Origin of the sequence: Bartonella sp. TT119HLJHH (assembly GCF_042193385.1) — a bacterium.
GTDB lineage: Bacteria > Pseudomonadota > Alphaproteobacteria > Rhizobiales > Rhizobiaceae > Bartonella.
This window is the reverse complement of sequence record NZ_JBHILS010000002.1, coordinates 1-230,686: the sequence shown is the minus strand read 5'-3', so window position 1 is coordinate 230,686 and position 230,686 is coordinate 1. Positions and strand designations below refer to the sequence as shown.

Here is a 230,686-nt window from a genome sequence, read left to right as displayed (position 1 = left end):
TAATATTAGCGTATGGGGAAAAAACATTAAAGAAAAGGCTTAAATAATGCCTATAATGAACCGTCTCAAGTGCCAAGAGCTAGCACAACATTAGAGGCAAAGTGTGTGATGGTCCCAGCTTGCTCCTTCATAAGCATCAAGATGGTAGTGCACAGTAAGCTTATCATTATACCATTCACGCACATCATTGTGAAATAGGTTTGGATGCCTTGAGAGATGTTTCTTTAAAGAAAGCACGTGAATGTGCAACTCAAGTATATTTTGTTTGGGGCGTTCTGTTTTACATGAGAGGATGTGATTTCATTAAAGAACGTGAGAAACAAAAGCGGAAGCAATGCGCGTCATCTCCATTATCTAAAAGACATTGCTTTAGATGCTTTTGAAAGCCGTAAAGCAGAATTAAGAGGAAATGGTAAAGGTAAGAAGTGGTTTCTACTTTTAAAACTTCATATTTTCCCCAAATTAGACAGCCTCTTCGTTTCAGAGATTAGGCAAACAGAGATACGCAATACCTTTGCTCCATCTGGTATACCAAAAGCTGCAACAGCAGAAAAAGTACTGAACCACCTTAATATTTGTTTCAAACATACTGCAGCGTTAGGTTTTTATGTTGATTTACAGGCGATAACAAAAGCACGCGCTTTCTCAGGTAAAAAACTTCATAAAATGCAAAATAGATTAGCAATGGATTGGAAAGATTTTCCCGCTTTTTGTCTAGACACTCAGTAAAACGATAAAAATGATACATTTGGTTTTGCGTTTGCTTATCCTTACAGGTGTTCGCACAAATTCTTTGTATTATATATGTGAAGATCGGATTGATGGGGATATCTGGACTATCCTTGCTCGAGAATATGAAAAGAAGGCGTGATTCTACAACAGAATTTCGCGTGTCCTTATCATCTAAAGCATTGGAAATTTTAAAATAAGTGCGCTTGCTTTCACGCAATGATTTCTTTTTTCTGCTAAAGGTCACAGATCCCTTTGCTATAAATTGTATGACTCAATATGTAATGTGCAAGAAGACAGCTCTGATTAATTTAATATAAGAGAGCTTGAGATGAAGGAATATTTTCGTATTCGGGAGAGGGCATTCAACAAGCAAATTATCATTATAAATTAAGAAATTTTTTGATAATATTGATGATTAGCTTCAATTTAATAGACCAATTTCACGCATTTTTATTAAAATTGTGTGATTAATTTTACCAGTTACAGGAAGATCAAACATTTGTTGAAACTGTTTTAAGGCTTCTATCGTCTTTTGATCTTCTATTCCTGTGACAATAACCTCCTCATGACCAAAGATATGTAAAGCTTTTTGTACCCGTATAATATCTTCAACAGAAGGCTCTAAAACAGCTTCTTTTGAGTGTGTTATATTTCTTTTTGTTTTATTTTCCATTTCTATTTCGCTCTGCTTAATTAATAGCGCAATTTCATCTGTTGTAGAATTGGGTAAAACATTATTTTGCATTTTCTGAGCAGCTTGTTGTTTCCATAGAGTGATCGCACGGCGTATTTTAGGTCCTTCTAGTCCATCTAATGGTCCATCATAAAGTCCTAATTTTGCTAATTCTTTTTGTTTTTCCAGCATGCTTGCTGATTGAGAGGATAAAGGTGAATTTGTGTGGTTATGACTTTGAGAATGTACAGAAGTTACACGAGAGAGTTCTTGTGATCTTGCTTCTTTTTTGGATAAAGTAGAGCTCTTCCCTATACTTTGAGCGGAAGAAAACTTCATTTGAGTGAAAATACCTTGATGTGTTGTCATTTGCGAAAATAAAGCATTAAATGAAACAAATAAAAAACTAATAGTAAAAAGAATAGATCCAACAAAAAATAAAGTATTTTTTTGTGTATAAAAATAAATACTTTTGATACTCCAAAAAATGAAACGAAAAATTATAAGAAAAAGTGTGATAACGATACTACTAGAGTATTTACGGTGTTTTACAGTTTTTTTTCGGGGCGTCTTTCGTTTTGTTGTCATCATTTTTATTTTCAGTTGCGTTTATGTTTCACAAAGAAACGAATGCAAATTAGTTCTTACTTTTCGCTAGAGAGAAATGCATTTACATTATTGTTTTTTCCTTTCAAACTCCTAGAATAAGCAGCTTCATTCTATCAATGTATAAGTTGATCAATCAACAAGAGCTCTTATCAATTTTTATTAATTTCAGATTTTACAAATCTTTAATATGTATAAAGAGAACATCAAATGATTAACGTTCAAGATCATTTTAGTGTTTGCAAACTGCATTATCACATATAATCATCTCAATAATAATATCACGTTATTCTTCATTTTGGGCGCAGATGTTTGCCTATCATTTAAAAACAAGTTAGAGATTATTCTTCTATAACGTTAAAAAGATAAGAGTCATTATATTCTTTACAATTTACATATATAGGGTTACTTTTCTGTAAACGGTTTGGTGAGAATACTGGTCTCTTAAGGTTATTATATTTTAGTGTAGCTACTTTTATATCAATTAAATTGATTTACAATGTTATAGAAAAACTTGCTTTGAGATCTTGAGATGGAGTTATAAGAGATGAAACAATTGTTTGATCTTTTGATCGACATATTGATCATGTTGATGATGTGCTATTAAAAATTTTATAGATAATGTAAATATTTTATCACGATTAAAGTCAGAATAACAGAATTTTACTCTTTTTAGCTTTTTCAACTAAGCTAAGATGGTGAATTGTTATTTAAAATAAGTATGTACACAACATGATTATATCTCTCATTTTTTACCATAGTATGTTCATTAACATGATCAGCCTGTAAGTGTATAATTTTGATATTAATTTTTTACTGAATAGACAATGTATACTATTTTATACAGAGGAATTGTGTCATATTTATAAAAAAGCCAATTATATAGATCCAATACATGAATACTCAATTTTATAAAAAACACATTTTATAAATTGTTTATAAAGCAACAGTGTATAAAATGCTTCTTTTATTGTATTTACCACTGCCGTACATTGATTGTCCATGATACGTTTTTTAATCAAATTATCATTTCTTTTATTTTTTATTTTTGTCATTATTTCATTTTTTGTAGCAGATCCAAGCAGTAACCATTCTTCTAGCCCCAAAAATAATGAGACAACAACGAGCGATGTGATTATTGCTTTTAAGGAAGCCTTAAATGACTTAGGCGCATTTTGTGACCGTAATATAAAAACCTGCAAAGTAGGAAAATCCTTTTTAAGTTCACTTGGCGAGCGCGCATATTACGGTGCAAGAGCTGCTTATGAATATTTAGGGAACATATTAGGGAACAAAAATAATATCAGAGGCTTCCCCTAATGTTTCTTACAAAATAGAAATACAAGAGTTCTTACGAAACCATAAAATGTTATCTTGAAATAAGGATTTTTAATGTTCTTCGTGTTATTTATGTTAGGAAGAATAAATATTGATTTTTTATAAGTGTATTCAAGAATGATTATTCAAACGAAACAGGACTAAAATAATGGCGGAAACAATCGGTAATATTATAGAAAATTTTTCGCTTTTGGATAATTGGGAAGATCGTTATCGTTATGTCATCGAGCTTGGCTATGAACTGCCACCTTTTCCGGAAAACGCTCGAAATGATGCTCACAAAGTTCCTGGTTGTGTTAGCCAAGTGTGGCTACTATCTTCACGTAATAACTCAGAAGATCCAATATTGACGTTTCAAGGTGATTCCGATGCTCATATTGTGCGTGGACTCATTTATATACTTCTGGCTTTTTATTCAGGCAAAAAAGCTTCTGAAATTCGCAATTCTGATGCTCAAGAGCTTTTTGAAAAACTTGGTTTAAATGAAAATCTTACACCACAACGATCAAATGGTCTGAAATCAATGATTAAACGGATTCGTAACGAAAGCTATATGTAATTCCCTTGGTAGAAATTGCTATATATACAAAAGCTTCACACAAAACATGTATACTAAAATCAAATTTATATATGAAACCATTTTTTCGCAAAATAAGATTATTTAGTTTTTTTCCGTTTGCTTTTGCGTCCAAGCCCCATTTCTTTGGCCAAAGCCGATCGTGTTTTTGCATAATTAGGCGCCACCATAGGATAAGAACTATCTAACTGCCATTTTTCACGATATTCCTCTGGCAACATTCCATAATGTGTCATGAGATGACGCTTTAGAGATTTAAACTTCTTTCCATCTTCAAGGCAAATGAGATAATCAGGAAATACTGAACGCTTTGGATTAACGGCAGGCCTTTGTTTTTCAACTTCGACTTCTGTTAACTCTAGATTCCCTGCTTTACGAAAAGCAGCATGGACATCAGCAATTAAACTTGGCACTTCAGTCGGTCGAATAGAATTATTACTCACGTAGGCAGCAACAATATCAGCAACCAATGTAATAACTAAATTGCTTTCAGTCTCTAAGACTGCACGATGTTCCATTCTTGTTTCCTTTAATTTAAATTGAGTAATTCAAAATCGAGATATAGTGCATATACTCATGATATAAAGATCTCATGCACATGAGTTTCATATTGTACAAAAATCTTTTTTGTCAATTCAATTATTCTATAAAATTGCCAAAACACAAAAAAATCAAATAAATACCTACTTTTTGTCATAATATACAATAAGAAAAACGAAATTATTACATGCTAAAATATATTTTTATCCTATAACATATCATACATAATATATAATACATCACAAATATAAAAAAATATAGGATAAAATTTATTTATTTTTTTTAGAATGTAAAAATAAAATTACTAATTACAAAAAATATAATATATAAATTATTATTTTTTGTTTTGAATACTTATAATTTGGTATGTTTATTTTTAATAAGTTTTAAATTTATTTTATTATTTATATTTATTAAATTTAATAACAGAAAATATAATATATTATAATTATGACATAATATCATTATTTATAATATAAAACTCTTCATTAAAACGACATGAAATGTTTTTGTTTTTTTGTGTATTAATAATAATACTTTATATATATTTACTCATTTCTGTAAAATTGTGCGATTATACTGTTTCAAAAAAAATCAAATCTTTTTCTCATAGTTTAATTGTTTTATCAGTCACGTTCATTATAAAAGTGGTATTATATTCCTAGAAAACAATAGCTGTGGTATATAATGAACAGAAAGGTATTCGTTTTAAAAAATTATCATGGCGCTACTTTTGCAAGTGAATAGAACTTATAGATTTTTACACTTGCATCAATAATTGTGATTCTAACATATAAACGAAGCTGTTAACATATTTTAATATAGGATTGTGTATGACTCGCACTTTTGCAATTCCTCCCAAAGCATCTAGAATCACTCATAAAGAAATATATCATGGTATTTTTCGTGATGATCCCTATCATTGGTTACGTGCGTCTAACTGGCAAGATGTTTTTAAAAATCCTAACTGTCTTGATCCCAATATTCGACATTATCTTGAAAAAGAAAATGCTTATCAATCAGCTCAAATGGCTGATACAAAACCATTACGAGATTTGCTTTTTACCGAAATGAAAAACAGGATCCAAGAGAATGATAGTTCTGTTCCTATAAAACATGGTGCTTTTGCTTACGGATTCTCTTATGTTACCGGAGGCCAACAACCACATTATTTTCGGACACCAAGGAATGGCGGAGAAAAAAACGTGTACCTTAATGGTGATGTCCTAGCAGAAGGCAAAGAATATTTCAAATTTGGTTCAGTTCAAGAATCTCCTGACCATACACATGTGGTATGGACCTATGATGACAAAGGATCAGAATTCTATACAGCTAAAATTCGTAATTTTGAGACATTGTCTGACTGTATGGACACAATTACTGATACATCTGGTCAAATTGTATGGGATGCTAGATCTGAAGGTTTTTTCTATACTAAGATGGATAAAAACCACCGACCTTCAGAGCTCTATTATCATCAATTAAACACAGATCAATCACAAGATAAGCTTATTTTTCGTGAAGACAATCCAGGTTTTTTCTTAGATGTAAGCGGTTCTAAGCTTCATGATGTTATTTATATTAATATTCATGATCATGAAACATCCGAGATCTGGTTAATTCCAGCTGAGGCGCCTTTTACTGTTCCAAAATGTGTACGGAAACGACAAAAAGGTATTGAATATTCACTTACAGAGGGTGGTGATGTCTTTTATATTTTGACCAATTTAGATAATGCAAAAGATTTCAAAATTATGGTAGCGCCATATACATCTCCACAATCAGAAAATTGGTCTGAGTTTGTCCCACATCAGCTTGGGTGCCTAATATTATCCCATGATGCTTATCAAGATTTTCTTGTCTGGATCGAACGTTTTGAGGGGCTTCCACGTATAAAAGTAATGGAACGTACCACTAAACAAGTTAATTCTATTGCTTTTACTGAAGAGGCTTATTCTTTAGGTCTGCAAGGAGTTGCAGAATATAACAGTCCAACTATTCGTTTTTCTTATTCGTCTATGACAACACCTGATCAAGTGTTTGATTATGAGATGAAGAATTGTAAACGAATGCTTTTAAAAACGCAAATAATTCCCTCTGGGCATAATAAAGATGCATATGTAACACGACGTATTACAGCAATAGCAGATGATGGTGAGAAGATTCCTATTTCACTTTTTTACCACAAAAACACTCCCCTTGACGGTGGTGCGCCTTGTCTGCTTTACGGTTATGGTGCTTATGGGATCTCTATTCCTGCCAGTTTCAATAGTAATGTACTTTCTCTAGTGAACAGAGGTTTTATTTATGCCATTGCTCATATTCGCGGAGGAAAAGAAAAGGGAGTAGAATGGTATGAGAAAGGAAAACATCTCTTTAAGCACAATACATTTACAGATTTTATTGCTTGTGGGCGTTACCTTGTAAACAATAAATTTACTTCTCACGACCGGCTGATTGCTCATGGTGGTTCAGCAGGGGGGATGTTGATGGGAGCTATTGCCAATATAGCTCCACAGGATTTTGCTGGGATCGTAGCGAATGTGCCTTTTGTTGATGTTTTAGCGACAATGTTAGATGCTTCATTGCCACTCACACCTCCAGAATGGGCCGAATGGGGGAATCCTCTTGAATCAGAAGAAGATTATAAGCTTATTGCTTCCTATTCCCCCTACGATAATGTCAAAGCTCAAAACTATCCCCCTATACTTGTGATGGCAGGATTAACAGATCCTCGTGTAACTTACTGGGAGCCTGCAAAATGGGTGGCAAAATTACGAGACCTAAAAACAGACGATAATGCAGTTTTATTACGTATTAATATGGATTCAGGGCACGCTGGTGCAGCTGGACGTTTTTCAAAGCTAGAAGAAGTTGCCTATATCTATGCATATATTCTAAAGATAGCAGGAAAAGACTTTTGCTAATCCATAGATACCTCTGTATGAAAGTCTCCGATAATTTATTGGATTATAGAGACTTTCATACACTAAAAAATTATTGAGACAGTTTAAAATTCACATTCTTCATAAAGTTTCAAAACATAGTCCCAATTAATTAAATGGTCTACAAAGGATTCGAGGTACTTCGGTCGAGCATTGCGATAATCAATGTAATAGGAATGTTCCCACACATCGACACCCAAAATAGGGCGAGCATTGTGCACTAAGGGATTTTCACCATTAGGTGTTTTCATAATTTCAAGCTTGCCATCTTTAACAGCAACCCACGCCCATCCAGCACCAAATTGGGCACCAGCAGCAGCAATAAAATCAGCGCGGAATTTATCGTAACCACCTAGATCAGCGTCAATAGCTTTTGCTAACTTTTCAGGAAGTTTTTGACCACCACCATCTTTTTTCATCCAAAGCCAAAAATGGTTATGATTGTAATACTGTGCTGCATTATTAAACAAACCAATATTTTTTCCAAAACTTTTTTTAACAATATCTTCAAGGCTTTCATTTTCTAAGCCTAACTCTTTCACAAAATTATTGGTATTGGTAAGATAAGCAAGGTGATGCTTATCATGATGATATTCAAGCGTTTCGCGTGACATATAAGGCGAAAGGGCATCGTAATCATAAGGCAACGGGGGCAATTCAAAAGCCATTTAAAAATCTCCTCGATTCTAATTGTTAAGCTTATTTCATAAGCCTAATTTGCCATTTACCGAATTTAAAAGCAAATGTTGAATACCTAGTTTGTATGAAATAGTTTTAATGTCTCTCTTTTTGTAAAAGAAGCTTTTAGGAAATGTATATTCATCAATCAAAAAGGGTATTGGTCTACATAAAGATTGCTTCTGAAGGTTTCTTCCATCTATGAGCGGGTAAAAAATATCATTATCTTTTGAATAAAAAGTAAATGGAAATAGCTATTATTCCTTATTTTTGTATCTCTATTTTTTCAAATGCCATATAAAATGTTTTTAATTTTTGCAAAACTCTTTTAGAGTACTAGTGTATCATAATGTTTTCAAAAGAATATTAAGTGTTATTTTTTAGGAAATATTTTTCAATGTGCTTGATTTCATTTTATGGTGCTACCCATGAATAATATAATGTAAAAACTAGAGGACGTTATCATCTTTACGCTTAATGCAAGAGCACAGCAGCACTATCATACACTTACCGGTCGCCAATGTGGTGACAGCTTTTTTCTTAAATTGAGCAAGATGGGATTCTAATATATCAAGAAAAGTAAATCATATGCAAATTTATTAGATACATGAGTAAACCGCAAGATTTTCATTTTCTGTTCCTAGAAAATCAATACAAAGAGCAAAATAATTGATGGATAAATGGTTCCTGCTTATGTTAAAATCACAACTGTATATCAGTTTCTGCTACGAATTTGTATCGATGGCAATGCCATACAAGACTCAGAAATTTTATGATAAAAAAGTAAAGTCTTTGATTTTCAGATATTGCGTCCAATCACAGGAATCGCTATAAGGTGCAAGAGTCGCTATAAAGCGTGTTTTTTTGGGGTATAGCCAAGCGGTAAGGCACCGGTTTTTGGTACCGGCATTCCCTGGTTCGAATCCAGGTACCCCAGCCAATTCTAGTGGAATTAGTTAATCAAAGTTCAGCTTGAGAGTGGCCCCCTTAACCTCTGTTGCTATTCATAGCAAGTCTGGTAAGTTGAAAAGCATCTATTTGTAGCGGGGCAGCTCTAAATATGGTAAAGTTTTCTTTTACTATAGCTATCGCTCAAAAAGCTCTTTTAAAAGATTCTTTTTTATAAGAGGCGAGGAGTAAATGATTTATGCGCACTTGCTTTAGAAAAACTATTTGACTGGATTTTTTGCTCTATAGCAACACCAGCGCGCAATTTTTCGTATTCCACCATCTTCATTACGTCGAACAGCGTAGCAATAATGCTGATCAGGAAATATATTTCGTTGCATATCACGTACAATATGAGCAGTATGGCCATAGGGTGCTACACAATCAATAAACCATACGTATTTTCCATTCTGCCAATTGACATCGGGTAAAAATTCTCCTTTTTTAAACATAGATTGATGATTTTTCTCATCTAAAAAAGCCCAAGTGATAAAGGCACAAAATTCTCCACGTTCATTTTTATAGAGCTTGTATTGCCCAGTCTGTAAAGCTGGTCCTAAATTTCGTTCGATATCCCAGATTCGCCAGCGGCGGTATAAGGGAGATGTAAGCATTAAAACAACCATGGCACCCAAAGCCGTAAGAGGGTCTATGAATGATGGTGATGAATTTTCATTTACAGACATTATCTTTCCTTTAGAGATTGTTCTAAAACTTTGGTAATAGGTTCAAAGAAATAGGAAATGAGACGCCGTTTTGAGGTAATGACATCCGTTGCCACAGTCATGCCAGGGATAAATTTAAGATGTTTGTTATTCAAAGTGATGTGATCTTGGTCAATTTTGATTAAAACAGCATAGACACCATTAATTTCTTTATTATAGCGCGCTGTAGCGCCTACATTAACGACTGTACCGTGGATAACACCGAAACGTTCAGGTGGAAAGGCAGAAAACTTGATGTAAGCACGTTGACCCTTTTCTAAAAAACCAATATCTCGATTATCAAAAAACGCTTCAACAATGAGACCACCTGCATCAGGGACAATACGCATAAGCGTTTTACCAGCTTCTACAAAGCCGCCCAAAGTATGGATACTTAAATCATCGATACGTCCATCAACAGGCGCATAGAGTGATAAGTGGTCAAGATGGTATTGAGTGCTATCAAGCTTTGCTTTTAATCCTTGAAGATTCAGTTCTGTTTCACGCGAAAGTTGGCGATAGCGGGCGATTTCATCGGAAATGAGACTTTTCCGTTGTTGGCGGAGGGTGTTTATTTCGGCGGCATTTTCTTCCAAACGTCTTTGATTGGTTAAAATTTCATGCTCGACATTTTTAAAATCATGTAAACGCTCTAAATAAACGGCTTGGCTAATGACTTTTGTTTCCATTAGGCTTTTTGCAGCTTTTAATTTTCCTTGGCTTAATTGACGATCATCTTCCAACCTATCTAATTGCGCATGTTGTGTTGCACCGCTGCGCTCGACGCGGTCCGCTTGTGCTTTTAGCGCTCTTAATTTATCTTGGAGAGATTGAAGGGCAGCGCTAATGAGTTTTTCCCCTTCTATTCTTGCAGTCTGATTGCCAGAAGGAGGAACTGGCAGATAGGCAAGCCCTTTGGTTACAAAATCTTTATCCAAAGGATCACTTTCATGCAAAGCTGTTAAAATAGCTGTTGCGATTTGTGCTTGAAGGGTTTGTTGCGCGATATCTGCTTGAACACGTGCGCACTCATTGAGGGCTTCACGAGGATCTAATTGAATAAGGAGATCACCTTGATGAACAAATTGCCCTTCTTTTACAAGAATTTTCTCAATGCGTCCTGTATTTTGCGCTTGGACCAGCTGAACGTAAGCGGTGGGAATAACACTTCCTTGCCCCCGTGCAACAATCTCTGTTTTTGCGATAAAGCTGCCGATCACAATAAAGAGAAATAAGGTGATCAAAACAGCAACCACCATATGAAGCGTTGGTGACAAAGGGCGCAAATAGGGAGCTTTATCTGCCATTTTTTGCCTCCAAATCAGTAAAGTTTAAGACGGTTGCATGCTGAGGAAAGAGGTCACTTTTGTGGGTAATAACAAGAACAATACGTTCTTGCGAAAGTTTATATAAATGCTCAACAATTTGTGCACTGACAGTGTCATCCAATGCGGAAGTAGGTTCATCCAAAATAAGAAGGCTTGGGTTTATCAGAAAGAAACAAGCTAAAGCCAAGCGTTGGCGCTGACCACCTGATAAAAAACCACCTTGCTCTCCTACTTGAGTATTAAGTCCTAAAGGCAACTGAGCAATCAAATCATGGCAAGCACTAACATATAGTGCAGCGTCGATTTCATCTTTAGTGGCATCTGGTTTAGCAAGAAGCATATTCTCAAGAATGGTTCCGGAAAAAAGGCAAGGATTTTGAGGAAAATACGCGATTGTTTCACGCACGCTACGGACATCAAAATTCTGTAAAGGTTGGGCGTTAATCAATATCTTTCCGCTTGTTGGGGGATAGAGTCCACAAAGGAGCTTCGCCAAGGTTGTTTTTCCGCACCCTGAAGGACCAAGTAACATAATTGGTTGCCCAGGTTGTAAACAGACATCAAGATGATTGATAATGGACTTATTTCCATAAGAAAAACAGAGATCGTTGGCTTCAAGATGAGGAGGAGCGCTGAGTTGAAGAGGCGGCTTTTCTTCTTCCCATTCTGAAGGGGAGTTAAGAATATCGCCCAAACGAAGACGAGAGATTTTCAAATGCTGCCATTCTTCCCATAGGGATGCAAGGCTTAAGATAGGACCAGAAACATTTCCAGCGAGGAGATGAAAGGCAATAAGTTGCCCTAGCGTAATTTGGTTTTGAAGAACTGCCTGAGCACCAAAAAAGATAATAAAAATAGTGAAAAGATCACCAAAAATATGGCTCATGGCTCCATTGAGAAGATGTAATTTACTGGTTGTAAGGCTTTGATCTAAACTACGGGCTAAAGTTTCTTGCATGCGTATTGTATGAGCAGATTCTTTTACGTGTGCTTTAATGGCTTCAAGATTGGTAAAACTTTCAATAAGGCGCGATTTATGGACAGCTTGCAGAGTGAAAGCACGGCGTAATTGGCGGCGCAAGAAGGGACCGACTAGCGCTAAAGAACCCATTTGTAAAGGTAAAATGATAAGGACAATGAAGGTCAGTTTCGGACTAATGGAAAAGAGTGCAGCAATATAAATAATGGCAAACAGAACATTTAGAACAGTTGTGGCGATGGTTCCTGTTAAAAAACCGCGAATTGTATCAACTTCTCCAATACGTGAAAACAATTCTCCCACTTGCCAACGGCGTAAAGTGGGCAAGGAGAGACTTAAAAGATGGGTGTAAATGCGCCGTCCAAATTCTAGCGTAAGCCGATTGGCTAAATAGGCACCTAAGTAGCCTGATAGAGTGCTAAGAGCTGTGCTAAACAGCATGATAGCAACCATCAAGACAACGATAGCATAGAGACTTTCAATACGCTGAAAAGGGAGAATACGGTCGATAATCGCTTGAAAAATAAAAGGATTCACCAAGCCCAGCAAACGCAAAACAACAGCAACGCAACTGAGTTCGATAACATAATAGATATATTTCTTTGTTGTTCTTGTAAACCAAGAGAATGATACAGGTTTTTCTTGTGAATGACTCATTTGAATTTATGATTTTATTTAAGAGAAAGAGCGATTGATGTCGCATATTTAAACAGTATTGTAAATAGTATTATATTTATACAAAATATACATTTTGTGTGAATATAATATAAACATAATGTATTTATTGTTTATACAGTATTTTTATTGTTATTATACAAATTATATTTGACTTATTATAAAATGAACAATAATGAATTTTCCACTGTATCGTTGTGATACAGTTATTTTTAATAATAAAAGGAGGATTTAAATGGGTAGTTCAAGCTCATCAAATGATTCAAGTAGTAACTCACATCCAAAAAGTTGGCTTTTTCCAGAAGATGATTATAGTACAGGCGCTCATGCCCAAGCAGCAGGTACAGGTGGCATCATAGGAGACGTAATAGGAGGTATTGCTGGACCAGGAGGTGCAGGTGCTGGCTTACTCGGTGGAGCAGTAAGCGGCGGAATAGGAGGAGCTGGTGATTCAAGTAGTAACTCACATCCAAAAAGTTGGCTTTTTCCAGAAGATGATCATAATACAGACGCTTATGCTCAAGAAGCAGGTGCAGGCGGCATTGTAGGATTAGTATTAGGAGGTGGTGCTGGTGCAGCGGGAGGTTCTATTGCTGGATCAGGAGGTGCAGGTGCTGGCTTTCTCGGTGGAGCAGTAAGCGGCGGAATAGGAGGAGCTGGTGATGCCTTGGTAGATAAGTACAATCAATTTCATCCGAATCCGAGCTGTGAAGTAGGCGATTACGTTGAAGCATCGGCCATAAAGGGAGGGATAGGAGCACTAGGAGGAGCATTAGGTGGTTCAGTGGCAGGTCCTGTTGGTACGTTCACTGGAGCAGTAGGCGGCGGACTAACAGGAGCAGCTAACGGTTTTGTAGATAAGTATAATCAATGTCATCCAAATCCGAGTTGTCAAGTAGGCGATTACGTTGAATCAGCTGCCATAAAGGGAGGGATAGGAGCAATAGGAGGTGGAATAGCAGGAGCTTCTGGAGGTCCTGTTGGTGCGCTCGGTGGAGCAGTAGGCGGCGGACTAACAGGAGCTGCTACCGGTTTTATAGATAAATACAATCAATGCCATCCGTAAAGTGGAGGGACACTGTTTCTAATTTATTTAGAAAATAACGATAAAGATATTTCTGAGATCAGTGATATTGTAAACATACTTTAAAGCTATGGCTAAACTGATTTCAGGGATATTTTTGTTTATGATAATAGATATTTTATTTTGGATTCTTTGTCATGTATACTTTTATTAGTTCCTTAGTGACAGCAATTGCATTTGGATTTTTCATGTTTTTTTTCAATAGATTTAAAGGTGAGAACTGGAGTATAAAAAGGATAATATTATCAACAATTATATTTTTTATAATATATTATTCTGGAAGTTTATTAGTTAAATATATGGGAATTTTATAAATATTGTTTATATATAAAATTATACTTAATTAAGTTAAGTTTATTATTTGAATTATACTCTATTGCTCTCTCTTAAATCATTCATAAAGTAGATGAAATTTCAGTCTGGATTTTTTGTTATGCATACTTTTACTAGCTCCTTATTGGCAACGTTTATATATGGATTTTTAATGTTTTCTTACAATAGATCTAAAGGTAAGAACTGGAGTATAAAAAGGACAATATTAACAACAATTAGGTTTTTTATATTATATTATGCTGCAAATTTATTAATTGAATATACGGGAATTTTAAAATAATATAGAATTACGTTATTATCAGCATTTTATTATTTATCATAATTTATACATTTTACAAATTATATTTGATTTTTTTGCTAAATAGCATGCTCATCACATGATTCAATTAGTAACTCACATCCAAAAAGTTTTCTTTTTCCAGAAGAAGATGATTGTAGCGCAGGCTCTTATGCTCAAACAGTAGGCACAGGCGGTCTCGTGGGAGCCTTATTAGGAGGAGGGGCTGGGTGCAGTAGCTGGTCTACCTAGAGTAGTAGGAGGCGGATTATTAGGAGCTGCTATCGGTTTGATAGATAAGTACAATCAATGCCTTCCGTAAAGTGGAAGAACACTGTTTCTAATTTATTTAGAAAATAACGATAAAGATATTTCTGAGATCAGTGATATTGTAAACATACTTTAAAGCTATGGCTAAACTGATTTCAGGGATATTTTTGTGTATGATAATAGATATTTTATTTTGGATTTTTTTGTTATGAATACTTTTACTCGCTCCTTAGTAACAGCAATTGGATTTGGATTTTGCATGTTTTTTTACAATAGATTTAAAGGTGAGAACTGGAGTATAAAAAGGACAATATTATCAACAATTATGTTTTTTATATTATATTATTCTGGAAATTTATTAGTTAAATATATGGGAATTTAAAATAATATAAAATCAAGTTGTTATATTATTTTAAAATATAATTATAAGGTGTTACTTGTAGAGTTATTTATAAAAAATAAGTTATTATTTTTATATAATATTTATCTTTAAAAAAATGTTTACTGATTACAGTTAGACAGAGACTTTAAAATCAGTATTATTATCAATATTTCTGTTTTTATTTCCTATTTTTTTAATCTTTTTAATTATTTAAAGAATGAGTTGTTTTGAGATTATTGTCTTTTGTATAAGCATTGTCAGTTTATAGTTTTTGAAAAGTGATTCTCTTCTTATGTGTCATATTTATTGAAAAATAAGCAATTTTTATGAAATAAAGTGCCTTATCTCTCTTGATTTTTATCCATCATCTTGAGAAAGAGGAAGTGACGCGATTTCTGTATCAAGCGCATCCATAAAATCGATAATAAAAGCAGCATTTGTCCCCAAATCTCTTGGCAAATAACGAGAAGCAGAACGCATATCAACAAAAGTTGTATCTCCTTCATCAGTTAAACGAATGACAATGTCTGAAATGAAACCAAGGTAAAAAGTTTTTGCCATTGTTTCAATATACAGTTCATTTTCTTCACCTTTAAACTCTCGTTGAGCCACAACAGGCCAATCATAGGCTGCTAAAACATTGAGAACAGATTCGCGAATACAGTCAGGTGAACCATCATAACGGCGCCCCGATATTTCTGGCCATTGTGACATCTGTAATGTTTCTTGTTCAGTCAAAACACTTTTGAGCGGTAAAGCATCGCTGGGACGTATTGTGCGAAAAAAAGCTGGCGGGCTTTGTGTATCGGTAGAAATATCGTAAAGAGCCGGTAAGGTAAACCAAAGTCCAAAAAATAACATCAATGGTGTAGCCGTTATCAACGAATAAATGATCCCTTTTAAAGCTTTCATTCCCCCTAGGGCTCCATAGATCCATAAGCTGTAAAGTGCTTTTAAAGCAAGAAAAAGAGAAATAATCACACAGCCGGTAGAGATTCCGATCAAAATTATGAAGTCGGTTACGTTAATGACGGAAAAACGTTGTAAAATGACTGAAAATAATAAAACAAAGAACGACAATCCACCAAATCGAGGGGACCATACTGCTGCTCTTGAAATGAACCGAACATATCTCTTCTTCATGAAGTTTTTCCCCTCAATTGTAAACTATAAGCCAAGTTTTTTCAGAGTGCTATCTTACAAAAAGCTTCTGCTCATAAGAGAAAAATAAAGCACTTATTTTTGAGGTCAAGGATGCATAATGTCTTATAAGTTTCCAGCGGTTATTTTAGCACTTCATTGAAGGTAATCAGTATTTCTTCTATAGTTTATCATGTTATTGATGCGAACTTTATGGGAATGTTTGTAAATAAAAAGAAGTAAACTCAAATAACAAGTTTTACGGTTGTTAGCAGCATATTTTTCTAGAACTTTACTCTTGATTTTCTCTTCTGATTGCGGGGAGTTTTTTCTGTCAGATAATGCGTATCAAATAGGATATGATGATGTGCAATAGAGATTTCATTCTATCTCAATAAAAAATTGAGGGATCTACAATCAGACAAATCTGAATTCGAATATTCAATTAATAGAGAAAAAAGATAACCATTTTGATAGTCTTCATGTATTTTGTATAGAAAGTAAGGTATTGTACAAATGAGAGCTTAGTCCGTTTTTATTCATAAAATATGCGGCAGGTCGCGGATGAAAGAAAAGCTTCACTTTCTTTTTTTGCAAGTGAAGAAGGGGCAAAAATACGTAAAATGACAAAACCTTCATTCAAATTTTTAGCAACCAAAACTGAATTGGCATTTTTTTTAGGTTTTGATTTTTTGAGTTCTATGATTTGTATTGGTTTTCCAATAATAAGATCGAGTGTATTATCAGGGGCTGTTCGGTCATTAAGGCTATAGAAAATAATTCCTTTGTGTGTGTAGGCTGCTAGTGACCAAAATTGTCGTGTTTTCAAAGCTTTTAAATGAACAGGTCCATTTTCAAGATTAAATCTGCAGACTTTAAGAAGAAAGAGGGGATCAGCAGATTGTTGAATAGGATTATCGGGAGTAAAAGCAACAAATTGATAAGGGGCTCCGGATTTTTTAAGTGCTGTCCATATATTATTTTGTGTCCAATAGGGGATCAGAAAGAGAACGCAAATATGAACGATAATAGCGCCAATGATTGCAAGAAGTGCGGTATGAATAAATCTAGTCACAATTTATTTGTCCTGATGGAATTTGTTCTATTGATGGCATTGTAAGCTTTTGTAATGCCGTTGCAGAGATGATTGAGGTATCGTATAAGGTAAGAATAAGCCCGAATTCTTTTTGACTAACTGTTGCAAGCCAATTGCCAGCTTGTGGTGTAGGTGAAATATTGATGCGCAATGAGCCATCATGCTCATAAATAATAGCGTTCGTGTGGAGTTCAAAAGGTATTTCTTTGGATGAAGTATAGGGTTTTAGGGATTTGTCAGCTGTATAAAGGGTAAAAAGACGAGTTTCAGGGATGGTGCCTTTGAGCCAATAATGACAGTGAGGATGAAGTGGACGCCCTTGGTTGTCTTGCCAAATCTGGAATTGAAGACCTTCAGTGCGTCCGAGTGAAACAATGCCTCGTTTGTCCGTGCGGGCGCGGGTATAAGGATCCATATTAGCGGTTCCCACCTGTGGATAAGCACTCCATTTTCCAATTCTAAAGAGTCCAAAATGATGAAAGGAATTGAGCACATAATTGACACTCAGTGTTCCACATAAAATGGAAAAAGCGAAGATAAAAAAGAAAATGGTGATATTAAAAAACATCAGTGAATGTCTTGAATTCAAAATGTTGAATCTCCAGTTGTTTTCATTTTCAAAGAAATTGCAGATGGTTTTTTCAGATCTTTGTTAATCAATCGCACGATATTTAATGTTTCAGGAGAAAGCGTAGAGGGTATTGGAGGAGGAACTTCAGAATCTGCATGGGAAGAAAGTACTGGGGGCTGATAAGGAAGGAGAGAATCTTTAACACCATAGAGCTGTTTGAGCATGATATTTTGATGTGCAGCAAGCATGATGCTATGCCATATCATGGCAGGAACGCCCCCCCCAAAAGCACGATTCATCGGTGAAAAGTTATCATTTCCCATCCATACCGCTCCAGTATAATTGCCAGTAAAGCCAACAAACCAAGCATCACGATAGGATTGTGATGTTCCAGTTTTCCCAGCGACAAGAGTCATGGGCAGAGCAGCACGCTTACCAGACCCTCGTGTTGTGACACCCACCATCATTTGGTTCATATAAGCAGCTGATTGTTCACTCAGAACTCGGTGTAGTTTTTTTCCGTTATGTTCGAAATCCCACACGACACGACCATCAATTGTTCTGATTTGCGTAAACCCATGACGATTACCCGCTATTCCTCCATTGGCAAAGACATTAAAACCTGTAGCTTGATCCATGGGAGTCATGTTGGAAGTGCCAAGAACCATCGTTTTGTGTGATAAAATATGCGCGTTAATCCCCATATTCTTGATGAGATCTATGATAGGTTGGGTATTGCGATTAAGATATTGGTAGGTGAGATACACAGGGACTGTATTGATAGAAAAAGCTAAAGCTGTTGCTAAATCAATTTTTCCCAAATAACGACCAGAATTATTTTTGGGTGTCCAACCTCCCCAATTGATTGGAGCATCTAGAACGATTGTTGAGGGTGACAGTCCATGTTCCATTGCGGCTGCGTAAACATAAGGTTTGAATGAAGAACCAGGTTGTCGACCGCCTTGTGTTGCTCTGTTAAATTGACTCTTTTTATAATCTAGTCCTCCAACAATTGCACATACGGCACCATTATTATCGAGTATAACGGTGGCAGCTTGTGTTACACGATATTGTTGACCATATTGATGTAAATGATAAGCAATAGATTCTTCTGCTGCTTTTTGAATATTCGGATCAAGGGTTGTTTGAATAATTAAATTATGACTTAGAAGTTGATTACGCATTTTTTTGACTTCCTCGAATGCCCAATCAAGAAAATAATCTGGCTGATTATTTTCTCTTTGGGGAAGTGCCTTAGCAGGGTGGCGATGCGCATTGATAATTTGGCTCTTCGTCATAAAGCCACTATTAACAAGATTAGAAAGGACGACATTGGCACGTGTTTGAGCAGCAAAGAGATGACTATGAGGAGCATATTTTGTTGGAGCTTTAAAGAGTCCTGCTAACATAGCAGATTCACTCAAAGATACATGACGGATATCTTTTCCAAAATAAAATTTTGCAGCGGCTGCAATACCAAAATTGTTTCCTCCCATATAGGCTCGGTCAAGGTAAAGTTGTAAAATCTGCTTTTTGCTAAAATTTGCTTCTAGCCAAAGAGCAAGATAAGCTTCTTTAATTTTACGTGTTATCGTTCTCTCATTTGTTAAGAATAAATTTTTAGCCAATTGTTGTGTGAGAGTTGAACCACCTTGCACCACACCTTTAGCTTGCATATTTTGTGAAATTGCCCGTGTAAGTCCTTGAAAATCAATGCCCCAATGATCAAAAAAACGACGGTCTTCTGTGGCGAGAACCGCTTTAATAACAGTGTCTGGCATTTCTTCAACGGGGACAGAAATAGCCGGCATTGCACCGCGGTGCCCAATTGGATTTCCATAGCGATCGAGAAAAAGAATGGAAAAGTTTTTAGGAAAAGACCAATTTGTTTTGGTCACTTCAAAAACAGAAATGCCCAAAATAGTGAAAAGAGTAAATCCCATCAACCCTAATGTCAGTATTTCATCGAGAACTTCAACGATAAAGCGTTTCCATCCTTGAAGATGAAAATTTTGTGAGACGATTTTTGCCTTTTTCCAGAAAAAACTGTTAGCAGAACGAATGTGATAAAGCGCTGTGTCTAATCGTGCGTCTAATTCAATGAGAGCAGGACTATGAAATGGCTTACGGTGTTGCCCTTTCTTTTTTTTTAAAAAATCAAACATTTAAAGAGAGCCTATGGCAAAGCAATACAACCAAACAAATCTATAATAATTTATATGGAGTAGAAGTATTTTTTTTCTATAGTGCTAACAGAGAAAGAATTTGTTTTAGAATTATTCATTTTTTGTAAGATAGTATATTAAGATTTTATTATTTCATTAAATAAAATTTCTTCTTATTATTAAAAATATTTTATTTTGAATTTTTAAAAATTTGTAGTAATATTAATACGTTATTCTGTAAGGTAGAGGATAAACTATTTTCCATTTGTGATTTTTAAATCGCCCCCAAAAAAACATTATTTCTTTTATCCTTTATCAAGGAAGAGAAGAGATGGGTTATTGAAATATTTATGATGAAAAAAAAATTCTTGTTCGTAATAATAGCCGCTTTTTTAGAAGCAGATTCTGTTCTAGCTTCTGGGTGTGCTGAAGTAGGTAAGAAGGCTGCCGCGCAAGAGAGCGGGGTTCTCGTCCGTTCAAAACCAGTTGTTCAGGATGGAAAGGACATGTGTGCAATTGTGGTTGTTGTACCAGCCCGTAATGGTGAAAAATTACGTCGTGTTGAGTTTTTTGTTCCTGCTGATTAGTTTTTGGCAGATGGTGTTGTGATGCGTATCTTAATCGTTGAAGATGATCGGAATCTTCACCATCAATTAGCAGAAGCTGTAAGACGTGCAGGATATGTTTCCGATAGTGCTTTCGATGGTGAAGAGGCTTATTTTTTAGGGAGCACAGAGTCTTATGACGCGGTGATACTTGATATAGGACTGCCGTATATTGATGGTATTCGTGTTGTTGAAAAGTGGCGTCAAGAAGGGCTCTCCATGCCTGTTTTAATGCTAACGGCGCGAGACCGTTGGTCTGATAAGGTGCACGGTATTGATGCTGGGGCTGACGATTATGTTGTGAAGCCATTTCATTTGGAGGAAGTGATGGCGCGCTTGCGCGCATTAATTCGTCGCACTACTGGACATGCGACGAGTGCATTATGTTGCGGAAATGTTTTGTTGGATACAAAGACGTCTCGTGTTTTTGTGGATGGTCAATTGATTAAACTAACATCTTATGAATTCAGACTGCTTTCGTATCTCATGCATCATTGTGACAGGATCATTTCAAGAACAGAGCTTACTGAACATCTTTATGATCAGGATTTTGATAAGGACTCGAATACAGTGGAAGTCTTTGTAGGTCGGTTACGGAAAAAGCTTGGAGTGGATTTGATTGAAACTATTCGAGGAATGGGATATCGCGTGAGAACGCGAGGTGATTAATGAATGTTTTTGAAGAGAATAATTGGTATAGGAGGTTCTTTTTTGTCATTACTCGATCTCTCAGTTTACGTGTTATGATCTTATCAACATTATGGGTTGTTATTTCTCTTTTATCGATTTCTGCAGTAAGTATTTTATTTTATAAGCGTTCAACTGAACAAAGCCTAGAGCGTATCCTTTCTGCTCAACTCTACAGTCTTATTGCAACAGTGACGGTGTCATCGGAAGGTACTTTAAGAGGAGGGGCTGGGATTGATGATATTCGTTATTCTGATCCAACAACAGGATGGTATTGGGAAGTTGTTGCGATATCCCATAATTTAAAAGGAAGATTGACATCCCCCTCATTGGGAACAGGCGAGATATTTACACCAAGTGATGTTGATATACCTTTTGACAATAAATTCTTTCGCTCTTATCGGATAATGGGGAACAATGGTCAAAAGCTACAAGTGATTGAGAGTGATGTTGTTCTTGATAATAAAAATCATATTGCACGTTTTCGGCTTGTTGGGAATATCGATGAAGCTCATGCCCAAGTAAAGGAATTTACGCGAACTTTGCAAATTTTTCTTTGGAGTTTCGGTATCGGGAGTGTTCTTATTAATATTGCTATTATTTTCTTTAGTTTTCAACCGTTGAAGCTTATTCGACGCGCATTGAATGATATTCGCGAAGGAAGAGTTCATTATGTGAATACGGATTTAGTAAGCGAAGTGATGCCGCTTGTACAAGAGATGAATGCTCTCATTAATAATAATCAGCGTATTATTGAGCGATTTCGCACACAAGTTGGTAATCTCGCGCATTCATTGAAGACGCCTCTATCCGTGATTATGAATGAGACAGATAAGATGCGCGGAGAAAAGGCTTGTTTGTTGAGAGAGCAAACGCAAATAATGCAAGCTCAAATCAATCATTATCTTCAGCGTGCACGGATTGCAGCACAATGCGATAGTATTGTCTATCATACGTCTGTTCGCAGTGTGCTTGAACGTTTGGTGCGGGTTATGAAAAAGCTTAATCCTGAAAAACAAATTCAATTTATTATGGATGTTGATGATATTGTTTTTTCTGGAGAGAAGGAAGATTTAGAAGAAATTGTAGGGAATTTGATTGAAAATGCTACTCAGTGGTCTCGAGCAAAGGTTTTGATCTCTTGTTGTTTAGAAGAAAATGTTGAAGAAAAAGAATATTTTAGTATCTTTGTAGAAGATGATGGTCCTGGTTTAACAGAAGACAAAATTGATGAAGCATTAAAAAGAGGGCGGCGGTTTAATGAAAGTAAACTAGGGGCAGGCTTAGGGTTAGCAATTGTTTCAGATATGGTCAGTGAATATGGTGGCAATCTCTTTTTATCACGTTCTGATTTGGGTGGATTGTATGCAAAAGTTTTGTTACCTAAGATGGGAGAATGACATATTTTCTTCTTAAGCAAGAAATGTCTATAAAGTTTATAAAGCAGTATTTTAGACAATACATAAAGAGTAGGGAAACATTGTTTTTAGTTTCTTTGCTTAATTGATATATATGATAGATATTTATAATATTCTCCATGAAAAAATGAATTTTTATTAATTCACATCACTCTTCTTATGAAGAGGATAAAATGTAAGCGAGTTATTCTCTGTTCGTATTGGAAAAAAACGATATGCTCTTATTAATTTTTGCAGCATTTTTTCTGACTTTTCTGGCAAGTATTCTTTTTCTTTCACTACGTTTTGACGATGAGATAAAGAAAGAATGGAAAGTTGAAACCGTAGATGGTTATAGAAGCCATAAGCGTACGATTGAGTTTAACAAGCTTTATATGCATTATAAAAAAAGAAATATTCTTAAGGCTTTGAGTATTTTGTTTGTTCTTCTGATGACATGGAGTATTTATGGGCTGATAGGCAATCCAGAAGTGAAAAGTTATTTTTTTAGCGAATTAATGGATAAGGATCCTAAAACTCTCAGTAAGCAAGAAAAGCTTATTCGTTTACAAGTGCTTTTTTTCCGTGCACCTCATGATGGCAAGCTAGCAGATGCGTTAGCGGTAGGGTATCTCGAAGAAAGCCTTTTTCAAGAAGCAGTGAATACGTATTTAGATGCACTTCGTTTGAATGGCGAAACAGCTCCAAGGCTTGTCGGATACGGTTTAGCATTGGTTGGTTATGAAGGGGGAGTGATAACGCAAGAAGCGCAAAATGCCTTTCAAAAAGCAGCAGATTTAGCGCCAACAGATTTTTATCCACGTTTGTTGTTGGCCGATGCATTGCATCAAGCAGGAAAAACTGCGCAGGCAGTGCAATTTTTACAAAGCTTTCTTGATACAATGCCTGAAAATTTTTCAGGACAATCACGTGTTAAAAAAATGATGATTCAGTTACGTGATTTATCGCGTAAGCATACAGAGAAAAGAAATCTTGCACCTATGTAGAAGATGTGCAAAGCTCTTAAAAAATAAAATATTGATACTTAATTATAACGCATTTAAACTTTTTTCGCAGAGTGTCTATGAACAGTCAATCTTTAAAGAGTTCTGCCTCATGGAAGGTTATTTTAGAGCAGCGAAAAAAAAGGCGCTTACTGATCATATTATTATGTTGTTTGGTTATGACAATTGCAGCAAGTCTCATAGTGTATGCAATGCGTCATGCGGTCAGTTTTTTTAGAATGCCCTCTGAAATTACAAGAGAAGATATTTTAACGGAGCGCCCTTTGCGTTTGGGTGGCTTTGTTGAAAAGGGAACCGTTCAATATGTTGGAGAGAGAGGCGTTATTTTTTTTGTAACGGATAACAAAAAACATGAAAAAGTGGTTTTCAATGGTGCCTTACCGGATCTTTTTCGTGAAGGTCAGGGGGTGATTGTAGAAGGGCATTTCGATAAACAGGGCTTTTTTATAGGGATGCGTATTTTAGCAAAACATGATGAAACTTATATGCCTAAAGAAACAGCTGATCGTTTGAAAAAACATTACATTATGGAGAAATAATTCGATTGTGCTTGTCGAACTGGGTCATATTTTTTTAGCTGCAGCATTTTCAGTAAGCTTATTAGGGGCGTTTTTACCTGCTTTAGGTTTTTGGTGGAGAGAGCGTTTGTTAATGCAAACAGCTGTTCCTCTAACATATATTACTTTTACATTACTACTTTTATCTTTTTTAGTGATAATTTATGCTTATGTCGTATCTGATTTTTCTGTTTTGAACGTTGTTGAGAATTCTCATTCAGAAAAACCGATGCTCTATAAAATTACAGGTGTTTGGGGAAACCACGAAGGCTCTATGTTGTTATGGGTTTTAAGTCTTGCTTTTTTTAGCGCATTGATGGCTTTTTTTAGCCAACATTTGCCAGAAGATTTTAAGACGCTTGTTTTAATTTGCCAAAGTTGGATTACAACTGCTTTTCTTTTATTTATTCTTTTTGTATCCAATCCATTTTTACGTATAAATCCACCAGCATTGCAGGGAAATGGTCTCAATCCTCTTTTACAAGATATCGCATTAGCAATTCATCCACCGCTACTTTATTTAGGTTATGTCGGTTTTTCACTTTGTTTTTCTTTTGCCGTTGCGGCATTGATTATGGGACATGTTGATAGAATTTGGGCACGTGGGATTCGTCCGTGGCTTTTACTTGCTTGGTGTTTTTTGACATTGGGTATTATGGTTGGCTCCTATTGGGCTTATTATGAGCTAGGATGGGGCGGTTATTGGTTTTGGGATCCTGTTGAAAATGTTTCGTTTATGCCTTGGCTTTCAGGAACGGCTCTTTTACATTCTGCTCTTGTTCTCGAAAAACGAGAAATATTGAAAAGTTGGACTCTGTTTTTAGCGCTGCTTACTTTTTCTCTTTCTCTGATGGGAACTTTTCTTGTGCGTTCTGGGCTTTTAGTTTCTGTTCATAGTTTTGCTGTTGATCCAGCACGGGGGAAAGCAATGCTTGCGCTTTTCTTTTTTTTTACAGGAGCGGCTTTTTTTCTTTTTGCTTTGCGCACCCCTATTTTAAAAACAGAAAGATTTTTTCAACCAATTTCACGTGAAGGGTTTATTGTTTTAAATAATTTGTTACTTACAACAATAACAGCAACAGTATTGATTGGTACGCTTTATCCTTATTTTATTGAGATATTAACTGGGCAAAAAATTTCTGTAGGGGCTGCTTTTTTTAACCTGACCTGTGGACCACTAATGCTTTTGCTGTTGTTGTTTGTTCCGTTTGGGACAATGATGGCATGGAAACGCGGTGATTTTCTTGCAGTTTTTGAACGGTTGTGGTTTGTTTTTGTATTCGTTGGTATCGTCTGTTTTATAATATTCTATGCGGCATCTGTGCGTGATATTTTTGCAGTTTTAGGGATTGGGCTTTCAGCGTTTGTTTTTTTAGGCAGTTTAGTGGATCTATGGGGAAAGAGTGGATATGGCAAGAGAGATTTTTCAGTACGCGTTAAGAGATTTCTTGGATTGCCATGGTCTACTTTTGGTGCAGCAATAGCACATATGGGATTAGGCGTTACATTATTTGGTATTGTTTGTGTGGCAAGTTTTGGGCAAGAACGTATTTTAATCATGAACGTAGGGGATAGGGTGACGATAGCGGATAAAACGCTTCATTTTGATGCAGTGTATGATGGTGTTGGTTCGAATTATTCGACAATGGAGTTTTATTTTAAAATATATGAAAATAAAAACATTGTGGGTCATGTAACAGCCTCAAAGCGATTTTATTCAAGTCAAAATACATCAACAACAGAAGTTGGTCTGAAAAATCATGGCTTATCGCAGCTCTATATTGTGCCGGGACGGATCGATAATCGGGGTCTTGTTGTGCACATATGGTGGAAGCCTTATGTAATATGTATTTGGTTAGGGGCATTCATGATGGCTATGGGAGGATGTCTTTCTCTTTTGGGGTATTGGTTTCGCATTGGCATGTACAATAGGGTAGTGCTTGCTTTAAATTTTGGGAAAAGACATTGAGATGAAAAAAATTCTTTGGATTGTATTTTTTTTAATTGCAACGTTTCCTTTTCGATTAGCAATAGCAGTAGAGCCGGATGAGATTTTAAAGGATAAGATTCTTGAAGCGCGAGCACGCCATATTTCATCGCATTTACGTTGTCCGGTTTGTCAAAATCAATCAATTGATGATTCAGATGCTGCTTTAGCACGTGATTTACGGCTTTTAATTCGGGAAAGGCTAAAAATGGGCTATAGTAATCAGCAAGTTACTGACTTTCTTGTTGAGCGATATGGTGAATTTATTCTCTTGAAACCACCATTGAATAAAATAACTTGGTTTTTATGGTTCTCGCCTTTGATCATTATTATCATTGGTATAAGTATCATATTTTTCCACTTCAAACGGAATAATCATGCGTTATGTGAATGAAAAAGAACAGTCAAAAATGTCATTGCATTAAAAAAGATGTTACATAAAAAAATCAGATTATCTGAATGAGCATACAATCTTATTGTAATTATATTAGGGAATACTGAAACCTTACAAAACTTTAATAATTTAGACAGAAAACGGTAAGGTCTGATATTTTATAAGTGATCGGAATTGAAATAAAGGTATGATTGAATAGGAGCATAGAATAAATGGTTAAAAAGGCTTTCTTTAAAACATTTGTCGCAGTGAGTTTTTCTGCGATATTGGAAAGTGCACTGTTTTTTAGTGGATGTACATCAAGCTTGTGGATGACAAAGGCTCATGCAAGTTCTGTATTGACTTCGTTAATACAACAACAGGGATTTGCCGATATTGTTGCTCAAGTGAAACCAGCCGTTGTAGCAGTACAAGTAAAGAGCAATAAAAAGAAAGAAGATAGGTTCTTTAGCAACTTTTTTAGTGGTCCAGGACTTGATCAATTACCAGATCAGCATCCTTTAAAAAGATTTTTTAAAGAGTTTTATGATTTTGATAAACCTAAAAATAAATTTCCGCACCAATCGCAGAGACTCCGTCCAGTTGCTTTTGGATCGGGTTTTTTTATTTCGTCTGATGGTTACATTGTGACCAATGATCATGTGATTTCTGATGGAACAAGTTATACTGTTGTTCTTGATGATGGTACAGAATTGAACGCAAAGCTCATTGGGAAAGACCCCAAAACCGACCTTGCCGTATTAAAAGTGAATGATAAAAGAAAATTTTCCTATGTTGATTTTGGTGATGATTCAAAGCTTCGTGTTGGGGATTGGGTTGTTGCCATTGGGAATCCATTTGGTCTTGGTGGAACTGTGACAGCAGGTATTGTTTCTGCACGCGGACGTGATATTGGCACTGGTGTGTACGATGATTTTATTCAGATTGATGCCGCTGTTAATAGAGGAAACTCTGGTGGGCCAACGTTTGATCTTAATGGAAAGGTTGTTGGGGTTAATACAGCAATTTTTTCTCCTTCTGGAGGAAATGTTGGGATTGCTTTTGCTATTCCAGCAGCGACTGTAAAACAGGTTGTACAACAACTTATTGAAAAAGGTTCAGTTCAACGTGGTTGGTTAGGTGTTCAGATTCAGCCGGTAACAAAGGAGATTTCCGATTCAATAGGATTGAAAGAAGCCAAAGGTGCTTTGGTTACTGATCCGTTAAAAGGACCGGCAGAAAAGGCTGGTATTAAAGCGGGTGATGTCATTATTTCAGTGAATAATGAAAAAGTTGCGGATGCGCGTGAGCTGGCGAAACGTATTGCAAATATTAAACCAGGAGAAATGGTAACCATAGGGATTTGGAGATCAGGTAAGGAGGAGAGCATCAAGGTTAAACTCGCTGCAATGTCTGAAGATGAAAGTAAGAAAGAGACTTCAAAACATTCAAATGGACAGAGTGATTTAGATGAAACATTGGAAGATTATGGTCTGATTGTTATGCCTTCTGATGATGGTGTAGGGGTTGTCGTAACGGATGTCGATACCGATTCAGATGCTGCAGATAAAGGGATACGCCCTGGTGATATCATTGTCACAGTAAATAATAAACCGGTTAAACGAGTCTCTGATATTATTAACACAATCAAAAATGCTCAGCAGTTAGGAAGAAAGGCTATACTCTTACAAGTGCGAACAAATGATCAAAATCGTTTTGTTGCTCTTCCAATTTTCAAAAAATAAGACTTTGGTTGTAGGGCAAATGTTTATTACATATTTGTCCTACAACATAATAAAATAATGGAGATACGTTTTATGAAGATACTCGTTATTGAAGATGATCATGAGACGGGGCATTATCTCGAAAAAGCTTTTTTGGAAGTAGGGCATTCTGTTGATGTTGCTTATGATGGGGATACGGGATACGCTTTAGCAACCACGGAAAATTATGACGTTATGGTTGTTGACCGAATGCTTTTGCATCGTGATGGTCTTTCTATTATTGCTGAATTGCGCGCTAAAGGCAATGAAACACCGGTTCTTATTCTGTCTGCTTTAGGGCAAGTTAATGATCGTGTAACGGGGCTGCGTGCAGGGGGAGATGATTATTTGACAAAGCCTTATGCTTTTTCTGAACTTCTTGCGCGTGTTGAAGTTTTACAACGGCGGAAAAATCCTAAAGAAGCAGAAACTGTTTACTGTGTAGGTAATCTTGAGCTTGATCGGTTAGCACATACGGTAAAACGAGGTGATAGAAACATTCTATTGCAACCACGAGAGTTTCGTTTACTTGAATATTTGATGCGTTATGCGGGGCAGGTTGTTACACGCACTATGCTTTTGGAAAATGTTTGGAATTACCATTTTGATCCACAAACGAATGTCATTGATGTCCATATCTCCCGTTTGAGAGCCAAAATTGAAAAAGATTTTGATGTTCCCCTTCTCCATACAGTGCGTGGAGCTGGATATATGCTAAAAGTACCAGATAACAAAGCATGAATCGTTTGATTAATATAATGCGCACGACGGCGCTAAGGCTTTCAGCACTTTACATTTTATTGTTTGGATTGGTGGCAACAGGACTTTCTATTTATATGACGGCATTTTCTGCTTCATTGTTAACAGAGCAAACTGAACAGGCTTTACATGAAGAATTAAAGTATATTGAAAATGCTTATAATTATGGGGGATTATCCTTATTAATGCGCACTATTGATTATCGTTCAAGACAACCAGGAGCATTTCTTTATCTTGTTACAGATTCTATGGGGCGTATTTTAGCAGGAAATGTAGCACGTATTGAATTAGGTCTTTTGAATCAGAGTGGTTTTATTTCTACCTCTTTTTTGTATTCCCGTTTTGGAGAACATGGCAAAACAAGTGAACATCGCGCTTTGGCGGTTATTGTTGATTTACCTAATGCTATGAAGATTCTTATCGGACGTGATTTGGATGAACCAGAACGTTTTGCTGTTGTTATTCGCAAAGCTGTAATCATTGCACTTGCTGCAATGGTTGGAGGCGCTTTACTCATATGGTTTTTTGTTGGCAGGAGAGCTTTACAAAGGATTGATCATGTAACGGCTGCATCACAGCGCTTGATGGATGGTGATTTCAGTGGGCGTTTACCTGTTTCTGGAGTAGGGGATGAGTTTGATCGATTGTCAACCAATCTTAATGTTATGTTAGACCGCATTGAAGAGTTAAATATTGGTTTACGTCAAGTATCAGATAATATTGCTCATGATCTGAAAACACCGTTAACGCGTCTTAGAAATCGCGCTGAAGAGGCGCTTTCAGGAAATAAGACAAAGCTTGAGTATCGTCAGGTCCTTGATAGGGTTATTGCAGAATCAGATCAACTTATTTGTACGTTTAATGCGATTTTAATGATTTCACGTATTGAGGCCAGCAGTGCAATTGAGCATCTTGAAATGATGAATATGAAACTGATCCTTGAGGATGCTGTTGAGATTTACGAACCTTTTGCTGAAGAGTCAGGTGTTTTACTTCGGTTGGGGAATATATTTGATAAAGAGCTTAAGTTGAATCGTGAGCTTATTGCACAATCAATTTTTAATCTTATAGATAATGCCATTAAATATGCCTCTAAAGGTGAAAGGAAAGCAGAGGTTTGCTTATCAATGGAATATCGTGATGAACATTTATTAGTTGTTGTAAGCGATAATGGACCAGGAATAGCAGAGGATAAACGTGAAAAAGTGACAGAACGATTTGTTCGTCTTGAAGAAAGTCGCACACAACCTGGGTTTGGGATTGGTTTAAGTATAGCAAAAGCGGTTATGAAGCTTCACGGGGGTGAATTGTTACTTGAAAATGCAAATCCAGGGCTTAGGGCTATTTTGTTATTTCCTTAAAGATATTTTTCTTCACTTTTCTCTTTTCATACGTAACAACTATTTTAAAAGTATAAAGCAATAGAAAGGAAGGCAAAATGCTTTTCAAGGGAGCAGAGACGAAACAAGCTTTTTTAAAAACACAGCTTCTCCCTTTATGTCCTCTCGATAAAAGTGGTTCCCAATGGTTAAAAGACATGGAAGAACAAGCAAGGAAAGAAGGTTTAGAATCGCTTGTTTCCATCATTTCAGAGAGTGGAACGCAGATTGATTTTATCAGTTCGGTTATGACCTTATCTCCTTTTTTGCGTGAGGTTTTAATTGCCAATCCATCATATCTTAGTGCTTTATTAAATGTTGATATAGAAACAAGGCTGCGCGAAATTATAGATGATATTACGGCTATTGATAAGGATGAATCTATAAATGAAACTTCATTGATGGCTGCTTTAAGGCGCAAAAAACGAGAAGCGCATGTTCTCATTGCTTTAGCTGATTTGGGTGGTGTTTTTACTTACGAAGTTTCATGTGCTTGGTTAACTCGTTTGGGTGAAGCAGCATTAAGTGTAGCACTACGTTTTCTATTAAGAGAAGCGCATGATCATGGTAAGATCAATTTATTAAGCCGTGAGAATCCAGAAAAAGATTGTGGTTTAATTATTTTAGGGATGGGAAAATTAGGAGCAGGGGAACTTAATTATTCTTCTGATATTGATCTTATTGTTTTCATTGATGAAACATCACCTCATATTGGTAATATTTCTGAAAGTGTTGACGTATTTTCTAAAATGGTACGCCGATTAATCCGTATCATTCAAGAACGCACTGCGGAAGGATATGTTTTTCGTCTTGATTTTCGTCTTCGTCCAGATCCAGGATCAACCCCTTTGGCCTTACCAGTAAGGGCTGCATTGCGTTATTACGAAGGGCGTGGGCAAAATTGGGAACGAGCAGCTATGATTAAAGCACGTCCAGTTGCTGGCGATAAGAGGGCAGGTTTTAACTTTCTCAAAGAGCTTTTTCCCTATGTGTGGCGGAAATACTTAGATTACGCTGCTATTGCTGATATTCATTCGATCAAACGTCAAATTCATGCGCATAAAAATTACGGTCAAATTGCAGCTTATGGGCATAATATAAAGTTAGGTCGTGGGGGTATTCGTGAGATTGAGTTTTTTGTTCAGACACAGCAGCTCATTGCTGGTGGACGTTTTCCTCAATTACGTGGACGTCAGACAGTTGCAATGTTAGCAGAACTTCACACGCTTGGTTGGATCAGTGAGAAAACGAGAAATAGCCTTATAAAAAGTTATGCATTTCTTCGAAATGTGGAACATCGTATTCAAATGCTTTTCGATGAACAAACACATCTTCTTCCAAATGATACAGCTCAATTCACGAGTGTTGCCTATTTAATGGGTTATCAAGACAGGAGCAGTTTTATCCGTGATTTATTAAAAACACTTCAGGTTGTTGAAAAACATTATGCTGCACTGTTTGAGAATGAGCAAGAACTTGGTTTAGAAATTGGTAATTTAGTTTTTACAGGTGAAGAAGATGATCCGGAGACATTAATAACGTTAAGCCGTTTAGGCTTCGAAAGAGCAAGTGATATTTGTCGTATTATGCGCACGCTCCATTTTGGTCGTTATAAAGCAACGCAATCAGCCGAAGCACGCGAGAGATTAACGGAATTAACGCCAGCTCTTTTGAAAGCTTTTGGCGGGACAAAACGAGCTGATGAGGCGATGTTGCGTTTTGATGGTTTTTTACAGGGCTTACCTTCAGGAATTCAGCTTTTTAGTCTTTTGCAGTCTAATCCCTCTCTTTTGGATATGCTTGTCCTTATTATGGGGGCAGCTCCACGTCTTGCAGAAATTATTGCACGCAGATCCCATGTTTTTGATGGAATGTTAGATCCGAATATTCTTTCAGAATTACCGACCAAAACATATTTAGAAAAACGGCTTGAATATTTTCTTGAAAATGTTCTTTCTTATGAGGAAATTCTTGATCATTTAAGGATTTTTGCAGATGAACAACGTTTTTTGATTGGTATTCGAATTTTAAACGGTACAATTACAGGAGAAAGAGCGGGTTTTGCTTTTACTGCGCTTGCTGATCTTATGATTACAAAAACATTTGCTACCGTTCAAGAGGAATTTTCTCGTCTTCATGGTCGTATTAAAGGTGGGCGTGTTGGCATATTGGGTATGGGGAAGCTTGGAAGTCGCGAATTAACGGCAGATTCCGATGTTGACCTCGTTTTGCTTTATGAACACGATGATGATGCAGAAATATCTGATGGAGAAAAGCCTCTTTATATCTCTCAATATTATACGCGTTTAGCACAGCGCCTCGTTTCTGCTTTATCCACTCTTACAAGCCAAGGTGTTCTTTATGTCGTTGATTTAAGGTTACGGCCGTTAGGCAATAAAGGGCCTATTGCTGTTTCTTTTCCATTTTTTAAAAAGTATTATCGCCAAGAAGCATGGATATGGGAATATCTTGCTTTAACAAGGGCTCGAGGCATTGCAGGAGATCCTGATTTTTTACAAAAGCTAGAAAATGAAGTGTGTGCAATTATTGCTATTTCTCGTGATAAGAAGGAAGTTGCAAAAGAAGTATGTGAAATGCGTTCCTTGATTGCAAAGGAAAAGCCGCCAAAAAATCAATGGGATTTAAAAACGATGTCTGGTGGTATTATGGATTTGGAGTTTATTGCTCAATTTTCTCTTATTACGCATGTCATGGAGTTTCAAATTGGAGCGACGACAGCGGATATTTTAGATCACTTACCAAACAGTTTTCTTAATCAGTCATGTATTGCTGATTTACATTATGCCTATCGTCTTTATACAAATTTGAGTCAAATTATACGGCTTTGCTTAAATGATTCTCTTGATCCCAATGACATGCCACCTGGATTAAGTGACCTTTTGTTGAATAGTGTTGGGGAACCTGATTTGCTTCGTGTTGAAAAATTAATTGCAGAAACTGGGCAATTGGTCTGTTCAGTTTTTACAAAAATCATGAAGCATTAAAATAATTCTATAAGAATAAATAAAAATTATTAATTCCATTTTTATATATTAATTTTTTGTCTTTTATTTCATTAGACGCTTGAGAGGGTTAGAGTGAAGTTCTCTACTTGTTTTTCAAGTGTGATGAAAAAATTCTCCATTCTAGGTGTCATTCTTTATACAAAAAGCGCTGAGTGATTATTTTAGTGAATCATATTCTTTATGAGATTTATCTCATTTTTTTCAAAACATTGATATTATTATTATCTAATTCTAGATAATAATAATTAATATGAAGCTATAAAAGCTACTATAGATTAATAGTTTCTGGAAATTATAAATAATATTTAAATTTTTTAAATACTATTTAATTAAAACTAATTTTAATTTTTTAACTGTGTCATTTTTGCTATAGATTTTTTCAAAAAATTGTGAAACGATTGACCATTATTTATGTATCACATTAGCTTTTAGGGGAGCAATTATGATTACAAAGTATTTAACCTCAACATCTATATTTTCTTTAATTTCAATTTCTATCGTACAGGCGGCGGATAGCGTTATTCCTGAACAGCCTGTTCCTGTTATTGCAGCGCCTTCTTTTTCTTGGACAGGATTTTATCTTGGAGGGCAGATTGGAAACTTTTCAGGCAAAACGACTGCAAGTTATTTAAAAAAAGAGACAGGGGTATGGAATCCAGTTGAAAAAGAGAATTTGCCTAAACTTTCTGGTTTTATCGGGGGCGTTTATGCAGGCTTCAATATTGATATCAATAATGGTTTTATTATAGGTATTGATACGGATGTTATGTTGTCTAATAAAAAAAATTCGAAGGATATCCCTCTACCAAAAAATCAAAAGGAAGAAACATCAAAATCTTTAGAAAGAACAAATCACACAAGAGATTCTCATGAGGAGGAATCTCCAGCGTTGCCTATTGAAGCTATACGTAATACTTTAAAACAAAAGTGGGCTGGTGCTACACGGGTGAAAGTTGGTTTTCCGATTGAGCGGATGATGCCTTATATTTCCGGAGGGGTTGCTTATACGCAGCTTCGGAATACTTTTACGGCAGTAGCTGATAGCAAAAATGAAGAAGTTGATTTTTCTGAGTGGTTGCATGATGAAAAAAAGACAATGGTTGGTTATACCTTTGGAGGTGGTATTGATTTTGCAATGACTAATAACATTATTGTGCGTGCAGAATATCGTTATTCAGATTTGGGTAAGAAGAAGTTCATACAGGATAAAGTTGAACTGAACTACAAGACAAACGATTTCCGCGTGGGTGTAGCTTATAAATTTTAATTTTTTGCAGAATTAAACACTTCAAAAGTCTCATTTTCGAATGAGGCTTTTATTTTTCAGATATGTGCTAGAAAATATCGTTTACTCAAAAGAGCTACTATTTTATTCGAACAATACTTTGATTTGTAAATAATAAATTATTTTTTGTCATGTTGAGTGAGAGATCCAAGGATCATAAGATTTTCTCATTTTAAACCTATACCATGTCGACCAATCAAAACCGCGTCTTTTGCACGTCAAAAGGAGGGAGAGCCGTGAGATAGAAAACAAAAGAAGGAATAAAAATGCCTCTTATGAACCATCTTAAGTGCTAAAGGCTGTCGCTACATTGGGGAGTGGCAAAGTGTGAGATTTAATACTAGCCTAGCTTGCTTTTCCATAAATGTAAAGATGGTGCTGCTAAATGAACTTATCATTACATTATTCATAGGTGCCGTCGGGAAATGGATTTGGATGCTTTAAAGATGCTTTTTTAAACCAACATGTGAATTGCAAGCTAATGGCATTTTATTTGAAAGACCTCTTATACAATCAACTTTTCTGTTTTGCGTTATCATAAAATATCTTTTTTAATAACAAAAAGATCGCAAAAAAAATTCTAAAGCACGTAAAATTACAGCCGAAATATCGAATAAAAATTCATATTATAATTTTTATTCGATATTTCATATGATATTATAAATAATAGTTTATAGTAATAAAATAATTATAAAGAGTATTATAAAGTTGTTTATAGGAAAAAAGATAGAAAATTAGGAATTTTTCGAGACGTAAAAAACATTATTACCTATATCTTTTATCGAAATATAATCTATAACTTTTTTAATATATGATAATAAATGTTGAGTGAAATAGTAAGGGATCATTTCAAATCTATTTACGATAAATCAATCAACATCATTTGTTTATGAATCACAAGTAGGTTTGGTTATTGAAATTATATACTTTAGTTATTATTTGGCTTTTTTAGCCATTGATTTTCAGGTATAGAAGCTGAGTGAGCTTCTCTATTATTCTATAAAATATCATCATTGTAATATTATAAGGATTTTACGCATTAGATGCTTTTGGAGGAGTGGATGATGAAATTCAAAGCAGGGTTTATGTGTAGAGCTTTGTGAAGTAAATCACATGCGCAATTAGCAGCTGGAACCCGTGAGACAAGAATCCGAATTATTTATAAATCAGATGTGGTAGAATTTTCGTCCTTTAGGGCGGGAAGGAAGAAAACCGATAAGTTTGTAAAAAGCTAGTCACATAAGTGGGGCGGCAGATGGAATTCTCTGAGAAAAATTGATTTATTGACAGAGAAGGTGAAACTTTGTCTTTTAAGGAGAAAAAGGGAAATAAGAATTATAATTTCCAAAGGAATATGAAAAAAAATATTTTCGTTTTTGGTTGTTTTGGCAACTATGAAGGAGTTTAAAGATTAATTGTTTCAGTACATACAATCTCGTTTTTGGGGTTGATAATGCTATAACGTTGTAATTGGCAATGCCATTGATTTTGTAAGCGTTCAATGGAAAATAAGTTAAAGCCTGCGGGTGGTTTTTTATCACCAAAAGCTTGTGATGCGGAAGGAACACCAACAATAGGAATTTTTTTAATTGGTCCTTCAATGTAATTCAATGTGGGTAAATGAGTATGTCCGTGAAGAATAAGCTCACAACCGTGGTATTTGATAATGTCTAGAAAACGTTTTATATCCCGTAGTTTTTTATGCCAAGACGTTGCGTTGGGAAAGGGAGGGTGGTGAATCATGACGACACGAAAAAGGTTGCGCTGTGCTGCTTCCTTTAAAAAGAGCGGTAAAGTTTGCGCTTGCATTTTACCAAAATAACCAGAAGCTTGAAAAGGCAGAGTCGCAATGGCTGAAGAAGCTGCTATGATGGCAACATCTTTGCGAACGCGCATATAAGGAAAGGCACTTTTTTGAGGGCTGTCACCTGTGATCCAAGGTTTAAAGAGGATACATGCTTTTTGTAAAGCTCCGCGGACATAGGCATCATGATTTCCAAATGTCAAAGAAATATCTTGGGGGTGTCCTAATGTAAGTAACCAACGATGCGCTTGTTCAAATTCCTTATCGAGAGCAAGATTGACAAGATCACCAGAGATCACAAGGTGATCGGGTTTTGTTTTGTTCAAGGCATCTAGTAAAGTTTCTAGGACATCTGTTGCCATCTGACTCTTACGTTTTTTTTGCCAGTTCAGATAACCGGTAAGACGCTTTCCAGAAAGTTCAAAAAGGGAAGGTTGCGGGAGAGGGGAAAGATGTACATCCGATATATGGGCAAGATAAAACATAAAAGCTCGTAGAGTATTAAAAACGATTTAAAGAATAAACATAAGATAAGTTAGTGCTTAAAGGCAAGAAAGATTGTAAAATGAAAATTAGCTTGCAAAATAGAACGCCTCAAGCGGAATGTTCCAAATAGAATATCCCCAATAGAATATCATTGTGTTGTACATTTACATATTTATAAAAAAGACATTTCTCAATGCTTCTGAGCTAATTTCACGACGGTACTCGATATTATAATGGAAAGCTTCTGTGAAGTATATAGAGGGCTTACTATACACTACCACCTCTACGCTAGCACAAATAAAAACCATCATACTATTCCCCCCAATTTTGTAAAAATCCTTGCTTTGCTTTAAGAGGATTCATAAGAGGTATTTCACTCTTTCTTCAATGGTTTCTATCCATACAGCATCTCTTCTAATAACACACAAGAGAATGTTTTTTATTGTTTTAATATGAGGATATTTAAAATAAGGAGAATTATACTGTATTTTTAATTATAAATCAATTTGTTGTATAATTATAAAGACAAGTAAATACATAAAAGAATAAGCTGAATTTTAAAAACTATTATACGAAATTTCAGATTTTTTAACGTCCTTCACGATACCACATACTGCTCAACAGTAAAAGACAGGTGAGCAGTGCCAAAAAACCAGAAAATATCGAAAAATAAAAGGTATTGATTAAACGGGTTTCTGTTGCTTCTTTCAGAACAATTGAGTGTGCTGGGGAAGAGGACGGACTTGTTTTTGATTGAATCAGCTTGAATGGAGGAAGATGAATGTTTTCTTTTCCCTCAGGGTGTAAACGTCTGATGTAGCCACCAGTGTGCTTAATAATGGGGGCTAGTTTTTCTTGTGTTGAAGTCAAGTCAAACAACTCAAGATTATCGAGCATCCCTACAGAAGAAAGTATTGTTAAATCGCCATTTTTAATGGTAAAAATTCCTGTCTCATCAGTGGTCACAGTTGCAGTAAAAAGGCCTTCTTGCTCTTTGGTCAGAGTAATATTTTCTTTTTTCCCAGAGGGAAAGATTATTTCAGCGGGTTCTGGATGGTCTTTTAGAGTTTGACGGCGAATTGTTAAATGATGATGGCTGCTGGTTGCACTTAATTTTTCTTCTTCAAGTTCTGGTTCTTTCATGAGCCAATGGGCAATTCGTCGATAAAGAGCAGCATAAGGACCACCACCTTCAAAACCTCGAGCCCAAAGCCAACTTTCATCAGAAAGCAACATGCCTACACGCCCTTTATCAACATGGGAGAGAATTAAAAGTGGTTGTTCATTAGCTCCTTTCATGAGGGCGATTCCGTTATTTATGTTTTGAATAGCAATTTGTCGCAACCATTGTCCCCATTGAGATGCGGGAAGGTTAAGTGTTGCGAGACCTCTTGTAACAGGATGGCGTTCACCTTCTTTGGTTAATGTAGGGCGAAACGGTTTTTCGATAATAGTCCCATTGGGCAATGCCGGTAGAATGCTTATTAAAGGTGTTTTCGCAAGTGAGTTTTTTTGGGTAAATTCAGGTCCTGTTACCATCAACAATGCACCCCCCTTTTGTACATATTGGGCGATATAATCATAATAGATTAAGGGGAGAACAGTAGAGTGCTGGTAGCCATCAAGGATGATGAGATCAAAGTTATTAATTTCTTCAACAAAGAGTTTTCTTGTGGGAAAGACCACTAGGGATAATTGGCTTGAGGGCGTATTATCTGCTTTGGTGGGGGGACGCAAAATAGTAAAGTGAACAAGATCAATATTGGAGTCACCTTTCAAAAGGTCACGCCATGTTCGTTCTCCATTATAAGGAGCACCTGAAATAAGAAGAACGCGTAAATTTTCTCTGATTCCTTCAATAATTGTTATGGCGCGGTTGTTTTCAAAGCTTAGTTCACCTTTGTGTGGATCAGTTATAACTTGGATAATATTTTTTTCAGCATGAGGAAGGGTAATTTCAGTTTGAAAAATCACGCCAGGAGTCACAGAATAATGGCCAATGTCTTGTCCATTGACGCTTAGTGTAATATTTGCTTTCTGTGGTATTGTTTTTTTGGCGGGGCCTTTATCTTCTACCAAAATGGAGAGCGTTTGTGGTTTGTTGACAAGGGCAAAGCGTGGAGGAGAAATAAACTTGATTTGACGATCAAATTCGTCTGAGTATCCTGTAATCAGAGCATTGAGAGGTGCTTCATGATGAAGATCTGATAGGTCAGGGATGTCATGGACTTGTCCATCGGTGATAAAAATGGTTCCTGCATAACGAGAGAGCGGTACATCAGATACTGCTTGTGTTAAAGCCTCAAACAAATTCGTTGAGGGCGCATACTGATTATCAGCAAGTTTTCCAGCTTCAATAAAACGTGGTTCAAATTGTGGATAATGCGCCAATGCTTGAGTTAATTGCGCACGCGCTTCATCACTGTCGTTTGTACGTGTTCCAAATGTTTGGCTTTTGCTGCGGTCAATAACAATTCCCACTGTGCTTTTCAGTGGTTCGCGCTGTTCTTTTATGATCATTGGATTGAGCAAAGCAAGGATGAGGGCGCTTAATGCTATCAGACGAAATAAAGAACCTTGACGTTGCGTAACAAGACCAACAACGACAAAAAGAAAGGATATTCCGCTTAAGAGCAGAATCCAAAAGAGTGGTAAGAAAGGCTGAAAAGTGAAAAATGGTATCATTGCCTTCTTTCTCTTTTAAAGCGTTCCAAGAGCGCTGGAACATGAACTTGGTCCGCTTTATAGTTTCCTGTAAGCACATAAAGAACAATATTTAAACCTGCGCGAAATGCCCATAGACGCTGCATTGGATCATTGGGAACAAGGGGATATTTCCATGTTCCTTTTTCATCGAGTGCCCAAGCACCGGCAAAGTTATTTGCGGTGATGAGAAGAGAACTTACGTTATCACCACTGGCAAGAGAGTTTTTATTTTTTTTGCTCGTTGATGAGGATTCAACCCATAAAGGTGAACCACGGTAGAGACCAGGAAAATCTGGCATAATATAAAAGGAACGTGCAACAACATGATCTGTTGATGCTGGCTCAATGGATGGAATGTTTAATCCTTTTAAGATGGTTCGTAATCTTTGCGTTTCTGGAGTGGCATCTCCTTCAAGATTAAGATTGCTCTTTATCTGATCGCGTGTGTCAAATAAAATTGTTCCTCCATGTTTCATAAAATTATTTATTTTTTCAAGGCTTGTGGGAGTTGGTATAGGACTTTTAACATCAATTGGCCAGTAAATAAGAGGATAAAAGGAGAGCTCATCTTTATCGAGATCAAGTGCTGTAACAGAGCCAGGGGCAAGCATTGTGCGCTCTGCGATAAATTGGCTTAAGGCTTCTAGACCACTTTTACTCGTTGTATCAATTTCACGATTGTTGGTTATAACGTAGGCAAGATGTGTTGCACCAGCGGCTTTTACACTATCATGATGATTTTCTATCGTTTGTGCATGAAGAATTGGAGCATATGCAAACAAGGCAATAAGAATTATGAGAGGGAGGAAAAACATATTATGCCGTTTATTGAAAGAAAAAATACCTCCCATCCATAAAATGAGAAAATTATCAAAGGCGAATAATAAGATGGCTAATCCTAAAAGTGGACCGGTAAGATTTTTTTCTTTTGTATCGTAAGATAAAGGACTCTTGTTAAGAGAAGGTGGCAATGATGATTGTTTCACCAAGCGCGATGAATGAGTTAAGAGATTAAGCGCATAAAAATCGTTTTTGACACCATAAAGTCCTGGTGGAGTATGATAGGAAGGACGGGGTGGATTTTGAGCATCAAAGACCAGTGGAACAACATCAGAGGGTGGGACTTGTAATTGTCCGTCAACGGCTATAGTTCGCCAAGGGTTTTGTAGCACTGTTCTTTTTTCTCTGTGTGTTGGGTTTGTATTTTCATAGGTACTTAATGTGATTAATTTTTGCAACATTTGTGCAAAAAAGCCGGAAAGAGGAAGATTAGACCATGTAGGATCAGGAGCAACATGAATGAGAATGAGGGTTCCTTTACCACGTTTTGCTGCGGTAATAAGAGGGGTTCCATCCGAAAGGCTAAGCCACGTTTTTTCAAAAAGATCTGGGGTTGGTTCTGCGAGGATTTGGCGCGAGACAGTGACATCTTCTGGAAAAGGAAGACCAAAGAAAAAGCTATTTTTTGCAAAAGGGGCAAGCTTTTGTGGCTTTGTCCAAGACATAATACTTCCAAGGGAGCGTTGACCTGGGCGCAGTGGTATCGGAAGAAGGTTATCGTAATGTTCTGCGCTGCTGAGTTTTTCTCCTGCAAAACGGATGAGTGTTCCTCCTTTATTCACAAAATCAGAAAGTTTTTTTTCTGCTTGTGGGGGCATGTTAACAATGTCACCCATAATCAAAACAGATGGATTTTGTTTAAGCAAATGATCAATATCCGTTGAAAGTTCTCTTCCACCGGCTGTTATAAGTTGTGTATAACCTTGTAAGGCTTTGATAATGTAATAAAATGGAGCAAGTAAAGGCTGTGCCATTTCATTGGTATCGGGTGAAAGAAGAGCAACACGGCTTATCCTGTGATGGCTGTCTACCAAGAAGGTTGCAGCAGCATGGTTTTGATTGTTTATTTTTATCCAAGCGATATCATTGCGTAGTTCAAGTGGTACATCAAAAGGAACAAGAGCTGTTGTTTCTCCTTCGGAGAAATTGTTCGTAAATTGACCGAGAAGTTGATTATTTGAATCGTAGAGGCTGAGTATAGCGGGAGTGTTGTTGTGTGTTGTTGAGCGGATAATACGCGCGCCCATGTTTCCATTGTTATTTTCTATGGATGTTATGCCGGTTAAATCGGAAATATCAGTCAAATACCACAAGAAGTTTCTAGGTTTTAATTCTTCAAGATGAGCAAAAGCTTGCTCATCTTCATTTGTTCGTAATCCATCACTTAAATAAGCAATATCAAGAGGTTTTCCTTTGGTTATTTCGCTGAGTTTTTTGAAGGCATGCACACGGTTGACAGGCCAAGGACGCGGTTGCAAATGCATTAAATGCTGTTTTATAATCTTGGCTGGTTGGGGCTCTATATTGGAGATATCATTTTCAGCCGTTGCAACAAGATAAATATTTTTTTTCTGTTTTTCTGCTTGTGCAAGGAGCATTTCAGCGGTAGAGACGCGTTTTTTCCATTCTTTTACAGATGCCCAACCATTATCAATGATGAGTGCAAGGGGTTGAGATCCGGAAAAGCTTATTGGTTTTTGATTCCAAGTGGGTCGTGCTAGAGCTATGATAACAAGTGCCGCTATGGTTAAACGCAACAAGAGAAACCACCAAGGTGTATGTTGTGCGGTTTCCTGCTGATGAGTTGGTTTGGGTAAGAAGCGTAAAGGAGGAAAAAGCTCTTTACGCGGAGATGGAGGAGTTATCCGCAACAGCCACCAAATAACCGGTAGGAACAAAAGCCCTAGTAACAGAAAGGGAGCAGCAAAACTCAAAGCGCCCTCCTTTTTTGCAATGGAGAGTCGCTCATTGTATTTGCAAGATGAAAAATGATCTCTGTTAAAGGTTGATCTGTTGTACTAACGTGATAAGACCATCCTTGGCGTGCGCAAAAATTTGCCAATTCTTGCCGCCGTGCTTGATACAGCTTACAATAGCTGTTACGAAGGTTTTCTGCTTTAGTGGAAACATGTTTCTCTTTTGTTTCAGGATCAAAAAATTCTGTACGACCTGCATAGGGAAAATTTTCTTCTGCAGGATCAGCAATCTCAATTAAATGAGCTGTCACTTTTTTTGTAGATAAGACGGTTAAATGTTGGATGATTTTTTCAGGATGGTCGAGAAAATCGCTTATTATAATAGCATGTGAAAAGCGTGTAATTGTTGAAAAATCGGGAAATGAATTTTTATCTGAATGATTTTCTAAAGCAAAGGCTATTCGTTCTACGACATTGGATGCCATTGTGGGGGGCATTAAGTTTGGAATAGCAATGTGTTCGCCGCTGCGTGCAAGAAGTGATGCCAAGGCAAGGGTAAGAATGATGGCATGATTGCCTTTAGAGATTTTAGAAAAGCGTGAACAATAATGCATCGATGCGCTCTGATCAGGCCAAAGCCAAACGGTTTGTGCCATTTGCCATTCGTGCTCGCGTAGATACGTATTTTCATCCCGTGCTGAGCGACGCCAGTCAATGCGGGTAATAGATTCTCCTTTAACATAGGGTCGAAATTGCCAAAAATTTTCTCCATTACCACGTTTACGTTGTCCATGCCATCCGGTTATCAGTGTATTGGCGATATGACGTGCTTGTAGAAGGAGACAGGGCATTTTGCCAATATCCTTATGCAGCTTAGCTGCCAGCGACAATGGAGGCTTTTGTAAAACTTTTTTACCAAGTGCCATTCAAAGAGCATCTTTCACAAGGTTATTGATAATATCTTTTACGGTTATATCTTCAGCACGGGCAGAAAAATTAAGAGCCATGCGGTGTTGTAATACGGGATAGGCCAATGCTTCAACATCATCAAGTGAAGGGGCTAAGCGTCCATAATAAAGAGCACGAGCGCGAACACAAAGTGAAAGGGCTTGTGATGCTCGTGGACCAGGTCCCCAAGAAACATAAGTATTGGCAAGGCCATTGTCTTTATGAGGGCGCGCTGATCGGACAATTTTTAAAATAGCCTCGACAACATTTTCTGAAAGGGGCATTTTGCGAACAATATTTTGAATTTTTTGCAATTTTAGGGCGGATAAAATTGGTTTTGCATTTGATTTTTTTTCTTTTGTTGTTTCTAAAATGATCCGCCGCTCTGTTGTAAGATCAGGATAGTCAATATCGATTTGCATCAAAAATCTATCCAATTGTGCTTCAGGAAGTGGATAGGTTCCTTCTTGTTCGAGAGGATTTTGCGTTGCAAGAACATGAAAAGGTTGTGGTAAATCATAACGGGTACCTGCAACGGTAACATGATATTCTTGCATAGCTTGTAAAAGAGCTGATTGTGTCCGTGGAGAGGCACGATTGATTTCATCAGCCATGAGAAGTTGCGTGAAAATAGGACCTTGAACGTAGCGAAAAGAACGTTTACCATCTTTATCGGAATCCATAATTTCAGAACCAATAATGTCCGATGGCATTAAGTCAGGGGTAAATTGGATGCGTTTTTCATCAAGCCCTAAGACTGTTCCCAGTGTTTCAACAAGACGTGTTTTAGCAAGTCCTGGAGCACCGACAAGAAGCGCATGACCACCAGCAAAAATAGCGACTAAAGCATATTCAATTACATGACTTTGTCCAAAAATAACTTTGTCAATTTCTTGTTGCAGAATATCCAATTCTTTATGGGCTGTATCAATATCATCAATAATTACTTGGGCCTCATGATTGGTGTTAACCTTTTTCACAGAATTGGGTGACGTATCATGTTGACTCATATTTCTTCCTTAAGGTGTTTGTCGCAAAAATAGTAATTTTCTCTGCATGATAATGGATATCTTATTGTTTGTAACAGAAAATGAGAAGAAATGAAGTATCATATGCCGTTTTTTTTATATTCGTGTATAGAAGAGAACAGTTTCTTTGGAAGAAATAGGCGTGTTTTATAAGGGATGTCTTAAAAATTTTGTTTTATGAAGAGAGTTCTTTAAAGAAATGAAGACAACTTTTTTGAAAGGTTAAAGGGTGAATATAAGACAGAACTTCAAACAGGTTGCGTGGTTACAACAAAGTGATATTCAGACACTTCTTCGCGTTTTGTCTTTGGAGGGGGAAGAGGCGCGTATTGTAGGGGGAGCAGTACGCAATCAACTGCTAGGGCAGCCTATTAGTGATATTGATATTGCCACAACCTGCTTGCCGCAACAGATTATCGCACGTGTAGAAAAAGCAGGATTTAAAGCTATTCCTACAGGGATTGCTTTTGGTACGATAACAGTGGTTGCTCATTCATGTTCTTATGAAGTTACAACGCTTCGCTGCGATATTGAAACGGATGGGCGTCATGCAAAAGTGGCATTTGGTCGTGATTGGAAAAAAGATGCTGAACGGCGGGATTTTACGATAAACGCACTTTATTGTGATGCTGATGGCAACCTTTATGATGATGTGGGAGGTTTGAGTGATATTGCTAGCCGAACAGTTCGTTTTATTGGGGTTGCAGAAGATCGTATTTGCGAAGATTATTTGCGTATTTTACGGTTTTTTCGCTTTTTTGCGTGGTATGGAGCGGGGCGACCTGATGTGCAAGGATTGAAGGCATGTGTTCGTTTAAAACACGGTTTAAAAAAACTTTCCTCTGAGCGTATTTGGGCAGAAATGAAAAAGCTTCTTGCCGCTTCTGATCCAACGCGTGCTCTTTTATGGATGCGACAAAGCAGAATTTTGGCATTCATTTTTCCTGAAACAGAACGATGGGGCATTGATGCAATTCACGCATTGGTGAAGACAGAACAGACTCTTGGTTGGAAAGTTGATTCATTGTTACGGCTAGAAAGCCTTCTTCCTCCTGACCCCATACGTCTTCATGAAATGGCACAGCGCTTGCGTTTTTCCCATAAGGAAACAATGCGATTAAAGGAATGGGCAGAGTTAGAAATAATAAACCAAAACTGTTCTGATCATTTTGTGCAAAAACTGATTTATTTTCATGGACGACAGCCAGTTTTAGATCAATTATCGTTGTCTGTCGCTGCATCACATCTTGATCATTTGGAAAAAAGTGATGCTTTGCAAAAAGCAGATGGTTATGTCAAGCTTTATCAACTTGCCCAAAAATGGCAGATTCCAACTTTTCCTATTAATGGTAACGATTTAATAAGGAAAGGTTTTACGAAAGGTGTACTTTTAGGAAAAAAGCTTAAAGAGCTAGAAATGATATGGGTTGAAAGCGGATTTTTAATGGATCGTCATGCATTATTAGAAACAATTGATTTATAATATTGCTGTTTATAGCCCCACTATTGTTTTTACTTTTTAAGTCAACATATTAATTTAAGAATAATTCATCATTATTCATGTGAAATAAGAGCTCTGAATATTGTGAGGTTATCTTATTTCAAACTTGTGCATATTACATCAATCAAAATTATTGTCTTATGTGTCACGAACGGGGGAATTTGTATGAGTAAAAACGATTACAGGAAAGAAAAATGCCTTTTATAAACCATCTCAAAGATAAGGATTCTTAAAAGTGAAAACGAATAAGGAGAATAGTGATAGCGGTTTGCACTTTATATGAGTATAAAGAGGGGAGATGCTCAAGGGATTTTATATTATGCACGAGGGGGAGACTATATCATTCACAGTTGGTAGGGTAGGTGGATGTGACGGGCATTAAGAACTGTTTATTTTAAGAACTGTTTATTTAAATCGAGTGTATAAAGGAGCAACACAATGGCATTTTGTACTTTGTGAGAGAAGTGACGGTATTAAAGCGTTTTTATTATTTTTTGAGCAGTATTATTTTAGTTTATTTTATCAGAATTTGATGATTGGGAAATGACAGGTGTTATAAGCTCTAAATATTATTTATGTGTCATATATTTTTCTTCGAGATAACTTATGGGCTTTTAGAGGTGTTCTGTAATCCATTTTAAAAGTATAATTAAAAAGTATGCGCTTTTAATTATTTGTAATATTCTATACAAAATACCTTTTTATTTATTAAAAAACTACAGTTCATGCTTTTTTAGCATTATATTAAATATTTTAATGGAATTGTTGTGTTTTTATAGATTACAGTTTCTTTCATGATAACCAATTTGGCGTAATGCTTCTCCTGTTGTTATGGCTACGCTCATGGCGAGATTTAGAGAGCGTGCCTGTGGTTGCATGGGAATTTTCAATGTGTAATCGGCCGCTTCATGAACATAATCGGGAACGCCAGCTGTTTCGCGACCAAAAAGTAAAACATCATTTCTTTGATAGCATATCTGCGTATAGCATGTTTTTGCTTTTGTACTTAAAAGCAACAGGCGGCGGTTAAAGTGTTTCATGGAGCTTATAAAATGTTGCCAATCAATGTGTCGTTCTAAGGAAGCGTATTCGAGATAATCCAATCCTGCGCGTTTGAGATTACGATCCGACAGATTAAAGCCTGCAGGTTCAATAATGTGCACATGTAAACCAAAGCAAGCGCTAAGACGTAAAATCGTTCCAGTATTACCAGCAATATCAGGTTGGAAAAGAGCTATATGAAGTGTCATGTTCTCTGTAATATGATTTTTCTTTCGACTTTGTAAAGAAGCACCACAATTTATTCGAAAAATATGCTTTGAGAAATACATGTTTTTTACGGTTAATTTTTATTCCCTTTAAATTTCAGGGAAAAAGTTATGTATACAGGTCTGTTTGGGATCAGAGAGAAGCTCCCTATTAGAGACTTCCTTTTATTGAGCGATCCATGAAATGGATTGGCTCATTATGTTGAAAAGTGGGGTATTTAATGAGGCTAGATCATCCATTTTAATTAAAATCAACAAAATATGCTTTTTATGCAAAAACAGAAGCAAAAAAAATGCTCATGCAACCAGTTGGAATTGAGGAAGGGAGAGATGCTGTAAATGTGTTAAAGAAATAACTGATAAGCTCAACTTATTTACTGAGATATGGTCATAACGACAATGTTTCTTTCTTTAGAAGGGTTTATGCTATTTCTGATTTTCACGGGTGGGGGAGTAATTTTGATTGGTTAATATGAATAGGTTTGAAATGAAAGAAACTTACGTGTTTCAGGATTTCATTCACTCTGTAAAACGATGAATTATCATTATAAAACAGTTTTTGTATAAACCATACAAATGGCAGGAGTTTTTTACGGGGATGTTTTTATGGTTGAGGTAACTGAGTGATCAAGCATTGTACAATGGGAGAGGGTATGGTAAAAAAATGTTTTAGCAAAGTGTCTCTTTAAGTTAAGTCCATGGGTGAGCAAACGAGGCGGGATTTTCTGTTTTTGGTAACAGCTGTTGCAGGAGCAGTTGGAATGGGAGCGGTTGCGTGGCCTTTTATCCGTCAGTTGCGTCCAGATGAAGCTGTTTTGGCATCTTCCTCTGTTGAAGTTGATCTTTCTGGTATTGAAGAGGGGATGTCGGTGACGGTAAAGTGGCGAGGACAGCCTGTTGTTATTCGAAATCGTACGGCAAAAGAAATTGCTGATGCGCGCGCTACTGAATTGAGACTTCTAAAAGATCGTCAAGCGCGCAATCCTAATCTTGAGGGTGAAAAAGAAGCAACAGATTTTGCGCGTTCAGCAGGTAAAGGACGTGAAAATTGGCTGATTGTTATTAATCTTTGTACGCATCTAGGCTGTGTAACACTTGGGCAATCGGGTAAATTTGGAGGATGGTTGTGTCCCTGTCATGGGTCTGTTTATGATACCGCTGGAAGAGTGCGGTCAGGCCCAGCTAACTATAATTTGACTATTCCACCTTACCAATTTCTTTCTGATACTTTACTCAAAATAGGATAAAGTCATGGTAAGGTTTCCTCCTTATTGTCCTAAAAGTGCTCTTGCCCGTTGGTTTGATAAGCGTTTTCCTCTTCCTCGTTTTTTTTATAATGCATTTGTGATTTTTCCTGTTCCGCGTAATCTTAATTACTTTTACACATTTGGCGGTATTTTAACCATTATGCTTTTATCACAGCTCTTGACTGGTATTGTCTTGGCTATGCATTATGTTCCGGATATTCATTTGGCTTTTGAAACCAGTGAACGATTTCGGCGTGAAGGGCAGTTTGGTTGGCTTTTTCGTCCATGGCATTGTGTAGGCTCTTCGTTTTTTTTTATTGCCGTTTATATCCATTTAGCACGTGGACTTTATTATGGTTCTTATAAAAATATGCGAGAAATGGTATGGGTTACAGGTATTTTTATTTATATCATCATGATGGCAATAGCATTTTTTGGTTATGTGCTTGTTTGGGGGATGATGTCTATTTCAGCGGCTTCAGTGATTGCAGGGCTTTTTAAAACGATACCTTTGGTGGGGACATGGTTGCATGAGACACTTCTGGGTGGTTATGTCGTAGGACAACCAACGTTGAATCGTTTTTATGTTTTCCATTATGTTTTATCATTTATTTTGCTTCTTTTTGTGGGGCTGCATATTTGGGCAATTCATTGTGTTGGGCAAGGTAATCCAACGGGTCTTGCTATACAATCAGATAAGGAAACAGTTCCATTTTCGCCTTATGCGCTTATCAAAGATATTTTTGCTATTACTGTTTTTCTGATCTTCTTTGCCTGGTTTTTGTTTTATATGCCCGATTATATGGGGCAGGCTGAAAATTATAGTGTGGCAGATCCTTTAAAGGTACCTCTTCGTGTGGTTCCAGAATGGTATTTTTTGCCTTTTTATGCGATGCTTCGTGCTATAACCTTTGATATTGGTATTTTCTCTTCAAACTTTGTTGGCTTTGTTTTATTCGTCAGTTCGATTTGCATTTTAATTTTTGTGCCATGGTTAGACCGCTCTAAAATATGTTCAGCAAGATATCGACCTGTTTATAAAATTTTCTTTTGGGCGTTGGTTATTGATGTCGTTTTTCTTGGTTGGTTGGGGTCAAGAGAAATAAGTGATAAAATTCTTTTATGGACACAATTGGCTACTGTTTATTATTTTATATTTTTTTTGGTTATTTTGCCGATTTTGCCAGCGTTTGAAAAAAATTGTTCTCTTCCTTCTTCAATTATGCAAGATTTAAAACAGAAAAAGAGACTATGGTAAATGTTTTTGTCGGACTGATTTTTATTGTTGCTATGAGCTTTTCTGCTCAGAGTTTAGCGAGTGATGACTCTGATCAGGAAGAGGGATTTATTTCTTTTCCTTTACAAGTTCCTAAAAAACAAGAATGGAGTTTTTCAGGTCCATTTGGGTTTTATGATAAGGCGCAATTGAGGCGCGGATTAAAGGTTTATAAACAAGTTTGTTCCAGCTGCCATGGGCTAAAATATGTGGCTTTTCGCAATTTAAAAGCTCTTGGGTATGATCAAGAACAGATCAAAGCTTTGGCGGGGCAATATGAAGTGCGCGATGGTCCTAATCGAGAAGGAAAATTTTTTAAACGTGCTGGGGTTGCAACGGATTATTTTCCTTCTCCCTTTGCGTATGAAGAAGAAGCAAGATTTATTTTGAATAATGCTTATCCTCCAGATTTGTCATTGATGGCACGTGCACGTGGGGTATCTTTGCCGTTTCCTGCTTTAATTACGGATGTATTAACTCATTATGATACAGCTGGTCCAGATTATATTACAGCTCTTTTAACAGGATATCAGAAGGCACCGAAGGAGATAAAAATTGCGAATGGTTATTGGTATAATCCTTATTTTATTGCCGGTAATTCTTTAACGATGGCTCCTCCTTTGAGTGATGGTATGGTTGCTTATGAAGATGGAACTCCAGAAATTATTGAACATTATGCGCGCGATGTTTCTGCTTTTTTGATGTGGGCTGCCGATCCTCATATGGAAATTCGTAAAAAAACCGGTTTTCGTGTTATTTTATTTTTAATCATTTTTGCAGGGTTTGTTTATATTTTAAAAAATCGTATTTGGTGTCGTTTAGAAGAAGAATTAGAGAAAGAAATAAAAGACGAAATAAAGAGAAAAGGGTAAAGCGACAAGGCTCAAAAGAGTATAGAGTATAAAGAGCATAAGGAACAAATCTTTTTATGATGCATTGAGGTTTTATAAAGTAAAAGCAAAGTAAAAATGGAGATGTTAAAATGAAAAAAATTGCATGTACTACTCTTATGTCAATTTTGATGGTTTCTAGTACTTATGCTCAGTCTTTTGAAGTGCCTTCAAAACCTGAAATGATCTCTTCGACGGGTATTGTACAGGTGGGGATAGATAAGTCTGTGCGTTATGTGACACCTTTAGCAACGGATTTTGTTGCTTCCAGTCTTATAGGCGCCAATGTATATAATATAGAAGATGAAAATATTGGTGAAGTAAAAGATATTATTTTGCGTGAAAATAATATTGCAGGATTTGTTATTGCTGTTGGTGGTTTTCTTGGCATAGGCGAGAGTTATGTGGTCGTTTCTCCAGAAACAATCCAGATGACAAATGATTATGGTAAATGGAAACTCATTACAAATGCAACAAAAGATTCTTTAAAGAACGCTCCAACATTTAAATACGAAGGGCGTTGGGCACACTAATTCTATCTTTCTATTCTTTAAGGGATCAAGCTGTTGCTATCATAATAATATGCTAGCAACAGCTTTTTTGTTCCAAAAACTCTTGAGAGCTTTTGCGACAAGATTCCAAGGAGCTATTTCAAAGTTTTCAAGATAAATTATTAAGACAGAGTGAAGATTTAAGTATTATGTTTAAATAACATGACATCGCCATCTTGCACAATGTATTCTTTTCCTTCATCGCGGGCTTTTCCTGCTTCTTTTGCACCGCTTTCTCCACCCAGAGCAATATAGTCATTGTAGCTGATGGTTTGGGCACGAATGAAACCGCGCTCAAAATCTGAGTGAATAACGCCAGCTGCTTGGGGAGCTTTTGTACCACGCGTAATTGTCCATGCTCGTGTTTCCTTAGGCCCACAGGTGAAGTAAGTAATGAGATCAAGTAAATGGTAACCAGCGCGAATGAGGCGATTGAGACTCGGTTCAAAGAGTCCTAAAGCATTGAGATATTCTGATGCTTCAGCATCACTTAGTTGTGTGATTTCCGCTTCGATAGAAGCAGAAATGATAATGCTTTGCGCATTTTGCTCTGTTGCCATTTTTTCAACTGTTTGGGTAAAGCTATTTCCATGAGCGGCGTCATTTTCGCTTACGTTGCAAACATAAAGTACAGGCTTGGAAGTTAAAAGATTTAAACTCTTAAGAATTTGGTGTTCATCGGAAGAGATATCTTTGAGCAATAAGCGGACAGGGTTTCCCTGTTGTAGTATGTTTAATGCTTTTTCCATAACGGGTAGAATTGCGAGAGCTTCTTTGTCTTTTCCAGTTGCTCGTTTACGGATTTGTACGATTCGTCTATCAAGACTTTCAAGATCCGCAAGCATGAGCTCGGTTTCAACCGTTGTTGCATCACTAACAGGATCAATACGTCCTTCTACGTGGGTAATATCTTCATTTTGAAAACAGCGTAAAACGTGGACAATGGCATCGACTTCGCGAATATTGGCTAGAAATTTGTTCCCTAAACCTTCGCCTTTTGAAGCACCTCGTACAAGTCCCGCAATATCAACGAAGTTAATGCGTGTAGGAATTATTTCTTTTGAACCAGCGATTGATGCAATTTTTTCCATTCGTAAATCTGGAACAGCAACTTCACCGGTATTGGGTTCAATGGTACAAAAAGGATAATTGGCAGCCTGTGCCGAGGCTGTTTTTGTTAATGCATTAAAAAGAGTTGATTTCCCAACATTAGGTAATCCGACAATACCGCATTTAAAGCCCATGAGAGTCTTTCTTTTCTATTAATTTTATGGTCAAGATAAAGCTTCCTTTTTATAGCATATTTTCAGAAGAGTTATAGTCCTTGCCTTGCGATAAGTGAGAAAAAAGTATAAAGTAGCAGGTATCTGCTTTTTTTACCTTAGTTCTTCTTACCTTATTGTTCTCCTTAGTTACAAGGATAAGAAAACTTCGAATTAATGTTAATATTGTGCTAAGTTTTTCATGGTATGCAAATCTGCATAAATAATTAATCGGAGAAAATAGAAGAGTGTTATCTCGTTATGCCTTTTTAATTGCAGCACTTTTGGCTTTGGCTGGATGTGCTACACATCAGTCAGATATGTCATCGGTTTCTTTTCAACAAGTTCGATACATTCCACCAGAAATACAGGCTTTGTATGGTCCTGTAACGAATGAGACCTATTCGTTACCTGCTGTTGATCTTGCGACAATTGATCCAAAATATTGGCGACAAGAAGTGATTTATTATACATCTTATGCGCCTGGGACATTGGTTGTAGATACGCAAGAGTGTTTTCTTTACCTTATTGGTGAAAATGGAAAAGCTTTGCGTTATGGGATTGGGGTCGGTAAAGAAGGCCTAGCATTTGAAGGTGAGGGGGTTATACAGCGCAAGCGTCGGTGGCCAAATTGGGCTCCTACTGCAGCTATGATGGCTCGAGAACCAGAACGTTATGGTCATCTTGGGAAAGGAATGCCACCAGGGCCCGATAATCCATTAGGTGCGCGGGCACTTTATTTGTTCAAAAATGGGAAAGATACACTTTTCCGTATTCATGGTTCACACGAATCGTGGTCAATTGGGCGTGCTATTTCAAGTGGGTGCATTCGTTTGCTTAATCAAGATATTATCGATCTTTATGATCGTGTTCCCGTTGGTTCGCGTGTTGTGGTATTGCAAAACAATAGGAGTATTCCTACAGTTTATAGTCAACAATCAAATGGCTACGATCCGCTACAGGCAACCATTCAGCCAAATGATTTTTTTTAATTTGGGGGAGAAGATTGGAGAGAGCCATTTAAGTATTTTGGTTTTCTGTTCAATCTTCTCTTTTTCTTAAAAGAGAAGATAAGCCTTTCTTTTTCAAAAGTGTATACAAGCTTGTATTTTGATTCTATTTTCTAGCTTCTCACGTTGCCAATAGATTTTGTCTTTGAGAAAGTTTATAAGAGGATTTTTTTAAGAGTTCTTATTCATATTCTTCACGCGACAGGGGCACGCAAGCCAATGGTTTTGATTGTTTTTTATCGTTTGTGAAACTTCATTCATAAAGAGGGATTTCTCATCTTTTATAAGGAGAGCGATATTTTTTGCAATTGTCTCTAAGAGAGGGGATAACCATTCTTGATCAGATTTGGTAAAATTTCCCAAGACATGTTGATGAACAAGTTCTTTGCTTCCAGGATGACCAATTCCTATGCGTATACGACAATAGTCAGTACCACAATGGGCATCAATAGACTTAATGCCATTATGCCCATTATTTCCTCCACCAATTTTTATACGAACTTTTCCCGGTGACAGGTCTAACTCATCATAAATGATGATCAAATTCTTCAAATCTAATTTATAAAATCGCAAAGCTTCGCCAATAGCTTGACCAGAAAGATTCATAAAAGTTTGTGGTTTTATAAGAAAAATTTTCTCATTATTTATGAAACCATTGGAGATTTCTGCTTGAAACTTCTTTGACCATGGAGAAAAAGAGAAGGACTGATAAATGGCATCAACAGCCATAAAGCCGATATTATGGCGGTTGTTTTGATATTGTAAACCAGGATTGCCAAGACCAGCAATAAGCCACATGTGCATCTTCAGTCAAAGTATGAGTAAGGGTAATGTCTCATAAATTAAGGCGGAACAAATTTCCGCCTTTTGAGTTTTATGAAGTTTGTGTGTCTTCTTCATTATTTTCTTGTTCAGAAGTTTCATCACTGACATCCATGCCAGCAGGAGCTGCAATGGTTGCAATGGTAAAGTCTCGATCTTGGATGATGGGAGTCACATCTTTTGGCAGTTGTACTGCTGAAATGTGAATAGAATCACCAATAGAGTAGCTGGAGAGATCAATTTCAATAGCTTCAGGAATAGCACTTGCTGGAGCTGTACATTCAATTTCGTGCCGAACAATATTGAGGACACCACCTTTTTTAATTCCAGGTGCCGTATCTTCATTGAGGAAGTGGACAGGAATATTCACTTCTACAACGGATTTTGCTGAAATGCGTAAAAAGTCTACATGGAGGGGAAAGTCACGCACGGGATCGAGTTGATAATCTTTTGGCAAAACCATAATTTTTTGCTTGTCAAGAATAATCGTTGCAATGGTGGTACGAAAGCCACCGGCATGAATTTTGTAGAAAATTTCTTTATAGGGAACTGTTATTGCCAAGGGTGGTTGTTTTTCACCATAAATGACAGCAGGAATAAGACCGTTGCGGCGAAGTTCACGGGAGGACCCCTTACCAACCCGCTCGCGTTTTTCGGCCTTAAGAGTGTAGCTTTTACTCATAATTTAAGTCCTTTTTACATGATTGGAGATCCTTCAAAAACAGTAACAGTTTTTGCATGGATATGAAGATATGCGCTAACCAACAGCGATCACTCCATTCTACGTTGCCTCCAAGGGTGTCTACGCAGAAGTTTGTTCTATAGTTCAAACTATTCATAGATGCAAGAGTTGTGGGAAAAATCGATGATTTCTACCGTTAAAAAGGAGGAAATGTTACAAATTGCGGTGTGGATGGAGAATCAACCAATATGTGCTGGCACTGATATGTTCAAAATCAAACACTGGAGATGTTATGAAGGTTGAGATTGCCTTGGGTGAGATGTCAGAAAGTCGTGCTTTGCATAAATCGATGCCAGCACTTCTTGACTTAGAAGAATTATTGGCAACACGTCTTCTTGTACAAGGTAATTCCGGTTCAGGGAAATCACATCTTTTACGCCGTCTTTTGGAGCAAAGTGCTAAGTGGGTGCAGCATTGTGTAATTGATCCAGAAGGCGATTTTGTAACTTTGGCAGATAAATTTGGTCATGTTATTGTAGAGGCTCAACGTAGTGAACTAGAATTGACTCGTATTGCCCATCGCATTCGACAACATCGAGTTTCAGTGGTATTTAATCTTGAAGGCTTGGATACTGAACAACAGATGCGTGCTGTAGGGGCTTTCCTTGGGGCACTTTTTGATGTGGAACGTGATTATTGGTATCCTATGCTTATCGTTGTCGATGAAGCACAATTGTTTGCTCCAACTGCAGCAGGAGAAGTTTCTGATGAAGCGCGTAAAATTTCTTTGAGCGCTATGACCAATCTTATGTGTCGAGGACGTAAACGTGGTCTTGCTGGTGTTATTGCGACACAACGTTTGGCTAAGCTTGCCAAAAATGTTGCGGCTGAAGCTTCAAACTTTTTAATAGGGCGGACTTTTTTAGATATTGATATGGTGCGCGCCGCTGATCTTTTGGGGATGGAACGTCGCCAAGCGGAAATGTTTAGAGATCTTGAACGGGGAAATTTTATAGCTTTAGGCCCTGCTTTATCACGACGTCCCTTACCAATTATTATCGGTTCTGTTGAAACTTTGGCACGCTCTTCTAGCCCTAAATTAATGCCACTTCCAACAGAGCGAGATGATGTACAAGAGCTCGTTTTTACTGCTTCACCAGAGGAAATTTTAACGCCATTTAAACAAACACGAGAGCCGATGAGGGAAAAATCAATGCACGAGATGTTAGAGGAGGTCGTGCATAAAAAACAAGAGTTGTTGGAAGAAAACCCGAGTTTATTTCCTGAACTTTCTGATGTTGAGCGTGACGGGCAGGCAGAACATATTATTCGGGAAATTCTTGAGGATTCTGAAGCTTTTTATCGTTCAACAGCGGTGCTTTATCAAGATTTTTCAGTTCGTTGTCGTATCCATGGTATGTCAAAGGTTCCTTTTAATCTTTCACAATTTCGGCGTAAGTTGGCTATTGCTCAGGCTTTTGTTGATGAACAAACGGCTGTCAGTGAACATTGGAAACATATTTTGCAGATATCAGAAAGTTTGGAAGAAGATGTTCAAGGAGTCTTCTTGAACGTGGCACAGGCCGCATTAGGGGGAAAGCCCTGTCCATCTGATGCATTTTTAGCACGTCTTTATGGGACTCATTCTTTAAGCCGTGCACGCCGACTTTTAACCTACTTTGAAGAGCGTGGACTTATTGTTATTCACACGCATTTTAGTGGTCAACGTATTGTTGCATTTCCTGATCTTGGTGTTGAAACAGCACCGGGAGACCCCAAGGAACCACTTTAACCAAATAAGCTGGAAACCGATTGTTCTGCTGCTGTCCTTGCTATTGCTTCTCCAATAAGGTCGGCAATGGGCAAAACACGAATATTATGGGTTTTCTCAATAGCTTGTGTTGGCATAATTGAATCTGTAATAACCAATTCTTTCATCTCTGAATTGGCAATTCGTTCGATTGCATTACCAGAAAGAACACCGTGTGTGATATAAGCCGTGACACTATTGGCACCATGTTTAAGCAGAGCACTTGCTGCATTGCATAAAGTTCCACCTGAATCAACAATATCATCAAGCAAAAGGCAATCTTTTCCCGATACATCTCCAATGATATTCATAACTTCTGATTCACCGGGGCTTTCGCGACGTTTATCCACAATAGCGAGCAAACTGTTCAAGCGCTTGGCGAGCGCGCGCGCGCGAACCACACCACCCACATCAGGTGAAACAACAATAACATTTTCAAGAGAATAATGCACTTTGACATCGCGAGAAATGACAGGGACAGCATAGAGATTATCTGTAGGGATATCAAAAAAACCTTGAATTTGTCCTGCATGAAGGTCCAATGTTAAAACACGATGGGCTCCTGCTTCAGTAATGAGATTGGCAACAAGTTTTGCAGAAATGGGAGTTCGTGGTCCTGGTTTTCTATCTTGGCGGGCATAGCCAAAATAGGGGATAACAGCTGTAATACGACGCGCAGAAGAACGACGAAGGGCATCAATCATGATGAGCAATTCCATCAAATGATCATTTGCGGGATAGGATGTAGATTGCAAAACAAAAACATCTTGTCCACGTACATTTTCATGCAGTTCTACGAAAATTTCTTGATCAGCAAAGCGTTTTACAGTTGCTTTGCCTAAGGGGATATTCAAATAATTTGCAACATCTTCAGCAAGGCGTGGATTAGAATTTCCGCAGAAAAGTTTCATAGTAGAACCTCTGAATCATCATGGTGGGAATGCGACACGGTTTTTAATTTCTTTTTATTAAATTGCAAGAGAACAATTACAAAAGCCTTACAATTTTATCGATTATTGTTAAAGAGCTATGCGGTATGTTGTTTCTTTTTCCAAAAGTTTATTACTGTTAGAGCAAAGTTTTTTCTCCATGTGGCAAAGCAATACATATAGATTAAGCTTTTTGGTTATTACTTTATAAAAAATATTTTCAATATGGAGAATGTTTCATATTGAAGATGAATGAAGGGGAGTAATAAAATGAAGTATAATCTTGCTTTCAATCATTATAACCAAACATTGGAAATGATCATAGCGAAGGCAATCATATTTTATGGGCTGCTAGATAATTTCGTGAAAAAAGAAAAGTACAATGGGATTTATTTTTACATTTGGATAAAAAGTTTAGTTTTGCAGTTTTGGTATTGTTCCAAGTATAAAAGGGGCTCATCTTTTGTTTTTCAGCATAATAGCGGAAATTTGCCGTCCGTAATCGGGTTCGTTGCGGTGAATTGCACGGCGATAGGAGAAAAAACGCTGTTCATCTTGATAGGTACAAAGCTCTACACAAGAAGCATTAACGCCTGCTTCTTTGAGTTTGTTTATAATAAATGCCCATAGATTAAAGCGAAAATGATTGACTTTTTCTGTTTTTAAAAAATATTTTTGAAATTTGCTATGGCTCTCCATAAATTGGTCGTAAAATTCACTTGTTACTTCGTAGTGGCATGGACCAATACAAGGTCCAAGGACTGCTGTTATTGATTGTCTTTTGGCTCCTTGTTTTTCCATAACAGCAATTGTTTTCTCGATAATTCCATTTAAGCTTCCACGCCAGCCAGCATGAGTTGCAGCGATGACTCCAGCTTGTGGATCAGCAAACAGAATGGGGCCGCAATCTGCTGTAAGAACCCCAATAACGAGTTCTGGGGTGGTCGTAACTAGAGCATCAGCTTGAGGAGGGGTACCGATAGTTGCTTGATGAGCTACGACAATGTTACAGGAGTGTATTTGATTGACTGTGACTAAATTTTTCGCCTCAATAGAAAAATAATTGGCGATCAAAAGACGATTCTGTACGATATGTTCAGGTTGATCATTTGAACCTTTCCCAACATTAAGACTATGATAAAGATTTTTTGAAACACCACCTTGACGTGTAAAAAATCCATGTTTTATCCCATGGTTGTGTAAAGTAGAAAGATTTTTTGCAAGAATGGGATGAGGAATAGATTTCATAAAAGTTCCTTATGGAGATTATTTGAAATGAGGATGGAGATGTTCATATTTGTCAATGAATATTTCAGATAATGATGTGCTTATTGACAAAAGCGCTGATCATCAAAATTGGGGAGGGATGGAGATGTTTTTATTACTGAAATGTAAAACTTTAAATAATTTTCCCATCTGATCTGGACCAGCGAGCCGTTCGATGTCTTGGCGGATTTTATCTTGCAAAGGAGTGCTTTTTCCCACTCCAAGCTGTTTTGCGCGCTCCAGTAGCCCCATTTTAAAAAGAAATTCTCCTTGCTCGAAGATTTCAGCAAAACAGCCCTGTTCAAGAGCGATGGTTTTTAAAAAAGAAAAATCAACATGGGATGTTAAATCATGTTCACCAGGGGCATCGAAAACATCACGAAATCTATGTTTTGAGAGAGCTTGCAGCGTATCACCAAAAGCAAGATCACAAGCACCATAGTCGATAAGTAAAGCAGAACCTGTTACTTGCACTAAATGGTGGCTGATTTGTTTCATGAACTGATGTCGTAAGGGGGCATGTTCAAAAATTGTTCCGTCAGGCACTTTAGAACAATAGGTTTGTAGACAAGAAGAGGGAAGTCTATGTGGGGCAGCAATAAAGATGAAATCTCCATTTTGATTGACTGTAATGCAGCGCTCTTTCCATTCTCCATTGACTTTAATATATTGGTTGATAGGGAGTGTATCGAGAAATTCATTAGCAATGAGGAAGAGAGGTTTTGAAGGAATTTGATTAAAATTTTCAATGCTATGGATTTGTTTTTGATAAGAGCAAAGGCGTTTTTTTTGTTCTTTTGCAAGTTTTTTGCTTATTTCTATCAGAAAAATTTCAGCAGCATTAAATGCCGTTTGAGAGAGCTTTTGGATAGTTCGCAAAATGTCATCCATCAAAGTTCCACGTCCTGGACCTATTTCAGCGAGAATAAAAGGATAAGGACAACCTTGAGCTTTCCAGCTTGCAAGAGTCCAAATGCCAATCATCTCTCCAAATAGTTGGCTTATTTCAGGTGCTGTAATGAAATCACCAGTACGTCCAAAAGGTGTTTGTGTTTGATAATAACCAAATTGAGGATCGGTGAGCGCCAACGTCATATATTGGCTAACAGTGATTGGTCCATTAAGGGCAATAATTTCTTTAATTTTTTCTTTGAGACTGGCCATTTTCTGTCGATTTATATTTAAAGGCATGGAGAAGAAGATATCCCCCTAAAAGAAACATGGGAAGAGATAAAGCCATGCCATAAGTAAAACCAGTAGAATGGAAAAGTGTGGAAAACCATTCTGGATCTTCTTGAGGAGCACGGTAAATTTCAGAAATGCTGCGTGCTATTGCATAGCCTATAATAAATATCCCTGATACAGTACCGGGACGTTTTAATGCTTTGAACCAAAAAATAAGAAGACACAGGATGATGAAGAGAAGAAATCCTTCCATAAATGCTTCATAAAGTTGACTTGGATGGCGCGGTAAATAGTAAGGATCGAGAGGAAAACAAACAGCCCAAGGATGTGTAGTAATATTGCCCCATAACTCTTGGTTGATGAAGTTGCAAATTCGTACAATGCCGATACCAATAGGAGCACCTGCAGCAATGATATCAAACATGGCTCGTATGTTAATATGATTTTTACGGGCAAACCAGATCATAGCAATGATAATACCAATAAGTCCGCCATGAAAGGACATTCCCCCATCCCATACGGCAATGATAGCACTTGGATGGTTAAAATAGTAAATGGGATCCCATACAAGAACTTGTCCTAAACGTCCTCCAACAACAACACTTATGGCAGACCAGACAACAAAATCTCCGATCTTCTCTTTATCCATAGGAGGGTGGTTTCTATACCATAGAGATGTTTTTTTTAATAAATTTTGCGCATACCACCAAGCAAAAAGAATACCCAGCACGTAACCAAGTCCATACCAATGAAGTGTTATAGGACCTAGCTGGATAATGACAGGATCAAGAAAAGACGGAAAAGCAATGGCTGGACAAGACAAATTGTTCATGAGTTAAGCATCTTACATTATGAGATGAATATGAAGTGACTCTGATGATCAGAAATGACAGATGAATGCACAATGGTCAAGTCAGTAGGGAGGCTAGACAGAAAGGGTGATAGATTTCCACTGATTTATCGCGGTAAAAAAAATATGGTGATAAAAGGAGTATTAAAAACTCTTAAACAAAATCGTTATGAAAAGTCTACATAGTATGTAAAATATAGAGTAAAAGGAACAAATTACAGTATCTAAATGTTATGAGAATACGCTATAATGCGTGCGTCAATAATTAAAATTTAAGGAAAAATGTTATGCGTAATGGATCAAACCGTATTTTTGATGAATTAGCAAAATTAGCAACGGATGCTGCTGACGTTGCGCAAGGCATACGACGTGAAGCTGGAACAGCTTTTCGTGTGCAGGCTGAAAAGATAGCAAACAAACTTGATCTTGTTTCTCGCGAAGAGTTTGAGACTTTTAAGGAGATGGTGCTGAAAATCCATGCTGATAATGCTGATTTGAAAAGGCGCCTTGATGATTTAAAAAAAGATGATTTAAAAAACGCAGACACAAAAAAGTAAAATAGTTTCTTAAAAAAAGAATCTTCAAAAAATATCCCCAATTTTTCAATATGATGCGTGAAACTAAAAAATGCTTAATCTTGAGTCTGTTAGAGCGGAGCATTTGTTTATTTTTGATTTTTTTGGGGGTAAAATACATTTTTTTGAATCAGGGGGGCTGGCGCTATGAAATTGTATCAATACACTGAAAAGACTTGATGATTCGTTTTATGATTATCAGGTTGCCCTAAACAGCGCGATTGTGTTCTGGGTGTTTGTGTACTGTCGATGTTTTTATGTGTATTTGTTTGGTGTAAAGGTTCTGATTGTAGCAAAATATTGTTACAGTTTAGATGGTTTATATTCTGTTGACAATGTTTAAAGATGATTGAGGATTGTGATGAGGCTTGCATTTTGCGCCACAGAAAGAAAAGAGCACCCTGTTGATTTTATCGAACAGATTGCCTGTGAATATGATTGGTCATTTGAGCGGGATGCACAAGATGAAATTAGCGTTTGTGTGGAAGGAAAACGTGCAAACTATCGTCTTGCTTTTTCATGGATGGAAGAGCATGAAGCACTTCATTTAGCTTGTTCGTTTGATCTTTCTATAAAAAATGCTCAAACAGCTGAAATACAGCGCTTATTGCTAGCAATTAATGAAAAGTTGTTGTTGGGACATTTTGATTACTGGCAAAGGAATAATTCAGTTATTTATCGACAAGGTCTTCTTTTGGCTGGTGGGATGCATCCATCTCATATACAGGTTGAAACATTGTTGATACATGCACTTAAAGTCTGTGAAAGCCATTATGTTGCATTTCAGATGGTTGCTTTGTCGGGAGAAAGTGCTTACAAGGCACTACAGTACACTTTGTTTGAAACTGTAGGGAATGCCTAAAATATACAGTCTGTTATTTTTACAGACGGTTTGCTGAAATATTACTCATAGGGGGATATCAAGAATAGCGCGCACCCCCCCTAGAGGGCTCTCATCTAATTGTATGTTGCCACCGTGGCTGCGTGCTATGTCTTGGGCAATAGAAAGACCAAGTCCTGTTCCACTTGCATCTTGATTTCGCGCTTTATCAAGTCGAAAGAATGGCTTAAAAACTTCTGTGCGCATATTTTCATGAATTCCAGGTCCATTATCATCGATGATTAATATAAAAGATTCTAGTTGAGAGTTAGCGGTTAGTTTAACGGTCGTACCGTAACAAAATGCATTTGATACAAGATTGCTGACTAAGCGTGTGAAAGCACGGGGACGTACTTGTATTTCTGTAGGACCTTCAATAGTGTAAGAAAATTGACGTTTGTGAAGATGAGCATCGGCGGAGAATTTTTGCATAAGAGCATTTAAATCAAAAGTTTTGACACTTTCACTTCCTTCACCACGAGCAAAAGCAAGATAATCTTCTAACATATTTTGCATGTCACTTACATCTTGCTCAAGCGGTTTAATATCAAAGTCAGTATTTGCTAATGCTAGCTGAAGTTTAAAGCGTGTAAGAATGGTTCTTAAATCATGACTTACTCCTGAGAGCATCATGGTACGTTGCTCAATTTGGCGTTCAATACGTTCACGCATGCGTACAAAAGCGATGCCTGCACGACGAACTTCATCAGCTCCTTGTGGTTGAAATCCTTTTGGTAAAGGACGACCGCGTCCAAAGCTTTCTGCTGCTTCAGCCAATTGTTGAATCGGTTTGATTTGATTGCGCAAAAAGTAAATTGCTATCAGCAATAAAACAAGAGCTGTTCCTACCATCCAGCTTAAAAAAATAGCAGTATTGGAAGCATAAGCTTGGCTGCGTGGAGCAAAGACGCGTAAGATATTGTGACCAAGGTGGATGCGGATTTCAACAAGATCAGAATCTCCTACAGTATCGATCCAGAAGGGACGGTTAATTTGGCGGGTGATTTCTTCACTTAGAAAATAATCAAGAATTGCAAAAAATGGCTTAGGTCCTGGTGGGGGTAAGGGGGCAGGAGATAAAATAGAAATGTTTAATCCCATACGTTGTTGTGCAATACGCTTGATATCTTCATAGTTATCTTGTTGTGGATATGTTTCAAGAATATCAATAATGGCTGAAATATCATGCACGACAGCAGTTGAAAGACGCTCGGTTACCATTTGCCAATGACGTTCCATAAAGACGTAAGCAATGACCGTTTGCAGAAGCACCATGGGAGCAATAATAATGATCAAAGAACGAGCATAAAGCCGTTTAGGCATCTTTTTCGTTAGCCATCGAAAAAAAAATCTTAAAGGTTTGAACATTGTGCGCCTATTCAATTGAGAGTTTATACCCTATTCCTCGCACAGTTTGGAGCCATATAGGGAGTGCTGGATTTTTTTCTATTTTACGACGAAGGCGGTTGATCTGCACATCAATGGCACGTTCACTTATATTGCTGTCATCGGTCGCAAATTTATGGCGCGGAATTGTATCGCCTGCATTTTCGGCAAAAATGACCATCATTTCTTGCTCTTTATCTGTTAATTTAATAATTTCTCCTCCTTTTTTGAGTTCGCGTCGTGAAATTGAAAATATATAAGGACCAAAAACGATTTGCTCAATTTTGGGTTGGCTAAGGGGAAAACCTCGTCGTAAAATGGCGTTGATGCGAAGGAGAAGTTCACGAGGGTCAAACGGCTTAGCCAGATAATCATCTGCCCCTGCTTCTAATCCACGGATACGATTGTCTATTTCTGATAAAGCTGTTAGCATGAAGATAGGGACATTTTTTGTTTGGCGGAGTGAATGAGTGAGGTCAATACCGTTTTCACCAGGCATCATGACATCAACAATAAGAAGATCAAAATCTAAACTTGCCAATAGTCGTCTTGCTTCATTCGCATTGGCTGAAACTGAAACACGAAATCCATTTTTAATGAGAAACTGAAATAAAAGATTGCGAATACGAGTATCGTCATCAATCACAAGAAGGTGAGGGGCATCGTCACACAAAACTTGAACGTGATTGGTCATTCTTAAAAAAACCTTGATAAAAATTTAGTTTACACAAAATGCAAGTTTACATAAGTTGTATAAAGCTGTCGAGCAGCACCTTTACCTTAAAAGAGAGAAAGTTTTATTTATAAATTTAAAAAAGTTACTTTTGAAAAGGATATGATGGGTAGTCTTAATATACATATTATTCCAGTTACAACATTCCAACAAAATTGCACTTTGCTTTTTGATAGTGAATGTAAAACGGGGGTTCTCATTGATCCTGGTGGTGATTGGCCGCGGATTCAAGACGTAATCGAAAAGAATGGTGTTATCGTTGAGGCTATTTGGATAACACATGGTCATTTTGATCATGTGGGAGCAGCAATGCAAGTGAAAGAAGCGCTTAATGTAAAAATCATCGGTTCACATCGCGATGATAAGCCTGTGATGGATGCCGTGAGCGAAAGCGCAAAAAATTATGGCATCACTGATGCTTGCATCTGTATCCCTGATCAATGGTTAGAAGATGGTGAGTGCGTTCATTTTGCTGGACATGTGTTTAAGGTTTTTCACACCCCAGGACATTCTCCTGGTCATGTTATTTATTTCAATGAAAAAGAGCGCTTAGCCCTCTTGGGTGATGTTCTCTTTCGTGGTTCTATTGGACGTACGGACTTCCCCTTCTGTTCCCATGAAAAATTGATGCAATCTCTTCGAGAAAAAGTTTTACCCTTAGGCGATGATGTTTGTTTTATCTGTGGGCATGGTCCCCAAAGTAGCATAGGCTATGAGCGACAAAATAATCCTTTTCTTCAAGATTTTAATATATGAGCAAATAAAAAAACGCTCTGAAGCGTTTTTTTGTGCCATTTAAGACTTTTTAGTAGGGCAGAACAGAAGTTAATTTATTGGGGCATAACAAAAGTGTTCCACACCATTACGGTCTCGAAAGGTCCCTGTTTTAGGGTTGAAGGAACGGTATTTTTTCTTGCAATATTGAAGCCAATCAGATTCTAATGATTGTTGTACTGGCTCATATTTCACCGTTTGCGGAGCTTCATAAATTATCTGTTCTTGTGGAACCTGTTGATATACAATTTGATGCTGTGGTGCGGTTTGATAAACAACTTGTGGCTGTTCTGATTTTTTTAAAATTTTGCCGAGAAGTGCACCTGCTGCAAGAGCAAGAATGCCCATTGCTAAAGCTTCTCCTGAGTTATTTATATTAATACTACTGTGTTTTGTCTTTTTGCGCTCGACATAATGATATGTCTTATGTTCAACATGATGGTGTTGTTGTGCTCCCCATTTATGGCTAACATAATGACGCTTGTGGGGATTATCAAAAGAGTGATGTTCACTATGAGAAAAATGGGAGCTAAAATTGTGAGACGGTAAACCAGCCTCCCTCCTCATATCATAGTTATGATACCATGCCATATCCGCAAGCGTTGGATCTAATGGCATCAAAACGGTTACAGTAGACATTGCTGATAATACCGCTAATCTGATCACTTTTTTCATAATGATGCTCCTTGTGTAAATTCGTATTTTTCACATCCTACATGTGTCAAACTGAATAGAGCCTGAACAATTTTGGACTTTATTGTGACAAAAAAATAAAAATTCATTTAGTTAAAACTATTACCAATACAGTAAAATAAAATCATGACAGAATTTTGATTTCAATTAATGTACTATTCTTAATGTTCATTAAGCAGCTTGTATTTAGAGAACCAGATTTTTTACTATTGGTTATAAATTATTTATTGATGAGTACTTTTTTATTGCTTGATACAATATGAATTGAACAATAGGTGTATGAATAAAAGTTATCGTTTTTTATTATAGACTTATGGTGCTAAGATAGAACCTTATTGGTGTGATAAAATACAGTCCTGTTTGACTACTCTCTTGTGAGGCTAAATATTGAGTTCGATATCATATTATAATTGTATAAATATAATATATTGCGGGAACTTTTTTTTGATATATGGGAAACATTCTTGTTGGGATATGGCTGTTAGTTTGACAGTATTGGCATGATAAAATGCGTTTGACACAAGATTGCTGATGAGACGTGTGAAGGCACGTGGGCGTGCTTGTATTTGTGTAGGGCTTTCAATGGTGTAGGAAAATTGGCGTTTGTGAAGATGCGCATCGGTAGAGAATTTTTGCATAAGAGCATTTAAATCAAAAGTTTTAACACACTCACTGTCTTCACTACGGGCAAAAGCAAGGTAATCTTCTAACATATTTTGCATGTCACTCACATCTTGCTCAAGCGGCTTGATATCAAAGTCAGTATTTGCTAACGCTAGCTGAAGTTTAAAACAAGTGAGAATGGTTCTTAAATCATGGCTTACACCCGAAAGCATCATGGTGCGTTGTTCGATATAGTGAGTGTGTGTATTTTGCTAGACATGAGTTTAGGGTTTTGTATACACTGGGGCATTCCCTTGGTCATGTTATTTATTTCAATGAAAAAGAGCGCTTAGCCCTCTTGGGTGCTGTTCTTTTTCGTGGTTCTATTGGACGTACGGACTTCCCCTTCTGTTCCTATGAAAAATTGATGCAAATCCCTTCGAGAAAAAGTTTTACCCTTAGGCGATGATGTTTGTTTTATCTGTGGGCATGATCCCAAAAGTAGTATAGGCTATGAGCGCCAAAATAATTCTTTTCTTCAAGATTTTAATATATGAGCAAACACAAAAACGCTTTGAAGCGTTTTTTTGCCATTTAAGATTTTTTTAGTAGGATGGAACAGAAGTTAATTTATTGGGGCATAACAAAAGTGTTCCACACCATTACGGTCTCGAAAGGTCCCTGTTTTAGGGTTGAAAGAACGGTATTTTTTCTTGCAATAGTTAAGCCAATCAGATTCTAATGATTGCTGGAGTGGCTCATATGCCACCATTTGCTGCACTTGATAAACTCTTTGATTTTGCGGAACTTTTTGATAAATTATCTGATTTTGTGGTACTATTTGATAAACCACTTGTGGCTGTTCTGTTTTTTTTAAAATTGTACCAAGAATCGTACCAGTTTTAAGATCAAGAATACCCACCGCTAAAGCATCTTCTGAGTTGTCTATATGAATATTACTGTGTTTTGTCTTTTTGCGCTCGACGTAATGATATGTTTTGTTTTCAAAATGATGATAATGGTGATGATGGTGTTGTTGTTCCGCCTTACTATGTTTGGCTTTAAATCTTCTCTTGTCATCATCAGAACGCTTGCGGAAATCATCAACAAACTTTTGGAAATCATCAGAAAAAAAGCCACGTTTGCTATCAGAACAATGGGAGCGAGAAAAACCGCAAGGCGGGATATCAGCTTTCTTCTTCATTTCCCTTATCGCATCATCTGTTTCTTTACGCATCTTCCTCATCATATCATCTATTTCTCTCGAGATAGAGTCACTACGCTTCCATGCCATATCCGCAAGCGTTGCATTTAGCGGCATCAAAACGGTCACAGTTGATATTGCTGATAATGCCGCTAACCTGATCACTTTTTTCATAATGATGCTCCTTGTGTAAATTCGTATTTTTCACATCCTACACGTTTCAAACTGAATAGAGTCTGAACAATTTTGGACTTTATTGTGACAAAAAAATAAAAATTTATTTAGTTAAATCTATCGCGGAGACAGTAAAATGAAATCATAACAGAATTTTGATTTCAATTAATGTACTCTGCTTGAGGTTAATTAATAAGTTTGTATTGAGAGTCCACGATTTTTTACTATGGAATATAAACTCTTTATTTAGGGATAGTTTTTTATTGTTTGGTACAATATGAATTGAACAATAGGTATATGAATAAAAGTTATCATTTTTTATCATAGGCTTATGGTTCTATGAGAAAGTCTTATTTTACTTTATTTGTGTTATAGGACAGTGTCCTATTTGAATATTTTCTTGTAAGGATAAATAATATTGAGTTCGATATCATATTATAACTGTATAAATATAATATATTTTAGAAATTTTTTATAAAATGTTCTCTCTCATGTTGTTTTAGACAAATTGAAGCACCCTTGATGTTGGAGGTTGTCTATTTTTCGGATAACGCTGTTTGCTTTTGCAGCTTTCGTCTTTTTTTAGAAGAGCTGAAGATTATTTTATGCGGTTTGAAATTTTTTGCTCCTTCATTGATTGCGTTTTTTTCGTTTTATTGTTGCTTGATTAGGGGTGTTTTTACGAGATTTTCCTTTTTGATTTTCCAAAATACCAGTGTCCATGGTTGGTCCCATGTGTGCAAGGTCTGGTTTGGAGAAAAGACTTGGTTGTAATACGCGCTCATGGGTGGATTGTTCGCTATGTTGTGTTAAGGGATTTTCCGCGAGTTCTAGTTCTATCTTTTGTAATTGTTTGATTTCATCGCGAAGGCGTGCTGCTTCTTCAAAATTAAGATCAGCAGCTGCTTCATGCATTAATTTTTCGAGGTGTTTAATATGAGATGCTAAATTGTTGCCAACCATATTTTTTTTCTCGATGACATCAGGGATATTTGTATGAATATGGTTGTTTTCATAGCCTGAATTGAGAATATCTCCGATATTTTTTTTAATACTTTTCGGTGTGATATGGTGTTCTTCATTATAGGCTATTTGTTTTTGTCGACGTCTTTGTGTTTCCTGTAAGGCTCGTTCTATGGAACCAGTGATCGTATCTGCATAGAGGACAACACGGCCATCTACGTTACGTGCAGCACGTCCGATTGTTTGTATGAGTGAAGTTTCAGAGCGCAAAAAGCCCTCTTTATCGGCATCTAGAATGGCAACAAAACCACATTCTGGAATATCTAAGCCTTCTCGGAGCAAGTTAATACCGATGAGGACATCAAAGGTGCCAAGCCGAAGATCGCGTAGAATTTCAATGCGCTCTAATGTATCAATGTCAGAATGCATATAGCGTACACGAATACCTTGTTCGTGGAGATATTCAGTTAAGTCTTCGGCCATACGCTTGGTTAGGACGGTCACTAGTGTGCGGTAGCCTTTTTGAATTGTTTTATGAATTTCATTCACAACATCATCGACTTGATTTTTGGCTGGACGAACCTCTGTTGGTGGGTCAACAAGCCCTGTTGGGCGAATAACTTGTTCCACAAAAGTGCCGTGAGATTGTTCTATTTCCCAGCGTCCAGGTGTTGCGGAGACAGCAATCGTTTGTGGGCGCATAGCATCCCATTCTTCAAAGCGCAAAGGACGGTTATCCATACAAGAAGGGAGGCGAAAACCATATTCTGCTAAGGTTGCTTTTCTACGAAAGTCACCTCGGTACATGCCCCCAATTTGGGGAATGGTTACGTGGCTTTCATCGATAAAAACAAGAGCATTATTTGGAATGTATTCGAACAAGGTTGGTGGTGGTTCACCAGGTTTTCGTCCTGTTAAATAACGTGAATAATTTTCTATTCCGGCGCATGAACCGGTGGTTTCTAACATTTCTAAATCAAAAATTGTACGTTGTTCTAAACGTTGTGCTTCTAAAAGACGTCCCGCTGCGTTCAACTCATCGAGGCGTTGAAGCAGTTCCATTTTGATGGCTTTCATTGCTTGATTGAGTGTTGGTCGCGGTATTACATAGTGTGAATTGGCATAAATTTTAATCGATTGAAGATCGCCTGTTTTTTGTCCGGTGAGAGGATCGAATTCCGTAATTGTTTCCACTTCATCGCCAAAGAGCGAAATACGCCAAGCACGGTCTTCAAGATGGGCAGGGAAAATTTCGATTGTATCCCCTCGTACACGAAAGGAACCACGAATGAAATTGATATCTTGTCGATAATACTGTTGAGAGACTAAATCAGCCAAGAGTGTTCGTTGATTGAGTTTGTCCCCTTTTGCTATTTGGAAGGTCATGGCCGTATAGGTTTCTACGGAACCAATTCCGTAGATGCAGGAGACAGAGGCGACGATAATAACGTCATCACGCTCTAAGACGGCGCGTGTTGCAGCATGACGCATCCGGTCGATTTGTTCATTAATTGAGGATTCTTTTTCAATATAGGTATCAGAGCGTGCAACATAGGCTTCTGGTTGATAATAGTCATAATAAGAAACAAAATATTCGACAGCATTATGGGGAAAAAAACTTTTAAATTCCCCATAAAGCTGCGCTGCTAGAGTTTTATTGGGAGCTAAAATCAGAGCTGGACGCTGTGTTTTTTCAATGATATTGGCCATTGTATAGGTTTTTCCTGAGCCGGTAACACCCAAAAGCACTTGTGTACGTTCATCTTTTTGAATTCCCTCAACCAGAGTTTTTATGGCTTGAGGTTGATCTCCCGCTGGTTTAAAAGATGTTTCGAGTTGAAATGGAATACCACCTTCAGATTTTTCAGGACGAATAGGGCGGTGAGGTGTCCATAATGCACCATTCTTAAAAAGAGGATTACCTGAAGCAATAAGAGCAGAAAGAGCTTCTACTGTTGCAGTAACACCATTTTTCATTGTTGTATCCTTTGATAGAAAAGTGCTGGTGATTTTAAAGAAAATACTAATTTTTACAATTTCATTACGACAACAGCAAAACGTTATTGAACAGATTTGTTTTGGTTTATTGGAGCCTTGATTAGGATATTGATCAAGTTTTTTCTATGAGACAAATTCTTCGAAGTATTTCTTTAGAGGGGCATATTTGTGGTTGTTCGTGAATACTATTGCATTTTGCCATGATGATATTCAAGAGGGCATAAGTTATTATGGCTGTTATGGAGAATAATCGGTACGTTTGGGCATTAAAGACATTGTATACGTGTGATAAAGATCATTTCCATCTTTAAATGAAAGATAACGAGATGACACCCAACCTATTTGAGTGTTATATCGGATATGGCACCAATTTCCTTCACAGTTTTTAACAAAAACTAATTCTCCAGCAGAGATTAAGCCGCAAAGTGCATACTGAGTGCTGGGACCTGTTCTAAAATTAAGATTTTTCGTAACAAAAGCATTTGCTGCCTCTGATATTGTTGTGGCTAAAAAGAAAGAGCCAAACATAAAAAAAATGACGATTTTTTTCATTTTTCTGTAAAGAATTTCTTTAGAGATTTTCTATCCTTTTCTCTTCATATCCCATATGATTTCTTTTACTAGATTATAATAAAATAGAAAAAAACACAATTCTTTCTTCTTTAAGACACTTTAAAGAGAAGAGTGAAGTTTAACGTTTTAAACACCAAAATGAGATGTTTTAATCACTATTTGTGCATGTTTTGTTTCATTTATTTATTTTTGTATGGAAAACAGCGATACTGTACTATATAATAAAAATATCGTAGTTTTCGGATTCCAAAAGTAATTTTGGAAGCCGTTTTTTGTATTTTTATTAAACCTTCCGTGTAATAGAAAGGGACGGATTATGGAAAAAGTTCCGATGACTACAGCTGGTTTTGAGAGTCTTAAGGAAGAGTTGCGTTGGCGTCAACAACAGGAGCGTCCGCGAATTATTGAAGCAATTTCTGAGGCGCGTGCACATGGTGATTTATCAGAAAATGCCGAGTATCATGCTGCTAAAGAAGCGCAAAGTCATAATGAGGGGCGTATAAATGAGCTTGAAGATTATATCGCTCGGGCAGAAGTTATAGATGTCTCGCGTCTTTCAGGTGACAAAATAAAATTTGGTGCAACCATTAAACTCTTGGATGAAGATACTGAGGAAAAAAAAGTGTATCAGATTGTAGGGGATCAAGAAGCTGATGTAAAGGTTGGTAAAATCTCTATTTCTTCGCCTATCGCACGTGCACTTATTGGCAAGCAAGAAGGTGATGTGATTGAGGTGAATGCACCAGGTGGTGCGCATAATTACGAGATCATTAAGGTTCAGTACATCTAAATAACATATGGATTATTATGCGTGTATCTTTGGACGAAACTGAAATTATTGCGCCTCACTTTAAAAGGCGTTTGTCGGGAGTAACATCTACGATTATTCAGCTTATTCCACTGCAACGCGAACAGGGTGTACGTATATCCACTTTTGGGTTTGGATTACCACAAAGTTTACCGGCTCTTGCCTTTAGGGACCTTTTCGGACTTTGGAAAAGTCCGAAAGGGAAACCATTTCGTATTTGGCATGCGCGACGCAATATTGAGATGCTTTGTGGGATTTTTTTGCGCGATGTTTTGCGAATGAAGCTTAAACTTATCTTCACATCGGCTTCACAACGTCATCATAAGCCTTTTACAAAATGGTTGATTCGCGGTATGGATAGGGTTATCGCTACCAGTACACGTACGAGCGCCTATCTAGAAGTACCTCATAAGGTTATTATGCATGGGGTGGATGTGAGGCGTTTTACTCCACCACACACTCTTGATGATTGCTTTTCTTCGACAGGATTTCCAGGAAAATATGCGGTAGGATGTTTTGGGCGTCTGCGCTACTCAAAGGGAACAGATTTATTTGTTAATGCCATGATAGCATTATTGCCTGACTATCCCGAATGGACGGCACTTATCGCTGGTCGTACGACAGAGCAATATTATCATTTTGAAAAAGAATTACGCCAAAAGATTGCTAAGGCTGGTCTGGATGATCGCATTATTTTTCTTGGTGAGATTCTGGACATCCCTTTGTGGTATCGTCGTTTAACACTTTATATTGCACCTTCTCGTACAGAAGGTTTCGGTTTAACACCATTAGAAGCAATGGCATCACAGGTTGCGGTTGTAACGAGTGATGCAGGAGCTTATAAAGAATTGGTTGCAGAAGCGACAGGAACGGTTGTTCAAGCAGGAGATGGAGCGGCTTTAACAGCAGCAATTGAACCTTATTTTGCTGATGTAGAAAAGACATTGGCAGCCGGAAAGAAAGCTTTAACCCATGTTCGTACTCACTTTCCTTTGGAAAAAGAGGCAAGCAAGATTGAAAGTGTTTACAAAGAACTGTTTGCAGAAAAAACACTTTGATTATTATATCAAAAATCTTTTTGAAGAATGATAAAAGTATTTTCCTTAAAGGTTTTTCATAGTCATCAAGAAAACAGCTCAATGATATAAATGTTATTTTACAAAATTTATATTGTCTTTAGTAGCACGCTATAAAAAGTTCTCAAAATTTTGGATAAAAGAGTAAAAATGTATACGCTTGAGAGCGATATGTAGTTTATGATAAAGCATACTAGGAGAGAAGAAAGCTACTTTTATTCATTGATATTTTAGAATAAGAAAATAATGCTTTAACTCAAGTCTGGGGATTTATGCACTATCTTATACGGGGTTGTGCTGATATTGTTCGTTTTGTAAGACTTAAATAGATAGCAATAAAACGTTTTCTTATCTTGAAAAGATAATGATGGTGTTTCATGGCTAAAAATAGCTCTACATATTTCAATAAATTCATAATAAGATGGATTTAAGATCAATATATATGATTTTTATAAATAATTTACCGTTTCAATTTGAATAAGAGCTTAGAGTACCGTAAGATTTTCTCATGTCAAATCTGTTGATATTAAATCAATAAGAGCTATCCTCTTGCACATCACAATCGGAAGAAAGTATGTGGTGGATAAAAACTATAGAAAACAAGCTGTAAAGAGATTTCTTATAAATTGTCTGAAATGCGGGCTTTTGCAACATTAAAAGCAAGAAAATAATATGATAGTGTTAACTTATATCTTATTTTGTGGTACCGACCTGCACCTTATTATTTAAGTAAAAATGATGGTCCCCCATCAGATCTTATATATTTTATGAGGGATGTCGTGAAATGAACGTGTGAGTATTGTGAGATGTTTTTTTACAGGCTTGGGAATTCGTAATATAACGGCATTCTATTTTCCATAAGAACATAATTCTGTTAAAGAAAAAAACATTTTTATCAGAAAATATTCATATTTTTTGCATGAGATATTATTCGTAAAAAAGAATGTTCTATGCGTCCACTTTATTTGATAAAGAAGATCAATAAGGTGGAGTTTTATATGTTATGGCTTTGAGAATATCGGTATTTGATTGTTTTTGTTGAATTATTTTTATATCATTGATATGATGTTTTGTATGAAATTTTAGGAAATCTTCAGTAGATTAGGTAAGGAGTGAATATTATGACGCATACTGTTTTCGCCTTTTTATCTTGTCAACTTTTTATCATGGTAGAATAAAATACTCTCTGCATTAAAATTGTTCACGCCAGAAAGCGGGAATAAAAAGGACGAATATTGTTATGATTTCAAGGCGTCCAGCTAACATTAGAAAACTTAAAATCCATAAAGCATGATCGTTGATTGTAGAGAAATTACCAGTGGGGCCAATAATATCTCCAAAGCCTGGACCAACATTTGAAAGTGCGGTTAGGACCCCTGTAAAGGCAGAGGTAAAGTCAAGACCGGTTGTAAGCAAAAGTGCAGTGCCGATAACAAGGCAAAACATATAAAGACAGACAAAAAACAAAACGGCTTGGGCAACGTCATTTGATATATTTGAGTGATCATAGCGCGCTTTTACAACGACATTAGGAGAAAGAAGTTTTTCTATATTTGTTTGTGTAATACGCCAAAGAATAATGAGGCGATTGATTTTCATGCCACCAGAAGTAGAACCAGCACATCCGCCTGTAAAAGAAACAATGAAGAAAATTCCAAGCGCAAACGGTCCCCAAAGTTGATAATCTTCAGCGCTATAACCTGTGGTGCTAATAATGGATGAAAGGTGAAAAATGACATCAAGGAAAATCAAGTGGAACGCGCGATGATCATAAAACCGTAGCCATGCCGCTAAAGCAAAGCTGAAAAGGAGAACGATATGGAGAAAAACAATCACTTGTGGGTCAAGGAAGCGTTTGGAGTGTCCAGGAAGGACTAATTTAACATAAAGTACGAAGGGTAAAGCAGAAAGCAACATGAAGATTGTTGAAATAATTAAGATGGCTGGTTTATCAGAAAAATAGCCAAAAGAAGCATCATGCGTTGAAAAACCAGCTGTTGCTACTGTACTCATTGCATGGTTAATAGCATCAAATAAATTCATGCCTGCAGCAAAATAAGAAAGCATACAAGCCAATGTTAATCCAACATAAGCGATGATAATTCCGTTAGCAATTTGGTTGATGCGAGGCAATATTTTTTCAGATTTATCAGATGATTCCATATGAAAAAGTCGCACGCCACCCACACGCAGTGAAGGCAAAAGTAAGAGGGCTAAACCGATAAAACCAATGCCCCCAATCCAGCATATAAGAGAACGCCATAATAAAATACTTCGCGATAAATTATCAAGATTAGAAAGGACAGTAGAGCCTGTTGTTGTAATTCCAGAAACAGATTCAAAAATGGCTCCTGCGAGAGAAATGGGAAGAGGAGAAAGATAAAGAGGTAAGGCACCTACGATGCTTCCTGTAAGCCAAAGACAAACAGTGAGCATAAAGCCAAGCCGTGCTGAAAAACGACAAGTAGCTCCCTTAGTTGCTAAAAGAATCAGCGTTGCTAACATGGTGGTTATGGCACAAGAATAGAGAAAGCTTATCCAATTACGATTGTTGTCGTGCAAATCCACAAAAATTGGCAAAAGCATTGCTCCTCCCATGATTAAGGCAAAACGTGCACAGACATTGATAATAAATTGAAAAATGATCGTTCCCTATCTTTGTATCTCTTTTTATTATGGTTTTGTGCTCATAAGAAGTTACATTTTTCTCTTTATAGGATAAGAATTAATTCTTAACATTAGCGTGCCTTGATGAATTAGTAATCAGACCTTTTCATAAAACTTGAAAAGAAGTATACATAACATAATTAGGGCTCTTGAAAAATATTTTTTTAAAAGGCTGCATTCCGTTATCATTTATAGAATAATTAAGTTATAATAAAGTGAAGGGGATTTAATGGTACAATCGCATATTCGTCTGCTGATTATTGGCTCAGGTCCGGCTGGTTATACAGCGGCGATCTATGCAGCAAGGGCAATGCTTAAGCCGGTTTTGGTGACGGGCTTGCAGCAGGGTGGACAATTAACAATTACAACTGATGTTGAGAATTATCCAGGTTTTGCAGATCCCATTCAAGGACCATGGTTGATGGAACAAATGGCAAAACAAGCTGAGAATATGGGGACAAAAATTATCTATGATACAATTATAAAGGCTGATTTATTGAAGTATCCTTTTGTCTTATATGGGGATTCAGGAACACAATATTCTTGTGATGCACTGATTATTGCAACAGGAGCTCAAGCACGCTGGCTTGGTTTAGAAAGTGAACAGACCTTTATGGGCGGAGGTGTTTCCGCTTGTGCTACATGTGATGGCTTTTTTTATCGTGATAAGGACGTTATTGTCGTGGGAGGAGGAAATACGGCTGTTGAAGAAGCACTTTATTTATCGCATTTGGCTAAAAGTGTAAGCGTGGTTCATAGGCGGGGGCAGTTTCGGGCAGAAAAAATTTTGCAAGATAGGTTGCTGGCTTGTCATAATGTGCGTGTTCTTTGGGATCATGTGGTTGAAGAAATTGTGGGGCTGCCAGCACAGGGGGAAATGGGCGCTGTTGTAACAGGGGCGCGTCTGAAAAATGTTAAGACAGGTCACGAGATGAAAGTGAATGCAGAGGGCATATTTATTGCCATTGGGCATGATCCTGCTGTTTCTCTGTTTGAAGGACAGCTGAAACAAAAACGAGGCGGCTATTTATGGACAGCACCGGACTCAACAGCAACAAGCATTGCTGGTGTTTTTGCTGCTGGGGATGTGACAGATGAAACATTCCGTCAAGCTGTAACAGCTGCGGGAAGAGGATGTATGGCAGCGTTGGAAGCAGAACGGTTTTTGGATATACCCAAGCGTTAGTCACTCATTGAGAACATAGAGAATATAGAGGTAGAATTAATTGTGGCGCCACCGTTGGATTGGGATAAGTTAAGGGTTTTTCACGCTGCAGCAGAAGCGGGGTCTTTTACGCATGCTGCTCAAAAACTTCATTTATCTCAATCAGCCGTTTCACGACAGGTTTCGGCTTTAGAACAAGAGGTTGGGGTATCCTTATTTCAACGTCATGCGCGTGGTTTGATTCTTACAGAACAGGGAGAAACTCTTTATCGTACAGCTCATGATGTTTTGATGAAGCTTGAAAGTGTGCGTTTGCAATTAAGTGAAAGCTATGCAAAACCAACGGGGCACTTGCGTGTGACCTCGACCTTTGGAATGGGGGCAGGGTGGATTGCTGAGCGGATGCCAGAATTTCTTAGTCTTTATCCTGATATGCAGGTTCAGCTTTTGCTTTCCGATGAAGAGCTTGATTTGACAATGTGTCATGCGGATTGTGCAGTTCGCTTACATCAACCCAAACAACCTGATCTTATACAAAGAAAACTCTTTACAATTCATATGCATGTTTATGCTTCGGAAAAGTATATTGCAAATTATGGAAAGCCGGAAAAATTATCTGATCTCGATAAGCATCGTATTATTTCGTTCGGTGAACCTGTCCCACCTTATTTGTCTGGTTTAAATTGGTTGGAAAAGGCTGGTAGAAGTGATGGATCATTGCGCGTTTCAGTTCTACAAATCAACAATATCATCTCAATAAAGAATGCGCTTATGCGTGATCTTGGGATTGCTGTGCTTCCTGATTATATCGTCAATAATGATGAGCATTTGGTGCGTCTTTTTCCTGATATGGTTGATATTCCTTCTTTTGATACTTTTTTTTGTTATCCTTATAATTTAAAGAATTTGGCAAGGTTAAATGCTTTCCGAGATTATATTTTTTTAAAAGCCCGCCAGTGGTCTTTTTAATATTAATGCCTTAATTTATAAGGAACAGTTAGCTGTTTTACAACTTGAGGCTCCCGTAATATTCTTTTGTTTCAAATTTTCCTATATTGAATCAAGTAAAACTGTTTGTTGCACATTAAAAGTGGAGGGAGTCCGTACGGGTAAATATTTTAAAAAAAAGGGATAAATGTTTTTTATGAATGCTAGCAACCGTGAGGGTTATTATATATTGAAAAATGGATAATCTTGTGATGGTGTAGCTTACATTTTTATATTTAATTAAGAAGAGTGCTACATGATGGAGACAAATTTAAAGCTATGTGTTTATTGCATAGCAGATACGCTTAAGTCTTTATTGTGCTTTTTCTTATAAAATGACATAGAACACTATCTCTTGATAATGTTGCCTCCCAGTGCGTTTTCTTGAGTGTTCCCTTACGAAGATCTATCAGATTGATTTTATCTCTGAGGATTTTCCAAATTTGCCGGACATATGTCCGGCTTTTTTTTTAATTTTTGAAAGAGTCCCTAGAAATTGCAATATATGGGAAGTTGATAAGGAAAAAATTTCAAAACTTGTGGATCTCCAACAATTTTTTAAGAATACTAAAGTTCAATGAGGAATTTGAGAGAGATTTATTCTGTTGTACCATAAAAGTCTGTCTTTTAGGGGTGTGATATAAAATATTTAAAACCTTATACATGAAGTGCTTTTTATTAGAGTGTGAGGTGAATATTTAAGGCAGGTCTTGTTCATAAAGCCTATGAAATAAATCAAGTAGTTATTAGAGAGAACTTAAAGGAAACTGGATTGTTTACACAACGACGGGAGGTGGCTTCTTCTTTATTTTAGGACGAAGAATAAGCCAAGAAATAGAAAAGATTTTATTGTAAGGGCCGTTGATTATAAGGGCAATTGTGTTTAAAAGTGCTCAGTCTTTTTAGAGTTATAAATTGAATGGAGAAAGTAGAATAGGATTTTCATCATCTTATGATAATAGACCGATTCATTTATTTGATAGCTAGATTTTTTTGATCTTTATCTATAGCCTCTATTTTGTTGAATCGATAGATTTAGACCATGATACAGTTTCTGATATTTTTTCAGATATACTGACATTTAGCAAAAAAACAATCATAAGAGATGATATTACAAATCTTAAATTAAACTGTTGCAAAAGCGCTGGATACGTAAACAAGCTTCTTCAAGTAATTTTTCTGATGTTGCATAGGAAATACGAAAAGTTGGTCCAAGTCCAAAAGCAGATCCTTGGACGACAGCAACAGCCTCTGTTTCTAGAAGCGCTATGGCAAAGTCTTCATCATTCGTAATAGATTGGCCGTTAGGTGTTTTCTTGCCAATAAGTTCTGCGCAAGAAGGATAAACATAGAAAGCACCTTCGGGCGTTGGACAGTGAATGCCAGGAGTTTGGTTTAGCATGGAAACAACGAGATCACGGCGTGCTTGAAAAATACTTTTATTTTTAGTGATAAAGTCTTGTGGTCCGTTGAGTGCTTCAACCGCAGCCCATTGTGAAATAACACTTGTGCCAGATGTTTGCTGACCTTGAATGGTATCCATGGCTTTAATGAGTTCTTGTGGTCCGCCTGCATAACCGATTCTCCATCCCGTCATCGCATAGGCTTTAGAAACACCATTCATTGTGAGTGTACGCTCATAAAGCGCTGGTTCTACTTGAGCTGGAGTAACAAAGGTAAAACCCTCATATGTGAGATGTTCATATATATCATCGGAAAGGATATAAACATGAGGATATTTTACTAAAACATCTGTGAGTTTTTTCAATTCATTATATGTATAAGCGGCACCTGATGGATTTGAAGGAGAGTTAAAGATGAACCATTTGGTTTTTGGGGTAATGGCAGCTTCTAGCTCTTGTGGTTGGAGTTTATAAGAAAATTCGGCTTTTGTTTCTAAAAAGACAGGCGTACCATCGTTGAGTGCGACCATTTCTGGATAACTAACCCAATAAGGGGATGGAATGATGACCTCATCTCCTTTATTCAAAGTTGCCATGAATGCATTAAAGAGAATTTGTTTTCCACCAGTACCAACAATAATTTGTTCTGGTTGGTAAAGAAGGTTATTTTCTCTTTTAAACTTTGCAGAAATTGCTTGGCGCAATTCTGGAATTCCAGATATGGGAGGGTATTTTGTTTCTCCCCTCCGAATAGCTTCAATAGCCGCGTTTTTGATGTTGTCTGGGGTATCAAAGTCTGGCTCTCCAGCACTTAAAGCAATAACATTGCGTCCTAATGCTTTTAAATGGCGAGCTTTTTGAGAAGCAGCAATTGTTGCAGAAGGTTTGATACGAGACAGTTTGTCGGCAATAAAAGCCATAATTTTAAATCCTTATATTATATCAACAAATGGTTATTGCTTTAAGGATATTCTATAAGAGATTATATTGTATGCAATAAAAAACTTCCAAAATACTCTTACACGGGCTTTATATTCTTCTTTTTTGAGATTTTTACAAGGTAATTTCTTCGTAGGTTTTATGAAAGTTTTTGAGGAAGTATAAGAGAGGTTTGATAAATTGTGCAAAGGAGATAAGCAGTCTTTTATTTTCACAAGGTAAAATAATGCTTTATACAAAATAAAAAAATCTTCGTCGTTACAGACGAAGATTTCTAAATAAAATATTGCAGAATTTAAACTTTAAAGAGCTGCAAGGTTACCAGCGGCAAATTTTCCTGAACGACGATCTTGAAGAACATCATAAGAGATTTTTTGCCCTTCATTAAGACTGTTTAGACCTGAACGCTCGACGGCAGAAATGTGTACAAATACATCTGCACTACCATCACTAGGCTGAATGAATCCGAAACCTTTTGTTGTATTAAACCACTTAACTGTTCCTGTAGACATAGGAAACTCCTTAGAATATATAATTATATTGAGCATTGAAGCTTTCATTTCTTCAATACGGTTGTAGATCGAAATTAGGTGGGAGAAGTTTCGTTGAAAGTGCAGATTGCACAGGAAAGAAAGTCACGTAACCGAAAATTCGATGAAACCTCTATAAAAGTTTTTAGAAGAAAAAGCAAGTCTTAATCAATTTTTATATAAAGAAAAATAAGAAAACAGTGTACATTTTGCTAAGTAGAAAAAATTCAACTAAAATAACTTTGTAGTGAACGTACCTCAAGGGGCCTTTTTTTGAGTGCTTTGATCGCTTCTACGACGGCTTCGGCTCCAGCTATTGTTGTATAATAGGGAACATTTTGCATGAGTGCTGCATAACGTAATGATTTTGAGTCTGAGATGGCACTGGCCGTGCTAGTTGTATTAAAAATTAATTGAATTTGGCGATTACGAATAGCGTCTTCAATATGGGGGTGTCCCTCTAGAACTTTGTTAATTTTTTTTGCTTCAACGTGGTGTTCGGTAAGAAATTTTTGTGTTCCACTTGTGGCGACAACAGAAAAGCCAAGCTCAGTTAAACGTTTTACAGGATTTAAGATGCGTTTTTTATCTTCATCCCTTACAGAAACGAACAAAGTTCCCTCTTTAGGGAGTTTTACACCAGCTCCAAGCTGGGCTTTAGCAAAAGCAAGCGAAAACTCATAGTCAAGACCCATAACTTCACCGGTTGAGCGCATTTCTGGACCAAGAAGTGTATCAACACCTGAAAAACGAGCAAAAGGAAACACTGCTTCCTTGACAGCAATATGTTGCTTTTCCTGCAAAGAAGGTAATCCACCATAAGCTTGAAGAGCATCATGAAGCGTTTCTCCTGCCATAATACGTGCAGCCATTTTAGCAATGGGGCGACCAATCGTTTTTGCAACAAATGGGACAGTACGTGAAGCACGGGGATTGACTTCTAAGACATAAATTGTGTCATCTTTTATAGCATATTGTACATTCATTAAGCCACGAACATGAAGTGCTTGTGCTAATGCTTTGGTTTGGCGCTCTAATTCAGTAACTATTTTATTTGAGAGCGTATGGACTGGTAGAGAACATGCTGAATCACCAGAGTGGATACCAGCTTCTTCAATATGTTCCATAATACCAACGATTAGTGTTTCTTTGCCATCACATAGACAATCGACGTCTACTTCAATTGCTTCTGTTAAATAGGTATCAAAGAGAAGCGGATTTTTACCAAGCAATATATTGATTTGTCCTGTTGTGTCGTTAGGATAACGGACTTTGATATCTTCTGAAATTAATTCAGGGACACTCTCAAGTAAATAATTTTGTAAGCTACGTTCATCACGAATAATTTGCATAGCACGTCCTCCTAAAACATAAGAGGGACGTACAACCAAGGGGAAGCCTAGTTCGTGGGCAATGAGGCGTGCTTGTTCAATGGAGTGGGCAATACCATTTTGAGGTTGTGTTAAATTAAGTTTAAATAACAGTTTTTGAAAGCGATCTCTATCTTCTGCTAAGTCGATAGCGTCAGGTGAAGTACCTAGGATGGGGATGTTGTGTTTTTCTAGAGCGCTTGCCAATTTCAAGGGTGTTTGTCCGCCAAATTGGACGATGACTCCAACCAAATCTCCTTTTTCCTGTTCTGCTTCTAAAATAGCGATAACGTCTTCTGTTGTTAAAGATTCAAAGTAAAGGCGATCAGAGGTATCATAGTCGGTTGAAACTGTTTCAGGATTACAGTTAATCATAATCGCTTCAAATCCTGCATCACGCAGTGCAAAAGCAGCGTGGCAGCAACAGTAATCAAATTCAATACCTTGCCCAATGCGGTTTGGTCCACCGCCTAAAATAGCAATTTTTTTGCGTTCAGAAACGTGTGCTTCCGAGTGCTCTACACCTGCAAAGGGAACTTCATATGTTGAATACATATAGGCTGTAGGAGAAGAAAATTCAGCGGCACAAGTATCAATCCGTTTGAAGACGTGTTTAACATTCAGTGATTTACGTAAAGCTGCGATATAATCGGGTTCTTTCCCTGTAAGGGAGGCTAATCGCGCATCTGAAAAGCCCATAGCTTTTAACATACGTAAATTATCTGCATCTTGGGGTAATCCATGAATGCGGATACGCTGCTCCATTTCAATGATGGAGGCTATTTGTTCTAAAAACCACGGATCAATTTTGCTAATTTGGTGAATCTCATTTAAGGGTAAGCCTGTGCGCATGGCTTGAGCAATATAGCGTAGACGATCAGGGCTTGGTATGGCAATGGCTGAGCGTATAGAACTTTTTTCATCACCTTCAGCATGCTCTGGAATCACAATTTCATCAAGACCCGTAAGCCCTGTTTCAAGTCCACGGAGTGCTTTTTGTAACGATTCTTGAAAAGTGCGTCCAATTGCCATGACTTCTCCTACAGATTTCATCGCAGTTGTGAGGACAGGTGATGAACCGGGAAATTTTTCGAACGCAAAACGAGGAATTTTTGTCACAATATAGTCAATAGAAGGTTCAAATGATGCTGGTGTTGCACCACCCGTGATATCATTTGTTAATTCATCAAGTGTATAACCAACAGCCAGTTTAGCCGCTACTTTGGCAATGGGAAACCCCGTTGCTTTTGAGGCAAGCGCTGAAGAGCGAGAAACACGCGGATTCATTTCAATAACAATGAGGCGCCCATTTTCAGGATTGACAGCAAACTGTACATTGGATCCGCCCGTTTCAACACCAATTTCACGCAAAACAGCAATCGAAGCATTACGCATACATTGATATTCTTTATCGGTTAAGGTGAGAGCAGGTGCTACAGTGATCGAATCACCGGTATGAATCCCCATTGGATCAATGTTTTCAATAGAACAAACGATGATACAATTGTCGTTTTTATCACGAACAACTTCCATCTCATATTCTTTCCACCCTAAAACACTTTCTTCAATTAATACTTCTGTTGTTGGTGAAGCTTCAAGCCCACGTTCAATAATTTCATAGAATTCAGAGCGGTTATAAGCAATTCCACCACCAGTTCCACCAAGGGTAAATGAAGGACGAATAATAGCTGGAAGCCCAACAACATCAAGAGCTTGAACTGCTTTTGCTGTTGCATGGGCGATATAATGTTGTTTGCGATCAGCTTCGGTATGTCGCCAGTTGCGCTCAAGTTCTTCGAGTGCTTTGTCAAGCGCAGCACCAGAAAGCTTTGCTTTAAGTTCAGCACGTGTTTTTGCGTGTTGTTGGCGATTTTCTTCTTTCAGTTCTGTTGCATTGGCTAACATAGAGCGTGGCGTTTCCAAACCGATTTTTGCCATCGCTTGGCGGAATAAAGCACGATCTTCAGCTTTATCAATAGCATCAGCATTAGCTCCTATCATTTCAACATGATAGCGGTCTAAAATACCCATACGCTTTAATGATAAAGCAGTATTGAGGGCTGTTTGTCCTCCCATAGTGGGCAAAAGGGCATCGGGACGCTCGTGGGCAATAATTTTGGCAACGATTTCAGGAGTAATGGGTTCTATATAAGTTGCATCAGCTAGATCTGGATCTGTCATAATCGTGGCAGGATTAGAATTTACCAAAATAATTCGGTAACCTTCTTCTTTTAATGCTTTACAGGCTTGAGTGCCTGAATAATCAAATTCACATGCCTGACCAATGATAATAGGTCCTGCTCCGATGATAAGAATAGATTTTATATCTGTGCGTTTGGGCATGACTTTTTCCTATGACAAATATCTATGTGCGATTGTTGCGGGCAAAATATTTCAGTTCTGAGGCTACAATCATTTTATAAGTTAAGTGACAAAGAAAGTAAGCATTAAAATACCTTTTCCATGCTTTTTTTCATAAAATTGAAGATAAATTTCTTTTTTGAGTTGAGTCATCTCGTCAGTCTATCAAAAGTATGACCTTTGATAAAAAATAATAACAGTGCTCCAACAAATTAGAATATTCAAGCATACTGTGGAGCATAAAAAGCCGGAACATCTTTCCAATCCATTGCCGGTATATTTTGTGTTTTATGACATTTTTTGCTTAAGAGAGCACGCGCTTTTTCTGTTGCTTGTAAAACATAAGCCATTATTTATGGTTCGATGGGATTTCGTAAAATGAAGTGGGAAGCTTATCGTGTTGTTCCGTAAAATACTGCCGTTTAGAGTTGTGATATAAGGTATGAAACTTTACCACATTAAGGTGTTTTTGTTAGAGTATATGATAGAATTCAGAGCAGGATTTGTCTGTAGAGAGCTTATGAAATAAACCATATCAAATAGGTTCAGTTGGAATCTGTTATATAAAAAGCAAGATTGTTGATAGATCAGCTCTGGTCGAAGTTTCCGTTTTAGGGTAGGAAGAAAGTCAATCTATGTATCTTTCCATTTCATAAAAAAGTGAGAGTGTTTAATACAATGGCTAAGGATATAATTTCAGAATGATTTTGTTTGTTTTTAAAAGATAGTGAATACTCTCCCTTTACTTTATGGATGATGTTCAAAACTTTTTAAAATATAAAGAAGACTAAAATGCTGAATATTTCCCAAACGAGAGTATTCTGTCTGAAAGATGTATCAATAGGAAAGCTTTTGGTGGCTAGGTCTCAAAAAGGGATTTGTCATAGTGCGTTAGGAGACACTGTAGAGCAATTATTACAGGAGTTTACGATACGCTTTGGTGATGCACAACAAGTTGTAGGTGACAATACATTTAAGAGAGAAGTTGCCCATATTATAGCCATGATAGAAACACCTAAGCTGGTAAAAAAATATAATTTTCCCTTAGATATAAATGGTACAGTTTTTCAACGACAAGTATGGGCAGTATTATGTGATATACCATGTGGTGAAACAATTTCATATGAGATCTTAGCATGCCGTATTGGTATGCCGAAAGCTTTTCGTGCCGTTGCTCATGCCTGTGCACGTAACGAATTGGCTATTATCATTCCGTGTCATCGTGTTGTGCGTAAAAATGGTTTTATTTCAGGGTATCGTTGGGGGGACAAACGGAAACAGATTTTACTACAACGGGAACAAAATGGAAAAATTTAACTTTGTGTGATGGGCATTATAATCGTTACAGTTGTTCCTTTCATTTCTTTTGAAGTAATTTCAAGTTTTCCTTTGTGGAGTTCTAGCAAGGAGCGTGAAATGGCTAAGCCAAGACCTGAGCCCGTATGAGATTTAGTAAGCTGATTTTCAACTTGTTCAAAAGGTTGCCCAAGTTTTTTAATTGCTGATTGGGGAATACCAACACCTGTATCTGTAATTTTAAAAATAAGATTATTTTTTTTCTTGAAAGCGCAGACATCAATATTTCCACCAGAAGGCGTAAATTTAACGGCATTAGAGATGAGATTAAGGAAAATCTGTTTCATTGCACGACCATCAACTTCAGCATGAAGTTCTGGGGTAATGTTTGTTGTAACAACAATATTTTTTTCTTGAGCTTGAGGCGTTAGTGTTCGTACTGCTTCACTAATGATGGGCTCAAGATCGGTATTTTTACAATCAAGCGTAAATCTTCCTGCTTCGATTTTTGACATATCAAGGATGTCATTGATAAGGGTTAGAAGATGGGTTCCTGAATTGTAAATATCATGCATATATTCCTTATAGCGTTGTGAACCAAGAGGACCAAAAGTCGATTGCAACATGATGTCTGAAAAACCAAGAATAGCATTCAGAGGCGTGCGCAATTCATGAGACATATTGGCTAAAAATTCTGATTTAGCCTTATTAGCACTTTCGGCGCGTTCTTTTTCTGCTTTCAAACTTTTATTAAGTTTTTCAACTTCTGTTGCGCGTTGTTGAGCACTCCCTCGCGCGCGCTTGAGTTCTTGAATGAAAGAAAAAAGACGCCTTTCACTGTCTTCAAATTTTTCCTGTTGTTGTTTAAGCTCAGAAATGTCAGTACCAATACAAACCAATCCTCCATCTTGGGTTCGTCTTTCGTTAATTTTGAGCCAACAACCATCTGCCGTTTGGCGAATACTGGTTAAGTTACCAGTACCATCATCTTTAAGGGGATATTCACTGAGTGCAGGGCGTGCCATGGCTTCGACTGTTGCACGTTGGATACCTGATTGGAGAATTTGTTTAGGAATAGCGGCATATTCGCAAAATTTGCTGTTGGACATGACTAAACGTCCTTCAGCATCCCACAAGACGAAAGATTCTGAAATGTTTTCAATCGCATCACGGATACGAAGGTCGGCTTGCGCTGTTTGTTCAGCCAATTGTTGCTGTTCACTAATATCGAAGGAAATACCAACCAAATGGGGTTCTTCTTCTTCAGTAACTTCGGCACGAATGCGCATCCATACATAATGACCATCAGCATGACGCATAGGAACGTTAATATCGATATGCTTTTTTTTACCGCTCATTAATTCTTGAGCAAGATCAAAAAAATTCGCATCATTTGGATTGATAATGGCGCTAATTTGGGAAATTGAGAGCAGTGCATCTTGAGGGACATAGCCGAGCATTTCGTACATTGCTCGTGACCAGTAGACGCGTCCACTTGCCATATTCCAATCCCATAGTCCACAGCGTCCACGCATCATTGCCATATCAATACGGTTTTGAATTTTTTCTGAAACAAGATCTGTTTTGCGTGCTCGTACAATTTGGTTGTAATAAGCATAAAGAAGAGCAAGGATAACGCCACTAGTTCCAATGAACATGGTTATATTTAACGAGAGAGCTTTCCGCCATTCCATGTAAATATGTTGCATTTTTTCACTGATGAATACCCCATATTGTCCATTTTCTGTTTGCTGAAAGGAAGCGAGAGCAGGAATATCTTTTCCTATTGTAATTTTCATGATTCCAGCATGTTTTCCTAGAGCTTGTAAAGCAATGCTTTCAGAGGTAAAATCCTGTAAGGGTTTTCCTAAGACAATCTCGGAACTTGATGAAGCTAGGACATTGCCTTTTTGATCGACAATAGCAATAACAGCGCTGGTTTTTATAAGACCTTTGTTACGAAAATTAGTTAGGATATTTTGTAAATCATTATGAGAAAGAGCAGCAGTTTTTCCTTGTCGAGTGGCGGCAAGTAAGTCACGGTCAATCGTATTGGTAATATGAGAAGCTAAGAGAGTGATGGTAGAATGCGTGTTTTTATCAATTGTGTTGCGCCAATCATAGATTGATAGGAAACGGATCGCTGCTAGCGTAACAAGAAATGCAAGAATTACAAATGGGAGTGAACGTCGCAGCCAAGGTTCAATAAAAAGAAGTTTTTGATAGGCAGGACCAGAAAACAGATTGGTACGCTCTGTCCGCTCCTTGCGACTTTGAGCGCTTGATTTTGAATCAGCATACACCTCCCTTGGCGCATTATATGCGTCCAATTTAGCCATCTCGCGTTCCTTTAATTTTGGAATAATGTGATTTAAAAACTGCTTCGATATTCATAGTAACCCCATCGAGTGCAATGAATCAAAACAGGAGTCTTCTGTCCAGTCTTTTTTTTAAAAAAATAATTTTACTTTTATGATTTTGGAATATGAAAAGAAAAAAGCACTTTAAACGTGACCTATAAACAGGCTTAGATTGCCTGTTTATAGATTTAATGATGATCGAATAGTTTATAGAATTTATTTTAAAAAATATTATAGCATATTGATTTAAAATAATTTTTTGTTTCAAGTAAGCAGACGATTAATGATATCAGCAACATCGCTTGATAATTTTGGCGCAGCAGCAATCATTTTTAATCCAGTTTCAAGTTTTTGTTGTCGAATAGGTTCTAATTGTCGCCAAGAGCGCATCATTGTTAATAATCGTGAAGCAAGCTGTGGATTTTTTTTGTCAATTTCCAAAATGACTTGGCAAAGAAAATGATAAGATGCTCCATCCATCCTGTTAAAGCCCGTGAGATTGTTAGAGGCAAAAACACCGATTAGAGAACGTACACGATTAGGATTATCTTGTGAAAACAGCGGATGTTGCATGAGCTTTTGAACATTCTCGAGTGTTGATGTGCCAGCAACCATTGCTTGAATAGAAAACCATTTATCCATGACCAAAGGGTCATGCTGATAACGGTTTTCAAAATCATTTAAGGCATTTTGTGCCTGCGCACTTTCATTAAAACGCTTCACGAGAACAGCGATACTCGCCATACGGTCAGTCATATTATCAGCTGTTGCATATTGTATAGCAGCACGATTTGGATTGGCTTCAGCAATGGAAAGATAATCCAGTATGATATTCTTTAATGCTCGCTTTCCAGCTTGTGCAGTGTTTGGTGAATAGGGCTCTTGGGTTTGCATTTGTTCATAGAATTTTGTTAAGAGCTCTTGATGGGTTTGTGCAAGTGAAACTAAAAACTGATTGCGGACACAATGAATACGATCTGGGTCAATATTTTTACCGATTGTATGAGCAAGCTCAACTTCACTAGGTAAATTTAAACAGAAGGCACGAAATTCAGGCTCTAAGGTTTCATCTATTATGATCGTTTCAATCAGCTTTAGCAAAGCAGAAGGGAATGTTGCTTTTTCTTGTGTTTTATCTTGAATGCTTTGAATCAAAGCTTGCGTCATTAAATGATTAAGAGATTGCCAGCGATTGATGTGATTGTCATCATGTTGTGCAAGAAAAATAAGTTCTCTTTCATTGAATGGCGTGTGTAGAATGATTGGTGCTGAAAAGTCTCGCAGCAGTGATAAAACGGGTTTTTCACGCAGTCCCTTTAATGTAAAGGTTTGGCTTTCCTTGGATAAAAGCATAACATCTGATTGAATATCTGTATCTGCTTCATAGGTGAGGTTTTCTCCGTTAGGTCCTAACAAGCCAAATACGATAGGGATAAGCATGGGCTTTTTTGTATTTTGTTGTGGGGTTGCGGGAATATGTTGCTTTGCATGAATTGTTAAAACACCATCGCTATAATGACTATCGATTTCTACATTGGGTGTTCCTGCCTGTTCATACCATAGCATGAATTGGGAGAAGTCTTGACCAGACACTTCAGCAAAACAGGTAATAAAATCTTCAATTGTACAAGCTTGTCCATCATGACGTTGAAAATAAAGATCAGTGCCTTTACGAAAAAGAGTAGGACCTAAAATAGTTCGTATCATGCGAACAACTTCAGCACCTTTTTCATAAACAGTTGTGGTGTAAAAATTATTAATTTGGCTATATTGACGAGGACGTACAGGATGCGCAAGAGGTCCTGCATCTTCTGCAAATTGCGTCGCTTTTAATGCTTTTACATTTTCAATTCGCTGTAGGCTGCGTACATTTTGATCTGATGAAAATTCCTGATCACGATAAACAGTGAATCCTTCTTTTAAACAGAGTTGAAACCAATCGCGACAGGTAACACGATTACCGCTCCAATTATGGAAATATTCATGTGCAATGACACGTTCAACATTTCTATAATCCTGATCGGTTGCTGTTTCAGGATCGACAAGAACATATTTATCATTAAAAACGTTAAGGCCTTTGTTTTCCATTGCTCCCATGTTAAAGTCGGACACAGCGACAATATTGAAAATATCAAGATCATATTCGCGTCCGAAACATTGTTCATCCCAACGCATGGAACGTTTAAGAGCATCCATTGCATAGGTTGCGCGTTCGGTTTTTCCTTTTTCTACATAGATACCAAGCTCGATACGTCGTCCAGATACAGTTGTAAAATGGTCTTCTAACTTATCAAGATCTCCACCTACTAAAGCAAAGAGATAAGATGGTTTGGGATAAGGATCTTCCCAAATGGCAAAATGGCGATTATTTTCTAAAGTTCCTGTTTCCACCAGATTACCATTTGAAAGCAAGATTGGTATTGTTTGGGTATCTGCTTCAATTTTCACTCTATAGGTAGAAAGAACATCTGGGCGGTCGTAAAAATAAGTAATACGACGAAAACCTTCCGATTCGCATTGTGAGCAATAAACACCATTTGAAAGGTAAAGCCCCATAAGTTGGCGGTTGCTTTCAGGATTCAGTTCTGTAACCAATTTCAATGTAAAAGGAACCGTTGGTGGCGTTGTAATTTCTAAACGTGAAGGCGTCACTTTATAAGTGTTTGGGGCTAATATCTCATCATTAATAGAAACGGAAATTAAAGTAAGATCATCACCAGAAAGAACAAGAGGTGTTAATTCTTTTGTATCGTGACGGGATTCAATAGACAATATGGCTGTAACATAGGTTTTTGTCGGTGCCAATTGGAAAGAAAGTTGTGTTTTAGGGATAACGTAAGGGGTTGGTTGGTAGTCTTCCAAACGATAAATAGATGTTATTGGCTGTTTCATAGTTTTTTCCCATTTGTATTTTAAGAGTTAAAGAAGGGTGTGTTAATTTTAGAAGCAAGATAGGATTAAAGAATTACAAAAGGCTGTCGAGGCGATTTTTTACTTCTAAGAAGTCTATCCATGTAAGCTTCTTTTGACTAGGGGTTCTAAGAAGGTAAGCTGGGTGGAAAGTTGGCATAACAGGTATTTTTATATTATCCTCGCTTTCATAGATATGCCATTTCCCTCTTGTACGGATAATCCCATTTTGAGATCCAGTAAGAAACTGTGCAGCAACACCTCCCAGTGCTATAAGAACACGAGGACGCGCTAAATAAATGTGCCGTTCAATAAAAGGGCGGCACAAGGCAACTTCTCTTGGTGTTGGTGTACGATTTCCTGGCGGACGCCAAGGAATAGTGTTGGCAATGTAAACATTATTTCTTGTTAAGCCAATTGATGCGAGGATTTTATTAAGCAACATCCCAGCTTTTCCCACAAAAGGAATTCCTTGTATATCCTCGTCTCGTCCTGGTGCTTCGCCTATAAGCATCAGGGGGCTTCCTGCTGTTCCATCTGAAAAACAGGTATTTTTTGCTGTCAATTTTAATGAACAGCCATTAAATGCAAGGAGAGCAGATTTTAATTCATCAAGTGTCTTGGCACTTTTTGCACTCTCTATAGCTGTGGATTCATTTTGTATAGTCCTAGAGTTATGCAGCTGATGATGATCTAATTTTACGGTTGGAGATGTTTTGGCAGATGCTTGTTGATTATGAGAAATGTTCACGACAGATATTAATTTTTTCTCTGAACAAGCAGACTGCTTAAAACGATCAATAGGGAAATCCGTCAGAACGGCATCCGCACCACTTTCTTTATAAAAGTTTAAGAGTTCTTCATAGGAAATTGAGCACGGCGTTTGATTTAACATTTTACTTTTTCTAATGATCTAGCGATTATAGATCAAACAAAATTATCCTTCAAGTTTTATTAAATGTATTCGCTAGCCATTAATGTATAAGAACGCTGATAGGATTCTCTCTTTTCACAAAAAAGGCAAATCGTAAAATGCGAGTGTTCGCGATTATATACATATCTAAATGTACAATTTGTTTAAATTACGCTATTTCAGCTTTTTAAACAGACTAAACTCATTCATAATAAAAGAATTTTTCACTGAATGCAAGTGAGATGATAATATTTTTTATCATTATATTCTATATTTAATACTTAATAAAAGTGAATTTTGTAGTATTTTATTTATAATAATTAAGTATAAATTTTTTATTATTATAATTATTATATTTTTTTAATAACTTTTATTAAAAATATTAAATATATTAATTGAAATATATAAATATTACTTTTATGTGAAAAAATAATAAGACGTTACAAACAGTTTTCACAATGGGTTAAAAGCAATGTGTGGATATATTCTTTTGCTTTTTTTACAGCTGAAATGAGAGGTTCATTTAATGCTAAATGCGCTGCAATAGTGCTTGAGAGAATGCAACCTGTTCCTCGCATTGTTCCTTTTAAACGTGGAGTAGAGATATTTATGACTTCAGTTTTGTCAATGAAGCTATCAATTGCAAGAGGACCCTCCGCATGTCCCCCTTTTACTAAAATAGAGCGAGCTCCCAATGACAAAAGTTTTTTTGCTTGTTGTATTGCTTGCGTATCATGAGATGCCAATGGACTGTGGCTAAGAAGAGCGAGTTCTTCTCTATTCGGTGTTAAAAGATCAACATGAGGAAGCAGTTTATCGATCATAGTGTCGATGATTGTTTCCGTTGTTAGTTTTCCTCCTGATGAAGCGACAAGTACAGGGTCCAAAATAACAGGAACATGGGGATAGTCTTTGAGTACGTTACAGATTGCTGCTATAATTTCTTTTGTCCCCGTCATACCGATTTTTATTGCGCTTATTGGATTTGCTTCTAGGGCAGCACGCATTTGTGCAGCGACGAGGTCTCCACACATTGGAGTGATTTCGACAACGCGATTATCATCTTGTACGTTAACACAAGTAATTGCTAAATTTGCTTTTATTTGAAAATGTGCAGAGGTTTCTATATCACGAACAATACCAGCACCTCCTGTTGGATCAGTGCCCGCAACAATAAGAATAGAAGGTATCAACGCCATGTTTGTGTCACTTTTATCCACTGTTGTACACGCTCTTCAGGTTTTTTATGGAGGATAATATCAGTCACAACAGCAGCACTATTTGCTCCTGCTTTTAAAACACCAACTGCGCGTTCTGGTGTTAAACCACCAATACCCACCAAAGGTAAAGCACCAATCCGCTTTCTCCATTGTTTGATTTTTTCTAGTCCTTGCGGCATCCATTTCATTTTTTTTAAGATTGTCGGATAAATAGGACCAAGTGCAATATACTCAGGATTAGCAGAGAGTGCGATATCCAATTCATGTTCATCATGTGTACTAAGACCAATTTTTATACCACTTTTACGAATTGCGTGAAGATCAGCATTGCTTAGGTCTTCTTGTCCCAGATGAATAAAATTACACTTTTCATCAATTGCTATTTCCCAATGATCATTAATAATTAATTGTGCTCCCAATTTATTGCATATGTTTTTTGCACGCTTAATATGTTGACGGATTATTTGTTGATTTTCATGTTTCATACGCAATTGTACGAGCTTGATGCCAAGAGGAAGCAAACGTTCAATCCAATCAGCGTTATCAACGATGAGGTAAAAAGGATCCAGTTTCATGAAAATACTGCTTTTCCAATGATTGGTGTTGAAGGGACTGCTACATTGCGTGCTTCGATCATGCCAGCTTTATATCCCATACGTCCTGCTTGAACAGCTTTAGAAAATGCTTCAGCCATCAAAACAGGATCAGCTGCTTTAGCAACTGCGGTATTAAGCAGTACTGCATCATAACCCAGTTCCATCGCAATGGCGGCATGTGATGGGCGTCCAATGCCGGCATCAATAACAAGAGTAGCATCAGGAAGGTAAGCACGGATAGAACGCAATCCATCAGTATTATGAGGTCCTTTGGCAGAACCAATAGGAGCACACCAAGGCATAATAACACGGCAACCAATGTCAAAAAGTTTTTCAGCAACAATGAGATCATCCGTTGTATAGGCAAAAATTTTGAAACCTTCATTGTTTAAAATTTGAGCAGCTTCGATTAAGGAAAAAATATTTGGCTGTAAGGTGTCTGAATTACCGATAATTTCGAGTTTAATCCAAGCTGTTTTAAAAAGATCTCTTGCTAATTGGGCTGTGGTTACGGCCTCTTTAACAGTATAACAACCAGCAGTATTAGGAAGCACTGTTACCCCAAGTTCTTGAAGAAATTGCCAAAATTGTCCACTTTGTTTTCCTCCTGCAGTTTCACGGCGCAAGGAAACAGTTACAATTTCCGTATTCGATTTATGAATAGCATCACGAAGGATTGCTGGTGAAGGATATTGCGCTGTACCTAATAGAAGACGGGAAGAGAATTGTCGTCCATAAAGATTCAGCATAATTTTAGCCTCCTTGCATTGGGCTTAGAATTTCAATTTTATCTCCTTCATGCAAGACAAATTGGCTTCGCGCATCTATGGGAACAACTTCAGCGTTAACAGCAGTTGCAAGCCAATTTCCTTCATACCCCAATTCTTCAAGCAAGAGACCGAGAGTCATAACTTCTGTTTGGACTGTTTCACCATTAACAAATATTTGCATGCTTTATTCCAATGCCAATTTCATTGCTCGTTTTGCCATTTCTGGAGACAACAGAAAACCATGTCTATAAAATCCATTAATAGAAATAAAGTTACCATCTTTATGCACAGAAGGGAAGTTATTAGGATAACATGGACGAACACCAACGCCAGATTCAATAATTTCTGCTTCAGCAAAAGCAGGATGTAAAGTATAAGCCGCGTTGAGCAGTTCCATCATTGATCTTACAGAGATTGCACCATCAAAGTCACTTTCAATCATCGTTGCACCAATCATAAAAATATTATCTTGTCGAGGTACAATGTAGAGAGGAAACCGTGGGTGAAGAAGACGAATTGGACGCGAAATTTTAATATCGGTGCAGCGCACGAGAAGCATTTCACCGCGTACGCCCCGTATATTTTTATCTTTTCCTAAACGTGCTATTCCTGTCGCATCAATAATAATATCAAAATTTTTTTCAGCCTTCTCTACATCAACAAAACAGGCTCCATTGTTGAGAAGCTTTTCTTTTAAAGCCATAAGTGCTTTGCGAGGGTCAATATGGGCTTCATTTTCATAAAAGAGCGCACAGTTAAAACGTTCAGCAAGATCTGGTTCAAGATGAGCTATTTCTGTATTATCTACGGTTTTGTGATTATGCGTACGCACAGAAAATCGTTCAAGCTCTCCTCTATCTCGTGTAGGTGCAACCACTAAAGTGCCTTTTTGTATGACAAGGTTGGGGAGCGTTTTACGCCACCATTGTATAGCTTGTACACCAAGATCTTCAACAATTTGTTCTGCACTTTCCCTTTCACAGTAAGGTGCAAGCATTCCTCCTGCATACCAACTAGCACTTCCTATAGGTGAATGAGGGGGGGCCGATACAGTAACAGAAGCACCTTTTTGCTGTAACATAAAGGCAGCTGTTAAGCCGCCTACACCTGCACCTTTGATAAGAATGTTCTTCAACTATTTACTTTCTTTTTTTGAGGAGGAACAATTTCCATATAAAGGTCGCCATTTTTCTGATATTTTTCGGCCATGGCGATCATACCTTCCCCTTTTGTTTTTCTTATTGCAGCTGCCTCACGAATATCATGGGAAATACGCATAGAACAGAATTTTGGTCCACACATGGAACAAAAATGCACCAATTTATGGGCTTCTTTAGGCATTGTCTCATCATGAAAGGCACAGGCTGTTTCTGGATCAAGAGAAAGGTTAAATTGATCGTGCCATCTAAAATCAAATCGTGCACGCGAAAGAGCATTATCGCGCAATTGTGCTCTAGGCAAACCTTTAGCAAGGTCAGCGGCATGAGCAGCAATTTTATAAGTGATCACACCAGTTTTTACATCATTCCTATCGGGGAGTCCTAGGTGTTCTTTAGGTGTTACATAACACAACATAGCAGTTCCAAACCATCCAATCATAGCGGCACCAATTGCTGATGTAATATGGTCATAACCAGGAGCAATGTCCGTTGTAAGAGGTCCCAAAGTATAAAAAGGCGCCTCATGACAAAGATCTAATTGTTGCTCCATATTTTCTTTAATTTTGTGCATTGGGACATGTCCTGGTCCTTCAATCATAACCTGTACATCCTTTTTCCAAGCAATTTTTGTCAATTCTCCCAAGGTTTTAAGCTCTGCAAATTGGGCCTCATCATTGGCATCGGCAATAGAGCCAGGGCGTAACCCATCTCCTAATGAAAGAGAGATATCATATGTTTTTGCAATATCACAAATTTCATCAAAATGTTCATAGAGAAAGCTTTCTTTGTGATGATGGAGACACCATTTTGCCATAATAGAACCGCCTCGTGAAACAATACCTGTTACACGATCAATGGTCATAGGAATAAATGGTAATCTTAATCCTGCATGAATGGTAAAATAATCAACACCTTGCTCTGCTTGCTCAATAAGGGTGTCACGGAAAATATCCCATGTTAAGTTTTCGGCAATACCCTGTACTTTTTCGAGTGCTTGATAAAGAGGGACTGTTCCGATGGGCACAGGAGAATTTCGAATAATCCATTCACGAATATTGTGAATATTTCGACCTGTAGAAAGATCCATAACTGTATCTGCTCCCCAGCGAATGGCCCAAACCATTTTATCAACTTCTTCTTCCATAGATGACGTTACTGCTGAATTGCCAATATTGGCATTAATTTTAACACGGAAATTACGCCCAATAATCATGGGTTCGCACTCTGGATGATTAATGTTTTGTGGAATAATGGCGCGTCCACAAGCAATTTCATTGCGAACAAATTCGGCAGTATAAATTTCTGGTATTGATCCAGAAAATGTTTCATTTGATGGTACATTCTGCCGTTCTTTTACTGCTAATCCTTCATTTTCTCGTATAGCCACATATTCCATTTCCGCTGTAATAATGCCTGCGCGCGCATAAGCCATTTGTGTAATTGCTTTGCCATGTTTTGCTCGTAAAATGGGACGTTTTTGTTTAAAGGCTGGTGTAAGGTTTTTATCAGAAGCCAATCCATTATCTTCAGGTTTCACTGATCGTGCAGGATAAGTTTCAGTATCATCCCGCTTAGAGAGCCAAGGTAAGCTAATTGCTGGCAAGCCTTTTGTAATATCAATGATCATGTCTTTATCTGTATAGGGGCCAGAAGTATCGTAGACGTTTAAAGGTTTTTCACCACTGCCATCAGTCAGTGAAATTTCACGCAATGGTACGCGCACATCAGAAAAGAGAAGGCTCTGTTGATAAATTTTGCGTGAAGAGGGAAAGGGGCTACAACTGATTGATGGAGTATTTTTCTGCACAAACTTTTTCCTTATAGACACAGAGTTCAAAAATAGGTTGCGATGTTAATGGAGATGTATTCAAATTATCAATCACGAGCATTCGGGCGAATAGGAATAATATTGCTTTGTAGCAAAGAAAATCCAATACAGCTCAAGAAAAGTTACTTTGAAAATTGATACAATATCTATTCTAATATTTGCATGCCTCCTCCCACTTGAAGTATTTTTGTTAATACGAATATGGTTGGCTTAAATATCTATATTGTCAATCATAAAAATATATTTTAAACGATTTTGGTGTGTTTTTTTTAAGTGAAAATAGATATTATGAAGTGATAAACTATGATATTGAAGCTTTTATAAACCAGAATAAAGTTAAAAACGGATTATCAGGGAAAAATTAGATAGTTTATGGCTCTGATTGAGATTTTTTCATATTAAAATAATAACTCAGAATACCATAAGATTCTCTCATCATACATCTTTTCATATAAAATCACTTCCTTGCACGTCATAAGTGGGGGCGTATGGGGCAAAACACTTGAAGAAAGGAAGCCAAATGTCATTTAATGAACATTCTAAGATGTGAGGACTGTCAAAACGTAGGGCCAACAAAATGTATAATGGGTTCCAGCTTGTATCTTCAAAAGCTTAACGCTGATGATCTATAATGGCTTACTATTTTATTATTGACGTGCGCTGTCGTAAAATAAAAGGAGTATATTTTGAGCAATATTTCTTAAAAAAGTGCGTAATATGCACTATCATTATATTTTGTTTGGAGCATTCTATTCTTCATGAGGGGGATGTTCCCATTAAGAATGCGATAAACAAAAGCGTGAAACAATACCTAATCTTTAATAATATTGCCATGAATTAAGAAGAATACCAATAATTGCAAGATGTTGTTTAGAATGATTTATTGTTCTTGCAAAAAAAATATACATATAATAATATATAGAGGGAGATGTGCTAAGTGTGGGAGGGGGAAAGTTGGTTATGGGGCGTTTAAAAAACAAGGATATTGTTCATAAAAATTGGGGGAGGGCCGAGGTTGGGCTTTTTAATTTTTTCCGGGTCGGATACAACCTTCAAGTTTTGTGAAGGTATGTGATATTTGATATTTCAAAGTATTTCATTTCCAGTTCAATGAAAGTGTGGAGCAAATGTCCATAGTGAATATATTCTCTATGATACATTTAGATTGAACAAAAGCTTATTCAAAAAACATTGGTGCTAATCTTGTGACACAATTTCAGGAAGAAATTGAATAAAATAGAACAAAGTATCTGCGTGTGAATAAAAACATAATGAAGCATGCAAAAAATCTGAAGCTAATTTTTAAAGTTTTAATACAAATGATAGCCAAAAGATAGAATTTCTTTGTTTAAAATATATGGTATAAAATATCGACGAGATAGATTTAAACTATTGAAAAAAATAAAAAAAGATAATGTTTAAGTCAGAAATTTTTTATGTGGATGATAAGTTACTATATTCAATAATGGTTATATGAAATCCATAATAAGAAAAATTTTGAATAGTATTTATAAATTTTGCAACAAGATGCAAGATTTGAAAAATAATTATATAATAAGAACAAAGCAACAAAGCAAGATATTAAGTAACATCAGATGAGGTGGTTACATTATACATTAGAAGAGAAAGCATTAATACTAATGTTATGAAAAGCGTCTGGTGAATTTAGGTTATAAAATTGGAAGGAGTGAAGAGAGATAAAATGCGTAAATACGGATGGTGCAGTGGTTATGATGTACCCATCAACAGCGGCAGCACATTTTAGTGCACAGAACGAGAAATTGTTAGAAAAACTATGAAAATAATTGGGGGATTTAAAATGTCTAATATTTACGATTGGTCTCTAAAGGCTGATGAAAATGCTTATTCAGATAGTATCATTAATTGGGCAGAAGGTCAGCCGCCTAGTTCTGTTAATGATAGTGCACGGGCGATGATGCAGCGCGTGCGCGAATATCTTGCAGATAATGGTGGATCTATTAATTCAAGCTTTACAGTAAATGTGGATGATAAAACAACATTAATTACTTTAAAGACAGTTTCGCCTATAAAGAAATACAACAATGATATCGTCATACGTTTTAAAGCTTGTGGTGTAAATATTGGCGCGACAACCATAACTGTTAATAATATAGGAGAAAAGCTTATCTATAAAGCCACTGATGTGGGGGTTATACCATTAGAAGGTGGAGAATTTCAAACAGATGGCATTTATGAAATGGTATACAATAATGGTGTTTTAATAAAAGAGCATGAGGGTTGGTATTTATTAAATCCTACACCACCAAAGATAGAAAGTTTTCCCTCTGGATTCATTGCAACATTTGCTATGCAAAATGTGCCAAATGGTTGGCTTTTATGTGATGGTAAGGCCTATAAGCGTGAAGATTATCCGCTGTTATTCAATGCAATAGGTGATAAATGGGGAAAAGACAGCAATAAAACTTTTAAAGTTCCTGATTTTAGAGGCATGTTTTTACGCGGCTTTGATAATGGTCGGGGTTTAGATGGTGGTAGAAAGTTTGCAGATGAACAACAAGATAGCATAAAATCACATACGCATATTGGGAGTATTGAAAACGCAGGCGAGCATGCGCATAATTTTGAGTATCAAGGGGTAGGATGGCCCGTTGGTGATATTGGGAGACTCCCGAATCATTATACTTATAATGCGACCCTGAAAGGGAGAACAGATTCTGCTGGTGCACATACACACAAGGTAACTCTTTCCCATACGGGTGAGGCAGAAACGCGCCCTGTTAATACAACCGTTGTCTATGCTATAAAATCATGAGTATGGTCGGGTCATAGAATAATCCATACACCTTGATAATTTTGTTAACGCGGAGCAATTCCGCGTTATTTTCTATACATATGAAAAGGAAATCTATATTGTTAATAGAATACTTGAGAGCGTCAAAAAACAAATTTAAAATGATTGAAAGAAAGAGTTAAGGATATAATTTATTTTATAATTATATGATAACATAGGGAAAATGTGTAAAAATCATTTAAACTGTGCCGTGAAGAGATCTGGAGATATATTTTTTCATAAGGTGTTTTGATAAGGGGTAAGGTGATAAAATTATTCAACCTGAGGCATAAAAAAGTACAATATTTTTAGCGTTTTTTGTACAAAAACAGCATCCCCCGTATGAGTTAATTCACTTTATAAAGATATCTTTCACCTTGTTGTCGATTTCATTTCTTTGCATTGCCATGGTGGAGGCTTTATCTATAAATGATAGTACTCCTTTGAGTGGAATCATCATTATGCCTGTGAAGCAGAAGACAAACGCTATTTCTATATTCTCTCTTCCTCCCTATATTCCGCATTGTTTTTGCATTGTGATATGCCAATAAACAATTTTTTAATAGAGAGAGAAAAGTAAAAAATATCAGTATAAATCAATATTTATTTATAAAAAAAAGCTAAAGTATATGTATTATAAAGAAAACATTACCTTTAAAGCTACAAATAAATCTTTTATGGAGGGGAGAAAGGTACTTGATTTCTATATGGTCCTTAGAAGATATAAATAATACACTCCGTTATTATAACAAAGGCATTTATACGCATTTCTTGAATCATTTTTATAAAGATAAAAGTGATAGAAAGAGTGGGAAAACGCATGTTTATGTTGTATAAATTTGTATGATCTAACAGTTTGATAGCAAATAAAATTTCACATGTTTTTAGTTACGTAAAATCTTAAAAGATTTTAAACTGGTATTTTTTCCCAAAATATCTTTAGGGTGCTTGGTCTTCTTTTTTAATGATAGATGACAAAAAGGAGTTCATATAAAAATAAAAAAGATTCTTGAATATTTGCATGTTTTATTTTGCTATGGACTTTAGTTTTTAGATTGAAGCCGATAGCTTAGAGATCTAATTCTCATAGGAGGATGCCGTTTGAGGGAGTATAAAAGGGATATCTTCTTTAGGTAATTCAGAAACGTTTAAAGAACAATGATAAACATCGCGGAGATTTTGTGTTGTCAAAACATTAGTTGCATTTCCTTCGCAATAAATCTCACCTTCCTTGAGCAAGATCATGTTATCTGCATAATGTGCCGCGAGATTGAGGTCATGAAGAACAGCAAGAACGCCGCCACCAGAATGGGCAAATTGTTTAGCAATATCCATAACGATGATTTGATGTTGAATATCGAGGCTAGCAATAGGTTCATCTAATATCATCCAGCGAGGAATCCCATTATGAACAGGTTTCCAGACTTGGCAAAGTACACGGGCAAGTTGCACTCTAGCTTGTTCTCCGCCTGATAATTGGTGATAATACATGTTGCCATAATCAGAAAGGTCAACGCACTCTAAAGCTTTCTGGATAAGATTTTGCAATTCGGCTTTGGCAATGCTAAATTGGTTTACAGAAAGGCCAAGCTCTACAACTTCATGGACTAAGAATGGAAATACGAGCGTTGTTGATTGTGGTAGTACAGCGCGCATTTTTGCCATTTCATGAGTTTTTGTTTGGCATACATTATAACCATTTAAGGTTATTTTTCCACTGTAAGGAATTTCACCACTCAAAGCTTTGATAAAAGTACTTTTTCCTGATCCATTAGGACCAATAATAATGGTAAAAGCACCACTTTTAGCTTGAAGATTAATGTGTTTAAGAATCTGCTTTTTTCCGCGCTGAACACAAATATTTGTTGCTTCAATCATGAAAAGTCTGTTCCTCGTTTGCATATAAGGATCCATAGAAAGAAAGGTGCACCAAAAAGTGCTGTTACAATCCCAATCGGCAATTCTGCGGGGGCAACAATTAAGCGCGCAAACATATCAGCAAAAATAAGTAATGCTGCTCCCAAGAGAGCAGAGCAAGGAATGAGATAGCGATGATCAGGACCAATGAGCTGACGTAAAATATGAGGAACAATGATACCAATAAAACCAATACCACCACTAACAGCAACAGCACTACCACACATAAGAGCAACAAGGGGAATAGCAATATTTTTGACGCGTTGAATATGGAAACCAATATGGCCAGCAACAGCTTCTCCAAGAGCAAGGGCATTAAGTGCTCGTGATAAAAAGGGAGAGAAAAGAAGACCAATAACGATAAAAGGGAGAACGAGCCATACTTTCAACCACGTAGCGCCTGCAAGAGAGCCCAGACTCCAAAAAGTGATATCACGCAGTTGTTGGTCATTTGCGACAAAAATCAATGTTCCGACAACTGCACTGCTTAATGCACCAAGAGCAATACCCGCAAGCAACATGGTTGCAATAGAGGTAAAGCTATTATGGGTTGCTATTATATAGAGAATAATCGTTGATAAAAGTCCACCAAAAAAAGCACCTATGATAACTTTATAAGGCTCTAGAAAAGGTGCAAATGAAACAGGAAAAGCAATACCGACAACAATTGCTAAGACTGCTCCAAGTCCAGCACCTGCTGACACACCTACAATTCCGGGATCAGCAAGAGGATTACGAAAAAGCCCTTGCATAAGAACACCGGAGACAGCTAAAGCTGCTCCAATCAATAATCCCAAGATAACACGGGGAAGCCTTATGTCGATGAGCACGAGGTAATCACGAGTTTTACTACTTACCGAAAAATCTTGTGTAAGCATCATATGGAGGAGATCAACGAAAGAAACCTTTGCTGCACCATTCAAGAGCCCACCAAAAATACTGAAAATAAGGAATATTATTAAGCCTAATAATAAAATCTTCCCCTGCTTTGAACGGTTTATTTTTTTACCTTCTTTTTCTTTAGGTAAATGCATCCTAGATGTACCGTTTACCATTTTTATCAGCTCTTACCGTTTTGATGTGCACCATAAAGTATCTCAATAAGCTCTCTTGATGCGTCTGCAGTGCGTGGACCAAATCCCAAAAAATACATAGCATCCATCTGTTTTATGGCATGATTTTTCGCTGCAGTTGTTGCTTGAACTGCCGGTATGGCTAAAATCTTATCAATGCTGGTTGATTTTGCACCATGTTTTACAAGTAAGATAACATCGGGATCTGATTTCAATAACGCTTCGCCGTTGAGAAGTTTATATCCTTTATAATCGGTGATAGCATTGATAGCGCCTGAAAGTTTGATCATGCTATCAGCTGCGGTACCTGTTCCAGATGCCATGACACGTCCATTTTGCACAGAGAAAACAAAAAGAACACGCTTTGGTCTTGTTACTTTCGCCAAAAGCGCATCGTTGTCTAAAAAATCACGCTTCAATTTCTCAATCAACGCAGCGGCTTGCACTTCCCGCTGAATAGCTTGGCCAACGAGGCGAATCTTTTCTATCACATTTTCACGAGAGTAGTTTTCTGGTATGATCACCAGAGGTATTGATGTTTTTTTGAGAATATCAATTGTTGAAGCAGGACCGCTTCCTTCAACAAGTAATATGCCCTCTGGAGCAAGTGATAAAACCCCCTCAGGTGAAAGAGCACGCATATATCCAAGCACAGGAAGTTTGAGTGCTTCTTGTGGGTAGACGCTCGTACTATCACGGGCGACAAGTTGATCTTGGGCTCCCAATGCATAGACAATTTCTGTAAGTGCTCCGCCGATAGAAACAATTCGAGCATTTTCAGGAAAACGCGTTGCAGGTTCAGCAATTACTTGTTTAGAAAAACAAGTAAGAGAGAGAAATAAACACATAAGAAAAAGGTTTGATAACCTATGTAAAAGAGATCTGAACATGTTCAACCTTACCCTATCTTAGTTACTGCTGTTTTCTTGGCACGATGGCAAACGATTCAATAAAGAGCGCCAATCTTCACGTTCTTTTTGACCTTCCTTGCGCACGCCAAAGAATTGAATAACCATCTCATCATCTTTATCGAAAACTTCAAGTGAGCTGACATACCCATCAGTCGTAGGCTTGCGAACACGCCATACTTTATTGATCCCAGAAACGAGTAAATGGAGGTGAAATTTCTGATCAAGAACATTAAGCCAAGGTCCCATTTGCTTAATGTTCTTCACTTGCCCAGTGAAAATTTGGATACATCCTTTATTACCAACAAAACACATAATTGGTAACTCTTCTTGTGCAACTTGTTTGAGCATCATTTCAACAGCTTCTATTTTTAACTCATCGGCAAACTCATTTCCGGCATGTTTTACAGCATCATGTCGATTAATTTTCAGTTCAGAAATAATCTCATGAAGTTGATGCACATCAGTCATCTGTCGCCAACGATTTTGGAACTTTTCAACATCCAGCTTTGTCGTATCACATTGTACTGGAGTAGGAACGGGAGAAATATCAAGTACAGGTGATTGATCGTCATGAAGCAACTTTTCAACAAGTGCAGCCCATTCTTCCATATTAGTTGCGTCTTTAGAATAGAGTTTGAAAATGGCAATGCCATATTGATCAAAGAATTGCAAACTTTTCATAGGTGTTCCGAGAATAATCACATCATGTTCGAAACCAAACTTCCATTGTTTTGAAAAAATACGCAAGTCAATTTCACCGAGTGTTATCGGGATGTGCTGGCTTTGAACAATCTTCTCAAAACATCCTGTTATTTCATGGACAGCATTATTATTCCGTGTCAATGCCATAATTGTGCCAAGTTTAGGAGCATTTTCCAAGAAAGTAGCGACATCAGCGTGTAATTTTTTTGCTTTTCCGATTGTACAATAAGCCGCGATGAGTTCTGCTTCGGATATACCAATAGAATCCGCGAAATCGCGGTTACGCATCTCTTTTTTTTCTTCACGCAAGCGAATAATCGTTTCGGCTGTGTATGACATGGGCTTATCCTTATGCTACCTATTTGAGGGTTAAGTGTTTAATTTTTCAACTCAAAGACAGTAAGTTGAACCACTATCAACTAATGGTTCAACCTACTACCAAATAAGCCCTTGTTTTATCAACAATAGAACAATAAAAACCGATAAATTACAAAAGTTAAAGCGTAAACCGCAAAATATGTTGTTTAAAAAACAAGAAGAACAGAAACGCAATAATTTATTTTTTATCGACATAACCTTTTTAATTGATCTAATGGTTAACAAAAGTAACTAAAATTTTTGTACAAACGACACCTTAAAGTTACGACCAGGTTGGCTATAATAATCTTTTGGTGTTGAACTTTTACCTGAAGGAAGTTCAGATACATTCCAATATTTTGTATTGAAAAGATTATAAACACCAGCTCTTAAAATAGGTCCCGTTTCACCGAGTGGTTTCCACCACCCTGTCATATCAACGACATGATATCCTGGAATTTTTTGGTAATCAGATTCTCCGGCTACTTTGTCACGTTTGGCGGCCAAAGTAAGGATAATATCGCTTCCCCAAACCTCTTTTGCATATCCTAATCCGATAACTGCTTTCAAAGGAGGAATTGAGTTAAGATACTCCTTTTTATCAAGATCTTTTCCTTGTGAATAAGCAAGAGCAACATTGCTATGAAAACCATTTTTAAGAACTAAATGGGCTTTTGTCTCAACACCAAAAATTTGCACGTGAAAACGATTCATGTAATGCCGACGCGCAAATTTAAATTCTTCTGATGGCCCTCTATCCTCAGTATCTATGAAGTTCTTATATTGATTGAAAAAGGCATTGAAGGAACCACCAAAATTTACATTTCCATACTTTATACCAACATCATACCCATTGCTTGTTTCTGCTTTAAGATCAGGGTTGCCCTTCGAGTAATAAGCAGGGGGTTTTATATAAGAGACGTAAAGTTCTGCAACACGTGGTGCCCGAAAAGCTTGTGCCCATTGAGCATAAAGTGTTATTTGATCATGAACATCCCACTCTACACGTAATTTGGGGGAAAAACGTGACCCATTTCGTTCTGGAGGAAATTTGTCAGAAATCAGAGCTTTCTTATAAGAGGACGTTTTTTGAGGGACATACGCATACCAATCATAACGAATTCCAGGTGTTATACGGAAATGGTTATCAGCAAAGCCAATTTCATCTTCGAAAACAAAACCCAAATTATAGCCATTTGTATCTGGTGAATCTGACCGATTAGCGGGTACAAAGAGGCATCCCCGTGCATTTTCCGCCAAGTGACAATTATCTTTCCCTAACAAATAATGATGCAATTTAGATGACAAGACATTGGCCGCAAGCTTTAACGTATGATCTACAGTACCAATATGAACTTTTTTGAGAGCGTCAGCGTTGACACCATAATTGGTATTACGCAAAAAATTATCTCTCAAAAAATCCCCTGTGGGGGCCTTAACACGAACTGCAGTCATAATATCATGACTTGACTGTCTTTGCCAATAAATCTGCCCACGAAATGCATCAAAAAATGCATCTTCATTGCCGTTATAGTCATAAGAAAGAGAAAGGCGTTCACGGAGTTTTTCGTCCTTATTATAAACAGAACTAGGGGCATAATATCTTTTAGAAGCATTCAATGAATGTGTATCAATATTGTGACCAAAACGCTCTGCTGTAAAACCAAGGCGGTGATTGTCATCAAGGTATTGGTGAATTTTAAAGAGCAAATTATTTTGATCAAAATGAGCAGGGTTTTTACGTGTGCGTTCTTCATAGCCTTCTAGGGTTCCCATATTTTTGCGCTCATGACCGTCAGCATAAGACCCTTGGAAAAGCAAAAACGTTTGTTGAGCACGCATTGCAACAGCTTGATCTACGTGCCAACTATTATCGACAGAATGATAACCACCTCTTATCAGACCACCCCAATTTTTTCCTTCTGTGATAAGATCTTCAGGATCAAGGGTACGCAACGCAACAACTCCTCCTAGTGCACCAGATCCATAAAAACTAGAATCTGATCCCTGAATAACATCGAGTGTGGAAAGTGCACTAAAGTCAAACATTGTGTTACCACTGTTCTCACGCAATATATCATTGAACCATGGAAGAACAATACCATCCATTGTTGTGAGAACACGGTTTGCTTCTAAACCACGAATGACAAAACTGTTATTTCCTGGGTTATAGCCCACAGTTGGATAAAGACGACTAATATCATAGGCATCAGTTATTTGTTTTTCACGAATATCCTTCGCGGTTTTCCGATCTGTCAGAACACTGACCGAATCCAAGGCCGTCCCTATTTTTTTCTCTTCAATAACAATTGGTTTAAGTTCAGTGATAGCACCTCCATCTTTATTTCGTGCAAAAACAAATGAAGGTATACAGACCGATAATGCACTTAAAATCACACAGCTTTTATAGATATTTTTTCGTCTTATTTGCATAACACATCACAACCTTTTTAAACATCCCCTCTCTGTTTTGAAATTTTATTTTATAACAAAAAGGCTGGACCCGCTGATTAAAACTTGCCAGCCAAGCAAAAATGATTTTGCCAATAACACAAAATCACTAGAAAACCATATTAAACATGACAAAATCAGTCAAGAAAAAAGTTGCAATTTCAAAATAGCCTGTTTTAATGAGATTGAACACCAATATTAAGCTTAAAATAGTGGCAGAAGAAACGATGAATTTTGCAAATACGAAGCAATTATTAACTCTTTGGATTGGTGCATTTGTTGGAGCTTTCTTTTTGCATATATTATTGGGAGCGCAGTTTTATTTTCAAAGTACTGGTGTAAGTAATGACTTACTTTCGTCGGAGATTATGCTAACTTTTGTGCAAGAAACTGTACATTCGGATGTTGATACAGACTTGCCAGATATTCATACAGAGTCGGATATTAATACAGAGCCAGAAGTATTACAGTCTGATCTCCTAGAGAAGGAGTCAGAGGAATTGGAATCCGTGGCTGAAGTTCAACCGGAAGAACCACAGCATATGGTAGAACAAGATGACTTAAAGCCTTTGGAAGAAGCCTTTCCTCAAAAAGTGGAACATAAAGCGTTTATCAAAAAAACAATACCGATGCCAAAGGCTGTAGTAAAGCGCTTCAATGCAAAGGCAGTACGTTCTTCTTCCACCAATAAGGGTAGCGGTACAGCAGGGGCTGAAGATATATTGTTAATGGAGTGGTTAGCAAAGGTACAGTCACAATTAGAAAGGCAAAAAAATTATATTGTGGGACAGCGTACCAGTCGTACAAAAGGAACGGTGAAGTTAGAATTTATGGTACATGAGCAGGGGAGTATTTTTTCTAGTCGTGTAGCAGTCTCTGCTGGTGATCCAGAACTTGATCGATTAGCGATGGCGGCACTTCAACGCATTGGTTCTTTTCCACCACCGCCACCATCAAAAGTGAATAAAACAATCAGAGTATCCCTAATATTTAGCTGATTTTTTATGCGGGGCGCTTTTCTTATAATATATTGATTTATAATGATTGTTTATAATTTTAATGAAAGTTAAAATATAGTTTGTTCTAATTTTTTTGACGTTGAATTAATCAAAGCCATTCGCTTACTTATGATATAAGTTGAGGGGGAGCATGGATAAAAACTTCTAAAAAGCAGCGAATATACTTCTTATGAATGCTCTAAATGAAAGGGTTGTTGCAACATTGGGAGTTATGGGATGATAGAGCTATAGCTTTTATTAAGTAAAGGTTAATCGTGTCTAATCGATTTTTATACCGTTCGTAAGAGGATTTTCGTAAGTACTTTTCAGATACACTGTTGTAAAATGGACTTAGAAACATTAAAATAAAACAAGAATATAAACAAGAAAAACATACTATTTTGGGGTGCTTTGTTTTGTGTGAAAGATGTGAGCTTATATGTAAAGCTTATATGTAAAAATGAGAAAAACAAAAAGCAAAATTTCATCTTCATTATTAAAAGATATTGACATATTTAAAAGTCGTAAAACCGAATGAAAAGGGAAGATGCAGAAGAAAATTGTTTGTCTTTAAAGGCTTTCTAACTCAATGAGTCTGTCATTCTGTTATCAGAGATAATCCAAACGATATATATAACAACCTCTTATTTGGTGTAGAAGTGTTATAAGCAGAAAAAATAGTTTTTAAAAAATGCTGTTTCACAAGATTTGAATATTGTCTAATAAGCAGCAGTAAAAGGATGAGCTATTTGTTTCACTCTTTTCTTATATTTGTAATCTCTATGATATTGTCGTTTATGTTGAGAAGAAATGAACTATTTGTACGACATGTTGATTTATAATGATAATTCATCATTTTGTATTTGGAATAAAAGACCAAAATAGCGGAGGGTTTTCTCATTTCGAATTTATTAATACTGAATTAATTAAAATTACTTTTTTATATATCCTAAGAAGGTTGGTATGTGGGTACTATTTAAAAAGGAATAAAAACACTTCTTGTGAACGCATTTCAAATGCTATTTGGGAAGTTAAGGCATATTATTTGGGGTGACCAGAAAGCAGGTCGGTTTTTATATCTATTTTCCCAGTGAGTCTTGCTTTGTAGACACCATAATTTTCCATGACACGCATCACGTAATTACGTGTTTCTGTATAAGGAATACGCTCAATCCAATCAATGACGTTATCGAGAGGTTGTCCTCGAGGATCGCCATAACGTTTTATCCATTCATTGACTCGACGGGGACCCGCATTATAGCCAATAAGGGTTAGTATATAGGATCCATTAAAACGTTCTAATTGTTCATTGAGAAAATGGGCACCTAATGTTGCATTATAATGAGCATCACTGCTAAATTTTTGAGGAGACCATGCGATTGAGTATTTTTTTGCCAGTGCTTTTGCTGTTGTAGGCAGCAATTGGAGTATACCTTGTGCACCTGCTTTTGATATGGCTGTTGGATTAAATTCGCTTTCTTGGCGTGCAATGGCATAGATAAGCGATTTTTCTTCTACAGAAATATGAGCAGAAGCTGGTATAGCTCCCAGAGGATGAGAAAGTGCCCCGACGTTTTTCCCTTGAAAAGCAGCCATTTTTCCAATTTTGAGGCTGGTATAATAGTCTCCATTTTTTTCTGCCATAACAGCTAGAAGAGCTAACTCACCTGGGCTTTCTATTTTTTTTCCGAGCTCTCTATAAAAAATTTTAGCAAAATCAGCATAGCCGGCTGCTTCAAGACGTTGAATTGCTTTGATCGCTTTTCGTGCACTAAAATGTTGTCGCTCAGCGGTTGTTGGTTTGGGAAAGAAAATTTTAAGCTTTTTTTGGTTAAGTCGTGCAGCGGCTAATTGACCATAGTAAGTTGCACCAAAATGAGCTGCGCGATGAAAGTATTGCTGGGCATTTTTATGTTCTTCTAGCGTTTCTGCTGTTCGTCCCATCCAGTAATATCCACGTGATGCATAAAAAGGTAAAGAAGAGAGTTGAGGAATACGTGAAAAATGCTGCATTGCCAATTTAGGGTTATGAAGAAACCGTAGTGCATACCACCCTGCATGAAACTCAGCATCGACGGCTAATGCAGATGTTATACCAGTGTGCATTGCAACAAGTTGATAAGCAATTTTTGGTTTGTTTAAATCGAGCATTTCACGAGAAAGGGCGCGTTGTTCTTTCCACAATGAATGAGGGTTCATAAGGCGGAATGCATCTTTTGATATTTTCATCATGAGTGCTGCTGCTGCATCATATTGCTCTGTTCGTCGAAGATGGCGTATTCGAGCAAACTGAAAAAGAGGATCTTTTTGCCATGATCTCTCTACAGCTTTTAATTTTTGTGTAGCTCTAGGATCATTTTTTTCAACGGCCACAAAAGCATTAAAAAGAGATTGAGCATGGGCTAATTTTGCAACGCGTGCTGCTGAATCAAAACGATGTGCATACAGCATAAACTGCATGCGTTTCAAATGATCAATAGGTTTTAATGCAGCGCTTGCATTTTTAAGAACAAATACTTCTTCTTTTGCATTAAGCTGTGTTTTATGCCACCATGGCGCAATAACGTGTTGAGCACGAGTGGTTTGTCCCGTTGCGATAAGTGCTTTAGCGAAGAGAGCCATCCCTTGTGCTGTTTGGGGCGGGTGATGAGAAAATTTTTGGATGATTGCGCGTGTGACGTTGGTTTCATTAAGAAAAGCACGTTCAGCATTGCGTTGCATCGTTTCTATACCTGGCCATCCTTTTAGCATGTTGATTGCATTAAATATTTCAGAACTTGGTATATTCGCTTGGTTTGATACCCCCAGCGCCCATGTCAAAATATGACGATCAAGGCTATGTGTTTCCATTGAATTTCGAAGATTTATTGTTTTTGCAATATTGTTGTTTGCTAGTGCATCTAGCCCAGCTTTTAGTTGCTGAAGTGTAGCAGTATTGTGTGATGTCGTGTGTATCTGTTGAAGAGATTCTTGAGCTTCTTTTGCGGTAAAGGGAGTAGGGCGAACCAAAGGGATTGGCGCTTTTCCTTGCAAAAGAGGTGTTTGTGCATATGCACTTGAAAATAAAATTCTTACTGCCAGTATAAGTGCAGTAAAGGTTGATACGAAAAGAGAGGTGGAAAATACACGCATAGAGAAAAGACCTTGAGACCTTGCTTTTTGTAAAAACTTAAGGATTTATAGAACACAAGCGTGAAAAACGCGTTAATACAGACGGCTTGTTTTGAAGAAATGTTCAACATTTAAGGAGGGACATTTTCATCTTATGAGGGCTTTTTTTGAAATTCATCTTGCTTCAATGATAGAGCAAGATTATGCTCTATTTAAAATTTATAAAAGGCGATTATAAAAAAATAAAAGCAAATATTATAGGGAGTTTATCATGCTCAAGGGAGCTATAACTGCGCTTATCACACCGTTTGATAACAAGGGCGCAATTGATGAGAAGGCGTTTTGTGATTTTGTTGAATGGCAGATCACACAAGGGATTAACGGTGTAAGCCCTGTTGGGACAACAGGTGAATCAGCAACGTTAAGTCATGAAGAACATAAGCGGATTATAGAATTGTGTGTTGAGCAGGTTGCAAAGCGTGTTCCTGTTGTTGCTGGAGCGGGATCAAATAGCACAAGCGAGGCTGTAGAGCTTGCACAATACGCGCAAAAAGCTGGTGCAGATGCAGTTTTGGTTGTCACTCCCTATTATAATAGACCAAATCAATCTGGTTTATACAAGCATTTTTCTTCCATTGCCAAAGCTGTTTCTATTCCAATTATAATTTATAATATTCCTGGTCGTTCTATTATCGATATGGCTGTAGAAACGATGAAAGACCTTTATCAAGATTTTAACAATATCATTGGTGTTAAGGATGCAACGAGCAGAATTGAGCGCGTTAGTGAACAAGGTGAAAAGTGTGGAAAAGATTTTGTGCAGCTTTCCGGTGATGATTGTACGGCGTTAGGTTTTAATGCACATGGAGGTGTTGGGTGTATTTCAGTTTCCTCTAATGTTGCTCCAAAGCTTTGTGCAGAGCTTCAAGCCGCTTGTTTTCGTGGTGATTATAAAACAGCACGAGAATTAAATGATCGCTTGATGCCTCTTAATCGTGCTGTGTTTATTGAACCTAGTCCAGCAGGTATTAAATATGCTGCTGCAAAATTAGGGTTTTGTGGTGATACTGTGCGTTCTCCTATTGTTCCATTAACAGAAAGAACAAAAAAGATTATTGATGCAGCCCTCAGTCATGCTGGTCTTTTAAAAGCGTAAAATGATATTGACAAAGCCATGAATAAAAAAAAGAACGCGCCCGTACGGAAAATAATTGCTGACAATCGTAAAGCACGTTTTAATTTTGAAATTCTCGATAATCTTGAGGCGGGTCTTGTTCTTCAGGGAGCGGAAGTAAAGTCTTTACGTTCCAATCACGCCAATATTGCTGAAAGCTATGCGAGTTTTGAAAATGGGGAATTATGGTTAGTAAACAGCTATATTCCTGAATATACGCAGGCTAATCGTTTTAATCATGAACCACGACGTTTGCGCAAATTATTACTTTCAAAACGTGAGATGGCACGTTTTTTTAATGCAACGTCTCGTGAAGGAATGACACTTGTTCCTCTTAAACTTTATTTTAATGAACGAGGGCGCGTTAAGTTGGAGATCGCTCTAGCGCGAGGGAAAAAGCTTCATGATAAGCGCGAAACAGAAAAAAAACGCGATTGGGGACGTGAAAAAGCAAGACTTTTAAAAAGGTATGGCTGATGGGTGCGATCTAGATATTCTTTATTCATAGCGCTGTTTAAAACAGTTTTAGCATTGATCTAAGTATGTTTTTGCTGCTTGAAAGATTTGATGAAACATGGCGTCTGTCAAACGTCCAGTATTTGTATTATAACGAGAACAGTGATAACTTGAAAAGATGCGTAATCTGCCAATATTATTGATTTCACCATGTCCAAAAGGATGAGCTAAAACTTTTGCATTAAGGGCACGTATCGTAGAATGGTGCGCAATGGTGCCTAAGGTAATAACGGCTTTAAGTTTGGGAAGATTTGTTAAAAGAGGTGAGAAGAAATAACGGCATGTGTTAATTTCTGCACCGGTGGGTTTATTTTCTGGTGGAACACAACGAACAGAGTTAACAATTGCTGCATCAATAAGTTCAAGAGTATCGTCTGCTCTTTCTTCAAAGGTTCCTTTGGCAAAACCAAACTTTTTTAAAGTTGAATAAAGTAAGTGCCCAGCATAATCACCAGTAAATGGACGTCCAGTTCGATTTGCTCCGCGTAATCCAGGAGCAAGCCCAACAATAAGAAGGCGTGTTGTGTCTGGCCCTTTATAAGGAAAGAATGGACGCACCGGTGCGTTATACCAACTTGGTTCTTTTACACGCCAGTCAGCGATAAATTGATGAAGCCTAGGGCATAAATTGCAATTTTGGGGTGGTTCTGGGCAAAGTGATGTTAATTGGCTATTCATGGTGTTAGGCATCAATCGATTTTCTATTTTTTTGAGTCTTTTATAGCGTATATGATGGGCTATGTTTTGATAAACAATCTATAGTGAATATAAATAAACTTTTTTAGAAGAAAGTTTAATATAAACTTATTGCTCATTATTGTGTAAAGAGAGGTAGTCTTTCAGTAATTTATTCGATGAATAAGAGTGCAATACACATGATGTTCAAAGAAAAAAGTTCTCTCTTTAGACAAAGATATTATCATAAAAGTATGCATAAGGCTGCCGTTATTGCAAAGGATTTTAAACAGCTGGTATTCCTTTTAAAAGGATAAGGACTCCAGACAAGTATTTTGTCAAGAAAGACCGACCTTTGTTTGAAGTCAATCTATTGGAATGCTTTTAAAAGAAGTTTTGATAACAAACATGAATAGGTTATACATTTTATAAATTTTCCAAGAATTTTCTTAAATAAGTTCTTTAATCAAAAAATATAAAAGCTTGTGTTGTTTTTCTTGTGTTTTATTTTGATTATTGTATATACTCCTTTATTCGCTATTAAATTTTTTTATTTGAGAAAGAGGCATAAATGGCCCGCGTAACGGTAGAAGATTGTATTGATAAAGTTGACAACCGCTTTGAATTGGTACTTTTAGCAGGTCATCGGGCGCGTCAGATTTCACAAGGAGCGCAGATTACGGTTGATCGTGATAATGATAAAAATCCAGTTGTTGCTTTGCGTGAAATAGCAGAAGAAACATTGTCGCCTGCTGATTTAAAGGAAGATCTTATTCATTCGCTGCAAAAGCATGTGGAAGTAGATGAGCCAGAAATGGCAAGTGAATTTATTACCCATTCAGGTGAAGCTGAAAGTGTTTTTAATACGTCATCGCAAGAAGAAGGTACTTCATTTGATCATATGTCAGAAGAAGAGCTTTTAGCTGGTATTGAAGGTTTGGTTGTTCCAGAAAAAAGTGACGATTATTAATTGCAGCAATTTATGTTACAGGAGTAAAAATACCTTGTCATGTAAGGAGCAATTATTTTTCTTGTCTTTTATTGATAGGACATGTTCAATGAAGATTAGAGGTGTGAAAAGATAAAGGATATGCTCGTATGATGCGTCAGTGTGAGCTTGTTGGACGTGTTCAACGTTACAAGTCTGACGTAGATGAGGCTCTTTTAAACAGGGCCTATGATTATGCAATGAGAAAGCATGCACATCAAAAGCGTGCGTCAGGTGATCTTTATTTTTCTCATCCTTTAGAAGTTGCTGCTATTTTAACAGATATGCGGTTGGACGAGGCAACGATTGCTGTTGCTCTTTTGCATGATACAATTGAAGATACAAGCGCTACACGAGCAGAAATTGATCAGCTTTTTGGTTCTGAAATTGGGAAGTTGGTTGAAGGGCTTACAAAGCTTAATAAGCTTGATCTTGTATCAAAGAAAGCTGTACAGGCAGAAAATCTTCGTAAACTTCTTATTGCTATTTCTGATGATGTTCGTGTTCTTTTAGTCAAACTCGCTGACCGTCTTCATAATATGCGTACCCTTGGTGTTATGCGTGATGATAAACGTCGGCGAATTGCTGAGGAGACGATGGATATCTATGCGCCACTTGCAGGCCGTATGGGTATGCAGGATATGCGTGAGGAATTAGAGGATCTCTCTTTCTTTTATTTAAATCCAGAAGGTTATCGTACGATTACCAATCGACTTTCTGAATTATTGAAACACAACCGTGATTTGCTTTCCACAATTGAAAATGAATTGACAAAACTTTTTTTCGAAAATGGCATTAAAGCAGATGTTAAAAGTCGTCAAAAAAAATCTTATTCAGTCTTTCGCAAAATGGAAAGTAAAGCACTCTCTTTTGAACAATTATCGGATATTTTTGGATTTCGTGTGATTGTTGAGTCCGTGAATGATTGTTATCGTGCTCTTGGTGTCATTCATACGACATGGCCAATGGTTCCTGGTCGTTTTAAAGATTATATCTCTATACCAAAGCAAAATGATTATCGTTCTATTCATACAACAATCGTGGGTCCTTCAAGACAACGTGTTGAGTTGCAAATTAGAACGGCTGCTATGGATGAAGTTGCTGAATATGGGGTTGCTGCTCATTCCATATATAAAGAGCACGGTTCCAATTATTCGACTTTGAAGTTATCAAGTGAAACGAATGCTTATGCATGGTTGCGTCAAACGATACAATCTTTGTCTGATGGAGATAATCCAGAAGAGTTTTTAGAACATACAAAACTTGAGCTTTTTCAGGACCAAGTTTTTTGTTTTACGCCGAAAGGTCGATTAATTGCTTTTCCTAAAGGAGCTACGCCTATTGATTTTGCTTATGCCGTCCATACAGACATTGGTGATTCTTGTGTGGGTGTAAAAATCAATGGTCGTATTATGCCTTTAATGACCAAATTAAAAAATGGTGATGAGGTTGATATTATTCGCTCACACGCTCAAATTCCGCCAGCAGCATGGGAATTTCTTGTTGTCACAGGTAAAGCACGTTCAGCTATTCGACGAGCAAGTCGTGCAGCGGTACGTAAACAATATTCGGGCTTAGGATATCGTATTCTCGAGCGTTCATTTGAATATATGGGAAAGCAATTTTCAAAAGACCTTTTGAAGAAAGTTTTGCCACGTTTAGCACGTAAAGATGTCGAGGATGTATTGGCTGCTGTTGGGCGTGGAGAGCTGTTTTCCGCTGATGTGATTAAAGCGGTTTATCCTGATTATCAAGATCACCGTGTAGTACAAAAGTCCTCTTTTAAGCCTGGGGAAGAAGGTTGGTTTAATATTGAAAATGCTCAAGGTATGATTTTTAAAGTTCCAGAAAATGAAAAGAATGCAATGGTCGAGAATCATCAATCTAAAGCCTTGCCTATTAGAGGAACCCGTGGAGATATACCCGTACGTTTTTCACCGGAAGGAGCAGTACCTGGAGATCGGATTGTTGGTATTATGCAGCCAGGAGCAGGGATCGTTATTTATCCAATACAGTCTTCAGCTTTGATGGCGTATGATGATCAGCCAGAACGATGGATTGATGTCCGCTGGGATATTGATGCCCAAATGAATGAACGTTTTCCTGCACGGATGAATATTTTGGTTGTAAATAGTCCTGGTTCTTTGGCTGAAATTACACAAATAATTTCTGCTAACGATGCCAATATCCAAAATTTATCTTTTATCCGTACAGCACCAGATTTTACAGAAATTATGATTGATTTGGAAGTGTGGGATTTAAAACATTTGAATCGTATTTTTTCTCAGTTAAAAGAGGCAGGTTCAGTCAGTACAGTACGGCGGGTTCATGGATAAAAAGAAAGATTTTGCAATGAATACACAAGATGTCATTGATATTTTTAAACAAGCAGATGCCATTCTAGAAGGGCATTTTATTTTAACATCGGGGCGCCATAGTGCGATTTATATGCAAAAAGCGAAAGTATTCATGCATGCTGACTTGACGGAAAAGTTATGTCGTGGATTGGCTGAAAAAATCAAAACATCTATCGATGGAAAAATTGATTATGTTGTTGGTCCCGCAATTGGCGGTCTTATTCCTTCCTATGAAACTTCACGTCACCTTGGTGTTCCTTCTCTTTGGGTAGAGCGTGTAAATGGCATCTTTGAATTGCGTCGTTTTGAAATCAAGAAGGGTGCACGGGTTGTTATTGTTGAAGATATTGTGACAACGGGTCTTTCCATTCGTGAGACTGTTGAAGCGCTTGTTACAGCAGGAGCAGAGGTATTGGCCAGTGCATGTATTCTTGATCGTTCTGGTGGTAAGGTCAATGTTGGAGTTCCATTGATTGCGCTTGCTGAATACGAGATAACCTCTTATGCTAGTGATGCTCTTCCTGCAGAGCTTTCTGTTCTTCCAGCGATTAAGCCAGGTAGTCGAAATATTTAATTGTTGTTCTATTTTTTTTTGTGCAAAAGCTTAAAAAGATTAATTTGGATGATATAGGTTATTTCATTATCAAAAGATGTATATTGAGAGTCATATGCTTTTTCGTCGTCGAGAACCAATAGATTTTGTAACGCGTATTCGACTTTGGTTATGGCCACGTCGTTCATTTTCTCGCTCATTTTGCTACATATATAAACGTATTTTGCGTATATCAGCAACACCGCATGAAGTAGCATTAGGGGTTGCTGTTGGCATTTTTTTAGCTTGTTCCCCTTTCTTTGGGCTGCATATTATTTTGGCAATATTTTTTTCTTGGCTTTTGCGTGCAAACTTTGCTGCCGCAATCATTGGGACGATTTTTTCTAATCCACTCACATTTTTATTGATTATCATGGCTGATTATAAAGTAGGGTATTTTTGTTTATCACTTTTTAGCGATGTCAAAGAGATTTCTCTTTCGCAAATTCGTGCTCTATTTAATGGTTTGACATTGTCAAATCTCTCTCTCCTCTTTAAAGGCGCATGGGACACAATTATGAGTCCTATGATTTTAGGTGGAACTCTTTTAGGTATTATTTTTGGTGGTTTATCTTATATAGGTGTTTACAGAGCAACGGTTCGTTTTAAACAAAAGCGATATCAAAAGATTATAAAAAAAAGGCGTTAAAAGAAGCATTCATCGCCTGTATTAAAACAGAAATAAATTTAAGAAAGATCGGGTAATATCTTATGATTGTTGGTCTTGGAAATGATCTGGTTGATATACGACGTATTGAGAAAATGTTGGTTCGTTATGGTGAGCGTTTTATCCAACGTATTTTTACGGATATTGAAAAAAATAGATCTGAAAATCTCAAAAAAAGCTCCTCTTCCTATGCAAAAAGATTTGCTGCTAAAGAAGCATGTGCTAAAGCCTTAGGAACAGGAATCGCTTGTGGTATCAATTGGAAAGACATGGGGGTAGTTAATTTGCCATCTGGTAAACCAACAATGCAATTAACAAATCGTGCGCAAGTGCAACTTCAAAAATTATTACCTCCTCATCATGAGGCAGTTATTCATCTTAGTATAACAGATGATTTTCCTTGGGCACAGGCATTTATTATTATTGAAGCACTTCCACGTGGATAGACGGTGTGAGAGATTGTGCTTTTGTTATTTGAATATTATGATGAAAAAAAGTTATATCTGGTGATGAGAAGGCAGTTGGTGATGATCGAAAAAGATAAAGTGCATAAAAAAGGTGGGATTCGTGAATTTATTTCTGTTTTAATACAGGCTCTGCTTTTAGCAGCGTTTATTCGGACACTTTTTTTCCAGCCGTTTAGTATTCCTTCCGGTTCAATGCGTCCGACTTTGCTTGTGGGGGATTATCTGTTTGTTTCTAAGTATGCATATGGGTATTCTCATTTTTCCCTTCCCTTTTCTCCTCCCCTTTTTTCTGGACGTATTTGGGCATCTCAACCTCAACGTGGAGATGTGGTCGTTTTTCGCTTACCAAGTAATCCGAAGATTGATTATATAAAACGCGTTGTTGGGTTACCAGGTGATCGTATACAAGTCCGTCAAAGTGTCCTTTATATTAATGATGAGGCTGTTTCACGTCACTTTATAGGGGAGATTGATAATTCTGATATAACAGAGGTTAACTATCCTGTTGAGGTTTATCGCGAGACAATGCCTAACGGTGTTAGTTATGATACACTTGATTTAGCTTTCATCCCAAAAGTTGATGATACAGAAGTCTTTGAAGTTCCTCAAGGACATTACTTTATGATGGGAGATAACCGCGACAATTCAGATGATAGTCGTTTAGATGTAGGCTATGTTCCAGAAGAAAATCTTATTGGTCGCGCGAGCGTGATTTTCTTTTCTATCAGTAATGGTTCAAGTGCTTGGCAGATTTGGCGCTGGCCATTTGATGTGCGTTGGAAGCGTTTGTTTTCTTTCATAAATACGGTTCATGATTTGCCGCTTATCAAGCAAGGAAACAACGATGAAACGTCTCATGATTGATCAGCTTTTCAAGCTGACAGGGCATCGTTTTAAAGATGAAGAGAGATTAAAAAGGGCATTAACACATTCAAGTGTACAAGATTCGGAACAGGGGAATTATGAACGATTAGAGTTTCTAGGTGATCGGGTTTTAGGGCTTTTGATTGCAGAGATGCTGTATCAACTTTTTCCTCAGGCAAGTGAAGGTGAATTATCAGTCCGTTTGAATCATCTGGTCAATGCGCAGACATGTGCTGATATTGCGCGCGAAATGAGGCTGCCTGATATGATCCATGTCGGGTTTGAGATGAAAAGTTTTGAGGGGCGTCGACTCATCAATATGCATGCAGATGTCGTGGAAGCTTTGATTGCCGTAATATATCTCGATGGAGGCTTGGAAAGCGTTCGCCCTTTTATTCAAAAATATTGGCAAAGTCGGGCAAAGAAAATGGATGCTGGTCGACGTGATGCCAAGACAGAATTACAGGAATGGGCACATATCCAAGGCAATGCACAACCACATTATCAGGTTATCAAACGTTCAGGTCCAGATCACGATCCTGTTTTTATGGTAGAGGTCAGTATTTCTGGGTTTGCTTCAGAGATTGGGCAGGGAAGCTCCAAAAGATATGCCGAAAGAATGGCAGCTGAAAAAATTTTGCGACGAGAGGGTGTATGGAAAACAGTGGGAAAAAATGATCATGAGTGACGTTATGAAAACGCGTTCTGGGTTTGTTGTGCTTATTGGGATGCCTAATGCCGGTAAATCGACACTGGTTAATCAATTGGTTGGAACAAAGGTTTCAATTGTAACGCATAAGGTACAAACAACCCGCACTTTAATCCGCGGTATTGTCATTCATGATGATGTGCAAATTGTGTTGGTCGATACACCGGGTGTTTTTCGTCCCCATAAGCGCTTAGAACGAGCCATGGTCTCTGCTGCTTGGGGAGGGGCTAAGAGCGCTGATGTTCTACTCGTTTTAATCGACGCTCAAAATGGTCTTTCGGATGAAGTTGATATGATGTTAGATATTGTAAACAATCTGAAACAAGAAAAAGTTCTTGTTCTTAATAAGGTTGATACAGTTGTTAAATCATCTCTTCTAGCGTTAACCACTAAAATAAATGAACGTGTAAAGTTTGCGCAAACATTTATGATTTCTGCTCTAAACGGTTCTGGTTGCAAGGATTTACTTCATGCGTTGAGTAATATGATGCAGGAGGGGCCATGGTATTATCCGGAAGATCAAATTTCTGATATGCCCATGCGTCATCTTGCTGCTGAAATTACGCGTGAAAAACTTTTTTTTCGTCTTCATGATGAACTTCCTTATTCCTCAACGGTTGAAACAGAAAACTGGGAAGAGCGTTCAGATGGTTCCGTTAAAATTAATCAAGTTATTTATGTCGAGCGTGAGAGTCAGAAAAAAATTGTTTTAGGAGCAAAAGGCGGTACAATTAAAGCGATTGGACAAGCAGCACGTAAAGAACTCATGGAAATTATGGATCAAAAGGTGCATCTTTTTCTCTTTGTGAAAGTGCGCGATAATTGGGATACCGATCCAGAACGTTATCGTGAAATGGGATTGGATTTTTTAAAATAAGATTTTTAAAAAATAATTAAAGTAAAATGAAGTGGAAAGAACAAGCCGTTATTCTTGGTACACGCCAATATGGTGAAACAAGTGTTATTCTTGAGATTATGACACGTGAACATGGTCGTTATATGGGAGTGGTAAAAGGGGGCCGCTCGCGTCGCATGGCAGCTCTTCTTCAACCTGGAAATTTTGTGGAGGCTGAATGGTGGGCGCGTTTAGATGAACATTTGGGACTTTTTCGGCTTGAAGCTCTTGATTTACATGCGGCACGATTAATCTGTCTACCAGAAGCACTTTATGCTTTGCAATTGATAGCTTTTCATTTACGGCTTCTTCCCGAGCGTGATCCCCACCCCATTTTATATGATATTTTACACCTTTTTATGCAGAACTTTGATGAACCATTTGTAAATGCGGAATTGCTGGTACGTTTTGAAATGCGGCTTCTTGAAGAACTTGGTTTTGGTCTTGATTTATCTTGTTGTGCTGCAACAGGTCGTCAGGAAAGGCTTCATTACGTATCACCAAAATCTGGTCGGGCTGTCTGTGAAGAAGCAGGAGAACCTTGGAAAAAAAAGCTTCTCATTCTACCACAGTTTCTTGTACAAAGAATGACTCGTCCTGCTGATTTTAGTGACATAATCAATGGTTTTATACTAACAGGTTTTTTTCTTATGCGTCATGTCTGGGAGCCACGAGATATAAAGCAGCCGTCAGTGCGCATGAATATGATACAATTGTTTGAGCGCCAATTTGGTGTACAGGCATTAATTGGTTGATCTGATAATAATTGAATAGAATGGAAAAATGAAAATTTTAAAGACAATTGCTGAAGTTCGCCGATATACTTCAGAGGCGCGACGTTTAGGTCTTTCGATTGGTTTTGTTCCAACAATGGGGGCGTTACATGACGGTCATCTTGCATTAGTACAGTGTGCAAGGGCAGAGTGTGATCGCGTAGTGGTTTCTATTTTTGTCAATCCAAAGCAATTTGGACCTCATGAAGATTTTTCTCAATATCCAAGAGATTTGAAGGGCGATTGTGCTTTGTTAAAAGAAGCAGGTGTTGAATGTATTTTTGCTCCTTCTGTAGATGAAATGTGGCCACTAGGAAATGATACAATTGTGCAAGTGAAAAAATTATCACGTATTTTGATGGGAAAATTACGTCCGGGGCATTTTTGTGGTGTAACAAGCGTTGTTGCTAAACTTTTTAACATTGTCCAACCAGATAAGGCTTTTTTTGGGGAAAAGGATTTTCAGCAAATTTTAATTATTCGGCGTATGGTTGAAGATTTGGCTTTTCCTATTGAAATCGTTGGAGTTCCTATTCTACGGGAGTCAGATGGTGTAGCTTGTTCTTCACGCAATCAGCTTTTAACATTAGAAGATCGTAAAGCTGCCAAAATTATTCCTGAAAGTGGAAAAGCTGCTGAAAAGCTTTATCATGAAGGTGAACGGTCGGTTGATAAATTATGCAAAACTGTTCGTGATATTTTACAACAAGAAACGCGTGCAATCATTGAAGCGATAGATTTACGGGATATGAAAACTTTATGCGTGGTTAAAGGAACATTGAATAAACCGGCGGTTTTACTTCTTACTGTCCGCTTTGGTGAAGTAAGGCTGATTGATCAATATATATTGCAAGAGAAGGGTGGAAAATGAGTGTACATAAAACTGTAAAGCGTATAACATCTTCCGAAATACGTGCAAGAAAGGGACAACAGCCAATTGTTTCTTTAACAGCTTATCAAGCTTATACTGCGCGGATTGCTGATCCATATTGCGATATCCTTTTGGTTGGTGATAGCGTTGGGATGGTTGTGTATGGGTTTGAGACAACGCTTCCTGTTAATTTAGATATGATGATTTCACACGGGAAAGCCGTGGTGCGTGGATCTCAAAAAGCTCTTGTTGTTATTGATATGCCTTTTGGTTCTTATGAGGAAAGCCCAGAGCAAGCTTTTTTAAATGCATCGCGCATTCTTGCACAAACGGGGTGTGGTGCAGTTAAGCTTGAAGGGGGCGTTTATATAGCGGAAACAATAGATTTTTTGTGTAAACGTGGCATTCCAGTGATGGGGCATATCGGTCTCACACCCCAAGCAATGAATCGTTTTGGTGGTTTCAAAACACAAGGACGCAAGGAGAGTGATTGGCAAAGAATTGAAGCAGATGGAGCAGCGATTGAAGAGGCAGGTGCTTTTGCTGTTGTTTTAGAAGCAATGGTTGAACCTTTAGCGGTGAAACTGACAGATAAGCTTTCTATCCCTACGATCGGTATAGGGGCGTCCAATCAATGTGATGGGCAAGTATTGGTTATGGAAGATATGTTAGGTTATGGTGCCCATGTACCAAAATTTGTACGCCGTTATGGAGACCTTGAACAAGCCATGGAAACTGCAATCAAGAATTATGCAGAGGATGTTACATCTCGTGCTTTCCCAGCAGATAATGAGGTTTATAAACTAAAATAAATTGCAGTTTAAGATGAAAAATTTGAAAAGAAAATATGAGTTGTTTTGATAATAAACGTGCATGATTTCATATATTTTTGTATGTAATTTGAATGCTGTTTTTTTCATTACTTTTATACGTTATGAGCGCATAAATACATATTTTTTGAGGTTTCCGCTGAGAGTATGTTGTAGTAAATCTTTGGGATCGATAATATTTTTGTAAGTTACAGGTTGTAAGAATAGTAATTGTAGAAGTGCAAATTTCATAGAATAATAATAAAAAAGGCGCTGGCTTTATTTTTGTATAAATATATTTGAGCCATGAATGGAGAAAAGCCGCTCTATATTCAATTGTAATGACAAGAAATAGATAATGCGAGGAATCTTAATATGATCTTTGGGTATCCAAGTCATTAAAGCGCATTAAAAATGCGCTTTCAATGTGTTGTGTGGAATAGGGGTATAAATTAAGATCATCGGGTAGAATATTATTGGGAGAGCCAAAATAGCGAAGGGCTTCTTCTGTATTAAATCCAGCAAGCGTAATCGCTTCATAATAGGCAGCAATACGGTCGGCTTGTTTGATTTTTTTTAAAAGTTTTTGAGAAAGATCAACAGGAAGAGAAAAACGCATGTGGATAGCATCTTGGATGCGTTTTTCAGTGTGCTCATATTGTTTTCCTATGACAGCTTTAAAGGGTGAAATCATATCGCCGATGACATATTCCGGTGCATCATGAAGAAGAGCATAAAGACATTCGTTGCACTGTGATTGCGGGAAAAGTTTTTGAAATATTTGTTCAACCACAATTGAATGTTGTGCAACAGAATAAGTGTGTTCTCCACGTGTTTGACCGTTCCAACGTGCCATGCGGGCAAGTCCATGGGCAATATCTTCAATTTCAACATCAAAAGGAGAAGGATTAAGAAGATCAAGTCGCCGTCCAGAAAGCATTCTCTGCCAAGCGCGTGCTTCTCCACTTTTTAATAATTCAGCTTTAGCCATGAGCGTTTTCTATGGTATTTTCAGGAAAGGTAAAATTCATATTTTCAGCAATGCTTATAGTGATAGGAATGTTTTTTACAGTAAAGGGGATGTTATGATCCATAGCATCTTTAACGTGGTCAATACGCATTAAAGCAAGAGCCTCATTTTCTACACATGTTCCCAAGTATCCAAGCACTTTTGTTCCTGCTACAATGCTAGATTGAGGAGTTAATTTACACTGACCTTTTACAATCAAAATACGGCGACGTGCTGCCCGGCGGTGGTGCATACGTGAAACAACTTCTTGTCCAATATAACACCCCTTGTTGAATGCAAGTCCATTGATTTGATCGTAATTAATATCATGAGGAAAGACTTTGCCGACTTCATAATCTTGACCACTTTCTGCAATTGCATAACGGATACGCAATTGATTCCATATGTTATGATATTCTGAAGCCAAAAAAGACATTTTACCATAGATTCGTATTATTTTTTCTTTTTCTGGGAAGCGTTTATCAACAAAACTTGAATCAAAATTTAAAGTATCTGATTCATTCTTCCAAGAAACTGTAACAAGCTCTTGTAATGGTTGTGTAATTTCTATTTTTTTACGCAGCTTATAGAGCAACAGGCGCTTGTGGAGCATATCAGCTAAAGGCATCATAATATCAATCAGATAACCATCTTCTTTTTTGCCGATAAGAAAATCAGCAAGAACTTTTCCTTGTGGCGATAAGAGGGCTCCAGGGAAAATTTCTTGTGGGCTGATTTTTTTTACATCTGTCGTTATCAGGGATTGCAGAAAATCTGTTGCTTCTTCGCCTGTAATTTGAATAATTCCGCGGTTTTTTAAGCAAATGGCATTTTGTTTTTCAATCATGGTTCTTGCCTTTCTGCTCAAAGTTACATAATCGATAAGTGAGGAATATGTAAGGAGCGTGGCTATGTTTAAAACATTTGATACAATTTTTAAAGGTGCAACACTTGTGAATCATGATGGAAAAAGCAAACGTGATATTGGTGTTACAAATGGACGTATTGCTGAAATAGGCGACCTTACATGCGCATCGGCTAGTGAGGTGATTGATTGTACCGGGCTTCATATTTTGCCGGGAATTATTGATAGTCAAGTGCATTTTCGCGAGCCAGGCAATGCATATAAGGAGGATTTGGAAAGTGGCTCGTATTCTGCTGTGTTAGGGGGGGTTACAGCAGTTTTTGAAATGCCTAATACCAATCCATTGACAACATCAGAAGCTACATTAAGCGATAAGGTTAAACGCGCATTTCATCGAATGCATTGTGATTTTGCATTTTGGGTTGGAGGAACACGTGAAAATGCTCATGAATTATCTGAGCTAGAAAGACTTCCTGGTGCGGCTGGAATTAAAGTCTTTATGGGGTCCTCTACCGGTGATCTTTTGGTCGATGATGATGAAAGTGTACGTCTTATTTTGGAAAATACACGCCGTCGTGCAGCTTTTCATTCTGAAGATGAGGCAAGGCTCAAAGAGCGTAAAATACTGCGTATTGAAGGGGATGCATCATCACATCCGATTTGGCGTGATGAAGTTGCGGCATTAAAATGTACGCAGCGTTTGGTAAAAATTGCGCATGAGACGAAGGCACGGATTCATGTTTTACATCTTTCGACAGAAGAAGAAATTGATTTTCTAAAAAAACATAAAGATGTCGCAACAATTGAAGTGACACACCATCATTTGACGCTCACAGCTGATGATTATAAGAAGTTTGGTACATTAATTCAGATGAATCCGCCTATTCGTGAGTCGCGCCACCGTGAAGCTCTTTGGTACGGTGTGCAGCAGGGAGTTATTGATGTTTTAGGCTCAGATCATGCGCCTCATACTTTGGAAGAAAAGCTTCAACCGTATCCCTCTTCACCTTCAGGAATGACAGGTGTGCAAACGACAGCAGCAATTATGTTGACACATGTGAATGCAGGAAAAATATCCCTTGAGCGTTTTGTTGATCTCACGTCACATGGACCTAGCCGTATTTTTGGTATAAGCTGTAAAGGACGCCTTGCTGTTGGATACGATGCTGATTTAACCATTGTTGATCTTAAACGGGAAGAAATTATTACGAATGGCTTAATTGGTTCGCGTGCCGGTTGGACACCTTATGATGGTCAAAAGGTTAAAGGTTGGCCTGTTGGAACGATTATCCGTGGTATGCGTGTGATGTGGGAAGGTGAAATTGTCACCCCTTCACAAGGAGAGCCTGTTAAATTTATAGAAACTTTGGTGTAAACAGATTAAGCTTTATAGGTTTTATTCTCTTATGCCATAAAACATCGTTTTTTAGAGTGGGGATATAGGGCATGTTAGCTTCCTTGGTACATAATTGTTTTTTTAAGTGCGTGGTGAATATTTTCAAGCTTGTCCGTCGAGCCTTTAGTTAAGTAGATCAAATGAGTGAGGAGCCAAGAAGAATCCGTTCAACAAGAACCCAAACGATTTGCAAATCAGCTTTGCGGAGGGGGAAAAGCCAAAGAACGATTTTGTATGAGGAAAAGACGCTATAAGAATAAAAGCGTATCGAGACATTATTCTTTAAACGTCCCTCTATTTTCAGAGTTAATTTATTGCTCCCCGCATTTGTGAAAGGAGTATCATTGATACCGTTAAAATTGAGAGAGATACTTTTTGTATAGATTAATTATTTATAATGCATGAGGAGGTTTTCAGATAAAATTCTTCCTTCCTCAATGTATCTTTGATTGGCTTCAATGGCTGCTTGTGTACAATGATGATAATTTTCTGAGAAAGCACGATACGCTTCATTAAACGCTTCATAAAAATAAGCACGTCTTTGTGGAATGGGGTGTTCTGCTTCAATCAGTGCATTCATATAGTCATACCATTGGTTTGTTGGAGGCTCGCAAAGATTTTGGAGAGAATGCAATGATCCCAAAATTTCTGCTAGTCGGAGTAATTTTTTTTCATAAGGTGGAGATTGTTGTGCAAAGGTTGGCATTGAAATGACAATAAATATTAAAATAATGATGTTCATCAATCTATATTGCATTATTTTTATTGCTTTCTTTGAATAAAACTCTGTAAAGATAAAATAATTTTGTCATGAGAACGCTGTAAAAATAGAGTTAATTGCTACATTATTCTCAATTATTGATTATAAAATATAGGGCGTAAGAGGCAGTAAGGAACCCATTGTAGAATATTGAAAATACTGACGAAGCTTTGTGTAGTTTAAAATTTAAGATTTTCTTTCTGCAAACTATCTATTTTTCACATAGATTTATATTGTATTACCTATAGATTTTTTTCTAAGCTCGTTTTCTTTAAGGAGGGAAAGCATTTCTAATGATAGAACGCTTTTGTCCAATCAAATAAAATAGATTATTTTTATGATAAATGATGGATACAGCCGTGAATCCAATGGGAAAATGGTAAGAAGAATTTACTATAAGATAAAAGTTTTTAGCCTAAACAGTGTAATACAATAATTTGAGATAAGATACATCTAAAAGGATCGGTGCATAATATCGTTCATGGAGTCAATGATGAAAGAGTTGCGATTTTATAATACGCTAACACGTAAAAAAGAAAAATTTACACCAATAGATGCGACAAGAGTACGTCTTTATGTTTGTGGTCCGACAGTTTATGATTATGCGCATATAGGAAATGCACGCCCTGTCATTGTTTTTGATATTTTATTTCGTTTATTGCGTCATGTTTATGGTAATGAGCATGTTCTATATGCACGTAATATTACAGATGTTGATGATAAAATTAATGCACGAGCAGCTTGCGAATATCCAAACTTGTCATTGAATGATGCTATTCGTCAATTAACAGAACGTACATATTCTCAGTTTCAACAAGATACCATAGCACTTGGTTGTCTGTTGCCAACCAGTCAGCCACGCGCTACTGAGCATTTAGAGGAGATGCGCTCTTTAATTGAAAGGTTGCTTGAAAAGGGGCACGCTTATGAAGCCGAAAATCATATATTATTTTCTGTAAGTAGCATAAAAAATCCTCCCCATTATGGGGCTTTTGCAAATCGTTCTTTAGATGAAATGAGGGCGGGGGCGCGTATCGATGTTGCTGCTTATAAAAGGGAGGAGATGGATTTTGTTTTGTGGAAGCCTTCTGTGGAAGGAGAACCAGGTTGGAAATCACCTGCCGGAATTCCTGTTTTAGGTCGTCCAGGTTGGCATATTGAATGTTCTGCAATGTCAATGGCAAAGTTATTAGCACCCTATGGCGGTGGTTTAACCTGTGATGATCCGACCGCCAATGTTTTTGATATCCATGGTGGTGGACTTGACTTAATTTTTCCTCATCATGAAAATGAGATTGCACAAAGTTGTTCAGCTTTGGGGACAGAGCGAATGGCTAATTTTTGGATGCATAACGGCTTTTTACAAGTTGAAGGCAAAAAGATGTCGAAAAGCTTTGGCAATTTCATAACCATTCGTTCTATTTTAGAGAATAATTTTTTGGAATTTAATGGTATTTTAACCGATGAAATGAAGCAAAATTGGGCTGGTTTGTCTGCGCGTTTTTCGATGTTGCAAACGCATTATCGTGAACCATTAAATTGGACAGCACAGCGTTTAATACAATCGAGCAGCGAACTATATCGTTGGTATGAATGGCTTCGCAGCAAAAAGAGTGAGATGAAAAACAATGAAGCAATTGATGATACTTTAATAGATGCACTTAGTGATGATCTTAATACTCCAAGAGCACTGACTCTTTTGCGAAAATTTTATAAAGAAGGAAATGCTTTGGCTCTTGTGAATGGGATGAATTTATTAGGACTGTTACGACAAGAATGGATTAAAGAAATAGACTGCCCGCTATTTATGAGAAAAACTTTCCTTGATACAAAATTTATTGATCAGCGTATTGCCGAAAGGCTACGGCTTATCCATAATAAAGAGTGGGAAGCTGCGGATATAATTCGTGATGAGCTTGCAGCTGAGGGGGTTCTTTTAAAAGATAGTAAGGATCCGCAGAGTGGTGAGCGCATAACCATGTGGGAAATAAAGCGACACTAATGTCTCTATTCCAGCAGCTCCATAAAAAAGGAGAATATGATGGAATTTTTATATCATTATGGATATATCGCGCTTAAGCTGGCTGTAGGTCTTGTTGCCTTCTTATTTATTTTAAGAACGACGGGGCGGGGGAGTCTTAGTCAAATGACACCAGTTGATTTGGTCAGTAATTTTGTCATGGGAGGTATTATTGGAGGCGTTATTTATAATCAGAATATTAGTAGCATTCAATTATTGCTTGTTTTACTCATCTGGCAAACCTTGATTACATCTTTTAATTTTATTGCACGTTATTCAGTTTTTTTTCGTCGTCTTATTGCAGGGCGGAATGTCACATTAGTTTTAGATGGAGTTTTCCAAATGGATAAGATTAAGAACTTAGGGATCAATATTAATGATCTCATTACGATGTTACGTCTTAAAGGGTGTCACTTACATGAAGCTGCTTTTGTTCGTTTGGAAACCAATGGTGATTGCACTGTCATTAAAAAGGAAGAGGGAAAGAAATCGACGATTTTAATAGAAAATGGTGAAGTTATTGATGATGGACTTAAAGAGATTGGTAAAACAAAAAAGTGGCTTCAGGCCGAATTGAAAAAAAAACATGTAAAAGTTGAAAGTTTATTCGCAGCAGAATGGTATGAAAATACAGATCAAAATAATAAATTGTATAGTGGATTATTTCTTGTTCCTTTTTCAAAAACAGTCTAACTTCAAAAAACGGGTAGGTATAGCTTATTGGAAGTATAATAAAGAGATAAATCTATAAATAACCACAGAGGGTATTTTGCCTGTTTGTGCGGATGATAGAGAAGTAAGGACTTTATGAAACGCAATGAAATGACAAAAACTGTATCATCAGATACAGGGAAGACTCTGCACACACTTTACAATTTATGGCCCTATATGTGGCCGGTAGGTCGGCGTGATCTAAAAATGCGTGTGCTATGGGCAATATTTTATCTTGTTTTGGCTAAGCTCGTTCTCATATCTGTACCGTATTTATTTAAATATTCTACGAATGTGCTTGATTCAAGCTTTCAGCTACCTGAATGGTTCCCATCCAGTTGGATTATTCCCATCATGCTCGTTTTGGCATACAATGTCGCGCGTATTATGCAGGCTGGATTAAATCAATTACGCGACTCCCTGTTTGCCACTGTTGGTCAATACGCTGTTCGTCAATTAGCCTATAAAACCTTTGTACATATGCATGAGTTATCCTTGCGATTTCATTTGGAACGCCGAACAGGTGGGCTTTCTCGTGTGATTGAGCGTGGAACAAAAGGAATTGAAGCGATTGTAAGATTTTCAATTCTTAGTACAGTACCGACAGTTTTAGAATTTATATTAACGGCACTGGTATTTTACATAAGTTATGGGTGGCATTATCTTCTCATCGTTGTTGCAACGGTTGGATTATATATCTTATTTACCATTAAGGCGAGTGATTGGCGTATTCGCATTCGACAAAAAATGAATACAGCGGATACTGAGGCGAATACTCGCGCTGTTGATTCTCTTTTGAATTTTGAAACGGTCAAATATTTTGGTAATGAAACTCTAGAAGCCGATCGATTTGATGCTTCTATGGTAGGTTATGAAAAAGCCGCAACGAAGATTTGGACATCGTTAAGCTGGCTTAATTTTGGTCAGACTCTTATCTTTGGTATTGGAATGACGATCATGATGCTGATGTCAGCTTATGAAGTTTTTTATAAGACACAAACTTTAGGAGATTTTGTTTTTATTAATGCGCTTTTAATGCAACTTTCCATTCCACTAAATTTTATTGGTTCAATGTATCGTGATATTCGACAAGGTTTAACGGATATTGAAGCAATGTTTGATCTTTTAGATGTTCAGAAGGAGATCGTTGATAAATCGGATGCTAAACCGTTAGAGATAAGCGATGGGACCATTTGTTTTCATCAGGTAAAGTTTTCCTACGATTCGAGACGTCAGATTCTCAAAGATATTGATTTTGAAGTTCCTGGAGGAAAAACAGTTGCCATTGTCGGTCCATCGGGTGCCGGTAAATCCACTATTTCTCGGTTGCTTTTTCGGTTTTATGATGTTGATGCGGGCTCTATCACAATTGACGGGCAGGATATTCGTGACGTAACACAAAAGAGTTTGCGTGAAGCGATTGGCATGGTCCCACAAGATACGGTGTTATTTAATGATACAATTGCCTATAATATTTGCTATGGGCGTCCAAGTGCTACAGATGAAGAGATGCGCAAAGCTGCTGAAATGGCACAAATATCAAAATTTATTGAAATTTTACCGGAAGGTTTTCAGTCTATGGTAGGAGAGCGAGGTCTCAAATTATCAGGTGGTGAAAAACAACGCGTGGCTATTGCACGGACACTTTTAAAAGCTCCCCCACTTCTTATTCTAGATGAAGCAACGGCGGCTCTTGATACGGCGACGGAACAGGAAATTCAACAAGCATTGGATATTGTAAGCCGTGGACGGACAACATTGATTATTGCTCACCGTCTTTCTACTGTTATCAATGCTGATGAAATTTTAGTTCTTAAAAGTGGTCGTATTATTGAAAATGGGACGCATACAGAGCTTTTACGCAAGAAAGGTCTCTATGCTTCAATGTGGAATAAGCAGCTTGAAGCAACGAAAGCTGAAGAAAAGTTACGTAAAATGCGTGAAGAAGATGAGATGAGTGTTGTTAATCGTAAAAAATAAATAGAGCAAAATGTAATCTATATCTTTATATGGAGTGATTGATTAAATACATAAAAAGACACAAGAGGAACAAAAAGATTTGTTGCTTGTTTAAGTTTACGATGAATAGGAAATTATATGAGTATTCTGCAATCTTTCCATAATAGCTTTGTATCGGTTCATAAAGAAGGCTATCCTTTTATTGTAGCGTTTTTTGTTATTTCGCTCATTCTTGGTTGGATATGGAGTCCGTTGTTTTGGTTTGGTCTCGTTCTCACGGTGTGGTGTGTATACTTTTTCCGTGATCCAGATCGTGTGATCCCTTTGAATTCAAATTGGGTTATGTCGCCTGCAGATGGGCGTATTTCCTTTGTGGAATCATGTGTTCCACCTGAAGAATTAGGATTAGGGAAAGATGAAATGATCCGTATTTCCATTTTTATGGATGTTTTTTCATGCCATATTAATCGTATTCCTATCAGTGGTACAGTAGAGTCTATCATTTATCATCCAGGTCGATTTACTAATGCTGACTTTGATAAAGCTAGTCAGTTTAATGAGCGTAATGGGGTGGTAATTGATAGCAAACATGGTAAAATCGGTATCGTACAAATAGCGGGAATGGTTGCACGCCGGATTGTTTGCTGGTCAAAAGAAAATGATGCCGTTATGACTGGTGAGCGATTTGGATTGATTCGTTTTGGTTCTCGCCTTGATATTTATATACCAACTGAAATGAAATTGCGTGTTGCAGTTGGACAGACAGCAATTGCTGGAGAAACAGTTTTGGGTTCTTTTGATGATAAGAGTGCCACAACGGACTTCAGATACGATTAGGACTCACAATGAAAAATTTTTCGCCATTTTCTTCATTCAATCCTGAGGGGCAGCATGATGAAGGTGCAAATCGGCGACGTTCACCTACATCAATGCGGTATGTCATTCCCAATATCATTACTATTTTAGCAATTTGTGCAGGGATGAGCAGTATTCGTTTGGCTTTTGAACATCGCTATGAAGCTGCTATTTTAATGGTGCTTTTGGCCGCAGTTTTAGATGGTGCTGATGGTCGCATTGCCCGTTTAATAGATGGTAGTTCATCTTTTGGGGCACAGATGGATTCTCTTGCTGATGTTGTAAATTTTGGTGTTACCCCTGCGCTCATTGTTTATTCCTTTATTTTGAATCAAGCGAATCATATTGGTTGGGTTGCTTCCCTTGTTTATTGTGTTGCTTGTTGTTTGCGATTAGCACGTTTTAATGTGATGTTGGATAACCCCAATATACCTAAGTGGCAGAAAAGTTATTTTGTTGGTGTTCCAGCACCAGCAGGAGCATTATTACTTTTATTGCCGACCTATTTAGGCGCTCTTGGTTTGGTCCCCAGTTGGGGGTGGGCATTATTTTTTAGTCTTTATACTGTAATTATTGCTTTTCTTTTGATCAGTCGCTTACCAGTATGGAATGCAAAAACAATTGATCAAAATTTAAGGCGCGATATCGTTATACCGTGCATGTTGATCATTGTTATTTATGTCGGTTTTCTTGCAACTTATACATGGAAAACTTTATTGATTACAGCTGTTAGCTATATGATTTTTCTCCCTTGTAGTTTTATCGCTTATAATAAACGTGCTGCTCTAGAAGAGAAAAAGACTGATGCTAAAGCTATCCAAGAATTATAAAGTGCTTCATTATTCTGTCGAAAAGCACAGAAAAAAGAGAGTCAAATGATTTACTTCTCAGATGATGATTAATCAGGTACATGATAATCTACAAACCGATTTTTATGGACATTAAAGAGTTTTCCAGTTTCCTGTAAATCAGGTGATAACAAATGGACTATTTTTTTTGCAACCTCTTGTGGTGAAGGCAGAGTTTGTGGATCTTCACCGGGCATAGCTTCAGCGCGCATGGCAGTGCGTGTAGCACCAGGGTTGACACAATTAATCTTAATAGGGGTTTGTTTGAGTTCTTCTGCCCAACAGCGGGCAATCATCTCTAAAGCCGCTTTAGAGGCGGCATAAGCTCCCCAGAAAGGACGTGCAACGTGTGCAACGCTTGAGGATAATAGGATGGCTCGTCCAGCATCAGATTCACGTAATAAAGGCTCAACGGCTTTCATTAAGCGCCATTGGCTGAAAAGATTTATTTGAAAAACATCTTCAAATACCGTGTTTTCTATATGTGCTATTGGTGAAAGTGTTCCAAGGATTCCTGCGTTTGCAACGATAATATCAAGTTTTTTCCAGCGTTTAGCAATTGAGATAGCAAGGGTATCGATGTTTTCCATATGATGCAAGTCAAGTGGAACAAGGGTTGCATGAGCCCCTTTTTCTCGGATTTGATTGTCCAATTCAGTAAGTCCACTGACTGTTCGTGCAAGGGCAATAATATCAGCACCATGTGCCGCGAGCTCGAGTGCTAAATAGTAGCCAATCCCTCTTGATGCACCTGTAACAAGTGCAACACGCCCATGGAGACTAAAGTCGTGTTTTCCCATTATTAATCTCTTGTTTTAAGAACAGATGATTGATAAATTTTGGAGAGATTTTCTTGATCAACTAGATGCGTAGGATAATATCCAGTAAAATAATGGTCAGTAAATTGTGGGTCGGCGTTATTCCGTTTTTCCCCTGCTACAGCAAGATATAATCCATCCGTTGAAAGAAATTCTAATGAATCCGCTCCAATAAAATCACACATAGATTTTAAATCTGGATATTGATTTGCTAAAAGGCTTTCAATTTTAGGTGTATCAATACCATAAAAGTCAGGATAAAAAATCATAGGGCTAGCAATGCGCATATGAACTTCTTTTGCTCCTGCATCGCGAAGCATTCGTACAATTTTAAGGGATGTTGTTCCACGTACAATAGAGTCATCAACCAGAATAACACGTTTTCCTTCAATCACAGGACGGTTTGCCGAATGTTTTAACTTGACGCCAAAAGCGCGAATTTGTTGTGTTGGTTCGATAAAAGTGCGGCCAACATAGTGATTACGAATAATACCAAGCTCGAAGGGAATTCCAATTTCTTGTGCATAGCCAATTGCGGCAGGTGTTCCTCCATCAGGAACCGGAACCACAACATCACCCTCACAAGGGGCTTCCTGTGCTAAACGGATTCCCATATTTTTACGTGTTGCATAGACACTACGCCCTCCAACGATTGAGTCCGGACGGGCAAAATAAACATATTCAAACAAGCAAAGTTTTTCTGGTTTTTCATTTTTTGGTTTTATAATTTTTTTAGTAATTTCCCCATTTTTTTGTATTTCACATATGATGATCTCTCCATTTTTAACATCACGGACATATTTTGCTCCAATAATATCAAGAGCACAAGTTTCAGAACAAAAAATAGGCTTACCATCAAGTTCCCCCATCACGAGAGGTCTAATTCCTGTTGGATCGCGTGCCGCAATAAGCTTTGTACGTGTGAGCGCTAACATAGCATACCCACCTTCTACTTGCCGAATTGCATCAACAAAACGATCAGAGGACGCTTCATAACGTGAGCGGGCAATAAGATGAAGAAAAACTTCTGAATCTGATGTTGATTGACAGATAGCTCCAGAAGCGATGAGTTCACGGCGTAATGTGAGACCATTGGTAAGATTACCATTATGCGCAATAGCAATACCTCCAACTTTCAATTCAGCAAAAAGGGGTTGAACATTGCGTAATGCCACTTCTCCAGTTGTTGAATAACGGGTATGTCCGATAGCACGATTTCCTGGTAAGCGTGCAAGTGTTGCAGGGTTTGTATAGTGATCGCCAACAAGACCTAAATGCTTTTCTTGATGAAATACTTTATTATGGTAAGAAACAATCCCAGCTGCTTCTTGCCCACGATGCTGAAGTGCGTGGAGTCCAAGAGCTGTTAATGTTGCGGCATCTTCATGCCCAAGAATACCAAAAACTCCACATTCTTCATGAAGGGTATCATCATCTAATGAAAATTCTTGACAGAAAACATCGCTTTTTATCATCATATTCTTTCAGTTATGATATGGAGGAATCATTAATATCACATTTTACATCATTTAGTTCTCTTTCCTCATGAAAAACTATTCTCTATTTTTTAAAATTATCTTTTCATGAGAGTGTTGCTCATACGTATGTTTATTGCTGTCTTTAAACAAATTTTCCGCCTTTTCGAGAACAGATCCAATATCTTTTGGGAGTATTTCCCAAACTTTTTGTCCCAATGAATCTAAAATAGGCCTTGTTTTTGCATTTTTTAACCAATTGGCTTGAAGCTCGGGTTTAATCAGTGCATTAATCAGCAACATACCGATGACCATGATAAGTAAACCACGAAGTGCTCCAAAAATAAAACCAATAGCACGGTCAAGGATACCAATTCGACTATCAATAATAAAATCAGAGATCTTCATTGTAATAATTGAAGTAATAATGAGAACAATAATAAAAATTGTGACCAATGTTGTGATCAATGCAATCATTTTATTAGAGAGATATTGTTCAAAGAAAGGTAAGACAGGTTTGAATAAAAACAATGTCGTAACAGCTGCAACTGCCCAAGAAATCAACGATAACACTTCACGTGAAAATCCTCGAAGCATAGCAAGAAAAGCGGACAACAGGATGATTATTACGACAATTCCATCAAGGATTGTTATGATCATTTGTTTGTTCCTTATAAATAAAGTTGTGCTCTTTTAAGTCTGTATCAAATATATTTTTGTTTGCCATTTTTTATTCTTATAGCAAGGATCTTTTGTATTTTATAGAGTTTTTTCTATATTATCATAATCTATGGTGAAGATCATTTTTTACTTACGGTAAGAGTAGCAACGAGTTCGGGAAGGTCGGAGAAAGTTTTTTGTTGAAAGTTGAGCGACTTCATCATTTCGGTTGTTGTTGTGGGGTGAAAGGCTCCTTGAAAGCCGAGTTTTTTTGCTTCATTGATGCGCTGTGCTGAATGTGCAACAGCGCGGGTAGCTCCTGAAAGACTGACTTCACCAAAATAGACATAATCCGTTGGCAAAGGGATATTGGCAAGAGAGGATACCAAAGCAGCGGCTACAGCTAAATCAGCAGCGGGTTCTGATATACGATATCCACCAGCCACATTTAGATAGACATCATGCTGCCCAAAACGAATACCACAATGAGCTTCTAAAACGGCAAGAATCATTGAAAGACGATTTCCATCCCATCCAACAACAGCACGTCGTGGTGTTCCAAGGGAAGAAGGAGCAACAAGCGCTTGAATTTCTACGAGTATTGGGCGTGTTCCTTCCATTCCTGCAAAAACAGCAGCGCCTGGTGCTTTTTCATTACGTTCCCCTAAAAATAATTCGGATGGATTTATCACTTCGCGTAATCCTTTATCAGACATTTCAAAGACACCAATTTCATCTGTTGGTCCGAAGCGATTTTTTACAGTTCTAAGAATGCGATAATGATGTCCTCCTTCACCCTCAAAATAGAGAACGCCATCAACCATATGTTCAACGACCCGAGGACCAGCAATTTGTCCATCTTTTGTAACATGCCCAACAAGAACAACGGCGGCTCCTGTTTTCTTGGCAAAGCGGATCATTGCTTGAGCACCGATACGTACTTGTGTGACAGTGCCAGGTGCTGAATCTGCTGTATCTGACCATAGGGTTTGAATCGAATCGATAATCACCATATCAAGGTTTTTATGTTCGCTTAAGGTTGCCAGAATATCTTCAACATTGGTTTCAGCAGCAAGTTTTACCTCTGTATTATTAGCTTCAAGCCTTTGCGCGCGCAGACAAATTTGCGCAATAGCCTCTTCACCTGAAACATAGATGACATTATATCCTTTACGTGATAAAGCAGCGGCTGTTTGTGTCAGCAATGTTGATTTACCAATACCCGGATCACCACCAACAAGGAGTGCCGATCCACGGACAAAGCCCCCACCGGTAACACGATCAAGTTCAGCTATACCAGAATGAATACGTGGAGCATCTTCGATATTTCCAGAAAGAGATGTGAGTGTGACAATGCGTCCTTTACGAGCGTTCTGTTTAGGACCACTTCCTATGCCGCCATTTATATTTTCTTCAACAAGAGAATTCCATTCTTCACAGGCGCTACATTTCCCTGCCCAACGAGAATGGATGGTTCCGCAATTTTGACAGATAAATTGGATACGGTTGCGTGCCATGGTGGTTTAGCCAATTTGCTCTGGAAGATAATTGCTATCAGCCAAATCACTAAAGCGTGTGAAGTCAGATTGAAAGGCAAGAGATACGATTCCTGTTGGTCCATGACGTTGTTTCGCAACAATAACATCAGCTTTTCCCATAATTTTATCCATTTCATCTTGCCATTTTTGATGTTCCAAAGTGCCTAGTTTTGGTTCTTCATTTTTGAGATAATATTCTTCGCGATAGACAAACAGAACGATGTCTGCATCTTGCTCAATTGAACCAGATTCACGTAAATCAGAGAGTTGTGGACGTTTATCTGTTCTATTTTCTACTTGACGAGAAAGTTGAGAGAGAGCGATAATAGGAATATTCAATTCTTTTGCTAATGCTTTTAATCCTGTGGTAATTTCTGTGATCTCTTGAACACGATTTTCTGATGAACGCTTTGAACTGCTTGTCATGAGTTGGATATAGTCAATAAACAAGATATCTAAACCATGTTGCCGCTTGAGACGCCGCGCACGAGCAGCTAATTGCGTAATTGATATTCCCCCAGTTTGATCAATATAAAGTGGTGCCTTTTGTAGTTGGTTCACCGCACGAATAATTTTTGAAAATTGTTCATCTGAAATATTACCACGCCGAATATCAGAAGAAGAGACTTCTGTTTGTTCAGAAATAATACGGGTTGCAAGCTGTTCGGATGACATCTCAAGTGAGAAGAATCCCACAACGCCACCTTCATTTTCTTGGATATTGGCATTATGATTATAAGCATTAGCAATATTAAAGGCAATATTGGTAGCCAGTGAGGTTTTACCCATACCAGGGCGGCCCGCAAGGATAATTAAGTCAGATGCTTGTAATCCTCCCATTTTTTCATCAAGTGTTTTAATATGGGTGGCTATCCCTGATAATTGTGAAGAGCGTTTTTTCGCAGCACTTGCCATATCGATAGCTTTTTTGATAGCCTCATTAAAATTTTCAAATCCACCTCCATATTTTCCTTTTTCTGCTAGCTCAAATAACTGATTTTCAACAGTTTCAATTTGTTGGGCAGGCGTAAGCTCTACAGGAGCATCAAAGGCTGTATTGACAACTTGAGTCCCAAGGTTAATCAAAGACCTGCGGATAAAAAGATCATAAATGACGCGTCCATAATCTTCAGCGTTAATAATAGTGACTGCCTCTGTGGCTAAGCGAACAACATATTGGTATACAGTAATATCTCCAATTTTTTCTTCCATTTGGATATGGGGCTTGATTGTAACAGGATCTACACGTTTTCCTGTTTTAATGAGGTGAGATAAAACATGATAAATTTTTTGATGCAATGGTTCAAAAAAATGTTCTGGTTTTAGAAAATCTGAAACGCGATCAAGAGAATCATTATTGATAAAGATGGCACCAAGCAATGCTTGTTCAGCTTCAATATTATACGGAAGTTGCCGAAAAGAAGGAGAATCTTCTTTTTTTGAGGAGCTGACATTAACAATGTTAGTTTCTTCCATAATATTTTTCCACTAAAATTTCAAGTCTAGCTATTTTAGGCGATAAATTGAAAGCCGTATATTAAAAAGAATAGAGCTACAAATCTTCATTTTAAGTTAAAATCATATAATTTTTAAAACACCCTTTGAGTATCTCATTTATCATGAGTGCATGAGTGATATCTATTTCTTATGTTTTAATTTATAATATATGATCCTTTAAGTAGCGGTTTTAACACTCTAAATTTAAGTATTTTGAAGTTACTTAACCTTAAAATTCCAATATCTGTGTAAGTAGAATTATTTCAGATCATGTGAGGATATAATCAACTTATTGCTCATACAAATCTTAACCTTAAGGGTAGAACTTTAAATTATTTTTGCTTTATATGCTGGAAAACAAAAGATATTTCTTCTTAGTGATATTATCATTATCGGCATGTAATGCCTTTAAATAATATATTTCTAATTCTTTCATAAAAATTAGGTTTTTTATGTACGATAGCCATAAAATACTCACTTTTAAAGTGTGAGTATTTTATGAGCAATATTTAAAATAGAATAAAAAATATAAAACAGAAAGAAAAATAGCAATTAAGCTTCTTGATGAGAACTGTTTATATCGTTGTCATTAATTTCTTCTGCCAATAATTCTTCCTGACTTTCTTCTAATAATTCTTCTTGAATATTATATATTTCTCTAGCGGAAGTAAAAGTTTCACCTTCTGCTTGGCGTTGTGCTTCACTGCTAGAACGCGCAACGTTAATAATCACAGAAATTTGAACCTCTGGATGTAAGCTAAGAGTGATAGTGTGAAGACCGATCATTTTTATTGGATGGTTAAGTTCGATTTGATTTCTCCCAATAGAAAAGCCTTCATCTGTTATGATTTCAGCAATATCACGTGTTGACACAGAACCATAAAGTTGTCCCGTTTCACCAGCAGAACGAACAACAATGAATGATTGACCATCAAGTTTTTCAGCAATTTTTTGTGCTTCGCTTTTGCGTTCAAGATTACGTGCTTCAAGTTGAGCACGTTGTATCTCAAAATGTTTTTTATTAGCTTCATTTGCACGTAAAGCTTTACCTTGAGGCAAGAGAAAATTACGTGCATAACCATTTTTAACTGAGACAATATCACCCATCTGACCAAGACGAGGAATGCGCTCAAGCAGAATAATATCCATAGTTTTTCCTTTCGAACAAATAAATTTAGTGAAGTTTTTTGTGTGATTGAAAGTTATATTGAATAGCAGCCCAAATTCCCATCAAAAGCATCATAAAAACAATAGGTGGAGTAAAAACGATTGTTAAAATAGCAATATAAACAAGAGAAAGTATAATAATCCGCCCGTTTATCCCTTTTGTAATATTGTGAAGATATGCTAGACCACTAATTAATATGATGACAGTGTATGCAGTACTAAAGACACGGGTACTCAAGTTAAGAGAAGCGCTCAGCTCAACCATCGATGCTATGCAAACAATAATAAAAATAATAATTCCAGAAATTGGAAGGCGGAGAGTTTGGCTCCAATCATCACGGGGTCTTTTCAGCCATTTCATATGTTGTGCTGCTATCATGGAAAAGTAAAGGTTACCAATGAGAAAAACCAAACTATAAATAGTCAAAGAAATAGCAGTGAAAGTTGCTGTATGCGTCATTAAAAGCTCACTAAAAGCGCGTATATCGGCTTCTTTTATTGACTGTGATTGTTGCAGAGTTTGTGCTATGTTTTCGCTGATTTTTTTTGCAATGATGGGTGTGGAAGGACGGGTTTGAACATAGAGTCCAATGAAAGTTGCTATAAGAGCGATAAAATTAGTTAAATGAAAAATAACCGATGATAATGGGTACCATATCAGTTCGTTTTCTTTTTGCGCTGGTCGTGCAAGCCCAAGAAGCCAAGAAGCATAGACAGCAGGAAGGAAAAAAAAGAACATAAAGCCAAGAGCAATATAGGTATTAGTGGTTATGATAAGAACAACAGTGGCACTTATGAGGGCGATGAGACTGGCTAATGTTCCTTGACCGAACGCAACAATAAAAATTGGCAATGAAAGAAAGCAGCCAAGAAGAAGAGAAAAAAAGGGCGCGATATTTGCAACATTGATAATTGCCATTCCTATAACAACAGCAAATAATCCTGCCAAAATACCAGTTAATATCTCATAAGTACGATCTTTTTTCATTTATTGCTGTCCTGCTTTCTGCAGTTAGAGGCGTGTCAATACCCCAACTTTGATATTTAATAGCTTAACATAGGATACAACAAGCTATTTTTAAACCATATAAGAAAAGCAACTGGAGAAACTCTCCAGTTGCTAGAGCGTATTAGATTGTTTACTTTATAACGTACGGCAGTAAGCCTAAAAAGCGAGCACGTTTGATAGCATTAGCTAATTCACGCTGTTTTTTCTGACTAACAGCAGTAATCCGTGAAGGAACAATTTTCCCACGTTCGGAAATATAACGTTGTAACAACTTGATGTCTTTATAATCAATTTTGGGAGCATTGGTCCCTGAAAAAGGACATGTTTTACGACGACGATGAAAGGGGCGACGTGCAGAGTTTTGATTAGTATCAGTCATCATTCTACCTCTTCTATAGCATTTTCACGTTGACGACGTGGAAAACGAGGACGCTCTTCATCGTGTCCAATGTGACTATTGCGATCAAGGTGTGAGAGCATAGCAGATTTTTCTTTTTCGTGTTTTTCTACGCGAATGGTCATATAACGCAAAATATCCTCATTGATGCGCATCTGACGCTCCACTTCAGCAATTGCTGAAGCTGGTGCATCAATATTGACCAAGACATAATAAGCTTTACGGTTTTTACGAATACGGTAAGCAAGAGGACGAAGTCCCCAATTTTCTATACGCCCAACTTTTCCACCATGCGCTTCAATGACACCTTTGTAGAGACTCAAAAGTTCATCAACTTGCTGCGGTGCGATGTCTTGTCGGGCAAGGAACATATGTTCATAAAGAGCCATTGTTTTGCCTTTCTTCAATTAAATTTCACCGGTTTTAGCGCAAAGCCTCTGCGACTTGTCTTTTTTGGAAATCCAAAGAAGAAAGGACGCGTTTACAATTCGAGACATCTCAGAGCGGAGACACGGGAGGCCGGAAACATTGTATTTCCTACTGATTTTACAGCCCTCCGTTCAACCTCCGGCTAAAGTGCCGGCAACGAACACTTCATATCTACAAGTTATCTTTTAAAATAGCAAGTTTACGTACATAAAAAAATTGATTTATTAAATCTTGATATATTTTCAATATATTCTCTCTTCTACAAAGAGATGGTGCTGTACACTATAAGAATAAGGAGAGAAAAATGGGCTTTTTAAACCAGATTGATGTTACACTCTTTGAAATGTTTGTCGGCAATCATCAATCTTGGTCGATTTTAGTTTTGTTTAGTATTTTTTGTGCAAAGTTTTTAATTTATATTATTCCTCTCCATCTTTGTGCGTTGTGGTTTTGTGGTGGGGAGAGGGAGCGATGTGTCGTGCTAAGCATTTGCATGAGCATTTGTGCATCTCTTTTCATAGGTTATCTCATTTCTCTTTTTTATTTCCATCCTCGCCCATTTGTGGTAGGGTTGACGACACCGCTTATTCAACATCGTGCAACAGCTTCTTTTCCTAGTAATCATGCCTTGACCATTGCATCTTATGCAGCTAATTTTTATTTTTACCGATACAAAGTTGCTTTTAGATTTGCCGTAGTATTTTTATGCTTAATCTGTTGGGCGCGCATCTTTGTGGGTGTACATTATCCCTTTGATATTTTAGCAGGGGCAATTTTAGGAAGTCTCATAAGTTTGGGTGTTATTCAGTTTATAGCACCTTATTTTCCTAAGTTTTTATATCAAATTCCGCCTTTAAAATATAATTTTAAGTGTGGTATTCGTTTTAAATAAAGGGCTTTATCTTGATTTGTGCGGATGAATAAGGTCAAAAGAAAATAATTTAATTGTACAGTTTTAGGAGTTGATAAATGGGTGCAGCTTTTATTTTTCCAGGGCAGGGGAGTCAACTTGTTGGTATGGGAAAGGCGCTTACAGAGCAATTTATTGCCGCACGGATGGTTTTCGAGGAAGTTGATGATGCTTTGGGTGAGAAATTATCAAAGATTATTTTTGAAGGACCAGCAGATGTTTTAACGTTAACAGCAAATGCACAGCCGGCATTAATGGCTGTATCTATGGCTGTCATTCGTGTGATGAAACAATTAGGGCTTCGTATAGAAGACAAGGTAAGATTTGTTGCTGGTCATTCTTTAGGCGAATATTCGGCTCTTTGTGCTGCTGATACATTTACTCTCACAGATACGGCAAGGCTTTTGCGTACTCGTGGCAATGCTATGCAGGCTGCTGTCGCGGTTGGAGAAGGTTCTATGGCTGCATTAATTGGTTTAGAAGAGCACATTGTGGAAGAAATTTGCAAAACTGTTTCTGGAGAAGGACTATGTCAGATTGCTAATGATAATGGTGGTGGGCAAATTGTTATTTCAGGTAAAGCAAAAGCAGTTGAGACAGCGGTAGAGATTGCATCAACAAAAGGTGCAAAACGTGCACTTCTTCTTCCAGTTTCTGCACCTTTTCATTCGTCTTTAATGCAGCCTGCTGCTGATGCCATGAAGAAAGCGCTTTTGACTGTTAATAAAATGGAACCTATTGTTCCTTTAATTGCCAATGTTTCTGTTACACCAGAAAAGGATCCAGAACGTATTGCTACTCTTCTTGTCCAACAAGTGACGGGGAGGGTGAGGTGGCGTGAAACAATAGAATGGATCGGGGCTAATGGGGTTGATACGCTTTTTGAAGTTGGTTCTGGAAAAGTATTAACAGGTTTAACGCGTCGTATTAACAAGGATATAAAAGGGATAACTATTGGAACAGTTGATGAAATAGAATCAGCGCTAGGTATGCTTGGCGTTTAATCTATAAGGAGTTTAAAAATGTTTAAATTAACAGGGCGTAAAGCTCTTATAACGGGGGCATCAGGAGGAATTGGTGAGGCAATTGCACGCTGCTTTCATGCACAAGGAGCCATTGTTGGACTTCATGGAACACGTGAAGAAAAGCTTAGAGAAGTGGCAGCAGAATTAGGGCAGAATGTTTTTGTATTTCCCGCTAATCTTTCTGAACGCCAATCGATTAGACAATTGGTTGAAGTTTCAGAAAGAGAAATGGATGGCGTCGATATTTTGGTTAACAATGCTGGAATCACTAAGGATGGTCTTTTTGTGCGTATGCAAGATAAAGATTGGGATGATGTTTTAGAAGTTAACCTAACAGCTGCTTCTCTTTTGACGCGTGAATTAATACATTCTATGATGCGCCGCCGTTATGGAAGGATTATTAACATTACATCTGTTGTTGGTGTTGTGGGAAATCCTGGACAAACGAATTATTGTGCTGCAAAAGCAGGATTGATAGGTTTTTCTAAAGCATTGGCACAAGAAATTGCTTCGCGAAATATCACGGTCAATTGTATTGCTCCAGGATTTATTAAATCTGCAATGACAGACAAGCTTAATGAAAAGCAAAAAGAAGCCATTATGGCTGCGATTCCAATGAAGCGTATGGGAAGTGGGCAAGAAATAGCCGCTGCTGCTGTTTATTTAGCAAGCGATGAAGCCGCCTATATGACAGGTCAAACACTCCATATCAATGGTGGAATGGCAATGATATGAGTATTTATTTTATTCCACATTGATTTATGAGTTGTATTATTTTAGATAGTAACGATTGAAATGGATAGATGCATCTATTTCTTTAACATGGTCGTTGATCAATTGATGTCGGAATGTCAGATTGGTTCATTTTTTGATACGCTTTGTAGGGGATATCCACAGGATGTTTTAAATCATTACTAAAATCTTTTAAAGTAATGCATCTATTGCTTGATTAGATGAACCGATATAGTAAACCAAATTATAGGAAAATATAAATTCGAGGATTTCAACATGAGTGATACAGTAGAGCGCGTTAAGAAAATTATCGTGGAACATCTTGGGGTTAATGCTGATAAAGTTGTAGAAAATGCAAGCTTTATCGATGATCTAGGGGCTGATAGCCTTGATACGGTTGAACTCGTTATGGCTTTTGAAGAAGAGTTTGGGGTAGAAATTCCAGATGAAGCTGCTGAAACGATTTTCACAGTTGGCGATGCAGTCAAGTTCATTGATAAAGCTTCTGCGTGATTACTAAAGGGCAAAGGCATGAATTGCTTTTGCCTATATTCTTCGGAGCTCTTTTGAAAAAAGAGCTTTGAGAGGTGAAGTTTAGTTCAAGGTTAGAAGTTATGAGACGTGTTGTTGTTACTGGTTTAGGGTTGGTATCTCCATTAGCTGGTAATACTGAATATAGTTGGAAACGACTTCTTGAAGGGAGAAGTGGTGTCCGACGTATCACAGAGTTTGATGTGTCAGATTTGCCATGCCAGATTGCTGCGCGTATCCCCTTAGGGGATGGAACAGAGGGGACTTATAATGCTGATTTGTATATGGAACCTAAAGAGCAACGTAAAGTTGATGCATTTATTGTTTATGCAATGGCTGCTGCTAACCAAGCGCTTGCAGATGCCGAATGGTTTCCTAAGAGTGATGAAGATCAGATTTGTACAGGTGTGTTAATTGGTTCGGGAATTGGGGGAGTTGAGGGCATTGTTGAAGCTGGTTATACGCTTCGTGATAAGGGGCCACGTCGTGTTTCTCCTTTTTTTATTCCAGGTCGTTTGATTAATCTTGCTTCTGGTTATGTGTCTATTCAATATGGTTTACGGGGGCCTAATCATTCTGTTGTAACGGCTTGTTCAACAGGGGCGCATGCGATTGGTGATGCGGCACGTTTGATTATGTTTGGTGATGCAGATGTCATGGTGGCAGGGGGGACGGAATCTCCAATAAATCGGATATCTCTTGCAGGTTTTGCAGCTTGTAGAGCTCTTTCTACTTGTCGCAATGATGATCCTGAACGGGCGTCCCGTCCTTATGATACTGATCGTGATGGTTTTGTGATGGGGGAAGGAGCGGCCGTTGTTGTTTTAGAAGAGCTGGAACATGCCAAAAAACGAGGAGCGCGTATTTATGCTGAGGTTATTGGCTATGGTTTATCTGGTGATGCTTACCACATTACAGCGCCTTCAGAAAGTGGTGAAGGGGCTCAGCGTAGTATGATAGCTGCTCTTAAGCGTGCACAAGTGAATGTGAGTGAACTTGATTATATTAATGCTCATGGTACATCTACGATGGCTGATTCCATAGAGCTAGCAGCTGTTGAGCGTGTTTTAGGGAGTTATGCACCACAAGTTTCTATGTCATCAACGAAATCATCTATTGGGCATTTACTTGGGGCAGCCGGTGCTGCTGAGGCTATTTTTTCTATTTTAGCTATACGGGATAATATAGCCCCAGCGACACTTAATCTTGACAATCCATCGATTGAAACGAAAATCGATCTTGTACCACACAAACCGCGTGAACGAAAGATTGATACGATTCTTTCTAATTCTTTTGGGTTTGGTGGAACAAATGCATCGTTGGTGATGCGACGTTTTAGAGGATAATAAGTATTTTTATTTAATTTCTGCTTTTGAGTTTTCTACTTTATTATTAAGGTGAATGAGAAATTATAATATTATCCTTAATCGCTATTGAGGGGTTATGTCCGATGTGAAGAATGGAAAACCATTAAAGGACGTAAGTGATTCCTCTTCGAATCATTTAGCAGATAGTTATGACATGTTAATACATAAAAAACGAAAGAAATCATCTATCGTCCGTAATCCGTTGGTCATTCTCGGTCATTTTTTTCTTATGCTGATTGTGATTATTCTTTTTGCCATAAGTATTCCTCTTTATATTGGAAAAAGTATTTTTGAAGAAAAGGGAAAGATTGAGGAAGAACAAATTGTTCTTATCCATCCTGGTACCGGAATTCGTGAAATTGCTTCATTGCTAGAAAAACGTGGTTTCATTCGATCATCAGATATTTTTGTTTATGGGGTTGGTTATCACCAAAAAACAACGCATCTGAAGGCTGGTGAATATTTAATTCCAGCTCATGCTTCGATGCAGGATATTATGGATATTCTTGTGAAAGGAAAATCTATAGAGTATACATTTACAGTACCTGAAGGTTTAACGGTTCAGCAAGTTTTCGATCGATTAGCTGCGAATGAAATTTTGATTGGAGACCTTCCAAAAATTTTGCCTCCAGAAGGCTGTTTAATGACGGATACTGTTCGTTTTATTCGGGGGACAACGCGTAAAGAGATTGTAAACAGATTGCGTGAAGGACAGACAAAATTAATTCATGCTATATGGGCTACGCGTTCACCCAATTTACCTATTAAATCAATTGATGAATTTGTTATATTAGCCTCAATTGTTGAGAAAGAAACGGGAATTGCAGCAGAAAGACCAATGGTTGCTGCGGTATTTTATAACCGCCTTACAAAGCATATGCGTCTTCAATCGGATCCAACAGTAATTTATGGTCTCTTCGGAGGAAAAGGAAAACCATCCGGTCGTGCAATTTATCGTTCAGATCTTGAGAAGGAAACACCCTATAATACTTATAAAATTAATGGTTTGCCCCCAACGGCTATCGCAAATCCAGGGCGAGATTCTTTGAAAGCGGTGGCACATCCACCAAGCAGTGATGCACTTTATTTTGTTGCTGATGGTTCAGGAGGACATGTTTTTTCTCGAACTTTAGAAGAACATAATATGAATGTTCGCAAGTGGCGAGAATTAAAGGCAAGACATTGAATTTATAATGATAATGCATCTTTTCCATTGTAAATGAGAATCCAAAATATAGTAAAATTTTTCTATTTAAACTTTTTATGAGAATGATAAAAAATCATTTTCTTGTCTGTCACAAGTGGGATTAGCGTATGGATAAAAATATTTAAGAAAGAAGTGAATATACTTCTAATACCTTATCTCAAAAAGGAGCAGAATAACATTGAGAATTGCTAAGAAAACACATTGATTAGGGGAGAGGTTGAGATAATGTATAATTCAAATTTTGAAGAAACATTTATGAATAAAGTAGAGTGATGTAATGACAGTCTTTGAAAGTAAATTGAGTGCTATAAAAATAAATCAACGCCGCGGTTTTTTATTTATTCTCTCTTCACCTTCAGGTGCTGGTAAATCAACAATTTCTCGATTACTTCTAAAAGATGGACAATTAGAGCTTTCTGTAAGTATGACCACAAGGAAAAGGCGTCCTAGTGAAGTAGATGGGCTGCATTATCACTTTATTTCAAAGGAAGAGTTTGAATATAAGCGTGATAGAGATGAATTTATTGAATGGGCAGAAGTTCACGGGAATTATTATGGCACTTTACGTGAAACTGTTGAAAAGGCATTGAATACCGGCCGTGATATGCTATTTGATATCGATTATCAAGGTACCGAGCAGTTGCAAAAAAAGATGCTAGGAGACACTGTATCTGTGTTTATCCTTCCACCATCAATGAAAGAGCTTATTTCGCGTTTACATCGTCGAGCAGAAGATAGTCAAGATATCATCAATTTACGATTGGAAAATGCACGAACGGAGTTAAAGCATTGGCGTTCTTATGATTATGTTGTGATTAACGAAGATTTAGATCAGTCTTTATCTTTTATTAAATCAATTTATTTAGCTGAAACCGCAAAACGCGAGCGCTGTTCTTATCTTAGCTCTTTTGTTGATGGGCTTATTGCTGAAAAAATCAATACATGTTTTGATTAAAAAAGGTTGCATAACAAAAAATGCATTTTTTAGAGCACTAGATGCGCTAAAGTTACAAATTCGGAAACCGAGAGTGTTTCAGCACGGCGCGTTCCATCAATTCCAGCTTTTTCTAACAGCACTTCACCTCCAAGTGTTTTGAGATTTTGACGAAGCATTTTTCGTCTTTGCCCAAAGGCGGTTTTTGTGACGAGACTTAGTTTTTGTGCAGAGCAGGAAAGAGGTTGTGTTCGCGGAATAATATGAACAACGGAAGACGTTACTTTAGGTATTGGTATGAAGGCTTGAGGGGGCACATCAAAAGCAATTTTAGCAGCGGTACGCCAGCCAGTTAAGACACTAAGACGTCCATAGTGAGCAGATTGAGGTTTAGCTGTAATCCGTTTGGCAACTTCACGTTGAAACATCAATGTCATTGATTCATAAAAAGGAGGCCATGGTTCAGTCAAAAGCCAATTTAGTAAGAGTTGTGTCCCAATATTATAAGGAAGATTTGCAATAATGCGAGGCTTTTCTGGGCTTGTTTCAAAGAGTTTTGAGAAGTCTTGCTTCAGTGCATCATTACAAATAATTTTTAATTTTTGAGGATAATGTTTTTCTATTTCTAAAAGAGCCGGTATGCAGCGCTCATCGCGTTCTATTGCTGTTACAATGGCACCCTTTGCTAGCAAGGCACGTGTGAGACCTCCAGGACCAGGACCAATTTCAAGAACAGGTTTTCCTTCTATATTGCCTGCTTGATGAGCAATTTTAGATGTTAAATTAAGATCAAAAAGAAAATTCTGCCCCAAGGATTTATGCGCTTGTAATCCATATATATCAATGACCTCACGCAGAGGGGGGAGATTATCTATTGGCATGGGTTTAAACTATTTTTTGCAAGTTGATTTGCAAGTTTAAGAGCAGCAATAAAGCTTTCAGGAGAGGCTATCCCTTTATCAGCAATGTCAAAAGCAGTTCCGTGATCTGGAGATGTGCGAATAAAAGGTAGACCTAATGTGACATTAACAGTGCTATCAAAGTCTAATGTCTTAACAGGGATAAGGGCTTGATCATGATACATACAAATGGCAGCGTCATATGCCTTTCTTGCGCATTCATGGAACATTGTGTCGGCAGGCAGCGGGCCTGTAATATTGAGTCCTTTCTTTTTAAGATATTCAATAGCAGGAGTGATAACTTCAATATCTTCTTTTCCCATTGCACCTCCTTCTCCAGCATGAGGATTAAGACCAGCAACAGCTAGTCGGGGTGACGTTATTTTAAAACGTGTTTTTAAGTCACATTCAGTAATAAGTACCGTTTGAATAATTAAATCACGGGTAAGCTGCGAAGGAACATTTTTAAATGGAATATGAACAGTTATTGGTACTGTTTTTAATCGGGGTCCTGCTAACATCATAACGGGATGATAACATTTATGAAAAGCTTTATGGGCTAAATCGGCTAAAAATTCTGTATGACCTGGAAATTGAAAACCGGCATCATAAAGATTCTTTTTTGCAATAGGACAAGTGATAAGTGCACATGCATGGCCCCTTTGAATCAATTGAACACAGCGTTTAATTGCTTCAATAATTCCAGCAGCATTATTCGATGAAGGTATACCTAATTTATCACTTTGTTTGTTTTTTAACGGGATGATAGGAAGAGCATTTTGAAAATTTTTTGCAGGATTATTGATTAAAACAGATTGCACCTCAACATCAATCTGTAAAAAACGAGCGCGCGAACGAATAACATCTGGATCAGCAAGAAGTACAAAAGGTGGAATTTGGCGCGTAACACGCAAATTCCACGTTTTTAGTACTATTTCAGGACCAATTCCGGCAGGATCACCACCGCTAACAATAAGAGCAGCCATTATGAATTTTGAATGCGTGCCCCTCGCCGCAGTTCTCCTAAATATTTGTCGCTTAATTCTTCAAGTTTTTGCGGGCTTCTTTTTTTACTATCTTGAAGAGAAAATATCAGTCGAGCGACATAATCATCAGAAACTCTTTTTATTTTGCAGACAGCAATTGCTTCGATTCCATCAGATGTTTCTTGTAATTTTGTCATTTTTCCAGCAGGCGTTTCAAGAATAGCTTGTTCCCATGCATTAGGAAGTTGTGGCTCCAGAAACTTTCCTAAGTGGCGGATAGTAACGTCTAAAATACCTCTTGCTTGATTGTGAGCATTGGCACATCCACGGAAATGTGCGCGAAAATTACTTGCTTCTCTTTGACGTTTTTCGAAGATCTCTGAACGACGATGTGCAGGAATGACAAAAACAATTCGCTGTAATGTATATTCGTTTGTTGAAGGTTTGACACCACCATTTTTTAATATTCTGCGTACAGCTTCTTGTTCGCTAATCATACCTGTTTCAGCTTGATAGCGTGCGCTAACAAGACGCCCCCATCCTATTTGTCCACGGATGTAATCTTTGAAGTGTTGCACAGTGATCTCAGTTTGGATCAGAATCTGGTTGAGCTGATCAATCGTCATATTATTTTGTGTCGCAAAATTCTCAAAAGCTCTATCAACTTCATCATTGCTTACTTCAATATTAAGACGTTTTATTTCAATATTTTTTAGCTTTTCGTCAATCAGCTCTTTTTTAGCCTGTGCCACCAAATTGCCTTGCTTTTGTTGTAGCCTGAGAAAAGCAAGGCGTCTTTGTATATCATAATTTGTGATGGGGTTTCCATTAACTGTAACAACAATAGAAGTCTGCGCAAAGACTGCCGGAATCAAAAATCCATTTATGAGCAGGCTGCTTACGCTCAAAGACGCAATATAAAATAAAGCAAGAAAACGCTTTTTTAATTTATTCATGTAAATAGGCTTTCGCATTGTTTATTAATTCTCATCAACAACTTAAAATACACGCTTTCTTTCATAAAAACAATGATAAGTTAAATGACTGATACATTCCCTTTATAAATTAATCTATCTTTTTTCCTATATCTGCAATTGTACGCAATGAAAGAGAAAAATTAAAGTTTTGCAAGGGTGCTTTCCTACCTGGATTCGTTACCTGTTGATAACCGAATGTTAGCCCGAAACATTCATCTGTATAATTCAAGCTAATTCCTCGCTTTATAAATGTACCAGATACTAAATCATAACCGGCGTTGCTATTAATAGACCAATAATCTGCTAATTTAAGTCCTGTTTGAAAAGAAATTTCTTGGCGCTCTTGAGAATATTCATAATCTGGTTGCTTTGCGATATAGGCATATTGTAGAGCCGCCCAAAAATTTTGCCATTTTTGTGATGCTTCGATTTCACTACGGCGGATTTTTCCTGTTTTTTTGTCAAAGCGTCCACGCGTTTCTAAGGAAAAACCACTTTTATGGGTTGCACCAAACAGTGCAACATAGTCTGAACGTTTTTCCTCTAAGCCAGAATGGATACCTACATTAACAAAGTCTTTTTCTGCAAAAGAATTTTTTCCTGCCAGATGAAAGGATTGTCCAATGAGACCATAAAGAGACCAATTGTCATTAAAGCTTCCAGAATATCTTAAACCTATATTGGCTCTTGTGCCGCCTTCTACACGATCATAACCAGAAAATTTATCCCGTTGAAAGAGAGTGGTTGCATCAAATACAAAGCTTTGAGCATCTTCATTAGGAATTTGTCCGATATATTGTTCATTATTGCGTATGAAAATTTGTGCGGTTGGTTCTATGATATGTGTAGAATGATCAGCTGTAATGAGAAAGGGATAGCGTAGTTCCAGCCCTGCTGTTGCCATGCCACGAATTGCTGAACCACGAACTTCTGATAACACATTGTTTTCTATAGAATCTGTGTGATTTTCGCTTGCATTAGTTGTAATGATATCAGCTCGTAGAGAGAGAAGAGGGGTTAAGATGAGTCCGTTGTGCGTGTTGAAGCGCTTTTTCCACTGAAGCTCGTTTGTTAAACGCAAACTATTTCCAGCCATACCAGAAAGTCTTACTATGTTGAGAGGGTTTCCGTTCTGGTCGGGTGAACTGAAGTCAGCATGGCGACGATAAACTGATTGCATATTACTATGGAAGGTGAGCTCTCCATTATAAATGGGTTCATCTGGTGTGAAAAAATAATCGATGTGTGGTAAGACCCACGCTTGCCGAGAGTGACGTTCATAATGAGGATCATTCAATATTGAATCTTGAACTTTAAAATGATAAAAACGCATATCAAAATAATTTTTTCCTGCAAGACCATTCAGATAGACCTGAGAAAGTTGTGTAGGATTGTTATAGTTTTCAATTTTATAGGCACGACTAAAATGCCGATCTGATTGTGCAAGAATATCCCATCCATAAGTCCAGTGTGAATTAATACGAAAATCCCCCTTTGTTGCCAGCATATAGCGGTTTTTATGTTGGGCATCAATCGTATCATTATCAAATCTATGCGGTTTCATTTGATATATATGAGCAAAGCGAATGTTATAACGTCCTGTTTTTAAACGCTGACGCCATTCCCCTTCGGTTAAAAGCCCTTGTTGGGTATAAATGGTGGAAGAAAGGGTAAAATCATAATGGGGGGCGAGATTCCAGAAATAAGAATTCTTTATCCCCATACCGAGATAATCAGTATAAAAAAAATGAGGAGTAAGCAGACCGCTAGCACGCTTGACAGTTGGATCATAGATCTCAAAATTTGGAAATTTTATAATCGGTACACCAAAAACTTCAAAACTGCTATTTTCAAACCGAATTTTTTTGATGCTATTATTCCATATGATCTTTCTTGCTTTAATTTTCCATAGGACGTCTCGATCTGGTTTATAAGAGCAAGGTTCACAGGCTGTATAGGTTGCATTTTCAAAGACTGTTATGTGGTTGTGTTTGCGTGTAGCATTTTGGGCTGAAAAGTGAACATTGTTGGCTGTATCAATACGTAAGGCGTTTACAAAACCCTCGCCAAGATCTTTGGTCATATCAATTTGGTTGGAATAAATTTTATTACCATCCTTTTGAGTAATTTCAACGTTCCCTTGTGCTATAAGCCGTCCTGTTTTTTGATTGTAAATAATTTTTTGAGCGACAACTTTATTGCCATCATATTCGATTTGAACATTACCGTGTGCAGAAACAGTGTTTTCATCACGATTGTAGATGAGTTCATCCGCAGAGAGCAAAAGAGGAGGTTCCGGATTTTGAATGCGACTTTGAGAAGGAGATAGAAGGCTTTGAGCGTGCGCACAATAAGACAAAGCACCTCCTAACATAACCCCCATAACACTTTTAAAAGCGAGAGCACTTAATTTTGTTAAAATAGTTTTTTTAAGTGTTAATGCTTTCACTTAGCCATCCTCTTTATGAAGTAAAAAAGAGATTCCTAAGAATAACGCAATAACAACGGGTGTCCAAGCTGCAATAATTGGTGGAATATATCCAGCATTACCAAAAGCTTGAACAAGTACGGAAATAACATAAAGCATAAACCCAGCTATTACGCCACCAAGAATCAACATTCTAGATTGCCCAAAACGTGTAAAATTTAAAGATACAGTTGCTGCAATGAGGGTCATTGCCACAAGCAATGCCGGTAATGCAATCAAAGATTGGAAATACATATCAAAATTATGAGCAGAATAGCCAAATGAACGTGCAATCATAATTTTTTTTGGCAATTGGTAAAATGGAATAGTTGCGGGATTCACTAAACGTTCCGTTAAAAATTCAGGTTTTAGATTGGTTTTTATTTGCAACACGGTAAATTTTTCAGGAGGATGCCCTATTTTATAGATTGTTCCATTTGTTAATAGCCAAAATCCATTAGTCAAGGTTGCTTTTGGGGCGTTAATCCAATTTTTGACGGTTGCATTGTCATTGTATTGTACAAAGGTTGCATCGAGAAGAGAAAGTCCTTGATCGGTGATAGATTTGGCACCAATGGTTGTTCTGCCTAAATTTGTACGTTGTGTTAACCAGTGGATACTTGTATTGTGAAGAGGTGTTAGTACATTGTGATTGCGCCATTCAGTCATCTTTTTTTCTGCTTGAGAAAATCCCCATGCAGCAAGTGGATTAATGAGAAGAATTGAAAATAATCCCAAAAGAAAAGCTCCAAAACAAGCTGGCATAAGAAATTGCCATGCAGAAACACCGATTGAACGCGTCACCACAAGTTCAAGTTTTTTGTTGAGCGAGATAAGTGTAGCCATTGCAGAAAAGAGTGCAATGAAAGGGATAAGTTGTTGCATGATAAAAGGGATGCGTAAAACAGAGAGGAAAAATGCATCTTTTGCTGTATAATGCGGAAGGGAAGATAGCCTACCGGAATTCTCTGTGAAATCGATTAAAAGAGCAAGAATAAAAATGCTTCCCCAGAAATAACAAGTTATTTTAAGATAACGTGTAAAAAAATATCGTCCAAGTGTCCACCCAATCATGATATTTTATCCGAGGAATCTTGAGATTTTCGATGTTCAAATTTGTTTATTATTTTTTGAAAAGCGATTTGAAGTATCTCATTAACTTTTGTGGGAAGCCCAATTTTATGATTCGTTAAAAGCATAAAAAAGACAAATGCACTTGTTCCTATGGGTATAATATAAAGGAGAGGAACGTATGCAAGATCGCTTTTTGCTTTTTCTGCGAAAAAATATCCTATCCAATACACTAGAAAAGAAAGGGCAATTGCCGAGACATTTGCGGAATGACGAGCTTGTCGATGGGAGCGTACATCCCCTGCCGCTGCTAATGCAATAAGTGAAAAAACAATAGGGTAGAGCCATTGTGTTAATCTGCGGTGAAATTCAGCTTTATATTGGAGTGGTTTTCGTTGATAGTAGGGATCTTGTGGATCAGGGTTTTGTAAATAAGAAAGAGACCGATCTTTTGGATAAAGAGTAGGTGTTTTATCACTGGGGATAAACTCCCCTAGGCTAAAGGTGTATGAGCTAAATTGAACGATTGAAACGCTGTTATTTTGATGGTTAACTCTTTCTATTTCACCGTTATTGAGAACCAGAAAACTGCCATTTTTATTGCTCACAATGGATGCGTCTGTTGCATAATAAAAAAGATCAGTCGTAGGATCACGTTGGTCGGCAATGAAAAGGCGTTCAAGTGTTCCATTTGGATTTCGTTCTCCAATTTCTATGTAAAGGTTATTGGCAAGTTTTTGAAAGCTCCCTTCACTAATGAATAGATTAATAAGATCAAAATGAGCACTTGCTAGCATTTGTCGCATATGAAGACGCGCTTGAGGAACAACAAAATTAGCTATAGAAAAGGAGATACAGGATGCAACAATAGCAAGAAGAAGGATAGGTTTCCAAACAGTACTTTTAGGAAAACCAGAGGCATTGATGACAGCAAGTTCTGAGTCTTGATGCATTGCTGAGAGGATAGTTGTAACTGCGATCACTAATGCAAATGGAATGACAAGAAAAATAACAGAAGGGACCAATGAGAGTGAAAATTGTAAGACTGTGAGGAGTGTTTGTTTACTTGTTGTGAGAAAGTTTATCCGTGCAAGAATTTGTATAGTCCAACTAACGCCCACTGCTGCAATCATGACAGAACTAAACAAAACAAGGACACGTTTCAGGATGTAGAACTCAATAATACGCATAAATTGGGAAAAATCCTCAGTCTTTAATTCGATAGCAAATATTTACTGCTTTCGGTTAAAATGTAATAAAGTTCGAAAAAATATCCTTTCATGAATTGGATATTTTTACCAAATAAATAATATAAAATTTTCTATGAGGTCCTCTTTAAATTTTCCGTACATTATATTTTATTTTCAACTATAGTCTACAAAGAATCTAGAAGAATTTAGAAAATAACTTAAAAAACTTTTTTATTAACGTTGAAAATAAAAATTTTTGTCTTTTAAAGACATGTGCGAAAAAAGAATGCAGCTTAACCAAAAGAGATTTATATCTTGAACCGTTTCCTTTGTATTAGGGATATAGAAGGTTTTTAAAAAAAGATGTTAGCTTTTTTATAAAAAGTGATGAGGGCTTAAGAGGTTGGATATTTTATTCTATCATTTGACGCAGTCAACGCTGAAAGATATTTTGCCGACGCTTGTGGAGCGTGCAGTGGCTCATTTTGGTAAAGTAACAATACAATGTGTGAGTAAAGAGCAACGCGATTCTATAGATATACATTTATGGGTTTATGCTGATGAATCATTTATTGGACATGGAACTGAGTGTGATCAATATTCAAACTTTCAGCCTGTATTTCTTACGACAGGACAAGAAAATCCAAATAATTCAAAGATTCGTTTTCTCATAGAGGGAGCTGTTTGTTCGGACATTGATGCTTATCAACGGCTTGTCGTGATATTTGATGGTAGAAGTGAAGAGCAGTTGAATCTCGTTCGTGCACAGTGGAAGAAATATAAAATGGAAAATCATAATTTAACGTATTGGCAACAGACTGAAGATCGTCGCTGGGAAAAACAGGTTTAATGCGTCTCGTATCTGTTATTCTGATTTTTATAGGATTGGTGGGAATAGTAAATCCAGCACTTTTTATTGCGGAAGGATCAGGGGGAGGGCGTTGGGTTTTTATTGTGATTTTTCTTTTAGGCATGCTAAAGATATGGACTATAATTAAAAAAATGAAACGCCATGATGATGATTATTGATCGAATTTTGCTTGTTTTATGGGCTGTGATGTTGGCCTTCTTTTGCGTTTCGTGGTTGGGGACAACGCATATCTTATCAAAAATGTTTGCTGTTGCTTATATCAGTAATATTGCAGATTTTTTATTTTTCTTTTTGAGTGCATTGTTTGCGGGAATATTGTGGTGGAAAATACCTCAACCCCTATCTTTAAAAACAAAACTGGCAGCATTCTTGCCGCCAGTCCTTATTTTATTCTTCGTTATTATATTTTAGTTGGATATTTCATCATCTGTAAATCCGACGAAGCAAATCAGTGAAATAAAAGAAGCAAGAAGCAAATAATAACCGATATAAGATGTATCGAAATGTTGCACCAGATATTCTGCAATATAAGGCGCGAGAGAAGCTCCTATGATAGCAGATAAATTGAAAGTGATAGAAGAACCGGTATATCGAATTGCTGTTGGGTATGGTGAAGCCAAAACAGCACCAAGAGGACTGTATATCATTCCCATGAGAGACAAACCGATGACAGACATTGCAAGAACTCCTATAACTCCAGAATTTAAGAAATAAGGAATTGCGAAAGAATAAATACCGGTGATGATCGTAATCCAAATCATCAAAGTTCTACGTCTAATACGGTCAGCGAGTTTTCCAGTGATGACAGTAAAAATCCCACAAAAAATAGCACCGACAATTTCGATTTGAAGAGCTTGATGAAATGGCAATTGCAGATGGTTTGTTGAATAGCTTAACAAATATGTAGTAACCAAGTAAAACAAAACAAAAGTTGCCATACCAGAGAATATTCCAAGAAATAGGATTCGTGGACATTTTAAAAAGACATCTATGATAGGAACTTTGACATGTTCTTTACTTTCAAGAGTTTTTTTGAATTGAACAGTTTCATTAATTGAAAGACGGACCCATAACCCTATAATCATAAAAACAACTGAAGCAATAAAAGGAATACGCCATCCCCAAGCTAAAAGTTCCGCACGATCAAGGAAATGCAACAGAGCTAAATAAACAGCAATAGATAAAAACAAACCTATTGAAACGCCTAATTGGGGGAACATCGCATACCAGCCGCGCTTTTCTGGAGGGGCATTTTCTGTTGCGAGCAAAACAGCGCCTCCCCATTCTCCTCCTAATCCCATTCCCTGTCCAATACGGCACAAGGTTAAGAGGAAAGGGGCAAACCACCCTGCTATTTCATAAGTAGGAAGAAAACCAATAATGACTGTTGAAAGACCCATTGTGAGAAGAGAAGCAATAAGTGTTGCTTTTCTTCCAATTTTATCCCCAAAATGTCCAAAAACAACTGATCCAAAAGGGCGGGCAAAAAAGGCTGCTCCAAATATTAGGAAAGATTGTAAAATGGCAGTCTGATCATTTTGTGTTGGAAAAAACACATGAGGAAATATAAGAGCTGCGGCAGTGCCAAAGACATAGAAATCGAAGAATTCAATTGTTGGTCCAATAAGGCTTGCAAATAAAATTCGACGAGGGGAGTTTCTGTTGCTTGTAGCTTTCATTTCTGAGTTTATAGACATGAATAGAATGTCCCTTTCAGTATATGACAAATCAAATAACGAGTTAACTGACTATAACTATAGAAATTTCAAATCAGTGTCGAGTCAATATTATGACACTTCGTTATATATTAGAACAATGATTATGGACTGATGAGTATGAATAAGTGTTCTATATATTATCCAAAATGAATAAAATAAAGACGCTGCTTTAAATGCTGTAGAAGATGGCAATAGGTGGCTATAAACGCAGCTCTCATTCACATTGCTGTTTCCTTTAAAGTTTAATGCCATTTTTATCTATTAAGGGATCAATCTTATTCGTAGATCAGTGTTTAGTGTTTCAAAATATTAAAAAATTTTTCATGCATGTAATTATAACACTTTTAAAGCGTATCTAAAGAAAATTAAATCTTTTAGTTGTGCATACATTTTAAAACACAAGGTGTATATTTCGTCTATCAGAGCTTAATCCATCGAATGATTTGCTATCTTAAAAGACATGAGGTTGAGCAATTACGTTGTGTTGTTTTGGTCTATGCACTTTTTTTCTAAATGGGGGGAATTTAAATTTGAAATTATGGAGTGTGAATAATGCACCGCAAAATGAAATTAAGTTTTTATGCATTAATGACCAGTGGTTTTTTTGTTAAGATTGCGAGTGCAGATGAAGTAGCTACACCAAGAGAAAAGTTATTAACACCAGTAAGTATCAGTGAACATCTAGAAGAGACAAGAAAGTTGTTATTGGAAGTGAGAGGATTAAAAGAAAAAAAGGGGGGATCAAAAAGGATAGAGAATAAACAGAGAGCAGAAGGAAGTAATCCTTCAGAAGAGGAAAGGAAGAGATTAGAAAACCTATTCTTTGAAGTACTCACAAATTCAATAATTTATGATGATATTGCCGTTTATATTACTGACCGTGATTCTGAGGGCTCTGGTAAAAAAGTAAATAGCTTTAATTATGAAGACGCTGGATATTCTATCAATAATACGGTTCAGGAGGGTGGAAAACTTTACATTGATGCAGCAAGTGTTAGCAGGGATACGACAATTGAGCATGGTGGGATTGAGTTTGTCCAAAACTTGAGCATTTCAGAATATGCTACTGTTAAAAAAGGGGGGAAACAAATTGTTGAGAGTGGTGCAAATGCAGAAGGTGCTAAAATTTATGGTGGCGAGCAGATTATTTTTGGTAAGGGAAGTCTTGGATCTGGTTTGTTGCGTAAAGATAAGGCAAGTAGTGCTTATAACACCGAAATTTATGCTGAAAATGGAATGCTAGGACTACAAAGTGTCTATAGTGGGGGGATGGCTGTTGACACAAAGATTATGAGAGGCGGTGTCCAGAATCTTGATGGTAAAGAGAATTTTCATAACGGCTTCTCAGAAGATGCTGATACAGCCGATACAGAAGATGAAGATTTTACAATAAATGAAGGAGCTTTTGCACTTAGTACAGAACTTTTTAAAAATGGTGCGCAGAATATCTTTGCAGGAGGTAATGCGAGCGAAGTTACTTTATACGATAGAGCTATTCAGAATATATATGATTCTGGATATGCGGATAATCTAACAATTAATCATCAAGCAAGGTCATGGGTTTTTGCTGGTGCAATATTAGATAAGGATACAAATGTTAATGATTTTGGCAACCTCTATCTCTATGCTGGAAATGGTGAAGCTGTTACGGAAGTAGAAAATCTTAATTTAAATGGAGAAGATACCAAACTATACATTATTGCTGTTGAAGATAATGGTAAAAAATCTCAGGTTAATGTCCAGAATTTAACGGGAAGTGGTAGAGTTATTTTTACATCTTCTGGGGCTGATAAGCATTATTCTCAACTTAATATAGATGATCTTTCAGGTTCTTTACATTTTGATTTTAATGTCAACTTTGCCAAGCATCTTAGTGATTATCTTGTGATTAAAAAAAGGGGCTCTGGTTCTCACACAATAAGTGTGGCTGATTCTGGGCGTGAAATTACAAATTCTTCTTACAAAAAGCTTAAATTAATTTCTGATCATAGTGGAAACGCTCATTTTACTCTAACAAGCACTTTTGGTGAAAAAATCAGAGCTATTGATGCCGGAACCTATCGGTACAGTTTGAAACATAGAAACAATAAGGGTACTGGTAAAATTTGGTACTTAGATGCAAACCACACCATTGATGAGACAACTTCTCAAGTTTTTGATAGTGTATTGAAACCATATACTGGTTCATCAAGTGATTTACTTACAGAACTCACAATTGATCAAGGAACAACTGTTTCTATTGCAGATCCTAGCTTTGACACGAGTAGCAAGGAAGTTGATAGCAATGGAGAAACTTCAATTAGTAATACAGTTAAAGATGGTGGAAAGCTTTCCGTTTATAGCGGTGGTTTTAGCTTGTATACGACAATTCAAAGAGGTGGCTCTGAGCTTATTAAAACACAGGGTCTTTCACAGGATACTATTGTTCATAAAGGTGGGCAACAAAAGGTTAAAGAGGGGGGAAAAGCTGAAGGGGCTAAAATTTACGGTGGTGAGCAGTTTGTTTCAGGAAAGTCTGATATCAAAGGTGAGATGGTAAGAAGCAGCGCTTATGACACTATCGTTTCTGGTGAGAATGGAGTGCTAGGATACCAGAATGTGTACGATGATGGAGAGGTTTTTAACACAAAGATCATGGAAGGAGGGATACAAAATCTTTATGTAGAAGAGGATCTAAACGATTATAGCAGTTTTGCATTTGATACGAAGGTCTTTTCTGGTGGAGAGCAACACATTTTAGCGGGGGGAATCGCGATTGGCGTTCTTTTACAAGGGAATGCTTTCCAAGCAATAGATTTAGGAGGCTATGTAAAGGATTTAATAATTAGAGATCAAGCACAATCGTGGTTACATCATGGTGCAACATTAGAAGGAAGCACTATGATTCATGATTCTGGACGGATTTATCTTTATGCTGGTGCAGAGCAGTCTCGTACTGAAGTAGAAAAAATTGTCTTAAATGGCAGAGATACAAAATTGTACGCGATTGCCTCTAATATAGATGGTGAAAGTTCTTTGATTGAGAATCTGAGTGGGAATGGAAGCGTTATTTTTACTTCTACCGTGTTTAATCCACATTACTCCAAACTTGAGATCAATGATCTTTCAGGGAGTTTACATTTTAGGTTGCATACTAATTTTGCAGAACAGCGCGGTGATTATCTTCTGATAAAACAAGGAGCAGGTCATCACACCATCAGCGTTATCGATTCTGGTGTTGAAATGACCAATTCTCTTCTACAAAATCAGAACTTAATTTTGGAGCTTGATTTAATTCATGTTCAAAGCGGAAATGCGCATTTTACTCTGACAGATTTTTCTGGTGAAGAGACGAGTACGATTGATGGTGGAGCCTACATGTATGGCTTAAAGACAAAAGATGATAATGGGGGAAAGACTTGGTCTTTGGCTACATCACAAATAACTTCTGCTCCTGTAATTCCTTCACCTCATGTGGAGTCGCCTATAGATAAGCTTCCTGAAAAAGAAGAAAATATGACATCGTCAAAAGATTTTAGTATCTCTGATGTAATTCATTACAGCATTGGGGAAGGAGGAGGAATTCTACAAAGCTCTTTGCTCGGTGATGATAACGTAGTTTATGTCTCTGATGATGGAGAGCAAGGTGTTCTTAAGAAGTCTATTAATAATACAATTCAGGGATCAGGAAGACTTTATGTTGAAGCTGGTGGTTTCAGTAAAAATACAACCATTGAAAATGGTGGTACTGAGATTGTAGGGGAACAGGGGATCTCAGAATCTACGATTATTTACGAGGGTGGAAAACAAAAAGTGGAGGGAGGAGGAACCGCATTGAGAGCTGAAATTTATGGTGGGGAGCAGCTTGTTTTTGGAGATGGGTATGTGGACGGTGGAATTGTGGGGAGCAGTGCTTATGATACGACAATTTATGGTCAAGGTGACACACTGGGACAGCAGAATGTATACGATGATGGAATGGTTGTCAGAACAAAAGTGATGAGTGGAGGAATACAAACTCTTGCTAAGTGGTTTCCTAATGATGATAATTTTGCGGAAAAAGCCGGCGGTTTAGCTGTAAATGCTGAAATCTTTTCAGAGGGTGTGCAGCGTGTTTTAGCAGGAGGTGAAGCAAATACAGTCATTTTACGCACTGGTGGTGTTCAAGAAGTCTATGCAGGTGGAATTGTAAAGAATCTAACGATTGAAGGTAATGCTAATTCATGGATTTCTCTTGGTGCAATATTAGGAGGAGAAATAAAAGTTCAGGATTTTGGTGGGCTCTATCTTGATGCTGGAGACGATGGTCAACAAACTATAGTAGAAAACATTGAATTAAACGGAGAAGACGCTCAATTATACTCCGTTGCTCGTGGGTTTGACGACAAAAGTACACGCATTCAGCAGTTAAGCGGTGTAGGAAAAGTCATTTTTACCTCTTTTGAAGATGATTTATATTACTCTCAGCTTTACATTGATAATCTAGCAGGGAGTCTACATTTTAACTTTAATGTCAGCCTTGCAGAAGAAAAAGGTGATTACCTCTTTATTGAGAATGGGAGTGGTTTTCATACAATAAGTATTTTAGATTCCGGTATTGAAATTGTTGATCCTTCTTCAACAGAACTTGATTTAATTTTTGATCAAAGTGGTGGCGCACATTTTACCCTGAGAAGCTTTTCTGGTGCAAATGTTAAAACTATTGATGGCGGAACCTATACGTATGGTTTAAAACAGAGAATTGATGAGGATGGGGGTGAAAAAGTTTGGTATTTATCTGCAGTATTTATTGATAATGTTTCATTTCTCAACAGTTTACCACGTAGTAGAAGCAGATCTGTGCGGCATTTAAATCAAAATCAATCAGTTTCTTCTTTTTCAACGATTGCAGCACCACAAGCGCATGTTATTAAATTGCTACGTCGAAGAAAAAACCGCCAAAACTTGAGTCAAAGATCTCCAGCTTTTGTATCTCCAACTGTTTCCTCTCTTGGAAGTCACGTTATTGAAGTCTCAGGTCCAGCGAGTTCTCATCCTCTTTCTGCTGAAGAGCAACAAACTGCTGTTTCAGAATCTTCTCACTCTTTAGCCGATCAGATGATTTTGCGTCTAGTTCATAAAGAACAACCTTCTCCACAATTGAGTGAGACGCTTTCAGTTTCTCACTTTTTGACCACGCCCTCTACAGATGCGGTATTGTCTATGTCTGTAGCTCCAGCGATGGTGTTTCACAACGAAATGCAAACAGTGCGTACGGGAAGAGGAATTCTAGATAAAAGTAAAAAGAATACGGCTTTATGGACCTATGCGATTAAATCTAAAGAGAGTATTGCGACAGAGCATATAGATTTTAAGTTAGATCAGACAGGTATTGTTTTAGGGATCAGTGGTTTAAGCGAGTGGGAAAATGGAGAGTTTTATATAGGTGGTTTTGGCAGTTATGATCGTGCCCGTGTTGCGCATGCACGGGGTGGTACCAGTGGTATCAATACTTATGGTATTGGCGCTTATGTCACTTATTTGGATCATAGTGGATGGTATCTCGATGGTATTTTAAAATACAATCATTATCAAAATACTCTAAAAGCCGTTTCAACGAATGGTTTAGGGATTGAAGGAAGTTATACACAATGGGCGGTGGGCGCCTCCTTTGAAGCAGGTTATCGACTTCAGACGTCAAAGAACAGTTGGTTGCAGCCTTATGGACAATTTACATGGTTGCAAGTTGAGGGTAAAGAAATCAAGTTATCGAATGACATGACAGGTGACATGCGTCCATTCACTTCATTACGCAGTGAGGTTGGCTTATCTTTAGGATATGAATTTGGTTCTCGCATGGATTCTTCATCATTTGCGTATATTACAGCAGCATGGTTGCGTGAGAATAAAGATGACAATCAAACGTTAATTAATCAACGGCATTCATTTACCACGGACTTATCAGGGAATGCAGGTAAGTTAGGAATAGGTTTAAGCAGTTTAGTGAGTGAGAAGTTAAAGTTATATGGTGAGGCCTATTATATTAAAGGGCGTAAAACAAAACAGTCCCTTCAGGGAATTATAGGTGTACGCTATAGTTTCTAAGTCTATGGTTATTTTTTAGTTATCTTTACATATATGATTGTTTTAAAGGTCTTTAATTAAAGGTTCAGAGAACAATTTTTCAGAGCACGCAGCTTCGTTGTTCATGATAAACTGTATACCCTTATATACTTGATTATCCATTACTTTTTATCTTTGATAAGAAAACTCCGAGAAAATGCTAAAGAAGCACTATAAAAGCGCTCTTATATTCTTGATCAAAAAAATATTTAAAAACTATAAAGAACGGTTTTTTATGAGATAAGGGGGATTTTTAAGAAGGATTATTGCAATCTAAGGTTGAAAATATGTTTTGTAGAGCTAATTACGTTTAGTGTCTATGCAGGCGTGAAGGGGGAGGATATGGCTCTACAATATAAATGGAAACGAAATTTTTGGATACTCATGTTGAGCAGCTGTTTTGTGCAAGCTGCTGCTGCAAATGAGGGGGGGGCACCGCTTTTTTGTCAATCTTCAAGTTATGAAAATGATAAAGTATTTCACGATCAATACAATGAGGATATGAAATCAGCAAGATGCATACTTGGAGCCTCTAATGATGTCATGGTAAGAACGCGCAATGAATTAGGCTTTTTAAAAAAGCCTAGCGATTTTATTATGGATAAGGGTGCTAGAGTGTTTATGAGTCAACAGGAGTTTGACAGCAGTCATCGTGACAATATTGGATATAATACACAAAAACAAAATACTGCGTTTCTTAAAAAACCTGAGCTTATCTCCATTAAAAATGGGGCATTGCTAGAAAATTATATCCTTGATAATGAAGGTAAAGCATACATTTCAAATGATGGCGAGATTGATAGTCCAGGGCGATCCATTAATAACACTGTAAGGAATGGTGCAGAGCTTTATGTGTATGCAGGAGGACTCAGTGAGAATAGTAAAATTGAACATGGTGGAATTGAAAATGTTCAGGCTTTGAAGGGAAAACAAGGTTTTTCGAAAAATGCTGTTGTTGAAGAAGGCGGACACCAAAGTGTTGGAAATGGAGGAAAAGTAGAAGGGACTAAAATTTATGGTGGTGAGCAGCTTGTTTTCGGTGAGGGGGATATTGGAGGAGAGATTAAAGGCAGTAGTGCTTCTCATACTGTCATTTATGGTCAAGATGAAACACTAGGCCAACAAAAAGTATATGATGGCGGAAAAGTTTGGAATACGAAAGTTATGCGAGGGGGTGTCCAAGAGGTTGGAAAAAAGTCTCAAAGTGCAAAAAATGGTGGTTTTGCATTTGACACAGAAGTTTTTGGTGGTGGTAAACAACGTATCTTAAAAGGCGGTCAGGCTATTGGAGTCACTTTAAATGAGAGTGCTATTCAGGAAATAGATACTGATGGATCTGTAAAAAATCTCACAATGAATGATCAAACAAAATCATGGGTGCATGCTGGAGCAACATTAGAAGGCAAGACACAGGTAAACCATTCTGGGCAGATCCATCTTTATGCTGGGAATGATCAACAACGCACCACAGTAGAAGATATTATTTTAAATGGAAAAGATACAAAACTGTACTCTGTTACTGATGGGTTTGATGGAAAAAGTTCTTTGATACAAAAATTAAGTGGTGAAGGGAGTGTTATTTTTTCATTTACAGGTTCTGATCCATATTATTCTCAGCTTCATGTGAATAATCTTTCAGGAAATTTACATTTCGCGTTCAATACTACGATTGCCCATAACCGTGGTGATTATCTCTTGGTTGAGAAAGGCGCTGGGAAACATACAATAAGTGTTGCTGATTCTGGAGTTGAAATCACGGATCCTTTTTCAAATAAGCGTGATTTAATTACGGATCAAAGTGGTGGAGCGCATTTTACGCTGATAGATCTTAAGGGTGAAAAAATTAACGCCATTGATGGTGGAACTTATATGTATGGATTGAAAGAAAGAAAGGATGAAAATGGAAAAGTGTGGTTTTTATCGGCAGACCGCCTCAGTGGGCCAGAAACCTCTGTTCCAGATCCAACAAATCCTTTTTTTCCTGGTGAAACATCAACGACCCCCTCTACAGATGCAGTGTTAACGTTGTCCGTAGTCCCTGGACTTATTTTTAATAATGAGTTGCAAGTTGTACGGAATGGTAGAAAAATTTGGGACAGAAATAAGAAAGATATCGAACTATGGACTTATGGGATTAAGAGCAGAGAACGTGTTGCGACAGGCCATACACACTTTAAGCTTGGGCAGACAGGTTTAGTCTTTGGTGCTGATCAGTTGAGTGAATTAAGGCATGGAGAGTTGTATGTTGGTGGGTTTGGGAGTTATGATCAAGCACGTGTTTCTCATGCACGAGGTGGTGATAGTGATCTGAGCTCTTATAGCATTGGAACTTACGCAACTTATTTTGATCATCGTGGATGGTATATGGATGGTGTTTTGAAATATAATTATTACCGAGATAATTTGAAAGCCATCTCAACGAATAGATTAGCTATTCAAAGTCATTACAATCAGTGGGCGATAGGTGGATCATTTGAGATTGGCTGTTATTTTGAACCGGCACAGAATACTTGGATGCAGCCTTATATCAAGCTAACAGGTTTGCAGGTTGAAGGTAAAAGAATAAAACTTTCCAATGAAATGATAGGTGATCTAAGCCCATTAACTTCATTCCGCAGTGAAGTTGGATTGACTGCAGGACATGAATTTTTTGTGAATTCAGAAACTTCATTAACAGCTTACATTATGGCAGCTTGGTTGCGTGAGAATATAAATAATAATTATACGACAATTAATAACCAGTATAAATTTATTACAGATTTATCAGGCAGTGCGGGTAAATTGGGAATTGGTTTAAACGGTTCGGTCAATGATAAACTAACACTTTATGCGGAAGCACATTATCTAAAAGGACATAAGATTAAGAATGCTCTTCAAGGTATTTTAGGATTACGCTATAGTTTCTAAATATGTGTGTACACGGCTGATTGACTTTACAAATGTAATTGTTTTGCAAGCTTAAACAGATAACGCTCGGCTATGTCTTTTCGAGAGTATAGGGACTTTCTCAAATAGTAGGAATGTCTTTATACTCTCTTTTTTAAAGGCAACATACTGAATTTATAATAATAATTCATTTCTATGCATGTTGAATGAGAGTCCCGAGTATCATAGGATTCTCTCATTCCCAATCTGTTTATGTTGAATCAATCAAAATTATTCGCTTGGCACATCACAAGTGGGATGAACGTGTGGATAAAAACTATACAAGAAAAGAGTAAAAATGTCTCTTATGAATCTTCTCTAGTGTCAAGGGCTGTCACAACATTAGGATGGCAAAGTGTATGATGATATCGGCTCGCTTCTTCATAAGCGTAAAGATTGGGGACGCAATGGTTTTACCGGTATACCATTCATGGATGACGTCGCGAAATGGGTTCGGGTGCGTTGAGAGATGTCTCTTTAAAACAAGCGCGTGAATGTACAATCCAAAGGCGTTTTGTATTCCGTGAAGGACGTGACCTCGTTAGGCACGAGCATTTCTTTCATCTAACTTCAAATATTGAAAATTGTTCCTTGAATTCAATTAAACAATTTGAATTTTATTAAGATTTTCAGCCGTAAGTTAGAACTTTCTAGTAGCTCATAGATATACAACTAAAAGTTGCCTATATTAAAAAATACACTTAAAAAGTGTTTTTAAACATAAATAAAACACATTACGATACAATCTAAGACAAGTTACCTACGTAGCCGTAGAATATTTTTCTAAATAATTGAGAGTGGAGTGTCGATAATGCAGTATAAACATAAGTTGAGTTTTTCAGTATTGATGATCAGTAGTTGTCTTGTACAAGTTGCAAGTGCAGTTGAAAACAGGAATGAAGAGTTAAAAAGATTAGAAAATGTGGGAAGTGGAGAGAAGGTACCAAAAGGTTCAGCACTGATTACAACCCTTTTCAACAATAATGTTAAGATCGAAAGTGGTGGTGTTGAAATTGTTGAAAATGGAGCAACTTCTGTAGGTGCCACTATTGAAAAAGGAGGGATGCAAATAGTTACACGTGGAGGAAATGCAATAGATGCTAAAATCCTTGGTGGTAAGCAATTTATTCATGAAGAAAAAGGTCTTTATCTTACAAGCGAGGAGAGAAAAAGTAGTGCATATAATTCCACAGTTTCGGGGGATAGTGGAGCCGTGGGACAGCAGAATGTATATGATGAAGCGTGGGTTTGGAATACGAAAGTAGAAAATAACGGAGAACAAAATCTTTATGCAGGAGAAAGAAAAGAGGGAGGGAAATCAATGTATGCTGAGGTTTCTGGGAATGGGAGGCAGCATGTCTTAGCGTTAGGAGAATCTTATGCTACTAATTTGAAAGATCATGCTATTCAAGTTGTATATCCTGAAGGGTTTGTGGATGGTCTGACTGTTAACAACTCTGCTAAGTCGTGGTTCCATGTTGGTATAAAAGATGTCGTTGGAGAAGTAAGGATCAATGATGGCGGAGAACTTTATTTATTCGCTGGTGATAGGACAAATCATACGACTAAGAAAAAAATTCCTATACAGGACAGATCTGAAGAAACAATATTTGAGGTTGGTGAACGGAATATGGGAGAAAAACCTCAGATTGAAATTGAAGATTTAGGGGGGCAGAATGGGACTGTTATTTTTACTTCTATACCGTATGATCCACGACATATTTCACTTCATGTTGAGAAACTTTCAGGAAGTTTGCATTTTCGATTTAATATTAGTGCTACGGGGGATGCAAGTGATTACTTGTCGATTGATGAAGGTTCAGGTAATCACAAAATAAGCGTTGCAGATTCTGGTCGTGAAATTACAGGTCCTATCTCTCAGAAAAATGGTTGGGCCACAGAGATTAATTTAGTTACTAATAAATTTGGAGGCGCTAATTTTACTCTGGAAGATCTTTCGGGTAAGGACATTACAGCTGTTGATGGTGGAGCCTATCAGTATGTTTTACGAAAGAGAGAAAGATGTGCTGATTCTAGTGGTTATTCTACAATTTGGTATTTAAGTTCTGCCTCTGAAGGTACGACACGTTCGAGTACTGAAACACAGTGTGTAAACAAAAAAACGAAGATTCCTCTTGCATTATCTGAGCAAGGTGCTTCTTCTAGAGGAAAAACTACCGGTTCTCGTAAACCTACTAAAAAACAACCAGCTAAACCACGGCCTCCACGTCATTTAAGAGAAGCACAAAATGTCACTAGTCTCTCGGTATCTCCCTCTCAAGAAAATCAGAATCGTCTGGTGTTTCCTCTAGCCAGTCCTCATTCTCTTTCTGATGAAGGGCAACAAACTTCTGTTTCAGAATCTTCTCAATCTTTAGCCGATCAAATGATTTTGCGTCTAGTTCATAAAGAACAACCTTCTCCACAATTGAGTGAGACGCTTTCAGTTTCTCACTTTTTGACCACGCCCTCTACAGATGCGGTATTGTCTATGTCTGTAGCTCCAGCGATGGTGTTTCACAACGAAATGCAAACAGTGCGTACGGGAAGAGGAATTCTAGATAAAAGTAAAAAGAATACGGCTTTATGGACCTATGCGATTAAATCTAAAGAGAGTATTGCGACAGAGCATATAGATTTTAAGTTAGATCAGACAGGTATTGTTTTAGGGATCAGTGGTTTAAGCGAGTGGGAAAATGGAGAGTTTTATATAGGTGGTTTTGGCAGTTATGATCGTGCCCGTGTTGCGCATGCACGGGGTGGTACCAGTGGTATCAATACTTATGGTATTGGCGCTTATGTCACTTATTTGGATCATAGTGGATGGTATCTCGATGGTATTTTAAAATACAATCATTATCAAAATACTCTAAAAGCCGTTTCAACGAATGGTTTAGGGATTGAAGGAAGTTATACACAATGGGCGGTGGGCGCCTCCTTTGAAGCAGGTTATCGACTTCAGACGTCAAAGAACAGTTGGTTGCAGCCTTATGGACAATTTACATGGTTGCAAGTTGAGGGTAAAGAAATCAAGTTATCGAATGACATGACAGGTGACATGCGTCCATTCACTTCATTACGCAGTGAGGTTGGCTTATCTTTAGGATATGAATTTGGTTCTCGCATGGATTCTTCATCATTTGCGTATATTACAGCAGCATGGTTGCGTGAGAATAAAGATGACAATCAAACGTTAATTAATCAACGGCATTCATTTACCACGGACTTATCAGGGAATGCAGGTAAGTTAGGAATAGGTTTAAGCAGTTTAGTGAGTGAGAAGTTGAAGTTATATGGTGAGGCCCATTATATTAAAGGGCGTAAAACAAAACAGTCCCTTCAGGGAATTATAGGTGTACGCTATAGTTTCTAAGTATATGGTTATTTTTTGATTGATCTCAATGATAATTTTGATGGAAAGCGTTGAGGAATATAAAAGAAGTTCAGCATTTGCTGAGGGTCGGTAGCGCATTTTTATGATGGGAGGAGCAATTATAGGTATTTTTATTTCTATTGAAGTCTTCTTTATAATTCATTCTATATTTTTGAGAATTTGTATAGATTTTTGCAGAGTCACTTGGCAAAGGGCTCCTTGCTCGCTATAGAAACAGTCAGAGAATATTATAAATGAAATAAAGGTGAGTAAATGGCTTTAGAGCGTACTTTTTCGATGATTAAACCAGACGCAACCCGTCGTAATTTGACTGGCGCAATTACTAAAATGCTTGAGGATGCGGAGCTACGTGTTATTGCGTCTAAACGTGTTTGGATGAGCAAACGTGAGGCTGAAAAATTTTATGCTGTTCATAAAGAACGCCCTTTTTTTAGTGAATTGGTTGAATTCATGTCTTCTGGTCCAACCGTTGTACAAGTTTTGGAAGGCGAAAATGCAATAGCTAAAAACCGTGAAGTAATGGGAGCTACGAATCCTAGTGATGCAGAAGAAGGGACAATTCGTAAGGTTCATGCTTTATCGATTGGCGAAAATTCTGTCCATGGATCAGATAGTGCTGAAACGGCAAAAACAGAAATCGCCTTTTGGTTTTCTGAGGTAGAAATTGTTGGTTAATAAAGCGTATATAAGAAGCAAAAATCCGAAATATTATGTTTCGGTTTTTTGCTTATAAGATTATAGATTTTTTTTGAAAGGATATGGAGTATTCATCGTTTTTTTCAGCTTTTAATGCTGTAACTGCTTTTGCGAGGAGACATAAAAAGCAGTTGAATCTTTTCATAAAGAGCTTTTATCTATACGCCAGCTTCGTTTGTGAAGTGCAAAAGAAGTGTTTTGATTGATTGATCGTGAATAGATTAAAAATAAGTGAGCTTCACGTGTTTTCTTCTTTCGTTTAAGGGCAAAAAGGTAAATTATCTTTATAAATCTTACATATTCTTTCACAAAATAACATGCTTTAAACCTGCACGAAAATAATCCCAACCAGTCCACAATGTAAGGAGGGCAGAAATCCACAGCATAGTAATGCCAAACTCTACTGTGTAAGGGAAAATTTTATTACCGGCTGGTCCAGCTAAAAGAAAGATAATAGCGATCATCTGTACAAAAGTTTTCCATTTTGCAAGACGAGAAACTGGAACGCTCACTTTTAATTCAGCCAAATATTCACGTAATCCTGATACAAGAATTTCTCGGCAAAGAATGATAATAGCTGCCCATAGTGTCCACCCAGCGATAGTACTGTCTGCGGCAAGCAAGAGCAAACAAGCAGAGACGAGAAGTTTATCGGCAATTGGATCTAACATGCGACCAATATTGGATGTTTGTTCCCAAATACGAGCAAGGTAACCGTCAAGAAAGTCAGTAATGGATGCAACGATAAAAATGGAAACAGCAATCCAGCGAGTGATATCACTTGATTGTAGTCGCCCTTCTAAAAAAAAGCATGCAACAACCATTGGGACTGCAACAATTCGTGCATAAGTTAAAATATTTGGAAAAGAAAAAGTATGATTTTTCATGGAGCCATTTTTAATTCTTGTGAAAGAGAATATATTTCCTAAACGTAACAAGGTGAAGGTTATGAAACAAGCCTATTTTTCATGAAAATGGTTATGAATTTTTTGTGCAATTGTCATAGAGATTCCCGTAACTTTTTTTAAATCTTCAAATGAGGCACTAGCAACAGCTTTGGCACTTCCAAAATGATGAAGCAATGCACGCTTTCTTGTCGGACCGATATTTTCGATTTCATCAAGTGGGTTTTTGAATGTTGCTTTTTTTCGTTTTATCCTATGAGTTCCAATCGCAAAACGGTGTGCTTCATCACGCAGACGTTGCAAAAAATAGAGGATAGGATCACGTGGAGGAAGTGTAAAGGGGGGAATATCTTTTATAAAAAATCTTTCACGTCCTGCATGACGGTCAACACCTTTGGCGATTCCAACAACTGTGAAGAGATCATTTAATTGTAACTCAGCAAGTATTGCATGTACGCTGTTGATTTGTCCTTCACCACCATCGATTAAGATAAGGTCAGGCCAAATGGGAAAAAGATCATCATCTTTTATGTTATGACTTCTACTTGGCAGATCATACTCTTTGATAAGGCGTGAAAATCTTCGTTTAATCACTTCTTTCATCATGCCAAAATCATCGCCAGGCGTGATATCTGTTGAGCGAATGTTGAATTTTCGATATTGATTTTTAATAAATCCCATTTGACCAGCAACAATCATAGCCCCTACAGCATTTGTTCCCATGATATGAGAATTGTCATAGACTTCTATCCGGCGTGGAGGAAAAGGTAGTTGGAATGTTTTAGCAAGACCTTGAAGCAATTTTGTATGGGTGGCTGTTTCAGAAAGCTTATGTTCAAGTGCTTCATGAGCATTGAGATAGGCATGATTAACAAGAGTTTTCCGTTCACCTTGTTTGGGTAAAGAGAGGGATACTTTGTGGTTTGCTTTGAGGCTAAATGCTTCTGTAAGAAGTGTCTTTTCTTCAATTTCTTCAGATAAAAGGATACTTTTGGGAAGTGGTTTATCATCGTAAAATTGGGCAAGAAAACTCGCTAAAATTTCAGTGCGGGAAAAAGAGGGATCTGCTTTAGGAAAATAGGCACGGTTTCCCCAATTTTGCCCCATGCGAAAAAAGAACACTTGAATACAGGTCATTCCTTCTTTTTGCGCAATTGCAAATACATCCGCTTCTTTTATCGTTTGAGGATTAATACCTTGATGGCTTTGTATGTGAGAAAGGGCTGATAAGCGGTCACGATAGGAAGCTGCTTGTTCAAAATCAAGATTTTCTGCGGCTTTATGCATAGCTTGAACCATATCGCTTTTAATAGATTGATCTTTTCCCGAAAGGAACGCTTTTGCTCCTTTCACCAGTTCTTTATAATCACTGTCACTAATTTCATGAGTACAAGGTGCAGAACATCGCTTAATTTGATAAAGCAAACAGGGGCGTGTACGGTTTTCAAAAACTGAATCAGTACAGGTTCGTAATAAAAAGGCGCGTTGTAAAACATGAACTGTTTGTGTCACTGCACCAGCAGAAGCAAAAGGACCAAAATAGTGAGCTTTTCGTATTCGAGCACCACGATGTTTGTAAAGTGCAGGCACTCGATGATCATCTGTAATCATAATATAAGGGAAACTTTTATCATCACGCAGGAGTACATTAAAATGCGGATGCAATCTTTTGATGAGATTGGCTTCTAAAAGGAGTGCTTCTGTTTCTGTATGGGTGACGATAAATTCCATATGATATGTTGCACGAATCATACGGGTAATACGATTATTGTGTCCTTGTTCACGTGTATAGTTTGAAACACGTTTTTTGAGATTACGGGCTTTGCCAACATAGAGAATATCACCATTTTCACCAATCATCCGGTAAACCCCTGGTTTATGCGGAAGGTGTCTAACAAACTCTTGTATGAATTTGATGCCTTGGAATTGATTTTTCTCATTGCTTTGATTAGCATTATGCCATGTAATATTAGAGAGAAAAGAAAGCTTTTCCCGTTCATTTTTCGGACAATTTGTATTATTTTTCAGGACCATTCCGTTTATTACGAATATGTTGTTTGTTTAATATATGAAATATTCTTTTTTATTAAATAATGATTATTTATGTCTTTATAATTTTTTTCTATAAATAACATCTTATAGCATAAGAGTATGATTTTAGAGAGCCGATCTTTCATAAAAAATATGAGAGTTGTTATTCTAAAGCAGCTTTATGAATTTGCCTAATTTATCCATTAAAATGATTGGAATAGGAAATCCATGATAATTAAGAGGATAGACTTTCTAAAAAGAAAAAAATTAATTCACGCTGATCGTTATTAGCTTACCATTATAATATGTTGGTATTATCCATAGAATCAAAGAATTTTACCACTCAAAGTCTTTATATCTTACAACATGATATTTGATTTAGAAAAAATATAGAGAAAAGTTTAACATAATAGATGTTCTTTTTGAAGCCACTTATGCGTTATTTGGGCATTTTCATCTTGTCCCAGACGGTTGATAAGAAAGGGGCTTAGTTTTTTCATTTCTTCTTCCAAAAAGTAGGGAGGGTTAATAATAATCATACCACTTCCATTCATTGTCGGTGGACTTGAACTTTTTCGGATACGCATTTCAAGTTGTAGAATCTTAGGAATTCCGGTTTGATAAAGCGCGTGAAGAAAACTTTCAATTTCTTTGTCATATTTAACAGGATACCATAAAGCGTAGATTCCTCCAGAAAAGCGACGATAGGCTTTTGTTAATCCCTCAATAAGGCGGGAAAACTCTCCAGCTTTTTCAAAGGGAGGGTCAACAAGGATAAAGCCACGTTTTTCTTTTGGTGGTACATGAGCATTTAAGGAAAGCCAACCATCTAAATGCAGAACTTTTGTCTGATAATCTCCTGCAAAGTTTTTTGCTAAAATATGATAATCTTCATTGTGCAATTCTATTGCGGTGAGGCGATCTTGTTTCCGTAATAATTGACGAATAAGAACAGGAGATCCAGGATAAAACATAATTTCTTTTTCTCCTTTATTGAGGGCATCAATGATGTCACACCATGGACAAAGGAGTGTTCTTAAATCTTCTGGGATAGGAGTAGAAAAAAGTCGTTGGACACCTTCGCGCCACTCTCCTGTTTTATGTGCTTCTAAAGAAGAAAGGTCATAAATACCGATTCCAGCATGCGTATCTATAACGCGAAAAGCTTTTTCTTTGCGTTTGAGATATTCTACAATGCGAGTGACAATAATGTGTTTAAAAACATCAGCAAAATTGCCAGCATGATAAATATGCCGATAATTCATGGAGTAAACTCTATCATATGTATAACTGTACCGGATTATTAGCATAGAATAATAGAATTGATATCCATAAAAATACTCTTGTAGAAATCAAACAATACCCTCACTAGCAAATTATACACTACAGAAAAAATATTAATGTCATCGGAGCATTTATTCACAGGGCTATTTTTATATTTATGTTGTAAGAGAAGTTTTTTATGATCGCGGACTCTTTCAGGAAAACTATAAAAAACAATCAATTAACGAGAATATTAGTAAAGTTTGTTGAAAAATTGAATGGTATCTTTCAAATTCATTCATAAATTTGCTTGTTTAAAGATTAAAGAATTTCAAATTCTTGATAAAAACATTGTTACATTGATCAGTTTTTTTACGAGCGTAAAATTATGAATAGAGCAATAAAGTACTGGTATTATAGTGGTATATTTTTGTAAAAGTGTGAATGAATCTCATTGCTTTAAGCGGAGCCAAAGCTTTACATTATACACGCTAAAAGGCCTAGTTATTGTGTATGATGCTAAAATAAAACTTTTGAAAATTGATATGTGCTCTGTAAGCTATCTCAATAAAATGAGTTTTTAAAACTAAAGTAAATAGGTTTATTTATCTCTAACACTGTATTATTGAGCGGCTTTATAAGGTAATCTTATAAAAAAGGCTAGGATAAGAAATTCTTTTTACATGGATTATGCTTCGATGCCATGCTTTTGATTGAATGTAATTTTCTATTCATGCTCATTTTGTTTTCAATACTGGGATAGGTTAAGCACATGATATTATGAGAACGCATGCCCAGAATCCGGAGACTTGTAATAGTTATGGCATTCAGCGGCTCAGAGAGACGGTTATATGGAGGTATTTTACTGAATAAGGCGCAAAGCTGGTACCATTTTTATTTTTTAGCAGTATTGCCATATCTCTTGGCACTTGAGCTGGTTCATAAAGTGCATTTTTACTCTTTCTGCTAATAGTTTTTATTTACACGCCAGATATTTAATTGAATGCGATGATGGCTCATATTTCGTATTGTACATAGAATAATGAATGATAAAATTCCTACCCCAACGCAAAGAATAAATGTTGTGCGTAAGATGATAGTTTTTGAAGAGACTGATGATGTGTTAAGAAAGTTTTTTAGAGATTTTTCTTTCTGAATTTTTTAATTGAATACGTAAAGTGTTTTACAACATGTTATGATCTTTATCAGTAAAGGATAATTTGACGGAAATGTTTGTAATGATACGTAAAACATTGTGTAAAAGGAAAGACATTGGCTATAGTATTTACAGGAAGATGAGTAACCTAAGAGATCAGATGAAGTTATTTTAGAAAAGTTTTTAAGTGTTTTGAACTTTGTATGAAGTGGTTTATCATTTTTGAATGGTTTGTGTTATAATACGCTAAAAAAGGATGAGAGGATAAAAAGTTCTTTTTGCAATAAAAGCGTGTAATTGCTTTTAAGTTAAGAAGAAAATATATAAGTAAGATATTATATTTGATACATTCTTCAGAGGAAGCATGAATAAATGAAATCAAATTTAAAAGCATAAAGTTAGAGAGAGTAATGGGTAATATTTTTTCACCAACGCATTTAATCATAATTTTATTGATTATCTTTGTGCTTTTCGGTCGCGGTAAAATTTCTGAATTAATGGGCGATGTTGCTAAAGGAATTAAAGCCTTCAAAAAAAATATGAAAGAAGAAGATGATAGCATTGAGGATAAAGTTGAAATGGCTCCTACTTCCCAAATGATTGATGTAGAATCTCAACAATCTCAGCCGTTATCGGTAAAACATGCAACAGCGCGCAGAAAGGTTTCTTCTGCTTCTAAAAAAAGCAAAACATCTGTTGCTAAAAAACAGTAACAAAAACGCAATCATCATTGTGCAATATTTTTTGATGAGAAAGTCGAATTAAGAGATGTTTGGGATTGACGGACCAGAGTTTATCGTAATCTTACTTGTTCTCATCATTGTCGTTGGACCAAAAGATTTACCTAAAATATTAAAGACAATAGCAAAGATAAGAGCATATGTGTATTCAACAGCAAATGAATTTCGTCACCAGTTTGATGATGTAATAAAACAAATTGAGCGCGATGATTTGCAAAAAATATGTTCGGATATTAACGATTCAAGCAAGAAGTTGGCAGAAACTTTTGATCCCACTCAAAATATATTAGAGGATATCCACGATAATTGGGATGTTAAGGAAACACACCATAAATCAAAAAAAGATAAAGAAATTTTGGAATGTGATCAAAAGGTAATCAAGAAAGATATGACAGTTTCTATAGCTGCTCATCATTCTGAAAACATTTTTGTTTCTCCTAAAGATAAAGAAAAAGAAGATGTGTCATGAATGTAAAAAAAGATGAAGTTGATGCTAATATGGCGCCACTTTTAGAACATTTAATTGAACTTCGTCAGCGAATTATTTCTGTCTTGGTTGCATTTATGATCGCTTTTATGATGTGTTTTCTTGTTAAAGATTATATTTTAAATTTTTTACTATGGCCATATCAGTGGGCAATGAAAATAGCAGAGGGTAATCCTGAGGGGATTCGTTTGCAATCAACGCAAGTATGGGAAACTTTTTTAACGAAGATGAAGCTTTCTGTTTTTGGGGGAATTATTTTATCTTTTCCCTATACGGCTTTTCAGTTTTATAGTTTTATTGCACCAGGGCTTTATAAAAAAGAGCGTATGGCTTTTTTACCATTTCTCATTGGGGGGCCTATTTTATTTTGTATTGGGGGAGCGTTTGTTTATGGTCTATTAGCGCCAATAATACTATGGTTTAGCCTTTCTCAACAATTTCTTCCAGATGTTCATTTAAAAATAGAGTTTATAGTGCGTATTTCTGATTATTTGGGCTTTATGACATCGTTTATCCTAATTTTTGGTTTGATTTTTCAATTACCTCTTGTCATCAGTCTTTTAACAAAAATTGGATTTGTAACGTCTCATGATTTGGCGTCTAAACGAAAATGGGCTATTTTGCTCTCTTTTATTATTGCGGCAATCATAACGCCGTCGGATTTTTTTACGATGTTTGCAGTGGCTTTACCAACGATAGCACTTTACGAGATTTCAATTTTAATTGCTTACAGTATAGAAAAGAGAAGAAAATCCGCTTAAGAAAAGTGTATAATCTTATGCGATAAGGAATGAATAAAAACAATATAAATGAGGAATTTTTATGCTTGATATTAAGTGGATTCGTGACAATCCTGAGAAATTAGATAAAGCACTCGTAAGTAGAGGTCTTGAGCCACAAGCTGAAAAGTTAATACAACTTGATCTTGCACGTCGGTCGCATATTGCTAAGGTGCAATTGGCGCAGGAACGTCGCAATGCTGTTTCAAAGGAAATAGGACAGGCTTTAGCGGTATCGGATCAGCAAATGGCTGAACGTCTTAGAGCTGAAGTTGAAGAGATTAAAGCTTTTCTTTCCTCTGCAACAGTGGAAGAAAAACAGCTGACGGAGAGTCTTGAGAAAATTCTTTCAGCACTTCCAAATATTCCATTAGATGATGTTCCAGAAGGTAAAGATGAAAGTGATAATGTCGTCATTCGACATTTTGGTACACCTCCAACATTTAATTTTACACCAAAGGAACATTTTGATCTTGGTCAAGATCTCAAACAGATGAATTTTGAACGAGCTAGTCGTTTGTCTGGAACACGTTTTACAGTACTTTCAGGGGCATTAGCACGGCTAGAACGAGCATTAGGCCAGTTTATGCTTGATGTGCATGTCAATGAGAATGGTTACACAGAAGTCTCAGTACCTCTTCTTGTTCGTGATGAGATTGTTTACGGAGCAGCACAATTACCGAAATTTGCTGAAGACCTTTTTCGTACAACAGATGGTCGATGGCTTATTTCCACAGCAGAAGTGCCATTAACCAATTTGGTCAACGATGAAATTCTTGAAATATCAGATTTACCACTGCGATTTTCTTCTTTATCTCCCTGTTTTCGTTCAGAGGCGGGAGCAGCCGGTCGTGATACGCGCGGTATGTTGCGTCAGCATCAATTTTGGAAAGTTGAAATGGTCTCGATTACCAGTGAAGAGCAGTCTTTAATTGAATTGGAACGTATGACGGAATGTGCAGAAGATATATTAAAACGGCTTGGTTTGCCTTTTCGCACAGTGGTTCTTTCTACGGGAGATATGGGGTTTGCAGCGCGTAAAACCTATGACATCGAGGTTTGGCTTCCTGGTCAAGAATGTTATCGTGAAATTTCTAGCTGTTCAGTTTGTGGAGATTTTCAAGGTCGTCGTATGAATGCGCGCTATCGTAAAGACGGCGATAAAAAATTGCATTTTGTTCATAGCCTTAATGGTTCTGGTACGGCTGTTGGACGTTGTCTTATTGCCGTACTTGAAAATTATCAACAGGCTGATGGATCAATTATTATTCCAGATGTTTTACAACCTTATATGGGAGGCATGCGCTGTATTACTGCTTAATTTTACGAAAGGAGAGACAATATGCGTTTATTGCCAAGAGGTGATGATACACAGACGCAAGTTTTTGCCTTTTTAAAAGAAGCAGTTTGTCAGTATGATAAAAGTGCACCTCCATTGGAGATTGAATGATACTATGGGGCAAAAGGGTATTTTACAATTTCGTGAGGAGTTAGCCGCTCTTGTACTGAAAATGCGTAGCAAAGGCATTGATGACGTGCGATTTTTTTCGGCATTAGAGAAAATTCCGCGTCAACAGTTTGTTGCTGCTCCTTGGTTCAATAGTGCTTATGATAATAAAGTTATTCCCCTTGAGTGTGGTGAATATATGGAACGTTTGGAAGAACAACTCTTAATTCTTTCGGCATTATCGTTGAAAAAAAGGCATCGTGTCTTAGAAATTGGTACAGGATCTGGTTTTTGTACTGCTCTTATGGCATGTCTGAGTGACCGTGTGACAACGATTGATCGTTATAAAACGCTTGTTGATTTAGCACGCCAAAAATTTCAAACTTTAGGAATTGAAAATATTGTTATACGGCAGATTGATGGAAGTCATAATGTGACAGGCTTAGGATCATTTGATCGCATTCTTATTTGGCCATCACGTTTTGATGAACCAAAGGAATTTTTAGAACTTTTAGCTGAAAATGGAATTCTCATTCAGGCGATAGGACCTGACGAAGGGGTACAAACGGTGACGCGCTATACAAAAATTGGTAGTCGATTTGAGTGTTTAGAACTGTTCCAAGTGCGTTACCAACCTTTTATTAAAGGCATTGCAGAGATACTTTAATTTTTAAAAGCTAAGACGTTTCTGCAAATTGTCTACGTTAAATTCATTTTGATCTTATATAAAGATATTTATGAATAAAACATCTCATTTTAACTCTTCGGTAATTTAAAAAAGCTTTAATGGAATGAGTTGATTATTGATGAGTGAGCAAAACGATGTGTCTAAAAGCTTTGGATAATATTTTCCAGCATAATTTTCAGAGAATAACTTTGTTAGCGGTGGTAACTATTGTTGCTGGTTGTAGTTCTGGTACACAGCGTTTTTCCAATACGTTCTCTCATCGTACGGTATCATCTCAATCAAATATATCAAGCACTATGTATACAGACCCGCGAATGCTATCATACGGTAGTGGTATGATACAAAGCACTGAATTGCCACCTGTGGAATCAAGCGATGATTCATGGGGAGATGATAATTCCCCCTATAATTTTCCACATCAAGGTAGGATAACTTCTTCTGATGGTCGCGTTATGGGCGCCCCTCCACGTAATCTTGGAACACTTTCTCGTTCACAAATGGATAAATCTCCTATTTTTCGGCGGAATTCTTATATTGTCCAGAGTGGAGATACACTGCTCAGTATTGCACGACAAGTAGGGGTTAGTGTTGAGGCATTAAAATTAGCAAATGGTATAAACAGCAATTCCATTTATATCGGTCAGGTCCTTGTTGTTCCAAGCAGGCGTACATTAGCAGCTTCAAATGCACACAATAATAACGATTGGGCAGTGTCAACAACAGAATCTGCATCCCAATCTGTGATGTCCTCTATAAAAAACAAGAAGTCCTCTCCTATATATAAAGCTCCTGTAACAACGCCACCCTCTGCAAAGATGAACAAATCAAGTTCTGAGAAAAATTTTTCTAAACAGATGACGCAATTGAAACATGAGACTGGTTTGTCAAGTACTGTTACGAATACAGATAATATGACGACTCCGCAAGCCACAGGAATTTCTAAGATGCGTTGGCCAGTACGAGGGCGTTTATTAAGCCAGTTCGGTCAAAAAAAGGGAACAGTAATGAATCGAGGAATAGATATTGCAGTGCCTGAAGGGTCTTCGGTAAAGGCGGCAGAAAATGGTGTGGTTATTTATGCGGGAGATGGACTAAAAGAGCTTGGTAATGTTGTGATGATTCGACATGAAAATGATATTATCACTATTTATGGATGTAATAGTAAGCTTGTTGTTAACAAAGGACAGAGGATAAGGCGCGGTGATGAGATTGCTAAATCTGGTGTTTCAGGAAATGTTAAAACGCCACGTGTCTATTTTGAGATGCGTAAGAATTCATTACCTGTTGATCCCCTTAAATATTTAGAAAACTAATTTATTGATAACTTTGACATTTGAATAGTCTTACAGTTTATAGAAAATTCATGAAAAACAATTGATTTTCTTAAATCAATAACATAGCAGCAAAAAATCATTGGTTTCAGGAGAGTAGTTCGTGGGGGGCGTTAGATATTACCATCTTTGTATTTATGAAAGTGTAAGACAATAGTATCATACTGTTTGTCAGCTTTGAGTATTCCAATTGCTCTTGCATTTGAGAGAAGCATGAAAAAAGATATTTCACGCCTTTCTTAAAAAGTTTTTATCGACAGGCTCATTTCATATGTGTGACGTCAAGAAAATCGTTTTGATTAATTCAGAAGATTTGAAATGAGAGCATTTTATTGTATTTAGATCTGTCGTTCGATATCAAAAACGATAAATTATCTATATAAATTAAAGTTTGTTCATTAGAAAAATTATCTTGTATAATTTATTGAGTTAGTGAAAAGATTTATATTGTAGGATATACAATAGGGGAAAGTGAATCTATTTTTTAAGATTTTTCTCATTGTATTTTGGTATTCTGCCTCTTAAGGATTTATTGTATTTTTGTAAAGCTGTGATTAGATTATGTAGTTATTGCTTTTTATGATAAATTCTTTAGGAATTTTTTCTGTATCGGAATTTCATTTTAATAGAGTGGGAAATACCTGAGGTTTAACTATAGGAGATAAAAATGTTTATGACGAACGCTTATGCTCAAGTTGCAGGCGATGTTTCCGGTGGAATTTCATTTGCTAACGCTGTCCCATTCATTTTAATTTTTGCAATTATGTATTTTTTTATGATTCGTCCACAGCGTGCCCAAATGAAAAAACGCCAAGAAATGCTTAATGCAGTACGTCGTGGTGATACAGTTATAACGGGTGGTGGTATTATCGGCAAGGTTACGAAGGTTCACGACGAGAGTGGTGAATTAGAGGTTGAAATTGGTGAGAGTATAAATATTCGTGTTATTCGCTCAACATTAGCTGATGTGCGCGTTAAAGGTGAGCCGATTGCAGAAAAAAAGTCAAAACTTAATGCTAAAGCAAAAACACCACAAAAGTCTAAATCTAAAACGACAACGAAAGAAGATATGAGTATCTCTGAAGAGAAAAAAGCTGTATCAAAGGAAAATGCATCTTAAGGTGTAATGGCAGTTTATTACATTTTTTAAGCATTTTTATAAAAAGCTTGGCAAGATCAAGACAATTTCATTGGAAAAGGGGCTTTTATAGTGGCTACAGAAAATGGAGTTTTTGTTTTCTTTAGATTATTAAAATAGTTGCTTTATTTATAGAATATTACGCAATTTTTTTCTGTTTTTTAAAGAAGATCATTGTTTTTATAAAAAGAAATTTGTGAGTAAATAAGCTGAAGAAACTTTTCAAAAAATAGATTTATTTAAGTAGGTATAGCATTTTACTGCGGTTTATGACCAAATTTTCATATATTTGTTGTATGAGAAGATTAGGGCATTATATAAAAACTTTCACTTCAATACTAGGCTATCTATGTTTAACATATCAATGTTTATATCAGCCTTACTTTAATTTTTATGGTGAGAAGTAGCAAAGACAATTGGATTATTCAAAAATAAAAGGTGCATATTCATGTTCGATGCAATTCAAATTCGTGAAGCACATTTTCCAAGTCGCGCACCTATTGATGCTTATGGAAATGGTGGGTTTCGTTTTGCTGATATGTCTCATAGAGGTTCTATTATTTGTGTCCCATCAGGTATTTATGGCATTGACATGGCAGGGCCTATTCCCACTCAAGGGGATATATCTCGTATTTTAGAAGAAGCTTCTGAAATCGAGGTTTTATTAATAGGTACTGGAATTGAATTATTACGATTACCTGAAGAGTTACGGGTGCTTTTATGGGAAAAACGTATTTCATCAGATACAATGAGTACGGGAGCGGCGGTGCGTACATTTAATGTTTTATTGGCTGAAGATCGCGCTGTTGCGGCGTTATTATTTGCGGTAGAATAGAGTATTGTTTCATAAAACAAAGGCTCTGGTCTAGCATGAAAGACTTGTGTAATTATTTTCTGCTCTGTAAAATACTGTCGTTTAAGGCGGTGATATAAGGGTGTAGAATATACATAACATAACACATTAAGTTTTTTAAATACAGCAGCAAGTATTCAGAACAAAGCTTGCTCGTCGTTCCTAATGAATCACATGAGTGATCAACTCTTGGCACTTGAGACAGTTCATAAGAGGCATTTTTAGTTCTTTCTCATACAGTTGTTACCTACAAGCCAGTTACGCTTGGGACGTGCAAGGGAATAGTTTTTATTGATGTAACATGGAGTTGGTTTAAAATGAAAGCATATCTACGATATTTGGAATTCTAATTTAACATACAAAATAACAGATTATGATTATAAATCAATGTATTGATAGTAACAGAAAATCACCGAGAGCAATTGGATTTTTTACAAATTGGTGTTGGTAAGAACCTTTGTCTTTTAGGATGGGGAGGAGGTCAATGATTTGATGAAGTTTTTGTGATCAGTGTATTTTTTATAAAATAACATTGTCATCTATCCACTGAAAAAGTGTTTTTCGTTGTTTGTTGTTCAAGTTTTACTATGCATGTTACGATTGTTTTTTAGCTTTTTTACTGCAAATGAAAACTTGAAGTCCTATAAGATAAGTTTTATCAGAAAAATTATTTATTTAATTTTTTCTTTCTAAAACGAAAAGTGACTAGAAAAGAAACTTTAATTCACAATACAGTTAAGAGACACATTTAAAAATCTTATTTTCTGAACTGTATTTGCTTATCCTTCATTTTTTAATATGAATAAAAAGAGGATATTAATTTAATTGCTAAAAAAGGGACGTTAATAGGTTCATAGAATGATAGGCTCTCTTCCTTATTGTCTTGATATTTTACGTACCATAGATCGTGATCGCTATATATCGGTTTTATTTGCGCCTAAAAAAAAGCGCCAAGCATTGGCTGCTCTTTATGTATTTAATGCTGAAGTTTCTCGTATTCGCGAAAGTGTACATGATCCATTCATAGGAGAAATACGGTTACGTTGGTGGTATGATGCTATTGCTCATGGTGAAATGCAAACGAGTGGAAACAATCCGATTTTGAATGATTTATTAAAAGCAATCACTCTTTTTAATTTACCTAAGACAGCTTTTTTACGTTATTGTGATGCACAAATTTTAGATCTTTATCACAATCCAATAGAAACACTTCATGATCTAGAGCATTATTGTGGTGAGACAGCAGGCATAATTTTACAGCTTTCTTGTCAGATATTAGATCCTGATACTGCACAAGAGTTTACAGATATCTATGAGCATGGAGGGATTTCTCAAGGATTAAGCGGTGTATTACGTCTTTTATCATTCATGCAATCACGATATCAATATTATTTACCTACTGATATATTAAAGGCTGTAGGAGTGAATAGGGAAGATTTGGAATCCCATCGTCTCAGTGATCAACAAAAGGGTCGTATTGTTGAAGCTATGGTAGCATTATCGCGCGATCATTATACCCAATTTTACGAGTATTCTTGTATTTTACCGAGAGTTCTTAAGCCAGCTTTTCTTCCATTGGTCATTGTACCGGCTTCTCTTCAAAAAGCTATACAGCTGGGGGCAGCAATTTTTCAAGAGAGTGCAACTTTGCCATTGATGTATCGCTATTGGTTGATAACAAGGGCAGCAATAAGCGGCAATTTTCCAAAGATATTGTAAAAGAATATTACTACGTTAGAATGCGTAACATGTAGACTGATTTTTTCATAGGAAGATAAAGGAGCTATTGTGATTCCAAACCATTTTTTTGTTATAAAAAATGTTGATGTTTTGGTTGTTATGAACGCAAAAGAATAAGAAATTTTGTGATCTTGAAAATACGGTATATTTCTTCATCAGTAGTATGTTTTATTCAGTATATTGGATGGGTGAGATGCAGAGAAAGAAAAACATGAAATAAAATTTCTATTTTATGAGAGAAGTTATCTTAGCAGTCTATAAGTCTATAAAAAACTCTTATTTTTGAGAAATTATAACATCATAATTGATGACTGTTATGATTTATGAATATATTGATTTATAATGATAATTTGTTTTTTCTCATATTGAATGAGAGTCTTGAATAGAAAAAGATTTCTCCATTTTTATAATGAATTTTAAAAATAGTTTTTTTATCTATTATAAGTTGGGTGTGTAAATGAAATCATTTAAGGAAGAAGCAATACGCTTCCTATGAATGAATATTAAGAGTAGCAATATGCTGAGCTATGAATGACGATAGGGATGACATTTATAGCTTAATAGGCGACAACCTTTACAACCTTTGGATGAATAATGTTTTTTAATGCGTTGCAAAAACAACTCTACATTCCATTGACTATTTTCTCGCAAATCCATACATGCACTGATTTGCGAGAGAATGAATCATTATACAAACGCTGATCCTAAGATATGCAAACAAGAGATCTATCTTACCTCTTCAACTATAGACGAAGAGCTGATGGAAAATTTATCAAATAAGTTCTTTAAATTATATAAAATCTTTTTATTGGAGAGAGTTAAAGATCTGATTATAATTTGTGCTATTAATTTCCAAAGGATGTTCTTTATTGGCAACTTGTAGCATTTCTAACTTGAGATCTTCTCTTATCATCATATCTATATTGGTGCGGACTTCAGTTGAAAGAGTATGAGACGTGATATCTTTAGGCATGGTTACAGTCTTTATTTGATAAATGATACGGTTTGTTGCAACCGGACCTTTTATGATGCCATAATGACCTTTGGGACCGGAAAATAATGCTTTAATGCCTTCAACGCCAAGGGTTTCAGATGAGTCTTGACGCCGGAGGGTTGGTGTTGTTTGTTTTGTAACACCAAGGGTATGAGCAAGAGCAACAAGACTTTTTCCTTCCGTGAGCTGTTTGAGAGCATTTTGGGCTTTTTCATCAAGAAGACGTTGGATTTCCTCATTTTTCCATTGAGCAAGAACATCTAGCTTAGCCTCTTCAAGTGTCTTATCACGGGCAGGAATAATTTTATCGACCTTGTACCAGAGATATCCACCATTTTGAAAAGAGAGAGGATCAAGATCGACTCCTTCGTTTGATTGATAGATGGCATTCAGTAAAATATCTTTTTGAGGTAAATCCGTGAGTATTGTACCTTCAAGCGTTTTTCCCGTTTTATCAATGGTAATTGTGCGCAAAGATAACTTGTATTGGTCAGCTAACTCTTTGAGAGAAGCACCCTCAAAACGAGCATTTTCAATGGCTACATAATTGTTACGGATATCATCAGTAGCACGATTTTTGGCAAGTGTTTGGCGAATATTTTCTTCTACACTTTCAAAAGGAAGAGAGCTTGAAGGTTCAATATGCGTAACGCGAATGATAACAGGTCCCTGTAAGTCATTTATTACAGGACTGACTTGTCCTTGTTGGAGTTCAAAAATTTCAGATGTCAGATGATTAGGAAGTTCATTTTCTGCGAGAGGCCCTTTTTTTATGTCATTAAGAGTCTTTTTTTCAGCTTTTACCAGTTCATCAAAACTCAATCCATCAGCTATTTTTTTTGCTGCATTATCGGCTTCTTCGCGTGAGGGGAATCGCAGTTCTTCGAATGTACGCTTTTCAGGTATTACAAAACGTGAAGCATTTTGTGTATAATAGGCTTTCGCCTCATCTGTTGAGATATCTTTAGGTTTTACAAAATCATTAAGTTCCATAGATAGCAAAGAGACAGTGCGGTATTCGGGAGCACGAAATTGACTTTGATGTGTTTCAAACCATTTTTGTAATGTTTCGTAATCAGGATCAGCAATTGTTTCCTTTTCTTTTAGATCAATAACGAGATAATCAGCAATACGCATTTCTTCTTGATAAAGAGCAAGTGCTTTATAAAAGAGATTTGGTGCCTTCATATCAGAAAGTAAAGCAGCAATAAGCTGATTACGCTTTTCTTGTTTGGTGTAATAATTAAGAAAAGCGCTTTCACTAATGTGTAAATGCTGAAGATAGTTATAAAACAAGTTTTTATCAAAAGTGCCATTTACTTGGAACATCTTATCAGAACCAATCGCATGAGCTATTGTATCTTTTGAAAGACTTATTTTCATTTTACGTGCTTGTTCATCAAGCAGTACATTTTGTTGTAATTGATTAAATACAAAAGCAGGAATTTGGTATTGCTGCATTTCATTTGCTGTAAACATTCGTCCAAGATGAGCAGCATATGCTAAACGTGCGCTTTGATCGGCGAGTGCAAGACGATAATCATCGACAGTTACTGTGGACTTTCCAGAAGTAATAAGATCTCTTTCACTTTTTTTGTGTAACTGCGGTACCCCCCATAAAAGAATGAAGCATAAGAGTAATATAGCAAGGAAAATTCTAAAAATCCAAGAATTTGTAGCATTTCTTATGATGTCAAGCATTGTTCAAGTCCATTTTTAATATGAGTTATTATCAAAGCTGGAATGGAATTTGCAATAAAGAGATGAAAGATGCAAGCTTTAAAGACTTGCTTTCATTTTATAATTTGGTAACTACAGATAAACAATGTATTGTAAGAGCTCTTGAGGTAAAAATATGTCTCAAAATATTCGGCCTTTTCTTGCTGGAAATTGGAAAATGAATGGAACGAGTGAATCGCTTGGAGAGTTGCGTGCTATTGCTACAGGCGTTAGCTCTGATCTAGGTCATCTATTTGAAGCCCTAATTTGTGTTCCAGCAACGCTTTTATCGCGTGCTTCTAATACGCTGAATGGTGAAAATCTCCTTTTGGGAGGACAAAATTGTCATTTTGATGATCATGGTCCTTATACTGGAGATATTTCAGCTTTTATGCTTAAAGAAGCGGGAGCAAGTCATGTTATTATTGGGCATTCAGAACGTCGTACAGTGTATCAAGAAAATGATGCGATTGTCTGTGCCAAAGTGCAAGCTGCGTGGCGAGCAGGTCTTGTGGCTCTTGTATGTATTGGTGAAACATTGGAGGAGCGTAATAATAATAAAGTGCTGGATATTCTCACGCAGCAGCTCGAAGAATCTTTACCAGATGATGCAACAGCAGAGAATACCATTATCGCTTATGAACCAGTTTGGGCGATAGGCACCGGCAATACAGCGACTCCAGAAGATATTGCAAAAGTACATCATTTCATTCGAGATAAGGTGCGCTCTCGTTTTGGTAATGAAGGCAATAAGATACGTTTGCTTTATGGTGGATCCGTAAAGCCATCCAATGCATTTGAGCTTTTAAGCATTGCTCATGTTAATGGTGCTTTGATAGGTGGAGCAAGCTTAAAAGCGATTGATTTTTTAACTATTTGCGATGTTTGTCGTAAACTATAGCAGAGAAATTTGAGTTTCCCCTTGGATTGTGCGTTATTTATGTGTAAATAGCTATTAAAGAGTTATTTGAAGAGCAGGGTTTATGCAAACAGTACTTATAGTTATTCATTTTTTGATTGTGATTACTTTGGTTGGTGTTATATTAATTCAACCTTCAGAAGGTGGTGGGTTAGGTGTGAGTAATAGCTCAGGGTTGATGAAAACTCGTGGATCTCGAAACCCTTTAACACGTTTAACTGCTATTTTAGCCTGTTGTTTTTTTGTTGTGTCTATTGGACTTACCGTGGTGAGTAATATATCAAATTCTAGTTCTGATATTTTAAAGCGTATACCGGTTAATTCAGAGCAGAATTCTACCAATAAAGGCTCAGGATCAGTCCCATCATCAGATGGTGAGTCTTCCCCTTCTATTCTTGAACAGCTAGGAGGCACTTCGCATTCCCCGCAGGAACAGAAACAGTCCACAAATCCTGAAGCAGAAAGTCCAGTTCCTCAGGTTCTTGAAAATACAGTTCCAGATAACAGTACAAAATAGTTTTTTAAGAAAACATAGACTTTTTAAAAAAGGTGATTTTTTTCGCCTTTTTTATTTTAGAAGAAAAATTGTTTCTTTTTGCATTTTTTGCTGGAAAAATAATTATAAATTGCTTATCACCATAAGCCCATGGCACGTTATGTTTTTATTACTGGTGGTGTGGTTTCTTCCCTTGGAAAAGGCATCGCAGCGGCGGCGTTAGCAGCGTTATTACAGGCTCGTGGCTATCGCGTACGTCTTCGCAAACTTGATCCTTATTTAAATGTTGATCCAGGTACGATGTCACCTTATCAACATGGTGAAGTATTTGTGACCGATGATGGTGCAGAAACAGATCTTGATCTTGGTCATTATGAGCGTTTTACTGGGCGTTCTGCAAATAGCCAAGATAGTATTACAACAGGGCGTATTTATCGCAATATCATTGAACGAGAGCGGCGTGGTGATTATTTGGGGGCAACAGTCCAAGTTATTCCTCATGTTACGGATGAAATTAAGAGATTCATTACGATGGGAAATGAAGAATTTGATTTTGTTTTGTGTGAGATAGGTGGAACGGTTGGTGATATTGAAGCAATGCCTTTTCTAGAAGCGATTCGTCAGCTTCGCAATGAGCTACCGAGACAAAATGTCGTTTATGTCCATCTCACATTAATGCCTTATATTCCTTCGGCAGGTGAATTAAAAACGAAACCAACACAACATTCTGTCAAAGAATTGCAAGCAGTTGGTATTTCTCCTGATATTTTGCTTGTACGTGCAGATCGATCTATTCCAGAAACAGAACGGTGCAAATTATCACTTTTTTGCAATGTTCGCTCCAATGCAGTCATTCAGGCATTAGATATGCCAACAATTTATGATGTTCCTATGGCATACCATAAGGAAGGTTTGGACTCTGAAGTTCTTTGCGCTTTTGGAATCGATTCGGCACCTTCCCCCAAGATGGGTCGTTGGGAAGATATTACGCATCGTATTCACCATCCTGAAGGAGAAGTTACGATTGCTGTTGTGGGAAAATATACGGGCTTAAAGGATGCTTATAAATCTCTGATTGAAGCGATTGCGCATGGTGGTTTAGCGAATAGAGTGAAGGTTAATATTGAGTGGATTGATTCGGAGCTTTTTGAAAAAGAAGATTCTGTTTCAGCTTTACAAAAAGCCCATGGAATTTTGGTTCCAGGTGCTTTTGGGGCACGAGGGGCAGAAGGGAAGATTCGAGCAATTCAATTTGCGCGAGAGCGTAAAGTTCCATTTTTAGGGATTTGTTTTGGGATGCAATTAGCTTGTATAGAAGCTGCGCGCAATATTGCACAGATTGAGAATGCTTCATCAAGCGAGTTTTGCGAAACAGACAATCCAATTGTAGGTTTAATGACAGAATGGCTTAAAGGGGACGTTCTTGAAAAACGTACAAGAAATGGTGATCTCGGCGGTTCAATGCGCCTTGGTGCTTTTGCTGCTGAATTAAAAGAAGAGAGTCATATTGCTCAAATTTATGGGATGACCAAGATTGTCGAGCGACATCGTCATCGTTATGAGGTCAATATTGATTATAAGGATAAGTTAGAACAGTGTGGTTTGATTTTTTCTGGGATGTCTCCTGATGGTATTTTACCAGAAACGATAGAATATGTAGATCATCCATGGTTTATTGGTGTTCAATATCATCCAGAATTAAAATCTCGTCCTTTTGATCCACATCCGCTTTTTTCTTCTTTTATTGAAGCCGCTGTAGAACAAAGTCGATTGGTTTAATGCATAAATTGGATTACTTTGCTTTTGAGGGATAAAATGACTAAACCAAATGCCCGTGTGAAAGTTGGAAATATGATTTTTTCAAATGAAATGCCTCTTTCATTAATTGCAGGGCCGTGTCAGATGGAAAGTCGTGATCATGCTTTTGAAATGGCTGGTCGTATTAAAACCATTACCGATCAGGTTGGTATGGGGTTTGTTTATAAATCAAGTTACGATAAAGCCAACAGAACCTCTTTGAGTGCAGCACGTGGTATTGGTCTTGAAAAAGCAATGGCTATTTTTTCTGATTTAAAAAAAGAGTTTGATTGTCCCATATTAACGGATGTGCATACAGAAGATCAATGTGCAATTGTTTCTTCTACGGTCGATATTTTACAAATACCGGCTTTTTTATGTCGTCAAACAGATCTTTTGGTAGCAGCTGCTAAAACAGGGTGTGTTATTAACATTAAAAAAGGTCAGTTTTTAGCGCCGTGGGACATGGAGAATGTTTTAAAAAAGGTTGTTTTCAGTGGTAATCCGAATGTTATGCTTTGTGAGCGAGGCACGTCATTTGGTTATAACCGGCTTGTTTCTGATATGCGTTCGTTGCCTATTTTACGTTCATTTGGAGCTCCTGTTATTTTTGACGCAACACATTCTGTTCAAGAACCTGGGGGGCAGGGGGCTTCATCTGGTGGACAGCGTCAATTTGTTGAAATTTTAGCGCGTGCGGCTGTTTCTGTTGGGGTCGCAGGTATTTTTTTAGAAACACATCAAGATCCAGATAATGCACCTTCTGATGGACCCAATATGATTAAAATTGATGATTTACAAAGATTGCTTGAGACTTTAATGGAATTTGATTATCTGTCAAAAAAGTTGAGTTGAGAAGAGAAAAAATATTTCATTAATAGGGCATTATAAATGAATCGCGACTTTTGTTGGATAAGGAAACATATATGACTATAATTGTCGATATCATTGGGCGTGAAGTTCTTGATAGCCGTGGTAATCCAACGGTAGAAGTTGATGTTCATTTGGAAAATGGGGCTTTTGGTCGTGCTCTGGTTCCATCGGGAGCCTCAACGGGAGCCCATGAGGCTATAGAACTTCGTGATGGTGGTTTGCGTTATCAAGGGAAAGGTGTTGAAAAAGCGGTTTCTGCAGTCAATGGCGAAATTCTTGAAGAACTTGGTGGGCGAGATGCAACAAATCAAATCGCTATTGATCAAGCAATGATTGCTTTGGATGGAACGCCAAATAAAGCCCGTCTTGGTGCCAATGCACTTCTTGGTGTTTCATTAGCGGTTGCAAAAGCAGCGGCGGATTCATTAAATTTACCTTTGTATCGTTATATTGGTGGTACACAAGCACATATTCTTCCAACACCTATGATGAATGTTATTAATGGTGGCGTTCATGCTGATAACTTGATTGATTTTCAAGAGTTTATGATTATTCCTATAGGAGCTCCTACTGTAAAAGAAGCTATCCGTTATGGCGCTGAGGTTTTCCATACATTGAAAAAGCTTTTAAAAGATGCGGGTTATAATACCAATGTTGGTGATGAAGGTGGTTTTGCACCTCAATTTAAAAGTGCTGATCAAGCAATTGATTTTATTATGGAATCTATCATGGCATGTGGCTATAAACCAGGTGAACAAATTGCCATTGGTTTAGACTGTGCTTCAACAGAATTTTATAAAAATGGTTCGTATTTTTATAAAGGTGAGGGGAAATGCCGTGACACCCAAGAGCAGGTAGATTATTTAGCGCAGCTTGTGAAAAATTATCCTATTATTACAATTGAAGATGGAATGGCAGAGGATGATTGGGAAGGTTGGAAGCTACTTACTGACACAATTGGAGAAAAATGTCAGCTTGTTGGCGATGATTTGTTTGTAACGAATTCAGCACGTTTGCGTGATGGTATCAAAATGGGGGTAGGCAATTCTATTCTCATAAAAGTTAATCAAATTGGTACATTGAGTGAAACACTTGATGCTGTAGAAGTAGCACATAAAGCAGGTTATCATGCCATTATATCTCATCGTTCAGGCGAAACAGAGGATTCTTTCATTGCAGATCTTGCAGTTGCAACGAATTGTGGACAAATTAAAACAGGTTCTCTTGCACGTTCGGATAGATTAGCCAAATACAATCAACTTATTCGTATTGAAGAAATACTGGGAGCCCAAGCGCGTTATGCTGGTGATGTATATCGTTGATAGTTGTGAGCACAAAGTGTGAGAGTATGATATTATTTAGATTATGAAATTGAGATTTCTTATCAAAGACATGTACTCAGTAATTTTATAGGTATTTAAGTTTATAGGGATTAAGATGAGAGGTATAATTATTACTCAAGATCAAGGAATGTATCTCGTTTCGGGTGATGACGGTAAGCGTTATCAGTTTGCGACTTGGGATTGGTTGGGAAAGAAACCACCAAGGATTGGTGATACTGTTGATTTTGTCTATGAAGGGGGTGTTGTCAGTTCTGTTTTTCCATTGTTGAGATCAGGTACAGAGAACTCAAAGATAATGTTTGCACTTCTTTGTTGGGTTGCAGGTATCTTTGGTGTTCATCGCTTTATGGTTGGGAGAGTTCGGACGGGTACTTTAATGCTCGTTTTATCTTTATCATTGTTTGGATTGATGATTACCGGTATTTGGGCGATTGTTGATTTTATACTCATTATTGCTGGAAAATTTACGGATAAAGATGGGAATCAGATTACAGATTTGTGAAAAATTTACAATAAAAAGAAAATAATAAAGTTTACTTTTTATTTCGATCAATATATTAAGTTGCAATAATGCAAGATTATTGTACTCTATTTCTTTAATGTGAGATATTAAGAGAAATATGCACAGTTGAATAAAAGTATTGAAAAAGACTGTGCTATTTTATGTGGGTAAATCAACTAAGGTTGTTTTGTATTGCTGCTTATAGCAGCAGAAAGCGTTAGATCATTGGGGGGCAAAACTATTTTAATTTCATGTTTATCACGGCTGCTACAAATTTTATTTACGCCGTGAGGTTAATCAGCATATTATAAAAAGAAATAGTCTCTTTATGAATAACACATAAGGAGCAGCTTTATAGGTGGGCAAGGATGAAGGGTAAAATTATTGGTCAAGATCAAGGAGTTTATCTCGTTTCGGGAGGTGATGATAAGCGTTATCAATTTGAGGATTGGAATTGGTTAGGAAAAAAACCGCCGAGTATAGGGGATATTGTTGATTTTGTATATGAAGATAATGTTGTTAAATCTGTTCTCCCTCTCTTAAGTCAAAAAGAATCAGAGCAATCAAGATTAGGTCTGGCAGTTATTTGTTTTTTTTTGGGATGGTTGGGTATTCACCGCTTTATGGCTGGTAAAATTGGAACGGGTATCGTAATGCTTCTCATAAATGTAACAGGTATAGGAATTCTTATCAATATACTGTGGTCATTTATTGATTTTATAGTTATTTTATCTGGATATTTTAGAGATGCAGATGGCAATAAAATTACCAAGTTATAGCAACTCGACAAAATTTTAATATAAACAAATAATTTTATTTATATTTATCAATATATTAATTTAATAATGTAAGTTATTTTATTCTATGTCTTTAATGTTAAATATTAAATAAAATTATGAATATTTAAATAAAAATATTGAAAAAGAATGTACTATTTCATATAAAAAGCAAAAGTACAAATCGAACAGCGTGCTTTGTATTGCCACTTATAAATGCGGGAATTTTAAGTTGTTGGGGGATTTTAAGCTTTTTAAAATGTCGTATATCACGGTGAGTACAGATCGTATTCATGCCGTGAGGTTTATCCAACATATTATCATATTAGAAGAAAAGCTTCTTTATGCATAACAATTTTATAGGTGGTGAAGATGAAAGGTAAAATTATTAGTCAGGATCAAGGAAATTATTTCGTTTCAGGTGGTGATGGTAAGCGTTATCAGTTCTTGAGTAGGAATTGGTCAGGAAAAAAGCCACCAAAGGTTGGTGATATGGTTGATTTTGTCTGTGAAGGGGATACCATTAAGTCTGTTTTTCCTATCTTGTCAGCAGGGCAGCCACAACAATCAAAAATGTTGTTAGCGATCGTTTGCATGTGTTTTGGTGCATTGGGGATTCATCGTTTTATGGTTGGTAAAATTATAACAGGCATTGTAATGCTTCTTATAACTATACTAAGTACAATAGGTCTACTATTTATGGGGATAGGGCTTATAGGGATTATTTTTATAATTATACCTTGGGTATTGATTGATTTTATCCTTATTTTAACAGGAAATTTGGGGAAAAAATCTACAAATTAGAGGATATCCAATATTTGTAATAGAAAAAGTGGGGCATTCAACTTACTTTGATTGTCTTAAGGGGGGGGAATTGAACATAATAAGATTATTTAGTGTAGATTTGGTAATGAGGTATTAATCAAAATCGTGCATAGTTGGGCTGATTATTAAGAAATTTGTGCTGTAAAGACTGTGCTATTTTATGTGGACAAAGCAGAAACGTCGATCAATCAAAGTACGCTTTGTACTACCTCTTATGACGGTGGGAGTCTTAAGCTATTTCAGTTACCACATTTATCATGGTGAGTATGGATTGTATTCACGCAGTGAAGTTAATCAGCATATTAGCGAATTAGAAAAGGAGCTTCATAAAATAGAAGCTGAGCGGATATTCATGGAAAAGCGTATTTCTCTTTTACGCAATGGGCATATAGAAAAAGATATGTTGGATGAGTATGTCCGAAAGAATTTGAACTTTTCTAAGCCAAATGAATTGACAATCTTAATACCTTGAAATGATACCAAAGGTAAATGAAAAATCGCTTAATTTAAACAACAATCAGCAATGATATTGTTTAAGCCGATTGATAAGGCTTGTAACTTTTGTTCGTAAAGGTTATTCCTAAATAATCATAAAAGGGAGTTTAATATGGCAGAACGACTTAAAAAAAATTCTGCGTCGGCGGCGCGCACTGCATTATCAAGCACCACAAAGAAAGCACCAATAGCAGATTTTACAAAAGAAGAAGAAATTGATGCTTATCGTGAAATGCTTTTAATTCGCCGTTTTGAAGAAAAAGCAGGACAACTTTATGGTATGGGGCTTATTGGGGGATTTTGTCACCTTTATATTGGTCAGGAAGCCGTTGTTATAGGAACATTGAAAGCGGCAAAAGAAGGTGATCAGGTTATTACGTCTTACCGTGATCATGGACATATGTTAGCGGTTGGGATGAGTCCGCGTGGTGTCATGGCAGAATTAACGGGGCGCCAAGGTGGCTTTTCCAAAGGGAAAGGTGGCTCGATGCATATGTTCTCTAAAGAAAAGAACTTTTATGGAGGACATGGTATTGTTGGTGCGCAGGTTCCCATTGGTTCAGGTTTGGCATTTTCGAATCAATATCTTGGTAAAGATAATGTGACATTGGTTTATTTTGGTGATGGTGCTGCAAATCAGGGGCAGGTTTACGAGAGTTTTAATATGGCTTCACTTTGGAAGCTTCCCGTTGTTTATATTATTGAAAACAATCAGTATGCTATGGGAACATCAGTTTCACGTGCATCTGCAGAAACTGATTTTTCCCGACGTGGTCTTTCTTTTGAAATTCCAGGTATTGTTGTTGACGGTATGGATGTTCGATCAGTAAAAGGAGCTGCTGATGAAGCAATTTCTTGGGCACGCTCAGGTAAAGGACCGATCATTCTTGATATGCAGACCTATCGCTATCGTGGTCATTCCATGTCTGATCCAGCAAAATATCGTTCCAAGGAAGAAGTCCAAAAAATAAAAGAGGAGCACGATCCGATTGATCAAGTAAAAAGTCGGATTCTTAAAAAAAATTGGGCGAGCGAAGACGATTTAAAATCTGTTGAGAAAGAGGTCCGTGCAATTGTTGCTGATGCGGTAGATTTTGCACAAAGTGATCAAGAGCCAGATGCTTCTGAGCTCTATACTGATATTTTAGTTTGATGCGAGGGAAGCAAGTATGTCTATTGATATTTTGATGCCGGCGCTTTCGCCAACCATGGAAGAAGGTAAACTGTCTAAATGGCTTAAGAGAGAAGGTGATAAGGTTAGCTCTGGCGATGTTATTGCTGAAATTGAAACGGATAAGGCGACAATGGAAGTAGAGGCCGTTGATGAAGGTACTCTTGGTAAAATTTTTATTCCTGAAGGTTCAGAAGGCGTAAAGGTTAACACTGTTATTGCGACTTTGTTAGAAGAAGGTGAGCGTGCTGAGGATATTTCGCAACCTATTGATACAGCACAAAAAACTAAAGAAACTCCTTTTTCTCTTCCTTCGTCAGTTCCGCAGTCTCCATCTTTTGATACGCCTCCTGATTTTGATATTCCAGCTGGAACACAAATGGTTACAATGACAGTTCGTGAAGCGCTTAATCAGGCTTTGGCTGAAGAAATGCGACGTGATGAAACAGTTTTTCTTATGGGGGAAGAAGTCGCGCAATATCAAGGCGCCTATAAGGTTAGTCAAGGTTTGTTGGAAGAATTCGGAGAACGCCGAGTTATTGATACCCCCATTACAGAGCACGGCTTTGCTGGGTTGGCTGTCGGGGCTGCTTTTGGTGGGTTACGTCCCATTGTTGAGTTTATGACATTTAATTTTGCGATGCAGGCGATGGATCAAATTATTAACTCTGCAGCCAAAACACGTTATATGTCTGGTGGACAAATGACCGCTCCTATGGTTTTCCGTGGTCCCAATGGCGCGGCTGCCCGTGTTGGTGCTCAACATTCTCAATGTTATGCTGCATGGTATAGTCATATACCAGGTCTGAAAGTTGTTATGCCTTATAGCGCTGCAGATGCAAAAGGTTTGCTGAAAGCGGCTATTCGTGATGATAATCCTGTTATTTTTCTTGAAAATGAGATTTTGTACGGGCATCAATTTGATGTTCCTCAACTGGATGATTTTCTTTTGCCTATTGGTAAGGCACGTATTCATAAGTCTGGACAAGATGTGACAATTGTTGCATGTGGAATTGGGATGCATTATGCTGTTCAAGCGTTACCAGAAATTGAAAAACTTGGTATTGATGTTGAATTGATTGATTTACGAACCATTCGCCCGATGGATCTTCCAACAATTCTTTCTTCAGTTAAAAAAACAGGTCGTTTGGTCACAATTGAAGAGGGATTTCCTCAGTCATCCGTAGGAACTGAAATAGCAACGCGTGTTATGCAGCAGGCTTTTGACTATCTTGATGCGCCAATTGCTACGATTTCTGGTAAAGATGTTCCGATGCCTTATGCCGCTAATCTTGAAAAGTTGGCTTTGCCTAATACTGCTGAAATTATTGAGGCCGTTAAGGCTGTGACATACAGAGCATAACGGAGGAAAGCATAATGCCCATTAAAATTACAATGCCAGCGCTTTCCCCTACGATGGAAGAGGGAAATTTAACAAAATGGAATATTAAGGAGGGAGATAAGGTTTCCTCTGGTGATGTTATTGCTGAAATTGAGACGGATAAAGCGACAATGGAAGTCGAAGCCGTTGATGAAGGTAGGGTTGCTAAAATTGTTGTTCCTGCTGGAACACAAGGCGTTAAAGTAAATGCTTTAATTGTTGTTTTAGCAGAAGAAGGTGAAGATTTAGCTGAAGCTGCAAAAGTTACAGAAGAAATCTCTTCTTCTACAAGACAAGAACCAGAGAGCATCAAACAGACAGATTCTTTGAAACAGACGGACTCAAAGGGAATAAAAATGTCTCATGAATCATCAACTGGGCAATTAATACAGCAAGATAAAAAGAAAGCTCGTCTTTTTGCTTCTCCCTTAGCGCGGCGATTAGCATCTCAGGCAGGTCTTGATTTATCCCTTATTTCTGGAAGTGGTCCGCATGGGCGTATTATTAAGCGCGATGTAGAAAAAGCTGTGAGCAGCGATATTTCTAAAGTGTCTTATTCATTACAGATAGGGGAGCTAACAGCTACAGGTGCTTCGGACAAACAGATATTGAAACTCTTCAAAGAGGATGAATATAGCTTCGCTCCCCATAATAATATGCGTAAAACAATCGCGACACGTTTGGTGGAATCAAAACAGAAAGTCCCACATTTCTATGTAACGGTAGATTGTGAACTTGATGCGCTATTAGCACTGCGTACACAACTGAATACTGCTGCACCAATGGTTAAAAGTCAGGAAGAAACTCAGCCTGCTTATAAGCTTTCTGTTAATGATATGGTGATCAAAGCTGTCGCACTTGCTTTGAAAGCGGTTCCTGAAGCGAATGTCTCTTGGCTTGAAGGCGGAATGCTTCATCATAAACATTGTGATGTTGGGGTTGCTGTTTCTATTCCCAATGGATTGATTACGCCGATTATTCGCCATGCAGAGGAAAAGCCGTTATCGCTTATTTCCAAAGAAATGAAGGATTTTGCAACGCGTGCGCGTGAGGGCAAGTTAAAAATGGAAGAATATCAGGGCGGAACAACAGCTGTATCCAATATGGGGATGTATGGTGTGAAAAGTTTTTCTGCTATCCTTAATCCACCGCATGCGACGATTTTTGCGATTGGTACAGGAGAGCAGCGCGCCGTTGTTAAAAATGGTGCATTGGCGGTTGCGACAGTTATGTCAGTTACACTTTCTGCTGATCATCGTGCTGTCGATGGTGCTTTAGCAGCAGAGCTTGCACAGACTTTTAAGAAGATGATTGAAAATCCATTAGCAATGTTGGTTTGAACTGTTTATACAGTTCTTCACGTAAATTGTGAGAGAGTGTGTTAAGAGAGTAAAAACAAATTCAAAGAGTTCGGAGAGCAATGTTATTGCTATTTCTGGTTTGGGTAAAGCATTTACCTGAAGCTTTAGGCAAAAGACATAAGATAATTCTGTCATGTTGTTTTGCAGTCTTAAGTTCAAAAAATGCATATCCGTTTTATATATATCCATGGAGGAATTACTGTGGCAAATCTTTATGATGTAATTGTGATTGGATCAGGTCCAGGAGGATATGTGACCGCAATTCGTGCAGCACAATGTGGCTTTAAGACTGCGATTGTTGAACGTGAACATTTGGGAGGGATTTGTTTAAATTGGGGATGTATTCCAACAAAGGCTCTTTTACGTTCAGCGGAAATGAAACATTTTGCTGAACATGCAAAAGATTATGGATTAAAAATTAATGGTTCAATTGAGGCAAATATCAAAGATGTTGTGGCACGTTCACGTGGCGTTTCAGCACGTTTAAATGCTGGTGTTGGTTTTTTAATGAAAAAAAATAAAATTGATATTATCTGGGGTGAAGCAAAGCTTACTAAAGAAGCGAAAGGAAGCCAGCCGGCAGAAATTATGGTTTCTTCATCCTCCAAACCGGCTATGCAACCGCAAAATCCAATCCCTAAGGGGACATTAGGGGAGGGAACTTATCAAGCAAAGCATATTATTATTGCAACGGGTGCACGTCCTCGTGTCCTTCCTGGTATTGAGCCAGATGGAAAACTTATTTGGACTTATTTTGAAGCTATGATACCGCCCGCAATGCCAAAATCGCTTTTGGTCATAGGATCAGGGGCTATAGGCATTGAATTTGCTTCTTTTTATCATGATATGGGGGCGACAGTAACTGTTGTTGAGATGATGCCCCATATCATGCCTGCTGAAGATATTGAAATTTCAACATTTGCTTGTAAACAATTAGAGAAAAAAGGTTTACGTATTCTTCGCCAAGCAAAAGTAACAAAGGTTGAAAAATCTTCCGATTCTGTAAGTGTACATATTGATGTCCAAGGTAAAATAGAGACAATGACTGTTGAGCGGTTGATTTCCGCTGTTGGGGTGCAGGGTAATATTGAGAATCTTGGGTTAGAATCTTTGGGAATAAAGACCGATCGTGGGTGTATTGTAACCGATGAGTGGAGTTGGACAGGTGTTGCGGGTATTTATGCTATCGGTGATGTAGCAGGTCCTCCTATGTTGGCCCATAAAGCAGAAGAAGAAGGTGTGATATGTATTGAGCATCTTGCAGGTTTGAAGAGTGCTCATCCGCTTGATAAAAGAAAAATTCCAGGGTGTACATATTGTACACCACAGGTTGCCTCTGTAGGGCTTTCAGAAGCGGCTGCAAAAGAAGCAGGTTATGATATACGTATTGGTCGTTATTCTTTTGCTGCGAATGGTAAGGCGATTGCTTTGGGTGAAGATCAGGGGTTAGTAAAAACGATTTTTGATAAAAAAACAGGACAGCTTCTCGGGGCCCATATGGTAGGGGTTGAGGTAACAGAATTGATACAGGGTTTTGTTATTGCTATGAATCTTGAAACAACAGAAGAAGAATTAATGCATACTGTCTTTCCACATCCGACCTTATCGGAAATGATGAAAGAAAGTGTATTGGATGCTTATGGTCAAGTTTTAAACGCTTGATGATTGGATTGTATGAAAAATTTTATATTTTTGATTGTTACTTCGTATTTATAAGGCAAAGGCTTAAATGGTTACGGTTGTTGATAGAGTTACAAATAGACGTTTGCGTCATCCTGAAAAGGCACATCGTCCTGATACAAGCGTTCAAAAAAAGCCAGATTGGATTCGTGTAAAAGCGCCAACATCACCAATTTATAAGGAAACACATGGTATTGTACGTACGCATAAGTTAGTGACTGTATGTGAAGAAGCTGGTTGTCCTAATATTGGCGAATGTTGGAGCCAGAGGCATGCTAGCTTTATGATTTTAGGTGAAATATGTACGCGTGCTTGTGCTTTTTGTAACGTTGCAACAGGTATTCCGCTTGCTGTTGATGATAATGAGCCAGAACGTGTAGCTGATGCTGTTGCACGGATGGAATTAAAACATGTTGTCATTACATCTGTTGATCGTGATGATCTTGTTGATGGTGGTGCTGAGCATTTTGCAAAAGTTATTTATGCGATTCGTCAAAAAACTCCTAAAACAACAATTGAAGTTCTTACACCTGATTTTCGTCATAAGGATGGCGCTTTAGAAGTTGTTGTTGCTGCTAAGCCTGATGTTTTTAATCATAACTTAGAAACAGTTCCTTCTAAATATTTGAAGGTCCGTCCAGGGGCGCGTTATTTTCATTCAATTCGTTTATTACAACGCGTTAAAGAACTTGATCCAACAATTTTTACAAAATCGGGAATTATGGTTGGCCTTGGGGAGGAGCGAAATGAGATTTTGCAATTGATGGATGATTTGCGCGCTGCTGATGTTGACTTTATGACAATTGGACAATATTTGCAGCCTACACGAAAACATCATCCAGTTGTTCGTTTTGTGCCTCCTGAAGAATTTGAGTCTTTTGCCAAGATTGGTAAAGTAAAAGGATTTTTACATATGGCTTCCAATCCTCTGACGCGTTCATCTCATCATGCTGGAGATGATTTTGCCATTTTGCAAAAAGCGCGTGATGAAAAATTTTCCTTACAGAGATAATTATGCCGATTTTTACAATACATCGGCAGATCACCCATAGTGCCAGTGAAATGTTTGATCTGGTTTCAGATATTGAGCGTTATCCTGAATTTTTACCAATGTGTGAGTCTTTAATAATACGTTCTCGAAAAGAATATGGAAAAAAAATATTGCTTCTTGCGGATATGACCGTTGGTTATAAAATTATTCGTGAAACTTTTACGACTCAAGTATTTCTTCAGCGGGAAAAAAGTCTGATAGAAGTTAAATATATTGATGGTCCATTCAAATATCTTGAAAATCGTTGGGCCTTTCATGATATTGAAAATACCAATGCATGTAATGTAGAGTTTTTTATTGATTATGAATTTAAAAGTAAAACGCTTGGATTAGTGATGGGCTCAATGTTTGATATTGCGTTTCGTAAATTTACCGAGGCTTTTGAGAAGCGTGCGCATCAGATTTACGGCTCGGAAGCAACATAATCTATTCTGTTGTTTTTTAACAATACGTATTGCTTATAACAGCGTGAAGGTGAAAACTGGTTTCCATCTTTACTATTTGTTTTTAATTCAGCTTTCAAAATCGTATTGAAGGAATATCATTTTTAATGATGAAGATGATGCACAGCTTCACGCTTTTGTTTCTCTCTTTTTTAATGGATGCACATTCGTTAAACAAAACGCCCAAATAGAACATGCTTGCGTCATACCCATTTCATAATAGTGCTCATAATAAATAGTATAGATCCTTCGTAAAAGTATATAAAATCCACATCTGTACACTTATGAAGAAGTCAGCCTGCACCATTTATTTGCCATCTCTCAAGATATTGCGCCAGCTCATAGCACTTGAGAGAGGTACGAGTGTCCCTTTCTTTAATTATTTTATTTATACAGTTTTTTCTCTTGTGGCGTGCAAGTGAATAAATTTGATTAATTCAATATATCCAAGTTATGATACAATAAGATATTTTTTTCAAAAGATTGACGATTATAGACTCAATTTGGAATAGAGAGTTTTGAAATTGGTGTAGGGAATTCAGTGAAGCACTTCCAGAATCATTTTAAAAGCATTTTCAACAGTTGCATAGCGGATAGCATTGCGCTCAAGATGAGCAAAGTGCATTTCTTTGTGCTGGGGAGAGTGATTTTTGTAAGCAACTGCGCAATGCACAAGTCCTATAGGTTTATTGAGACTTGCGCCTCCTGGACCAGCAATTCCTGTTACAGAAACTGCAATGTCAGCTTGTGAATGTTTTAATCCACCTTCAGCCATTGCAAGAGCAACTTCTTTTGAAACGGCACCATAGGTTTTTATAAGTTCAGCACAAACGCCAACAAGGCGTGTTTTGGATTCATTTGAATAAACAACAAATCCACAATCGAGAACATCTGACGATCCTGCAATATTTGTGAGGCTTGCAGCAATGAGCCCTCCTGTACAAGACTCTACAGTTGTTAACAGCAAACCTTTTTGACGAAAGGTATTAAGGACTTCATGTGCTTGTTTTTCACAAAAATATGTCATTGGGGAATTTCTCCTGGATAAAGAACGCTTACTGTTGCAAGAGCAGCAATTCCTTCACCACGACCAATAAATCCGAGCTTTTCATTTGTTGTTGCTTTAATAGAGATTCGATCAGGTGTCATTGCAAGTATTGTCATAAGATTTTCTGTCATGGCATGACGATAGGGACCAATTTTAGGATTTTCAGCGATAATTGTGATATCAACATTGGCGATACGACCACCTGCTTTTTTTAGAATACCAAGAGCATGACGAAGAAAAATTTCTGATGATACATTTTTCCATCGAGGATCAGAAGGAGGAAAATGTGTACCGATATCTCCAGCACCTTGAGTTGCAAGAAGGGCATCTGTTAATGCATGAAGAGCAACATCCGCATCGGAGTGTCCATTTAATTTTTTATGAAAAGGGATTTTTATACCACATAATATAAGAAAATCTCCATCCTCAAAAGAATGAACATCATAACCATTGCCGGTGCGAATATCAGGAAATATTTGCATTTTCTTTTGGAGATATAAATGTGCAGTATTAAAATCTTCATGCCATGTAATTTTTATATTATGAGGGTCACCTAGAACAGTAAGCATAGGAATTCCAAACCATTCGGCAATTGCAGAATCGTCAGTGAATTCTTGTTTGCAAGATTTCTTTGCTTGTTGATGGGCCGCTAAGATATGTTCAAAGGGAAAACACTGTGGAGTTTGTGCACTATAAAGATGGGTACGGGGAATTGTTTCTAAAACATGCTGATTATTTATACGTTTAAGGGTATCAGAGATGGGCAGAACAGGAAGAACACCTTCTTGAGGAGTAACGGTAGTATGAATGTTATCCAAGAGTTTGTTATCGATAAAGGGGCGTGCACCATCATGAATATGCACATATTTTGGATGAAATTTTCTGAGAGCTTGAAGTCCATGTAAAGTAGAAATTTGACGAGTATTACCTCCTTCAACGATAATAAGGCGCTCTTTAAAATCGCCAATAGCTTGTTCACAGATTTGACGATCTTCTGGATGAATAACGAGGATGATCGTTGTGATGGCTGGATGCTGCAAAAAACAATGCACGGTATGATAAATGATCGGCTTTTGTCCTAGAAGCCGATATTGTTTTGGAATTTTTTGTGGAGATTCTGCTCTTTCTCCGCGTCCAGCGGCTAATATTATTGCTGCAATAGAAATACTTAATCTCCTTATATTATAATCCTAGTTTACTCTTTTATCATTAATTTTAAAATGATTTTGAAAGGGGGGGCGTTGTAGATCAGCCAAAGATATCACTGATAACACCTCAAAAAAAGCATTTAATGCTTTTTGAAGTGCGGTATTTAAACCACAAAAATCTATCAATGGGCAAGTCGGTTCTGCTGTATCGAAACATTCTGCTAGGGAAAAGTTATCCTCTGTTACTTTTACAACATCAGCGACTGAAATCTCTGCTGCAGGTTTAGCCAATTTAACTCCACCATTGCGTCCACGCACTGTTTGTATGAAACCTGCTTGAACAAGCAGCTGAAGTATTTTAAATAAAAAAAGTTCTGAAACGGCATATGCTTTAGCAATTTCTGGAACACGACAGAGAGTTCCCTGATTATCTGCACAATACATGAGCATTCGAAGAGCATAATTTGTTTGTTTTGTTAATCGCATCTCATTTCCTTCGTAAAGTATCGTCGAACGCAGTTTATTTTAAAGATATTTTGCAAAATGTAGAAGTTCTTTCTCATTGACTGTATTTGCCCTATTTTAAATGTAGTATTAGTATTGTCAATTTTTGCTACAAAAGGTTATATGAGAATAATGGGATAAGGGTATGTAAGCTCATGACGAATATAACATCTGTGACGAATCTTCAAGACATAGATAAAAATACTTATAACGATGAGTTGTATCGTTTAAGTAAGGTATATATTTTTTTAGGGATTACAATTATTGTATTGGCTTTACTTACGGCCTCTGTTTCGTTTATTATTCTTATTGGATTAACTCCTGTTGTTCCCAGTAGAACAGTAACCCTTATTCTTATAGGGATTAATAGTTTTTGGGTTTTAGGGCTTATTGTCATCGTTTTTTATGAGATGATTCCGATCATTCGTGCTTGGCGTTCAAGGCGTGCAGGATCGCGTCTTCATGTGCGCCTTATTTCATTGTTTGCACTTGTTGCGACAATGCCAGCTGTTGCTGTAGCTCTTGTATCGGGTCCAGCACTAAATTTGGGACTTGATCGATGGTTTGATACAACAACGCGCCAAATTGTGGGCTCTTCTATTGATTTAGCAAATGCTTATGCAGATGAAATGCTTCAAAATTTAAAAAATTTATCCTACGCGATGGCACTTGCACTTGATAACAAAAAACTCTTAGAACGTAATCCAGCTGAATATAAGATGCAATTGACACGTCATGCTATAGGACGCAATTTGCGTGGTGCATTTTTGTTAAGTTCTAGCGGCGCTATTTTTGTCTCGAGTGCTCTTGGTGATGAAGATAAACTGCCAATTCCTCCTTCTCATCTTATTGAACGTGCAACCAGTGCGAGACCTTTTTCTTTTCAACCAGGCGTTCATGATTATTTTGGTATTATTTTAAAATTTACCAACATTCCAAACACATTTTTATATTTGGTGCGTGACGTTGATAAAGGTGTTTTATCTGCTTTGCGTTTGACAGAAGTTAATACAGATCGTTATCGTGATTTAAATGAAAATCGCCTGCTGACACAGATTGCATTTGGTATGCTTTATTTGTGTCTTTTTTTTAGTTTATTCTTATCAGCTATTTGGGCTGCTATTGCTGTTGCTGATCGCTTAGTTCGTCCTATTCGTCTTCTTATTAGTGCTGCCGATGATGTTGCTTCTGGAAATATGGAAATTTTCGTGCCAGTACGAGCAAAAGATGGAGATATTGGGCAATTATCCAAAACTTTTAATTATATGGTCAATGAATTGAAAAGTCGGCGTAATGAGTTGATTGCAGTGCGTGATCAAATTGATGAAAGACGGCGTTTTTCTGAAGCAGTGTTATCGGGTGTAACAGCGGGAGTAGCGGGGATAGATGATAATGGTGATATCACCATTATCAATCGGTCTATTGAAGCGATGTTTGATATTCGCTCTGAGCACGTTGTTGGACAAAGTCTTTTATCTTTAAGCGCTGAAATTTGGCAGGTTTTTCAGTTTGTGCGTTCATTAGATCGTAAAAATCATCGTGAACAGGTCACTTTAAACGTTGCAGGAAAAGAGCGTGTCTGTAATGTCCAAGTTACGATGGAGGAGGATGATGGACAGGGGCAATCTTGGGTTCTAACAATTGATGATATTACAGACCTTGTTGCCGCGCAACGTACAGCGGCGTGGGCGGATATTGCGCGGCGTATTGCGCACGAAATTAAAAATCCTCTTACACCTATTCAGTTATCCGCTGAACGCATTCGTAAACGTTATAACAAAGCTATTACACAAGATAGAGAGGTTTTTGAGCGGTGTATTGACACAATTATTCGGCAGGTTGGAGATATTGGACGTATGGTTGATGAGTTTTCTTCTTTTGCACGTATGCCCAAACCGAAAATGCATATTTTAGATATACGAGAATTGTTGCGAGAAGCATGTTTCTTGATAGAAGTGACGCGACATGATATTCATTTTGAGCAAGATTTAGGAACTCTACCACTTATGGGGGCATTTGATAACCGTCTCATTGTACAGGCTTTTTGCAATGTTATCAAAAACGCGAGCGAATCCATAGATTCAGTTATGCGAGAGGAAAATATTCACGGTCATATTCTTGTCCGTTCTTATCGTCAGGAAGAATGGGTAGTTGTGGATGTTGTTGATAACGGGAAAGGACTTCCTAAAGAGCAAAGACAAAAGTTATTAGAACCCTATATAACAACGCGGGAAAAAGGAACAGGGCTTGGGTTAGCCATTGTGCGCAAAGTTATTGAAGATCACGGTGGTTTCATGGAGCTTCATGATGCACCGGAGAGTTTTTATGAAGGTCGTGGTGCGATGATCCGTTTGATATTTCCGGCGGATGGGGGTAAGCAAGGTAATATTATACAAGCCATAAATCATAAGATAGGGGAATAGTATGGTATCAGATATCTTGATTGTTGATGATGAAGCAGATATTCGTGAGCTTGTTGCTGGTATTTTAGATGATGAAGGTTATGAAACGCGTGTTGCTTGTAACTCTGATGAAGCATTGGCTCAAATTAGTGAGCGTATTCCAAAGCTCATTTTTTTGGATATTTGGCTACAGGGTAGTCGTCTCGATGGTTTAGCACTGCTTGATGAAATTAAAACACAATATCCGGCTCTTCCGGTCGTTATGATCTCTGGTCATGGTAATATTGAGACGGCTGTTTCCGCGATAAAGCGAGGGGCATATGATTTCATTGAAAAACCTTTTAAAGCTGATCGGCTTGTATTGGTTGCAGAAAGAACACTTGAAAATTCAAGTTTAAAACGTGAGCTTTTAGAATTGCGCAAGCGTTCGAACGAGCCATTAGAGTTGCTCGGAAAATCGACAGTTATAAAAAATTTGCGTCAAATTATAGAAAAAGTAGCACCAACCAATAGTCGCATTATGATAACAGGTCCTTCAGGGGCAGGAAAAGAGACTGTTGCACGAACTATTCATGCGCTCTCAACGCGTTCAAATGGGCCATTTGTTACAATAAATGCAGCAACGATTACTCCCGAAAGAATGGAAATAGAGCTGTTTGGCAGCGAAATGGAGGGAAGAGAGCGTAAAATCGGTGCCTTAGAGGAAGCTCATGGCGGTATCTTATATCTTGATGAAGTTGCTGATATGCCACGTGAGACTCAAGGAAAGATTCTTCGGGTTTTAACGGGGCAAACATTTGAGAGAATTGGCGGCACAAAACGTGTTAAGGTGGATGTCCGTATCATTTCTTCGACAGCGCAAAATCTTGAAAACCTCATTTCTGATGGGCGCTTTAGGGAGGATCTTTTCCACCGTCTTTCCGTTGTTCCTATTGTTGTTCCGCCGCTTTCAGCACGTCGTGAAGATATTCCAGAACTTGTCCATCATTTTGTAAAAACAATATCACAGCAGGTTGGGATTAAACCACGTGCAATCAGTGATGATGTGATTGCTATTTTGCAAACACACGCTTGGCCGGGGAATGTACGGCAATTACGTAATAATATTGAGCGTCTTCTTATTCTTGTGCGGGATGGTGATGGTCCTATAACAGCAGACTTTCTTCCCAGTGAAGTAAGTGATTCTTTGCCACGCCTTCAAATGGATTCAGATGAAAGTATTATGGATTTGCCGTTACGTGAAGCTCGAGAATTGTTTGAAAAGAGATATTTAGTGGCGCAGATTGGGCGTTTTGGTGGAAATATATCACGTACTGCTGAATTTATAGGCATGGAGCGTTCAGCTTTGCACCGTAAACTTAAAGCGCTTGGAGTTTCTTAAGCGATGCGTGTTATTATTTGTGGAGCAGGACAGGTTGGTTATGGGATAGCAGAGCGTCTTGCTGCTGAAAATCACGATGTTACTGTTATTGATATTGAAACGAGATTAATTGAAAAGATTCGCGATACATTGGATGTGAGAGGTTTTGTTGGTCACGGCTCACGGCCAGAAGTTCTTTTGGCAGCAGATGCAGACAAAGCAGATATGTTGATTGCTGTCACTTTGTTTGATGAAGTCAATATGGTAGCTTGCCAAGTGGCACATTCATTATTTAATGTGCCCACAAAAATTGCTCGTATTCGCTCACAATCTTATTTAGAACCACGTTATAAGACGCTTTTTTCCAGAGAGAATATTCCCATTGATGTGGTTATTTCGCCAGAAGTTGAAGTTGGGGAAATGGTTTTGCGCCGTATTGCTTTACCTGGTGCAATAGATGTTCTTTATTTTTGTAATGATGATATTGTTGCACTAGCCTTGGAATGCATGGAAGATTGTCCAGTTATTAATACACCTTTGCGTCAATTAACAGAGCTTTTTCCAGATCTTCATACGACGGTTACCGCTATTAAACGTGGCGCGGAATTATTGGTTGCACATTCAGAAACGCAATTACGCGTTGGTGATATAACCTATCTTGTTGTTGCTCGTGAACAGATGCGTCGTGCTGTTGGGCTTTTTGGTCATAAAGAACAAGATGCACACCGCATGATTATTGCAGGGGGTGGTCATATTGGCCTTTATGTTGCACAGGCTATTGAAAAGCGTTTCCATAAATTAAAATTGAAGATTATAGAATCGCATAGAGAAAGAGCTCTCACAATTGCTGATCAGCTTGAAAAAACGACAGTTTTATACGGTAACGTGTTAGATCCAGTGATTCTTCAAGATGCGGGAATTGATCAGTCTGATTTAATGATTACATTGACCAATCAAGATCAGGTTAATCTCTTAAGCGCTATTATTGCTAAAAGATTGGGCTGCAAAGCCAATATGGTATTGATTAATAATGTTGCCTATCAAGAATTTAGTCGTGCTGTTGGTGTGGATGCATATCTTAATCCCCATAGCGTTACAATATCGAGAATTTTGCAACAAATGCGCCGTGGGCGTATTCGTTCTGTTCATTCAGTTTTTAATGGACGAGCAGAAATTATTGAAGCTGAAGTGATGCAAACATCTTCATTAGTTGGTAAGTCATTATCAGAGCTCAATTTATCAGATGGTTTGAGAATTGGTGCAATTTATCGCAATAAGACAATAATACAGCTTTCGGCAGATACGCGTATTTTGTCTGGTGATAGAATAGTGATTTTTTCTCTTGCTGAGTGTGTTCGTGATGTTGAACAACTTTTTCGCGTAAGTTTAGAATATTTTTGATATATTATATATATGGATATTTGTACTTTTTGGTATAGTGGGCAATTAAGATTGGTGGATAGGCTTTGTTTGTCCTCAATGGTTAAAACTGGACAGCGCGTTAAGCTTTTTAGTTATGATAAAAAAATAGATAATCTCCCTGTTGGTGTTGAGTTGCATGAAGCCGAATCAATTTTACCACGCTCAGCAATTTATCGCCTTGATCCCGATTTTTCTGACAATAAACTAGGATGTACAATTATTCAGTTCTCGGATTTTTTTCGTGTTATGCTGATGAAATATCAACAAGGTGTTTGGTTAGATACAGATGTTTACCTTGTTAAACAATTTCATCCAGATGCGGATAAGGTTTGGTTGGCAAGAGAAAATAATACCAGAGTAGGCGTTTCTGCACTTTATTTTCCACCCAATAACCCTATTATAAAAACATTTGAAGATTATTGGGCCGGCACAGAAATTATTCCTCATTGGCTTGGGTTTAAGCGTCGTGTTTGGAGACCGTTCTGGTTAAAGAGGAAAAAAATGCCAATTTTACTGGGAAATCTTGGCGTTACAATATTTGGCAATGATGGTATTTCACGATTAGCAAAACAATATGGTTTTTTTCATGAAGCAAAGGAAAAGAAAACTTTTTATTATTGGACTGGGCGAAAGACTGAACGTATTTTTGAACCAGCTTTTGGCGTCAAGCCGCTTACAGATTCACGCTTGATAGGCTTTTATATTCACAGAAAGACAAAGACCACGCAAAAACCTCAGGAAGGAAGTTTTTACCATTGGGCGGTATCTCGCATTCCGGATGTTCATCATTTGTTTAGGTAGAGTTATTATTGCTATTTTAATGATTAGGATTTTAATCTATCTTAAACAGCTCTTGATTGTAGCTTGCACAAGAGAGTAATGTTAACATATGGATAAAAACATTGAATGTGTAAAGAGCGGTTGTTATATGAACGGAAAGTAAAAATATGAGTGATCCAATGAAAACAGCATTAAGCCTTGTTCCTATGGTTATTGAACAAACCAATCGTGGTGAACGGGCCTATGATATTTTTTCCCGTCTTTTAAAAGAGCGGATTATTTTTATTAATGGTCCTGTTGAAGATGGTATGGCAATGCTTGTTTGTGCACAATTGCTTTTCTTGGAAGCGGAAAATCCTAAAAAAGAAATTAGTCTTTATATTAATTCTCCAGGTGGTGTTGTAACATCTGGTATGGCTATTTATGATACTATGCAGTTTATTCGTCCTCCTGTTTCTACGCTTTGCATGGGGCAAGCGGCATCTATGGGGTCTTTATTGTTAACAGCTGGAGCAAAAGGTCATCGTTTTACATTGCCAAACGCACGTATTATGGTGCATCAACCATCTGGAGGTTTTCAAGGTCAAGCTTCAGATATTGAGCGACATGCGCAAGATATTATAAAGATGAAACGGCGTTTAAATGAAATTTATGTCCAACATACGGGTCAGGATTATGAGGTTATAGAGAGAACTCTCGATCGCGATCATTTTATGACAGCAGAAGAAGCCAGAGCGTTTGGCTTAGTTGATGATGTTATACAATATCGTGCAGAAACTGAAAAAGAAGAAAAAGATTAAGAATTTTTATAGAAAAAACAGCTACTTTAAATCAAAGAGTTTTATAAAAATATTGCAAAATAAAAGAAACACCTAAAAATATTGAGACATGCATGGTTTTCTATATGTCTTTTGATTTTCATGATGAAAAGCTTCCTTTGAAAAGGCAAAGTATTCATATATCGTGGTGAAAGGAAAGAAAAATGAGCAAAATTAGCAATAGCGGGAACGAATCGAAAAATACTCTCTATTGCTCGTTCTGCGGCAAGAGTCAGCATGAGGTGCGTAAGCTCATTGCGGGGCCTACTGTATTTATCTGTGATGAATGTGTAGAGCTTTGCACGGATATTATTCGGGAAGAAAATAAGTCTTCAGGGGTCAAGGTGCGTGATGGTGTTCCTACTCCACAGGAAATTATAACAGTTCTTGATGATTATGTTATTGGTCAGCAGCATGCAAAACGTGTTCTTTCTGTTGCTGTTCATAATCATTATAAACGGTTGGCGCATCAGTCTAAAAGCAATGATGTTGAGTTGGCGAAATCAAATATTCTTCTTGTTGGTCCAACGGGATGTGGTAAAACATATCTTGCACAAACATTAGCACGTATTATTGATGTACCTTTTACGATGGCGGATGCAACCACTTTGACTGAAGCAGGCTATGTGGGAGAAGATGTTGAAAACATTATTTTAAAGCTTCTTCAAGCCGCGGATTATAATGTTGAACGTGCGCAGCGTGGTATTGTTTATATTGATGAGGTTGATAAGATTTCTCGTAAAGCAGATAATCCTTCTATTACAAGAGATGTTTCTGGGGAAGGAGTTCAGCAAGCGTTATTAAAAATTATGGAAGGAACGATTGCTTCTGTTCCTCCTCAAGGTGGACGTAAGCACCCGCAACAAGAGTTTCTTCAGGTTGATACCACAAACATCTTATTCATTTGTGGGGGGGCTTTTGCAGGTTTAGAACGGATTATTTCAGGGCGTGGTGAAAAAACTTCTATTGGTTTTTCTGCGACCGTTAAGGCTCCTGATGAGCGTTGTGTTGGTGAAATTTTTCGTGATTTAGAGCCTGAAGATCTTATAAAATTTGGTTTAATACCAGAATTTATTGGGCGTCTTCCTATAGTGGCTACCTTAGAGGATTTAGACGTTAACGCTCTCGTGCAAATTTTATCACAACCTAAAAATGCGTTAGTAAAGCAATATCAGCGTCTTTTTGAAATGGAAAATGTTGAGTTAGCATTTCATGAAGATGCTTTGCGTGTTATTGCGAAGAAAGCAATTGAACGTAAAACTGGCGCACGCGGTTTACGTTCTATTATGGAGAAGATCCTTCTTGAGACGATGTTTGAATTACCGGCTCTTGAAGGCGTTCAAAAAGTGGTTATTTCGAGTGATGTCGTTGATGGGAAAGCGCGTCCTCTTTATATTTACTCAGAACGTGCAGAAGATAAAGAAAATGTATCAGCATGACATTGTGCGATGCACAATATAAAAGGTGGTAATGAAGGGTATTTGATGGGTATTTCTAATAATATCATTATAATGCTTGATTTATGTATGAGTAATGACCACTTCATGTACAGTGAAGAGCTGAGGTTTTCTAAAGGTGGGCTGGTTGTTGTAGATAGCTCATAGGCTCCAGAAAGGAGAATTATGCAATATATTGATGAAAAGACAGATGAAGTAAGAGATGGGGTTTATGCTGTTTTACCTCTTCGTGATATTGTTGTCTTCCCCCATATGATTGTTCCACTTTTTGTGGGCCGCGAAAAATCAATTCGTGCTCTTGAAGAAACGATGGCGGTTGACAAGCAAATACTATTGGTGACACAAAAAAATGCTTCTGATGATGATCCAAAATCAGAGGATATTTATCATATTGGTACATTTGCTAATATTCTTCAACTTTTAAAGCTTCCTGATGGTACTGTAAAGGTTTTGGTTGAAGGAACTGCACGTGCAAAAATTAGTCAATTTGCTTTAAGTGAAGGTTATCATCAGGCTTTTGCAACTGTTACAGAAGAACCTAGAGAGAGTGATGTTGAGATTGAAGCTCTTTCAAGGTCAGTGATTGCTTATTTTGAAAACTATGTAAAGCTTAATAAAAAAATCTCTCCTGAAGTTGTGAATGCGATTGGCCAGCTTGATAATCCTTCTAAGCTTGCCGATACGATTGCTTCTCATTTGATGATTAAACTTGCTGAAAAACAGGAAATATTAGAGCTCTTACCTGTACGGGCCCGTCTTGAACGTGTTCTGTCCTTCATGGAAGGAGAAATTTCTGTTTTGCAGGTTGAAAAACGTATTCGTTCGCATGTTAAACGGCAAATGGAAAAAAACCAACGAGAATATTATCTCAATGAGCAGATGAAGGCTATTCAAAAAGAGTTAGGAGCAAGTGATGATAGCCGAGATGAACTCTCTGAATTAGAGGAACGTATCAAGAATACAAAACTATCCAAGGAAGCACAGGAAAAAGCTGGAGCAGAATTGAGGAAATTGCGGAATATGTCTCCTATGTCTGCAGAAGCGACAGTTGTACGTAACTATCTTGATTGGTTATTAGCAATGCCTTGGGGTAAAAAATCTAAGATTAAAAACAACTTAGATTTTGCTGAAAAGGTCATGAATAATGAACATTTTGGTCTTGAAAAAGTTAAGGAGCGAATTATTGAATATTTGGCCGTACAAAGTCGCGCGTCAAAGATAAAAGGTCCCATTATTTGTTTGTTAGGTCCTCCTGGTGTAGGGAAAACATCATTAGCGCGCTCTATTGCAAAGGCAACGGGGCGTGAGTATGTTCGTATCTCATTGGGAGGTGTCCGAGATGAAGCAGAAATTCGTGGACATCGCCGAACATATATTGGCTCGATGCCTGGAAAAATTATCCAGTCTATGAAAAAAGCAAAAAAATCTAATCCGCTTTTCTTGCTTGATGAAATTGATAAAATGGGACAAGATTTCCGTGGCGATCCTTCATCCGCTTTATTAGAAGTTCTTGATCCTGAACAAAATAGTACATTCATTGATCACTATTTGGAAGTTGAATATGATCTTTCTGATGTGATGTTTATCACAACTGCCAATACGCTTAATATTCCAGGTCCGTTAATGGATCGTATGGAAATTATTCGTATTGCTGGTTATACGGAATGTGAGAAAATGGAAATTGTTAAACAGCATCTTTTACCAAAAGCACTAAAAGATCACTGTTTGTCTAAAAAAGAACTCAGTATTTCTGATGGAGCACTAAGGTCAATTATTCAGTTTTACACACGTGAGGCAGGCGTTCGTAACCTTGAACGTGAACTCATGAAAATTTCCCGCAAATCCGTTACAAAAATTCTCAAAACGCATCAAAAATCTGTAAAAGTTACAGAAAGTAATATTCATGATTTCTTGGGTGTTAAACGTTATCATTACAATCAGATTGAAGGCGAAAATCAAATTGGTGTTGTAACAGGCCTTGCGTGGACAGAAGTTGGCGGAGAGTTATTGACCATTGAAGGAGTTATGATGCCCGGCAAAGGTAAGATGACTGTAACTGGAAATTTACGTGATATTATGAAAGAGTCCATTTCAGCGGCAGCATCTTATGTACGTTCTCGTGCTGTTGATTTTGGTATTGAACCTCCACTTTTTGAAAAACGCGATATCCATGTTCATGTTCCAGAAGGGGCGACACCAAAAGATGGCCCCTCTGCTGGGATTGCAATGGTGACAGCAATTGTTTCGGTCCTTACAGGAGTAGCTGTGCATAAAGATATTGCAATGACTGGTGAAATTACTTTACGTGGACGCGTTTTACCCATTGGTGGATTAAAAGAAAAACTCTTAGCAGCTCTTCGAGGAGGGATAAAAAAAGTACTTATTCCTGAAGAAAACGCAAAAGATTTGGTTGATATTCCTGATGATGTCAAAAATAATATGGAAATTATTCCGGTAAATCATGTGAGTGAAGTTTTGAAACACGCTTTGGTTCGTTTTCCAGATACTATTGAATGGGAAGAACCCTCTACAGGGGCTGTTCCAATCCGGTCAGAGAGCAGTGATAGTGAAGGAATACAGATTGCACACTGATTCACTTATCTCATTTATAACGGCATTTTTTAGGTGGCAGAAGGCGTTTTTGAGGTTATTATTCTGTTTTTTGTTGGGAAAAGTGAAAAATTCCGTGAATAACTGTGATTATTGCTAAAAAAACAATGTTTTGGATAAAAATAAGACTTCTGTTTGCTGTACTTTTCAATAAACTGACCAATAACATGATTAAGTCATGTTGTCAGGTAATATAGGGAAAGGAAATATTTTATGAATAAAAGTGAATTGGTTAGCTCCGTTGCTGAAAAGGCAGGTGTTTCAAAAGCGCAAGCTGGTGCTGTTGTTGATGCTTTTATGGCTTCTATAACTGAAGCTTTGGCTTCAGGGGGAGATGTTCGTCTTCCAGGTTTTGGCTCTTTTGAAGTTTCTCATCGTGCTGCAACAAAGGGGCGTAATCCTTCAACTGGTGCTGAAATCGATATTCCAGCACGTTCTGTACCAAAATTTTCTGCAGGAAAAAGCCTTAAAGAAGCAGTTAATAAAAAATAATTTAAGCTACATTAAAAAAACCCGCTTATAAATAAATCGGGTTTTTTTAACACATGTGTTATGCTCGTTTTCACATAACACTTTGAGATCTTTGCGATACTTTTTATTTTCATGTATTGCTGGAAATATATTGTTTTTAGTCTTTTCATAAAATATTGCACTATATTAATTGAGCGCGGGTATGGCTTATAAAATGTAATATTAACTTTTATTACGCTGAAATGTTACGGTATTTATTTCAAAACAAGATCCGTAAATAATATGAGGCAAAAAACTCTGTAAAGTTTATAAAAGTTATTATATACTACCATTTACGCTTAACAAAAGCGCATGTTGGTGCCACCATATTATCTATTTTTCTCAGTTCCTATAATGTTGCGACTAGCTCTCCGATATCTGAGACGAGTGCGTAAGCGATAGTTTTATTCTTTTACTTATACGCCAACCTTTCTTGTGACGCACCAAGAGGATAATTTTATTGATTTATTAGAGAGCCTGAAATGAAAGAATCTTTTGATATTCAGATTTGGTTTTCAATATTGTGATTTTTCTTGGCATTTGAGAGGGGAGAGATAGCTCCAGCTCTATCTGCAAATATTTGTACCATATCTTTATTTTACTTGTGATATGCAGGAGAGCGTTTTTTCTTCATCACACAAGAGTTAAAATAAGAGAATATCACAAATTTTGAGGGAGGAAGTTAAAAAACAGAAAAATTACTCTTATAAAATAATATACATTACGTAATATAAAAACTATTAATAAAGATAGTACAGTATTATGTGTGTATTTTTCATCTATTTTTTTGATTATTCATAATATATTTATATGCTTATTTTGTTTTTAGTCATTAAATCATATTAAATTGTTGATAGCAGTAAAAGTTTTTTTATAGCGAATAGTTATTTTCGCAGCACCTACACAATTGAATAAATGATGAAACGTAGGGTAGTATTTATTGATTGGGGGAGGCTGTCTTTAAAAGGCTTTAGGATGATTTTTTCACGAGAGTCATAAAGATCTATTCAGTAGGTGAGAGGCGAATCGTATGTTTTTTATAAACAGGAGCTCTTTGATTCTTTATCTGCTAACCACTGAGTACAATCATTGAGGGCTCTCGCTGTTATGGCTTGTTTTTTTACTAATTTTTTTTCTTTACTTGGTAAACGTTTCCCTGAATGTTTAATAGAAGCAATAGGGGGAAAAAGTCCGAAATTGATATTCATTGGCTGAAAAGACTGTGTTTCTGCTTTTTCATCTATGATGTGTCCCCCCGTAATATGATTCAAAAGGGCTCCGAATGCTGTAGTTTGTGGGGGTAGGCAAGGAGAAATATGATGATATTCGGCAGCAGCAAAACGTCCAGCAAGAAGCCCTATTGCCGCTGATTCTACATAACCTTCGCATCCGGTAATTTGCCCTGCAAAGCGTAGTTGTTTTGTTTGTTTTAAACGAAGGGTTTGATCAAGAATGATTGGCGAGTTGAGGTAGGTATTGCGGTGAAGACCACCAAGACGCGCAAACTCTGCTTTTTCAAGACCGGGAATCATTCTAAAAATGCGAATTTGTTCACCATATTTCAGTTTTGTCTGAAAGCCGACCATATTATAAAGCGTTCCAAGTTTATTGTCTTGGCGTAATTGAACGACAGCATAGGGTTTAACTGTAGGATTATGGGCATTAGTTAAGCCCATAGGTTTCATAGGACCATGTCTTAACGTTTCAAGTCCGCGCTCAGCCATAATTTCAATTGGTAGGCATCCATCAAAATAGGGCGTTTTTTCAAAGTCACGAAACTCTGTTTTATCTGCATTTTTTAACGCTTGAACGAATGTTTCATACTGTTCTTTATTTAAGGGACAATTAAGGTAATCTTTTCCTGTTCCCTCTGGGCCAATCTTATCATAGCGCGACTGATACCAACAAATATTCGTATCAATACTATCGGTATGGATAATAGGTGCAATAGCATCAAAAAAAGAGAGTGATTCTGTTCCAGTTATTGCTTGCAATTCTCGAGCAAGTGCAGATGAGGTAAGGGGACCCGTTGCGATGATAACATGTTTCCAAGCTTTAGGAATTTTTTGAACTTCTTCACGTTTAATCGTTATAAGAAGGTGGTTTTCGAGTGCTGCTGTAACGGTTTTTGAAAATCCATCACGGTCAACAGCAAGGGCACTCCCTGCGGGGACTTTATTGGCATCAGCAGCTTTCATAATCAACGATTTTGCTAATCGCATTTCAGCATGGAGAAGTCCTACGGCATTTGTTGATGAATCATCGCAACGAAATGAATTTGAACAAACCAGTTCTGCCAATTTATCCGTTTTATGGGCATCTGATTTTTTCTGGGGTCGCATTTCATGCAAAATAACAGGAATTCCTGACTGAGCGATTTGCCAGCTTGCTTCACATCCCGCAAGACCGCCACCGATGATATGGATTGGAGTATCAAATGTCTTTAGCATACTCGACTTTTAGCGTAAGCAGCCGTATATGAAAAGCATAGATTTTGTTTTTGTTATTTATGAGAATAATGTATATTCGTTTTTTTAATATATTTGTTTGCTTTTTTTCTCTAATTAATGGTATAGAAGCGCCGTTTGTATAAGGTTATTAGCTTGTCAGTTTGGCGGATGTGGCGAAATTGGTAGACGCACCAGATTTAGGTTCTGGCGGGAGACCGTGGGGGTTCGAGTCCCTCCATCCGCACCAAAGCAATCCTTTAAGTGCTACGGATTTCTACGTGTCTGGAATTCCGCTTCATGGTGATGTAACACTCAACGTGTTAGAATGTAATGATTATTAGAGTGGGCACGTCCCTCTCCTTAGAAAAATGAAGGTGTTTAATGCAGGTTACCGAGACGCTTAATGAAGGACTGAAGCGCGAAATTAAGATCGTGGTTCCAGCAAAAGATTTAGAAGAAAAGTTGAATGAACGGTTAGATGATACCAAGGGTAAGATTAAGCTTAATGGTTTTCGTCCTGGTAAAGTGCCTAGTGGGCATTTACGAAAAATGTATGGTAAATCTTTTATGGCGGAGATTCTCAATGAGATACTCAGTGATGCGCCACGTTCTATTTTAGCGGACCGCAATGAACGTGCAGCGATGCAGCCAAAAATTGACATAGATGAAGATGAAAAAATTCTAGATGGCAAAGCCGATTTTACTTTTAGTTTAAAGTATGAAGTTTTACCGAAAATTGAAATTAAGGATTTTGAACATATTGAAGTTATCCGTGAAATTGCAACTGTCCCTGAACAGGATATTGATGATCAAGTCAATCGCGTCCTTTCTTCTACGCGTAATTATTCCCTAAAAGAGGGGAGTTCTGAAGAAGGTGATCGTATTACCATAGATTATCAAGGTAAGCTTGAAGGCGTTCCATTTGAAGGTGGGGAAGATAGTGATGCACAACTGATTCTTGGGTCAAAACAATTTATTCCTGGTTTTGAAGAGCAATTGGTTGGTGTGAAAGCTGGGGATGTAAAAACGATTTTTGTTAAATTTCCTGATAATTACAGTGCGGCACATTTGGCGGGACGGGAAGCAGAGTTTGACATTACTGTCAAAGCTGTCTTTAAACCAGATGAATTAAAAATTGATGATGAAGCGGCACAAAAAGTTGGTTTAGAGTCTATAGATCGCTTACGTGAGGTCGTTCGTGGTCAGATTGAAAACCAATATGGTTCAGTGACGCGTCAAAAAGTTAAGCGTCAAATTCTTGATGCTTTAGATGCTGATTATAATTTTGAGATTCCTGAAGAACTTTTAGAAGTTGAGTTTAACAATATATGGGCTCAGGTTAATGATGATTTGAAAAAGGCTGGGCGCAGTTTTGAAGATGAAGGTGTTACAGAAGAAAAGGCACGGGAGGAATATCGTGTTCTTGCACAACGTCGTGTTCGTCTTGGTTTAGTGCTTTCTGAAATTGGAGTAAAGGTTGGTGTTAAAGTTAGTGAGGATGAGCTAAAGGCAGCTGTTTTTGATCAGGTTCGCCAGTATCCTGGACAAGAGAAAGAGATTATGGATTTTTTTCGTAAGACGCCAGAAGCTGTTGAAAATCTGCGTGCTCCGATTTTTGAAGAAAAGGTCATTGATTATTTGTTAGCACAGATAAAAGTGACAGATAAAGAAGTGACAGTTGAGGAATTGATGAAAGAATATGACGAATCAGAGGACATTGAAGAAAAGCCGGCAAAGAAAAAATCTGCAGTGAAGGAAAAGTCCGCAGAGAAAACATCAGCTAAGAAAAAAGCTCCTAAAAAAGCTTAATATTCACGCAAGTAAAACAAGTCCGATAGAATCGGACTTGTTGTAAGATTTATATCCTGGGGTTTCCCTGAGAGAATGGTTTTAAATAAGCCATGAGTATATTTTAAGTACATGAGTATATTTTAAATATTGGTAGTGGATTGGCAATGAGCATCATTGATACGCGTACTCCTGATTCTAAGCGTTTTATTTCTGGAGTTACAGGTGATTGGGAAGTCATCATTGGCATGGAAGTTCATGCGCAAATCATATCAAATTCGAAACTTTTTTCAGGAGCATCAACCAAATTTGGTGCAGAGCCGAACAATCATGTATCACTTATTGATGCAGCCATGCCAGGTATGTTGCCTGTTCTTAATCAAGAATGTGTTCGTCAAGCGGTTCGAACGGGGTTAGGATTAAAGGCGCATATTAATTTAAAATCTGTTTTTGATCGCAAAAATTATTTTTATCCAGATTTACCGCAAGGGTATCAGATTTCTCAATTTCGCTATCCCATTGTGGGAGAGGGAAAGATTATCATATCTGTTGGTCCAGATTCGAATGGCCAATTTGAGGATATTGAAGTGGGAATTGAGAGGTTGCATCTTGAACAGGATGCTGGAAAATCGATGCACGATCAACATCCAACGATGTCTTTTGTAGATCTTAATCGTTCTGGTGTTGCTCTTATGGAAATTGTTTCCAAACCTGATATGCGCTCATCAGATGAAGCCAAAGCCTATATGACAAAATTGCGTACGATTGTTCGTTATTTGGGCACTTGCGATGGCAATATGGATGAAGGTTCTATGCGTGCAGATGTCAATGTATCTGTTCGTCGTCCTGGTGAAGATTTTGGAACGCGCTGTGAAATTAAAAACGTTAATTCTATTCGCTTTATTGGTCAAGCAATTGAATATGAAGCGCGTCGTCAGATTGCAATTTTAGAAGATGGAGGCGTTATAGACCAAGAGACTCGGCTTTTTGATGCCGCTAAAGGTGAAACGCGCTCTATGCGCTCAAAGGAAGAAGCGCATGACTATCGTTATTTTCCTGATCCTGATCTTTTACCATTAGAATTTGATCAAGCATTTGTGGATGCTTTGGCAGCAGACTTACCAGAATTGCCTGACGCTATAAAAGCACGTTTTGTTAAGGAAATGGGATTGACAGTGTATGATGCTTCCATTCTTGTGACAGAAAAGGCTATTGCTGATTATTTTGAAGAAGTAGCACGTGGGCGTGATGGAAAAATAGTTGCCAATTGGGTGATTAATGACCTTTTAGGGGCTTTAAATAAAGATAATCGTGAGATTGAAGAGTCACCAGTATCGCCAAATCAATTGGGAAGCATTATTGATCTCATAAAAGAAGGAGTTATTTCTGGAAAAATTGCCAAAGATCTTTTTGAGATTATTTGGAATGAAGGGGGAGATGCACGCCAAATTGTAGAAGAGCGAAATATGAAGCAGGTGACGGATACAAAGGCTATTGAAAGAGCTGTTGATGAGATCGTTGCCAATAATTCTGATAAAGTTGCGCAAGCAAAGCACAAACCTGCTTTAGCTGGTTGGTTTGTTGGACAGGTAATGAAAGCAACAGGTGGTAAGGCAAATCCCCAAGCTGTTAATGAATTGGTTAAGATTAAACTTGGCATAGATTAAATTTTATGGGGTGGAGCAGAAGCCATACATATGATATCTTCTCGAAATTAAAGGATAGCACGTTAACCTATCAATTGGAATTGTAGTTGAATTTACGAGTAACTTTTTCGATAATTTCAATCGTTAATAATTTTATTCCAACGATTAATTTCATGAGCGCACTAAATGAATGGAATAGCAGATGGCTCGTTTTTTAAAGCAAATCTTCACATGGTGGAATGGCAATACCATTGGTACGCGTTTTTTTACATGGCGCAAAGGTAAGCGGATAGGGGAAGATCAATTTGGAAATATATATTATGAAGGAGGACTTCATAAGGATGGTTATCCGCACCGTTGGGTTATCTATAAAGACTATTCTGAGGCCTCTACTATTCCACCAGGTTGGCACGGTTGGATTCATCATCGCTGTGAGTGTCCACCAACACAGGAGGATTATCATCCTTATGAATGGGAAAAGCCTCATGTTGCAAATATGACAGGAACAAGTGAGGGCTATCGACCAAAGGGGGCTATCACCTCCAGTGGAGAGCGTTCTTGTGTGCATGAAGATTATGATGCGTGGTCACCTAAAAAATAAAATATTTTAATGTACGTGTGTATTTTTGTCTTATTTGACTCTATGTTATGAAAAGAATTATTTTTTAAGGTGCGATTGATTTTGATATGATGAGATTTTTTTTATTGTTAGGGGTGAGGCATTTTATATATATTTTTTTTATGGGAATTTTAGTGTTTTTATCCTTAAATAATGGGGTGCGGGCTGAGCGTATTAGCAATGGAATTGCTGTTTTTGCAGGTCTTGACAAAATCACGGGACGGACCACACGTTTTGAAGTTACTCTTGGTAAAATTTATCAGTACGGCGCATTACAGGTAACTCCACGTGCGTGTTATACGAGCTCTAAAGATGAGCCAACGCGTACAACTGGTTTTGTCGAAGTCAATGAAGTGACATTAGATAAAAAAATACGACGTATTTTTACAGGATGGATGTTTGCAGATAGTCCTGGGTTGAATGCTGTTGAGCATCCTATTTATGATGTGTGGTTAAAGGATTGCAAGCAGAATTCTCAAGATCTTCCTCTTCAATGATTAGTGTGTTATCTATTTATAATACATTGATTTATAATGGTTTTTGTTATTTTGCAACTTAATAGGAGGTTAAAATTCCTATGATTGCCTCATTTAAATTTTTTTTATATTGAATTAATCCGAACTATTCTCTTGCGCGTTATAAGTGGCGGATGCGTAGATAAGACCGTCTAAGAAAGGAATAAAAATTTCTGTCATGAATTGTTTAAATTCAAAGATGCATCATTAGAATAAACATATTTTTTCAGTGTTTCATAGGAGACAGTTCTTGCATTATATCTGTTAAAGGTTGAAATGAAAGGCTTGTTTATATTTGTTAAAGAGATGAACTGACGCTTTTGCATTTATGAGGAAAACAGACTATTAAGTAAGTAATTCATTATGAAACATCAATTAGTATATTTAGAGAACGCTGTGTTGGTCGTTTTTTTCTCATAGAGATGTTGTTTTTCATTCAAAGAGTAGAAGCAATGCAAGCCATATTAATGGAAAAATTGAGATTTAAGATTATTTAAAGTTTATCAGTCGAAGTATAGCTTGATTAAAAAATGCAATGATCAATATATTTCTAGTAAGAAAACAATGTTTATGTATTTTTATTATATACCACACTCATAAGTGAGTTTATCTATTCGTAAGTTATTGTATATTGTATAATAACTTCGCATTTAAGTAAGCAGGATACCACTAAGTTTGTAAATCATATTCTTGATATCCATGCTTTTTTTAATCTTTTGTATAAAATACAGGTGTTTTCATATAGAGCTATTGAAAATTTAAAAAGGGGCTTCGAAGAGGCGTTAAAAGGATTCTGCATCACTGGGAGTGGTGTATTTATTTTGTATAAAGAATAACCCATTTTCTGAAAAATACGAGATTTTATACAATGAAAGTTTCTAGTCACCAGCATAATGATGTTTCCCGATTGCCGAAACAACCTAAAGAACCTTTATTGAATGTTCCATTTATTATAGTTGTGTTAATAGCATTTTGTTTTTGTCTTTATTGCATTTCTCAGTATTTTTTTTCTCATCAGGTTTATGTTGAAAGCCTTGAGTTTTTTTCATTTATACCAGCATTGTTTAAGAGGGATCCTGTAGCATTTTGTTATACCATGGTGAGTTATTCATTTATGCATAGTAGTTTTAAACATGTTGCTCTTAATATGGTTTGGCTTTTGGTTTTCGGCTCTCCTTTAGCAAGGCATTTTGGTGTTTTACGTTTTTTAATTTTTTGGGTGTTAACGGCAGTTATTTCTGTTTTGACTTATTTTACATTTCATCAAGAAAGTACCATATCACTTGTTGGGGCATCAGGTGCAGTATCTGGAATGATGGGTGCTATTGTACGTTACGGTTTGCCCAGCCGCTATTTAGGTGTTAAAGAATTTGGGGGGCATTTATTGTCCATCAAAAAAGCTCTACGTTCCAAGGGGGTGCTTGTTTATATGAGTATGTGGCTGATAGCTGACTTTATCATAGGTATTTCTTCCATTCTGTTTGAAGAAAACGGTATCTCAATAGCATGGGAAGCTCATATTGGCGGTTTTTTTGCGGGTTTTTTGTTGGTTGGTTTTTTTGATGTTTCACAAAAAAATTAAAAATTAGAATCTAAGATATTTATGCGCTACATAAAGTGCTATTGTTGCTGCGTTTGAAACATTTAATGATTTAATATTTCCTGGCATATCAAGGCGTGCTAGAGCGCAAACGGTTTCACGTGTTTTTTTACGCAAGCCTTTACCTTCTGCTCCTAAAACAAGAGCAATTTTATTTCCTGTTAATGCTGTTTCTAGAGGTTGGTCACCTTCTGAATCGAGACCAAAGCTCGTAAAACCTGTTTGATGAAGTTCTTGAAGAGCTTCAGCGAGGTTTCGTACGGTAATATAATGAATCATCTCCAGAGCTCCTGATGCAGCTTTTGCGAGAACTCCGCTTTCGTGGGGAGAGTGACGGCAAGTTGTAATAAGTGCTTTAGCTTTCAATGCAACTGCAGAGCGCATAATAGCGCCAACATTATGTGGATCGGTAATTTGATCCATGACAATGACCAGATCAGTATTGGTCAGTTCCGACAGTTTGCATGGTTTGAGGGGGAGAGTTTCCAAAACAATACCTTGATGAACAGCCTCACTTCCAACAAGCGAATCAAGATATTTGGGGGTGCATAATGTAACAGAGCAAGGATAATCTGATTCGGATATATTTAATCGTTTTAAGGCATTTTGTGTAACATAAAGACATTTTAAAATTCTTTTTGGGTTTTCTAAAGCAGCCTGAACAGAATGAATGCCATAAAGATGGATGATTCCTTGCTGTAAAGAAGCAGTTTTCTTCTTTGGGTGTGTAAAAGATCGAGAAGGAGAGCCTTTTGTGTCGCGATATCGGCGACGTAAACGAGCATAATGAGAATTTTGTGATATTTTTTCTTTCATAGCTTCTTTATAGCGTGTTAATAAGAAAAATAGAGAGAAAAAATCTATAATTTAAAATTATGAGCAGGAAATTTGTACAGAATTGTATTTATTCTGTTGACAGATACAATAGTAATCGTCATAACCACTTCGCAATCAGATTGAATTGAATGGGTGTTCAAGATGGTTGTCGTGATGTCTCATTGCGCGACTTTATCGGTGTAATGGAGGGGTGCCCGAGTGGTTAAAGGGGGCGGACTGTAAATCCGTTGCGTATGCTACGTTGGTTCGAATCCAACCCCCTCCACCATTCATCGAAGGAGAGTTAGTACATGGGTCATGCGGGTATAGCTCAATGGTAGAGCAGCAGCCTTCCAAGCTGAATATGCGGGTTCGATTCCCGCTACCCGCTCCAAATGGTTGTTGATGATTGGGCAAATAGGTATGATGGAAAATATTCCATTTATAGATTGGGTGGGATTTTCCGTCTAAGAGTTGTGGTGATTGGGCTGTATACAGTCTGGTCAGACTTATTTTTGCAGAACTGTCCCTAGATGCTAACAAAAATAGGGAATAAAACAAGAGATTAATAGCAATGGCGAAGAGCAAGTTTGAACGAACAAAACCGCATGTTAATATTGGTACGATTGGTCACGTTGATCATGGGAAGA

Annotated in this window: 180 protein-coding genes, 4 tRNA genes and 6 pseudogenes; 111 read left to right on the top strand and 79 right to left on the bottom strand. The window is 37.3% G+C overall.

Features of this window, described 5'->3' with window-relative positions; all coding sequences use genetic code 11:
- Positions 1-46 precede the first annotated feature (46 nt).
- Positions 47-1,013: pseudogene (locus ACFIJL_RS02165) on the top strand (tyrosine-type recombinase/integrase); the annotation flags it as partial.
- Positions 1,014-1,153: 140 nt separating this feature from the next.
- Here the strand turns inward: ACFIJL_RS02165 and ACFIJL_RS02160 are convergent.
- Positions 1,154-1,993, bottom strand: a complete 840-nt coding sequence (locus ACFIJL_RS02160; RefSeq protein WP_375622336.1) for a peptidoglycan-binding domain-containing protein — start codon at positions 1,991-1,993, stop codon at positions 1,154-1,156.
- A gap of 1,020 nt (positions 1,994-3,013) precedes the next feature.
- On the opposite strand from ACFIJL_RS02160, the pseudogene ACFIJL_RS02155 reads away from it, so the two are divergent.
- Positions 3,014-3,389: pseudogene (locus ACFIJL_RS02155) on the top strand (DUF5330 domain-containing protein).
- Between the two features lie 108 nt (positions 3,390-3,497).
- The gene (locus ACFIJL_RS02150; protein ID WP_375622290.1) at positions 3,498-3,908 is read left to right on the top strand and encodes a SufE family protein; all 411 of its coding nucleotides are present in this window, start codon (positions 3,498-3,500) and stop codon (positions 3,906-3,908) included.
- A 98-nt stretch (positions 3,909-4,006) separates the two neighbouring features.
- On the opposite strand, the gene ACFIJL_RS02145 is transcribed toward ACFIJL_RS02150, so the two are convergent.
- Entirely contained in the window at positions 4,007-4,444 is a 438-nt protein-coding gene (locus tag ACFIJL_RS02145) for a MucR family transcriptional regulator (protein WP_012754848.1), read from the bottom strand.
- Positions 4,445-5,299: 855 nt separating this feature from the next.
- Here ACFIJL_RS02145 and ACFIJL_RS02140 point away from each other — a divergent pair.
- Positions 5,300-7,393: a S9 family peptidase gene (locus ACFIJL_RS02140; RefSeq protein WP_375622289.1), complete on the top strand. Its 2,094-nt coding sequence runs from the start codon at positions 5,300-5,302 to the stop codon at positions 7,391-7,393.
- A gap of 83 nt (positions 7,394-7,476) precedes the next feature.
- Here ACFIJL_RS02140 and ACFIJL_RS02135 read toward each other — a convergent pair whose 3' ends face one another.
- Positions 7,477-8,079 carry a superoxide dismutase gene (locus ACFIJL_RS02135; protein WP_375622288.1) on the bottom strand — a complete coding sequence of 201 codons (603 nt, stop codon included), beginning with the start codon at positions 8,077-8,079 and terminating at the stop codon, positions 7,477-7,479.
- A gap of 875 nt (positions 8,080-8,954) precedes the next feature.
- On the opposite strand from ACFIJL_RS02135, the gene ACFIJL_RS02130 reads away from it, so the two are divergent.
- Positions 8,955-9,029, top strand: a tRNA-Gln gene (locus ACFIJL_RS02130).
- Between the two features lie 229 nt (positions 9,030-9,258).
- On the opposite strand, the gene ACFIJL_RS02125 is transcribed toward ACFIJL_RS02130, so the two are convergent.
- From ACFIJL_RS02125 to ACFIJL_RS02115, 3 genes are read right to left on the bottom strand one after another with little or no spacing between them, the layout of a single operon-like run.
- On the bottom strand, positions 9,259-9,723 hold the full coding sequence (locus ACFIJL_RS02125) for a toxin-activating lysine-acyltransferase (protein ID WP_375622287.1): 465 nt from the start codon (positions 9,721-9,723) through the stop codon (positions 9,259-9,261).
- Entirely contained in the window at positions 9,723-11,048 is a 1,326-nt protein-coding gene (locus ACFIJL_RS02120; RefSeq protein ID WP_375622286.1) for an HlyD family type I secretion periplasmic adaptor subunit, read from the bottom strand. The genes ACFIJL_RS02125 and ACFIJL_RS02120 overlap by 1 nt, the downstream gene beginning before the upstream one ends.
- The gene (locus ACFIJL_RS02115) at positions 11,038-12,705 is read right to left on the bottom strand and encodes a peptidase domain-containing ABC transporter (protein ID WP_375622285.1); all 1,668 of its coding nucleotides are present in this window, start codon (positions 12,703-12,705) and stop codon (positions 11,038-11,040) included. Before ACFIJL_RS02115 ends, ACFIJL_RS02120 begins: the two co-directional genes overlap by 11 nt.
- 253 nt (positions 12,706-12,958) lie before the next feature.
- Here ACFIJL_RS02115 and ACFIJL_RS02110 point away from each other — a divergent pair, with 253 nt between their 5' ends.
- Positions 12,959-13,789, top strand: a complete 831-nt coding sequence (locus ACFIJL_RS02110) for a hypothetical protein (protein ID WP_375622284.1) — start codon at positions 12,959-12,961, stop codon at positions 13,787-13,789.
- Between the two features lie 1,637 nt (positions 13,790-15,426).
- Here the strand turns inward: ACFIJL_RS02110 and ACFIJL_RS02105 are convergent.
- The 4 genes from ACFIJL_RS02105 to ACFIJL_RS02090 form a co-directional block, all read right to left on the bottom strand.
- The gene (locus ACFIJL_RS02105; RefSeq protein ID WP_375622283.1) at positions 15,427-16,212 is read right to left on the bottom strand and encodes a DUF1499 domain-containing protein; all 786 of its coding nucleotides are present in this window, start codon (positions 16,210-16,212) and stop codon (positions 15,427-15,429) included.
- 532 nt (positions 16,213-16,744) lie between these two features.
- Entirely contained in the window at positions 16,745-17,284 is a 540-nt protein-coding gene (locus ACFIJL_RS02100) for a hypothetical protein (RefSeq protein ID WP_375622282.1), read from the bottom strand.
- Positions 17,277-17,873 carry a DUF1214 domain-containing protein gene (locus ACFIJL_RS02095; RefSeq protein WP_375622281.1) on the bottom strand — a complete coding sequence of 199 codons (597 nt, stop codon included), beginning with the start codon at positions 17,871-17,873 and terminating at the stop codon, positions 17,277-17,279. The genes ACFIJL_RS02100 and ACFIJL_RS02095 overlap by 8 nt, the downstream gene beginning before the upstream one ends.
- Positions 17,874-17,890: 17 nt before the next feature.
- Complete coding sequence (locus ACFIJL_RS02090; RefSeq protein ID WP_375622280.1) at positions 17,891-20,041, bottom strand: transglycosylase domain-containing protein; 2,151 nt, start codon at positions 20,039-20,041, stop codon at positions 17,891-17,893.
- A gap of 350 nt (positions 20,042-20,391) precedes the next feature.
- Between ACFIJL_RS02090 and ACFIJL_RS02085 the strand changes: the two genes are divergently transcribed.
- The 12 genes from ACFIJL_RS02085 (at position 20,392) to ACFIJL_RS02030 (ending at position 34,866) form a co-directional block, all read left to right on the top strand.
- Positions 20,392-20,628 (top strand): hypothetical protein, encoded by a 237-nt coding sequence (locus tag ACFIJL_RS02085; protein ID WP_375622279.1) that lies wholly within the window; start codon positions 20,392-20,394, stop codon positions 20,626-20,628.
- Between the two features lie 21 nt (positions 20,629-20,649).
- Entirely contained in the window at positions 20,650-21,315 is a 666-nt protein-coding gene (locus tag ACFIJL_RS02080) for a response regulator transcription factor (protein WP_375622278.1), read from the top strand.
- Entirely contained in the window at positions 21,315-22,733 is a 1,419-nt protein-coding gene (locus ACFIJL_RS02075; protein ID WP_375622277.1) for an ATP-binding protein, read from the top strand. The genes ACFIJL_RS02080 and ACFIJL_RS02075 overlap by 1 nt, the downstream gene beginning before the upstream one ends.
- Positions 22,734-22,966: 233 nt before the next feature.
- Positions 22,967-23,737 carry a tetratricopeptide repeat protein gene (locus ACFIJL_RS02070; protein WP_375622276.1) on the top strand — a complete coding sequence of 257 codons (771 nt, stop codon included), beginning with the start codon at positions 22,967-22,969 and terminating at the stop codon, positions 23,735-23,737.
- 77 nt (positions 23,738-23,814) lie between these two features.
- The gene (gene ccmE / locus ACFIJL_RS02065; RefSeq protein ID WP_273791548.1) at positions 23,815-24,294 is read left to right on the top strand and encodes a cytochrome c maturation protein CcmE; all 480 of its coding nucleotides are present in this window, start codon (positions 23,815-23,817) and stop codon (positions 24,292-24,294) included.
- 7 nt (positions 24,295-24,301) lie between these two features.
- Complete coding sequence (locus tag ACFIJL_RS02060; protein WP_375622275.1) at positions 24,302-26,281, top strand: heme lyase CcmF/NrfE family subunit; 1,980 nt, start codon at positions 24,302-24,304, stop codon at positions 26,279-26,281.
- Position 26,282: 1 nt separating this feature from the next.
- Positions 26,283-26,693 carry a cytochrome c-type biogenesis protein CcmH gene (locus tag ACFIJL_RS02055; RefSeq protein WP_375622274.1) on the top strand — a complete coding sequence of 137 codons (411 nt, stop codon included), beginning with the start codon at positions 26,283-26,285 and terminating at the stop codon, positions 26,691-26,693.
- A gap of 212 nt (positions 26,694-26,905) precedes the next feature.
- Positions 26,906-28,417: a Do family serine endopeptidase gene (locus ACFIJL_RS02050; protein WP_375622273.1), complete on the top strand. Its 1,512-nt coding sequence runs from the start codon at positions 26,906-26,908 to the stop codon at positions 28,415-28,417.
- A 72-nt stretch (positions 28,418-28,489) separates the two neighbouring features.
- Entirely contained in the window at positions 28,490-29,176 is a 687-nt protein-coding gene (locus ACFIJL_RS02045) for a response regulator transcription factor (RefSeq protein WP_273791552.1), read from the top strand.
- Positions 29,173-30,555, top strand: coding sequence for an ATP-binding protein (locus ACFIJL_RS02040; protein WP_375622272.1), 1,383 nt, complete (start codon positions 29,173-29,175; stop codon positions 30,553-30,555). The genes ACFIJL_RS02045 and ACFIJL_RS02040 overlap by 4 nt, the downstream gene beginning before the upstream one ends.
- Before the next feature lie 77 nt (positions 30,556-30,632).
- Complete coding sequence (locus tag ACFIJL_RS02035) at positions 30,633-33,578, top strand: bifunctional [glutamine synthetase] adenylyltransferase/[glutamine synthetase]-adenylyl-L-tyrosine phosphorylase (RefSeq protein WP_375622271.1); 2,946 nt, start codon at positions 30,633-30,635, stop codon at positions 33,576-33,578.
- Positions 33,579-34,041: 463 nt separating this feature from the next.
- Positions 34,042-34,866, top strand: coding sequence for an outer membrane protein (locus ACFIJL_RS02030; protein WP_375622270.1), 825 nt, complete (start codon positions 34,042-34,044; stop codon positions 34,864-34,866).
- A gap of 1,422 nt (positions 34,867-36,288) precedes the next feature.
- On the opposite strand, the gene ACFIJL_RS02025 is transcribed toward ACFIJL_RS02030, so the two are convergent.
- From ACFIJL_RS02025 to ACFIJL_RS02005, 5 genes are all read right to left on the bottom strand, one after another.
- The gene (locus tag ACFIJL_RS02025; protein WP_375622269.1) at positions 36,289-37,173 is read right to left on the bottom strand and encodes a metallophosphoesterase family protein; all 885 of its coding nucleotides are present in this window, start codon (positions 37,171-37,173) and stop codon (positions 36,289-36,291) included.
- Positions 37,174-37,762: 589 nt separating this feature from the next.
- A complete protein-coding gene (locus ACFIJL_RS02020) occupies positions 37,763-39,859 on the bottom strand; it encodes a glutamine amidotransferase (RefSeq protein WP_375622268.1) in 2,097 nt (698 codons plus the stop codon).
- Entirely contained in the window at positions 39,856-42,654 is a 2,799-nt protein-coding gene (locus ACFIJL_RS02015; protein WP_375622267.1) for a DUF4159 domain-containing protein, read from the bottom strand. Before ACFIJL_RS02015 ends, ACFIJL_RS02020 begins: the two co-directional genes overlap by 4 nt.
- A complete protein-coding gene (locus ACFIJL_RS02010; protein ID WP_375622266.1) occupies positions 42,651-43,562 on the bottom strand; it encodes a DUF58 domain-containing protein in 912 nt (303 codons plus the stop codon). The genes ACFIJL_RS02015 and ACFIJL_RS02010 overlap by 4 nt, the downstream gene beginning before the upstream one ends.
- Positions 43,563-44,594: an AAA family ATPase gene (locus ACFIJL_RS02005; RefSeq protein ID WP_375622265.1), complete on the bottom strand. Its 1,032-nt coding sequence runs from the start codon at positions 44,592-44,594 to the stop codon at positions 43,563-43,565.
- A 247-nt stretch (positions 44,595-44,841) separates the two neighbouring features.
- On the opposite strand from ACFIJL_RS02005, the gene ACFIJL_RS02000 reads away from it, so the two are divergent.
- Positions 44,842-46,095 (top strand): CCA tRNA nucleotidyltransferase, encoded by a 1,254-nt coding sequence (locus ACFIJL_RS02000; RefSeq protein WP_375622264.1) that lies wholly within the window; start codon positions 44,842-44,844, stop codon positions 46,093-46,095.
- Between the two features lie 791 nt (positions 46,096-46,886).
- Here the strand turns inward: ACFIJL_RS02000 and ACFIJL_RS01995 are convergent.
- Positions 46,887-47,363 carry a tRNA (cytidine(34)-2'-O)-methyltransferase gene (locus tag ACFIJL_RS01995; protein WP_375612986.1) on the bottom strand — a complete coding sequence of 159 codons (477 nt, stop codon included), beginning with the start codon at positions 47,361-47,363 and terminating at the stop codon, positions 46,887-46,889.
- 716 nt (positions 47,364-48,079) lie between these two features.
- Here ACFIJL_RS01995 and petA point away from each other — a divergent pair.
- The 4 genes from petA to ACFIJL_RS01975 all read left to right on the top strand — a co-directional run bounded on the left by petA (position 48,080) and on the right by ACFIJL_RS01975 (position 51,327).
- The gene (gene petA / locus ACFIJL_RS01990) at positions 48,080-48,628 is read left to right on the top strand and encodes a ubiquinol-cytochrome c reductase iron-sulfur subunit (protein ID WP_375622263.1); all 549 of its coding nucleotides are present in this window, start codon (positions 48,080-48,082) and stop codon (positions 48,626-48,628) included.
- Positions 48,629-48,632: 4 nt separating this feature from the next.
- Positions 48,633-49,886: a cytochrome bc complex cytochrome b subunit gene (locus ACFIJL_RS01985; protein WP_375622262.1), complete on the top strand. Its 1,254-nt coding sequence runs from the start codon at positions 48,633-48,635 to the stop codon at positions 49,884-49,886.
- Positions 49,880-50,776, top strand: a complete 897-nt coding sequence (locus tag ACFIJL_RS01980; RefSeq protein ID WP_375622261.1) for a cytochrome c1 — start codon at positions 49,880-49,882, stop codon at positions 50,774-50,776. Before ACFIJL_RS01985 ends, ACFIJL_RS01980 begins: the two co-directional genes overlap by 7 nt.
- Positions 50,777-50,886: 110 nt before the next feature.
- Entirely contained in the window at positions 50,887-51,327 is a 441-nt protein-coding gene (locus tag ACFIJL_RS01975; protein ID WP_375622260.1) for a PRC-barrel domain-containing protein, read from the top strand.
- A 158-nt stretch (positions 51,328-51,485) separates the two neighbouring features.
- On the opposite strand, the gene ychF is transcribed toward ACFIJL_RS01975, so the two are convergent.
- Complete coding sequence (ychF, locus tag ACFIJL_RS01970) at positions 51,486-52,589, bottom strand: redox-regulated ATPase YchF (RefSeq protein ID WP_375622259.1); 1,104 nt, start codon at positions 52,587-52,589, stop codon at positions 51,486-51,488.
- Between the two features lie 266 nt (positions 52,590-52,855).
- Here ychF and ACFIJL_RS01965 point away from each other — a divergent pair, with 266 nt between their 5' ends.
- Complete coding sequence (locus tag ACFIJL_RS01965; RefSeq protein WP_375622258.1) at positions 52,856-53,599, top strand: L,D-transpeptidase; 744 nt, start codon at positions 52,856-52,858, stop codon at positions 53,597-53,599.
- A gap of 189 nt (positions 53,600-53,788) precedes the next feature.
- Here the strand turns inward: ACFIJL_RS01965 and pth are convergent, their stop codons facing one another.
- The gene (gene pth / locus ACFIJL_RS01960; protein ID WP_375622257.1) at positions 53,789-54,415 is read right to left on the bottom strand and encodes an aminoacyl-tRNA hydrolase; all 627 of its coding nucleotides are present in this window, start codon (positions 54,413-54,415) and stop codon (positions 53,789-53,791) included.
- 76 nt (positions 54,416-54,491) lie between these two features.
- The gene (locus ACFIJL_RS01955) at positions 54,492-55,121 is read right to left on the bottom strand and encodes a 50S ribosomal protein L25/general stress protein Ctc (RefSeq protein WP_375622256.1); all 630 of its coding nucleotides are present in this window, start codon (positions 55,119-55,121) and stop codon (positions 54,492-54,494) included.
- Positions 55,122-55,413: 292 nt separating this feature from the next.
- Here ACFIJL_RS01955 and ACFIJL_RS01950 point away from each other — a divergent pair, with 292 nt between their 5' ends.
- A complete protein-coding gene (locus ACFIJL_RS01950; protein ID WP_375622255.1) occupies positions 55,414-56,913 on the top strand; it encodes a helicase HerA domain-containing protein in 1,500 nt (499 codons plus the stop codon).
- On the opposite strand, the gene ACFIJL_RS01945 is transcribed toward ACFIJL_RS01950, so the two are convergent.
- From ACFIJL_RS01945 to lgt, 4 genes are all read right to left on the bottom strand, one after another.
- On the bottom strand, positions 56,910-57,842 hold the full coding sequence (locus ACFIJL_RS01945; RefSeq protein WP_273791232.1) for a ribose-phosphate pyrophosphokinase: 933 nt from the start codon (positions 57,840-57,842) through the stop codon (positions 56,910-56,912). The two genes, ACFIJL_RS01950 and ACFIJL_RS01945, sit on opposite strands and share 4 nt — an antisense overlap.
- 474 nt (positions 57,843-58,316) lie before the next feature.
- Positions 58,317-59,108, bottom strand: a complete 792-nt coding sequence (gene pgeF, locus ACFIJL_RS01940; RefSeq protein ID WP_375622254.1) for a peptidoglycan editing factor PgeF — start codon at positions 59,106-59,108, stop codon at positions 58,317-58,319.
- Between the two features lie 102 nt (positions 59,109-59,210).
- Positions 59,211-60,290 carry a class I SAM-dependent methyltransferase gene (locus tag ACFIJL_RS01935; protein ID WP_375622335.1) on the bottom strand — a complete coding sequence of 360 codons (1,080 nt, stop codon included), beginning with the start codon at positions 60,288-60,290 and terminating at the stop codon, positions 59,211-59,213.
- A complete protein-coding gene (gene lgt / locus ACFIJL_RS01930; RefSeq protein ID WP_375622253.1) occupies positions 60,265-61,143 on the bottom strand; it encodes a prolipoprotein diacylglyceryl transferase in 879 nt (292 codons plus the stop codon). The genes ACFIJL_RS01935 and lgt overlap by 26 nt, the downstream gene beginning before the upstream one ends.
- A 305-nt stretch (positions 61,144-61,448) precedes the next feature.
- On the opposite strand from lgt, the gene ACFIJL_RS01925 reads away from it, so the two are divergent.
- Entirely contained in the window at positions 61,449-61,718 is a 270-nt protein-coding gene (locus ACFIJL_RS01925; protein ID WP_375622252.1) for an accessory factor UbiK family protein, read from the top strand.
- A 379-nt stretch (positions 61,719-62,097) separates the two neighbouring features.
- A complete protein-coding gene (locus ACFIJL_RS01920; RefSeq protein WP_375622251.1) occupies positions 62,098-62,598 on the top strand; it encodes a YbjN domain-containing protein in 501 nt (166 codons plus the stop codon).
- Between the two features lie 45 nt (positions 62,599-62,643).
- On the opposite strand, the gene ACFIJL_RS01915 is transcribed toward ACFIJL_RS01920, so the two are convergent.
- Together ACFIJL_RS01915 and ACFIJL_RS01910 are read right to left on the bottom strand one after the other, a co-directional pair.
- On the bottom strand, positions 62,644-63,984 hold the full coding sequence (locus tag ACFIJL_RS01915) for an ATP-binding protein (protein ID WP_375622250.1): 1,341 nt from the start codon (positions 63,982-63,984) through the stop codon (positions 62,644-62,646).
- A gap of 7 nt (positions 63,985-63,991) precedes the next feature.
- Positions 63,992-64,696, bottom strand: a complete 705-nt coding sequence (locus tag ACFIJL_RS01910; protein ID WP_375622249.1) for a response regulator — start codon at positions 64,694-64,696, stop codon at positions 63,992-63,994.
- A gap of 144 nt (positions 64,697-64,840) precedes the next feature.
- Between ACFIJL_RS01910 and ACFIJL_RS01905 the strand changes: the two genes are divergently transcribed.
- On the top strand, positions 64,841-65,491 hold the full coding sequence (locus tag ACFIJL_RS01905; RefSeq protein ID WP_375622248.1) for an MBL fold metallo-hydrolase: 651 nt from the start codon (positions 64,841-64,843) through the stop codon (positions 65,489-65,491).
- Between the two features lie 69 nt (positions 65,492-65,560).
- Here the strand turns inward: ACFIJL_RS01905 and ACFIJL_RS01900 are convergent, their stop codons facing one another.
- A complete protein-coding gene (locus ACFIJL_RS01900) occupies positions 65,561-66,184 on the bottom strand; it encodes a BA14K family protein (protein WP_375622247.1) in 624 nt (207 codons plus the stop codon).
- 473 nt (positions 66,185-66,657) lie between these two features.
- Positions 66,658-67,056 (bottom strand): annotated as a pseudogene (locus ACFIJL_RS01895) (sensor histidine kinase); the annotation flags it as partial.
- 5 nt (positions 67,057-67,061) lie between these two features.
- On the opposite strand from ACFIJL_RS01895, the pseudogene ACFIJL_RS01890 reads away from it, so the two are divergent.
- Positions 67,062-67,362, top strand: a pseudogene (locus tag ACFIJL_RS01890) (MBL fold metallo-hydrolase); the annotation flags it as partial.
- Positions 67,363-67,430: 68 nt separating this feature from the next.
- On the opposite strand, the gene ACFIJL_RS01885 reads toward ACFIJL_RS01890, so the two are convergent.
- The 3 genes from ACFIJL_RS01885 to ACFIJL_RS01875 form a co-directional block, all read right to left on the bottom strand.
- The gene (locus ACFIJL_RS01885; protein WP_375622246.1) at positions 67,431-68,183 is read right to left on the bottom strand and encodes a BA14K family protein; all 753 of its coding nucleotides are present in this window, start codon (positions 68,181-68,183) and stop codon (positions 67,431-67,433) included.
- Positions 68,184-68,813: 630 nt separating this feature from the next.
- Positions 68,814-71,123 carry an excinuclease ABC subunit UvrB gene (gene uvrB / locus ACFIJL_RS01880; protein ID WP_375622245.1) on the bottom strand — a complete coding sequence of 770 codons (2,310 nt, stop codon included), beginning with the start codon at positions 71,121-71,123 and terminating at the stop codon, positions 68,814-68,816.
- A gap of 258 nt (positions 71,124-71,381) precedes the next feature.
- Positions 71,382-71,696 (bottom strand): SH3 domain-containing protein, encoded by a 315-nt coding sequence (locus ACFIJL_RS01875; RefSeq protein WP_375622244.1) that lies wholly within the window; start codon positions 71,694-71,696, stop codon positions 71,382-71,384.
- A 337-nt stretch (positions 71,697-72,033) separates the two neighbouring features.
- On the opposite strand from ACFIJL_RS01875, the gene greA reads away from it, so the two are divergent.
- Positions 72,034-72,507 carry a transcription elongation factor GreA gene (gene greA, locus ACFIJL_RS01870; protein ID WP_007347010.1) on the top strand — a complete coding sequence of 158 codons (474 nt, stop codon included), beginning with the start codon at positions 72,034-72,036 and terminating at the stop codon, positions 72,505-72,507.
- A gap of 17 nt (positions 72,508-72,524) precedes the next feature.
- A complete protein-coding gene (locus ACFIJL_RS01865; RefSeq protein WP_375622243.1) occupies positions 72,525-73,583 on the top strand; it encodes a glycosyltransferase family 4 protein in 1,059 nt (352 codons plus the stop codon).
- Positions 73,584-74,792: 1,209 nt separating this feature from the next.
- Here ACFIJL_RS01865 and ACFIJL_RS01860 read toward each other — a convergent pair.
- Positions 74,793-76,187, bottom strand: coding sequence for a TrkH family potassium uptake protein (locus tag ACFIJL_RS01860; protein ID WP_375622242.1), 1,395 nt, complete (start codon positions 76,185-76,187; stop codon positions 74,793-74,795).
- Between the two features lie 310 nt (positions 76,188-76,497).
- On the opposite strand from ACFIJL_RS01860, the gene trxB reads away from it, so the two are divergent.
- Both trxB and ACFIJL_RS01850 read left to right on the top strand, forming a co-directional pair.
- Positions 76,498-77,454: a thioredoxin-disulfide reductase gene (gene trxB / locus ACFIJL_RS01855; RefSeq protein WP_375622241.1), complete on the top strand. Its 957-nt coding sequence runs from the start codon at positions 76,498-76,500 to the stop codon at positions 77,452-77,454.
- A gap of 42 nt (positions 77,455-77,496) precedes the next feature.
- A complete protein-coding gene (locus tag ACFIJL_RS01850) occupies positions 77,497-78,402 on the top strand; it encodes a LysR family transcriptional regulator (RefSeq protein ID WP_375622240.1) in 906 nt (301 codons plus the stop codon).
- A 1,138-nt stretch (positions 78,403-79,540) separates the two neighbouring features.
- On the opposite strand, the gene ACFIJL_RS01845 is transcribed toward ACFIJL_RS01850, so the two are convergent.
- From ACFIJL_RS01845 to ACFIJL_RS01830, 4 genes are all read right to left on the bottom strand, one after another.
- Positions 79,541-80,743, bottom strand: coding sequence for a pyridoxal phosphate-dependent aminotransferase (locus ACFIJL_RS01845; protein ID WP_375622239.1), 1,203 nt, complete (start codon positions 80,741-80,743; stop codon positions 79,541-79,543).
- A gap of 321 nt (positions 80,744-81,064) precedes the next feature.
- Positions 81,065-81,274: a cold-shock protein gene (locus ACFIJL_RS01840; RefSeq protein ID WP_012754908.1), complete on the bottom strand. Its 210-nt coding sequence runs from the start codon at positions 81,272-81,274 to the stop codon at positions 81,065-81,067.
- A 245-nt stretch (positions 81,275-81,519) separates the two neighbouring features.
- Positions 81,520-85,005 (bottom strand): carbamoyl-phosphate synthase large subunit, encoded by a 3,486-nt coding sequence (gene carB, locus ACFIJL_RS01835; protein ID WP_375622238.1) that lies wholly within the window; start codon positions 85,003-85,005, stop codon positions 81,520-81,522.
- A 239-nt stretch (positions 85,006-85,244) separates the two neighbouring features.
- Entirely contained in the window at positions 85,245-85,373 is a 129-nt protein-coding gene (locus ACFIJL_RS01830) for a hypothetical protein (RefSeq protein ID WP_375622338.1), read from the bottom strand.
- A gap of 442 nt (positions 85,374-85,815) precedes the next feature.
- Here ACFIJL_RS01830 and ACFIJL_RS01825 point away from each other — a divergent pair, with 442 nt between their 5' ends.
- Positions 85,816-86,340, top strand: coding sequence for a methylated-DNA--[protein]-cysteine S-methyltransferase (locus ACFIJL_RS01825; protein ID WP_375622237.1), 525 nt, complete (start codon positions 85,816-85,818; stop codon positions 86,338-86,340).
- Here ACFIJL_RS01825 and ACFIJL_RS01820 read toward each other — a convergent pair.
- From ACFIJL_RS01820 to thiC, 9 genes are all read right to left on the bottom strand, one after another.
- Positions 86,337-88,658, bottom strand: a complete 2,322-nt coding sequence (locus ACFIJL_RS01820; RefSeq protein WP_375622236.1) for an ATP-binding protein — start codon at positions 88,656-88,658, stop codon at positions 86,337-86,339. The two genes, ACFIJL_RS01825 and ACFIJL_RS01820, sit on opposite strands and share 4 nt — an antisense overlap.
- 285 nt (positions 88,659-88,943) lie before the next feature.
- Positions 88,944-91,571 carry an aminopeptidase N gene (pepN, locus tag ACFIJL_RS01815; protein ID WP_375622235.1) on the bottom strand — a complete coding sequence of 876 codons (2,628 nt, stop codon included), beginning with the start codon at positions 91,569-91,571 and terminating at the stop codon, positions 88,944-88,946.
- Positions 91,572-91,644: 73 nt separating this feature from the next.
- Positions 91,645-92,484: a uracil-DNA glycosylase family protein gene (locus tag ACFIJL_RS01810; RefSeq protein ID WP_375622234.1), complete on the bottom strand. Its 840-nt coding sequence runs from the start codon at positions 92,482-92,484 to the stop codon at positions 91,645-91,647.
- 458 nt (positions 92,485-92,942) lie between these two features.
- Positions 92,943-93,701 carry a hydroxymethylpyrimidine/phosphomethylpyrimidine kinase gene (locus tag ACFIJL_RS01805; protein ID WP_375622233.1) on the bottom strand — a complete coding sequence of 253 codons (759 nt, stop codon included), beginning with the start codon at positions 93,699-93,701 and terminating at the stop codon, positions 92,943-92,945.
- The gene (locus ACFIJL_RS01800; RefSeq protein WP_375622232.1) at positions 93,692-94,297 is read right to left on the bottom strand and encodes a thiamine phosphate synthase; all 606 of its coding nucleotides are present in this window, start codon (positions 94,295-94,297) and stop codon (positions 93,692-93,694) included. The genes ACFIJL_RS01805 and ACFIJL_RS01800 overlap by 10 nt, the downstream gene beginning before the upstream one ends.
- Complete coding sequence (locus ACFIJL_RS01795) at positions 94,294-95,067, bottom strand: thiazole synthase (RefSeq protein ID WP_375622231.1); 774 nt, start codon at positions 95,065-95,067, stop codon at positions 94,294-94,296. The genes ACFIJL_RS01800 and ACFIJL_RS01795 overlap by 4 nt, the downstream gene beginning before the upstream one ends.
- A gap of 4 nt (positions 95,068-95,071) precedes the next feature.
- Positions 95,072-95,269 (bottom strand): sulfur carrier protein ThiS, encoded by a 198-nt coding sequence (thiS, locus tag ACFIJL_RS01790; RefSeq protein WP_273791115.1) that lies wholly within the window; start codon positions 95,267-95,269, stop codon positions 95,072-95,074.
- 3 nt (positions 95,270-95,272) lie between these two features.
- The gene (locus ACFIJL_RS01785) at positions 95,273-96,223 is read right to left on the bottom strand and encodes an FAD-dependent oxidoreductase (RefSeq protein ID WP_375622230.1); all 951 of its coding nucleotides are present in this window, start codon (positions 96,221-96,223) and stop codon (positions 95,273-95,275) included.
- Positions 96,220-98,055, bottom strand: a complete 1,836-nt coding sequence (thiC, locus tag ACFIJL_RS01780; protein ID WP_375622229.1) for a phosphomethylpyrimidine synthase ThiC — start codon at positions 98,053-98,055, stop codon at positions 96,220-96,222. Before thiC ends, ACFIJL_RS01785 begins: the two co-directional genes overlap by 4 nt.
- A 1,840-nt stretch (positions 98,056-99,895) precedes the next feature.
- On the opposite strand from thiC, the gene ACFIJL_RS01775 reads away from it, so the two are divergent.
- Positions 99,896-100,870 (top strand): tail fiber protein, encoded by a 975-nt coding sequence (locus tag ACFIJL_RS01775; protein ID WP_375622228.1) that lies wholly within the window; start codon positions 99,896-99,898, stop codon positions 100,868-100,870.
- Between the two features lie 1,095 nt (positions 100,871-101,965).
- Here ACFIJL_RS01775 and ACFIJL_RS01770 read toward each other — a convergent pair.
- The 5 genes from ACFIJL_RS01770 to ACFIJL_RS01750 form a co-directional block, all read right to left on the bottom strand.
- A complete protein-coding gene (locus ACFIJL_RS01770; protein WP_375622227.1) occupies positions 101,966-102,766 on the bottom strand; it encodes a heme ABC transporter ATP-binding protein in 801 nt (266 codons plus the stop codon).
- Positions 102,763-103,860 (bottom strand): FecCD family ABC transporter permease, encoded by a 1,098-nt coding sequence (locus ACFIJL_RS01765; protein WP_375622226.1) that lies wholly within the window; start codon positions 103,858-103,860, stop codon positions 102,763-102,765. The genes ACFIJL_RS01770 and ACFIJL_RS01765 overlap by 4 nt, the downstream gene beginning before the upstream one ends.
- 5 nt (positions 103,861-103,865) lie before the next feature.
- The gene (locus ACFIJL_RS01760; protein WP_375622225.1) at positions 103,866-104,768 is read right to left on the bottom strand and encodes a hemin ABC transporter substrate-binding protein; all 903 of its coding nucleotides are present in this window, start codon (positions 104,766-104,768) and stop codon (positions 103,866-103,868) included.
- An 18-nt stretch (positions 104,769-104,786) separates the two neighbouring features.
- Positions 104,787-105,830 (bottom strand): hemin-degrading factor, encoded by a 1,044-nt coding sequence (locus ACFIJL_RS01755; protein WP_375622224.1) that lies wholly within the window; start codon positions 105,828-105,830, stop codon positions 104,787-104,789.
- Between the two features lie 270 nt (positions 105,831-106,100).
- The gene (locus ACFIJL_RS01750; protein ID WP_375622223.1) at positions 106,101-108,281 is read right to left on the bottom strand and encodes a TonB-dependent hemoglobin/transferrin/lactoferrin family receptor; all 2,181 of its coding nucleotides are present in this window, start codon (positions 108,279-108,281) and stop codon (positions 106,101-106,103) included.
- Positions 108,282-108,526: 245 nt separating this feature from the next.
- Between ACFIJL_RS01750 and ACFIJL_RS01745 the strand changes: the two genes are divergently transcribed.
- A complete protein-coding gene (locus ACFIJL_RS01745; protein ID WP_375622334.1) occupies positions 108,527-109,297 on the top strand; it encodes a cell envelope integrity protein TolA in 771 nt (256 codons plus the stop codon).
- Between the two features lie 1,041 nt (positions 109,298-110,338).
- On the opposite strand, the gene ACFIJL_RS01740 is transcribed toward ACFIJL_RS01745, so the two are convergent.
- The gene (locus ACFIJL_RS01740; RefSeq protein ID WP_375622222.1) at positions 110,339-112,429 is read right to left on the bottom strand and encodes a lytic transglycosylase domain-containing protein; all 2,091 of its coding nucleotides are present in this window, start codon (positions 112,427-112,429) and stop codon (positions 110,339-110,341) included.
- Between the two features lie 250 nt (positions 112,430-112,679).
- On the opposite strand from ACFIJL_RS01740, the gene dapA reads away from it, so the two are divergent.
- Together dapA and smpB are read left to right on the top strand one after the other, a co-directional pair.
- The gene (dapA, locus tag ACFIJL_RS01735) at positions 112,680-113,564 is read left to right on the top strand and encodes a 4-hydroxy-tetrahydrodipicolinate synthase (RefSeq protein ID WP_375622221.1); all 885 of its coding nucleotides are present in this window, start codon (positions 112,680-112,682) and stop codon (positions 113,562-113,564) included.
- 18 nt (positions 113,565-113,582) lie between these two features.
- Complete coding sequence (gene smpB / locus ACFIJL_RS01730) at positions 113,583-114,059, top strand: SsrA-binding protein SmpB (RefSeq protein ID WP_375622220.1); 477 nt, start codon at positions 113,583-113,585, stop codon at positions 114,057-114,059.
- A 48-nt stretch (positions 114,060-114,107) separates the two neighbouring features.
- Here the strand turns inward: smpB and ACFIJL_RS01725 are convergent, their stop codons facing one another.
- On the bottom strand, positions 114,108-114,776 hold the full coding sequence (locus tag ACFIJL_RS01725) for a uracil-DNA glycosylase (RefSeq protein WP_375622333.1): 669 nt from the start codon (positions 114,774-114,776) through the stop codon (positions 114,108-114,110).
- 568 nt (positions 114,777-115,344) lie between these two features.
- Between ACFIJL_RS01725 and rpoZ the strand changes: the two genes are divergently transcribed.
- The 11 genes from rpoZ (at position 115,345) to panB (ending at position 124,768) form a co-directional block, all read left to right on the top strand.
- Positions 115,345-115,743, top strand: coding sequence for a DNA-directed RNA polymerase subunit omega (gene rpoZ / locus ACFIJL_RS01720; RefSeq protein WP_273791104.1), 399 nt, complete (start codon positions 115,345-115,347; stop codon positions 115,741-115,743).
- Between the two features lie 128 nt (positions 115,744-115,871).
- A complete protein-coding gene (locus ACFIJL_RS01715; protein ID WP_375622219.1) occupies positions 115,872-118,097 on the top strand; it encodes a RelA/SpoT family protein in 2,226 nt (741 codons plus the stop codon).
- Between the two features lie 16 nt (positions 118,098-118,113).
- The gene (gene pyrE / locus ACFIJL_RS01710) at positions 118,114-118,692 is read left to right on the top strand and encodes an orotate phosphoribosyltransferase (RefSeq protein WP_375622332.1); all 579 of its coding nucleotides are present in this window, start codon (positions 118,114-118,116) and stop codon (positions 118,690-118,692) included.
- Between the two features lie 94 nt (positions 118,693-118,786).
- Positions 118,787-119,359 carry a DUF2062 domain-containing protein gene (locus tag ACFIJL_RS01705; RefSeq protein ID WP_375622218.1) on the top strand — a complete coding sequence of 191 codons (573 nt, stop codon included), beginning with the start codon at positions 118,787-118,789 and terminating at the stop codon, positions 119,357-119,359.
- A 62-nt stretch (positions 119,360-119,421) separates the two neighbouring features.
- The gene (gene acpS, locus ACFIJL_RS01700) at positions 119,422-119,823 is read left to right on the top strand and encodes a holo-ACP synthase (RefSeq protein ID WP_375622217.1); all 402 of its coding nucleotides are present in this window, start codon (positions 119,422-119,424) and stop codon (positions 119,821-119,823) included.
- An 81-nt stretch (positions 119,824-119,904) separates the two neighbouring features.
- The gene (lepB, locus tag ACFIJL_RS01695) at positions 119,905-120,708 is read left to right on the top strand and encodes a signal peptidase I (RefSeq protein WP_375622216.1); all 804 of its coding nucleotides are present in this window, start codon (positions 119,905-119,907) and stop codon (positions 120,706-120,708) included.
- Entirely contained in the window at positions 120,689-121,396 is a 708-nt protein-coding gene (gene rnc, locus ACFIJL_RS01690; RefSeq protein ID WP_375622215.1) for a ribonuclease III, read from the top strand. The genes lepB and rnc overlap by 20 nt, the downstream gene beginning before the upstream one ends.
- Positions 121,389-122,294 carry a GTPase Era gene (gene era, locus ACFIJL_RS01685; protein WP_375622214.1) on the top strand — a complete coding sequence of 302 codons (906 nt, stop codon included), beginning with the start codon at positions 121,389-121,391 and terminating at the stop codon, positions 122,292-122,294. The genes rnc and era overlap by 8 nt, the downstream gene beginning before the upstream one ends.
- A 26-nt stretch (positions 122,295-122,320) precedes the next feature.
- Complete coding sequence (gene recO, locus ACFIJL_RS01680; RefSeq protein ID WP_375622213.1) at positions 122,321-123,067, top strand: DNA repair protein RecO; 747 nt, start codon at positions 122,321-122,323, stop codon at positions 123,065-123,067.
- A gap of 28 nt (positions 123,068-123,095) precedes the next feature.
- Positions 123,096-123,956, top strand: a complete 861-nt coding sequence (gene panC / locus ACFIJL_RS01675) for a pantoate--beta-alanine ligase (RefSeq protein WP_375622212.1) — start codon at positions 123,096-123,098, stop codon at positions 123,954-123,956.
- Positions 123,953-124,768: a 3-methyl-2-oxobutanoate hydroxymethyltransferase gene (panB, locus tag ACFIJL_RS01670; protein WP_375622211.1), complete on the top strand. Its 816-nt coding sequence runs from the start codon at positions 123,953-123,955 to the stop codon at positions 124,766-124,768. The genes panC and panB overlap by 4 nt, the downstream gene beginning before the upstream one ends.
- Positions 124,769-125,135: 367 nt before the next feature.
- Here panB and ACFIJL_RS01665 read toward each other — a convergent pair whose 3' ends face one another.
- A complete protein-coding gene (locus ACFIJL_RS01665) occupies positions 125,136-125,756 on the bottom strand; it encodes a YfbR-like 5'-deoxynucleotidase (protein WP_375622210.1) in 621 nt (206 codons plus the stop codon).
- On the bottom strand, positions 125,749-126,621 hold the full coding sequence (locus ACFIJL_RS01660; RefSeq protein ID WP_375622209.1) for a YgfZ/GcvT domain-containing protein: 873 nt from the start codon (positions 126,619-126,621) through the stop codon (positions 125,749-125,751). The genes ACFIJL_RS01665 and ACFIJL_RS01660 overlap by 8 nt, the downstream gene beginning before the upstream one ends.
- 64 nt (positions 126,622-126,685) lie before the next feature.
- On the opposite strand from ACFIJL_RS01660, the gene ACFIJL_RS01655 reads away from it, so the two are divergent.
- Entirely contained in the window at positions 126,686-128,014 is a 1,329-nt protein-coding gene (locus ACFIJL_RS01655; RefSeq protein ID WP_375622208.1) for a dihydroorotase, read from the top strand.
- Positions 128,015-128,423: 409 nt separating this feature from the next.
- Here ACFIJL_RS01655 and ACFIJL_RS01650 read toward each other — a convergent pair whose 3' ends face one another.
- The gene (locus tag ACFIJL_RS01650; protein WP_375622207.1) at positions 128,424-128,792 is read right to left on the bottom strand and encodes a TIGR02301 family protein; all 369 of its coding nucleotides are present in this window, start codon (positions 128,790-128,792) and stop codon (positions 128,424-128,426) included.
- A 496-nt stretch (positions 128,793-129,288) separates the two neighbouring features.
- On the opposite strand from ACFIJL_RS01650, the gene cysS reads away from it, so the two are divergent.
- The 5 genes from cysS to pssA all read left to right on the top strand — a co-directional run bounded on the left by cysS (position 129,289) and on the right by pssA (position 135,170).
- Positions 129,289-130,797, top strand: coding sequence for a cysteine--tRNA ligase (gene cysS / locus ACFIJL_RS01645; protein ID WP_375622206.1), 1,509 nt, complete (start codon positions 129,289-129,291; stop codon positions 130,795-130,797).
- 39 nt (positions 130,798-130,836) lie between these two features.
- The gene (locus tag ACFIJL_RS01640; protein ID WP_375613046.1) at positions 130,837-131,508 is read left to right on the top strand and encodes a DUF421 domain-containing protein; all 672 of its coding nucleotides are present in this window, start codon (positions 130,837-130,839) and stop codon (positions 131,506-131,508) included.
- A gap of 114 nt (positions 131,509-131,622) precedes the next feature.
- Positions 131,623-133,506: an ABCB family ABC transporter ATP-binding protein/permease gene (locus ACFIJL_RS01635; protein ID WP_375622205.1), complete on the top strand. Its 1,884-nt coding sequence runs from the start codon at positions 131,623-131,625 to the stop codon at positions 133,504-133,506.
- A 117-nt stretch (positions 133,507-133,623) separates the two neighbouring features.
- Positions 133,624-134,322 (top strand): phosphatidylserine decarboxylase, encoded by a 699-nt coding sequence (locus ACFIJL_RS01630; RefSeq protein WP_375622204.1) that lies wholly within the window; start codon positions 133,624-133,626, stop codon positions 134,320-134,322.
- 8 nt (positions 134,323-134,330) lie between these two features.
- Positions 134,331-135,170 (top strand): CDP-diacylglycerol--serine O-phosphatidyltransferase, encoded by an 840-nt coding sequence (pssA, locus tag ACFIJL_RS01625; RefSeq protein WP_375622203.1) that lies wholly within the window; start codon positions 134,331-134,333, stop codon positions 135,168-135,170.
- A gap of 68 nt (positions 135,171-135,238) precedes the next feature.
- Here the strand turns inward: pssA and ACFIJL_RS01620 are convergent, their stop codons facing one another.
- The 9 genes from ACFIJL_RS01620 to rpsF all read right to left on the bottom strand — a co-directional run bounded on the left by ACFIJL_RS01620 (position 135,239) and on the right by rpsF (position 144,138).
- Complete coding sequence (locus tag ACFIJL_RS01620) at positions 135,239-135,988, bottom strand: SDR family NAD(P)-dependent oxidoreductase (RefSeq protein WP_375622202.1); 750 nt, start codon at positions 135,986-135,988, stop codon at positions 135,239-135,241.
- Between the two features lie 2 nt (positions 135,989-135,990).
- Entirely contained in the window at positions 135,991-137,484 is a 1,494-nt protein-coding gene (gene purF, locus ACFIJL_RS01615; RefSeq protein WP_375622201.1) for an amidophosphoribosyltransferase, read from the bottom strand.
- A 75-nt stretch (positions 137,485-137,559) separates the two neighbouring features.
- Positions 137,560-138,141, bottom strand: coding sequence for a CvpA family protein (locus ACFIJL_RS01610; RefSeq protein WP_375622200.1), 582 nt, complete (start codon positions 138,139-138,141; stop codon positions 137,560-137,562).
- A 140-nt stretch (positions 138,142-138,281) separates the two neighbouring features.
- Entirely contained in the window at positions 138,282-139,658 is a 1,377-nt protein-coding gene (gene radA, locus ACFIJL_RS01605; RefSeq protein WP_375622199.1) for a DNA repair protein RadA, read from the bottom strand.
- Between the two features lie 6 nt (positions 139,659-139,664).
- Complete coding sequence (locus tag ACFIJL_RS01600) at positions 139,665-141,155, bottom strand: replicative DNA helicase (protein ID WP_375622198.1); 1,491 nt, start codon at positions 141,153-141,155, stop codon at positions 139,665-139,667.
- Positions 141,156-141,728: 573 nt separating this feature from the next.
- Positions 141,729-142,325, bottom strand: coding sequence for a 50S ribosomal protein L9 (rplI, locus tag ACFIJL_RS01595; RefSeq protein WP_375622197.1), 597 nt, complete (start codon positions 142,323-142,325; stop codon positions 141,729-141,731).
- Between the two features lie 25 nt (positions 142,326-142,350).
- A complete protein-coding gene (locus ACFIJL_RS01590) occupies positions 142,351-143,331 on the bottom strand; it encodes a hypothetical protein (protein WP_375622196.1) in 981 nt (326 codons plus the stop codon).
- 151 nt (positions 143,332-143,482) lie between these two features.
- A complete protein-coding gene (gene rpsR, locus ACFIJL_RS01585; protein ID WP_012754957.1) occupies positions 143,483-143,731 on the bottom strand; it encodes a 30S ribosomal protein S18 in 249 nt (82 codons plus the stop codon).
- Positions 143,731-144,138 carry a 30S ribosomal protein S6 gene (gene rpsF / locus ACFIJL_RS01580; RefSeq protein ID WP_273791078.1) on the bottom strand — a complete coding sequence of 136 codons (408 nt, stop codon included), beginning with the start codon at positions 144,136-144,138 and terminating at the stop codon, positions 143,731-143,733. The genes rpsR and rpsF overlap by 1 nt, the downstream gene beginning before the upstream one ends.
- A 344-nt stretch (positions 144,139-144,482) precedes the next feature.
- Here rpsF and ACFIJL_RS01575 point away from each other — a divergent pair, with 344 nt between their 5' ends.
- From ACFIJL_RS01575 to gmk, 7 genes are all read left to right on the top strand, one after another.
- Positions 144,483-145,070: an undecaprenyl-diphosphatase gene (locus tag ACFIJL_RS01575; RefSeq protein WP_375622195.1), complete on the top strand. Its 588-nt coding sequence runs from the start codon at positions 144,483-144,485 to the stop codon at positions 145,068-145,070.
- A 77-nt stretch (positions 145,071-145,147) separates the two neighbouring features.
- The gene (gene fabD / locus ACFIJL_RS01570) at positions 145,148-146,092 is read left to right on the top strand and encodes an ACP S-malonyltransferase (protein ID WP_375622194.1); all 945 of its coding nucleotides are present in this window, start codon (positions 145,148-145,150) and stop codon (positions 146,090-146,092) included.
- An 18-nt stretch (positions 146,093-146,110) separates the two neighbouring features.
- Positions 146,111-146,848 (top strand): 3-oxoacyl-[acyl-carrier-protein] reductase, encoded by a 738-nt coding sequence (gene fabG / locus ACFIJL_RS01565; protein WP_375622193.1) that lies wholly within the window; start codon positions 146,111-146,113, stop codon positions 146,846-146,848.
- 273 nt (positions 146,849-147,121) lie between these two features.
- The gene (locus tag ACFIJL_RS01560; protein WP_004860281.1) at positions 147,122-147,358 is read left to right on the top strand and encodes an acyl carrier protein; all 237 of its coding nucleotides are present in this window, start codon (positions 147,122-147,124) and stop codon (positions 147,356-147,358) included.
- 101 nt (positions 147,359-147,459) lie between these two features.
- Positions 147,460-148,722, top strand: coding sequence for a beta-ketoacyl-ACP synthase II (gene fabF, locus ACFIJL_RS01555; protein WP_375622331.1), 1,263 nt, complete (start codon positions 147,460-147,462; stop codon positions 148,720-148,722).
- A 97-nt stretch (positions 148,723-148,819) separates the two neighbouring features.
- Positions 148,820-149,929 (top strand): endolytic transglycosylase MltG, encoded by a 1,110-nt coding sequence (gene mltG / locus ACFIJL_RS01550; RefSeq protein ID WP_375622192.1) that lies wholly within the window; start codon positions 148,820-148,822, stop codon positions 149,927-149,929.
- 298 nt (positions 149,930-150,227) lie between these two features.
- Complete coding sequence (gmk, locus tag ACFIJL_RS01545; protein WP_375622191.1) at positions 150,228-150,905, top strand: guanylate kinase; 678 nt, start codon at positions 150,228-150,230, stop codon at positions 150,903-150,905.
- A 29-nt stretch (positions 150,906-150,934) separates the two neighbouring features.
- On the opposite strand, the gene rsmA is transcribed toward gmk, so the two are convergent.
- The 6 genes from rsmA to lptF form a co-directional block, all read right to left on the bottom strand.
- A complete protein-coding gene (rsmA, locus tag ACFIJL_RS01540; RefSeq protein WP_375622190.1) occupies positions 150,935-151,765 on the bottom strand; it encodes a 16S rRNA (adenine(1518)-N(6)/adenine(1519)-N(6))-dimethyltransferase RsmA in 831 nt (276 codons plus the stop codon).
- Entirely contained in the window at positions 151,756-152,769 is a 1,014-nt protein-coding gene (pdxA, locus tag ACFIJL_RS01535) for a 4-hydroxythreonine-4-phosphate dehydrogenase PdxA (protein WP_375622189.1), read from the bottom strand. Before pdxA ends, rsmA begins: the two co-directional genes overlap by 10 nt.
- On the bottom strand, positions 152,769-153,725 hold the full coding sequence (locus tag ACFIJL_RS01530; RefSeq protein WP_375622188.1) for a SurA N-terminal domain-containing protein: 957 nt from the start codon (positions 153,723-153,725) through the stop codon (positions 152,769-152,771). The genes pdxA and ACFIJL_RS01530 overlap by 1 nt, the downstream gene beginning before the upstream one ends.
- A 109-nt stretch (positions 153,726-153,834) precedes the next feature.
- Entirely contained in the window at positions 153,835-156,195 is a 2,361-nt protein-coding gene (locus tag ACFIJL_RS01525; RefSeq protein WP_375622187.1) for an LPS-assembly protein LptD, read from the bottom strand.
- Positions 156,196-157,287 (bottom strand): LPS export ABC transporter permease LptG, encoded by a 1,092-nt coding sequence (gene lptG, locus ACFIJL_RS01520; protein ID WP_375622186.1) that lies wholly within the window; start codon positions 157,285-157,287, stop codon positions 156,196-156,198.
- Entirely contained in the window at positions 157,284-158,474 is a 1,191-nt protein-coding gene (lptF, locus tag ACFIJL_RS01515) for an LPS export ABC transporter permease LptF (protein ID WP_375622185.1), read from the bottom strand. The genes lptG and lptF overlap by 4 nt, the downstream gene beginning before the upstream one ends.
- A 403-nt stretch (positions 158,475-158,877) precedes the next feature.
- On the opposite strand from lptF, the gene ACFIJL_RS01510 reads away from it, so the two are divergent.
- From ACFIJL_RS01510 to ACFIJL_RS01500, 3 genes are read left to right on the top strand one after another with little or no spacing between them, the layout of a single operon-like run.
- Positions 158,878-159,324, top strand: coding sequence for a DNA polymerase III subunit chi (locus ACFIJL_RS01510; RefSeq protein WP_375622184.1), 447 nt, complete (start codon positions 158,878-158,880; stop codon positions 159,322-159,324).
- The gene (locus ACFIJL_RS01505) at positions 159,324-159,503 is read left to right on the top strand and encodes a hypothetical protein (RefSeq protein WP_375622183.1); all 180 of its coding nucleotides are present in this window, start codon (positions 159,324-159,326) and stop codon (positions 159,501-159,503) included. The genes ACFIJL_RS01510 and ACFIJL_RS01505 overlap by 1 nt, the downstream gene beginning before the upstream one ends.
- Positions 159,493-159,756: a hypothetical protein gene (locus ACFIJL_RS01500; protein ID WP_375622330.1), complete on the top strand. Its 264-nt coding sequence runs from the start codon at positions 159,493-159,495 to the stop codon at positions 159,754-159,756. The genes ACFIJL_RS01505 and ACFIJL_RS01500 overlap by 11 nt, the downstream gene beginning before the upstream one ends.
- Here ACFIJL_RS01500 and ACFIJL_RS01495 read toward each other — a convergent pair.
- Positions 159,753-161,042 carry an MFS transporter gene (locus ACFIJL_RS01495; protein WP_375622182.1) on the bottom strand — a complete coding sequence of 430 codons (1,290 nt, stop codon included), beginning with the start codon at positions 161,040-161,042 and terminating at the stop codon, positions 159,753-159,755. The genes ACFIJL_RS01500 and ACFIJL_RS01495 overlap by 4 nt on opposite strands.
- A gap of 573 nt (positions 161,043-161,615) precedes the next feature.
- On the opposite strand from ACFIJL_RS01495, the gene bafA (ACFIJL_RS01490) reads away from it, so the two are divergent.
- The 5 genes and pseudogenes from bafA (ACFIJL_RS01490) (at position 161,616) to ndk (ending at position 174,138) form a co-directional block, all read left to right on the top strand.
- The gene (bafA, locus tag ACFIJL_RS01490; protein ID WP_375622181.1) at positions 161,616-167,126 is read left to right on the top strand and encodes a BafA family autotransporter; all 5,511 of its coding nucleotides are present in this window, start codon (positions 161,616-161,618) and stop codon (positions 167,124-167,126) included.
- 360 nt (positions 167,127-167,486) lie between these two features.
- On the top strand, positions 167,487-170,051 hold the full coding sequence (gene bafA, locus ACFIJL_RS01485; RefSeq protein ID WP_375622180.1) for a BafA family autotransporter: 2,565 nt from the start codon (positions 167,487-167,489) through the stop codon (positions 170,049-170,051).
- A 276-nt stretch (positions 170,052-170,327) separates the two neighbouring features.
- Positions 170,328-170,624: pseudogene (locus ACFIJL_RS01480) on the top strand (Arm DNA-binding domain-containing protein); the annotation flags it as partial.
- Positions 170,625-170,880: 256 nt separating this feature from the next.
- Entirely contained in the window at positions 170,881-173,442 is a 2,562-nt protein-coding gene (gene bafA / locus ACFIJL_RS01475) for a BafA family autotransporter (protein ID WP_375622179.1), read from the top strand.
- A gap of 273 nt (positions 173,443-173,715) precedes the next feature.
- A complete protein-coding gene (gene ndk / locus ACFIJL_RS01470) occupies positions 173,716-174,138 on the top strand; it encodes a nucleoside-diphosphate kinase (RefSeq protein ID WP_375622178.1) in 423 nt (140 codons plus the stop codon).
- 326 nt (positions 174,139-174,464) lie between these two features.
- On the opposite strand, the gene pgsA is transcribed toward ndk, so the two are convergent.
- The 3 genes from pgsA to ACFIJL_RS01455 all read right to left on the bottom strand — a co-directional run bounded on the left by pgsA (position 174,465) and on the right by ACFIJL_RS01455 (position 178,360).
- On the bottom strand, positions 174,465-175,046 hold the full coding sequence (gene pgsA, locus ACFIJL_RS01465) for a CDP-diacylglycerol--glycerol-3-phosphate 3-phosphatidyltransferase (protein ID WP_375622177.1): 582 nt from the start codon (positions 175,044-175,046) through the stop codon (positions 174,465-174,467).
- A gap of 72 nt (positions 175,047-175,118) precedes the next feature.
- Positions 175,119-177,098, bottom strand: coding sequence for an excinuclease ABC subunit UvrC (uvrC, locus tag ACFIJL_RS01460; RefSeq protein WP_375622176.1), 1,980 nt, complete (start codon positions 177,096-177,098; stop codon positions 175,119-175,121).
- A 398-nt stretch (positions 177,099-177,496) separates the two neighbouring features.
- Positions 177,497-178,360 carry a 23S rRNA (adenine(2030)-N(6))-methyltransferase RlmJ gene (locus tag ACFIJL_RS01455; protein ID WP_375622175.1) on the bottom strand — a complete coding sequence of 288 codons (864 nt, stop codon included), beginning with the start codon at positions 178,358-178,360 and terminating at the stop codon, positions 177,497-177,499.
- 1,564 nt (positions 178,361-179,924) lie between these two features.
- On the opposite strand from ACFIJL_RS01455, the gene tatA reads away from it, so the two are divergent.
- From tatA to ACFIJL_RS01410, 9 genes are all read left to right on the top strand, one after another.
- Positions 179,925-180,227, top strand: a complete 303-nt coding sequence (gene tatA / locus ACFIJL_RS01450) for a twin-arginine translocase TatA/TatE family subunit (protein ID WP_375612915.1) — start codon at positions 179,925-179,927, stop codon at positions 180,225-180,227.
- Between the two features lie 55 nt (positions 180,228-180,282).
- Positions 180,283-180,723: a twin-arginine translocase subunit TatB gene (locus ACFIJL_RS01445; protein ID WP_375622174.1), complete on the top strand. Its 441-nt coding sequence runs from the start codon at positions 180,283-180,285 to the stop codon at positions 180,721-180,723.
- The gene (gene tatC, locus ACFIJL_RS01440) at positions 180,720-181,502 is read left to right on the top strand and encodes a twin-arginine translocase subunit TatC (protein ID WP_375622173.1); all 783 of its coding nucleotides are present in this window, start codon (positions 180,720-180,722) and stop codon (positions 181,500-181,502) included. Before ACFIJL_RS01445 ends, tatC begins: the two co-directional genes overlap by 4 nt.
- A 61-nt stretch (positions 181,503-181,563) precedes the next feature.
- Entirely contained in the window at positions 181,564-182,841 is a 1,278-nt protein-coding gene (gene serS / locus ACFIJL_RS01435) for a serine--tRNA ligase (RefSeq protein WP_375622172.1), read from the top strand.
- Between the two features lie 133 nt (positions 182,842-182,974).
- Positions 182,975-183,634 (top strand): protein-L-isoaspartate(D-aspartate) O-methyltransferase, encoded by a 660-nt coding sequence (locus ACFIJL_RS01430; protein ID WP_375622329.1) that lies wholly within the window; start codon positions 182,975-182,977, stop codon positions 183,632-183,634.
- 155 nt (positions 183,635-183,789) lie between these two features.
- On the top strand, positions 183,790-184,968 hold the full coding sequence (locus tag ACFIJL_RS01425) for a peptidoglycan DD-metalloendopeptidase family protein (RefSeq protein ID WP_375622171.1): 1,179 nt from the start codon (positions 183,790-183,792) through the stop codon (positions 184,966-184,968).
- A 685-nt stretch (positions 184,969-185,653) separates the two neighbouring features.
- Positions 185,654-186,106: a preprotein translocase subunit YajC gene (yajC, locus tag ACFIJL_RS01420; RefSeq protein ID WP_375622170.1), complete on the top strand. Its 453-nt coding sequence runs from the start codon at positions 185,654-185,656 to the stop codon at positions 186,104-186,106.
- A gap of 466 nt (positions 186,107-186,572) precedes the next feature.
- Positions 186,573-186,959 carry an Mth938-like domain-containing protein gene (locus tag ACFIJL_RS01415; RefSeq protein ID WP_375622169.1) on the top strand — a complete coding sequence of 129 codons (387 nt, stop codon included), beginning with the start codon at positions 186,573-186,575 and terminating at the stop codon, positions 186,957-186,959.
- Positions 186,960-187,835: 876 nt separating this feature from the next.
- On the top strand, positions 187,836-188,696 hold the full coding sequence (locus ACFIJL_RS01410) for a phytoene/squalene synthase family protein (protein ID WP_375622168.1): 861 nt from the start codon (positions 187,836-187,838) through the stop codon (positions 188,694-188,696).
- A gap of 826 nt (positions 188,697-189,522) precedes the next feature.
- On the opposite strand, the gene ACFIJL_RS01405 is transcribed toward ACFIJL_RS01410, so the two are convergent.
- Positions 189,523-191,412, bottom strand: coding sequence for a peptidyl-prolyl cis-trans isomerase (locus ACFIJL_RS01405; protein ID WP_375622167.1), 1,890 nt, complete (start codon positions 191,410-191,412; stop codon positions 189,523-189,525).
- A gap of 154 nt (positions 191,413-191,566) precedes the next feature.
- Here ACFIJL_RS01405 and tpiA point away from each other — a divergent pair, with 154 nt between their 5' ends.
- The 15 genes from tpiA to ACFIJL_RS01330 all read left to right on the top strand — a co-directional run bounded on the left by tpiA (position 191,567) and on the right by ACFIJL_RS01330 (position 206,525).
- The gene (gene tpiA / locus ACFIJL_RS01400) at positions 191,567-192,331 is read left to right on the top strand and encodes a triose-phosphate isomerase (protein WP_375622166.1); all 765 of its coding nucleotides are present in this window, start codon (positions 191,567-191,569) and stop codon (positions 192,329-192,331) included.
- 82 nt (positions 192,332-192,413) lie between these two features.
- Positions 192,414-192,866, top strand: coding sequence for a preprotein translocase subunit SecG (gene secG / locus ACFIJL_RS01395; protein WP_375622165.1), 453 nt, complete (start codon positions 192,414-192,416; stop codon positions 192,864-192,866).
- Positions 192,867-192,995: 129 nt separating this feature from the next.
- Positions 192,996-194,624: a CTP synthase gene (locus tag ACFIJL_RS01390; protein ID WP_375622164.1), complete on the top strand. Its 1,629-nt coding sequence runs from the start codon at positions 192,996-192,998 to the stop codon at positions 194,622-194,624.
- A gap of 36 nt (positions 194,625-194,660) precedes the next feature.
- Positions 194,661-195,497 (top strand): 3-deoxy-8-phosphooctulonate synthase, encoded by an 837-nt coding sequence (kdsA, locus tag ACFIJL_RS01385; protein ID WP_375622163.1) that lies wholly within the window; start codon positions 194,661-194,663, stop codon positions 195,495-195,497.
- 71 nt (positions 195,498-195,568) lie between these two features.
- A complete protein-coding gene (gene eno / locus ACFIJL_RS01380; protein ID WP_375622162.1) occupies positions 195,569-196,837 on the top strand; it encodes a phosphopyruvate hydratase in 1,269 nt (422 codons plus the stop codon).
- Between the two features lie 115 nt (positions 196,838-196,952).
- On the top strand, positions 196,953-197,360 hold the full coding sequence (locus tag ACFIJL_RS01375) for an NINE protein (RefSeq protein ID WP_375611266.1): 408 nt from the start codon (positions 196,953-196,955) through the stop codon (positions 197,358-197,360).
- A 368-nt stretch (positions 197,361-197,728) separates the two neighbouring features.
- On the top strand, positions 197,729-198,139 hold the full coding sequence (locus ACFIJL_RS01370) for a TM2 domain-containing protein (protein ID WP_375620764.1): 411 nt from the start codon (positions 197,729-197,731) through the stop codon (positions 198,137-198,139).
- Between the two features lie 369 nt (positions 198,140-198,508).
- On the top strand, positions 198,509-198,940 hold the full coding sequence (locus ACFIJL_RS01365; protein ID WP_375622161.1) for a hypothetical protein: 432 nt from the start codon (positions 198,509-198,511) through the stop codon (positions 198,938-198,940).
- A 181-nt stretch (positions 198,941-199,121) separates the two neighbouring features.
- Positions 199,122-199,433 (top strand): septum formation initiator family protein, encoded by a 312-nt coding sequence (locus ACFIJL_RS01360; RefSeq protein ID WP_012754998.1) that lies wholly within the window; start codon positions 199,122-199,124, stop codon positions 199,431-199,433.
- Positions 199,434-199,568: 135 nt separating this feature from the next.
- Complete coding sequence (pdhA, locus tag ACFIJL_RS01355; protein WP_375611269.1) at positions 199,569-200,609, top strand: pyruvate dehydrogenase (acetyl-transferring) E1 component subunit alpha; 1,041 nt, start codon at positions 199,569-199,571, stop codon at positions 200,607-200,609.
- A gap of 16 nt (positions 200,610-200,625) precedes the next feature.
- Positions 200,626-201,990, top strand: coding sequence for a pyruvate dehydrogenase complex E1 component subunit beta (locus tag ACFIJL_RS01350; RefSeq protein ID WP_375622160.1), 1,365 nt, complete (start codon positions 200,626-200,628; stop codon positions 201,988-201,990).
- A 14-nt stretch (positions 201,991-202,004) separates the two neighbouring features.
- On the top strand, positions 202,005-203,348 hold the full coding sequence (locus tag ACFIJL_RS01345; RefSeq protein WP_375622159.1) for a pyruvate dehydrogenase complex dihydrolipoamide acetyltransferase: 1,344 nt from the start codon (positions 202,005-202,007) through the stop codon (positions 203,346-203,348).
- A 222-nt stretch (positions 203,349-203,570) separates the two neighbouring features.
- Positions 203,571-205,031 carry a dihydrolipoyl dehydrogenase gene (lpdA, locus tag ACFIJL_RS01340; protein WP_375622158.1) on the top strand — a complete coding sequence of 487 codons (1,461 nt, stop codon included), beginning with the start codon at positions 203,571-203,573 and terminating at the stop codon, positions 205,029-205,031.
- A gap of 67 nt (positions 205,032-205,098) precedes the next feature.
- Positions 205,099-206,061, top strand: a complete 963-nt coding sequence (lipA, locus tag ACFIJL_RS01335; RefSeq protein WP_375622157.1) for a lipoyl synthase — start codon at positions 205,099-205,101, stop codon at positions 206,059-206,061.
- Between the two features lie 2 nt (positions 206,062-206,063).
- Positions 206,064-206,525, top strand: a complete 462-nt coding sequence (locus ACFIJL_RS01330) for a type II toxin-antitoxin system RatA family toxin (RefSeq protein ID WP_375622156.1) — start codon at positions 206,064-206,066, stop codon at positions 206,523-206,525.
- Between the two features lie 556 nt (positions 206,526-207,081).
- On the opposite strand, the gene ACFIJL_RS01325 is transcribed toward ACFIJL_RS01330, so the two are convergent.
- Genes ACFIJL_RS01325 through rirA form a run of 3 tightly spaced genes read right to left on the bottom strand, consistent with a single transcriptional unit; the run spans position 207,082 to position 209,225 of the window.
- A complete protein-coding gene (locus ACFIJL_RS01325; protein ID WP_375622155.1) occupies positions 207,082-207,570 on the bottom strand; it encodes a CinA family protein in 489 nt (162 codons plus the stop codon).
- Positions 207,567-208,757, bottom strand: coding sequence for a bifunctional 2-C-methyl-D-erythritol 4-phosphate cytidylyltransferase/2-C-methyl-D-erythritol 2,4-cyclodiphosphate synthase (locus tag ACFIJL_RS01320; RefSeq protein ID WP_375622328.1), 1,191 nt, complete (start codon positions 208,755-208,757; stop codon positions 207,567-207,569). The genes ACFIJL_RS01325 and ACFIJL_RS01320 overlap by 4 nt, the downstream gene beginning before the upstream one ends.
- Positions 208,758-208,781: 24 nt before the next feature.
- Positions 208,782-209,225 carry an iron-responsive transcriptional regulator RirA gene (rirA, locus tag ACFIJL_RS01315; protein WP_375622154.1) on the bottom strand — a complete coding sequence of 148 codons (444 nt, stop codon included), beginning with the start codon at positions 209,223-209,225 and terminating at the stop codon, positions 208,782-208,784.
- Positions 209,226-209,398: 173 nt separating this feature from the next.
- On the opposite strand from rirA, the gene ACFIJL_RS01310 reads away from it, so the two are divergent.
- From ACFIJL_RS01310 to ACFIJL_RS01275, 8 genes are all read left to right on the top strand, one after another.
- Positions 209,399-211,666 carry an ATP-binding protein gene (locus ACFIJL_RS01310; RefSeq protein ID WP_375622153.1) on the top strand — a complete coding sequence of 756 codons (2,268 nt, stop codon included), beginning with the start codon at positions 209,399-209,401 and terminating at the stop codon, positions 211,664-211,666.
- 1 nt (position 211,667) lies between these two features.
- The gene (locus ACFIJL_RS01305) at positions 211,668-213,026 is read left to right on the top strand and encodes a sigma-54-dependent transcriptional regulator (RefSeq protein WP_375622152.1); all 1,359 of its coding nucleotides are present in this window, start codon (positions 211,668-211,670) and stop codon (positions 213,024-213,026) included.
- Positions 213,027-213,029: 3 nt separating this feature from the next.
- On the top strand, positions 213,030-214,406 hold the full coding sequence (trkA, locus tag ACFIJL_RS01300) for a Trk system potassium transporter TrkA (protein ID WP_375622151.1): 1,377 nt from the start codon (positions 213,030-213,032) through the stop codon (positions 214,404-214,406).
- 12 nt (positions 214,407-214,418) lie between these two features.
- The gene (locus ACFIJL_RS01295; protein ID WP_375622150.1) at positions 214,419-215,228 is read left to right on the top strand and encodes a hypothetical protein; all 810 of its coding nucleotides are present in this window, start codon (positions 214,419-214,421) and stop codon (positions 215,226-215,228) included.
- Between the two features lie 146 nt (positions 215,229-215,374).
- A complete protein-coding gene (gene clpP, locus ACFIJL_RS01290) occupies positions 215,375-216,007 on the top strand; it encodes an ATP-dependent Clp endopeptidase proteolytic subunit ClpP (protein ID WP_375622149.1) in 633 nt (210 codons plus the stop codon).
- A 182-nt stretch (positions 216,008-216,189) separates the two neighbouring features.
- Positions 216,190-217,464 carry an ATP-dependent Clp protease ATP-binding subunit ClpX gene (gene clpX, locus ACFIJL_RS01285; RefSeq protein ID WP_375622148.1) on the top strand — a complete coding sequence of 425 codons (1,275 nt, stop codon included), beginning with the start codon at positions 216,190-216,192 and terminating at the stop codon, positions 217,462-217,464.
- Between the two features lie 183 nt (positions 217,465-217,647).
- Positions 217,648-220,074 (top strand): endopeptidase La, encoded by a 2,427-nt coding sequence (gene lon / locus ACFIJL_RS01280; RefSeq protein ID WP_375622147.1) that lies wholly within the window; start codon positions 217,648-217,650, stop codon positions 220,072-220,074.
- A 231-nt stretch (positions 220,075-220,305) separates the two neighbouring features.
- Entirely contained in the window at positions 220,306-220,584 is a 279-nt protein-coding gene (locus ACFIJL_RS01275; RefSeq protein WP_120122030.1) for an HU family DNA-binding protein, read from the top strand.
- Between the two features lie 1,055 nt (positions 220,585-221,639).
- Here the strand turns inward: ACFIJL_RS01275 and trmFO are convergent.
- A complete protein-coding gene (trmFO, locus tag ACFIJL_RS01270; protein ID WP_375622146.1) occupies positions 221,640-223,052 on the bottom strand; it encodes a methylenetetrahydrofolate--tRNA-(uracil(54)-C(5))-methyltransferase (FADH(2)-oxidizing) TrmFO in 1,413 nt (470 codons plus the stop codon).
- A gap of 164 nt (positions 223,053-223,216) precedes the next feature.
- Between trmFO and ACFIJL_RS01265 the strand changes: the two genes are divergently transcribed.
- The 6 genes from ACFIJL_RS01265 (at position 223,217) to ACFIJL_RS01240 (ending at position 229,202) form a co-directional block, all read left to right on the top strand.
- A tRNA-Leu gene (locus ACFIJL_RS01265) sits at positions 223,217-223,299 on the top strand.
- Between the two features lie 134 nt (positions 223,300-223,433).
- Positions 223,434-224,861 (top strand): trigger factor, encoded by a 1,428-nt coding sequence (gene tig / locus ACFIJL_RS01260; RefSeq protein ID WP_375622145.1) that lies wholly within the window; start codon positions 223,434-223,436, stop codon positions 224,859-224,861.
- Positions 224,862-225,007: 146 nt separating this feature from the next.
- Entirely contained in the window at positions 225,008-226,507 is a 1,500-nt protein-coding gene (gatB, locus tag ACFIJL_RS01255; protein ID WP_375622144.1) for an Asp-tRNA(Asn)/Glu-tRNA(Gln) amidotransferase subunit GatB, read from the top strand.
- Positions 226,508-226,688: 181 nt separating this feature from the next.
- On the top strand, positions 226,689-227,087 hold the full coding sequence (locus ACFIJL_RS01250) for an NADH:ubiquinone oxidoreductase subunit NDUFA12 (protein WP_375622143.1): 399 nt from the start codon (positions 226,689-226,691) through the stop codon (positions 227,085-227,087).
- Between the two features lie 89 nt (positions 227,088-227,176).
- Positions 227,177-227,602 (top strand): DUF2155 domain-containing protein, encoded by a 426-nt coding sequence (locus tag ACFIJL_RS01245; protein ID WP_375622327.1) that lies wholly within the window; start codon positions 227,177-227,179, stop codon positions 227,600-227,602.
- A gap of 886 nt (positions 227,603-228,488) precedes the next feature.
- The gene (locus ACFIJL_RS01240; RefSeq protein ID WP_375622142.1) at positions 228,489-229,202 is read left to right on the top strand and encodes a rhomboid family intramembrane serine protease; all 714 of its coding nucleotides are present in this window, start codon (positions 228,489-228,491) and stop codon (positions 229,200-229,202) included.
- Between the two features lie 3 nt (positions 229,203-229,205).
- On the opposite strand, the gene ACFIJL_RS01235 is transcribed toward ACFIJL_RS01240, so the two are convergent.
- Positions 229,206-230,036: a TrmH family RNA methyltransferase gene (locus ACFIJL_RS01235; RefSeq protein ID WP_375622141.1), complete on the bottom strand. Its 831-nt coding sequence runs from the start codon at positions 230,034-230,036 to the stop codon at positions 229,206-229,208.
- 205 nt (positions 230,037-230,241) lie between these two features.
- Between ACFIJL_RS01235 and ACFIJL_RS01230 the strand changes: the two genes are divergently transcribed.
- From ACFIJL_RS01230 to ACFIJL_RS01220, 3 genes and pseudogenes are all read left to right on the top strand, one after another.
- Positions 230,242-230,325: transfer RNA gene (locus ACFIJL_RS01230), tRNA-Tyr, on the top strand.
- Between the two features lie 31 nt (positions 230,326-230,356).
- Positions 230,357-230,430, top strand: a tRNA-Gly gene (locus ACFIJL_RS01225).
- Between the two features lie 180 nt (positions 230,431-230,610).
- Positions 230,611-230,686: pseudogene (locus ACFIJL_RS01220) on the top strand (elongation factor Tu); the annotation flags it as partial.

Excerpts from the sequence above, each read along its gene's own strand:
- trxB (WP_375622241.1), top strand. The coding sequence starts at position 76,498 with ATGGTACAATCGCATATTCGTCTGCTGATTATTGGCTCAGGTCCGGCT.
- clpX (WP_375622148.1), top strand. The coding sequence starts at position 216,190 with ATGAGCAAAATTAGCAATAGCGGGAACGAATCGAAAAATACTCTCTAT.
- ACFIJL_RS01390 (WP_375622164.1), top strand. The coding sequence starts at position 192,996 with ATGGCACGTTATGTTTTTATTACTGGTGGTGTGGTTTCTTCCCTTGGA.
- ACFIJL_RS02040 (WP_375622272.1), top strand. The coding sequence starts at position 29,173 with ATGAATCGTTTGATTAATATAATGCGCACGACGGCGCTAAGGCTTTCA.
- bafA (WP_375622179.1), top strand. The coding sequence starts at position 170,881 with ATGCAGTATAAACATAAGTTGAGTTTTTCAGTATTGATGATCAGTAGT.
- lon (WP_375622147.1), top strand. The coding sequence starts at position 217,648 with ATGCAATATATTGATGAAAAGACAGATGAAGTAAGAGATGGGGTTTAT.
- ACFIJL_RS02070 (WP_375622276.1), top strand. The coding sequence starts at position 22,967 with ATGCTCTTATTAATTTTTGCAGCATTTTTTCTGACTTTTCTGGCAAGT.
- bafA (WP_375622180.1), top strand. The coding sequence starts at position 167,487 with ATGGCTCTACAATATAAATGGAAACGAAATTTTTGGATACTCATGTTG.
- ACFIJL_RS02045 (WP_273791552.1), top strand. The coding sequence starts at position 28,490 with ATGAAGATACTCGTTATTGAAGATGATCATGAGACGGGGCATTATCTC.
- ACFIJL_RS01235 (WP_375622141.1), bottom strand. The coding sequence starts at position 230,036 with ATGAAAGAAAAAATATCACAAAATTCTCATTATGCTCGTTTACGTCGC.
- ACFIJL_RS02025 (WP_375622269.1), bottom strand. The coding sequence starts at position 37,173 with ATGTTTTATCTTGCCCATATATCGGATGTACATCTTTCCCCTCTCCCG.
- ACFIJL_RS01955 (WP_375622256.1), bottom strand. The coding sequence starts at position 55,121 with ATGAGTAAAAGCTACACTCTTAAGGCCGAAAAACGCGAGCGGGTTGGT.
- ACFIJL_RS01575 (WP_375622195.1), top strand. The coding sequence starts at position 144,483 with ATGGGCTTTTTAAACCAGATTGATGTTACACTCTTTGAAATGTTTGTC.
- ACFIJL_RS01665 (WP_375622210.1), bottom strand. The coding sequence starts at position 125,756 with ATGGCTAAAGCTGAATTATTAAAAAGTGGAGAAGCACGCGCTTGGCAG.
- ACFIJL_RS01915 (WP_375622250.1), bottom strand. The coding sequence starts at position 63,984 with ATGTTCAAACCTTTAAGATTTTTTTTTCGATGGCTAACGAAAAAGATG.
- ACFIJL_RS01350 (WP_375622160.1), top strand. The coding sequence starts at position 200,626 with ATGTCTATTGATATTTTGATGCCGGCGCTTTCGCCAACCATGGAAGAA.
- ACFIJL_RS01865 (WP_375622243.1), top strand. The coding sequence starts at position 72,525 with ATGCGTGTATCTTTGGACGAAACTGAAATTATTGCGCCTCACTTTAAA.
- ACFIJL_RS01900 (WP_375622247.1), bottom strand. The coding sequence starts at position 66,184 with ATGAAAAAAGTGATCAGATTAGCGGTATTATCAGCAATGTCTACTGTA.
- ACFIJL_RS01825 (WP_375622237.1), top strand. The coding sequence starts at position 85,816 with ATGCTGAATATTTCCCAAACGAGAGTATTCTGTCTGAAAGATGTATCA.
- eno (WP_375622162.1), top strand. The coding sequence starts at position 195,569 with ATGACTATAATTGTCGATATCATTGGGCGTGAAGTTCTTGATAGCCGT.
- panC (WP_375622212.1), top strand. The coding sequence starts at position 123,096 with ATGAAAATTTTAAAGACAATTGCTGAAGTTCGCCGATATACTTCAGAG.
- ACFIJL_RS01245 (WP_375622327.1), top strand. The coding sequence starts at position 227,177 with ATGAGATTTTTTTTATTGTTAGGGGTGAGGCATTTTATATATATTTTT.
- lepB (WP_375622216.1), top strand. The coding sequence starts at position 119,905 with ATGATCGAAAAAGATAAAGTGCATAAAAAAGGTGGGATTCGTGAATTT.
- pgeF (WP_375622254.1), bottom strand. The coding sequence starts at position 59,108 with ATGAAATCTATTCCTCATCCCATTCTTGCAAAAAATCTTTCTACTTTA.
- ACFIJL_RS01405 (WP_375622167.1), bottom strand. The coding sequence starts at position 191,412 with ATGCTTGACATCATAAGAAATGCTACAAATTCTTGGATTTTTAGAATT.
- mltG (WP_375622192.1), top strand. The coding sequence starts at position 148,820 with ATGTCCGATGTGAAGAATGGAAAACCATTAAAGGACGTAAGTGATTCC.
- trkA (WP_375622151.1), top strand. The coding sequence starts at position 213,030 with ATGCGTGTTATTATTTGTGGAGCAGGACAGGTTGGTTATGGGATAGCA.
- pdhA (WP_375611269.1), top strand. The coding sequence starts at position 199,569 with ATGGCAGAACGACTTAAAAAAAATTCTGCGTCGGCGGCGCGCACTGCA.
- ACFIJL_RS02135 (WP_375622288.1), bottom strand. The coding sequence starts at position 8,079 with ATGGCTTTTGAATTGCCCCCGTTGCCTTATGATTACGATGCCCTTTCG.
- purF (WP_375622201.1), bottom strand. The coding sequence starts at position 137,484 with ATGATGATAAAAAGCGATGTTTTCTGTCAAGAATTTTCATTAGATGAT.
- ACFIJL_RS01920 (WP_375622251.1), top strand. The coding sequence starts at position 62,098 with ATGAGGCTTGCATTTTGCGCCACAGAAAGAAAAGAGCACCCTGTTGAT.
- ACFIJL_RS01935 (WP_375622335.1), bottom strand. The coding sequence starts at position 60,290 with ATGGCCAGTCTCAAAGAAAAAATTAAAGAAATTATTGCCCTTAATGGA.
- ychF (WP_375622259.1), bottom strand. The coding sequence starts at position 52,589 with ATGGGCTTTAAATGCGGTATTGTCGGATTACCTAATGTTGGGAAATCA.
- greA (WP_007347010.1), top strand. The coding sequence starts at position 72,034 with ATGGAAAAAGTTCCGATGACTACAGCTGGTTTTGAGAGTCTTAAGGAA.
- ACFIJL_RS02115 (WP_375622285.1), bottom strand. The coding sequence starts at position 12,705 with ATGAGTCATTCACAAGAAAAACCTGTATCATTCTCTTGGTTTACAAGA.
- ACFIJL_RS01370 (WP_375620764.1), top strand. The coding sequence starts at position 197,729 with ATGAAGGGTAAAATTATTGGTCAAGATCAAGGAGTTTATCTCGTTTCG.
- ACFIJL_RS01330 (WP_375622156.1), top strand. The coding sequence starts at position 206,064 with ATGCCGATTTTTACAATACATCGGCAGATCACCCATAGTGCCAGTGAA.
- ACFIJL_RS02145 (WP_012754848.1), bottom strand. The coding sequence starts at position 4,444 with ATGGAACATCGTGCAGTCTTAGAGACTGAAAGCAATTTAGTTATTACA.
- radA (WP_375622199.1), bottom strand. The coding sequence starts at position 139,658 with ATGGCACGCAACCGTATCCAATTTATCTGTCAAAATTGCGGAACCATC.
- ACFIJL_RS01430 (WP_375622329.1), top strand. The coding sequence starts at position 182,975 with ATGGGGCAAAAGGGTATTTTACAATTTCGTGAGGAGTTAGCCGCTCTT.
- cysS (WP_375622206.1), top strand. The coding sequence starts at position 129,289 with ATGAAAGAGTTGCGATTTTATAATACGCTAACACGTAAAAAAGAAAAA.
- tatA (WP_375612915.1), top strand. The coding sequence starts at position 179,925 with ATGGGTAATATTTTTTCACCAACGCATTTAATCATAATTTTATTGATT.
- pgsA (WP_375622177.1), bottom strand. The coding sequence starts at position 175,046 with ATGAAAAATCATACTTTTTCTTTTCCAAATATTTTAACTTATGCACGA.
- ACFIJL_RS02105 (WP_375622283.1), bottom strand. The coding sequence starts at position 16,212 with ATGAAGAAGAGATATGTTCGGTTCATTTCAAGAGCAGCAGTATGGTCC.
- tig (WP_375622145.1), top strand. The coding sequence starts at position 223,434 with ATGCAGGTTACCGAGACGCTTAATGAAGGACTGAAGCGCGAAATTAAG.
- uvrB (WP_375622245.1), bottom strand. The coding sequence starts at position 71,123 with ATGAAAAATGGTGTTACTGCAACAGTAGAAGCTCTTTCTGCTCTTATT.
- ACFIJL_RS01810 (WP_375622234.1), bottom strand. The coding sequence starts at position 92,484 with ATGTTAAATCAAACGCCGTGCTCAATTTCCTATGAAGAACTCTTAAAC.
- ACFIJL_RS02140 (WP_375622289.1), top strand. The coding sequence starts at position 5,300 with ATGACTCGCACTTTTGCAATTCCTCCCAAAGCATCTAGAATCACTCAT.
- gmk (WP_375622191.1), top strand. The coding sequence starts at position 150,228 with ATGACAGTCTTTGAAAGTAAATTGAGTGCTATAAAAATAAATCAACGC.
- rpsR (WP_012754957.1), bottom strand. The coding sequence starts at position 143,731 with ATGACTGATACTAATCAAAACTCTGCACGTCGCCCCTTTCATCGTCGT.
- ACFIJL_RS01455 (WP_375622175.1), bottom strand. The coding sequence starts at position 178,360 with ATGAATTATCGGCATATTTATCATGCTGGCAATTTTGCTGATGTTTTT.
- ACFIJL_RS01650 (WP_375622207.1), bottom strand. The coding sequence starts at position 128,792 with ATGCAATATAGATTGATGAACATCATTATTTTAATATTTATTGTCATT.
- pdxA (WP_375622189.1), bottom strand. The coding sequence starts at position 152,769 with ATGGCTGCTCTTATTGTTAGCGGTGGTGATCCTGCCGGAATTGGTCCT.
- ACFIJL_RS01365 (WP_375622161.1), top strand. The coding sequence starts at position 198,509 with ATGAAAGGTAAAATTATTAGTCAGGATCAAGGAAATTATTTCGTTTCA.
- uvrC (WP_375622176.1), bottom strand. The coding sequence starts at position 177,098 with ATGGTCCTGAAAAATAATACAAATTGTCCGAAAAATGAACGGGAAAAG.
- fabD (WP_375622194.1), top strand. The coding sequence starts at position 145,148 with ATGGGTGCAGCTTTTATTTTTCCAGGGCAGGGGAGTCAACTTGTTGGT.
- ACFIJL_RS01795 (WP_375622231.1), bottom strand. The coding sequence starts at position 95,067 with ATGCTGAATCTTTATGGACGACAATTCTCTTCCCGTCTTCTATTAGGT.
- ACFIJL_RS01275 (WP_120122030.1), top strand. The coding sequence starts at position 220,306 with ATGAATAAAAGTGAATTGGTTAGCTCCGTTGCTGAAAAGGCAGGTGTT.
- ACFIJL_RS01505 (WP_375622183.1), top strand. The coding sequence starts at position 159,324 with ATGCGTCTCGTATCTGTTATTCTGATTTTTATAGGATTGGTGGGAATA.
- ACFIJL_RS01740 (WP_375622222.1), bottom strand. The coding sequence starts at position 112,429 with ATGCGTGTATTTTCCACCTCTCTTTTCGTATCAACCTTTACTGCACTT.
- thiS (WP_273791115.1), bottom strand. The coding sequence starts at position 95,269 with ATGCAAATATTTGTTAATGGTGAAACAGTCCAAACAGAAGTTATGACT.
- ACFIJL_RS01750 (WP_375622223.1), bottom strand. The coding sequence starts at position 108,281 with ATGCAAATAAGACGAAAAAATATCTATAAAAGCTGTGTGATTTTAAGT.
- pth (WP_375622257.1), bottom strand. The coding sequence starts at position 54,415 with ATGTGGCTTATTGCTGGTCTTGGCAATCCTGGTTTACAATATCAAAAC.
- ACFIJL_RS01635 (WP_375622205.1), top strand. The coding sequence starts at position 131,623 with ATGAAACGCAATGAAATGACAAAAACTGTATCATCAGATACAGGGAAG.
- ACFIJL_RS01375 (WP_375611266.1), top strand. The coding sequence starts at position 196,953 with ATGAGAGGTATAATTATTACTCAAGATCAAGGAATGTATCTCGTTTCG.
- ACFIJL_RS01425 (WP_375622171.1), top strand. The coding sequence starts at position 183,790 with ATGTGTCTAAAAGCTTTGGATAATATTTTCCAGCATAATTTTCAGAGA.
- ACFIJL_RS02010 (WP_375622266.1), bottom strand. The coding sequence starts at position 43,562 with ATGGCACTTGGTAAAAAAGTTTTACAAAAGCCTCCATTGTCGCTGGCA.
- ACFIJL_RS01310 (WP_375622153.1), top strand. The coding sequence starts at position 209,399 with ATGACGAATATAACATCTGTGACGAATCTTCAAGACATAGATAAAAAT.
- kdsA (WP_375622163.1), top strand. The coding sequence starts at position 194,661 with ATGACTAAACCAAATGCCCGTGTGAAAGTTGGAAATATGATTTTTTCA.
- yajC (WP_375622170.1), top strand. The coding sequence starts at position 185,654 with ATGTTTATGACGAACGCTTATGCTCAAGTTGCAGGCGATGTTTCCGGT.
- pepN (WP_375622235.1), bottom strand. The coding sequence starts at position 91,571 with ATGAAACAGCCAATAACATCTATTTATCGTTTGGAAGACTACCAACCA.
- ACFIJL_RS01600 (WP_375622198.1), bottom strand. The coding sequence starts at position 141,155 with ATGGAAGAAACTAACATTGTTAATGTCAGCTCCTCAAAAAAAGAAGAT.
- ACFIJL_RS01325 (WP_375622155.1), bottom strand. The coding sequence starts at position 207,570 with ATGACATATTTTTGTGAAAAACAAGCACATGAAGTCCTTAATACCTTT.
- ACFIJL_RS01925 (WP_375622252.1), top strand. The coding sequence starts at position 61,449 with ATGCGTAATGGATCAAACCGTATTTTTGATGAATTAGCAAAATTAGCA.
- petA (WP_375622263.1), top strand. The coding sequence starts at position 48,080 with ATGGGTGAGCAAACGAGGCGGGATTTTCTGTTTTTGGTAACAGCTGTT.
- ACFIJL_RS02085 (WP_375622279.1), top strand. The coding sequence starts at position 20,392 with ATGATGAAAAAAAAATTCTTGTTCGTAATAATAGCCGCTTTTTTAGAA.
- ACFIJL_RS01240 (WP_375622142.1), top strand. The coding sequence starts at position 228,489 with ATGAAAGTTTCTAGTCACCAGCATAATGATGTTTCCCGATTGCCGAAA.
- ACFIJL_RS01415 (WP_375622169.1), top strand. The coding sequence starts at position 186,573 with ATGTTCGATGCAATTCAAATTCGTGAAGCACATTTTCCAAGTCGCGCA.
- rnc (WP_375622215.1), top strand. The coding sequence starts at position 120,689 with ATGAAACGTCTCATGATTGATCAGCTTTTCAAGCTGACAGGGCATCGT.
- ACFIJL_RS01445 (WP_375622174.1), top strand. The coding sequence starts at position 180,283 with ATGTTTGGGATTGACGGACCAGAGTTTATCGTAATCTTACTTGTTCTC.
- ACFIJL_RS01995 (WP_375612986.1), bottom strand. The coding sequence starts at position 47,363 with ATGACACTTCATATAGCTCTTTTCCAACCTGATATTGCTGGTAATACT.
- ACFIJL_RS01950 (WP_375622255.1), top strand. The coding sequence starts at position 55,414 with ATGAAGGTTGAGATTGCCTTGGGTGAGATGTCAGAAAGTCGTGCTTTG.
- ACFIJL_RS01765 (WP_375622226.1), bottom strand. The coding sequence starts at position 103,860 with ATGGTAAACGGTACATCTAGGATGCATTTACCTAAAGAAAAAGAAGGT.
- smpB (WP_375622220.1), top strand. The coding sequence starts at position 113,583 with ATGAATAAAAAAAAGAACGCGCCCGTACGGAAAATAATTGCTGACAAT.
- secG (WP_375622165.1), top strand. The coding sequence starts at position 192,414 with ATGCAAACAGTACTTATAGTTATTCATTTTTTGATTGTGATTACTTTG.
- ACFIJL_RS02030 (WP_375622270.1), top strand. The coding sequence starts at position 34,042 with ATGATTACAAAGTATTTAACCTCAACATCTATATTTTCTTTAATTTCA.
- ACFIJL_RS01305 (WP_375622152.1), top strand. The coding sequence starts at position 211,668 with ATGGTATCAGATATCTTGATTGTTGATGATGAAGCAGATATTCGTGAG.
- ccmE (WP_273791548.1), top strand. The coding sequence starts at position 23,815 with ATGAACAGTCAATCTTTAAAGAGTTCTGCCTCATGGAAGGTTATTTTA.
- fabG (WP_375622193.1), top strand. The coding sequence starts at position 146,111 with ATGTTTAAATTAACAGGGCGTAAAGCTCTTATAACGGGGGCATCAGGA.
- ACFIJL_RS02095 (WP_375622281.1), bottom strand. The coding sequence starts at position 17,873 with ATGTTTTTTAATATCACCATTTTCTTTTTTATCTTCGCTTTTTCCATT.
- ACFIJL_RS01530 (WP_375622188.1), bottom strand. The coding sequence starts at position 153,725 with ATGAATAAATTAAAAAAGCGTTTTCTTGCTTTATTTTATATTGCGTCT.
- rplI (WP_375622197.1), bottom strand. The coding sequence starts at position 142,325 with ATGGATATTATTCTGCTTGAGCGCATTCCTCGTCTTGGTCAGATGGGT.
- ACFIJL_RS01495 (WP_375622182.1), bottom strand. The coding sequence starts at position 161,042 with ATGTCTATAAACTCAGAAATGAAAGCTACAAGCAACAGAAACTCCCCT.
- lptG (WP_375622186.1), bottom strand. The coding sequence starts at position 157,287 with ATGATTGGGTGGACACTTGGACGATATTTTTTTACACGTTATCTTAAA.
- ACFIJL_RS01885 (WP_375622246.1), bottom strand. The coding sequence starts at position 68,183 with ATGAAAAAAGTGATCAGGTTAGCGGCATTATCAGCAATATCAACTGTG.
- ACFIJL_RS01905 (WP_375622248.1), top strand. The coding sequence starts at position 64,841 with ATGGGTAGTCTTAATATACATATTATTCCAGTTACAACATTCCAACAA.
- ACFIJL_RS01770 (WP_375622227.1), bottom strand. The coding sequence starts at position 102,766 with ATGATTGAAGCAACAAATATTTGTGTTCAGCGCGGAAAAAAGCAGATT.
- ACFIJL_RS01805 (WP_375622233.1), bottom strand. The coding sequence starts at position 93,701 with ATGGCGTTGATACCTTCTATTCTTATTGTTGCGGGCACTGATCCAACA.
- ACFIJL_RS01410 (WP_375622168.1), top strand. The coding sequence starts at position 187,836 with ATGATAGGCTCTCTTCCTTATTGTCTTGATATTTTACGTACCATAGAT.
- ACFIJL_RS02075 (WP_375622277.1), top strand. The coding sequence starts at position 21,315 with ATGAATGTTTTTGAAGAGAATAATTGGTATAGGAGGTTCTTTTTTGTC.
- dapA (WP_375622221.1), top strand. The coding sequence starts at position 112,680 with ATGCTCAAGGGAGCTATAACTGCGCTTATCACACCGTTTGATAACAAG.
- ACFIJL_RS01845 (WP_375622239.1), bottom strand. The coding sequence starts at position 80,743 with ATGGCTTTTATTGCCGACAAACTGTCTCGTATCAAACCTTCTGCAACA.
- rsmA (WP_375622190.1), bottom strand. The coding sequence starts at position 151,765 with ATGCCAATAGATAATCTCCCCCCTCTGCGTGAGGTCATTGATATATAT.
- rirA (WP_375622154.1), bottom strand. The coding sequence starts at position 209,225 with ATGCGATTAACAAAACAAACAAATTATGCTCTTCGAATGCTCATGTAT.
- ACFIJL_RS01760 (WP_375622225.1), bottom strand. The coding sequence starts at position 104,768 with ATGTTCAGATCTCTTTTACATAGGTTATCAAACCTTTTTCTTATGTGT.
- ACFIJL_RS01725 (WP_375622333.1), bottom strand. The coding sequence starts at position 114,776 with ATGAATAGCCAATTAACATCACTTTGCCCAGAACCACCCCAAAATTGC.
- ACFIJL_RS01830 (WP_375622338.1), bottom strand. The coding sequence starts at position 85,373 with ATGGCTTATGTTTTACAAGCAACAGAAAAAGCGCGTGCTCTCTTAAGC.
- ACFIJL_RS01980 (WP_375622261.1), top strand. The coding sequence starts at position 49,880 with ATGGTAAATGTTTTTGTCGGACTGATTTTTATTGTTGCTATGAGCTTT.
- ACFIJL_RS01715 (WP_375622219.1), top strand. The coding sequence starts at position 115,872 with ATGATGCGTCAGTGTGAGCTTGTTGGACGTGTTCAACGTTACAAGTCT.
- pssA (WP_375622203.1), top strand. The coding sequence starts at position 134,331 with ATGAAAAATTTTTCGCCATTTTCTTCATTCAATCCTGAGGGGCAGCAT.
- ACFIJL_RS02150 (WP_375622290.1), top strand. The coding sequence starts at position 3,498 with ATGGCGGAAACAATCGGTAATATTATAGAAAATTTTTCGCTTTTGGAT.
- ACFIJL_RS01500 (WP_375622330.1), top strand. The coding sequence starts at position 159,493 with ATGATTATTGATCGAATTTTGCTTGTTTTATGGGCTGTGATGTTGGCC.
- ACFIJL_RS02125 (WP_375622287.1), bottom strand. The coding sequence starts at position 9,723 with ATGTCTGTAAATGAAAATTCATCACCATCATTCATAGACCCTCTTACG.
- ACFIJL_RS01875 (WP_375622244.1), bottom strand. The coding sequence starts at position 71,696 with ATGAAAAAAATCGTCATTTTTTTTATGTTTGGCTCTTTCTTTTTAGCC.
- rpsF (WP_273791078.1), bottom strand. The coding sequence starts at position 144,138 with ATGGCTCTTTATGAACATATGTTCCTTGCCCGACAAGACATCGCACCG.
- ACFIJL_RS01755 (WP_375622224.1), bottom strand. The coding sequence starts at position 105,830 with ATGTCATACACAGCCGAAACGATTATTCGCTTGCGTGAAGAAAAAAAA.
- ACFIJL_RS01705 (WP_375622218.1), top strand. The coding sequence starts at position 118,787 with ATGCTTTTTCGTCGTCGAGAACCAATAGATTTTGTAACGCGTATTCGA.
- clpP (WP_375622149.1), top strand. The coding sequence starts at position 215,375 with ATGAGTGATCCAATGAAAACAGCATTAAGCCTTGTTCCTATGGTTATT.
- ACFIJL_RS01655 (WP_375622208.1), top strand. The coding sequence starts at position 126,686 with ATGTTTAAAACATTTGATACAATTTTTAAAGGTGCAACACTTGTGAAT.
- lgt (WP_375622253.1), bottom strand. The coding sequence starts at position 61,143 with ATGAACAATTTGTCTTGTCCAGCCATTGCTTTTCCGTCTTTTCTTGAT.
- ACFIJL_RS02050 (WP_375622273.1), top strand. The coding sequence starts at position 26,906 with ATGGTTAAAAAGGCTTTCTTTAAAACATTTGTCGCAGTGAGTTTTTCT.
- ACFIJL_RS01250 (WP_375622143.1), top strand. The coding sequence starts at position 226,689 with ATGGCTCGTTTTTTAAAGCAAATCTTCACATGGTGGAATGGCAATACC.
- ACFIJL_RS01975 (WP_375622260.1), top strand. The coding sequence starts at position 50,887 with ATGAAAAAAATTGCATGTACTACTCTTATGTCAATTTTGATGGTTTCT.
- ACFIJL_RS02090 (WP_375622280.1), bottom strand. The coding sequence starts at position 20,041 with ATGTTTGATTTTTTAAAAAAAAAGAAAGGGCAACACCGTAAGCCATTT.
- trmFO (WP_375622146.1), bottom strand. The coding sequence starts at position 223,052 with ATGCTAAAGACATTTGATACTCCAATCCATATCATCGGTGGCGGTCTT.
- ACFIJL_RS01295 (WP_375622150.1), top strand. The coding sequence starts at position 214,419 with ATGGATATTTGTACTTTTTGGTATAGTGGGCAATTAAGATTGGTGGAT.
- tatC (WP_375622173.1), top strand. The coding sequence starts at position 180,720 with ATGAATGTAAAAAAAGATGAAGTTGATGCTAATATGGCGCCACTTTTA.
- ACFIJL_RS02080 (WP_375622278.1), top strand. The coding sequence starts at position 20,650 with ATGCGTATCTTAATCGTTGAAGATGATCGGAATCTTCACCATCAATTA.
- lptF (WP_375622185.1), bottom strand. The coding sequence starts at position 158,474 with ATGCGTATTATTGAGTTCTACATCCTGAAACGTGTCCTTGTTTTGTTT.
- ACFIJL_RS01560 (WP_004860281.1), top strand. The coding sequence starts at position 147,122 with ATGAGTGATACAGTAGAGCGCGTTAAGAAAATTATCGTGGAACATCTT.
- ACFIJL_RS01620 (WP_375622202.1), bottom strand. The coding sequence starts at position 135,988 with ATGGGAAAACACGACTTTAGTCTCCATGGGCGTGTTGCACTTGTTACA.
- ACFIJL_RS02160 (WP_375622336.1), bottom strand. The coding sequence starts at position 1,993 with ATGACAACAAAACGAAAGACGCCCCGAAAAAAAACTGTAAAACACCGT.
- ACFIJL_RS01985 (WP_375622262.1), top strand. The coding sequence starts at position 48,633 with ATGGTAAGGTTTCCTCCTTATTGTCCTAAAAGTGCTCTTGCCCGTTGG.
- fabF (WP_375622331.1), top strand. The coding sequence starts at position 147,460 with ATGAGACGTGTTGTTGTTACTGGTTTAGGGTTGGTATCTCCATTAGCT.
- ACFIJL_RS02120 (WP_375622286.1), bottom strand. The coding sequence starts at position 11,048 with ATGGCAGATAAAGCTCCCTATTTGCGCCCTTTGTCACCAACGCTTCAT.
- ACFIJL_RS01640 (WP_375613046.1), top strand. The coding sequence starts at position 130,837 with ATGGAATTTTTATATCATTATGGATATATCGCGCTTAAGCTGGCTGTA.
- ACFIJL_RS01840 (WP_012754908.1), bottom strand. The coding sequence starts at position 81,274 with ATGTCTACAGGAACAGTTAAGTGGTTTAATACAACAAAAGGTTTCGGA.
- ACFIJL_RS02110 (WP_375622284.1), top strand. The coding sequence starts at position 12,959 with ATGGGTAGTTCAAGCTCATCAAATGATTCAAGTAGTAACTCACATCCA.
- ACFIJL_RS01590 (WP_375622196.1), bottom strand. The coding sequence starts at position 143,331 with ATGAAAAAAGATCGTACTTATGAGATATTAACTGGTATTTTGGCAGGA.
- ACFIJL_RS01910 (WP_375622249.1), bottom strand. The coding sequence starts at position 64,696 with ATGACCAATCACGTTCAAGTTTTGTGTGACGATGCCCCTCACCTTCTT.
- ACFIJL_RS02035 (WP_375622271.1), top strand. The coding sequence starts at position 30,633 with ATGCTTTTCAAGGGAGCAGAGACGAAACAAGCTTTTTTAAAAACACAG.
- recO (WP_375622213.1), top strand. The coding sequence starts at position 122,321 with ATGAAGTGGAAAGAACAAGCCGTTATTCTTGGTACACGCCAATATGGT.
- panB (WP_375622211.1), top strand. The coding sequence starts at position 123,953 with ATGAGTGTACATAAAACTGTAAAGCGTATAACATCTTCCGAAATACGT.
- ACFIJL_RS02020 (WP_375622268.1), bottom strand. The coding sequence starts at position 39,859 with ATGATACCATTTTTCACTTTTCAGCCTTTCTTACCACTCTTTTGGATT.
- ACFIJL_RS01610 (WP_375622200.1), bottom strand. The coding sequence starts at position 138,141 with ATGATCATAACAATCCTTGATGGAATTGTCGTAATAATCATCCTGTTG.
- tpiA (WP_375622166.1), top strand. The coding sequence starts at position 191,567 with ATGTCTCAAAATATTCGGCCTTTTCTTGCTGGAAATTGGAAAATGAAT.
- bafA (WP_375622181.1), top strand. The coding sequence starts at position 161,616 with ATGCACCGCAAAATGAAATTAAGTTTTTATGCATTAATGACCAGTGGT.
- era (WP_375622214.1), top strand. The coding sequence starts at position 121,389 with ATGAGTGACGTTATGAAAACGCGTTCTGGGTTTGTTGTGCTTATTGGG.
- ACFIJL_RS01660 (WP_375622209.1), bottom strand. The coding sequence starts at position 126,621 with ATGATTGAAAAACAAAATGCCATTTGCTTAAAAAACCGCGGAATTATT.
- ACFIJL_RS01360 (WP_012754998.1), top strand. The coding sequence starts at position 199,122 with ATGTGGACAAAGCAGAAACGTCGATCAATCAAAGTACGCTTTGTACTA.
- ACFIJL_RS02005 (WP_375622265.1), bottom strand. The coding sequence starts at position 44,594 with ATGAGTCAACATGATACGTCACCCAATTCTGTGAAAAAGGTTAACACC.
- ACFIJL_RS01945 (WP_273791232.1), bottom strand. The coding sequence starts at position 57,842 with ATGAAACTTTTCTGCGGAAATTCTAATCCACGCCTTGCTGAAGATGTT.
- gatB (WP_375622144.1), top strand. The coding sequence starts at position 225,008 with ATGAGCATCATTGATACGCGTACTCCTGATTCTAAGCGTTTTATTTCT.
- pyrE (WP_375622332.1), top strand. The coding sequence starts at position 118,114 with ATGAATACACAAGATGTCATTGATATTTTTAAACAAGCAGATGCCATT.
- carB (WP_375622238.1), bottom strand. The coding sequence starts at position 85,005 with ATGCCCAAACGCACAGATATAAAATCTATTCTTATCATCGGAGCAGGA.
- ACFIJL_RS01345 (WP_375622159.1), top strand. The coding sequence starts at position 202,005 with ATGCCCATTAAAATTACAATGCCAGCGCTTTCCCCTACGATGGAAGAG.
- ACFIJL_RS01860 (WP_375622242.1), bottom strand. The coding sequence starts at position 76,187 with ATGCTTTTGCCAATTTTTGTGGATTTGCACGACAACAATCGTAATTGG.
- ACFIJL_RS01800 (WP_375622232.1), bottom strand. The coding sequence starts at position 94,297 with ATGAAACTGGATCCTTTTTACCTCATCGTTGATAACGCTGATTGGATT.
- acpS (WP_375622217.1), top strand. The coding sequence starts at position 119,422 with ATGATTGTTGGTCTTGGAAATGATCTGGTTGATATACGACGTATTGAG.
- ACFIJL_RS01630 (WP_375622204.1), top strand. The coding sequence starts at position 133,624 with ATGAGTATTCTGCAATCTTTCCATAATAGCTTTGTATCGGTTCATAAA.
- ACFIJL_RS02055 (WP_375622274.1), top strand. The coding sequence starts at position 26,283 with ATGAAAAAAATTCTTTGGATTGTATTTTTTTTAATTGCAACGTTTCCT.
- ACFIJL_RS01820 (WP_375622236.1), bottom strand. The coding sequence starts at position 88,658 with ATGGCTAAATTGGACGCATATAATGCGCCAAGGGAGGTGTATGCTGAT.
- ACFIJL_RS01745 (WP_375622334.1), top strand. The coding sequence starts at position 108,527 with ATGAATTTTGCAAATACGAAGCAATTATTAACTCTTTGGATTGGTGCA.
- ACFIJL_RS01775 (WP_375622228.1), top strand. The coding sequence starts at position 99,896 with ATGTCTAATATTTACGATTGGTCTCTAAAGGCTGATGAAAATGCTTAT.
- rpoZ (WP_273791104.1), top strand. The coding sequence starts at position 115,345 with ATGGCCCGCGTAACGGTAGAAGATTGTATTGATAAAGTTGACAACCGC.
- serS (WP_375622172.1), top strand. The coding sequence starts at position 181,564 with ATGCTTGATATTAAGTGGATTCGTGACAATCCTGAGAAATTAGATAAA.
- ndk (WP_375622178.1), top strand. The coding sequence starts at position 173,716 with ATGGCTTTAGAGCGTACTTTTTCGATGATTAAACCAGACGCAACCCGT.
- lipA (WP_375622157.1), top strand. The coding sequence starts at position 205,099 with ATGGTTACGGTTGTTGATAGAGTTACAAATAGACGTTTGCGTCATCCT.